197 protein-coding genes, 1 tRNA gene and 2 pseudogenes (1 of these 200 running past the window's edge) are annotated in these 230,686 nt (G+C 39.9%); 96 read left to right on the top strand and 104 right to left on the bottom strand.

The window, feature by feature from the left end:
• Positions 1 to 25: 25 nt before the first annotated feature.
• The 3 genes from FDK13_RS10695 to FDK13_RS10685 all read right to left on the bottom strand — a co-directional run bounded on the left by FDK13_RS10695 (position 26) and on the right by FDK13_RS10685 (position 1,977).
• Positions 26 to 100, bottom strand: a tRNA-Val gene (locus FDK13_RS10695).
• Positions 101 to 122: 22 nt separating this feature from the next.
• On the bottom strand, positions 123 to 1,439 hold the full coding sequence (locus FDK13_RS10690) for an MFS transporter (RefSeq protein WP_137339976.1): 1,317 nt from the start codon (positions 1,437 to 1,439) through the stop codon (positions 123 to 125).
• Positions 1,440 to 1,518: 79 nt separating this feature from the next.
• Positions 1,519 to 1,977, bottom strand: coding sequence for a hypothetical protein (locus tag FDK13_RS10685; protein ID WP_137339975.1), 459 nt, complete (start codon positions 1,975 to 1,977; stop codon positions 1,519 to 1,521).
• Between the two features lie 158 nt (positions 1,978 to 2,135).
• Between FDK13_RS10685 and FDK13_RS10680 the strand changes: the two genes are divergently transcribed.
• Positions 2,136 to 3,791 (top strand): T9SS type A sorting domain-containing protein, encoded by a 1,656-nt coding sequence (locus FDK13_RS10680; RefSeq protein ID WP_137339974.1) that lies wholly within the window; start codon positions 2,136 to 2,138, stop codon positions 3,789 to 3,791.
• On the top strand, positions 3,791 to 5,800 hold the full coding sequence (locus FDK13_RS10675; protein WP_137339973.1) for a thioredoxin domain-containing protein: 2,010 nt from the start codon (positions 3,791 to 3,793) through the stop codon (positions 5,798 to 5,800). The genes FDK13_RS10680 and FDK13_RS10675 overlap by 1 nt, the downstream gene beginning before the upstream one ends.
• 61 nt (positions 5,801 to 5,861) lie before the next feature.
• On the opposite strand, the gene FDK13_RS10670 is transcribed toward FDK13_RS10675, so the two are convergent.
• Positions 5,862 to 6,383 (bottom strand): DinB family protein, encoded by a 522-nt coding sequence (locus FDK13_RS10670; RefSeq protein ID WP_137339972.1) that lies wholly within the window; start codon positions 6,381 to 6,383, stop codon positions 5,862 to 5,864.
• 244 nt (positions 6,384 to 6,627) lie between these two features.
• Here FDK13_RS10670 and FDK13_RS10665 point away from each other — a divergent pair, with 244 nt between their 5' ends.
• The 4 genes from FDK13_RS10665 to FDK13_RS10650 all read left to right on the top strand — a co-directional run bounded on the left by FDK13_RS10665 (position 6,628) and on the right by FDK13_RS10650 (position 10,649).
• A complete protein-coding gene (locus FDK13_RS10665; RefSeq protein ID WP_137339971.1) occupies positions 6,628 to 7,179 on the top strand; it encodes a hypothetical protein in 552 nt (183 codons plus the stop codon).
• A gap of 163 nt (positions 7,180 to 7,342) precedes the next feature.
• Positions 7,343 to 8,263, top strand: a complete 921-nt coding sequence (locus tag FDK13_RS10660) for a hypothetical protein (RefSeq protein ID WP_170982776.1) — start codon at positions 7,343 to 7,345, stop codon at positions 8,261 to 8,263.
• 23 nt (positions 8,264 to 8,286) lie between these two features.
• On the top strand, positions 8,287 to 9,849 hold the full coding sequence (locus tag FDK13_RS10655) for a vanadium-dependent haloperoxidase (protein ID WP_137339970.1): 1,563 nt from the start codon (positions 8,287 to 8,289) through the stop codon (positions 9,847 to 9,849).
• 164 nt (positions 9,850 to 10,013) lie between these two features.
• Positions 10,014 to 10,649 (top strand): hypothetical protein, encoded by a 636-nt coding sequence (locus FDK13_RS10650; RefSeq protein ID WP_137339969.1) that lies wholly within the window; start codon positions 10,014 to 10,016, stop codon positions 10,647 to 10,649.
• 90 nt (positions 10,650 to 10,739) lie between these two features.
• Here FDK13_RS10650 and FDK13_RS10645 read toward each other — a convergent pair whose 3' ends face one another.
• Both FDK13_RS10645 and FDK13_RS10640 read right to left on the bottom strand, forming a co-directional pair.
• Entirely contained in the window at positions 10,740 to 12,902 is a 2,163-nt protein-coding gene (locus FDK13_RS10645; RefSeq protein WP_137339968.1) for a xanthine dehydrogenase family protein molybdopterin-binding subunit, read from the bottom strand.
• Positions 12,903 to 12,929: 27 nt separating this feature from the next.
• Positions 12,930 to 13,421 (bottom strand): (2Fe-2S)-binding protein, encoded by a 492-nt coding sequence (locus FDK13_RS10640; protein WP_137339967.1) that lies wholly within the window; start codon positions 13,419 to 13,421, stop codon positions 12,930 to 12,932.
• 178 nt (positions 13,422 to 13,599) lie between these two features.
• Here FDK13_RS10640 and map point away from each other — a divergent pair, with 178 nt between their 5' ends.
• Complete coding sequence (map, locus tag FDK13_RS10635; RefSeq protein ID WP_137339966.1) at positions 13,600 to 14,364, top strand: type I methionyl aminopeptidase; 765 nt, start codon at positions 13,600 to 13,602, stop codon at positions 14,362 to 14,364.
• Positions 14,365 to 14,373: 9 nt separating this feature from the next.
• Here map and FDK13_RS10630 read toward each other — a convergent pair whose 3' ends face one another.
• From FDK13_RS10630 to FDK13_RS10625, 3 genes are all read right to left on the bottom strand, one after another.
• A complete protein-coding gene (locus tag FDK13_RS10630; protein WP_137339965.1) occupies positions 14,374 to 14,727 on the bottom strand; it encodes an RES family NAD+ phosphorylase in 354 nt (117 codons plus the stop codon).
• 63 nt (positions 14,728 to 14,790) lie between these two features.
• On the bottom strand, positions 14,791 to 14,916 hold the full coding sequence (locus FDK13_RS36405) for a hypothetical protein (protein ID WP_262711816.1): 126 nt from the start codon (positions 14,914 to 14,916) through the stop codon (positions 14,791 to 14,793).
• A 74-nt stretch (positions 14,917 to 14,990) separates the two neighbouring features.
• Entirely contained in the window at positions 14,991 to 15,905 is a 915-nt protein-coding gene (locus FDK13_RS10625) for a sugar phosphate isomerase/epimerase family protein (RefSeq protein WP_137339964.1), read from the bottom strand.
• Positions 15,906 to 16,035: 130 nt separating this feature from the next.
• Here FDK13_RS10625 and FDK13_RS10620 point away from each other — a divergent pair, with 130 nt between their 5' ends.
• The 5 genes from FDK13_RS10620 to FDK13_RS10600 all read left to right on the top strand — a co-directional run bounded on the left by FDK13_RS10620 (position 16,036) and on the right by FDK13_RS10600 (position 20,998).
• Positions 16,036 to 16,530, top strand: coding sequence for a VOC family protein (locus tag FDK13_RS10620; RefSeq protein WP_137339963.1), 495 nt, complete (start codon positions 16,036 to 16,038; stop codon positions 16,528 to 16,530).
• 65 nt (positions 16,531 to 16,595) lie between these two features.
• On the top strand, positions 16,596 to 17,288 hold the full coding sequence (locus FDK13_RS10615; RefSeq protein WP_137339962.1) for a sulfite oxidase-like oxidoreductase: 693 nt from the start codon (positions 16,596 to 16,598) through the stop codon (positions 17,286 to 17,288).
• A gap of 83 nt (positions 17,289 to 17,371) precedes the next feature.
• Positions 17,372 to 17,674: a Rha family transcriptional regulator gene (locus tag FDK13_RS10610; RefSeq protein ID WP_170982775.1), complete on the top strand. Its 303-nt coding sequence runs from the start codon at positions 17,372 to 17,374 to the stop codon at positions 17,672 to 17,674.
• 150 nt (positions 17,675 to 17,824) lie between these two features.
• Positions 17,825 to 18,256 carry a response regulator gene (locus tag FDK13_RS10605; RefSeq protein ID WP_137339960.1) on the top strand — a complete coding sequence of 144 codons (432 nt, stop codon included), beginning with the start codon at positions 17,825 to 17,827 and terminating at the stop codon, positions 18,254 to 18,256.
• A gap of 138 nt (positions 18,257 to 18,394) precedes the next feature.
• Positions 18,395 to 20,998 carry an ATP-binding protein gene (locus FDK13_RS10600; protein WP_137339959.1) on the top strand — a complete coding sequence of 868 codons (2,604 nt, stop codon included), beginning with the start codon at positions 18,395 to 18,397 and terminating at the stop codon, positions 20,996 to 20,998.
• Positions 20,999 to 21,004: 6 nt separating this feature from the next.
• Here FDK13_RS10600 and FDK13_RS10595 read toward each other — a convergent pair whose 3' ends face one another.
• The 7 genes from FDK13_RS10595 to ruvC all read right to left on the bottom strand — a co-directional run bounded on the left by FDK13_RS10595 (position 21,005) and on the right by ruvC (position 29,360).
• Complete coding sequence (locus FDK13_RS10595) at positions 21,005 to 22,429, bottom strand: amidohydrolase family protein (RefSeq protein WP_137339958.1); 1,425 nt, start codon at positions 22,427 to 22,429, stop codon at positions 21,005 to 21,007.
• A 120-nt stretch (positions 22,430 to 22,549) separates the two neighbouring features.
• The gene (locus FDK13_RS10590; protein WP_137339957.1) at positions 22,550 to 23,386 is read right to left on the bottom strand and encodes an AraC family transcriptional regulator; all 837 of its coding nucleotides are present in this window, start codon (positions 23,384 to 23,386) and stop codon (positions 22,550 to 22,552) included.
• 185 nt (positions 23,387 to 23,571) lie between these two features.
• Positions 23,572 to 25,146: a DHA2 family efflux MFS transporter permease subunit gene (locus FDK13_RS10585; protein WP_137339956.1), complete on the bottom strand. Its 1,575-nt coding sequence runs from the start codon at positions 25,144 to 25,146 to the stop codon at positions 23,572 to 23,574.
• 75 nt (positions 25,147 to 25,221) lie between these two features.
• Positions 25,222 to 26,334, bottom strand: coding sequence for an HlyD family secretion protein (locus tag FDK13_RS10580; protein ID WP_137339955.1), 1,113 nt, complete (start codon positions 26,332 to 26,334; stop codon positions 25,222 to 25,224).
• Between the two features lie 69 nt (positions 26,335 to 26,403).
• Positions 26,404 to 27,729 (bottom strand): TolC family protein, encoded by a 1,326-nt coding sequence (locus FDK13_RS10575; protein ID WP_229216000.1) that lies wholly within the window; start codon positions 27,727 to 27,729, stop codon positions 26,404 to 26,406.
• Entirely contained in the window at positions 27,713 to 28,354 is a 642-nt protein-coding gene (locus FDK13_RS10570; RefSeq protein WP_137339954.1) for a TetR/AcrR family transcriptional regulator, read from the bottom strand. The genes FDK13_RS10575 and FDK13_RS10570 overlap by 17 nt, the downstream gene beginning before the upstream one ends.
• A gap of 418 nt (positions 28,355 to 28,772) precedes the next feature.
• Complete coding sequence (ruvC, locus tag FDK13_RS10565; protein ID WP_137340120.1) at positions 28,773 to 29,360, bottom strand: crossover junction endodeoxyribonuclease RuvC; 588 nt, start codon at positions 29,358 to 29,360, stop codon at positions 28,773 to 28,775.
• 7 nt (positions 29,361 to 29,367) lie between these two features.
• Here ruvC and FDK13_RS10560 point away from each other — a divergent pair, with 7 nt between their 5' ends.
• The 8 genes from FDK13_RS10560 (at position 29,368) to FDK13_RS10525 (ending at position 39,567) form a co-directional block, all read left to right on the top strand.
• Positions 29,368 to 30,369 carry a lysylphosphatidylglycerol synthase domain-containing protein gene (locus FDK13_RS10560; protein WP_137339953.1) on the top strand — a complete coding sequence of 334 codons (1,002 nt, stop codon included), beginning with the start codon at positions 29,368 to 29,370 and terminating at the stop codon, positions 30,367 to 30,369.
• Between the two features lie 42 nt (positions 30,370 to 30,411).
• On the top strand, positions 30,412 to 31,563 hold the full coding sequence (locus tag FDK13_RS10555; protein WP_170982774.1) for a glycosyltransferase: 1,152 nt from the start codon (positions 30,412 to 30,414) through the stop codon (positions 31,561 to 31,563).
• Between the two features lie 124 nt (positions 31,564 to 31,687).
• A complete protein-coding gene (locus FDK13_RS10550) occupies positions 31,688 to 31,924 on the top strand; it encodes a hypothetical protein (RefSeq protein ID WP_137339952.1) in 237 nt (78 codons plus the stop codon).
• A 281-nt stretch (positions 31,925 to 32,205) separates the two neighbouring features.
• Positions 32,206 to 32,421 carry a hypothetical protein gene (locus FDK13_RS10545; protein ID WP_137339951.1) on the top strand — a complete coding sequence of 72 codons (216 nt, stop codon included), beginning with the start codon at positions 32,206 to 32,208 and terminating at the stop codon, positions 32,419 to 32,421.
• A gap of 207 nt (positions 32,422 to 32,628) precedes the next feature.
• Complete coding sequence (locus tag FDK13_RS10540) at positions 32,629 to 33,534, top strand: helix-turn-helix domain-containing protein (RefSeq protein ID WP_137339950.1); 906 nt, start codon at positions 32,629 to 32,631, stop codon at positions 33,532 to 33,534.
• Between the two features lie 198 nt (positions 33,535 to 33,732).
• Entirely contained in the window at positions 33,733 to 35,106 is a 1,374-nt protein-coding gene (locus tag FDK13_RS10535; RefSeq protein WP_229215999.1) for a TolC family protein, read from the top strand.
• A gap of 67 nt (positions 35,107 to 35,173) precedes the next feature.
• Positions 35,174 to 38,410 (top strand): efflux RND transporter permease subunit, encoded by a 3,237-nt coding sequence (locus FDK13_RS10530; RefSeq protein WP_137339948.1) that lies wholly within the window; start codon positions 35,174 to 35,176, stop codon positions 38,408 to 38,410.
• A 17-nt stretch (positions 38,411 to 38,427) separates the two neighbouring features.
• Positions 38,428 to 39,567: an efflux RND transporter periplasmic adaptor subunit gene (locus tag FDK13_RS10525; RefSeq protein ID WP_137339947.1), complete on the top strand. Its 1,140-nt coding sequence runs from the start codon at positions 38,428 to 38,430 to the stop codon at positions 39,565 to 39,567.
• A 73-nt stretch (positions 39,568 to 39,640) separates the two neighbouring features.
• On the opposite strand, the gene FDK13_RS10520 is transcribed toward FDK13_RS10525, so the two are convergent.
• The gene (locus FDK13_RS10520) at positions 39,641 to 40,213 is read right to left on the bottom strand and encodes a DUF1543 domain-containing protein (protein ID WP_137339946.1); all 573 of its coding nucleotides are present in this window, start codon (positions 40,211 to 40,213) and stop codon (positions 39,641 to 39,643) included.
• Between the two features lie 191 nt (positions 40,214 to 40,404).
• Here FDK13_RS10520 and FDK13_RS10515 point away from each other — a divergent pair, with 191 nt between their 5' ends.
• The gene (locus tag FDK13_RS10515; protein ID WP_137339945.1) at positions 40,405 to 41,718 is read left to right on the top strand and encodes a voltage-gated chloride channel family protein; all 1,314 of its coding nucleotides are present in this window, start codon (positions 40,405 to 40,407) and stop codon (positions 41,716 to 41,718) included.
• A 9-nt stretch (positions 41,719 to 41,727) separates the two neighbouring features.
• On the opposite strand, the gene FDK13_RS10510 is transcribed toward FDK13_RS10515, so the two are convergent.
• Positions 41,728 to 42,024, bottom strand: coding sequence for a GNAT family N-acetyltransferase (locus tag FDK13_RS10510; protein ID WP_137339944.1), 297 nt, complete (start codon positions 42,022 to 42,024; stop codon positions 41,728 to 41,730).
• A gap of 290 nt (positions 42,025 to 42,314) precedes the next feature.
• Between FDK13_RS10510 and FDK13_RS10505 the strand changes: the two genes are divergently transcribed.
• The 4 genes from FDK13_RS10505 (at position 42,315) to FDK13_RS10490 (ending at position 43,836) form a co-directional block, all read left to right on the top strand.
• Positions 42,315 to 42,479 carry a lmo0937 family membrane protein gene (locus FDK13_RS10505; RefSeq protein ID WP_137339943.1) on the top strand — a complete coding sequence of 55 codons (165 nt, stop codon included), beginning with the start codon at positions 42,315 to 42,317 and terminating at the stop codon, positions 42,477 to 42,479.
• Positions 42,480 to 42,640: 161 nt separating this feature from the next.
• Entirely contained in the window at positions 42,641 to 43,180 is a 540-nt protein-coding gene (locus FDK13_RS10500) for a hypothetical protein (RefSeq protein ID WP_137339942.1), read from the top strand.
• A 47-nt stretch (positions 43,181 to 43,227) separates the two neighbouring features.
• Positions 43,228 to 43,512, top strand: a complete 285-nt coding sequence (locus FDK13_RS10495) for a hypothetical protein (protein ID WP_137339941.1) — start codon at positions 43,228 to 43,230, stop codon at positions 43,510 to 43,512.
• A 39-nt stretch (positions 43,513 to 43,551) separates the two neighbouring features.
• Positions 43,552 to 43,836: a hypothetical protein gene (locus tag FDK13_RS10490; protein WP_137339940.1), complete on the top strand. Its 285-nt coding sequence runs from the start codon at positions 43,552 to 43,554 to the stop codon at positions 43,834 to 43,836.
• A 12-nt stretch (positions 43,837 to 43,848) separates the two neighbouring features.
• Here FDK13_RS10490 and FDK13_RS10485 read toward each other — a convergent pair whose 3' ends face one another.
• Positions 43,849 to 44,529: an arylesterase gene (locus FDK13_RS10485; RefSeq protein ID WP_137339939.1), complete on the bottom strand. Its 681-nt coding sequence runs from the start codon at positions 44,527 to 44,529 to the stop codon at positions 43,849 to 43,851.
• A gap of 202 nt (positions 44,530 to 44,731) precedes the next feature.
• Here FDK13_RS10485 and FDK13_RS10480 point away from each other — a divergent pair, with 202 nt between their 5' ends.
• Positions 44,732 to 45,421, top strand: coding sequence for an ABC transporter ATP-binding protein (locus tag FDK13_RS10480; protein ID WP_137339938.1), 690 nt, complete (start codon positions 44,732 to 44,734; stop codon positions 45,419 to 45,421).
• Between the two features lie 45 nt (positions 45,422 to 45,466).
• Positions 45,467 to 48,037, top strand: coding sequence for an ABC transporter permease (locus FDK13_RS10475; protein ID WP_229215998.1), 2,571 nt, complete (start codon positions 45,467 to 45,469; stop codon positions 48,035 to 48,037).
• Positions 48,038 to 48,122: 85 nt separating this feature from the next.
• Here FDK13_RS10475 and FDK13_RS10470 read toward each other — a convergent pair whose 3' ends face one another.
• Positions 48,123 to 48,689: a Crp/Fnr family transcriptional regulator gene (locus FDK13_RS10470; RefSeq protein ID WP_137339937.1), complete on the bottom strand. Its 567-nt coding sequence runs from the start codon at positions 48,687 to 48,689 to the stop codon at positions 48,123 to 48,125.
• A gap of 647 nt (positions 48,690 to 49,336) precedes the next feature.
• On the opposite strand from FDK13_RS10470, the gene FDK13_RS35370 reads away from it, so the two are divergent.
• From FDK13_RS35370 to FDK13_RS10455, 4 genes are all read left to right on the top strand, one after another.
• Entirely contained in the window at positions 49,337 to 49,495 is a 159-nt protein-coding gene (locus FDK13_RS35370) for a hypothetical protein (protein ID WP_170982773.1), read from the top strand.
• 5 nt (positions 49,496 to 49,500) lie between these two features.
• The gene (locus tag FDK13_RS10465; protein ID WP_137339936.1) at positions 49,501 to 50,103 is read left to right on the top strand and encodes a T9SS type A sorting domain-containing protein; all 603 of its coding nucleotides are present in this window, start codon (positions 49,501 to 49,503) and stop codon (positions 50,101 to 50,103) included.
• A gap of 211 nt (positions 50,104 to 50,314) precedes the next feature.
• Complete coding sequence (locus FDK13_RS10460) at positions 50,315 to 51,220, top strand: alpha/beta fold hydrolase (RefSeq protein WP_137339935.1); 906 nt, start codon at positions 50,315 to 50,317, stop codon at positions 51,218 to 51,220.
• A 317-nt stretch (positions 51,221 to 51,537) separates the two neighbouring features.
• The gene (locus FDK13_RS10455; RefSeq protein ID WP_170982772.1) at positions 51,538 to 53,352 is read left to right on the top strand and encodes a glycogen/starch synthase; all 1,815 of its coding nucleotides are present in this window, start codon (positions 51,538 to 51,540) and stop codon (positions 53,350 to 53,352) included.
• Positions 53,353 to 53,452: 100 nt separating this feature from the next.
• Here the strand turns inward: FDK13_RS10455 and FDK13_RS10450 are convergent, their stop codons facing one another.
• From FDK13_RS10450 to FDK13_RS10345, 22 genes are all read right to left on the bottom strand, one after another.
• Positions 53,453 to 54,637 carry a PP2C family protein-serine/threonine phosphatase gene (locus FDK13_RS10450; protein WP_137339933.1) on the bottom strand — a complete coding sequence of 395 codons (1,185 nt, stop codon included), beginning with the start codon at positions 54,635 to 54,637 and terminating at the stop codon, positions 53,453 to 53,455.
• A 44-nt stretch (positions 54,638 to 54,681) separates the two neighbouring features.
• Complete coding sequence (locus tag FDK13_RS10445; protein ID WP_137339932.1) at positions 54,682 to 55,569, bottom strand: sensor histidine kinase; 888 nt, start codon at positions 55,567 to 55,569, stop codon at positions 54,682 to 54,684.
• 40 nt (positions 55,570 to 55,609) lie between these two features.
• Positions 55,610 to 59,317, bottom strand: a complete 3,708-nt coding sequence (locus tag FDK13_RS10440) for a sensor histidine kinase (RefSeq protein WP_137339931.1) — start codon at positions 59,315 to 59,317, stop codon at positions 55,610 to 55,612.
• The gene (locus tag FDK13_RS10435; protein WP_137339930.1) at positions 59,314 to 61,926 is read right to left on the bottom strand and encodes a hypothetical protein; all 2,613 of its coding nucleotides are present in this window, start codon (positions 61,924 to 61,926) and stop codon (positions 59,314 to 59,316) included. The genes FDK13_RS10440 and FDK13_RS10435 overlap by 4 nt, the downstream gene beginning before the upstream one ends.
• A gap of 11 nt (positions 61,927 to 61,937) precedes the next feature.
• Entirely contained in the window at positions 61,938 to 62,759 is an 822-nt protein-coding gene (locus tag FDK13_RS10430; protein WP_137339929.1) for a class I SAM-dependent methyltransferase, read from the bottom strand.
• Between the two features lie 20 nt (positions 62,760 to 62,779).
• Entirely contained in the window at positions 62,780 to 65,401 is a 2,622-nt protein-coding gene (locus FDK13_RS10425) for a TonB-dependent receptor plug domain-containing protein (RefSeq protein WP_170982771.1), read from the bottom strand.
• A gap of 75 nt (positions 65,402 to 65,476) precedes the next feature.
• Complete coding sequence (locus tag FDK13_RS10420) at positions 65,477 to 68,623, bottom strand: nSTAND1 domain-containing NTPase (RefSeq protein WP_137339927.1); 3,147 nt, start codon at positions 68,621 to 68,623, stop codon at positions 65,477 to 65,479.
• A gap of 13 nt (positions 68,624 to 68,636) precedes the next feature.
• A complete protein-coding gene (locus FDK13_RS10415) occupies positions 68,637 to 69,056 on the bottom strand; it encodes an ATP-binding protein (protein ID WP_170982770.1) in 420 nt (139 codons plus the stop codon).
• A gap of 11 nt (positions 69,057 to 69,067) precedes the next feature.
• Positions 69,068 to 69,388, bottom strand: a complete 321-nt coding sequence (locus FDK13_RS10410; RefSeq protein WP_137339925.1) for an anti-sigma factor antagonist — start codon at positions 69,386 to 69,388, stop codon at positions 69,068 to 69,070.
• 117 nt (positions 69,389 to 69,505) lie between these two features.
• A complete protein-coding gene (glgX, locus tag FDK13_RS10405; RefSeq protein ID WP_137339924.1) occupies positions 69,506 to 71,626 on the bottom strand; it encodes a glycogen debranching protein GlgX in 2,121 nt (706 codons plus the stop codon).
• A 3-nt stretch (positions 71,627 to 71,629) separates the two neighbouring features.
• Complete coding sequence (locus FDK13_RS10400; protein ID WP_137339923.1) at positions 71,630 to 71,968, bottom strand: STAS domain-containing protein; 339 nt, start codon at positions 71,966 to 71,968, stop codon at positions 71,630 to 71,632.
• Positions 71,969 to 71,995: 27 nt separating this feature from the next.
• Positions 71,996 to 73,819: an AGE family epimerase/isomerase gene (locus FDK13_RS10395; RefSeq protein ID WP_137339922.1), complete on the bottom strand. Its 1,824-nt coding sequence runs from the start codon at positions 73,817 to 73,819 to the stop codon at positions 71,996 to 71,998.
• Between the two features lie 65 nt (positions 73,820 to 73,884).
• Positions 73,885 to 74,307, bottom strand: a complete 423-nt coding sequence (locus tag FDK13_RS10390) for a VOC family protein (RefSeq protein WP_137339921.1) — start codon at positions 74,305 to 74,307, stop codon at positions 73,885 to 73,887.
• Between the two features lie 4 nt (positions 74,308 to 74,311).
• Positions 74,312 to 74,890 (bottom strand): DJ-1/PfpI family protein, encoded by a 579-nt coding sequence (locus FDK13_RS10385; RefSeq protein WP_137339920.1) that lies wholly within the window; start codon positions 74,888 to 74,890, stop codon positions 74,312 to 74,314.
• Positions 74,891 to 74,916: 26 nt separating this feature from the next.
• Positions 74,917 to 75,309, bottom strand: a complete 393-nt coding sequence (locus FDK13_RS10380; protein ID WP_137339919.1) for a nuclear transport factor 2 family protein — start codon at positions 75,307 to 75,309, stop codon at positions 74,917 to 74,919.
• Positions 75,310 to 75,407: 98 nt separating this feature from the next.
• Positions 75,408 to 75,830, bottom strand: a complete 423-nt coding sequence (locus FDK13_RS10375; RefSeq protein WP_137339918.1) for a hypothetical protein — start codon at positions 75,828 to 75,830, stop codon at positions 75,408 to 75,410.
• Positions 75,831 to 75,863: 33 nt separating this feature from the next.
• A complete protein-coding gene (locus FDK13_RS10370; protein WP_137339917.1) occupies positions 75,864 to 77,396 on the bottom strand; it encodes a GMC family oxidoreductase in 1,533 nt (510 codons plus the stop codon).
• Positions 77,397 to 77,426: 30 nt separating this feature from the next.
• Positions 77,427 to 79,133, bottom strand: a complete 1,707-nt coding sequence (locus FDK13_RS10365) for a thiamine pyrophosphate-binding protein (protein WP_137339916.1) — start codon at positions 79,131 to 79,133, stop codon at positions 77,427 to 77,429.
• Complete coding sequence (locus FDK13_RS10360; RefSeq protein ID WP_137339915.1) at positions 79,123 to 79,950, bottom strand: type 1 glutamine amidotransferase domain-containing protein; 828 nt, start codon at positions 79,948 to 79,950, stop codon at positions 79,123 to 79,125. Before FDK13_RS10360 ends, FDK13_RS10365 begins: the two co-directional genes overlap by 11 nt.
• A gap of 119 nt (positions 79,951 to 80,069) precedes the next feature.
• Positions 80,070 to 80,510: an ester cyclase gene (locus tag FDK13_RS10355; protein WP_137339914.1), complete on the bottom strand. Its 441-nt coding sequence runs from the start codon at positions 80,508 to 80,510 to the stop codon at positions 80,070 to 80,072.
• 81 nt (positions 80,511 to 80,591) lie between these two features.
• The gene (locus FDK13_RS10350) at positions 80,592 to 81,005 is read right to left on the bottom strand and encodes an ester cyclase (protein WP_137339913.1); all 414 of its coding nucleotides are present in this window, start codon (positions 81,003 to 81,005) and stop codon (positions 80,592 to 80,594) included.
• Between the two features lie 34 nt (positions 81,006 to 81,039).
• Positions 81,040 to 81,903 (bottom strand): ester cyclase, encoded by an 864-nt coding sequence (locus tag FDK13_RS10345; RefSeq protein WP_137339912.1) that lies wholly within the window; start codon positions 81,901 to 81,903, stop codon positions 81,040 to 81,042.
• A gap of 588 nt (positions 81,904 to 82,491) precedes the next feature.
• On the opposite strand from FDK13_RS10345, the gene FDK13_RS10340 reads away from it, so the two are divergent.
• The 8 genes from FDK13_RS10340 to FDK13_RS10305 all read left to right on the top strand — a co-directional run bounded on the left by FDK13_RS10340 (position 82,492) and on the right by FDK13_RS10305 (position 91,370).
• A complete protein-coding gene (locus tag FDK13_RS10340; protein WP_137339911.1) occupies positions 82,492 to 83,493 on the top strand; it encodes a bestrophin family protein in 1,002 nt (333 codons plus the stop codon).
• A 323-nt stretch (positions 83,494 to 83,816) separates the two neighbouring features.
• On the top strand, positions 83,817 to 84,761 hold the full coding sequence (locus tag FDK13_RS10335) for a GAF domain-containing protein (protein WP_137339910.1): 945 nt from the start codon (positions 83,817 to 83,819) through the stop codon (positions 84,759 to 84,761).
• Between the two features lie 158 nt (positions 84,762 to 84,919).
• Entirely contained in the window at positions 84,920 to 85,900 is a 981-nt protein-coding gene (locus FDK13_RS10330; RefSeq protein WP_137339909.1) for a hypothetical protein, read from the top strand.
• A 1-nt stretch (position 85,901) separates the two neighbouring features.
• A complete protein-coding gene (locus tag FDK13_RS10325; protein WP_137339908.1) occupies positions 85,902 to 86,942 on the top strand; it encodes a sensor histidine kinase in 1,041 nt (346 codons plus the stop codon).
• A complete protein-coding gene (locus FDK13_RS10320) occupies positions 86,939 to 87,712 on the top strand; it encodes a LytR/AlgR family response regulator transcription factor (protein ID WP_137339907.1) in 774 nt (257 codons plus the stop codon). Before FDK13_RS10325 ends, FDK13_RS10320 begins: the two co-directional genes overlap by 4 nt.
• 413 nt (positions 87,713 to 88,125) lie before the next feature.
• Positions 88,126 to 88,845: an LCIB family protein gene (locus FDK13_RS10315; protein WP_137339906.1), complete on the top strand. Its 720-nt coding sequence runs from the start codon at positions 88,126 to 88,128 to the stop codon at positions 88,843 to 88,845.
• A 33-nt stretch (positions 88,846 to 88,878) separates the two neighbouring features.
• The gene (locus tag FDK13_RS10310; protein ID WP_137339905.1) at positions 88,879 to 89,478 is read left to right on the top strand and encodes an NAD(P)H-dependent oxidoreductase; all 600 of its coding nucleotides are present in this window, start codon (positions 88,879 to 88,881) and stop codon (positions 89,476 to 89,478) included.
• Complete coding sequence (locus tag FDK13_RS10305; RefSeq protein WP_137339904.1) at positions 89,475 to 91,370, top strand: monovalent cation:proton antiporter-2 (CPA2) family protein; 1,896 nt, start codon at positions 89,475 to 89,477, stop codon at positions 91,368 to 91,370. The genes FDK13_RS10310 and FDK13_RS10305 overlap by 4 nt, the downstream gene beginning before the upstream one ends.
• A 116-nt stretch (positions 91,371 to 91,486) precedes the next feature.
• On the opposite strand, the gene FDK13_RS10300 is transcribed toward FDK13_RS10305, so the two are convergent.
• Both FDK13_RS10300 and FDK13_RS10295 read right to left on the bottom strand, forming a co-directional pair.
• Positions 91,487 to 92,998 carry a DUF1501 domain-containing protein gene (locus tag FDK13_RS10300; RefSeq protein WP_137339903.1) on the bottom strand — a complete coding sequence of 504 codons (1,512 nt, stop codon included), beginning with the start codon at positions 92,996 to 92,998 and terminating at the stop codon, positions 91,487 to 91,489.
• Between the two features lie 2 nt (positions 92,999 to 93,000).
• Positions 93,001 to 96,222, bottom strand: a complete 3,222-nt coding sequence (locus tag FDK13_RS10295; protein WP_137339902.1) for a DUF1553 domain-containing protein — start codon at positions 96,220 to 96,222, stop codon at positions 93,001 to 93,003.
• Between the two features lie 140 nt (positions 96,223 to 96,362).
• On the opposite strand from FDK13_RS10295, the gene FDK13_RS10290 reads away from it, so the two are divergent.
• From FDK13_RS10290 to FDK13_RS10280, 3 genes are all read left to right on the top strand, one after another.
• Positions 96,363 to 97,241 (top strand): helix-turn-helix domain-containing protein, encoded by an 879-nt coding sequence (locus FDK13_RS10290; RefSeq protein WP_137339901.1) that lies wholly within the window; start codon positions 96,363 to 96,365, stop codon positions 97,239 to 97,241.
• Between the two features lie 210 nt (positions 97,242 to 97,451).
• A complete protein-coding gene (locus tag FDK13_RS10285; RefSeq protein ID WP_137339900.1) occupies positions 97,452 to 99,854 on the top strand; it encodes an ABC transporter permease in 2,403 nt (800 codons plus the stop codon).
• A 26-nt stretch (positions 99,855 to 99,880) separates the two neighbouring features.
• Entirely contained in the window at positions 99,881 to 102,295 is a 2,415-nt protein-coding gene (locus tag FDK13_RS10280) for an ABC transporter permease (RefSeq protein ID WP_137339899.1), read from the top strand.
• A gap of 28 nt (positions 102,296 to 102,323) precedes the next feature.
• On the opposite strand, the gene FDK13_RS10275 is transcribed toward FDK13_RS10280, so the two are convergent.
• Positions 102,324 to 102,728: a PIN domain-containing protein gene (locus FDK13_RS10275; RefSeq protein WP_137339898.1), complete on the bottom strand. Its 405-nt coding sequence runs from the start codon at positions 102,726 to 102,728 to the stop codon at positions 102,324 to 102,326.
• Entirely contained in the window at positions 102,718 to 102,957 is a 240-nt protein-coding gene (locus FDK13_RS10270; protein WP_137339897.1) for a hypothetical protein, read from the bottom strand. Before FDK13_RS10270 ends, FDK13_RS10275 begins: the two co-directional genes overlap by 11 nt.
• A gap of 152 nt (positions 102,958 to 103,109) precedes the next feature.
• Here FDK13_RS10270 and FDK13_RS10265 point away from each other — a divergent pair, with 152 nt between their 5' ends.
• Both FDK13_RS10265 and FDK13_RS10260 read left to right on the top strand, forming a co-directional pair.
• Positions 103,110 to 105,521: an ABC transporter permease gene (locus FDK13_RS10265; protein WP_137339896.1), complete on the top strand. Its 2,412-nt coding sequence runs from the start codon at positions 103,110 to 103,112 to the stop codon at positions 105,519 to 105,521.
• Between the two features lie 235 nt (positions 105,522 to 105,756).
• Complete coding sequence (locus tag FDK13_RS10260) at positions 105,757 to 106,122, top strand: hypothetical protein (RefSeq protein WP_137339895.1); 366 nt, start codon at positions 105,757 to 105,759, stop codon at positions 106,120 to 106,122.
• A 108-nt stretch (positions 106,123 to 106,230) separates the two neighbouring features.
• Here the strand turns inward: FDK13_RS10260 and FDK13_RS10255 are convergent, their stop codons facing one another.
• On the bottom strand, positions 106,231 to 106,722 hold the full coding sequence (locus FDK13_RS10255; protein ID WP_137339894.1) for a hypothetical protein: 492 nt from the start codon (positions 106,720 to 106,722) through the stop codon (positions 106,231 to 106,233).
• Positions 106,723 to 106,739: 17 nt separating this feature from the next.
• Positions 106,740 to 107,291: an RNA polymerase sigma factor gene (locus FDK13_RS10250; RefSeq protein ID WP_137339893.1), complete on the bottom strand. Its 552-nt coding sequence runs from the start codon at positions 107,289 to 107,291 to the stop codon at positions 106,740 to 106,742.
• A gap of 167 nt (positions 107,292 to 107,458) precedes the next feature.
• Here FDK13_RS10250 and FDK13_RS10245 point away from each other — a divergent pair, with 167 nt between their 5' ends.
• The 3 genes from FDK13_RS10245 (at position 107,459) to FDK13_RS10235 (ending at position 110,689) form a co-directional block, all read left to right on the top strand.
• Entirely contained in the window at positions 107,459 to 107,806 is a 348-nt protein-coding gene (locus tag FDK13_RS10245; RefSeq protein ID WP_137339892.1) for a DUF6249 domain-containing protein, read from the top strand.
• A 140-nt stretch (positions 107,807 to 107,946) separates the two neighbouring features.
• A complete protein-coding gene (locus FDK13_RS10240) occupies positions 107,947 to 110,394 on the top strand; it encodes an outer membrane beta-barrel family protein (RefSeq protein WP_137339891.1) in 2,448 nt (815 codons plus the stop codon).
• 73 nt (positions 110,395 to 110,467) lie between these two features.
• A complete protein-coding gene (locus tag FDK13_RS10235) occupies positions 110,468 to 110,689 on the top strand; it encodes a hypothetical protein (RefSeq protein WP_137339890.1) in 222 nt (73 codons plus the stop codon).
• Between the two features lie 123 nt (positions 110,690 to 110,812).
• Here FDK13_RS10235 and FDK13_RS10230 read toward each other — a convergent pair whose 3' ends face one another.
• The 6 genes from FDK13_RS10230 to FDK13_RS10205 form a co-directional block, all read right to left on the bottom strand.
• A complete protein-coding gene (locus FDK13_RS10230) occupies positions 110,813 to 113,350 on the bottom strand; it encodes a zinc-dependent metalloprotease (protein ID WP_137339889.1) in 2,538 nt (845 codons plus the stop codon).
• Between the two features lie 39 nt (positions 113,351 to 113,389).
• Positions 113,390 to 113,836 carry a hypothetical protein gene (locus FDK13_RS10225; protein WP_137339888.1) on the bottom strand — a complete coding sequence of 149 codons (447 nt, stop codon included), beginning with the start codon at positions 113,834 to 113,836 and terminating at the stop codon, positions 113,390 to 113,392.
• Between the two features lie 4 nt (positions 113,837 to 113,840).
• Positions 113,841 to 115,022, bottom strand: a complete 1,182-nt coding sequence (locus FDK13_RS10220) for an ABC transporter permease (protein WP_137339887.1) — start codon at positions 115,020 to 115,022, stop codon at positions 113,841 to 113,843.
• A 7-nt stretch (positions 115,023 to 115,029) separates the two neighbouring features.
• Positions 115,030 to 115,656 carry an ABC transporter ATP-binding protein gene (locus tag FDK13_RS10215; protein WP_137339886.1) on the bottom strand — a complete coding sequence of 209 codons (627 nt, stop codon included), beginning with the start codon at positions 115,654 to 115,656 and terminating at the stop codon, positions 115,030 to 115,032.
• 121 nt (positions 115,657 to 115,777) lie between these two features.
• Positions 115,778 to 117,382, bottom strand: a complete 1,605-nt coding sequence (locus FDK13_RS10210; RefSeq protein WP_137340117.1) for an amidohydrolase — start codon at positions 117,380 to 117,382, stop codon at positions 115,778 to 115,780.
• Between the two features lie 93 nt (positions 117,383 to 117,475).
• Positions 117,476 to 119,065, bottom strand: a complete 1,590-nt coding sequence (locus FDK13_RS10205; RefSeq protein ID WP_374756094.1) for an amidohydrolase — start codon at positions 119,063 to 119,065, stop codon at positions 117,476 to 117,478.
• Between the two features lie 434 nt (positions 119,066 to 119,499).
• Here FDK13_RS10205 and FDK13_RS10200 point away from each other — a divergent pair, with 434 nt between their 5' ends.
• Positions 119,500 to 119,976 carry a group II truncated hemoglobin gene (locus tag FDK13_RS10200; RefSeq protein WP_137339885.1) on the top strand — a complete coding sequence of 159 codons (477 nt, stop codon included), beginning with the start codon at positions 119,500 to 119,502 and terminating at the stop codon, positions 119,974 to 119,976.
• A gap of 57 nt (positions 119,977 to 120,033) precedes the next feature.
• On the opposite strand, the gene FDK13_RS10195 is transcribed toward FDK13_RS10200, so the two are convergent.
• Positions 120,034 to 120,876: a sulfurtransferase gene (locus FDK13_RS10195; RefSeq protein WP_137339884.1), complete on the bottom strand. Its 843-nt coding sequence runs from the start codon at positions 120,874 to 120,876 to the stop codon at positions 120,034 to 120,036.
• A gap of 279 nt (positions 120,877 to 121,155) precedes the next feature.
• Here FDK13_RS10195 and FDK13_RS10190 point away from each other — a divergent pair, with 279 nt between their 5' ends.
• Positions 121,156 to 122,994, top strand: a complete 1,839-nt coding sequence (locus tag FDK13_RS10190) for a right-handed parallel beta-helix repeat-containing protein (RefSeq protein ID WP_137339883.1) — start codon at positions 121,156 to 121,158, stop codon at positions 122,992 to 122,994.
• A gap of 102 nt (positions 122,995 to 123,096) precedes the next feature.
• Here FDK13_RS10190 and FDK13_RS35725 read toward each other — a convergent pair whose 3' ends face one another.
• The gene (locus FDK13_RS35725) at positions 123,097 to 123,606 is read right to left on the bottom strand and encodes a hypothetical protein (RefSeq protein WP_181956146.1); all 510 of its coding nucleotides are present in this window, start codon (positions 123,604 to 123,606) and stop codon (positions 123,097 to 123,099) included.
• Between the two features lie 232 nt (positions 123,607 to 123,838).
• Between FDK13_RS35725 and FDK13_RS10180 the strand changes: the two genes are divergently transcribed.
• The 4 genes and pseudogenes from FDK13_RS10180 to FDK13_RS10160 all read left to right on the top strand — a co-directional run bounded on the left by FDK13_RS10180 (position 123,839) and on the right by FDK13_RS10160 (position 126,786).
• Positions 123,839 to 124,342, top strand: coding sequence for an anthrone oxygenase family protein (locus tag FDK13_RS10180; protein ID WP_137339882.1), 504 nt, complete (start codon positions 123,839 to 123,841; stop codon positions 124,340 to 124,342).
• 52 nt (positions 124,343 to 124,394) lie between these two features.
• Positions 124,395 to 125,152: pseudogene (locus tag FDK13_RS36595) on the top strand (DUF2490 domain-containing protein).
• A gap of 219 nt (positions 125,153 to 125,371) precedes the next feature.
• Positions 125,372 to 126,037, top strand: a complete 666-nt coding sequence (locus FDK13_RS10165) for a hypothetical protein (protein WP_137339880.1) — start codon at positions 125,372 to 125,374, stop codon at positions 126,035 to 126,037.
• A 275-nt stretch (positions 126,038 to 126,312) separates the two neighbouring features.
• Positions 126,313 to 126,786 carry a VOC family protein gene (locus FDK13_RS10160; protein ID WP_137339879.1) on the top strand — a complete coding sequence of 158 codons (474 nt, stop codon included), beginning with the start codon at positions 126,313 to 126,315 and terminating at the stop codon, positions 126,784 to 126,786.
• Between the two features lie 54 nt (positions 126,787 to 126,840).
• Here FDK13_RS10160 and FDK13_RS10155 read toward each other — a convergent pair whose 3' ends face one another.
• The 3 genes from FDK13_RS10155 to FDK13_RS10145 all read right to left on the bottom strand — a co-directional run bounded on the left by FDK13_RS10155 (position 126,841) and on the right by FDK13_RS10145 (position 132,249).
• Positions 126,841 to 127,542, bottom strand: a complete 702-nt coding sequence (locus FDK13_RS10155) for an MBL fold metallo-hydrolase (RefSeq protein ID WP_137339878.1) — start codon at positions 127,540 to 127,542, stop codon at positions 126,841 to 126,843.
• Positions 127,543 to 127,662: 120 nt separating this feature from the next.
• Positions 127,663 to 131,304 carry an ABC transporter permease/M1 family aminopeptidase gene (locus FDK13_RS10150; protein ID WP_137339877.1) on the bottom strand — a complete coding sequence of 1,214 codons (3,642 nt, stop codon included), beginning with the start codon at positions 131,302 to 131,304 and terminating at the stop codon, positions 127,663 to 127,665.
• A gap of 57 nt (positions 131,305 to 131,361) precedes the next feature.
• Complete coding sequence (locus FDK13_RS10145; RefSeq protein ID WP_137339876.1) at positions 131,362 to 132,249, bottom strand: ABC transporter ATP-binding protein; 888 nt, start codon at positions 132,247 to 132,249, stop codon at positions 131,362 to 131,364.
• 675 nt (positions 132,250 to 132,924) lie between these two features.
• On the opposite strand from FDK13_RS10145, the gene FDK13_RS10140 reads away from it, so the two are divergent.
• Entirely contained in the window at positions 132,925 to 133,395 is a 471-nt protein-coding gene (locus FDK13_RS10140; RefSeq protein ID WP_137339875.1) for a DUF1801 domain-containing protein, read from the top strand.
• A gap of 24 nt (positions 133,396 to 133,419) precedes the next feature.
• Here the strand turns inward: FDK13_RS10140 and FDK13_RS10135 are convergent, their stop codons facing one another.
• From FDK13_RS10135 to FDK13_RS10125, 3 genes are all read right to left on the bottom strand, one after another.
• Complete coding sequence (locus tag FDK13_RS10135; RefSeq protein ID WP_137339874.1) at positions 133,420 to 133,671, bottom strand: hypothetical protein; 252 nt, start codon at positions 133,669 to 133,671, stop codon at positions 133,420 to 133,422.
• Between the two features lie 86 nt (positions 133,672 to 133,757).
• Positions 133,758 to 134,036 (bottom strand): hypothetical protein, encoded by a 279-nt coding sequence (locus FDK13_RS10130; RefSeq protein WP_137339873.1) that lies wholly within the window; start codon positions 134,034 to 134,036, stop codon positions 133,758 to 133,760.
• Between the two features lie 10 nt (positions 134,037 to 134,046).
• A complete protein-coding gene (locus FDK13_RS10125) occupies positions 134,047 to 134,640 on the bottom strand; it encodes a sigma-70 family RNA polymerase sigma factor (protein WP_137339872.1) in 594 nt (197 codons plus the stop codon).
• A 194-nt stretch (positions 134,641 to 134,834) separates the two neighbouring features.
• On the opposite strand from FDK13_RS10125, the gene FDK13_RS10120 reads away from it, so the two are divergent.
• From FDK13_RS10120 to msrB, 3 genes are all read left to right on the top strand, one after another.
• The gene (locus FDK13_RS10120) at positions 134,835 to 135,560 is read left to right on the top strand and encodes a cytochrome b/b6 domain-containing protein (protein ID WP_137339871.1); all 726 of its coding nucleotides are present in this window, start codon (positions 134,835 to 134,837) and stop codon (positions 135,558 to 135,560) included.
• 25 nt (positions 135,561 to 135,585) lie between these two features.
• On the top strand, positions 135,586 to 136,371 hold the full coding sequence (locus FDK13_RS10115; protein ID WP_137339870.1) for a molybdopterin-dependent oxidoreductase: 786 nt from the start codon (positions 135,586 to 135,588) through the stop codon (positions 136,369 to 136,371).
• A gap of 73 nt (positions 136,372 to 136,444) precedes the next feature.
• Positions 136,445 to 136,945, top strand: a complete 501-nt coding sequence (gene msrB / locus FDK13_RS10110) for a peptide-methionine (R)-S-oxide reductase MsrB (protein ID WP_137339869.1) — start codon at positions 136,445 to 136,447, stop codon at positions 136,943 to 136,945.
• Positions 136,946 to 137,037: 92 nt separating this feature from the next.
• Here msrB and FDK13_RS10105 read toward each other — a convergent pair whose 3' ends face one another.
• From FDK13_RS10105 to FDK13_RS10095, 3 genes are all read right to left on the bottom strand, one after another.
• Entirely contained in the window at positions 137,038 to 137,976 is a 939-nt protein-coding gene (locus FDK13_RS10105) for a proline iminopeptidase-family hydrolase (RefSeq protein ID WP_137339868.1), read from the bottom strand.
• Between the two features lie 26 nt (positions 137,977 to 138,002).
• Positions 138,003 to 141,296, bottom strand: a complete 3,294-nt coding sequence (locus FDK13_RS10100; RefSeq protein ID WP_137339867.1) for a S41 family peptidase — start codon at positions 141,294 to 141,296, stop codon at positions 138,003 to 138,005.
• A gap of 149 nt (positions 141,297 to 141,445) precedes the next feature.
• A complete protein-coding gene (locus FDK13_RS10095) occupies positions 141,446 to 141,841 on the bottom strand; it encodes a cupin domain-containing protein (RefSeq protein ID WP_137339866.1) in 396 nt (131 codons plus the stop codon).
• A 153-nt stretch (positions 141,842 to 141,994) separates the two neighbouring features.
• On the opposite strand from FDK13_RS10095, the gene FDK13_RS10090 reads away from it, so the two are divergent.
• Complete coding sequence (locus tag FDK13_RS10090; RefSeq protein ID WP_137339865.1) at positions 141,995 to 143,278, top strand: YihY/virulence factor BrkB family protein; 1,284 nt, start codon at positions 141,995 to 141,997, stop codon at positions 143,276 to 143,278.
• Between the two features lie 80 nt (positions 143,279 to 143,358).
• Here FDK13_RS10090 and FDK13_RS10085 read toward each other — a convergent pair whose 3' ends face one another.
• From FDK13_RS10085 to FDK13_RS10065, 4 genes are all read right to left on the bottom strand, one after another.
• The gene (locus tag FDK13_RS10085; protein WP_137339864.1) at positions 143,359 to 145,776 is read right to left on the bottom strand and encodes a cellulase family glycosylhydrolase; all 2,418 of its coding nucleotides are present in this window, start codon (positions 145,774 to 145,776) and stop codon (positions 143,359 to 143,361) included.
• A gap of 277 nt (positions 145,777 to 146,053) precedes the next feature.
• Positions 146,054 to 147,178, bottom strand: coding sequence for a glycoside hydrolase family 18 protein (locus FDK13_RS10075; protein WP_137339862.1), 1,125 nt, complete (start codon positions 147,176 to 147,178; stop codon positions 146,054 to 146,056).
• A gap of 129 nt (positions 147,179 to 147,307) precedes the next feature.
• On the bottom strand, positions 147,308 to 148,015 hold the full coding sequence (locus FDK13_RS10070) for a LytR/AlgR family response regulator transcription factor (RefSeq protein ID WP_137339861.1): 708 nt from the start codon (positions 148,013 to 148,015) through the stop codon (positions 147,308 to 147,310).
• Positions 148,016 to 148,047: 32 nt separating this feature from the next.
• The gene (locus tag FDK13_RS10065) at positions 148,048 to 149,529 is read right to left on the bottom strand and encodes a sensor histidine kinase (RefSeq protein WP_137339860.1); all 1,482 of its coding nucleotides are present in this window, start codon (positions 149,527 to 149,529) and stop codon (positions 148,048 to 148,050) included.
• 176 nt (positions 149,530 to 149,705) lie between these two features.
• Between FDK13_RS10065 and FDK13_RS10060 the strand changes: the two genes are divergently transcribed.
• A complete protein-coding gene (locus FDK13_RS10060; protein ID WP_137339859.1) occupies positions 149,706 to 150,989 on the top strand; it encodes an aminotransferase class V-fold PLP-dependent enzyme in 1,284 nt (427 codons plus the stop codon).
• A 73-nt stretch (positions 150,990 to 151,062) separates the two neighbouring features.
• On the opposite strand, the gene FDK13_RS10055 is transcribed toward FDK13_RS10060, so the two are convergent.
• A complete protein-coding gene (locus FDK13_RS10055; RefSeq protein ID WP_137339858.1) occupies positions 151,063 to 151,398 on the bottom strand; it encodes a cupin domain-containing protein in 336 nt (111 codons plus the stop codon).
• Positions 151,399 to 152,240: 842 nt separating this feature from the next.
• Here FDK13_RS10055 and FDK13_RS10050 point away from each other — a divergent pair.
• The 5 genes from FDK13_RS10050 (at position 152,241) to FDK13_RS10030 (ending at position 156,657) form a co-directional block, all read left to right on the top strand.
• Positions 152,241 to 152,882, top strand: coding sequence for a response regulator transcription factor (locus FDK13_RS10050; RefSeq protein WP_170982767.1), 642 nt, complete (start codon positions 152,241 to 152,243; stop codon positions 152,880 to 152,882).
• Between the two features lie 132 nt (positions 152,883 to 153,014).
• The gene (locus FDK13_RS10045) at positions 153,015 to 153,902 is read left to right on the top strand and encodes an oxidoreductase (RefSeq protein ID WP_137339856.1); all 888 of its coding nucleotides are present in this window, start codon (positions 153,015 to 153,017) and stop codon (positions 153,900 to 153,902) included.
• Positions 153,903 to 153,960: 58 nt separating this feature from the next.
• Entirely contained in the window at positions 153,961 to 154,284 is a 324-nt protein-coding gene (locus tag FDK13_RS10040; RefSeq protein ID WP_374756093.1) for a hypothetical protein, read from the top strand.
• A 339-nt stretch (positions 154,285 to 154,623) separates the two neighbouring features.
• Positions 154,624 to 155,292, top strand: coding sequence for a hypothetical protein (locus FDK13_RS10035; protein WP_137339854.1), 669 nt, complete (start codon positions 154,624 to 154,626; stop codon positions 155,290 to 155,292).
• A gap of 63 nt (positions 155,293 to 155,355) precedes the next feature.
• Positions 155,356 to 156,657 (top strand): T9SS type A sorting domain-containing protein, encoded by a 1,302-nt coding sequence (locus FDK13_RS10030; protein ID WP_137339853.1) that lies wholly within the window; start codon positions 155,356 to 155,358, stop codon positions 156,655 to 156,657.
• A 125-nt stretch (positions 156,658 to 156,782) separates the two neighbouring features.
• Here the strand turns inward: FDK13_RS10030 and FDK13_RS10025 are convergent, their stop codons facing one another.
• Positions 156,783 to 157,373 (bottom strand): hypothetical protein, encoded by a 591-nt coding sequence (locus FDK13_RS10025; protein WP_137339852.1) that lies wholly within the window; start codon positions 157,371 to 157,373, stop codon positions 156,783 to 156,785.
• 370 nt (positions 157,374 to 157,743) lie between these two features.
• On the opposite strand from FDK13_RS10025, the gene FDK13_RS10020 reads away from it, so the two are divergent.
• The 9 genes from FDK13_RS10020 to FDK13_RS09980 all read left to right on the top strand — a co-directional run bounded on the left by FDK13_RS10020 (position 157,744) and on the right by FDK13_RS09980 (position 167,871).
• A complete protein-coding gene (locus FDK13_RS10020; RefSeq protein ID WP_137339851.1) occupies positions 157,744 to 160,125 on the top strand; it encodes an ABC transporter permease in 2,382 nt (793 codons plus the stop codon).
• 174 nt (positions 160,126 to 160,299) lie between these two features.
• On the top strand, positions 160,300 to 161,286 hold the full coding sequence (locus tag FDK13_RS10015) for a hypothetical protein (RefSeq protein WP_137339850.1): 987 nt from the start codon (positions 160,300 to 160,302) through the stop codon (positions 161,284 to 161,286).
• A gap of 45 nt (positions 161,287 to 161,331) precedes the next feature.
• Positions 161,332 to 161,916, top strand: coding sequence for an RNA polymerase sigma factor (locus FDK13_RS10010; RefSeq protein WP_137339849.1), 585 nt, complete (start codon positions 161,332 to 161,334; stop codon positions 161,914 to 161,916).
• Positions 161,903 to 163,231 carry a hypothetical protein gene (locus FDK13_RS10005; RefSeq protein WP_137339848.1) on the top strand — a complete coding sequence of 443 codons (1,329 nt, stop codon included), beginning with the start codon at positions 161,903 to 161,905 and terminating at the stop codon, positions 163,229 to 163,231. Before FDK13_RS10010 ends, FDK13_RS10005 begins: the two co-directional genes overlap by 14 nt.
• 385 nt (positions 163,232 to 163,616) lie before the next feature.
• Positions 163,617 to 165,122, top strand: coding sequence for a hypothetical protein (locus FDK13_RS10000; RefSeq protein ID WP_137339847.1), 1,506 nt, complete (start codon positions 163,617 to 163,619; stop codon positions 165,120 to 165,122).
• A 96-nt stretch (positions 165,123 to 165,218) separates the two neighbouring features.
• A complete protein-coding gene (locus tag FDK13_RS09995) occupies positions 165,219 to 165,986 on the top strand; it encodes an alpha/beta hydrolase family protein (protein ID WP_137339846.1) in 768 nt (255 codons plus the stop codon).
• Between the two features lie 36 nt (positions 165,987 to 166,022).
• Positions 166,023 to 166,799, top strand: coding sequence for an alpha/beta hydrolase family protein (locus tag FDK13_RS09990; protein WP_137339845.1), 777 nt, complete (start codon positions 166,023 to 166,025; stop codon positions 166,797 to 166,799).
• 134 nt (positions 166,800 to 166,933) lie between these two features.
• Positions 166,934 to 167,389 carry a GNAT family N-acetyltransferase gene (locus tag FDK13_RS09985; RefSeq protein ID WP_137339844.1) on the top strand — a complete coding sequence of 152 codons (456 nt, stop codon included), beginning with the start codon at positions 166,934 to 166,936 and terminating at the stop codon, positions 167,387 to 167,389.
• The gene (locus tag FDK13_RS09980; RefSeq protein WP_137339843.1) at positions 167,386 to 167,871 is read left to right on the top strand and encodes a peptide deformylase; all 486 of its coding nucleotides are present in this window, start codon (positions 167,386 to 167,388) and stop codon (positions 167,869 to 167,871) included. The genes FDK13_RS09985 and FDK13_RS09980 overlap by 4 nt, the downstream gene beginning before the upstream one ends.
• A gap of 124 nt (positions 167,872 to 167,995) precedes the next feature.
• Here the strand turns inward: FDK13_RS09980 and FDK13_RS35360 are convergent, their stop codons facing one another.
• On the bottom strand, positions 167,996 to 168,157 hold the full coding sequence (locus tag FDK13_RS35360; RefSeq protein WP_170982766.1) for a hypothetical protein: 162 nt from the start codon (positions 168,155 to 168,157) through the stop codon (positions 167,996 to 167,998).
• 34 nt (positions 168,158 to 168,191) lie between these two features.
• Complete coding sequence (locus FDK13_RS09975) at positions 168,192 to 168,692, bottom strand: DUF6934 family protein (RefSeq protein WP_137339842.1); 501 nt, start codon at positions 168,690 to 168,692, stop codon at positions 168,192 to 168,194.
• Positions 168,693 to 168,856: 164 nt separating this feature from the next.
• Between FDK13_RS09975 and FDK13_RS09970 the strand changes: the two genes are divergently transcribed.
• The 3 genes from FDK13_RS09970 to FDK13_RS09960 all read left to right on the top strand — a co-directional run bounded on the left by FDK13_RS09970 (position 168,857) and on the right by FDK13_RS09960 (position 173,025).
• The gene (locus tag FDK13_RS09970; protein ID WP_137339841.1) at positions 168,857 to 169,744 is read left to right on the top strand and encodes an alpha/beta hydrolase; all 888 of its coding nucleotides are present in this window, start codon (positions 168,857 to 168,859) and stop codon (positions 169,742 to 169,744) included.
• Positions 169,745 to 169,889: 145 nt separating this feature from the next.
• Positions 169,890 to 170,783, top strand: coding sequence for a DMT family transporter (locus tag FDK13_RS09965; RefSeq protein WP_137339840.1), 894 nt, complete (start codon positions 169,890 to 169,892; stop codon positions 170,781 to 170,783).
• Positions 170,784 to 170,862: 79 nt separating this feature from the next.
• The gene (locus FDK13_RS09960) at positions 170,863 to 173,025 is read left to right on the top strand and encodes a S9 family peptidase (protein ID WP_137339839.1); all 2,163 of its coding nucleotides are present in this window, start codon (positions 170,863 to 170,865) and stop codon (positions 173,023 to 173,025) included.
• A gap of 302 nt (positions 173,026 to 173,327) precedes the next feature.
• Here the strand turns inward: FDK13_RS09960 and FDK13_RS09955 are convergent, their stop codons facing one another.
• Positions 173,328 to 173,696, bottom strand: a complete 369-nt coding sequence (locus tag FDK13_RS09955; RefSeq protein ID WP_137339838.1) for a hypothetical protein — start codon at positions 173,694 to 173,696, stop codon at positions 173,328 to 173,330.
• A 288-nt stretch (positions 173,697 to 173,984) separates the two neighbouring features.
• Between FDK13_RS09955 and FDK13_RS35355 the strand changes: the two genes are divergently transcribed.
• Positions 173,985 to 174,161, top strand: a complete 177-nt coding sequence (locus FDK13_RS35355) for a hypothetical protein (protein ID WP_170982765.1) — start codon at positions 173,985 to 173,987, stop codon at positions 174,159 to 174,161.
• A 3-nt stretch (positions 174,162 to 174,164) separates the two neighbouring features.
• On the opposite strand, the gene FDK13_RS09950 is transcribed toward FDK13_RS35355, so the two are convergent.
• Positions 174,165 to 175,439, bottom strand: coding sequence for a BamA/TamA family outer membrane protein (locus FDK13_RS09950; RefSeq protein ID WP_220417346.1), 1,275 nt, complete (start codon positions 175,437 to 175,439; stop codon positions 174,165 to 174,167).
• Positions 175,440 to 175,643: 204 nt separating this feature from the next.
• Between FDK13_RS09950 and FDK13_RS09945 the strand changes: the two genes are divergently transcribed.
• On the top strand, positions 175,644 to 177,518 hold the full coding sequence (locus FDK13_RS09945) for a glycoside hydrolase family 2 protein (protein ID WP_229215997.1): 1,875 nt from the start codon (positions 175,644 to 175,646) through the stop codon (positions 177,516 to 177,518).
• A gap of 88 nt (positions 177,519 to 177,606) precedes the next feature.
• Here FDK13_RS09945 and FDK13_RS09940 read toward each other — a convergent pair whose 3' ends face one another.
• The 3 genes from FDK13_RS09940 to FDK13_RS09930 form a co-directional block, all read right to left on the bottom strand.
• Positions 177,607 to 178,326 (bottom strand): alpha/beta hydrolase, encoded by a 720-nt coding sequence (locus tag FDK13_RS09940; protein ID WP_170982764.1) that lies wholly within the window; start codon positions 178,324 to 178,326, stop codon positions 177,607 to 177,609.
• 210 nt (positions 178,327 to 178,536) lie between these two features.
• Positions 178,537 to 178,731, bottom strand: coding sequence for a Rossmann-fold NAD(P)-binding domain-containing protein (locus FDK13_RS09935; RefSeq protein WP_137339836.1), 195 nt, complete (start codon positions 178,729 to 178,731; stop codon positions 178,537 to 178,539).
• An 83-nt stretch (positions 178,732 to 178,814) separates the two neighbouring features.
• On the bottom strand, positions 178,815 to 179,060 hold the full coding sequence (locus FDK13_RS09930) for a hypothetical protein (RefSeq protein WP_137339835.1): 246 nt from the start codon (positions 179,058 to 179,060) through the stop codon (positions 178,815 to 178,817).
• A gap of 259 nt (positions 179,061 to 179,319) precedes the next feature.
• On the opposite strand from FDK13_RS09930, the gene FDK13_RS36890 reads away from it, so the two are divergent.
• Positions 179,320 to 180,168: a hypothetical protein gene (locus FDK13_RS36890; RefSeq protein WP_229215996.1), complete on the top strand. Its 849-nt coding sequence runs from the start codon at positions 179,320 to 179,322 to the stop codon at positions 180,166 to 180,168.
• Positions 180,169 to 180,193: 25 nt separating this feature from the next.
• On the opposite strand, the gene FDK13_RS09920 is transcribed toward FDK13_RS36890, so the two are convergent.
• The 8 genes from FDK13_RS09920 to FDK13_RS09885 all read right to left on the bottom strand — a co-directional run bounded on the left by FDK13_RS09920 (position 180,194) and on the right by FDK13_RS09885 (position 191,427).
• Complete coding sequence (locus tag FDK13_RS09920) at positions 180,194 to 181,039, bottom strand: serine O-acetyltransferase (RefSeq protein WP_137339833.1); 846 nt, start codon at positions 181,037 to 181,039, stop codon at positions 180,194 to 180,196.
• Positions 181,040 to 181,152: 113 nt separating this feature from the next.
• Entirely contained in the window at positions 181,153 to 183,207 is a 2,055-nt protein-coding gene (locus FDK13_RS09915; RefSeq protein ID WP_137339832.1) for a family 2A encapsulin nanocompartment cargo protein cysteine desulfurase, read from the bottom strand.
• Positions 183,191 to 184,111, bottom strand: a complete 921-nt coding sequence (locus FDK13_RS09910) for a family 2A encapsulin nanocompartment shell protein (protein WP_137339831.1) — start codon at positions 184,109 to 184,111, stop codon at positions 183,191 to 183,193. Before FDK13_RS09910 ends, FDK13_RS09915 begins: the two co-directional genes overlap by 17 nt.
• 425 nt (positions 184,112 to 184,536) lie before the next feature.
• Complete coding sequence (locus FDK13_RS09905) at positions 184,537 to 184,926, bottom strand: hypothetical protein (RefSeq protein ID WP_137339830.1); 390 nt, start codon at positions 184,924 to 184,926, stop codon at positions 184,537 to 184,539.
• Positions 184,927 to 185,206: 280 nt separating this feature from the next.
• Positions 185,207 to 186,583, bottom strand: a complete 1,377-nt coding sequence (locus tag FDK13_RS09900; RefSeq protein ID WP_137339829.1) for a sulfatase family protein — start codon at positions 186,581 to 186,583, stop codon at positions 185,207 to 185,209.
• Positions 186,584 to 186,602: 19 nt separating this feature from the next.
• Positions 186,603 to 188,924, bottom strand: a complete 2,322-nt coding sequence (locus FDK13_RS09895; RefSeq protein ID WP_137339828.1) for a sulfatase-like hydrolase/transferase — start codon at positions 188,922 to 188,924, stop codon at positions 186,603 to 186,605.
• Between the two features lie 630 nt (positions 188,925 to 189,554).
• Positions 189,555 to 190,295 carry a glycosyltransferase family 2 protein gene (locus FDK13_RS09890; protein ID WP_137339827.1) on the bottom strand — a complete coding sequence of 247 codons (741 nt, stop codon included), beginning with the start codon at positions 190,293 to 190,295 and terminating at the stop codon, positions 189,555 to 189,557.
• A complete protein-coding gene (locus tag FDK13_RS09885) occupies positions 190,282 to 191,427 on the bottom strand; it encodes a glycosyltransferase family 87 protein (protein WP_170982762.1) in 1,146 nt (381 codons plus the stop codon). The genes FDK13_RS09890 and FDK13_RS09885 overlap by 14 nt, the downstream gene beginning before the upstream one ends.
• 280 nt (positions 191,428 to 191,707) lie before the next feature.
• On the opposite strand from FDK13_RS09885, the gene FDK13_RS09880 reads away from it, so the two are divergent.
• Together FDK13_RS09880 and FDK13_RS09875 are read left to right on the top strand one after the other, a co-directional pair.
• Entirely contained in the window at positions 191,708 to 192,289 is a 582-nt protein-coding gene (locus FDK13_RS09880) for an RNA polymerase sigma factor (RefSeq protein ID WP_229215995.1), read from the top strand.
• Entirely contained in the window at positions 192,282 to 193,667 is a 1,386-nt protein-coding gene (locus FDK13_RS09875) for a porin family protein (protein ID WP_137339824.1), read from the top strand. Before FDK13_RS09880 ends, FDK13_RS09875 begins: the two co-directional genes overlap by 8 nt.
• A 110-nt stretch (positions 193,668 to 193,777) precedes the next feature.
• On the opposite strand, the gene FDK13_RS09870 is transcribed toward FDK13_RS09875, so the two are convergent.
• Positions 193,778 to 194,302 (bottom strand): PPC domain-containing DNA-binding protein, encoded by a 525-nt coding sequence (locus tag FDK13_RS09870; protein ID WP_170982761.1) that lies wholly within the window; start codon positions 194,300 to 194,302, stop codon positions 193,778 to 193,780.
• A gap of 115 nt (positions 194,303 to 194,417) precedes the next feature.
• Positions 194,418 to 194,831, bottom strand: coding sequence for an EamA family transporter (locus tag FDK13_RS09865; protein WP_137339822.1), 414 nt, complete (start codon positions 194,829 to 194,831; stop codon positions 194,418 to 194,420).
• Positions 194,832 to 194,962: 131 nt separating this feature from the next.
• On the opposite strand from FDK13_RS09865, the gene FDK13_RS09860 reads away from it, so the two are divergent.
• Both FDK13_RS09860 and FDK13_RS09855 read left to right on the top strand, forming a co-directional pair.
• Positions 194,963 to 197,395 (top strand): TonB-dependent receptor, encoded by a 2,433-nt coding sequence (locus FDK13_RS09860; RefSeq protein ID WP_137339821.1) that lies wholly within the window; start codon positions 194,963 to 194,965, stop codon positions 197,393 to 197,395.
• Positions 197,396 to 197,532: 137 nt separating this feature from the next.
• Positions 197,533 to 197,904 carry a DMT family protein gene (locus tag FDK13_RS09855; RefSeq protein ID WP_137340113.1) on the top strand — a complete coding sequence of 124 codons (372 nt, stop codon included), beginning with the start codon at positions 197,533 to 197,535 and terminating at the stop codon, positions 197,902 to 197,904.
• Positions 197,905 to 197,940: 36 nt separating this feature from the next.
• Here FDK13_RS09855 and FDK13_RS09850 read toward each other — a convergent pair whose 3' ends face one another.
• The gene (locus tag FDK13_RS09850) at positions 197,941 to 198,183 is read right to left on the bottom strand and encodes a hypothetical protein (RefSeq protein ID WP_137339820.1); all 243 of its coding nucleotides are present in this window, start codon (positions 198,181 to 198,183) and stop codon (positions 197,941 to 197,943) included.
• A 38-nt stretch (positions 198,184 to 198,221) separates the two neighbouring features.
• Positions 198,222 to 199,490, bottom strand: a complete 1,269-nt coding sequence (locus FDK13_RS09845; RefSeq protein ID WP_137339819.1) for a dipeptidase — start codon at positions 199,488 to 199,490, stop codon at positions 198,222 to 198,224.
• A gap of 411 nt (positions 199,491 to 199,901) precedes the next feature.
• Here FDK13_RS09845 and metN point away from each other — a divergent pair, with 411 nt between their 5' ends.
• The 5 genes from metN to FDK13_RS09820 all read left to right on the top strand — a co-directional run bounded on the left by metN (position 199,902) and on the right by FDK13_RS09820 (position 207,400).
• Positions 199,902 to 200,933 carry a methionine ABC transporter ATP-binding protein MetN gene (gene metN, locus FDK13_RS09840; protein ID WP_137339818.1) on the top strand — a complete coding sequence of 344 codons (1,032 nt, stop codon included), beginning with the start codon at positions 199,902 to 199,904 and terminating at the stop codon, positions 200,931 to 200,933.
• The gene (gene metI, locus FDK13_RS09835; RefSeq protein ID WP_137339817.1) at positions 200,926 to 201,579 is read left to right on the top strand and encodes a methionine ABC transporter permease MetI; all 654 of its coding nucleotides are present in this window, start codon (positions 200,926 to 200,928) and stop codon (positions 201,577 to 201,579) included. The genes metN and metI overlap by 8 nt, the downstream gene beginning before the upstream one ends.
• A gap of 41 nt (positions 201,580 to 201,620) precedes the next feature.
• Positions 201,621 to 202,442 (top strand): methionine ABC transporter substrate-binding lipoprotein MetQ, encoded by an 822-nt coding sequence (gene metQ, locus FDK13_RS09830; RefSeq protein WP_137339816.1) that lies wholly within the window; start codon positions 201,621 to 201,623, stop codon positions 202,440 to 202,442.
• Between the two features lie 230 nt (positions 202,443 to 202,672).
• Positions 202,673 to 205,165: a PIG-L family deacetylase gene (locus FDK13_RS09825; RefSeq protein ID WP_137339815.1), complete on the top strand. Its 2,493-nt coding sequence runs from the start codon at positions 202,673 to 202,675 to the stop codon at positions 205,163 to 205,165.
• Between the two features lie 90 nt (positions 205,166 to 205,255).
• Positions 205,256 to 207,400 carry a two-component regulator propeller domain-containing protein gene (locus FDK13_RS09820; protein WP_137339814.1) on the top strand — a complete coding sequence of 715 codons (2,145 nt, stop codon included), beginning with the start codon at positions 205,256 to 205,258 and terminating at the stop codon, positions 207,398 to 207,400.
• A gap of 40 nt (positions 207,401 to 207,440) precedes the next feature.
• Here FDK13_RS09820 and FDK13_RS09815 read toward each other — a convergent pair whose 3' ends face one another.
• Together FDK13_RS09815 and FDK13_RS09810 are read right to left on the bottom strand one after the other, a co-directional pair.
• Positions 207,441 to 208,310, bottom strand: a complete 870-nt coding sequence (locus FDK13_RS09815; RefSeq protein WP_170982760.1) for an exonuclease/endonuclease/phosphatase family protein — start codon at positions 208,308 to 208,310, stop codon at positions 207,441 to 207,443.
• 416 nt (positions 208,311 to 208,726) lie between these two features.
• Entirely contained in the window at positions 208,727 to 209,212 is a 486-nt protein-coding gene (locus FDK13_RS09810; RefSeq protein ID WP_137339812.1) for a cytidine deaminase, read from the bottom strand.
• A 272-nt stretch (positions 209,213 to 209,484) separates the two neighbouring features.
• Between FDK13_RS09810 and FDK13_RS09805 the strand changes: the two genes are divergently transcribed.
• A complete protein-coding gene (locus FDK13_RS09805; RefSeq protein ID WP_137339811.1) occupies positions 209,485 to 210,009 on the top strand; it encodes a DinB family protein in 525 nt (174 codons plus the stop codon).
• 289 nt (positions 210,010 to 210,298) lie between these two features.
• A complete protein-coding gene (locus FDK13_RS09800; protein ID WP_137339810.1) occupies positions 210,299 to 211,765 on the top strand; it encodes a Gfo/Idh/MocA family protein in 1,467 nt (488 codons plus the stop codon).
• Between the two features lie 90 nt (positions 211,766 to 211,855).
• On the opposite strand, the gene FDK13_RS09795 is transcribed toward FDK13_RS09800, so the two are convergent.
• Together FDK13_RS09795 and FDK13_RS09790 are read right to left on the bottom strand one after the other, a co-directional pair.
• Entirely contained in the window at positions 211,856 to 212,761 is a 906-nt protein-coding gene (locus tag FDK13_RS09795; protein WP_137339809.1) for a DUF2341 domain-containing protein, read from the bottom strand.
• A gap of 349 nt (positions 212,762 to 213,110) precedes the next feature.
• Positions 213,111 to 213,299, bottom strand: coding sequence for a type II toxin-antitoxin system ParD family antitoxin (locus FDK13_RS09790; protein WP_229216007.1), 189 nt, complete (start codon positions 213,297 to 213,299; stop codon positions 213,111 to 213,113).
• Positions 213,300 to 213,678: 379 nt separating this feature from the next.
• On the opposite strand from FDK13_RS09790, the gene FDK13_RS09785 reads away from it, so the two are divergent.
• On the top strand, positions 213,679 to 215,094 hold the full coding sequence (locus tag FDK13_RS09785; RefSeq protein ID WP_137339808.1) for a glycoside hydrolase family 125 protein: 1,416 nt from the start codon (positions 213,679 to 213,681) through the stop codon (positions 215,092 to 215,094).
• Between the two features lie 62 nt (positions 215,095 to 215,156).
• Here FDK13_RS09785 and FDK13_RS09780 read toward each other — a convergent pair.
• From FDK13_RS09780 to FDK13_RS09750, 7 genes and pseudogenes are all read right to left on the bottom strand, one after another.
• A pseudogene (locus FDK13_RS09780) lies at positions 215,157 to 215,507 on the bottom strand (aldehyde dehydrogenase family protein); the annotation flags it as partial.
• A 143-nt stretch (positions 215,508 to 215,650) separates the two neighbouring features.
• Positions 215,651 to 218,395 (bottom strand): GH116 family glycosyl hydrolase, encoded by a 2,745-nt coding sequence (locus tag FDK13_RS09775; protein WP_137339806.1) that lies wholly within the window; start codon positions 218,393 to 218,395, stop codon positions 215,651 to 215,653.
• Positions 218,396 to 219,195: 800 nt separating this feature from the next.
• On the bottom strand, positions 219,196 to 219,654 hold the full coding sequence (locus FDK13_RS09770; protein WP_137339805.1) for an FAD-dependent oxidoreductase: 459 nt from the start codon (positions 219,652 to 219,654) through the stop codon (positions 219,196 to 219,198).
• A complete protein-coding gene (locus tag FDK13_RS09765; protein WP_137339804.1) occupies positions 219,605 to 219,874 on the bottom strand; it encodes a hypothetical protein in 270 nt (89 codons plus the stop codon). The genes FDK13_RS09770 and FDK13_RS09765 overlap by 50 nt, the downstream gene beginning before the upstream one ends.
• Before the next feature lie 91 nt (positions 219,875 to 219,965).
• Positions 219,966 to 220,307, bottom strand: coding sequence for a hypothetical protein (locus tag FDK13_RS09760; protein WP_137339803.1), 342 nt, complete (start codon positions 220,305 to 220,307; stop codon positions 219,966 to 219,968).
• 114 nt (positions 220,308 to 220,421) lie between these two features.
• On the bottom strand, positions 220,422 to 221,042 hold the full coding sequence (locus FDK13_RS09755) for a hypothetical protein (protein WP_137339802.1): 621 nt from the start codon (positions 221,040 to 221,042) through the stop codon (positions 220,422 to 220,424).
• Positions 221,043 to 221,196: 154 nt separating this feature from the next.
• Positions 221,197 to 221,961 carry an SDR family NAD(P)-dependent oxidoreductase gene (locus FDK13_RS09750; RefSeq protein WP_137339801.1) on the bottom strand — a complete coding sequence of 255 codons (765 nt, stop codon included), beginning with the start codon at positions 221,959 to 221,961 and terminating at the stop codon, positions 221,197 to 221,199.
• A 191-nt stretch (positions 221,962 to 222,152) separates the two neighbouring features.
• Between FDK13_RS09750 and FDK13_RS09745 the strand changes: the two genes are divergently transcribed.
• On the top strand, positions 222,153 to 223,286 hold the full coding sequence (locus FDK13_RS09745; RefSeq protein WP_220417345.1) for an epoxide hydrolase family protein: 1,134 nt from the start codon (positions 222,153 to 222,155) through the stop codon (positions 223,284 to 223,286).
• 217 nt (positions 223,287 to 223,503) lie between these two features.
• Here FDK13_RS09745 and FDK13_RS09740 read toward each other — a convergent pair whose 3' ends face one another.
• Positions 223,504 to 224,802 carry a serine hydrolase domain-containing protein gene (locus tag FDK13_RS09740; RefSeq protein WP_170982759.1) on the bottom strand — a complete coding sequence of 433 codons (1,299 nt, stop codon included), beginning with the start codon at positions 224,800 to 224,802 and terminating at the stop codon, positions 223,504 to 223,506.
• Between the two features lie 41 nt (positions 224,803 to 224,843).
• Here FDK13_RS09740 and FDK13_RS09735 point away from each other — a divergent pair, with 41 nt between their 5' ends.
• The 4 genes from FDK13_RS09735 (at position 224,844) to FDK13_RS09720 (ending at position 228,654) form a co-directional block, all read left to right on the top strand.
• On the top strand, positions 224,844 to 225,998 hold the full coding sequence (locus tag FDK13_RS09735) for a sensor histidine kinase (protein WP_137339799.1): 1,155 nt from the start codon (positions 224,844 to 224,846) through the stop codon (positions 225,996 to 225,998).
• Positions 225,999 to 226,688, top strand: coding sequence for a LytR/AlgR family response regulator transcription factor (locus FDK13_RS09730; RefSeq protein WP_137339798.1), 690 nt, complete (start codon positions 225,999 to 226,001; stop codon positions 226,686 to 226,688).
• 177 nt (positions 226,689 to 226,865) lie between these two features.
• On the top strand, positions 226,866 to 227,684 hold the full coding sequence (locus FDK13_RS09725) for an SDR family NAD(P)-dependent oxidoreductase (protein ID WP_137339797.1): 819 nt from the start codon (positions 226,866 to 226,868) through the stop codon (positions 227,682 to 227,684).
• Between the two features lie 79 nt (positions 227,685 to 227,763).
• Positions 227,764 to 228,654 carry a helix-turn-helix domain-containing protein gene (locus FDK13_RS09720; protein WP_137339796.1) on the top strand — a complete coding sequence of 297 codons (891 nt, stop codon included), beginning with the start codon at positions 227,764 to 227,766 and terminating at the stop codon, positions 228,652 to 228,654.
• A 228-nt stretch (positions 228,655 to 228,882) separates the two neighbouring features.
• Here the strand turns inward: FDK13_RS09720 and FDK13_RS09715 are convergent, their stop codons facing one another.
• The gene (locus FDK13_RS09715) at positions 228,883 to 229,773 is read right to left on the bottom strand and encodes a DUF1684 domain-containing protein (RefSeq protein WP_137339795.1); all 891 of its coding nucleotides are present in this window, start codon (positions 229,771 to 229,773) and stop codon (positions 228,883 to 228,885) included.
• A gap of 217 nt (positions 229,774 to 229,990) precedes the next feature.
• Positions 229,991 to 230,686 carry the final stretch of a RagB/SusD family nutrient uptake outer membrane protein gene (locus FDK13_RS09710; RefSeq protein ID WP_137339794.1) on the bottom strand. The gene runs 756 nt beyond the window's last position, so 696 of the gene's 1,452 nt are visible here — the last part of the coding sequence; the start codon falls outside the window, past its right edge; it ends in the stop codon at positions 229,991 to 229,993.

The following is a 230,686-nucleotide window of genomic DNA, read 5'->3' as shown; positions in this document are numbered from 1 at the left end:
TTGTTTTAATTCGGAAAAAAATCCGTAGGACGTAGCGGGCTCGAACCGCTGACCTTCGCGTTGTCGACGCGACGCTCTGAACCAACTGAGCTAACATCCTTTTTGATGGTCGTAAATATATATTAATTTGGTTCTGTCTGCAATCGGAAACGGTATACTTTTTGGGAAGGAATTCTTGATAAAAGTATAAGTCCGATAACAAAAATCAGAAGCAACGCCAGAATGCTGTTGCGCATACTTCCCGTGATTTGTTCGACTGTTCCATAAATGAATGTTCCCAGAACGATGGCTATCTTTTCAGTCACATCATAAAAACTAAAAAACGATGCTGTGTCAATTGTATTTTCAGGTATCAGTTTTGAATAAGTCGCTCTGGAAAGTGACTGAATTCCACCCATAACCATACCAACAGCACAAGCTACAATATAAAACTGACCAGCAGTCGTTGTATAATAAGCACCGGCACAAATCCCAATCCAGATAGCCACACCAGTCATCAGCGCATAAATGTTTCCGATTTTTGAAGATAACCATGAAAAGGAATAAGAACCAAGAATACCAACCAGCTGAATTAAAAGTACGGTAATAATCAAACTTTGTGATGGTAATTTCAGCTCATTGGATCCGAAAATGGTCGCTACATACATAACGGTTCTCAAACCCATGGTATAAACAAAAAATGAAAGCAGGAATTTGGCCAGATACGGTTGTTCCCGAAGTTGGCCATATACTTTAACCAATTCTTTAAACCCGCTAAAAATCCAGTTTCCAACCTGTTTTTTTCCTTTATTGGCAGATGGTAAATATTTAAAAGGAATCTGAGCAAATAGAATCCACCATACGCCAACGGTAAAAAACGAAATTCTCGCTGGCATCGCTTTATCTGTTATCCCGTAAAAAGACGGAAAAAGCACCATACTTAAATTGAAAATCAGCAGTAAAACGCTCCCAAAATAACCCATGGAAAACCCTTTGGCACTCACACGGTCATAGTTTTCCTCAGTTACAATTTCGGGAAGATAAGAATCATAAAAAACGATACTTCCGCTCCAACCGATCAAACTCAAAGCAAAAATAAGTACCGAAATATTCAGCGTATCCTTTGTAAAGAAAAACAGCAGCATACAGCTTACCGAGCCCAGGTAACAAAAGAACTTCATAAACCTTTTCTTATTTCCCGTAAAATCCGCGATGGCCGTACAAAGTGGTATTAGAAGCGCAGTCAACAAAAAAGAAGCCGATACCGTATAGGAAAAGAGTACCGTACTCTTTATGGAAAAACCAAAAAAATCAACCAAACCCGTTCCCGCTGAGGCGTTTAACGCAGCAGCACTGAAATAAACGGGAAAAATACTGGAAACGATAACCAGGGCGTGTACAGAATTCGCCCAGTCGTACATACACCAGGCATTGATTATTTTTGGATCGTTCTTTTTCATAAAGGGTCTATTTCCTGTAAAACTAAGAAAAGCGACAGATTCCTCTGCCGCTTTTCTTACAATATTTATAAAATGCTTCTTATTTTATTACAGGTTCAAAAACCATAATAGTTTCAGCATCCACGCCGCCAACAGGCATCGTACTTTTTAATCTCAATTTGCTGTTTGTCAATTCTACAACACCAAATTTTCCGGAAAAGCCGGTTACCGCGATGTCAAGTGTTGCGGCATCATCAAGCAGATACCAGGTGCCTCCATTAATTACCTGACTTGTTTTTTGTTCAAGTGCCTTGGTAACATTATTTGCCAAAAACTGGATATCCATATAACTGCCAATGGCTTTTGTCTCTTCATTCAGCAAGTTAGTAGCAATTATTTTGCCACTTAAATCCGTCACCGAGCTCATGCGCCATGGATAATTTACAAGAATTTTGCTCTTTTCCGCAGGCTTCACAGAATCGTCATTATCTTTACTTCCACAAGAACCAAGTGAAAATAAAATGACAAATACAGCAACAAGATTAATTAATCGATTCATTTTTGTGTTTTTAAAGTAATAGTTTGGCTAAAATTCCGGTTTCTGATTTTAAACCTTTAAGAGTGAATATCTTAAAAAAGTTAAATTAACAGATTTTTCGGGAGTTTTGCAAAATTAACGAATTTGTTTCATCAATTCTTATCGAACGACACACAAATATGTTATCAAGATACCTACCTATACTAATTACACTGTTGACAATCAGTTCAATCCATTCTTTTGCACAGGATTGTACACCATCATATATCTTAAATCCGGTTACAGGTAACAATGCTATTGAATGGAATAAGTTCCCGGAATTCAGTCTGCCTTTCAAAATAATATACAATGGGCCACGATTTGATGATACCCAATCTCTTCCACTAAAACATGGTTTTAGTCACCTCGCTTTATTTTCCGGAAATGAACCTGCGACACTGCCCGCTGCCAACCGCGCTTTACTTTGGAACAGCGTAGCAACCATAGCGGCCAATCAACCCTGGGGAATGGATGAACTCAGAAGTCCATGGGGAAATGACACAACTGCTTACCGCCAGGGCTGGGCTCAATATCTTACTTTGCTAGCCAACAGTTTTCAGGATTCACAGGGAAGCGGATTACCCAAAGCGGATATTATTTGTCTGGACGTAGAGCGTATGCTGACAGAGGATCGTGATATTTTGAAGTTGAAAACAAATGCAGCAACTCCGACAAAATATGCAAGTTTGTCCGATGCGGATTTTATCGCTACGTATAAAAGAGATATTCGCTGGTGGTATACCGAAGCGGTAAACTATCTGAAAAGCAAAGGTTTTGACAAATCTTCAACCATAACAAGTTACAGTGATGTTCCTGTACGTGCGACCTGGCTGAATATTGAAAGTAACAGCTGGCAGGACTGGACCACCAATACGGCCCGTACGCATTATCTGATGCAGGATGATAACGGGAAAATCGGTGGTACTTTTTACAATTCGTTGACGAGCCTGACGCCTTCGCCCTACTATTATTATGGATACAGCAGTCCGATTGGAAAGGATTATCTAACTTATCTTCTTTTCCAGGTTGAAGTAAATAACGCGTGGAGCAACAAACCAAATATTCCGTTTGTATGGATGCGGATTCATGATAGTTTCGATCCGACTGTCCCCATGATATTACCCTTTCAGGCACAGGCGACAGCCATTTTTCCATTCTTTTCAGGAGCAAAAGGCCTTTGGCTTTGGGAAAATGGTGGACTTGCAAGTTCCCGCCAGGAAAATTATGCGACCTATGAGAATTTCATTTACGGACTCTATCGCCTTTCCGAGTTTAAAGATATGTTCGAAGGCTCATATGATCTGGTAATTCCGGAATCGGCGCGGGACCTGATGACTTCTAAAAAACCGGTTTGGCGTGGAGTTGTCAAAAATGGAAACATTCTGATTGCCGCTCAAAATCCATACGCTGGTGATAATGACGTAACGAATATTACACTTTCTTACCAGAAATGGGTAAAAACGATCAGTATTAAAGGCAAGGAAGTTTTTCTTTGCAAATTTGATCTGAGTCAGGATAATTCTTCAACGGAACCCAACATTACGGAAGCATTTTTATATCCAAACCCCATGGCGGCGGATTCCAAAGTGAGACTTACCGGAATTAATGGAACGGTTAGTGTCGATTTTGATCTTTTCAATAATCAGGGAAAAGTTGTTTATTCCGGAAAATTACAAGCTATTGTTGGATCAACAGATCAAAGTATAGCCCTTCCTCAGCTTGGCATGGGCTTGTATATTGCCCGTTTCAAAAGTCCTGATAAAACCATTACTCAAAAAATTATTATCACAAAATAATGAACCGCCTTAGCAAAGAAACCAGTCCGTATTTATTGCAGCATGCCAACAATCCGGTTGACTGGTTTGCCTGGGGGGACGAAGCGCTGCAAAAAGCAAAGACAGAAAATAAGCCCATTCTGGTTAGTATCGGCTATTCGGCCTGTCACTGGTGCCATGTGATGGAACGTGAAAGTTTTGAGCATCAAAATGTAGCGGATGTGATGAACGAACATTTTGTCTGCATAAAAGTGGATCGCGAAGAACGTCCTGATGTGGATGCCGTTTATATGGACGCTTTGCAGGCTATGGGTACACGGGGCGGCTGGCCGCTGAATGTTTTCTTACTTCCGGATAGCAAACCGTTTTATGGCGTCACGTATTTGCCTCCGCAAAATTGGGTGCAGCTTTTGAAAAGTGTAAATAACGCTTTTGTCAATCATTATGATGAACTGGCAAATTCGGCGGAAGGATTTGTTGAAAATATGGTTCAGCCAGAAGCCAACAAATATGGCCTTACAAGTTCTGAATCAGGTTACACGATTGATGCGCTGGATCAGATGTATGAGAAACTCAGCCTGAACTTTGATATAAAAAAAGGAGGAATGGACCGGGCGCCAAAATTCCCGATGCCTTCAATTTATAAATTTTTGCTTCGTTACTTTGATATAACCCAAAATCCCGCGGCTCTGGCACAGGTTGAGCTTTCTCTGAACAGAATCGCTTTGGGAGGTATTTATGATCATGTAGTTGGCGGATGGGCGAGATATTCCGTTGACGATGAATGGTTTATTCCTCATTTCGAAAAAATGCTTTATGATAATGCACAGTTACTTGGCATTTTTGCTGAGGCCTATTCGTTAACCCAAAATAGTCTTTATTCCGATCGCGTTACGAAAACAATTTCCTGGCTGAGCAATGAAATGCAAAGTCCTGATGGAGGATTTTATTCTGCGCTTGATGCGGATAGTGAAGGCATTGAAGGAAGATTTTACATCTGGAAAAAAGCAGAACTGCAAAGTCTTTTGGGTGATGATTTTGAATGGTTTTCCAAATTATACAATATCAGCGCACAGGGTAATTGGGAGGACGGTTATAATCACCTGCATTTGACAAATTACGTTTCAGAAACGGCAAAAGCGGCGGGCATTTATTCTGATTCTTTTGATCAAAAATATAAAAACGCACTTCAAAAACTCGCCGAAGCGCGTGTTCACCGCATTCGTCCGGGACTTGATGACAAAATACTGGCTTCCTGGAATGGACTTTTGATTAAAGGTTTAACAACTTCTTACCAGGCTTTGGGTGACGAATCCATTCGTGATATGGCCGTTAACGGAGGCCGGTTTATTTTGGAGAAAATGACCGAAAATGGAAAACTGTGGCATAGTTATAAAAATGGAAAAACCAGTATAACTGCTTTTCTGGAAGATTATGCTGCTGTTATCGAAGCCTATCTCGGACTTTACCAAATCACTTTTGATCCTTTGTGGCTGACGGAAGCCGTTCGATTGAGCGATTATACGATTTCCAATTTTTATGATTCCTCGGATGGCTACTTCTTTTTTACCGATTCCGAAGGTGAAGCCTTAATTGCGCGCAAAAAAGAACTTTTTGATAACGTAATTCCGGCGTCCAATTCCATGATGGCGCAAAATCTGTATGTGCTGGGGAAAATTCTTGACCGTCAGGATTATCTTGATTTGTCGGATCAGATGCTTTCAAAAATGAATAAAATTTTGCTTGCTGATGTCCAATGGGTCACTAACTGGGCAGCACTTTATTGTCAGAAAACCTCTCCCACTGCTGAAATTGCCATCGTTGGAGAAGATGCAGATGAGCTTAGAAAAGATTTTGACCGGTTTTTTGTTCCGAACAAAGTAGTGGTCGGGACAAAAACTTCATCCCAACTTCCACTGCTCGAAAACCGGACAAAGGTTAATGGCAAAACTGCTATTTACGTTTGTTATGATAAAACCTGTCAGCTTCCGGTAACTTCCGTTAAGGACGCACTTGAACAACTAGGCTAATTTCTAATTTGGCATATAAAATAGGCGTTTACTTCATGGTAAACGCCTATTTTATATCTCACTAGCCAAGCAGCGGATAATATCTTTCCCTGATTATATTCATATGATGCACCGGATGCCCGATAATTACGAACCCGAGTGCTAATGGAGAAATCTCGCTTTTATAAGCAACTCCGGATCTCAGTATCATTTCATCATCCATATTTTTATAAAGCAAAACGGTCGATTGACGCACCAAATTAAACTCTTCCATTAAATCTGTAACTGAACGTTTACTTGCAACCGTGTTGGCGGCGAGCAATTCTTCTTCGTAACCGGGAAGCACTGTTTTATCATTTCTGGAAAAACGAAGTGCACGATAAGCCATGATACGCTCGTTATCAATAACATGCTGTAAAATATCTTTCACAGTCCATTTTTCCGGTGCATAAATTTTGGCCTGTAAATCAGTCAGTTTACTGATTTCAGAATAAACTTTATCGGGAGAATGTTTTTCAAAAGCTTCAAAAATATCAATATCTTCCACCAGATTAATATACCGGTCAAAAAACGCTGGCATTGGGTTAATGTCTGATCTTTTCATAGAAATGGGCTGTTTAAAGTCACAAATTAATAAAGAAACTTTAAGAAATGACTATTGTCATATTAGCTATCATGTACTTTGTTCTTCACAAACAATCACGATTTTGGACATTATGAATAATAATTTATGTTTTAATAGTAGCATTTTACAAAACTGCCTAATCACAAATTATCATTCATTAATCAACACGTACCGTTTAAAATAATAAATTAAGTATTATATTTGAGTGAATAATCCCTGAAAATTGAAAAAAATAGTTGCCATAAGCTTGCTGGTTTTGTTGCTCTACAATATGCTGGGGTTAACAACTGCTGTGTTGCTATTTGACAACCAATATAAATCAGCCGTTTCTTCAAACAGCGAAGATGATTACCAACTTTTGAAAGTTTATGTCCCTTCACTTCCTTATACAGCCAGTTGGGAAAATGAAGTAGAAATAGAAGGCCTTACTAAAAGTAACGGCAGTTTTTATAACACCACTCACGTGCTTCATACAAACGATACTTTGTATGTTACACTGAAATCCAATCAGCCAGCCCGCGACCGTTTTTTCGAACTGGCAAACCAGATGCAGTCCATGACAGATCCTGGTAATCAAACTGCTGATTCTTCACATGGAAAGGCTTTGAAACTCCTGGACAATCTTATCAAAAACTACGTTCAAAACATTTATCATTTTTCAATTCACCATCAAACGTTCCGTACTGCTGATGTTATTGCCATTTATCCGTTAAAGGAAGTAAAACATATCCGCTTTCTTTTAAAACTTCCAACACCCCCACCGGAACATTGCTGATCTTTTACTCTGTTCAAATCCTGATAAAATCTGTTGCCTCCTGCAATCAGAATTCTTCAAGTTATCCTGATTTTTGAAGACATGTTCTTCAAAAGCAGGTAAATATGAATTTAACCAACCCGTCGCTTTTAAAGCGGTAGCTACCATCTTTATTTAATAATTTATGTTTTCAACTATACAGAATAAAAAACATCTTTTGATGTTAATTCTGGCAATGATCAGCTTCACAGGCGCCTATGCGCAAATGCCTAATGATGCTGTTTATATGTCAAAAAATACGGCCTGTCTGGCTTTATCTTACACCCATAGTTCATGGGATAAATACTGGGAAAATCAGCTAAAAAGAGAAAATCTCAATATAGGAACGCAAACTACGCAGGTTGGAATGGCCATGCTGGCAGTTGGTGTAACTAAAAACCTGAATGTTATTGTAAGCCTTCCATATATCTGGACACAAGCAAGTGCAGGGAATATGAAATGGAGTAAAGGTTTTCAGGATGTATCGGGCTGGGTGAAATACCGCTTTTATAACAAAGCTGGGCTTTCGTTAAATGCAGTTGCCGGCGCATCGATTCCAAGTAGCAATTACGTACCTGATTTCATGCCGCTGTCTATTGGTTTGCAGTGCAAAACAGCGACTGGAAGGCTTGTGGCACGTTACCGTCATAAAACGGGTATTTATGCTACCGCTTACGGAAGTTATATTTTAAGAAGTAAAATTACCATTGACCGTGATTCTTACCTGATGGGAGAAACGCTTTACAACACAAACCGTGTCAGTGTGCCTAATGCTTTTGATTATTCTGCACGTGTTGGTTTCACCAACAAAGCTATTCAAACTGAGGTTTATGCTGAACGCAGTGAATGTGTAAACGGAGATTATATCCGTCGCAACGGAATGCCTTTCCCGACGAACAATATGAAATCAACGACAGTGGGTTGGTACGGAAAATTTCAGCCAAAAAATATTGGCTTTAATGCACGTGTCGCATATGTTACCCGAGGAGAAAATGTAGGCCAGGCAATGACCTATTCCGCCGGACTTTTGTATCAGTTCAGATATATTAAATCTGGTAAAAAATAAATTACAGTCATTACAAAAAGATCATGAATAAGATATTTAAATCCCCTGGCCGTGCTGCATCCTTCGCAACAGGTTTAATTTTAGCTTTTACCGTTTTCTCATGCAGCAAAACGGTTGATGAACCAACTGCATCTATCAATAATCCTTCTACCCTGGATGAGAATGCCGGTACCTGGAAACCTTACATCCTGGCTTCATCCAGCGAAATTGCAGTGGAAGAACCAAAGGCGGCAACATCGGCGGAATACATCGCTGAACTTGCCAAACTGAAAACAACCATGGGCACTGTTACACCTCAGCAACGTGACCAGATTAACTACTGGGGAGCCGGAGCCGCCTACCGCTGGAATGAAATCGCCCGTGAACTTGCGGCGCGATATAACAGTCCACCGGCTGTAAATGCGGAAGGGAAATATCCTGTTCCTGATGCTGCAAATCCTTTGGCTGATCCAAAATTCCCTTTTGCAAATCCACCTTACACGGCCCGCGCACTGGCTTACCTGAGTGTTGCGCAGTATGATGCGCTTGTGAGTGCATGGAATTATAAATTTAAATATAACCGTAAAGCGCCGTCAAAAAATGACGCTTCTATTAAAGCAATTCTTCCCGTTTCGGATTTACCATCTTATCCTTCGGAAGACGCCGTGGTTGCTGCCGCTTCCTATACTATTTTGAAAGCGATGTTTCCTGGTGAAATTCCTTTTCTGGATGCCAAATTGGCTGAGCATAAAAACAGCCGTTTATTGGCTGGAATGAACGTTGAAAGTGATATTACAGCTGGAAACGCACTGGGAAGTGCAGTTGGAGCCAAGGTAATGGCCCGTGCGAAAACGGATGGAATGGGCGCAGCCAACAACCAGGCAAAAGTCCCTGATATAATCGCCAATGCTTTAAAAATTGGTATAACCGAACCATGGAAAAGTCAGGAATTTCCTGCACGACCTCCTATGCTTCCTACCTATGGCGGAGTTCTTACCTGGAATTTTAATACTGCAACTGTTGCTACGCTACGCCCGATTGCACCACCTGCGATCGGCAGCCCGGAGTTTGAACAAAACTTGAATGAGCTCTTAACGCTTGCAAAAAGCCAGACAAGAGAACAGGCAAGAATCGCCAATTTCTGGTCGGATGGTGTAGGAAGTTACACTCCTCCGGGACACTGGCACCGTAAGGCGGCCGCCTTGGCTCATGATAATAATTTCAGTGAGGTAAGAACGGCCAGAACTTTTGCGTTGGTTGGAACTGCCATGCAGGATGCCGGGATATGCTGCTGGGATGCAAAATATTATTATTACTATCCCCGTCCAAACCAGATGAACAGCAAGGTAAAAACCTCTGTGGGTTTACCTAACTTCCCTTCTTATACGTCAGGACATTCGATGTTTTCGGGAGCTGCTGCCGAAGTGCTTGGCCATATTTTCCCATCTGAAAAAGCTACTGTTGATGCGATGGCTGTTGAAGCCTCGGTTTCGCGGATTTACGGTCTTATTCATTATCGTTTCGACTGTGAACAAGGATTGGTGACAGGTCATAAAGTTGGAAATTATGCAGTTCAGCGGGCATTAACTGATGGTGCCGAAAAATAAAAGTATTGAGATTGACAGGAAAGCGGTGCAGCCATTACGGACGCATCGCTTTTTTGTATAAATTCTACTAAAAAGAGACTAGTTTATCGAAATGAAAAATTAATTCATTTTCAGGTATAGGGGTCTTTTCGGTTTAAGTTGTTATAGGTTTAAAACGAAAAGTCATGAAAAAAACATTATCGTCATTAACAGTATTATGCTGTTTACTAAGTGGTTATTTTTCCTATTCGCAACAGGTGCAAACCGTTTTCAGCGGCAGCAAAATCAAAAGATCAGGTGGCTATGCAGCAATCTCCAACAAGTTCACAACCATCAACGGCGACTTTGCGAATATGCCCGAAATTTATGGAGGCTGGTTCGTGAACAGCAAATTCCTCATCGGTGCTGAATTAGCGGCAACAACAAATTTTATCCCTTCTCCCAATTTCAATAATTCTCCAGACAAGAAAATCACCTACCAATATGGACAATTTGGCCTTATGACGGAATATATTTTCGCTTCAAATAAACGAGTTCATTTTGCTGTAAATCTTATAAATGGTGCCGGTTTCACTTTACAATACGACAGAAAAAACTGGGATGACTGGGATAATGATGATTGGAATGACAATCATACCGACGCTAAATTCTTCTATGCAATTGAACCGGGAGCTCAGGTTGAAATTAATCTTTTGAAATGGATGCGGTTAAGTCCGGGCATATCTTACCGCAAAACTTTTGGTGCAAAAGGAAATGGATTAACGGACGGAGATTTAAGCAATATCTCGTATAACATGACTTTAAAATTTGGCAGATTTTAATATATTTTACATTTAAGTAAAAAAGGTCTCACCGAAACAATGAATTTCAGTGAGACCTTTCTATTTTTTGACAGATTGCTATTCGCTTATCTAAACCAGATTACTAATATCGAAAGGAAGTTTTCGCATTCTCTTTCCCGTAGCTGCAAAAATAGCATTACCAAGCGCAGGAGCTATCGGGGGAAGTCCCGGCTCACCTACCCCACCCGGACTGGCGCCGCTGTCAACAATATGTATCTCTATTTCAGGCATTTCATTTAGCCTCATAATATTATATTGATGAAAATTACTCTGGTCACAAACACCGTTCGTAAAAGTAATACCATCTTTTGTTGCCGCTGTAATACCCATAACAATATTTCCTTCCGTTTGTGCTTTCACATTATCCGGATTGACATAATAACCGCAATCGATTATAGAGACAACTTTGTCTATTTTAACGCCATTGTCTTTTTTTGTTACGGTAATACAAGTAGCCGAAATACTGTCAAAAGATTTAAAAACCGCTATTCCTTTTCCCTGTCCTTCCGAAAGTTTTGCACCCCAGGCTGATTTTTCTGCCAGTGTTTCCAAAACCTTCCTGAAACGTTCATCTTTTGTAATTTCCAAACGTGCCTTTACCGGATCCTTTCCAGCCAGATGCGCAAGTTCGTCGATAAAACATTCCTGCCCCCATCCAAAATTAGAAGCATAAACAGATCGCCACCAAACAACAGGAATATCCGTTTTCACATGTGTCCAGCTTACTTTTGAAGCTACATCAAAATGGTATTTGTTATTATTGGTACTGATTTCTTCACTCAGCCAGGGATCCGCCTCGTCAGGTTTAAGTCCTTTATATACCTGATTCAGAATTGATTCACCGATGGCATGGTGATGATAACCCGCAATTTTGCCGTCCTGAACAAAGCCCTGCATATGACTGAGCATACCCGGACGATAAGGCCCCTGAGAAATATCGTCTTCCCTCGTCCAGACAACCTTAACAGGTTTTTTCAATTCCTTTGATAAATGACAGGCTTCCAAAAGGAAATCGTGATACGCTTTTCTACCAAATGCGCCACCCAAAAGCGTCACATTTATTTTAACTTTTTCAGGAGCGACTTTCATGTATGCGCACACATCACGCAATGCCCAATCCGGCCCTTGTACCGGAGCCCATATTTCTATGTATCCGTCATCTTTTACATGAACAACGGCATTTTCCGGTTCAATAGGTGCATGTGCAAGGAATGGTGTTTCATAGTTTGATTCCAGTTTTTTAGCCGCTGAGCTATATTTTGCATTAAAATCACCTTTCTCTTCAAAATTAATTCCTTCTTTTTTTGCAGCCTCATAGGTTTCTGCAAAGTATTTTTCTGTGCTCAGCGTTTTTTCATAATCTGCATTATCCCACTTTACCAAAAGTGCTTTTCTTCCTTTTAGCGCAGCCCAATAATTTGTACCAATTACCGCAACGGCTTCCGAAGTCCTGTGTGGCATGGTGCGTTCTGTTTTTACCACTTTAAGAACACCTTTGATTTTTTTAGTCTCGGAATCGTCAATGGAAACAATTTTCCCGTGGAGCGAAGGTGAATGTAAAATACTGGCGTAAACCATTCCCGGAACATCAATATCAATGCCGTAAATTGCCTTTCCCGTTACACGTTCCGGTACATCCAGACGCTTGTTATATTTGCCCAGTATTGTAAAATCCTTTGGATCTTTTAATTTGGGATTTTTAGGAATTTCGAGTTTTGAAGCGTCGTCGGCCAGCTCACCATACGTCAGGCTTTTTCCTGTCGGTTTATGGATAATGGTTCCGTCTTTTGCAAAACATTCGGCAACCGGCACATTCCATCTTTTGGCAGCAGATTCCGTAAGCATTTCTTTGGCAGCCGCTCCTGCTTTACGAATTGGCTCCCATAAAGACCTGACAGAACTGCTTCCGCCGGAAGTCTGGCTGCCGTATTTATCTTTTCCGTCACTCTGAATAATTTTTACCTGATCCAGCCGTACTTCAAGTTCCTCTGCTAGAAGAGACGGTACCGCCTGCGTTGAACCTTGTCCCATATCCGGACGAGGATTGACAATCGTGATATTGCCGGCCGTATCAATGATGATAAACGGATTGATTTCCAGTTTTAAAATTGCCGGATTAATCTTCTTGACTATTGCATCTTTTGAAAAAGCAGAAATGCCCAGAGCGAGTCCGAAAGAAGTTAAACCGGTGGTTTTCAGAAAATCACGGCGTGATGTTTGTATATTTTCCAATGTCTTTAATCAGCTGTTGGTGAAAAACTATCTTTTCCCGATTCCCTTTTCTTCTACCTTAATCGCTTCCGCGGCACGGTGAATCGCTTTACGGATACGGTCATACGTTCCGCATCTACACAAATTTCCGCTCATGGCAGCATCGATATCCTGATCGTTCGGACTTGCGTTTGTTTTAAGAAGAGCTACTGCAGACATGATCTGCCCCGACTGACAATAACCGCATTGCGGCACCTGCTCTTCGATCCAGGCCTGCTGAATAGCGTGCAATTTTACGTCGCCAATTCCTTCAATGGTCGTTATTTTAGTGTTTTTCCCAACACTGGAAACCGGTGTCTGACAGGAACGCGCGGGCTGGCCATCCAGATGTACCGTGCAGGCACCGCAAAGTGCCATTCCACATCCGAATTTTGTCCCTTTCAAGCCGACAACGTCTCTGACTACCCAAAGCAGGGGCATGTCATCTTCCACGTCGACTTTTACTTTTTTACTGTTAACTGTTAAATTATATATCGCCATAGTAATTGGAATTTTATCTGTCCAAACCTTTCTAAAAGTATTAAAAAAATGTGATAACATAAAACCTCGATTTCGAGTATGATCTTGATTTGAAAAACTGTCAGCTAAACTAAATTCCGTCCGTTCTTGTTGAATTTCTAACGGTCAGCAGTAAACATTAAAGTCAGGAAGCAGGGTTATGTTCATTTCATCAGCAGCAGAGTTAGAAGGAATTCAAAAAATAAGTGAAGCAGTTGCTACTACATTAAAGGAAATGCGGGCTTTTGCCAAAGCAGGCATGACCGCAAAAGAACTGGATGATTTTGGAGGAGAAATCCTAAATTCACTGGGAGCAAAATCAGCACCAAAACTGACTTACGGATTTCCCGGCTGGACATGTATTTGCGTCAATCATGAAGTAGCACATGGAATCCCTTCGGCAGGAAAAATATTGAAAGAGGGTGATCTGATTAATATTGATGTTTCCGCAGAGCTGAATGGATTCTGGTCAGATAACGGAGGGTCTTTTATTTTGGGGGAAGATATAAGTAATCACCAAAAACTTGTAAATGCCTCCAAAAACATTCTGCATAAAGCAATTTATCGTATTAAATCAGGCGTAAAGGTTTCGGATATAGGCCGGTTAATTGAAATAGAAGCAAGAAAATCTGGCTACCGAGTGATCAAAAATCTGGCTGGACACGGCGTAGGAAGAAGCTTGCATGAGGACCCGCATGAAATCCTTAACTGGTGTGATAACGATAACAAACAGCGTTTCAGAAAAAATACAGTGGTTGCGATTGAAACATTTATTTCCACCGCATCAACAATTGCTCAAAAAGGAAAAGATGGCTGGACGCTAACTGGAGATAAAGGCGGATATGTTGCTCAACATGAGCATACCATTCTGGTAACGGATGGGAAACCGGTAATTTTGACTGCGGTTAACGGGATTTGGGAATAGAAAGAAGTCTCACAACCGATTATCTCTCTGATAATCTTCAACTGAAATTACTTTTATCAAGTCATAATATCCCGGATATAAAGGATTAAGAATTAAATTATATTCCTGAGGCATTACTGCGCTTCGTGCTTTAATTCCTATATATTTTCTTGCTTTAAAAATACTATCTCCAATTTTTTCTAAAGCAATATTTTCAGTAATTCGCCTGTCGTTTGGCAAGTCTGAATCCTCTATTTCGTAAAATTGAGCCGAACTTTCAACTTCAATAGTCATTACAAACAGATAGGGAGGCAATTCAGTTTCGTCTACATGGACTAATACCAACATGGCGAGTGCGCGGCTCTCGCTAGTATATAACTTCATTGGCAGCACCCCGACCGCTTAAATCATTGGCTCGTTCCCGCTTTTTTGCAATTCTGTATAAATTCATAATTGCTTACCTCCCAGGATCATCCAGGTAATTTCATTTGCCGGTGCTTTTCTACGAAGTACTATTGCCAGATCTTCACCAATCCTGGATGACTTACGACTGTTTTTGGTTACAGTTCGCATAGATGGACATTTTACCCAAATGCACGGATAAAATGTCCATTTGTAAAATTCGTTAAATGCCTTTAATATGTTCCTCAAATCCCCTCCGTAACCTTCCTCATCTTCTCCAAACCCGTTTTTGCCACAAGCAAAGCATCCTGGGCGTAATAATCTTTATTAAACACTTCAAAAGAAAGAATAACTGGTTTTTCAGGGTTTTTAAGCGTTTGTAGTAATTTTTTCAACGGAGCCGTTCCGTCCCCCGGATATATTCTGTCCGCATCCACGATTGTTTCCCTTAGCGGAGTTGCCGGATAGTCGTTTATGTGAAAAATTTCGATCAGGGGTTTTCCAACATCTTTTACGCTATCTATCCCCGAACCACCTTTATGTAAATGATACACATCCATCAAAACTTTTGCTGATGGATGATTTGATTCTACGGCCACATAAAGCAGCTCTCCTACTCTGCTAAGATTCTTTGAAAAGCCCCAAAGTTCAAGATGAGGAACTACACCTGTCTGATCGCCCAGTTCAAGTATCTTCCGATAGCGTTCCGCGATTTTGGAAAGTTCCAGACTTTCACCCGTTGTTGCGCCCATAGGTGGTGCAGCAACTCTCGGGCAACCGATTTGAGCAAGCTGGTCCATTTCCATTTTTAACTGATCCAATGCTTTTGAACGTGCCGTCTGATCGTCTACAATCCAGGTAGCAAAACCGATCGCGTCTTCAACTTTTAAACCCAGATCATCAATTATTCGCTTAGCCTCAGCCAGCGTAGCACCGGTTTTTATATAATCCTGTAATGTATTGATCCATATTTCTACGGATTTATAACCTGCTTTTGCCGCTACTTCCAGCTCCTTTTTAAAGCCAAGTTTATGACCACGCAACGTGCTCATGTTAAGCGAGTATATAAAGGAACCTGGTTTTTCTTTTTTTGTCTCCACAGGTATTAAGGTGGCTGTTGATACTGCCAGAACGGAAGTAAGAGCTTCTCTGCGATTCATCAGGAAAGTGTTTTTATCTAAATGATTTCCTACCAAAGAGTTTTCAAATAGATTTTTACCGGTGAAAGTTCAAATTTGATTGTTAAATTAGGGTTTGCTTTTCGTATCGCTCATTGTTTTTGACATAACTATGCCGTCTGAAGAATATTCCTTACCTGCACAAACCCGTATCGGGCATGTTCACCTGAAAGTTTCGAATCTTGAAAAATCGCTGGATTTTTACAATGGATTGCTGGGTTTTGAAATTATGGCCCGTTATGGTGATCAGGCTGCATTTATTTCTGCCGGCGGTTATCATCATCACATTGGGCTGAATACCTGGTATAGCAAAGGATTTCCGCCTGCAAGTCAGCAAGGCGTCGGATTGTTTCATACAGCCATTTTGTACCCAACCCGGAAAGATCTTGCAGCGATTTATCACAGATTGATCAACGCGCAGTACCCATTAAGCGGAGCAAGTGATCACGGCGTTTCTGAAGCCTTATATCTCAATGATCCGGATAATAATGGTGTGGAATTATATTGGGACAGGCCAATAGAATTTTGGCCAAAAACAGAAGACGGCTCTTTGGAAATGTATACAAAAGCTTTGAACCTGAGCGGACTGTTAAATGAATTGAAATAATTTAAAAAACTGACAAGCAATAATTTATACCTTTAAATATTCTCCAGCGCCAAATAAGATACACTATGTCCGAAGAAAATAAACTCGACAAAATCATTGATGCAAGAATGAAACTGAAGGCGCGGTTTGAGGAAAAAATGCTGCAAACACCTTCCGTATCTGACTATAAGCCGATGGGGACCGGTGAAATCAACAGGCATGGAATGCCTAAATTACCGGCCGGACAAATAAAAACGGTAAAATGGCCGGTTCTTGATCTGGGTTTCAAACCTGATATTTCGCATCAGCAATGGAAATTGACGATAAACGGGGAAGTTGATTCTCCACTTGAACTGAGCTGGCAGGATTTCATGAATCTTCCTCAAACTACCGATATCAGCGATTTTCACTGTGTAACAACGTGGTCACGCATGGACGTTCCCTGGGTTGGGGTAAAATTAGCGGATCTCGCAGCACTGGTTATGCCCAAATCCACTGCTACCCATATTATTTGTTATGGGTACGATAAATACACAACCAACATTTCCATCGAAGAAGCTTTGAAGGAAGATGTTTTGCTCGTCCATTCTGCTGATAACAAACCACTTGAACGTGACCATGGTGGCCCTGTGCGCATGATCACTCCCCAGTTATATGCCTGGAAGGGCGCAAAATGGATTAACCGCATCGAATTTCTCAATAAAAATAAGCCTGGTTTTTGGGAGGTGCGCGGGTATTCCAACACAGCTTACCCATGGAAAAATGACCGTTACAGCTGAGAAAATAATTCACCATTCTAATGTGATTTTAACATGGTATGATATTTGTCATAAAAAATGTTAGTAACAAATCACAGATAGGCATGTATTTCGTATCATACAATAATGGGAAACCTACAACCTCCTCTTCCGCGGTAGCTGATCAGTTTGGGAAGTCTCATAATGATATTTTAAGATCAATTGAGAAACTTCAATGCAGTAAGGAATTTAAAAAATCCAATTTTTTCCCGTCCCCCAATCTTTGGCCATCAGGGAAAGCAGATCCTGCAATTCTTATCACAAGAGAAGGGCTTGTTCTTCTGGTGATGAGTCTTGAAAGTGCTGCACCGGTTTCATTTCGTGAAAACATAATTGCTAAATTTGACGGGATGGCATCGTTTCTTTAATACTTTTTCAGATAATCTACATTAGTTTTCCTGTAAAAAATGCATCCTCTGTGCCTGGTGTCCTTGTATTAACATTTTTTCGTGTTCTTTAACTTTGCCTGATTTTGTAATGATCCGGTAAAAATTTACATTACGGAAAAATATATTATTATGCTTACCGACAACGGGCCGATTATTGTTATAGAAGATGACATGGACGATCAGCAATTACTCGAAATGGTATTTGCAAATCTTAACTATACCAACAAAATCTTTTATTTTGATAACGGCGAAGCAGCGCTAACTTTCCTCAATAAAAAGGAAGTAAACCCGTTTCTTATTCTTTCCGATGTAAATATGCCGCGGCTGAATGGTTTTGAATTAAGACATATTATCAAAACCAATGAAGATTTAAGTATCAAATGCATCCCCTATCTTTTCTTCACAACCGGTACCACAAGACAATTGGTTCTTGATGCATATTCATTATCGGTTCAGGGGATTTTCCAAAAACCGGCCGGTTTTGATGAATTGCAGCAAATGATTAAAACCATCATAGATTATTGGAAACATTGCATTGCTCCAAATCGTTACACAGATTAACATTATACAATCTTACAGCGGCATTTTAATTAATTTCTGAACCAACGGGATTAAACTTTGCCCCGGCCCAAAATATTTTTACTTTCCCGGTAACAATATTACATTTGGTAAAGCTCAACGGAAAATATTTTTCTTCACATGCATTCAACAATAAAAGACAAAACTCTCCGGTGGTCTTATATCAGCATTTTTATAGGTCTGATCTTAATATTCGCATCCCAGTATTTTGCATATAAAAATGTACAGGACTTATCACTGCACAACCAGGGAGTAAATGTCACCATTGGAATATTAAACCAAACAGCAAATTTCGGATTATCGACCAAGGATATTCAATCGAATATACATGAGTTTGTAATCACCGGGAATAAAGATCTGCTGGCCGATACTTATTCCAAAAAAGTAAAACTTCTGGGCATGAGTGATACTTTATTCAGTTTGGTAAAAAACGATAAAATACAAACTGAAAGAGTAAAAGAATTATTGAACATTTCCGGTAAGATAGTTGAGCACACGCACAAAATAATGACCATTTACCGGGAACAGGGAACACAAAAAGCATTTGACATGATACAAAAAGGAGAAGGTTTACATCTGAACCAACTTCTTATGAATAAAATTGAATCCATTGAGCAGGCAGAAAACAGGCACCTTGATAAACAGAGGTTGCTTATCCAAAAAACCCAGAAAAAGACGACGCTTTTCATTATGGGAACCAGCATTTTCGGTTTTTTCCTGACCGTGCTTTCCATTGTTTCCCTCTTGCGAAACCAGAAAAAGCAACGACTGCTTCAACTGGAAATCAAACAAAAAGAACGCCTTCTTTATCAATATATCGAAGCGATTCCAGACGGTGTAATGGTTATTGATACAAATAAGGAAATCGTACTTTTAAACCAGTCAGGGAAGGAAATACTTGGAATCGACAAGGAGAAGTCACTTAAAGAGCAGATAAACAATATCACGCTGCTGGATCCAATGCGGTATAACATTAGATTTACATCAGAAACTTTACCTGTGAGTGAAGCACTCGACGGCGTAAAATCTACGGGAAATAAAATTGATCTGCTTAAAGGTAATTCCATCTTTCATTTAGAAACCAGTGCCCGGCCGATCCTTGGTCTGGATGGGGAAATAACCAATGCGATAACTGTTTTCCGGGATATTACTCAGCGCGCCAATTATGAAACAGCGCTGGAAAAAGCCCGGTCCATTGCTGAAAAATCTGTGCGTGTAAAAGACATTTTCCTTTCTAACGTCAGTCACGAAATACGCACACCGCTTAATGCTATTGTTGGTTTTACTAATTTATTGGAAGAACAGGTTAAGGATTTAAAAAGCAGTGATTATGTTGGTTATATCAAAATTGCCAGTAAAAATCTGCTTGACCTGATAAACGATATTCTTGATTTTTCCAAGATTGAGGCGGGTCAGGTGATTTTGGATAAAACCAATACGTCAATATTCGAACTTGTTGATTCAGTATCGGTCATCATTAGTCAACGTGCCAGTGAAAAAGATATTGGATATGAGAAAATTCTTTCGCCCGAATTACCCCAAATGATTATTTCGGATAAACTGCGACTGACGCAAATCCTTCTGAATGTTTGCGGTAATGCTATAAAATTTACTGAAAAAGGGTCTGTAAAATTAATTGTAGATCCAATCTCGGATTTAAAGGACGATATGCAAACCATCCGTTTTTCTATTATTGATAGCGGAATAGGGATTCCTGAGGATAAAATAAATAAAATTTTTGAGCGATTCGTTCAGGCATCTGAAAGTACCACCAGATTATTTGGCGGCACCGGACTAGGCCTGAGTATTGTAAAATCGCTCGTTCACTTACTCGGTGGAACGATACGTGTAGAAAGCGTTCTTGGCAGGGGAACAACTTTTATTCTGGAATTTCCTTTTGAAGTTGTAACAGATCTGACAGAACTGGAAGTAGTAGATGATTCATTATCGGTGATTACTCCAATCGGTGATATCCGGGTACTTGCAGCTGAGGATAATCTTCTTAATCAAAAACTGCTGGAAGCCATTTTCGAAAGAATGTTAATTCCATTAACCATAGTAAATAATGGTCAGGAGGCAATCAATGAGCTTGAAAAGAGAGATTATGATCTTGTGCTGATGGATATACAAATGCCTATTATGGATGGTTATACTGCGATTAAGAAAATCAGAAGCAATATCTCTCAAACTATACCAATCATTACCATGACGGCCCATGCCATGGTAGGAGAAAAAGAAGAGTGCCTGAGCATAGGCGCGAATAGTTATATTTCAAAACCTTTCCGGGAAAACGAATTGTTACATGCTATCTCAAATCTGACCGGTAAACAAAACCTAAACTACAAAGAAATGAGTTCGAATAACCCCAATGATGAGAGTTCCCATGATTCGGAAATCCTGAACATGACCTATTTAAATGAAATCACAGGTGGTGACGCTGAGCTGAGAGATGAACTTATTTCTCTGTTTGAAAGCGATTTAGGAACACAATCTGAACTGATTATCAAGGCTGAGGAATCTGGGGATAATGAAAAATTACGCCAGGCAGTGCACAAATTCCGGTCGTCATTGTTTTCTGTCGGAATGCTTTCTACGGCAGACAAATACAAAAAAATTGAAGGTGACCTGAAAAACAATATCCGCTCAGTGGATTTGAAAGAACAATTAAGACAGCTTACGCTGGAAGCAGAAGCCGGCTTAACTGAACTTAAAAAACTGAAATAAAGTCTATTACAGACCGGCGCCAGTTTTCGTTTTCACATCATCCAGCGCAGCCTTGATATCAGTCTGATTCATTGGTAACCCTTTTACCACCACTGAATAAATTTTTTGCGTAGAAGATATGTTCAAAAGCGGATTTTCATCTAATAACAGGATATCCGCTTTTTTACCTTTTACCAAACTTCCGTACTCCTTTTTGTTTAAGAAAAGCGCCGGATTAATGATGGAAGCCTGTAAAGCCTGAAGCGGTGTCAAACCTGCTGCCACCATTAATTGAAGTTCTTTGTGCAATCCAATTCCCGGATAAGTAAAAGAATTCAGGTAACCGGCATCTGTTCCGGCCATAATCTTAACGCCGGCTTTTTGAAGCAAAGGAAGCAGCGATTCTGATTTATCGTTCATCAATTTCCTGAAAGCAATGGCGTCCTTATCATCTTTACCGGCCCGGTCAATTCGCATTTGATAGGTTTTTTGAAGGCCTTTTCCCATGTATTGAAGATATGCGTCGTTTTGATGATTATCTTCATCCAGATGCGCTAAAAGATGTGGCAGCGAAAGTGTTGGCGTTACGTATATATCATGTTTTGCCATGGCTCCATAAACTTTTAAAGCAGTGTTTTCATCAAAATCCGCAAGAATCCGGTTGCTAAGTTCTCTTCCTTTCAGCTTTCCGGAAGCAGATAATTCAGCAATTTCCTTTTCATTTTTTGTTCCCGCTCTAAGTACATAAGACATATGTTCAATAGAACTCAGTCCGGCTGTCATCACATCCTGCATCGTCAGCGAAGATGGTATATGTCCCGAAACTTTGTACCCTCGTTTTCTTGCCTGGCGAACGGCTTCCAAAAACAATTCCGGTTTCATGGTATTGTCTGTGATTTTCACAAAATCAACTTTCAAACCATCAAGTGAATCCAATGCTTTTGGAATTTCTTCGGCTGTTGAAATCTCAATATCACCGAGCCAGACGGATTTATAACCTTCCAGTTTCGGACCGGATGTAAAAATGGTTGGGCCGGAAAGTGTGCCCGCTTTTATTTCTTCTCTCCATTGTAAAACACTGTTGCTGATGTCAGCAGAAGCATCGCGCACCGTCGTAATTCCATGGGCGAGAAACAGTGGAAGCAGGTTTTTGTTTTCCTGAATCAAAGACTCGCCGCCGCCAAAATGCATGTGCATATCCCAAAGTCCCGGAATCGCATATTTCCCTTTTCCGGATATCGTCTTTTTGGCTGTAATATTTCCCGCTGTCTTTTGATTAAAAACACCGGTGATCAGATCTTTTTCAACAGTAATAAATTGATGCGAAATCACTTTTCCGCTTTTTATATCAATAATATTAACGTCAGAAATGATCAGGTCTGCTTTTATTTTTTGACCAAATGAACAAAAAGAAATTAGACTAATCAGGAAACAGATGAATACCTTTTTCATAGTAAAATATCGGAGTGAATTTAAGTTACAGTAAAATACGCCAGGAGTGAATAATAATTCACAAAACTACACGGACAAAATTAAGTCTCATGGCACAGGTTAGTACTTTGATAGTACATATTACTGATTTTTACGGAACGACAACGGAGTTTGTCCTGTGAATTTTTTAAAGAACCGGCCAAAATAGGAAGTGTCATTAAAACCCAACCCGAAAGCGATTTCTTTAATATCCGCATTTGTCAAAATCAGCATCCGTTTGATTTCCAGCAAAATACGGTCGCGAATCTGCTCACCGGCCGTTTGTCCCGATTCTCTTTTACAAACAGTATTGAGATAGTTAGCTGTTACATGAAGCTTACCTGCATAAAACGCGACGTCGTTATGATCTTGGTAATGTTCTTCCAGCAGTGTTGAAAAGTTTTGAAGCAATCTGATCGGTTTTACAATATATGAGCCCTCATAACTTGCCTCATACCAGCGCCTGAGAAGCGACAGAATAACAAGAAGCCTGCTCTGAATGATGGAGTCGGTGTAAGGTAAAGAATGTTTTAACTCCATTTCCATTTGCCTGATTTCACCAGTCAATTGATGATAATAATCCGGATTTATACGCAGAAACGGAATGGATTTTGATTTGAAAAAGGGATTTTCTGTTTGATAAGATTGAAGGAAATCTGCCGGAAAAAGAATTTGATAACCGGTGGTTTCCGGCGAAAGATCCCAGTGATGCGCTTGTCCGGGTGCAAGAAAGAAAACAGTAAAATCGCTAACCTCATAATTTTCGAAATCAACGGTGTGAATTCCACTCCCATTTTCAATAATTAATAACATGAAAAAATCATGTTTATGCGCTTCTTTTATCAGCGGCATATTGATGGGTTGATGATGCAAAATCCGGAAAGATTCAGTGGCAGCCGGAACCTGGATTATATTATCAATTCCCAAAGTTGGTAACATAAAGAAAATAAGTTTCTTATAAGCGACTATTCAATATTAAACATACGGACAAATCGGGAAAATGATTGAAAAATTAATTCGCTTTATTCCCGAATGTACCATAAAATAAAAAAGAAGCTTCCCCTTTAAACTGGGAAAGCTTCTTTGAAACTACTACTATACCAAATTTAACAAACACTTCATTTTTAATGTACTGACGAGGGATCGATCTTCGTTTTCCCGGGTCTTGTTATCAAAACAAACGGGACACAGAATAAAAAGAGACATCCCAGAAAAAGAAACACGTCCATATAGGATAGTACCGTGGCTTGCTTGTATACACTATATTCAAGCATTTGATAACCACTTTTCAAAGCAACATCCGGCGTCATGCCCTTGCCAATAAAAGTTCTTTGCAAACCTTCAACCCGTTGCTGTACGGCAGGGTTATTAATATCCAGGCGACTAACCAGATCACTGCGATGCTGCATATTTTGTCTGGCTATATAAGTGGTAATTACCGCCACCCCGAACGATCCGCCAAGCTGACGCATCATACCCGTAAATGCAGCTCCTTCGCCAATTTCTCTACCTTTCAGTGTTGATAATGCCAATGTTGAAATAGGCACAAAAAGGAATCCTAACCCAGCTCCTCTGACGATAAGCATCCAGAAAAATGCATCTGAACTTGTATCCGGCGTAAGAATACTGTAACCCCAAAAACTATATACAAAGAAAACCACCATTCCGCCTGCTACCAGGTATTGCTGCTTAACACCGCGCTGGATTAGCTGCCCGACAATAGGCATACAAAAGGCGGTTACAAGTGCAGCAGGCACCATCAACATACCTGATTGCGTTGCTGTCCACCCAAGCGTTGCCTGCGTATAAAGCGGGATAATAAATGTTGAACCGTAAAGACCAAATCCTAATACAAAGGAAAGAATGGTCCCAACCATAAGATTACTGTTTTTGAGCACTCTCAGTGCTACAATCGGGCTTTTATAACTTAATTCGCGCCAGATAAAGAAGAAGAATCCCAAAACTGCCGATACCGTACAGATGGTGATGATTTCGTCATTAAACCAGTCATCTTCCTGACCTTTTTCCAATACATATTGTAAAGATCCAACTGCAACTGCAAGCAGACCAATTCCCCACCAGTCAATTTCATTGGCTGATTTTTTCTCGGAATATTTGGGGCTGCGGATAAACTGCATAGTCAAAAGCGCAGCAATGATCCCCAACGGAATATTAATATAAAAAATGTAAGGCCAGCTGTAATTATCTACGATATATCCACCCAGTGGAGGACCCAAAGTTGGGCCAACAATTACACCTAAACCATAAATTGCCTGCGCCATTCCGCGTTTTTCAGGAGGATAACTTTCCGTGATCAACGTTTGGGCAGTAACCAATAATGCTCCGCCACCAAAACCCTGAATTAAACGGAAAAATACAAGTTCCCAGATATTATCCGAATTACCGCAACAGAAAGATGCTACTGTAAAAATGATGATCGATGCGGCGAAATAATTTCTACGGCCAAATTGCTGTGAAAGCCAGCTTGTCATCGGTACAATGATCACGTTACCAATGGCATAAGCTGTAATTACCCAACTCACTTCGGAAAGTGTTCCACCCAAATTCCCCCGCATATCATTCAAAGCCACGTTCACAATCGTCGTATCGACAATTTCCAGAAGCGCACACATTACGGCTGTGATTGTAATGATAACCCGTCGAAAGCCGTACTCTACCAGGGATGGTTGTAATTCCATATGCTTATTATTTTATTGATGAGAAGATTATCAGGTGAGCTTGCCGGGCAAACTCACCATTTAAATTTCTGCATCTTAATCCAGCTCAACATCTACAAACACATTCATTCCAGGGCGTAAACGTTGGATAAACTCATCTTTGCTTTCTTTAAATTCGATACGAATCGGCAGACGCTGAACAACTTTTACAAAGTTTCCGCTTGCATTATCAGGAGGCAAAAGCGCAAAACGTGCTCCCGTTGCAGGAGAGAATGATGCTACTTTGGCTTCGAAAACATGGTCAGGATATGCGTCAATATGAATTTTAACGTTCTGTCCAAGTTTCATTTTTGTTAGCTGTGTTTCTTTAAAGTTAGCAACAACCCATGGCTGCGAATTTGCGATGATACTGAAAAGAGATTGTCCAGCCTGCAAATATTGTCCTAACTGCGCATTCACTTTTGAAACATGCCCGTCTGTTGGCGCTGTGATAATGGTGTACGACAAATTCAGTTTTGCATTGTCAATATCAGCCTGGCGTGCTTTAATATTTGCGTTAACAACGCCGGTCTGACGTGAAGTTGCTGCTGTTTGAGAAGTTGCTGCTTTCGCCTGACGTTGTGCCGCATTTTTCTGTGAAATCAAAACCTGCAACTGACGCTCCGCCGTTTGTTTTGTAGCCAAAGCCTGTTCGTATTCCTGTTGTGTGATCGAGTGATCTTTGATCAGATTTTCATATCTGGCAAAATCCTGATTCGCTCTCCACACACTTACTTTTGCCTGTTCAATCTGCGCTTCGGCAACTTCTACATTCGCAACATAAGTACTACCCGTAGCTACGGATGCAGAAGTAGTAGCATTGGCGACAACCAGATTTCCCTGAGATGCATATAAGTTCGCTTCTGCCTGTTCCAGTTTTATTTGCTGATCACGGTTGTCAAGTACAATCAGCGTATCGCCTTTGTGAACCAGCTGGTTATCTTTTACTTTAATTTCTGTAATGTATCCTGAAATACGTGGAATTACCGGGCTGATATCTGCATCAATCTGTGCATCGTCAGTTTCTTCATGGTGCAATCCGTGGTTGTATTTTGTGTAACCCCAGGTTCCTCCTACTACAACAAGAAGTGCCAGGATGATAGGGAAAGTGTAACTTTTCTTTTTAGGTGCTGGTTCGTTTGCAACACCTGTGGTTTGATTGGTCTCCATAATCTTTGGAATAATATAATGTTAGTAAGTGCGAAGGAGCTGGCAAGATCCGCCGCTGTTAAAATTTGGTTAGTTAATAACGCCGGCTGTTTGTTCAAGCTTTTTATAAGCTACGATCGCATCAGCTTTTGCAGAAGCAAAGTTAATTTTGGACTGAACCTGAGCCACATCGGCATCCAGCAGTTCAGTGGTGGTTACCAGGCTGTTATCATATTTATTTTTGGTGATCCGGTAATTTTCAGTCGCTTGCTCCACAGCTTTTTCATAAACCTCGATCTTCTTTTTACTTAACACATAATTGTAATAAGCAGTGTTAATATCCAGATGCACACGATCAAGTAAAATTTCTTCATTTGTTTTTAGCTGGTAAAGTCTCGTTTTAGCTTCTTCAATTTTTGAACCTGTTTTCCAAAGTGAGGCCAGATTATAACTAACCCCGATGCCTGCATTAAACGCATTTGGAACCGTTACAAAACCAGGAATACTTAACGCCACATAACCGCCCGTTAAAGCTACACTTGGATAAAGATCAGCCTTGGCCACATGGATATCTGAGCCGGCAGCTTTTTGGCGAATCGCAATTGCGGCCATGTCTTTACGGTGTGTAAGTGCTGTTTGTTCCCAATCCATAGCATTTCCGGCATCTTTCAACACCTCAAAACTTGCTGAATCTGCTGCAAGCTGCGTATCTTCTGGCAAACCCAGAATCAGGTTCATATTAATGGTTGTGATTTTGAGATCATTTTCAGCATCCATTAAAGTCAACTGCACATTAGATTCCTGCAACGTTGCTTTCAATAAATCATTACGGGCAATGATTCCGTTTTTTTCGCGGTTAGTAAATTCAGTTACACGTTCATGTTCACGCACCAGGTTTTCTGCAACCAGGTCAACTGATCTTTTTGCCTTGTACAAATTACTATATGCCATAATCGCATTCTGAATCACAGCCTGACGATCCGTCTCGGCATCCAGCCTTGATGCTTCCTGCAAATATTTAGCCGATTCAAGACTGTATTTGTAACGGAATCCGGAGAAAAGCGGCACAGAAGCACTCGCCATACCATACGCCACTGAATTAACATGAAGTGAACTGGCTCCGCTGCTTGTGTCGCTTGACGATTTTAAATTAATATTCGGTGTATTTAATCTCAGATAAGAAGCCGAAACACTAAAACTTGGTAACTGGTTATCCTTGATCTGACGAATGTTAAGCCCCGCCAAATCAACATTTGACTGGCTTAATTTCAATTGTTTACTATTTTTCAGACTAAGCTCTACGGCTTCTTCCAGGGTAATATTCCGGATTGTCTGCCCGAAGGAATGGGAGGCGGAAGCGATCAGGATTAAACCGACTGCCACAAAAGCCATTCTTCTACTACTCGATGGTCTCATATGCTACTGTTGCTTTAAAGATACTTTTTAAGTGTTTGCTCAATTTTTGTTTCAGGGATTTGTCAAATTCTTCCTGACCCAATGATTCAAGATTATTTATTTTACGGTAAAAAGATTGTGTGGTAAGAAAATGATTGACTGTTCCATAAAGAGTTGCAGAAAGTAAGGCAACATCAACATTATCCCTGAAATGTTCTTTCGCTTGTCCTTCACGAAGGATGCTATTGATTCCCTCCCAGTTTTTGAGTTTCAGTTCATAAATCAGGTCAGATATTACTGGCGTCCGCTCCTCACCCGAAAGCTGCTCTCGCAGCATAATGTTGTGAAAACACTGGTTTCCCAGAAGCCGGTCGATAACACCATCAATCAATATATAAATTTTTTGAAGCGGTGAAAGATCCTCATTCGAGACAATGTTTTCCATCCTCTCCGCCGATTCAACAATACGAACTTCAAAAAGCGCCTCGATCAATTTCTCCTTTGAACCGAAATAATATGAAATCATCGAAACATTAATATCAGCTTCATGTGCGATATCGCGTATCGAAGTTCCTGAAAAGCCCTTACCCGCAAAAAGCCTCTCCGCTACCTGAATAATCTGTAATTGTTTTGCGTTGTATTCCATTTCATTTGATCCTCAGCATATTAGTGATTAAGATTCAATTCTGTGCTGATTGATGTACAAATGTAATATAAGAAAAATGATAAATCAAACGTTTGATTGATTTATCAAAACAAACGTTTGATTTATTCAAGCATTCATAGGATAAGTACCATTAAATTTATTTTAATGTAAAACCATAGTTACATCTGATTCCAACAGTCGTGATATTGGTGATTCCCGCTTTTCTTTCAGCAGGAATTATAAAAAATTGAGCCAGGAAATTTTGGAATAATTGCGGAAGCTGCACAAGAAATATCTTCGGCAACCACTTGTTTATGCCGTTAATACTTAAAATTAAAGAGTTAAATGTCAATATTAGACAAACTATGTTTTGACACAAACAAAGGATTAAAAAATACCGATCTGATAAATGGGACAATTATTTAACTCTTTTAGGATTTTCACTGACAAAAGCACCCCAGCCACCTTTTTTAGACTTTTTGCTACCAGTTGATGACGCGGCTGATGCGGGTGTATTTGCATGATAATGATGACAAATGGCAATGGCGATCCCATCGGTTGCATCCATAAATTCCTTACTAAGTTCCATTTTCAGGATTTTTTCAAGCATGTATGCAACCTGTTCTTTCGAAGCCGCTCCGCTTCCAGTCACCGACTGCTTTACCTTTTTAGGGGAATATTCAACAATTGGGATATCTCTGGCAAGGGCCGCCGCCATTGCAACGCCCTGTGCGCGACCCAGTTTCAGCATCGATTGCGGGTTTTTTCCATAAAAAGGATCTTCGATAGCCATCTCGTCGGGCAGGTAATCATCGATCAATTGTGAGATACGTTCAAAGATTTTCTTCAACTTCAACTCGTGGGTAGTATATTTGCTGAGATGAATCACACCGTACTGAACCAAAGTAATTTGTTGACCTTTTACCGATATCACCCCATAACCCATCACCTGTGTTCCGGGATCGACTCCAATAATCACCTTTTCGGTAGCGTCGGCCTGCTGCATTTTTATCATGGTGCAAGATAAGCAACTCTCTTCTCCAAAAGAAAAAACAACCTGGCGAAAGCTTTTTTGGGTGGCAAAGCTTGTGATCACATTATTGATCCTCAGCTATATCTATCACACTTTTGAAAATGAACAAAAAGGAATTCAGGACATTGGCCTGGTGTATAAAACAATTCTGAGTAAAACTCATGTTTTAATTATATCAATAATACTACTGCTTGTTCCTGTAAACTGGGCATTAGAAAGTCTAAAATGGCAAAGACTAGCCAGAAAAGCAGTTCCAGTTACCTTTTTGGAAGCTTTTCGGGGCACACTGACTGGCTTGGCAATTGGTGTTGCAGCACCCGCACAACTTGGAGATACTATTGGACGGGTAGCCTCACTCCGCTCCCATGATCGGTTAAAGGCAATTGGTGCAGCCTTGGTTTCCAATGGTATTCAGTTTTACGTTTCTATTATCGGCGGCGGAACGGGTCTTCTTTATGTTGGTGAAAAACTCGGACTGGATCCTGTCACAAGATCGGTTCTTAACGGACTTCTCATTCTATTGATATTGTTGGCGGCCGCCATTGTTTCTTTTCGCAGAAAATTAACCGAATGGAAAACTGAAAAAGTATTTTTAACAAAACTCTTATCCTATTTTCAGATAATCGGTCAGTACAGCGCGGCAGATCTGATTGTTGCAACCACATACGGATTACTGCGTTATGCTGTTTTTTTATCCCAGTTCGTCCTGGTTTTGTCTCTATTTGATTTTGGCTTGACCTATACAAATCTTTCAGCCTGCGCCGCTCTTATTTTTCTTGCCAAAACACTTATACCAGCCGTTAATGTTTTGGGAGATCTTGGCCTGAGGGAATTCACTGCGCTATTCGTTTTCAAACAATACAATCTTCCGGCAGAACAAATTATCGCAGCTACCTTTCTGGTATGGATAATAAATGTTCTCGGCCCCATACTCATTGGAATTTTCTTACTATGGAAGTATAAATGGAAGGGCTTGAAATAAGGCGATGATAATTATACTTTCTGATTTTTAACAAATACAAGAATGACCGAACAATACGTAGCTCCGTGGATGGTGCCAATTTTATGGATTTTGATTTTGAGCTATGGCTTTTTTACTGTCCTATTATATGTACTCTGGAAATTCCTACCTTCCAATAATAAAAAACAAAGCAGTACCTCCAATTTCATTTCAATAATCATCCCTGTAAGAAACGAGCAGGACAATATTGAAAATCTTTTAACCGATCTTGAAAAGCAAAGTTTTCCTTATGAACGTTTTGAAGTACTGGTTGTCGACGATAGCTCCACCGATCAGACTGCGGCAATTGTACAAAGGCTGAGTTTGCATTCAGCCTGCAGCATTTCTCTGATTTCTCTACCGGATATACCAACCAGCTCCCCCAAAAAGAGAGCTATTGAAACTGCGATAAACCAGGCAAAGGGAAACTTAATCGTAACTACCGATGGAGATTGCCGGGTAAAATCCGGGTGGCTTCAGGCTATTTCCGACTGTCATGTCTCTTCCAAAGCAAAACTGATCAGCGGGCCGGTTACCTTTTTCAGAGAAACTTCATTTACAGATCATTTGCAAACTGTTGAATTTTCAAGCTTAATCGGAAGCGGTGCAAGCGCTATTGCAGCAGGTTTCCCCTCACTTTGCAACGGAGCGAATCTGGCCTACGAAAAAAGCGCATTTTTTGCTGTCAACGGATATGACGGCGTACATCATATCGCTTCTGGTGACGATGAATTTTTGATGCATAAAATTTCTTCTAAATATCCGGGAAGTATCAAATTCCTGAAAAATCCGGAAGCTATTGTTTCAACAAAGGCGCATACGGAATGGCCGCTTTTTTTTAAACAAAGGAAACGGTGGGCTAGTAAATGGAAACATTACGAAAGCAGAACGCCGCTGGTACTTGCATTATATATATTTGCATGTAATCTTTCCGTGATTATTGCCGGTCTTTTATGCTTATCAGGAAACATATCTACCCAAAACTTTGGAATTTTACTTTTGATTAAATGTGCCCCGGAATGGTTATTTCTGGGTACAATTCTACATTTTTTAAAAAAATCTGTGTCAATTTTCTTCATACCGTTCACTCAGGTCCTTTATCCATTCTATGTATGTTTCTTCGGATTAATTGTACAAAAACCAGAATACGAATGGAAAGGCCGGAAACTGAGATAATTTCCCACAAATGAACTTCCATTTAATCCAATCAGGCATGATTTTCGTAAGTATGCTGCAAACAGAAAAGTAACGGGCCTGGTAACACACTTTTTCTGACAAACTAACCACATTTTGAAACAATATGAAAAGTCTTTTATCATTCTCGAAACGTTGCCTGGATGCACTCCTGTGGTCTCTCGGACTATCCTCAGTTGTACTTGTTTTGATGTTGGGATTTTATATTTGCTGGACCAAACCATTGTCAAAAACAGTGAATGTCGAGATTGCTGAAAAATCTGTTAAAGAACAAACAGTTTCATCGGCACAAAAAGTATCCCTGCCTGCCATTGACAAACATTCCGTTTACGCGGGATTGTAAATTCTTTCTATTGATCTTTTGATTATCCTTCCTCCCCAGATATTTCAAATACTGACAATCCTCTTACAAATGCAGATTTGCAGTTAATGTGTATATTGTTTTTTCACGAGACTACTTTCCCGAATTAATCTTGATTTCCTCAATCTCCTGCTAAGGAAGTACTATAAATTACTTATGTACATTCTTCTATAAACTTATAGAAGAATAACTACCATTGCTTGACATTGACTTGACGATTATGTAAGTTTGGTTATCTAAATCACTCATCCTTAACTTCATGCATGAGAGAGCACAGTAATAACCCACGACCAGGCTTTGAGGAATTTACTCCGGGTAAGTCCGCTCAATCCGGTAAGACTTATGCATGGAAGCCAAAAGACGATATTCGTATCAGCGAACTTGCAAAGTGTATAAGATTTGTATCCCATCCTATTTGTCACGATCTTTCATTGATTGATCCTGACTGTTTGAGACATTTCGAAGCTATTGATTACTAACGACTTACTCTGACCGGATTTATTTCCGGTTTTTTTGTTTACATACGTTTTTCAGCTTTCTCCCGCTATTCCTCCAGACTTCCTTTACAGAAGAAGACCTGGGATTTTATTACTAAAACGGGGTAAAAAAAATTAATTTATAATTAAAATATCCGCCATTCTCTCCCAATCTTTGCTGCTGTTATTTGAATTTCATAGCTTTATGGCATGATAACCAGTGAATCAATCGAGGATTTTTACAAATCACACCCTACTGCCAAACCAGTACCGACGGATCCTTATAACGCACAACAGCCGCAAGGACACTTCAACGTATTTTCACGGAAATTTTGCAATCGTTATAACGCTTACAGCCGCAGGGATTATTACAAGATTTCTTTAATCATCGGAAAGGGAAAATTGCTCTATGGCGACACAGAAATTGAGATAAATCAAAACGCCCTTGTCTTTTTTAATAGAAATGTGCCCTATTCCTGGGAAACAGTTTCAGAAAAACAATCGGGCTATTTTTGTCTTTTTAATGACGAATTTTTGAACGGGATGAATCGCACGAAAAATTTCATGGATTCGCCTATTTCTAAAATTGATACAATTCCTGTATTTTTTATAACTGAACAGCAGGAAAAATATCTTTTAGATATATATCAAAAAATGTGTTCTGAGGTTGAATCCAACTACGTTTATAAGTATGAGCTCATTAAAAACTATGTAAACCTGATCATTCACGAAGCCGTAAAAATGCAAGCCTCCCAAATCAGCGACAGTCACATAAACGGGTCGAGCCGGATAACATCTTACTTTGTTGAGCTGATGGACAGGCAATTTCCGATCGACTCTCCCGAGCATAAATTACAGCTCCGCACAGCCAAAGATTATGCACAACGGTTATCAGTTCACATCAACCACCTGAACAGGGCGCTGAAAGAAGTCACCGGAAAGACTACAACTGAACACATCACAGAAAGATTGATACAGGAATCTAAAATATTATTAAAAAATTCCAATTGGAGCATTTCTGAAATTGCTTATTGCCTGGGATTCGAATATCCCGAGTACTTCAATAATCTTTTCAAGAAACAAACCGGAATAACACCAAATTCATTTCGAAAGTGAATGTTTGAATTTTACAGTTTGTTATTTGAAATACATAGTAATAAGTGCTTTGCCATATAGTACTTTTGTAACCTTAGAATACAAGTTTAGAAAATGGTTAAAATGAAATTGAATTTCGCCCTAAGTCCCTATCAGACTTCAATAATCTTCCGGTCTTTTTGCTATTTGCCCAATTTGATAAAAAATAAAAGTTTTTTCGTGCTTGTTATTCTGAGTTTGTTTCTTTCTGAGACAAAAACCAGAGCACAAGCCTTAACACTTTCTGACGCAATTGCAACGGCCAAAAGCAATTATGGCACGCTGAAAGCAAAAGCAAATTATATCAATGCTTCGAGAGCGTCGGTCCGTCAAAGTGAAAAAGATTACCTGCCTAATCTTAACCTTTCTCTTCAGCAGGATTATGGCACAGTAAACGGTCAAAACGGACCTTTATATGGCTTGGGCGGACTTGGTGTTGCATCATCCGGTTTGCCGTTAGCAAGCCAGAACTGGAATTCGGCATTTGGTGCGATGTATCTTACCAATGTCAACTGGGACTTTTTTGCTTTCGGACGCGCAAAGGAAAAAATAAACGTTGCCAAGTCTACCGTGGTTCGTGACCAGAGTGATCTTGATCAGGAATTATTCCAACATGAAATTCGTGTAGCAGCCGCTTACCTGAATTTGCTGGCAGCTCAGCGATTGACCAAATCCTGGCAAAATAATCTTGTTCGCGCCAGTTCACTTAAAAACGTTGTTGTGACAAGAGCGAAAAACGGGCTGATTGCCGGTGTAGATTCTTCTCTGGCAAACGCGGAAGTTTCCAGTGCAAAAATCGCAATTACACGTGCAAGAGATTTTGAACAGGAACAAGCAAACCGACTGGCAGTTTTGATGGGCGTCGAGCAGCAGACGTTTACGCTGGATACAATTTTCATTGCCAAAATCCCGATTTCTTTTAGTGATTCAATTACTAATTCCAGCCCCGACCACCCACTTTTAAAATATTATTCTAATCGTATTGCGCTTAGTAACCAGCAGGCGAAATATTATCAAACACTTAGTTATCCTACATTCTCAGCATTTGGTGTATTTCAAACAAGAGGTTCCGGATTTAATTCCAACTATGCAACTGATCAGCATTCCTACACTCAGAGTTTTTACGACGGAGTAAAGCCAGTCCGTTCCAATTACCTTTTTGGTCTTGGTGTTGTTTGGAATATGACCAGTATTCTTCGGGTTCGCAATCAGGTTTTGGCACAAAAATTTGTATCCAACGCCATGCAGAATGAATACGATCTTATTGACCAGCAAATCAAGAATCAGCTTCTTTTATCTAACAACAAGATAAAAAATGCGCTTGACAATTATCAGGAAGCGCCTATTCAGATCAAATCTGCTTCCGACGCCTTTATCCAGAAAAGTACGCTCTATAAGAACGGGCTCAGCAATATTGTAGACCTTACCCAGGCATTGTACATTTTGAACCGTGCCGAAACAGACCGGGACATTGCGTTTAGTAACGTTTGGCAGGCACTTTTGTTAAAAGCAGCCGCAGCAGGAGATTTTAGTTTATTTACCAGCAGTTTTTAGAATTTGTTATGAACAGATCGCCATCTTCACTCAATGGCCCTTACTGCATAATGCCTACCCAATTATTATGGATTTAATAAGAAATGCGCTTCGCAAACCCATCTCGATTTTAGTGCTCGTTGCCGGGATGTTCTTTTTTGGTATTAACGCGGTGCGTACGATCAAAGTGGATATTTTTCCGGCTATGGATTTGCCTGTTATCTATATATCTCACCCGTTTGGTGGTTTTACGCCGAACCAGATGGAAGCATATTTCGGGAAGCCTTACGTTAATATATTCCTTTTTGTTAATGGATTAAAAGCCGTAGAAACAAAAAATATTCAGGGACTTACGCTAATGAAGTTAAGTTTCTATGAGGGAACCAATATGGCACAGGCAGCGGCAGAGTTAAGTGCTTTTGCCAACAGGATGCAGTCTTCCTTTCCGCCCGGGTCACAGCCGCCATTTATTATCCGGTTTGATGCTTCGACGCTTCCGGTCGGCCAGTTGGTTTTCAGCAGTGCCACACGTTCAAATAACGAACTTCTGGATCTTGCCCAGGTTTATATCCGATCTTCCTTTACTTCGATACCAGGCCTTGTTTCTCCACCGCCTTTTGGAGGAAACCTTCGTACAATATTGATCAAAGCTGACCCCGACCTACTTCGTTCTCACAATCTTACGCCCGATCAGCTGGTAGAAGCAATCCGGGTTAATAACCAGGCCACACCAGCGGGAAATGTACGGATCGGGGATAAAAATTACCTGACTCCGGCAAATACTTCCATTAAAAACGTAAAAGATTTTGGCGATATCCCTTTGTTTAAAGGAACGGTACAGAATCTTTATTTAAAGGATGTAGCCACAATTGAAGATGGTGCTGACCTTACGGCAGGTTATGCGTTGGTAAACGGGAAAAGATCAGTTTATCTTCCAATCACAAAATCAGCGGATGCTTCTACCTGGGAAGTGGTTCAAAATCTAAAAAAGGCAATTCCGCGTTTCCAGAGTATTTTACCGGAAGATGTAAAAATATCGTATGAATTTGACCAGTCGGCTTATGTAATTAATGCTGTTGAAAGTTTGATTACCGAAGGAGCAATCGGTGCAATTTTAACGGGGATTATGGTATTGATCTTCTTGGGTGACCCGCGTGGTGCCCTCATTGTGATCATGACAATTCCTACTTCTATTATAGCAGGGGTATTATTTTTGAAACTATTTGGCCAAACTATTAATATCATGACGCTGAGCGGACTTTCCCTGGCGATTGGTATTTTGGTTGATGAATCGACTGTAACCATAGAAAATATTCACCAGCATCTCGATCTCGGAAAACCCAAGGCGCTCGCGATTTGGGATGCCTGTAAAGAAATTGCTTTCCCTAAACTCCTTATCCTGCTTTGTATTCTGGCGGTTTTCGCACCGGCGTTTACAATGACCGGTATACCAGGAGCTTTATTCCTGCCGCTGGCTCTTGCGATTGGATTTTCCATGCTCGTATCATTTCTTCTTTCCCAGACTTTCGTTCCGATTATGGCCAACTGGCTCATGAAAGATCATTTGCATAAGAGACCAGCAGCGGATTTAAGCATCATAGGTACTGAAACCGATAGCTGGGTTGAGAAAAAACAACTGGTAGAACGTGAAGATTTTAACAACGACGGAAAAATCAGCGGTTTTGAAAAGTTCAGAAATGGGTTTGTGCGTTTTCTTGACAAATTATTTCCAAGTAAAAAACTTGTGGTACTTGCCTATGTAGTGCTGATTACGGGTGCCGCCGGCCTTTTACTTTTTGACATTGGCCGTGACGTTTTGCCAAAAGTCAATGGCCGACAATTTCAGCTTCACATACGCGTGGCAGACGGAACACGTATTGAGCGGACAGAAGAAAAACTGATCAAAACGATCAGCGCGCTTGAATCAATTGTAGGGAAGGAAAATATTTCGATCACTTCTGCATTTGTTGGTATGCACCCGGCTCAATTTTCTGTAAACCCGATTTATTTGTTCACGAGCGGACCGCATGATGCGATTCTTCAGGTTAGTTTGAAGGAAGATTATAAAGTAAATCTGGATGATTTAAAGGAAAATCTTCGAAATAAAATGAAACAGGACTTGCCGGATGTAAAGCTTTCTTTTGAACCGATTGAACTGACCGATAAAATCCTTAGCCAAGGTTCACCTACACCGGTTGAAGTTCGGATTATGGGGAAAAATAAAAAACAAAATGAAGAATATGCTAACAAAATAGTAGCAAAACTGCAACAGGTAAGTTTCCTCCGTGATGTGCAGATTGCTCAGCCACTGCACTATCCTGCCGTAAATATTGACGTAGACAGAAAGCGTGCAGCACAGTTAGGCGTGGACATGTCGGATGTTTCCCGTTCGCTGACTGCTTCTACTTCGTCTTCCCGTTATACTGAGAAAAATGTTTGGCTGGATGAAAAAATCGGCCTTAGTTATGCCGTTCAGGTTCAGGTTCCTGAAAATCAGATGAATAGCATAAACAGTATCGGAGAAATACCAATCCTGAAAAATTCAGCTCGTCCCGTACTAAGCGATGTGGCTACCATAAAATTGGATACAACATACGGAGAAAATGACGATTTGGGAGCTATGCCGGTTATGTCGGTAACGGCAAATTTGCATAAAACGGATCTAGGAACAGCTTCCAAAGCGGTCAATGAAGCCATTGCTTCTCTGGGTGAGTTGCCACGCGGGCTGACGATTGAACCAATTGGCCTGAGTACTGTTCTAACAGAAACCCTTGACAGTCTTCAGTCAGGATTGGGTGTTGCTATTGTGGTGATTTTCTTAATGCTGGCTGCCAATTTCCAGTCGTTTAAAGTTTCACTGGTAGTACTTACAACCGTTCCTGCTGTGTTATTAGGAGCGCTGGCGATGTTGACAATTACGGGATCTACATTAAATTTGCAGTCTTATATGGGTATCATTATGTCGGTCGGGGTTTCAATTTCCAATGCTGTACTTCTGGTAACCAATGCCGAGCAGCTCAGAAAACATAACGGCAATGCTTTGCTTTCAGCGAAAGAAGCTGTGGAACTTCGTCTGCGTCCGATTTTGATGACCAGTGTCGCGATGATCGTAGGGATGATTCCTATGGCTGCCGGACTTGGTGAAGGCGGAGATCAGGCGTCTCCTCTGGCACGGGCGGTAATCGGAGGCTTGATTGCTTCCACGGTGGCTGCACTTGTTATTTTACCGCTGGTTTTTGCCTGGGTACAGGAAAAAACATCGACTGCTTCGGTTTCTCTTGATCCGGAAGATAAGGAAAGTAAATTTTATGTACCTGCTCATTAATTATAAAATATAACCTGATGCAACCAACCAATAAATATTCGATCATTAACGGACTGATTTTCAGTATCCTGATTGCCACCGTCATAGGATGTAGTTCCAATGCTGAGGAAAAAGAAAAAACGGAGAAAGCTGAAAAAGCTGCTGCTGTTCCTTCTGCCACGGTAACTTTCCCTCTTGAAAAAGAAGACTTGTCCACGGCTTTTCATACGCCTGGAGAACTTATCTCATTCAGAAATGTTGACCTATATGCAAGAGAAACCAGTTTTGTAAAAAAAATATACGCCGATGTAGGTTCAGAAGTTAAAGAAGGACAATTACTCGTTTCCATGGAGGCGCCAGAATTAAATTCGCGTCTTGCAGGAGCGGAATCAAGAGCAAAAGCACAGGAAGCTGCCTACATTGCCAGCAAAGCAAATTATTCACGTCTGGTAGAAACCAGCAAAACGCCGGGAACAATTTCCCAGAACGACCTTGATCAGGCATTGGCTCGTATGGATGCCGATTATGCACAGCTTCAATCAGCAAAAGCAAGTCAGAAAGAAGTTGGCGCAAGCAAAAATTACCTTGAAATCAGAGCACCTTTTGCTGGTATCATCACTGCAAAAAATATAAGTCCGGGTGCCTATGTTGGCCCAGCAGGAAAGGGATCTGAATTCCCGTTATTCACTTTGCAGGAACAAAGAAAAATGCGTTTGGTAGTTTCCATTCCGGAAGCTTACGTGGGTTATGTTACCAACCAGACAGAAATTAGTTTTTCAGTAAAAGCTTATCCAAATCAGAAATTTAAAGCCAAAGTAAAACGTTTGGCCGGCGTACTTGACAGCAGACTTCGTTCAGAAAGAATTGAAATGGACGTTTTCAATAATGACAAAAAGTTATTTCCGGGCATGGTTGCAGAGGTTGAGATTCCGCTTTCATCGGACGTTCCTTCTTTTGTTGTCCCAAAAACAGCGCTTGTTAATTCTATGGAAAGGGTTTTTGTTGTGAAAGTGGTGGACAGCAAAGCGTTATGGGTTGATGTTAAAAAGGGAAGAGAAATGGACAGCACCGTAGAAATTTTCAGCAGCAATCTTCAAATAAAAGATCAGCTGGTAAAAAAAGCAAGTGAAGAAGTCAGAAATGGCTCGACACTACATACCAAACTGGCTTCTTTATAAGAGATTACGTTTTGAAATAAAATAAAAAGACCCTGACGGCAACTGCTTTCAGGGTCTTTTTATTATGTAAATATTAAAATTCATCTGCTATCTTTTTTAAAGGAAAATATCCCAACCGGATCTCATCTTCGGGTCCTTCCTCTTTTGAAATATTCAAATGATATTTTTCTACGAATGCAGGTGCTAATATCTCCTGAACCTGAAAAATATCATCCACATCAATACCGTATTTGTCATCTACATGCGAAGGCGCACCTTTAAATCCGGTATGCTTATAAAAAGCGGTTTGTTTGGAAAGCCGGATCGCTGCACTTTGATCTTCTGCAACAACGAGCGTTTTGTAATGAAATTCATCAAATTCTCCTTTTTTGTAACCACCCAGATTGATGAAAAATAATTTCAGATTTTCTTCTTTTGCTGGCGGCTGATCGCGTTCCAAAACTTCAATTCCATAACCGTTTACATAGTTAACTTCCTGAAAAGCATCCAGGTGTATTTGACCTTTCGCCTCAGGCCAGCTTTTAATGATTTCGGGAAGTAAATCTTTAACAGATTTTCCTATTCCAAAAAATATATCATGCTGCTCGGTGAAACGGCCCGGTGGGCGACAGCCTAATAAAATCATGTAAAGTTTTAACTTGCTCATTTATTTCATTTATCGGTTTGTTGGCAAAATATTAAAAGTGAAGACTTATAATCGATTTTATTATATAAAAATAAAAACAAGTTAACCGGATTTTTTATCTTTGTTGTGTTAACGAAATGGTGTCTTCCTATTTGAACCGCCCTAAAAAAGCTGATGGCGCCTGGTTATGTTTATTTTAAGCCAGGATAATTATGCCTTTTTCAGATCAAAAATCTCAATTCCGAGAAACAAAAAGTTACCATTATTTCTCCAAAGTCAATCAAAAATTCCCGTCGGCGGGGTACATTTTCAAGTGGTTGTGTATCTGTTCCATACTAGGAATCTGCGTAGGCTCTGTATCCGCTTTTTTTCTAATTTCCCTTCAATGGGCTACTGAACTTAGAGAGTCAAATCTCTGGCTTATTGCCTTGCTTCCTGTTGCCGGTTTTGCCATAGGCTTGTTATATCATTATTTTGGCAAAGAAGTTGAAGGCGGGAATAATTTACTGATCGATACGATCCATAATCCGAAAGACTGGATTCCTTTCAAAATGGCGCCTTTTGTATTAATTGGAACCATAACAACCCACATTTTCGGGGGTTCGGCAGGACGGGAAGGAACGGCTCTGCAAATGGCAGGCGCTATCGGAGATCAGCTTAGCCGGATTTTTAAATTTAATCCGGAAGACAGAAAAGTATTATTGATTGCAGCCATCAGCGCAGGTTTTGGCTCCGTTTTCGGAACGCCGCTGGCCGGAGCAGTTTTTGGTCTGGAAGTATTTTTGATCGGACGCTTACGATATGATGCCATTTTTCCGGCTTTTCTTTCGGCCATTCTGGCAAGTCTGGTAACCGATGCCTGGCAGGTTTCGCATACCCATTACCATATTTCTTTTATCCCAAAAATTTCTGTCGTCAACATCCTTTTTAGTATTCTTGCAGGACTATTTTTTGGGGTCACAGCTGCGTTTTTCAGTAAAACGATCCGTCAAACCGGCAGATTATTTAAAACCTATATCACATATCCCCCATTGCGGCCATTTGTCGGAGGTATTTTGGTGGCATGTGGCGTATGGGCAATCGGAACAACAAATTACATAGGACTTGGTATTCCGACAATCCTGGAATCATTTGAACAAAGTCTCCCGGCTTATGATTTTTTACTAAAAATCGTTTTTACCATTATTACTTTAAGTGCTGGATTTAAGGGTGGTGAAGTGACACCTTTATTTTTTATAGGAGCCACCTTGGGTAATGCCCTCTCCTATTTCATTCCGCTACCCGTCGGTTTATTGGCCGGAATGGGCTTTGTAGCCGTTTTTGCCGGCGCTACAAACACACCTCTGGCGTGTATGCTTATGGCCATCGAATTATTTGGTGCCGAGTCCGGAGTTTATGTCGCCATAGCGTGTGTAGTTTCCTACCTGTTTTCAGGCAACACCAGCATTTATCATGCACAAGTTGTTGGAGAACCCAAAAATTCATTTTTCGATCAAAATCAAGGGAAGAAAATTAGTGAGCTTTAAAAAGCTCACTTAATAATTCGCTACCAGTCTTTTCCATTCCGGATGCCTTTCCAGATAATCAAGCACATACGAACATCTCGGAACAATTTTTCTATTTTCGGATTCAATATATTCCAGTGTTTTAGTCACCATGGCTGAGGCCACACCTCTTCCTTCAAGTTCCGGAGAAACTTCGGTATGAATCAGATATACGTGTTCATATTTAATAACATAGTCAATAAAAGATCTGTGATTATCTACTACAAATTCAAAATTGTGTTTCTCCTTATTGTCTACCAAAGGAATATCGTCATATTTTCCACTCATGTCTTACACTTTAAATTTAATTCAGGGCAATTTAATTGATCAGGAAGCTTTATACAAAGGTTTGCTTCTTTCAGTATCAATTATTCTATTTCAATACTTCCGATTATAATACTCCATTTCGGAAGGCTTTTGAGTGTTTTTTTCTACAACTCAGATAAAAATCAATATTCCTAACTGGAATAAAATATAAATACGGGGAATAATTACGCCTAATATGGTCAAAACCACACTGGCATCTATTTTTAATACATTCTTGTATACATTTAATCTTAAACTAACTTACTACCACCATGGGAAATCTACTTTATACAATAGCGGTAATTCTGGTTATTTTATGGCTTATCGGTTATTTTGGCTTTGCCAGTTTTGGAATGGGAAACATCATTCATATTCTTTTGGTCATTGCCATCGTTGCCGTTATACTTAGAGTGATACGTGGAGACAGAGTCGTCTGAATTAATACTTCATCAATGATATTTGCTCAGGATTTCCAACCGAAATCCTGAGTTTTTTTTGTCCTCATAAAAACAAAATACCAACTCCAAATTTGATACTTTGGCACAATTGTTATGAAAAATGATTTGTCGGCGTTAAGTGGCCAACCTGATATATAATTATGGAAAATTCAGATTACAATCCCGTTCCTGATACAATAACCTCCGTTTTTCAAACCAGAGAAGGAGCTCAAAAAGCTTATGATGAATTGATTTATCGTGGTTACAACGCCGATGACATCATCGTGATCATTTCCGGCGAAACGCAAGCACTGCATCTTTCAAAAGAAAACCACGAAGACCATTCAGAGCATAAAATACTCGAAAAAGCGGGTCTTGGAACGGCCATCGGAGGAACTGCCGGAGCGGTAGCAGGTGCCATTGCGGCGATTGGAACCGCTGTTATTATTCCCGGACTTGGTATTGCTGTTGCCGGGCCAATTTTAGCATCCTTAACCGGAGCGGGTGCGGGTGGAATTACCGGTGGTATCATTGGTGCGCTCGTTGGTTCCGGGATTTCCAAACATTATGCTGAACATTATGAAAAAAGCCTGAAAGGTGGCGGGATAATCATCGGATTCAAACCAAAAACGGTTGAAGACCGAATGGAAATTATTACCGCATGGAATGGTTTCGGCGGGAGACAAGTTCATGAAGATTGAAAGAAAATCTTTACATTGTTATGGAATAAAAAATCGCAGTCCTCGCCATGGAAAAATATATTAAATGCCGTCATCAAAACGGGTTTTTCATTTTTGACACCGTAGAAAAATACCCGGAAGATATTGCAAATGACATTCTGGAAGAATTTATTAATCAGGATCTTGAAGCGATAACGTATAAAATTGCCGATGATCATTCGTTTCAGGTAACCGGACGGATTCGTGAACAATATGTAAAACTGATTCTGGATGAGGAAGGAAACGATCCGGTTCTTGTTAAAATGAATACTATAAAAAGCATCCTTGAATATAAAATCAAGGAATTAGTATAGAACAATTTGGGTTAAAAGTACTGATCAACAGTTATTTAAATGACGCACGAAAAGATATTTAAACGTAAGGACGGGAGCCGGGTTAAAGTATCAGTTTGGTTATATGTTCATCTTAATAAATCAAATTGGGGATATTCTATATTCCTTCGTGAGGTGGAATCTGATCGCTGGATTGATCCTTTCAGCGACAGTGAATACATTACCAGGGTTATCAAACCGAAATTCAAAAACACTACAAAACACGATTCGTTTGACAATTATATTTCGAAAAAGGAAATCATGGAAGCCAAACTTGAACTTTGGAAAATCATCAAACCTGTCTGATTCCCAAAGTTTTTATAAAATATCTTTCAGCGATTTCCAGACCGTTTCTGCCACTATTTTATGTCCTTCCACACTTGGGTGAATTCCATCCTGCTGATTTAATTTTGCTTCTCCGCCAACTCCCTGCAAAAGAAAAGGTATCAACGTAAGTTTATTCGCGGCGGCAATATCCGTATAAACATTTCTAAACTCCATAGTATATTTTTTACCCATGCTCGGCGGCATTTGCATCCCCGCCAATACCAGTTTCGCATCCGGATATTTTGCTTTTACTTTGTCAAGAATGGCTTGCAAATTCTTTTTGGTTTCGCTTACCGGGATTCCGCGCAGTCCGTCATTACCACCCAATTCAAGTATAAAAACATCGACTGGTTGCTTTAAAATCCAGTCTACGCGGCTATTTCCTCCTGCGGTGGTTTCGCCGCTTACGCCACCATTTACTACTTTATAATCTAATCCAAGAGAATCAATTCGTTTTTGTGTCAAACTGGCAAAACTTTTCGAAGGATCGTCCAGACCATATCCGGCAGTAAGGCTGTTACCAAAAAACAAAATCGTTTTTTTACCTTTTTTGACTGTCGCTTCTTTTGAGGATTTATCCGATTCAGTTGGTTCAGTTTTTTTATTACCGTCACAAGCGGCCAATACTATTATTAAAATGAATAATCGTGCGATTGAAAATAGGTTGTTCATAAGTCAGGTACTATCGGTTTAAGCTTTTTTGATTTTGGTTTAAATACAATTTAATACCGCCTATTTTTGGTATTGGCTGCAATCAACATGTAAAAATATAATATTAATACTTTATATTTCCTGTCAGGTAACCAGGTTCGATTATTTGATACAAAGATCACGCCGTCATGGTCCCGGAAAAACCTTAACAACGAAAAATTTAATGAATACGATACTGAATCTTGATCAGGTAAGTAAAATATATCAAAGTGGCGACAGGTCACTGACAGTACTGGATAATATCACTTTTTCTGTTGAAGCTGGCTCAACGATGTCCATTGTCGGACCATCCGGAAGTGGGAAAACCACACTTTTGGGCTTATGTGCAGGTTTAGACCGGTCAACTTCCGGTAAAGTGGAATTGCACGAAACACGTCTGGATGGATTGAGCGAAGACCAACTAGCTGCTGTCAGAAATAAATACGTGGGTTTCATTTTTCAAAACTTTCAGCTCATGCCAACTTTGACGGCATTGGAAAATGTGATGGTACCGCTTGAACTTCGAGGAGAAAAGAATATAAAACCAAGGGCGCTGGATTTGCTGGATAAAGTTGGACTTGCCGACCGGAGCCACCACTATCCTACCCAACTCAGCGGCGGTGAGCAGCAGCGTGTTTCCCTGGCGAGGGCATTTTCAAATAAACCACAAATTTTATTTGCTGATGAACCAACCGGAAACCTTGATGCGGAAACGAGCGAAAAAGTAGTAAAACTGCTTTTCGACCTTAATAAAGAAGCGGGAACGACACTCGTAGTAGTAACGCACGACCTTGAACTTGCTGCAAAAACACAAAGAATCATTAAAATAAAAGGAGGGAAAATCATTTCAGATACACCTGGCCTGATTATCTAAAAACCTGAGTTCTTTCATTTCCTTTTATAGTGAATTTGATACAAAATGATCCCATCAGAAACATCACCTGAAGATATAAAACAAGGCCTAAACCTTCCCTGGCTCTTAAAAATGGCCTGGCGTGATAGCAGACGAAACCGTTCCCGGTTGCTTTTATTTGTGTCGTCCATCGTGTTAGGCATCGCGGCTTTGGTAGCGATATATTCCTTGGGCGATAATCTCAGACAAAATATTGATAGTCAGGCTGCCACACTTTTGGGAGCAGACCTTCAACTTTCAGGAAACAAGCCGGTAACCGGAAAAGTAAAAAAACTGGTAGATTCATTAGGCATAAAACGTTCGGAAGAAAGAAGTTTTGCTTCGATGATTTTATTTACAAAAAACAATGGAAACCGCTTGGCGCAGGTGAAAGCGCTGGAAGGTGATTTTCCTTTTTATGGTGACCTGGAAACCTCTCCTCTGAGCGCGGGAAAAACATTTAGAAATGGAAAAGAGGCGTTAGTAGACCAGACATTGATGCTGCAATATGAAGCCAAAGTAGGTGATTCTATTAAAGTGGGTGAAGTGACTTTTGCCATTGCTGGTGTGTTGTTAAAAGCTCCCGGACAAACGGGTCTGACAAGCTCCGTTGCGCCATCGGTTTATATTCCAATGAAGTATTTGGACCAAACCGGTTTGATGCAAAAAGGAAGCCGGATCGCTTACCGTACCTATATCAAATTTGCTCCAAAAACAGATGTTGAAAAATTGGTCAAGTCGCTGGAATCAAGATTTGACGCGGCCGATCTTGATCATAAAACGGTTCAAAGCCAGAAAGAAGATACCGGAAGATCTTTCAAAGACCTTACGCAGTTTCTTGCTTTGGTCGGTTTTATCGCCTTACTTCTCGGCTGTATAGGCGTCGCCAGCGCGGTTCATATTTACATCAGGGAAAAACTGAATTCCATCGCGATTCTACGTTGTCTCGGTGTTAAAGGATATCAGGCATTTCTAATTTATCTCATCCAGATTGCAGGAATCGGACTTTTTGGTTCCATTTTAGGCGCTATTCTGGGAAGTGTTATTCAGCAGTTTTTACCAATTGTCATCAAAGATTTCCTTCCATTTGAACTGACAACGGGTTTGTCATGGCCGGCAATCGGACAAGGAATTGGTATTGGATTAATCATTTCAATTCTTTTTGCGATGCCTCCTTTGGTTTCCATCCGGAAAATTTCTCCGCTCAATGTCCTTCGCAATACAGCTGATACCGGAAAATCACAAAGAGATCCGGTAATCTGGATTGTATACGTTCTGATCATCGGCTTCATTTTTGGATTCTCTTATCTTCAGACACAGAACTGGATCCAGGCACTTTCCTTTACAGCTGGAATCCTGGCCTCGTTTATTATCCTAACCGGAATGGCGTCACTACTTATGTGGCTGGTTCGCAAATTTTTCCCCACTTCGTGGAGCTATCTATGGCGCCAGGGACTCGCCAATCTTTTCCGGCCAAATAATCAGACGATCATCCTGATTGTCGCAATTGGACTTGGTACTTTGTTTATCTGCACTTTATTTTTCACACAGACAATTCTTTTGAACCGGGTCAAATTATCGTCAAGTGGAAATAAACCTAATATTGTTTTATTTGACATTCAGTCGGGTCAGAAAGACGCGGTGATTGCACTTGCAAAACAGGAAGGACTTCCGGTCAATGAAACGGTCGCTATTATCAATATGCGCCTTGAACAGGTAAATTCCAGAAGTGCCGCCACGATTGAAAGTGATACATCCAAAGAACAATCACGCCGTATTTTTGGAAGAGAATATCGTGTTACATTCCGGGATTCTCTTACGTCATCCGAAAAAATTGTGCAGGGTGAATGGATTGGTAAATATGATCCCAAGTCTCAATTAATCCCTGTTTCTGTGGAAGAAGGTTTTGCCAAACGAAGTAATATTGCTTTGGGTGATACACTTGTTTTTAACGTCCAGGGTACCATTATGCAAACATATGCAGCAAGTACCCGCGACGTAAACTGGGCAGAAGTGCAGACCAATTTTCTCGTCGTTTTTCCAACAGGAGTACTGGAAGATGCGCCTCAGTTTCACGTGCTTTTAACCCATGTACCGTCTGCCCAGGTTTCTGCAAGATTCCAACAGGTATTGGTACAAAAATTTCCAAATATTTCTATCATCGACCTTGCGCTGGTTTTAAAAGTGATCGACGATCTTTTTAATAAAATTGGTTTTGTGATCAGGTTTATGGCCGGTTTTAGTATCCTGACCGGAATAGTGGTATTGATTTCGTCGGTACTGATCAGTAAATATCAGCGATTACAGGAGAGTGTTTTGTTGAGAACATTGGGAGCGAGCAGAAAACAAATATTTGCAATTACCGCACTGGAATATTTTTTCCTTGGCGCTATGGCATCTTTAACTGGAATTTTACTGGCACTTATCAGCAGTTGGGCACTTGCGAAATTCACTTTTGAAACAGAATTTAAACCTGAGCTTTTGCCGGTGCTGATATTGTTTATACTGGTTTCATCACTTACTGTCATTATTGGACTTATCAATAGCAGAGGAATTTTGTCAAAATCGCCTTTGGAAGTTTTACGTCAGGATGTATAATTCAGCAAGTAATAATAAGGGCAAATCTGAGAATGAAAATTTCTATTCGTAAACTTATCTGCAAAGTCACGCCGGATAAAATGGATTATTTCTCAGCATTATGAATATTTCTCAGCGTATCTAAACTGATACCCAGATAAGAAGCGATATGAATCAGCGGTATTCTTTCAAGAATTTTCGGCTGAATTTTACACATATAGTCATACCGTTCCCTCGCGGTATGCAGCTTAAAAATGTAAGCTTGTTCTTCCTGTCTTCCCAAAATTCCTTCCATCAGCTTTCTGCCCATGGTATCAACCTCAACCGACCGGCTGAAAAGATCATATAGTTTGTCCTTGTCAAAAACCACTGCTTCAATATCTTCGTCGGCCTGGATAAAATATTCCGATCCTATGCCAAGTTTCATACTTCTAATATTGGTGGCAAACTCATTTTCAAAGTAAAAATTAGTATTGATCATTTGATCACCATAATCATAATATGCTCTGCAATAACCAGTTTCAATATAAAAAAGAGAGTTGCTTACTTCCCCGCTTTTCAATAAATATTCACCCTTTTTAAAGTGCCTGATGTTCAGAACCTTTTTTAAGGCACTCCACCCCTTCTCCGATAAGTTTGCTGTGTTTTTTATATAGATGTAAAGATTTTCCAAGTCTTGAAAATTTGAGTAAAAATCTAACTTATATTTTTATAAAGCACACTTTTACTATTCAAAATATAGTATTACTAAACATCTTAATTGTAAGATACAATTTTTTCTTTTTTTATTCACTTTTTAAACAAAATATAATGTAGGGGTAATAAAAGAGCTCGTTTATAATTATCAAACAATTTTGATCCTGTTTCTAATAACAATGTAACCGAAATATAAATTAGTTGAAAACAATACAAAGCCCCAAAAAAACATGACCTAAATCTATAATACACTTATAATAAAATTATTAACTATAAAATAATTGAAGAAACCAAATAAATCGGGGTGATTATTCAATACCAGGATTTCGAAATAATGCACTACCCTGCGACTTAAAAGTTACAAACTTTTACTAATTTCAGAAGTCAATAAAACTTATTCGATTGACCAGTAATAAAAAAAATCCTTTTTATTACCCAAATGGAAGCATCTCTATTTGAATATATTTTTTACCTGATGAAAAGAAGTAATTTTATTTTCTGTACAGCACTCAGTGTTAGCAGCATAAGTAGTGCGTTTGCCTCTGCCGAAACCCGTAGAAAATAATCTTCATCAATATCACCGCAACCATCACCGGCAGTGCAAGTACCGACCAGAACAGTACAATGCTAATCATTACTTTTGCAGCAACGGGCAGCATCAAACCCTATACTTTCTCATACACATTAAACGGAGATACGAAAACGGCATCCACCGTTGGCAGTGCCTCTACGGCTTTAGCCAGCCAGCCAACAACCCGGGCGGGGAGTTTGTTTATGAACTGAAAAGCGTGAGTGACACAACGTCCTGCGGATTCACGTCTGCCTCAACACAGTCTATTACGATCAATGTAACACCGCTTCCGGTTACACCTTCCGTTTTCACAGCGACCAAAGAAGGAAATTCAGCGTCTTTAAAATGGGAAACAACCATGGAAACGAACAGTGAACGGTTTGAAATTGAGCGTAGCCAGGATGGAAAAAGGTGGATAAACATTGGTACTAAATATGCGAAGGGAGAAAGTTCTTCAACCTTGAAATATTCGTTTTCTGATGAAAATCCAGAGGAGGGTGAAAATCTTTACCGCCTGAAAATGATTGATAAGGATCAGACTTTTGCATATAGCCGAATTCGTAGCCTGACTTTCGATTCGAATATACAGGCGTCATTTTATCCAAATCCGGTTTCTGATCAGCTGTTTTTAAATGTCAAGGACTGGAACAAAGTTTCTGCTGTTGAGCTTATTTCTGTAAAGGGACAATCTATATACAAATCAGAAAAAACACTGAATGATGTAATTGATGTTTCCAGATTCCCGGCCGGGACCTATATCGTATCGTTACGTTATATTGATGGCAACAACAAATCTTATAAAGTTGTGATCAGCCGCTAACATTACGTATACCTATCTAAAATAAAACCGCATTGAAGCTTCGGCTTTCATGCGGTTTTTTCACTGTGTAATTTGGTAATAAGAAAAACGAAATTCCGAATTTCCTGAATTTTTGGAACGATTATTTTATAAAGGTAAAATCGGCTGGATCAGTATCAAGTGATAACAAGTCGCTTAATCAAACTATCAATCCAAATAATCACAAATCGTTATGACTTTCATAGAATCAACTTCCGTAAATTCAGATAAATCAGTTAAATTATTTGTTCAGGATATCGGACAAGGAAAGCCTGTTGTACTGATTGCAGGGTGGCCTTTGAGCAGTGAGATGTGGGAATACCAACTGAATGTACTTCCAAAGCATTTTTTGCGCTGTATCGCTTATGATCGTCGTGGTTTTGGCAAATCGGATAAACCCTGGGATGGTTACGATTACGACACGCTGGCTGGCGATTTAAATGCTGTACTTGAAAAACTTGACCTCCACGACGTAACGCTTGTCGGCTTTTCAATGGGCGGTGGTGAGGTGGCACGTTATATGTCAAAATATGGTGATAAACGAATATCCAAAGTAGTTTTCATCAGTTCTGTTGTCCCGTTTATGTTGAAAACCGACAACAACCCTGACGGACTTCCAAAGGAAATGTTTGACGAATTTGTTACCGCGACAGAAGACGACCGTCCGAAATTTTTAGCGGAATTTGCAAAAGGGTTTTATGGAAATTCATTTTTGAACCCAAATGTCAGTGATGAAATTATAACCTGGCACAATGTGCTGGCTTTGCAGGCTTCCGGCCGTGCTACAAGCAAATGTATACGTGCATTCAGCGAAACCGATTTCAGGGAAGATCTTGCAGTAATTAACGTTCCAACCTTAATCATTCACGGTGACGCGGATAAAACTGTTCCTATTGAGGTCAGCGGAAAAAAAACATCTGAACTCATGCCGGCTGCCGAATATATTGTTTATGAAAATGCGCCGCACGGATTGTTCATCACGGAAAAAGAACGTTTGAATGATGATTTAATCCGTTTTATTGCAGGAAAACCTCTTCATACTGAGGTCGCAGCAGAAGCCATAAATGCCGTACAAAACGGTGCCAATATTATTATCTAATATATTCAAAAAACATACGTTTTCAAGTAGCTCCCGGATTCTGATTATCCGGGGGCCTTTTTGTATACTTAAACAAATTCGCTGACGAAACTTATCTCCCCTGAACGTCATTCCTGATATAAGAAAAAACGATTTCATCTCAATCCCACTTTTAGATACTTCAAAGCCGATTTTTTCTGCTTAAACTATTATGTAATAATTCCATTTGTTATTGTAATTATTTTCGTTTCAAAATCCGTCTTTTTTTAATACTGATTTTTCCAATCACGCACTTTTACCCTCTATGAAAACTCAACTTTTTTCTATCCTCCATCGTTTTGAAACTTAACACTATTTTATTTGAAGTTGCATGGGAAATCTGTAATCAAGTCGGAGGGATTTATACTTTCATTAAGTCCAAAATTCCTGCTGTGATGGATGCCAGGGAAGATAATTATTATCTTTTAGGCCCCTATTTCCCAAATAATTCCAAGCTGGATTTTAAAGCTGTAACCGTAACCGGCGACTGCCCGGCCGGTAAGACAATACTGCTTATGCGGGAAATGGGTTATGAAATTCATTTAGGTTACTGGCTTTTGGAATCAACCCGCCCGCTTGTCATTTTATTTAATCCGGATAGTCCTCTAATAGAGCTCAATAAAGTAAAAGCCAAACTTTGGCATGATCATCAAATTTCTTCCCTCCGCGCGGATGCGCTCACAGATCAGGTCCTTGCTTTTGGCGAAATAGTCCGGATTTTCTTAACTACACTTAGAAAATTTTCTAATGATGACCAGGATTTAATAGCACACTTTCACGAATGGATGTCAGCAAGTTGTCTTCCACAGCTTCATGAGGATAAAATCAAAATCGCTACTATTTTCACTGCACACGCCACAGTATTGGGAAGATATCTTGCTCCCAATGAATATGATTTTTATAATAAACTTCATACGTATAATATTCAGGAAAAAGCCGCACATTATAATGTTGAGGCGCCGGCAGGAATAGAAAGAGCTGCCGCTCTTCATGCTAATGTTTTTACTACGGTAAGTCAGCAATGCGCCGCCGAATGCGAAATATTTCTAGGACGCTATCCGGATTCCATCATTGCCAACGGATTAAGTTTAAAACAAAGATCCAGTCACGAAAGCTTTGCGCAGCATCAAAAATATCGCAGCATGATTGATGAATTTGTAAAGGGGCTATTCTTTCCAGGTTATCATTTCGATATAAGAAAAACTTTATATTTATTCACTTCGGGACGTTACGAATACAAAAACAAAGGTTTTGATATAACACTGAAAGCAATAGAACAACTCAATGAAAAGCTACGGGAAGCTGATGCCGGGATTACAGTAATTCTGTTTATTGTTTCTCCCAGGCCGCATCATTCAGTAAAAGCGGATGCATTCGAGGCCAGGTCACGATATCAGCATATGCAGAAGTTGTGCCGCAAAATCAGCTCTAAACTGGGCCCTCGTATATACGCCTCGGTGACACATGACGGAGGTTCCGCATTACCTGATATAAATAAACTTCTCGACGATGAATTGATACAAGCATGGAAAAGTACAGTAGCCGGATTCAAGCAAAAACAATTACCGGCGCTAGCTACGCATCATTTGATAAATGAAGATGAAATCACCGGTTTCTGTCGTCAGGCTGGTTTTGACAATAGTAAAAATTCTGCCGTAAAAGTGGTATATCATAACGAATTTATTGAAAGGGCAACTTCCTTATTGGGAATGGATTATGCTGAGTTTGTTTCCGGGTGTCATTTAGGAATTTTCCCGGATCTGTACCAGCCCTGGGGATATGCACCAATGGAGTCTGTTGTCCTGGGAACACCGGCTATTGTCAGTAATCATTCCGGATTTGGACAATTTATCCAAACCAATATCCCGGACCACGAAGATAAAGAAATGCACATTCTTGACAGGAAATTCCAGTCGGATGAAGGCGCTGCTTATCAACTGTCAGAAATGCTGTATAATTTCATACAAAACTTCATTAACAACCAGTTCATCCCCAGAAGCAATATAAAAAATACAGCTGTCGAAAAATTATGCTGGTCAGAAATTGAACCCCGTTATGAAGAAAGCTATAATCTGGCCATGGTTCGGAGTCAGCCAGCTACGAGCTTATACTAAAATAAAAGCCACGAATACAATGAACTTCACCTTCAATATTTGTGAAAATTCGTGTATTCGTGGCTGGAAAAACGCAGTATCAGCACATTTCTATAAAATACTACTCTCCATTCATCACCCTTAATGATAACATCGTAATATCATCAAACTGCGTGGCCGGACCAATGAATTCTACAAGACTTGATAAAGTCGACTCATTCATTTCCTTGGCAGAAGTTTGTATTGAACCTTCACCCGTTGTAAAAAAATCCTGCAAATGATGTAACCCATACCGGGCCCCGCTCAGATTATTTGCATCAGTAACACCATCTGTATAAAGTACAAATTTATCCCCCGGATTTAGCGTTAGATGTCTGGCTTCATATTCATATTCAGGATCGAAACATAAAGCCATACCCTCTTCTTTTTTCACAAGTTCAGTTGTGCCGTCGGCCCTTTGAATAATCGGCGGTTCATGGCCTGCATCGACATATTCAACTTCTCCTGTCTTTGTATTTAAAATACAGATAAAGGCGGTAACGAACATAAACATGGAATTATCTTCACACAGAAACTCATTGACAATCTTCACTTTCTGCACCAGACTATCACCATTTCTATTGGAAAACTGGCTTTTAAAAATCGCTTTGGTTATAGCCATAAAAAGTGCTGCCGGAATTCCTTTATCAGAAACATCACCAATCATGAAAAACAAACGATCTTCGTCCATCATGAAATAATCATATAAATCACCTCCTACCACTTTGGCTGGCTGTAAAAATGCATGGAGATCAATTCCTGCTTTTCCGATATTAGCCGGAACCGTTTTTGGAAGCATCGAAAGCTGAATTTCTTTCGCCACGCTCAAATCATTTTGTATCGCAATCAGCTGTTCTCTTCCCTTTTCAAGGCTTGTCAGCATTTCAATATGCTCCACTGTTTTGCTGATCGTTATTTCAAGATCTTCAAAGTTGACAGGTTTTGTTACAAAGTCAAAAGCGCCACGATTCATAGCCGTACGAATATTGTCCATATCGCCATAAGCTGAAACCATAATTGCCTTTAAAAGAGGATTTTGCTTCTCGTTAATTTTGGCAAGGAACGTAAGACCGTCCATACCGGGCATGTTGATATCTGACAAAATCAGAGAAACATCGCCTACTTCTTCCAATTTTTCGAGTGCTTCGATACCGTTATTTGCGAAAACAAATTCATATTTTTTATCTCTGATTTGTTTTCTGAAAAGCTGAAGAATCAGCATTTCCATATCCTGCTCGTCGTCTACACTTAATATTCGGATTGCCATTATCGTGGAGTTTTTTTATGAGTATTTTTAAAAATCTGGGTTTACTATGCTGGAATAACAATTAGAAATTCCGTCTTCTCGTTCAATTCAGAAGCAATCTCAATCGTGCCTTGATGCGTATCCACGATGGTGCTGTAAGTCAGCGAAAGTCCAAGTCCGGTACCTTTTCCATGCGGTTTCGTTGTAAAAAAAGGTTGAAATAATTTTGAAACGATATCTGCCGGAATGCCAATTCCATTATCCTCAAACCGGATTTCAATTTTATCATCCCGTTTTTTTGTTGTGATTTTGATGTAAGGATCATAACCATCCGTTTGTCTTTTTGCCCGCTCATTGACCGCATAACAAGCATTATTGACAAGGTTAAGTATTACCCGTCCAATGTCGCCGCGTGATATTTTCACTTCTTTTACCAACGGATCCAGATCGTATTTCAAAGTGACATTAAACTCTTTGTCCTCCGCACGAACGCCCTGATATGCCAGTTTACTGAATTCTTCCAGCAACTGATTCAGATCCGTGGGTTCCAAAAACGCCCCGTCCGTTCTGGTTTGAGAAAGCATTCCCTGAATAATCCGCTCGATCCGCTTTCCGTTTTCATTAATTTTTATCAGGTTTTTTGACAGTGATTCAAGCAAATCTTTTTGATCAGCCTTATCGTCTTCACTAAGTTCTCCGGCAGGTTTTTCCAAAATTTCAGCTAATTCTTCTACCAAACCCTGCGACAAGCGGGAAAAATTATTTACAAAACTTACCGGGTTTTTTATCTCATGGAGTATGCCCGCACTTAACTGCCCAATGTCAGCCAGTCTGCTTAATTCGGATATTTTTTGCTGATAAGCTTCAATTTCTTTGTTCAATTCTTCAATCCCGGTATGGAGACTCGTTTCCGTAGGCGGAGAATCTGCATGATTGTCTTTTTGCTGCTCCATAATAGGTATTGTTAAGTGTAAGTAGGTTCGATAAAGTGTGTTAACTAACGACTGGCAATAGAATTTCTACTATTGTATATTCTCCATCTTTTGAATTAATTGACATTTTCCCTTTGTGATATTCCACAATATCTTTGCTCATATAAAGTCCCAGTCCTGTTCCTTTCGAAGTTGGTTTAGTTGTAAAAAATGGACTAAAAATCTGTTCGATTTCTTTTTGTGGAATTCCCTTTCCATTGTCACGTAGCTGAATCCGTATCCCTTCTCTGGTCATTGCAGTCTTGATAGAAACTTCCGGAACATAGTCTTTTGCTATTTTACTCTTCTCAATAACCGCGTAACAAGCGTTGCTGATAAGATTTTGTAGTACTTCCGAGAATTCGTAAGGTAATAAACTTACTTTTACCGGAACTTTGTAAAGATCAAAATCAAGATGTAAATCACAGCCTTTGTAATCATTGAGCACTTCGGTAAGAGCCGTTTTTGCCTTTGTTTCCAGAAAAGGATTAAGTTCAGTCACCAGAAATTCAGTTGATTTCCCTTTCAAAAGCTTCTGCATATCCTTCACGATCCGCGTTGTGCTGGCTCCGTGCTCGTAAATTTTTTCTAGATTCTTTTTAAGCATTACTACGCCACTTCCCAAATCATCCTGGTCCTCTTCGCTAAATCCGGACTGATATTTATCAGTTACTTCTTCAATCTCTTCCAGCAACGATTTCGAGGATTGGGAAAAATTATTAATATAGTTTAATGGATTTAAAATCCTGTCAACAATCCCTTTCGTCAACTGCCCAACCGACGCGAGTTTTTCCTGTCTGATCAATTCCTGCTGGGTTGATTTAAGATTTGAAAGCGTATTTTCAAGGTTTTCAAGAATACTGGTTTTGATATAAGCACCGATCAAATGCTCTTTCAGGTTACGGACCATATTAAAATCACGCGGGCCAAAGGCGTGGCTGTGCTCCATATTTTCCATCGTAATAAAACTTTTCACCTCTGATTCAACACGAATCACAATGGTTATCAGCGACTTGGGAGCAAACAGGCTATCGATTGAGTTATCCAGATTTTCATATAGAAAATCATTTTTAACAAAGATATCTTCAAAAACTTCCGTGGCAGAATCGATGTATCGGTGCGCTGCCTGCTCATAAGAAAACGACACATTCTCTACCGAAGCAATATCCACTTTTCCGGCCAGTGCTATAAACTGGTAATTTTTCGTCAACTTATTATATATCAATCCCGAAGCACTATCCACGTTTTGAAACAAACATAACCGGTCAAGCACCATTTGAAATAATTTCCCGGTATTAACCTCACTGTTAATTGACTTTACAAATTCGTCAATCCTTTCAAGCTGATCGTTCGTCGCCGTAAGTTCTTCGGATTGTTTTTCAAGTTCCTCTTTTTGCTGTACAACTTCCTCAGTCCGCTCGTTGATCATCGATTCCAGATTTCTGGTTTTGTTTGCAACAAATTCAATCCGTTTTTGTCTGATAATCAAACTTCCGCCAATAAGTGCTACCAGATAAATCAACATCGCCCACCAACGCTGATAAAGTGGCGAAAGAATAGTGAAATCAAATGAAGCTTCGTCACTCTGATTGTTATATACATTTTGAGCTTTAACCCTGAATTTATAATTGCCAGCAGGCAAATTGGTATATTCTTTCAGATATTTCGGCGTCCAAACCGACCAGGTTTTATCAAAATTTTCAAGATAATACTGAAATAAAAGATTATCATCAGGAATTAGACTTGCCCCGGAAAATTCAAAGCTTATGTCGTTAAATTTGTAATTCAATTTCGTGCTGACTTCTCCCGGCTTTGCCGCTTCCTTAAACCCATTAAAGAGCACAGTATCGCCTTTTGCAGTAATTTTCCTGATAAAAGCAGCGTAAGGAAGCGAATAGGAAATATTCTGGTTCCGATCAAAACGGATCATGCCGTCAGCCCCGCCAAACCAGACAATGTTATTAGCATCCGGGTAAATCACATTAAAAGTCCTGTCGGCAAGCGGAAGAAATGGCACAGTTACTTCCTTATATCTCCGGTTTGTCTGTTTTTGATAAAGGGTGACAAATTTCTCATCGCCGTTGGTCGTCCAGATATCACCTCTGGAATCCTGGCTGATAAGACTTTTCCACACAGCTGATTTATCTTTATTAAAAGCAGTAAACGGCTCAAAACGATCAGTCGTTTTTTCATAATGGAATACACCCTTGATATTACTGACCAACAGGCCTGCCGGACCAACCGAAATCCGGTTTAGCAATCGGGTTGGCAAGCCTTTTCCAGCGCTGTAATCTATAACTTTTTGCGTGTCCTGATCAAATTTAAAAATTCCATTGGTCTGGGATTCCAGCCACAAATTTCCATCCTGATCTTCTGCCATTTTAAAAATCTGGCCAGTAATTCCCGGTATATTTTTTATGCGGCCACCTTTCGAAAGGTCCAATTCAGCGAGGCCGTTTTCAAGCCCAAAATATAGTTTTGACCTTATTTTTTTTGATTGATATATACAAAAAGTAAAATCATCCGAAAGAGGTGCCGCCTTGTTACCTTTTGAAATACTGTAAACACCTCGGCTGGTAGCAGCATACAAAATTCCATTCGCGCCTGTCAAAGACCAAACTGCAACTTTTATGGATGGGAACGACAGAAATTTGCCGTTGTTCAGATAATACAATCCACTGCTGGTTGCCGTAAAAAGTTTACCGTCAAAACGAAAAATATCATTGATCTGGCCCCTTAGATTTTCGTTTTCACTGTATTCCGAAATCGGTGATGTGATCGCCATTTGGGCAATACCATTATTCAACGCCATCCAAAGTCCACCCATTCTATCCTGGATCCAGTAATTTACCCGCTCACCCACAAAACGGTCATTTTCTCTGACACGGCTGTTAATTTCTCCGTTTTCAGGATGTATTGAAATAAAATTTCCTCCGGAAGCAAAGATCCCCAACGTATTGCCATTCATGACTTTCCCGCTAAAAATTTCCTTTCCGTTCAGATATTCATTTGCCGGCGATTGAAGATGACCGATCTCGCCATTGACAAAAGTAAAAATGCCTTGATGACTTGTTGTAATGAACGTTTTTCCATTTAAAAACAGTACCGAATTTGCGTCCTGGATATTTTCCGTTTCTTTGGCCAGGGGAAATTTAAGATAATTCCCATGATCAAAACGTGTCAAGCCAATGCCGGTTTTGAACACATAAATAATGTTGTTTGCCAAAAAGGCCGAAGTTATTGACTCCTGCGTTTTCCAGGATTTAAGTTTTTTACCGTTCCATAGAAAAATTTTATTTTTTGCTACAAAATAAATCCCGTCGGCGGTTTGGAAAATACTGATTACTGCGCCAAAATCTCTCTCTGCGTTACTGAGACTAACAAAATTATACGATCCGGATTTGTCGGGCGCCAGATAGCCGAACTCGCCGTTAGCACCTACCATTACCCGCTGTGTACTGTCAAGAAAAAGAGCGGAAACTTTTGTAATATTCTTCGTTGGGATCGTTTTCCAAAATACGCCGTCATATTCCAGGACGCCCGAAAAATTACCAAAATATAAAACACCCTGTTTGTTTTGCACAATGGCAAAATTCTGTCCGTGCGCTTTATAATCTTTAGGAGAATAAAGCTTAATTAACGGCGCGGGCATTTCCTGCAAATTGCTTTGAGCCACCGAATGAACAGCGGAAATACTTAAAAAAGTCAATATGTAAAAAAGGTATTTCATAAAGCCGGATTTGAAAAAGATTTAAAAACACTACTTTCCAACCGGTTTCCAATCTTACAATGGAAATCATCTTTTTTCCAGACCATAATATGACCCAAAGCCGTAAAGGCCTGAAAATCTGTTGCCAGTAAAATTTCCATAGCTGTTTCTGATAATTTTTCAGAGGAAGAAACAGCGGTAGCGCTGAGAATAAATGTGGTTTCCTCGGACGGATAATCTTCAAGCTGTTTAATGGCCGCGATTTTTGTAGTAACATTTAATCTGGAAAAATCTTTGTTAATGATGTCATACAATCGTTCCTGAACGGACATTCTTTGCTGCGGATAGAAATTTTTAAATCTGAGTATTTTTTCAGCGATCGATATGTCTTCAAAAAGCGGAATAACCTGCGGCTTATGCTCCGCAGGAATTGCAATATTGAGGATTTCCAAAAGATAACTTTTTGTATTCTCGTTCCGGGAACTAATCGATTTCTGAACAACAAATAACCGGTTGTCTTTGGTAAGTAAAGTCAGGATGTTAAGCAGTTTTAAAATTGCCCGGTTGTATTCCTTTACCAATTCAGGCCCCAAACTACTGTCGACCGGAAGCGTACTAAATAAATCCCGCTGCGCGGCAATGACCCAAATGATAAAACCAATATGCAGGCGTACCTCCGGAACAAGATTCGACCTTTCTATCAGGTTGACGCCGTAACCCATAGCTGCCAAAGATTCGTACACCTTATCTTTAACACACTGAACAGGATCATTCAGTTTTTGACGTAATGAACGTATCGCTATATCGCCGCCAATCGTGAAAATAATTTCAATGCAGCTTAATTGAACCTCAACATCTTCTTTGGAAAGATTAAAATACTCATCAAGCGCCGGAATGATACGATCACCCGTTTTGACAATGGCCTGCCGCGTTTCCCGGAAATATTTTTTATTGCACAGATTTTCAAATAAGTAATTCCAAAGCTCCGGATTTCCATTTTCGCCGGCCGCAGTGATGGCGGCTTTTTTTATTACAGGATTGACACTTTGAAGATGCGGGATAAGGTATTTATATGACAAAAACCTTTTGGATCTGCCCAGCATTGTTATGCCTTCCAATACCTCCGGCTGACTTTCAGATAATGATTTTCCGACAATTGATTCGAAGGAAATTCGCCCGTCATCTTCTGAATTAACGGCCGCAAGTTTTGAAATCAGCTCCGATGGATTTTCCTTGGTAACGTTTGCCGCCGGCAATGTAAAAAGGCTTGAAAGCATATTCTGGTATTCGGTCTGCATCCGGAAAGAAGTTAAGGCCCAACCGATAAGAATAATAAGAAAGGCGCACATAATATAGATCGGTGCCCCCAGATTTACAGTGACAAGAAATAGCAAAATAACACCTGCCGAGATGTAGCCCAATGGTTTGGCATAAATTTCAATTTTGTTTTGCAAAGCCATACTTTCCTGCTTTTCGAGCGGTTGATACAATATCTGGAAGGAAGTATCACTAAAAGATTTTTTGACCGAAATGCACAAAAACCTACTTAATAAAATGAAAAAGAAGACTGAAAGGTCAAAGGAACTGATGGTAATTGCAAATACGAAAACAACGATCAGAGCGACTGGGAGGAGAATTATCCCTGAAATCAAGCCGAAAGTACGAATGGTAAAACGGTAGAAAAATACTTTTACCAATAATTCGATAATGGCAGAAATAAAGAAAAACTGTCCCAGAAAAGCGGTAAGCTGATCTTTGGCAGGAAACTGATTTTTCACTTCAACCGAGAAAATAAATTCAGCGAAGTAAACACCTAAAACCGGAACCATACCCAGAAGAAAAACCAGATATTTGTAAGTCTTTTTTGTAGGAGAATCGTCAGCCGAACTTGCAAAGAAATCCGGTTTTAGGAACTTGATTTTACTCAGTCTCCATCCCTTCCTTATATCTCTTTCGTCGGCAACCTGAACTTCCTTTATCGGCTGTACTTCACTTTCCTTTGGTTTTGTGGATAATTTATGATCGTATTTTTTGATGATCACCATCATAATCCCAAGTGAAACCAAAAGGGCCGCCAGACTGATGTAAAGCAATTCTTCGGTGTGCAGAACTTTGGTGCTAAGAAGCACATTGACGGCAAAATAACTGATAATAGAAGCTACGACATCGCCCGTTGCGATTAAGCTGAAAATACGTTTTGCCTGTTCAAGATTAAATATTTTCGATGATGAAGTCCAGAAGGTAACATTACTGACATAAACAGAAATCCGGTTCCAGATAAACATAACCAGCGTAATGCCTTTCCATGAAAAAGTTTCATAAAAATAAAGCATAATGGCTACTGAAATGAACTGAAAAATGATCAAAGCGACCGATAGCCTTGTAAAATTGACCTTGGTTTGGAAAGAAACGTTGATCTTTCCAATAAAAAAAAGCAGGATGCCTCCGGCGATATAAGCTACCGGAAGCATTGCTTTTGAATAGTTTACCAGAAACAGTGCATTGGCTACGATATAAAATATATAAATGGATATCCCGCTGAAAAAGGAATAGCCAAGCAAAAGCAAGACGGGTTGCTCCTCGTCTTTCCTTATATTAAAAGTAGTATGCAGCGACTCCCTGATTATCATTTGTTTACGTATTAAATAGATGCTTTTTGAGCCAGATAAACGCCTTGTTTGAAGAACAGACTAACGTTGTCATCTTCGAAAGTAAATTGGGTTTTTTCAGAAAATCCTTGTCCTTCTGTCTCTACCATTTCGAGCAGATACGTGTTCAAAGCCTTTAATTTTTCCAAATCTCCCTTTAACTCAGAATATAGGCGGTATTTACTGTTGAAATTGTATATAAAGGCTTTTGCGAGGTCATATTTTTCGAAACGTGCATTTTCAAGCAGGTAATAAAATGCCTCCTGTGTGATAAAATTTCTATTTTCCACGAGTGAATCATATCCCGCCAGACTGTCTTTTTTACGGAACATATTTCTGTAAAAATGCACCGTCGAATCATCCAGAATGGTTTGCCATAAAATCAACTTTCCGCCAGGTTTCAATATTCTGAAAATCTCGCTGATCATTTTAATCTGCTCTCCGGCGGGTAATTCATGCAAAACCATTTTTGTTACCACTTTATCGAAAAAATTATCCGGATAATCCATCGAAGCAGCGCTGTTTTGCTGATAAGAAACCGATCTTATCTGACCGATTGAATCCAGAAGTTCGGAGACTTCTATCTGTGCTCTTTGAAGCTGCACTATGCTGTATTCCAATATGTAATATTCAATATCAAGCATAGGCTCCTTACCTATAATTGCTTGTGTTACAGGTGCATATCCTGCACCACAATCCAATATCACCTCTCCATCCTGCGGATTGATGATCGCAACGAGGTCATCAAACATGTCATCACTGAAATTGGTAACACTTTCATAACGGATCACTCTTTCATCATAGGAATTTTTCATAGAAGTCGGGTTAAGATTTGTTAAAAATTAAGAATAACGCGGAGCATCGAATTGATACCCTTCTGAGGAGTTCGGTAAGCCTGGTCTATGCCATTTGCGCTTCGGATTCCCGGATCGGAATACTGGGCATTTAAGACATTATTGACAATTAACTGGGTCTGGATTGCGGTTGTCAGTTTATAAGTTACCGCTGCATTGATCAGGCTGAAAGCCGGAAAGAAGCCATTTGGCTGAGGATTTGCCGGAACGGATGTGCCCTGACCCACCCTTCTTCTTGATACATAATTAAATCTCAGGTTGACATTCAGTCTGTCGTTATTCAGAAAAACGCCATTTATTCCGGCGTTAAAATGATTCCGGGCTATGTCGCCTACGATCAGCTTTTTATTGGTAATAGCGTCCGTAACAATACCGCCTGCAATAGAATCTTTTTTGGCATCAGTAAAAGTATAATTACTGTACAGACTGAAATTCCTGGAAATTTTATAGTCAAAAACGGCTTGTACGCCAGTCACATAAGACTTGCCGGTATTATTTTTTTGTAATGTATAACCGTTATTATACGGCACGGAAATTTCTTCGATAATATCCTTATAAATAGCATGGTAAATACTCACATCCAGTCTGGCATTTTTGACCGGGCTGAAATTGAATGAGACCTCATAATTATTAGCTCCTTCCGGTTTAAGATTTGGGTTGGCAATCAGCCTTGTAGGAGCAGAAGTAGAATACCGGTCACGGCTCGACGCATCCTGAAAAGATCGCGCGTAAATGGCTTTTATCACAAATTTCCCCGGTGTGTAAACCACCGCAACTCTCGGGTTGAACTGTGCCCCGTAACCACCGCTTTTGCGGATACGACTATAATCAAAACGTTCACCCAAAGTTACCCGCAATGCTTTATGCACTTCGTAAGTTCCTTGTGCGTAGGCTCCGATATTGATTTGTTCAAATAAATTTCCACCCGGAACATTATCAAAATCACTTTTTCCAAAATCCTGCGCGCTGATATAATAGTCGTCCCGAAGGGTAGAATCAATCGTAATTTTTTTATAATCACCCTGAATCAAACTTTGACGAACCTCCAACCCACCGACAATATCAAGTCTGGAATTTGGGTTGTAAAGCACTTTTAGCTCGTTACGATACTGCTGTGATTGCTGGTAATAAAACTGTGTGCGCCAGAACGGTTGTACATTTTTCAACAAGCTGGCACCAGTTAATGCTTTATTCGAATAATTCCGAACCGTGACGATACGAGAATGGTCATTTATCTGCGTGGTTCGGTATTGGGCTGTGTTAATAATAACAAGTTTATCCTTGATAATTTCTTTCTCATAAATTGCATAATAAAGAGATTGTCTGGGCATCCAGACGTTGCCATTGTCGGAGCCAGCCCGCGAATTATCGTTGGAATAATTGATAGATCCCTGAACATTTTGCCAGTTTTGAAAACCAAGTGTAAAATCACTGATTTTCAAACTTCCTTTGATATAAAAATGTGCCAGTTTATTGGAATATCCGATTGGGCTACCATTCAAATTTCCCTGCAATGCCGTTTTATCAAAGTTTCTGGCCGCATTTGCTCCCACATCGGTAAGATTTGCCGAAGTCACATTGCCATTCACATCTTTGCCAATTGTATAATAAGCGTTGCCATCCTGAATTTTATTTGCGGTAACAAAAGCGGCTGCACCTGTGGTAACACTCATTATTTTTTTGTAATCGATCTTGTCATAATCAGCCGGATTGAAACTGTACTCATTATATTTTGACAAATCCTGCTCAGTGGAATAATACCCTCTTGACGTAAGCGAAAAAATAATATTTTTAAATTTGGCGGCAGCAGTAACATCCGCATATTTGGTTTTATAGGTACCATAACCCATGTCAGCAGCAACCCCGATTTTTTTGTCTTTTTTGATAAAATCCCCAGGCTGTTTTGTAATCACATTAACCACTCCCAAAAAAGCATTAGCGCCATACATCGTGGAAGCCGGACCATAAACTATTTCTATCCGACTAACATTCGAAATAGGGAACTGGCGGTTCCAGTAAACAAAATTTCCCCAAAAATCATTTTCCTCAATACCATTGATCATAAACAGCGTTCTTTCCGTGTTGCTTGAACGATAGCCTCTTTGGTAAATATTGGAATAGGTTGACCCATAGGTTCTTGACACATCAAAACCGGGCAAATCGCTGAATAACGCTTCCAAATCGATATAACCTCTTTGTCTGATATCTTCACTGGTCAGAACCATTACAGTTGCTGGTGCTTTGTTAATATCTTCAAGTTTTTTGGAAACAGAACTTACCCGAACCACTCTTTCCTGAGCATTTTTTAACAGATTTACGATTGCAATAAATCTCACGGAAACAGACAAATCCAAATCCGGCTCGTAAGCAGGATTCATGGTTAGCATTTGCTTGATATTTTCCGTTGCCTTTTCGGTTGAATCAATCGCCAGATAAGTCATAGAAAGAATTTTATAGGCGTTGATCTTTTCTGTATCACTGAAACCTTCTTTCAGACAAGGATCCAACAAGCCAAAAACTTCCTGAAAATTCCCGTTATTATATTTTTTCTGCGCCTCGGCTATTTTAAATTCCCCACAAATATCCTGTCCGTATACTGGCATGAGCCCCCCGGATACGCATATTAACAGAAGAATTAAAACGTAAATATTCAATTTCATAACCCAGCTGATTAGAGATTACTCCCTCATTGTTTTCTGATAATCAATGTCTTTTCCGATATAGGTATTCCATTCATCGGTCGTAAAATTTCGCTTTACCAAAGCCAAAACTTTTGCATATAGCTGATCGGTATTAATGTCCCAAATCCGGACAGACTTGTCTGCACCGCAGGAAATAAGTTTGTTACTATCGGCCGTAAAACACAGATCCATCACCCAGTTATCATTATCACGAATCACAACCGGTTGCTGCTGTAATAGAATGTCTTTATAGTTCCAGATGTGAATCGAGCCATCAAAACTGCAACTCGCCATCTTTTTTCCATTTGGTGAAAAAATGATACTGTTCACCGCCGAAGTATGTCTTCCGGTAATAGAATTTCCTCTACCGTTAATGGCATTATTTTTAAGATTCCAGGCGTAAAGTGAGCCGTAATTATTGCTGGTAATCAATCTTTTCCCATCAGGACTAAAGGCCAGAGAAGAAACCTGATTCCCAAATTCCAGACCGCTATAAACAATCGGATCTTTTTTCAAATCACTTAAATCAAAGGCAAGTATTTTCCCACCCGTAGAACCACACATTAAAATTTCTCCATCCGGGCTTATTGCTGCGCATAATAATGCGTGACGGGTTTTGACATTCTGAATTGAGTCCAGCGAATTTCCATTTACTTTCCAGGACCGGATACTTCCTTCGGAGCTGACCGAAATCAGTTTGGCTTTATCATAAAGCAAAGTATTGACCGGCGCATTTTGAGCACGAATTACTTTTGGAGGGGCTGTAACAAGTCCATCATTCCAGCTAAAAAGACGTCCGTCACTACTCCCCGCAAATACATTTTTCCCATCCGCAGAAAAAAGAACAGACCGCAAATCTTTGCTAACTCCTTTTGGCAAAGGAAAACTTTCCGGCCTTTGAGACATATTAGCCAGCGACCAGATTTTCACCGTTCCGTCTTCACTTGCCGAGGCAAGTTTTGTATGATCCGCATTAATGGAAATTGACCTGACGATATCAGTATGTCTTCGTAAAACCGTTTTCGATTCCGCCAATTTTGAAAGTGCGTTGAAAACATCAGGCGAATCCTTTGCGTCTTTATCATTAAAACGATAAGCCTGCAAAGCCAGAAGCGCTGCTATATCATCCTTACTTTCAGGCATTTGATATGACTGAATCGCAATGGAACGAGCCACCGCCAGTAGCCTTAGCTGTTTTTCCTTCTCTGTTGCGGCATCAGCCTTTTCCCGTTGCCTGTTTGCAACCAAAACAAGCGTATCCACTTTTACTTTCTGTTTTAAAACTTCCAATTTTTCGTTTTCTACAATCCTCTTTTGCTGCTGGGTTTCAGCCAAAGCAATTTTGGCAACATCTTCACTCTGATTTGCAAAAAGTTTCGCCTGCACGGCTTCCTTTTCTTTCTTTACAGCAATTTCTCTTTGTTGAAATGCAATCTGCTTTTGTTCATCTGTCAAAAGCCGCTGCTGTTCCGCGATTTCCTGCTGTTGTTCAGCAATTTTACTTTGAACAACTGCTTCTTTGGATTGTTCTTCCGCACGTTTCCGCTCCGTTTGAGCCACCTGCTCTTTTATATCTGATTCTTTTAAAGCCTGCTTGGTTTCTGCCTGCAAATAAGTCAGGTATAACACAGCAACCGTTGCAACAATGGCCAAACCGATCCCCATAATGGCCAGATACCGACTCTGGGTCAACGCCTTTCTTTGTTTATCTTCCTGACTTTTTACTGCAAACTCGTATTCTTTCCTACTGTATTCCAGATAGTTGATCGCTCTTTCAAAATAAGGATCATATCTTTTTGCCCATTCGGCAGTTGGCTTATTATCCTTTTGCCATTTTAATCCCAACTGCAATTCAGGATTCACCCAAAGCCCTGCTTTTCCGTCATTATAAAGGAGAGCCGTCGTGCTAAGTTGTTTGTAAAGTTTGGCGGATTCAAGTTCCTCATCAATCCAGCGACTTAATCGTTTCCATAAATTAAGAATCCTCTCAGCAGTAAGATCAATAATAGTGTCCGGGCTCAGAAATATTCCCTGATGGGGAGAAAGAAAAGAAACGCCTCTTTCCCGAAATGCATCAATCACGTCAATTAACTGATATTCAGGAACTCCCGTTATTTTTACAATGTCTTTTAGTGGTGTAGGACGTAATGTTGGCGCATCGTTTGCACCGAGTACGATCAGCGTTTTGAATAATTTTTCAGCAGCGTTTTTTCTTCTGTCATCAAGCTTTTGATTATAGATTTCCTCTGCATGGACGGTGATTGAATTTTTCATCGTACCAATTGCCTCGTATTCAACAACTGAAATCGGCACAGACGGCAGCTGCGTTACACTCCATTTATTCCAGGTCCGAAGCAAAGCATGCTGAAGAATCGGTAACGAATCCGGATTATTCTCAATTTCTAAAAGCAGTATTTTGACAAGTTCTGGTGTAATTTCAGCACCCGACGTTTCAATCGGTTTGACGATTACTTCCCTTACTTCCCGCTGTGTCATTTTGGGAAGCAGGTAGTAGCCCAGGTTTATTGCTTCGGTTAATCCCTTAAAATCTGTACAATGGTCCAGATAATCAGATCGCATGGTAATGGCAGCATAGGCAAGCGCGTGATCAGGATTAATGAGCGTTAGAATTATTTCGATAAAAACGGAGGCTTCGGCCCGGATCTCACGATCGCCGCCAACAGCCATTTCATACCGAAAAACTTCTTCAAACTGATCTATAACCAGTAAAAGCTTGTTCCCGCCCAAGGCGGAAACAAGCGTTAAAACCATTTGTTCGGCAGTATTCAACGACCAGTCACTTTCAGAGAGGTCTTCTGAAAAGTCTGTAATCGCCATTTTTCTGAGCTGGCCGTACAAAGCGCTGACAAGGTTACGAACAGGATGTGCTCCGGGTTTAAAAACCACGACAGTCCATGCCTCTTTATCCTCTTTCGAGTTTTCCAAAGAAGGTATCAGCCCCGCTTTTATCAGAGAAGATTTACCACTACCAGAAGAACCAATCAGCGCCAGAAAACCACTTCCAAGAAGCTTCTGACGAAGCTCGCTGATATGTGTATCCCTCCCAAAAAATAAAGCGTGGTCTTCATATTCATAGCTTCTTAGCCCAGGAAAAGGATTGGACAGCGTTGTAATATTGACCATATCGTTAATTCTATTACCCTTTTTTCATTATAAACTTATTCCGATTCTTGCCTGTCGAAAAATCGTAGGAAAAATCATCTACGCCATTGATTGTCAGAAAAATACCAAGGCCTCCAATTTCTCTTTCTTCCAAAGGAACTGATAGATCCAGTTCGTCAGGCAGCTCATTTTCGAGCGGATTAAATGGCTTGGCATCGTCTTCCAGAATGACGATCAATTCAGTTTCAGTGATTTCACTCAGCAAGTTGTAAGTGCCTGTAATCTTTTCACTTTCATAACCATACAAGATGATATTGGTGGCAATTTCGTCAATTGCCACTTTGAGATTATAGGTAGATTTTTTGGATAATCCTGCCTGTTGCGCAAGCTCACCTATGTAGTCCCGCAACGGGTCCAGAGAATCGACATTACCCGGAAAGCTTCTGGTTTCCATGCCCATAGGATCTATACAGGATATTGATCAACAATTGTTACACTGTGGTGAAGGCCCGTTTTCTCAAGCGTGTCAATGATCAACTCCTGTGGTTTTACAATAAAAATGTTAAGACCGACCCCTATTTTTTGTTTTGAAAAAATAAGCACACGAAGGCCGGCTGATGACATAAAATCAAGCTTTTCCATGTCAAGTACCAGTGTTGATATCGACTTGGTTGTCAGTTTTTCTATTTCCGTTTGGAAAACCCGTGCTGACAGTGAGTCAAGCTCTCCTACCAGTGTTAACGTTGCTACCGGTTCAGCTACAACAGAATCTATTTTGAAAGCCATGAGTATTTTAATTTTATAGTTATGTCAAAAAGTTATTTTGGCTTTCGGCAATCGGCTGTCAGTTTTGGGTATTCGCAGTTTACTAACCGCTAATTGCTAATGCCTAAAAGTTATATTTTATTTTCCTACCAGAATTACCGTCGATCTTCCTCCAACCAGAAATCTACCTTGTTCGCTCAGGATTGGTTCTTTTCCAATTTCGAAAATATCCTCTCCTGACGGCATACTTGTATTGACTGCCAGATACCAGTTTCTCCCCGCAGAAAGTACAGGAAGTTCATAATAAAGGGCGTCCCAATAGGTATTCATCGCCACATAAATCATGTCATCTTTGATCGTACCGTTTTTTGCATGGGCACCATCAAGCATAAACGCAAGGCACTTGCTCGAATCTGAATAATCCGGTTTCCAGGCTTGTGTTCCATGGAAACTAATATCCGGAAATCCGCTGCCCACATAGTCCCTGTGCTGAAAATGTGTCGCACTTCTCAGTACCGGATGCGCTCTTCTGAACCGCAAAATATGGCGGGCGAAAAAGTAAATATCATCATTCTTTTTCAGCAATCCCCAGTCCGTCCAGTTGAGTTCGTTGTCGTGGCAATAGGTATTATTGTTACCAAATTTTGTCACACCCATTTCATCTCCTGAAAGGATCATCGGAACACCCTGGCTAACCATCAGTATCGAAAGTGCATTTTTAATCTGGCGGTGACGAAGCTGATTAATTCCTGCATCTTCGGTTTCTCCTTCGACACCATGGTTCCAGGAATCATTATCATTTCCACCGTCATTGTTATTCTCACCGTTGGCAATATTATGTTTTTCATTGTAAGCGAAAAGATCGTACAACGTAAAACCATCATGACAGGCAATGAAATTGATACTGGCCGTTGGTCCGCGGTAGTAGTAAAGATCAGGAGAACCCTGAACGAGCTGGGCCATTTTGCCAACCAATCCATCATCACCTTTCAAGAATTTCCGTATACCATCGCGGTACTTCCCATTCCATTCAGCCCAGCGGCCATATGCGGGGAAAGATCCAACCTGATAAAGTCCGCCTGCATCCCAGGCCTCAGCGACCAGTTTACATTTGGCCAGAATCGGATCGTGTGCCAGCGATTCCAAAAGCGGCGGATTGCTAAGCGGTGCACCATTCTGGTCACGACCAAGAATGGCCGCAAGGTCAAAACGGAAACCGTCGATGTGGTAATCGGCAGCCCAGTAACGAAGGCAATCCAGTACCATATTTCGCACAACGGGATTGTTACAATTCAGCGTATTTCCCGTTCCGGAAAAGTTGAAATAATAACCTTCCGGCGTAAGCATGTAATAGGTTTTGTTGTCAATTCCACGGAAAGAAATCGTATGTCCGCGGTGATCACCTTCGGCAGTATGGTTAAATACCACGTCGAGCATTACTTCAATACCGTTTTTGTGCAGTTCCTTGATCAGCGTTTTCAACTCATCAACCTGCATTCCAAACTTTCCGGTAGCGGCATAACCTGCTTTTGGCGAGAAGAAATTAACCGTACTGTAACCCCAGAAATTGACGATCAAACCGCCCGTTACCGGATTTTCCTTACTGTTTTCCCACTCATCAAATTCATAGATCGGCATCAATTCAACACAGTTGATACCCAATTCTTTCAGATATGCGATTTTGCTCCTAATGGCTGCGAACGTACCCGGATTTTTAACTTCCGCAGACGGATGCTGCGTAAAACCTCTCACGTGCATTTCGTAGATCACAAGATCTTCAATCGGCGTTTCCAGCGGGTGATCATTCTCCCAGTCGAAATCTTCAAAAACAAGACGCGAACGGTAAGGATAAACATCGTCCCAGTTTGGTTTTGCCAACCAGGTATCGCGCCCGCCGATGGCTTTTGCATACGGGTCGCTCAGGATAATACTCTTGTCAAAACGATGTCCTTTTTCAGGATTGAAAGGACCGTCCATACGGTAACCGTATTCCAGTCTTTCATAATCCAGATCAAAAACGATCATGGAATATACATTCCCCGTACGGAATTCCTCAGGAAAACGGATCTCGGCGAATGGTGCAAGTTCTCCTCTTTCAAATAAAACCAGCGTACAATCAATCGCCTCACTGGAATAAATACTGAAATTGATACCATTTGGAACCATTGTCGCACCAAATGGAAGCACATGCCCCCTTCTGAATTTAATCCCTTCCTGTTCGTGGGTCGGATAATAGTCTATGCGTATGTCTGTCGCCATGGCTTAATCCTGTTTTAAAAAGGAAAGTGCTTCATCCTGTTTCTCAACGATTTTGAAAAAGTTGATAAAGCCAGTCATCGACATCACGTCCTGAATTTCTTCGGAAACCCCTACCAAAACCACTTTCCCGTTTTTGGCCTTTACATTTCTATAAAGCATCAGAAGTACCCTGAGACCTGCGCTGGACATAAATTCAACCGCGGTCAGATCAATCGCAATAGTATTCGATTTATCCGTTGCAAGTTTGGTACTGCGTTCAAACTCAGGCGCCGTTTTACTATCGATGTTGCCCTCTACTTCGACGACAGCGATGTCGTCGAAGTCTTTAATTGTAACTTTCATAGGAAGTTCGTTAGTATGTTTTTACAACTACTTGGCAGGACTGATCTGAACTTTCACACGAACTGCTTTGTCAGATTCCGGCAATGTTACCGTCAAGGCCTGAGCATCGAAATTTGTGTACGGAACGTCGTCAATAAATACTTCACTGATGTAGATACTTCCTTGTGGCAGAATATCCGGCGAAACGCGAAGGATATTATCTTTAAACCCACCCGGATATGGTTTGAAGTAGAAATAAGTCGGCTCTTTTGTGATCAATAAATTGATATAAACCGCTGACAGATAGCACAATTCAGTACTATGATAAGCGCTCATCGAGTGACTTCCTTTGAAACGTTCTGTTCCAAGAAGGTAAGGCATACCATTTGAGAATACGTTGAAATATACACCACCATCATCCGTATCAAGGAAGAATGCGTTATAGAAAGCAGCCGATTCGCGAGCGTATTTTTTGTAGTCTTCATCACCCAAAACACCGTACATGATCAGGTAAGCCAAAATCGCCTGTTCCTGCTGCCACCATGCTTTGCGGTCATGCCATACAAACTGATGTTTTCCACCTGTTTTCGCTACACGTTCAACCACGTCATACCATCCGCCACGTTGCTGATCCGAGCCAGCTGCCGGCATCAATTCTGCGATTTTTTTTGCAAAAGCAAGGTATTCGTCTTTTGGTGTCAACGATTGCTGACGGATCAAATTCCATGCGATTTTCAGATTGTGACCTACCACCGCACGGTTTTGCTGCCATCCCCAAGTCTGATCTTTACTCCAGTCTTCATGGAATTTTTCCTGAACGAACGGGCTGTTTTCGTAATCCGGGAAATATTTTGTGATCGTATCAAATGTATATTCAAGGAAATCAGCGTGTTTTTTCTCGCCCGTTGCCAGATACAAATTGATCAGATAAGCGGGTGCATGATCACCAACCGAGTTCCAGTTTTTACGGGCGCGGTTATGAGCCAGAGACTCTTCGTGCGCATCCATTGAAATCGGGTCAAGGTGAGAGAAATAACCTTCGCCGTTATGATCTTTGAAATATTTTTCAAAAAGATCAATCGTTTTATCAATGTCAAAGCGTATCTTAGGATCTCCCGTGATCCGGTATGTCTGCGTAGGTCCTGCAAGTGCATAGATCTGCTCGTACATTGGAAGTGAATCCAGGTCATCACCAAATTCCGAAGTCAAAAGTTTAGTTTCTTTTTGACCTTCCACTTTCAAACCGTGATACCAGTACACAAGATCGTCGTCCTGATCAAAGAAACGCATGTGGTCACGAAGATATTCCGTACCCAGCTCTGCGCCTTCCAGAAATTCTTCTTTTCCAGTCAACAAATAAGCAGATGCAAATCCGTAAACCATACGGGAAATGGTGTCAGTTTCCTGAAGATAATCACCTTTTTTCGCACCACCCAAATGAAGCATTGTGCGGTAGTTCTTGTAATTAATTTCGTCTTGTGGATAGTTAAACTGCCATTTTAAATAACTTGTAGCAATAGAACTGATCTGCTCAATCCACCAGTTTTGTTCTTCATGACGATAAGCCGAAGGTGCATTTCCCGGAAACACAAGCTGCTGCGCTTCAAAAGTTGCCGAATCCTGACCTGCATTTGGATAAAAAGTACCGTAAGCAAAAACGTACTGTCCGCTTGTCGCAAGAAAAGTATCAATTTCGCCAGGATTTTGCCATCCTTCTGTAAGGTTACGTGTTCCGCGTGCATAAGTAGAAGGGATCAGGTTAACCTTGAATTTTCTCTTATCCGAAGTTTCTAAAAGAAACCAGCGTTCCTGTGGACTGAAGGCATACACATAGCCCGCAATGGTGTCTGAAAAGGTGAAGTCTATATTCATTTGAGTCGATAAAAAGGGTTGTTGATTTAAATTTTCAGATGAGGATAATTCAATTCGTATCCGGATTAGAGAAGATCGCCCTGATCTTTATAACCCTGCGTTATTTCAATGATATTGCCTTCGGGATCTTTCAGCCAAACGGTTTTCCACCCGGGAATCACGTCGTCAAAATGAAGCGGACCAAGTGTTACCACAGCGTCAGTTCCCATTTCTTCCATCTTTGCTTCTATGTCATCGACTGTAAAAGCAATGTGGCGAAGACCTGGGTAATGCGGGCCGTCCGCTTCTGCCATCGGGCAGGGACGGTTTTCTTCGGGAGGAAATACTTCGAAGTAAAAATCGTGGTCGTTTTTGAGGAAAACCAGCTCAGCGTCGTCACCCAGACTGATCACTCTGGCTCTTCTGAAACCAAAGTGTTTCGCGTAAAAAGCTTCAAACTTTGCAAGATTTTTCACTGTTACTGCCAAATGAAAAAAGGACGTTTTCATGGTTTCAGTATTTAGTCGATTCAGATAAAATCTCAATAATTTTCTTAGCAAATAAATGCGCGTGTCCACCTGAACGGCCCGTTACCAAGTCACCGTCAACAACTACATCTTCATTGGTGTAGATCGCGCCGTAAGCTTTTGCATCACCGATCAGATTATTATGACAAACCAGTCTCTTGCCCCTAACCAGCTCAGTAGCAGGCGCCGTCAGCCACAAACCGTGACAGATAATTCCTTTCAAAATGCTTTCTTCTGCGAAAGCACGTTTAAGAAATTCCGTTGCCGGCGGGATTTTTTCAACATCCTCTGTATAGCGAAGACGGTCAGAAACCATTCCGGATGGAACGATGATTGCGCTGTAACTGCGCAATTCTTCGTCGCTCATGTTTTCAAAAGATTCGTAGCAATCCATCGGCACTTTGTATTCGTGGCCGGTGAAAGTTATTTTGTCATTTCCCCATAGCCTGGATAAAAAATGGATCTCGGCGCCTTCTTCCGGAAAGCGGTATTTGTAATAGAAAATTTCGTTTTCGAAGTAATCGGCTTCAAAGAGAATTCCGATTTTTTTTCCGGCAAGTTTCATGTCTTGTATGTTGAGGAGTGATAGAATTAAGCCAAAGTTCCGTCCGGATACTGCACCATACCGGCGAAGTGAATAGCGATTTTTCCGTCTTTCAAAACCCAGCTATCGGCGAAACGCATTTCACTTTTCGCTCCTCCTGCCGTCATCGTAATCTGTTCTGTGATCATGAGCGTTTCCGGGTTTTCCGTTTCAGCCCAAAAAACGATATCCGTTTCAAGACCGTCAATTCCCAAAATTCCCTGCATATGTTCCTTCACCTGCTCTCTTCCCTGATAAATTACCGGGGACTTTGAGAAGCTGCTGATCAGTGTGGCGTCGTCTGTATATTGATCCAAAAGCGCTTCAATATTCTTATCCAGAATATGCTGAATATGCTCTTTGTACATTTTCCCCAATTTGGTATCTGGTACGTTTTTCATCGTTCAGGATTTTAAAAAAGTGGTTATTTCAGGATGAACATGGACCTGCCTTTCGTTGACAGATCCTGCTCTAACGTTGAGTAAATGCAATGTTCTAATTACAGTGTTGCCGAGCCTTCATGGTATTCCAGGCCGTCGACTATATATTTTGTGATGATCGCTTTGCCGTCCAATCCTTTCACTTCCCAGGTTTGGAACGCGTCACATTTGATTCTTTTGCTGTAAGCTTCCGGTGCATTCCATACGCTGGCTTCCCATTGTACTACTACTTTTACAGTTGCAGTATTGCCGGTAATTACCGGTTCAACTACTTTCACCGTGTGAACTTCATCAAAGAAAATCCTGATCACACGCTGAAACCAGCCTTCAAATCCGGCGTATCCGTAGACTGTTGCTTCCGGAAAAACCATTTCCAGCTCTTTGTCGGCAAGGTGTGGCAATACCTCAACCATTGGTACGTGCACGTCCAGTTTTTTATACCATTCGGTAGCTAATTCCTTTATTGATTCCTCCGTAAGCATTGCTTCTAAATTTTATGTTTGAATACTAGATTTCTAATCATTTAAATGATCTTCGAGGATCATATCAGCGGCTTTGGCACCGATTACAAAACTGGTCGCCACTGTATTTCCGCTTGTTACCGTTGGCATCACAGAAGCATCCGCTACACGCAAACCTCTAATTCCATGCACTTTAAGTCTTGAATCAACTACCGAAAGCGAATCTTTTCCAATCCTGCAAGTCCCGGCCGGATGCCATAAGGTTGAACTTTGCGTCCGGATATATTCTGTGACATCCGCTTCTCCCGGCGCTATTTCGCCACCACTCAATTCCTGAAATTTAGGCGTCGCGGCAAGGTTCCGAACCAATTCTACCGCGTTTTTCAGCACTTTCACATCTGCCTCTTTTTCAAGATAATGCGGATTGATCACAGCCGGTTCAAACGGATCATTTGATGACAAAGTCACTTCTCCCCTGCTTTCCGGCTGAACAAGAATGGGTAGAAAAATACAGATCGGCCCGCCAAAATCAGGTAATAACGGAGCCAAGGGCCCCGGCAAACTGGGTGTAAAATTCAACTGCAAATCAACCAGACCGTTGTTCTGTTTTGTATTGACAAAAAGGACATTTCCAGTCAAAAGTGTAGTTTCAGGCATTTCAATTTTGGAACGAAAAACCATAGGAAGCTGCAAATGATCCTGAAGATTTTTTCCAACGCCGGGAAGATCTGCTTCTACTTTAATATCCAAAGCTTCAAGCTCAGCAGCAGGGCCGATTCCTGATAACAGTAACAGTTTGGGAGAGGCAAGCGCACCGGCTGAAATAATCACTTCTTTTGAAACAAAAACCCGATTTTTTACTCCACTAATAATGTATTCGATTCCAACAGCTGTATCTTCTTCAATGATAATCTTGGTAGTGTGACAACCTGTTAGTACCGTTAAATTATCCCGATCAAAAACCGGATCAAGAAAAGCAGATGCGCCGCTGTCACGTTTGTCGTTTCCGGTAATATGGAATTGGAGCAAACCTGCTCCGTTTTCCTGACGAGCGCCGTTGTAATCCCAATTAGGTCCGTCATAACCCAGTTCCATGGCACCTTTCAAAAAATGTTCCGAACGCATTATGTCGTCAGGACAGTCACGGATAGATAATTCACCTTCTGCTCCATGAAACTCGGAAGCGCCGTTTTCAAAATTTTCCAGTTTGATAAAATAAGGCAAAAGGTCTTCATAACCCCAGCCATCGGCTCCTTGTGCTTTCCAGGCTTCAAAATTTCCGGGATTACCACGCACATACATCATCGCATTTATGGAAGAACTTCCTCCTAATACTTTTCCCTGATTAATAACAATCGAACGATCGGCTAATCCGGGCTGATTTGTAGTTTTAAGCGCCCAATCCAGTTCCGAAAACCACAAGCTTACAAAGCCGCCCGGATCTTTGATAGCCGGATTTTGATCCGCACCACCCGCTTCCACAAGCAAAACTTTATTGGCCGGATCAGCGCTCAGGCGATTGGCCAGAACACTTCCCGCGGCACCAGCACCTACTATGACATAATCGTATTTAGAATCAGAATCCATAACTTTTTTGTAGAGGAGGGATTTGTGATTTTATTGTGCACAGTTGGTTACTACCCAATCTGTCTTATAATTTCCTTCTAAAACAAGGTCAATTAAAAAGGGCTTGTCGTCAGCCAGCATCCGGTCAATCGCCGCCGGAATATCTTCTTCCTTTTCAACCCGAACTGAATCAACACCAAGTGATTGAGCCAGTAAATCAAAGCGAATCGCAGGATAAGAAAGATCAAAAGGCAAAGGCTGATTATGGCCCTGGATTTCTCTTTCTTTCCAGTAGACATCGATGTTCAGTTGAAGCAGTTTGTAAGAACCATTGTTGCACACTACAAACTTTGCGCCGGTATTATGACGCACCGCAGACCACAATGCCTGAATGGTGTACATACTACCGCCATCTCCGGAAAACCCTATTACCGTTTTATCAGGATTAGCCATTTTCGCTCCGATCGCACCCGGGAAACCTACACCAAGCGAACCTCCGCGTGTTGCAAAATAGTGTCCTGGAATTGTTGGTGGAATGTAGCGGGTTACCGGAGGGGAATTGGTTAATGCTTCATCGAAAATGATTGCATCCGCCGGTAATTTCTCTGCCAGTACCGAAGCAAACTGAGACATATGAAGTGGCGATTTTCCAACTTGTTCCAAATCGACCTTCTTATCTTTCGCCAGCTTTTCAGCCTTCAAATCCCCGATTTCTTTTACTCTTGCCGCAGCGGCTAATTTCTGTTCTTCTGTAATTAATTCCTCGATGGCTGCTGCCAATTCTTTCAGAGAAAGTTTCGGATCACTTACGATACCAATATCAACGCGGTGGTTTTTGGCAATTTCATACGCGTTCAGATCAATATGAATTACCTGCGCATCAGAAGCATAGATATCATCAAGACCAGGAAAAACTTCCGGCATCATGTAGGTTCCAACAATCAGGTTCGCATCTCCTTTTTGGGTAATCGGAAGACTGAATTCACCAAACATATGACCGGTAGATCCCTGGTAAAGCGGATGTGTATTATCCATTACCAGATCACCAAACTCGACACCATATACTTCTGCACCAAGCAGTTCAGCCACTTTTGCAAGTTCAGATACAGCTCCTGAATAAGCCACACCATCACCTATAAAAATCATCGGTTTTTTAGCAGCAAGCAAGATTTCAGCAGTTTGCTTAATCAATTCCGCAGCAGGTGCTACACGGGTTGAAGGTATCGATGTCGGGAAAACCGGTTCATCATTAATTTCATCCAGAATATCCATTGGCAGACAAACATAAACCGGGCCCATCGGTGGTGTCGAAGCAATTTTAATTGCCCTTCTCAACGTCCGCAAAACAGATTTCGAAGACGTTACCATCGTTGAATATTTCGTTACCGGCGCCATCATACCCACCAGATCGTTTGCCATTTGTGCATCCATATTCAGGTATTTCACCCCTGCATCCGAGCCGATTACTACCAGCGGCGCATGACCGCGTTTTGCCTGATAAATTGCTCCAACCGCATTTCCGATTCCGGGCGAGCTGTGCAATTGAACCAAAGTTGGTTTCTGCGTAGCACGGGCATATCCGTCACCAGCCATGACCGCGATGGTTTCCTGGAGCGTCAGGATGTATTTCATTTCCGGATATTCGGCCAGCGCGTCAAGGAAACCTTGCTCTACCGTACCGGGATTTCCGAACATGTGATCCATGCCGTCAGCCAGGAATTGTTCAATAATTTTCTGATTTCCGGTTTTACCAGCCATAACGAGTGAGACCTTTATCCAGGACGTTTACAAACTGATCTCCAAACTCAAAAGAACATTGCAATGAGCGGGCAGTAATGAATGGATAATCAACAATTACAGAAGTTTCTTTTCCAAAATTTCCGTGGTATTTACCTTCCGGCCCAACCGCATCAGAAAGAATGTATTCCAAAACATATGGCGGTGGCCCCATATTCAAATCTGTGTGAAGGAATCCGGTTCCGTCGTGGTAATCATATTCGATACAGTGGCCTGTCACATGTTTGCCTTTGATGATCGAATCTCTTTCGTTAAAATCACGGGCAAAAACAAGCGGTGCCACACCGTAGCAAATACCGGCAACCGGCATATTTTTCTTGTAAAAAGCAAGGATCAAATCATGAACACGCTGATTATTAACCATGTCAATAATCGGCCCGCTGCCCCCTACCAAAAGAACAGCTGCATATTCTTCTGTTATTTTGTCTTGTGCAATTTTCAGATCGCTGTAATATTTTTCGAATGCCCGTAAAAAATCAGGCGTAGAAAAATAAGGACGCTGCGGAATAACCTCGGAAAGATTTTGTCTTGTTTCCAACCGGTTTGTAGCTTCAAAAGCGATCACTTTTTCTGCTGCAAGCGGCGTAGTTACACAAGTGCCAAGCGGAGGATCCACATACGTAGTGTCGTAACTTGGTGGCAAGGCTTCTGCTTTTTTTCCGTTTGGCGTAATAAATTCTACGGTGTATCCCGCAGCTTCCAATTTTTCAAGAGGGCCAACCAGCTCTATTCCCCAATAACCGTACTCGGAAAGAACTGCTAATATTTTCTTTGACATAACACTGATATTTTGAAGTATGGGTTAACTAATTCAAACCAATTTATTTGACTGATCCGGTCTATTTTTGCTTAACTATATGCTGTATACGAAAACAAAAATCTGACTTTCTCAAACTATCAATGCGCTCCCGGAGGCGGAGGTACTACACCAAGCTGCTGTAACAAACCAAGCTCATCAACATTAGCCCAACGCTCAGCGATTTTACCGTCAGCCAAACGAACCGTTGTTGTACCGGTCATGGAAATATGTTTTCCGCTTGGCGGCATACCCATAATTCCTTGTGTGTCTGTTCCGTTTAATCTCCATCTGTGCACAACCTTATCAGCTGCGAAAATGGCATCTTCGATACTGATGGCTGCATCAGGCATTCCGCCACGGAACATACCAACGATATGTTTGAAGCTTCCGGAACCTGGTTCACTTACTGTTTTGCCGCCAACCTGAGAATGGTCGATAGCATCTTCTGATAATAAATCTTCGCGAATAACACCTGTATTCCAGGCAGTTTCAAAAAATTCAACGCAGATCGCATTGTTTTGTTCAGCAGAATATGACATGGTTTTTATCAATTAAAGGATTGTTGTGGTCTTTGTAAAATTGCTGGAGTAAAAGGGAAATGATTGGGAAAACCAGAATTGTTATTGAAGCACTTTTAATTGCTGCAACAAACCCAGACTGTCCTGAGCGACCCACATTTCTACGATTTTATCGTTTTCAATACGGAAAATATCAATTCCTAAATCGGTTACCTTCAAGCTCGTAGTTTCACGTCCAAGAAATTTCCCTGTATTTGTGGCTTCGTACGACCAGCGGCTTACTACTTTGTCACCTTCTGCCAATTCATCATGCAATGTAAAATGAACATCCGGGAAAGCTATCAGGGCGGTTTCAAACCAGATTTTCAAAGTTGCAGGCTGATGCGCCTGGCCTTGGGGAAAATGAAAAACGACGTTTTCAATCGCGATTTCGTCAAGTACTTCAAATCGCTTTTCGTTCCAAAGTTCGAACCAGTAACGACGTACTATGGCTTTGTTTTTTTCTAATTCAGACATAACAGTGAAGTTTTTAGAAGAGGAGAATAACTGATCAGGATGGAATGGCGCCTAATTGCTGCATCAATCCAAAATCATTTTCATTCACATGAACCGAAAATATTTTACCGTTTTTGATGGTGAAAATATCAATACCATAGTCGATCAGGTGATTTCCGGAAGCGGGAACTCCTAAGAATTCTCCTTGGTGTGTTCCTGCAATGCTCCACCGCGACGCTACTTTATTGCCTTCCGAAGTCTGGCGCATTACCGTAAACTTAATGTCCGGGAAAGCATTGTGCAGATATTTAACAAAACCGGTGAAAGCTTCATAACCTTTTATTGGCTCTGGCTGTGTAGGAATAATAAAAGCAAATTCCGGATCAAGGATTTCTTCGATTACTTCCAGTTTGCCCTGACTCATGATTTCTTCAAAATAACGGGTTGCCAGAATTTCGTTAGCAGCGAGATCAGGTTGCGCTGTTTTTGCTTCACTTGGCAAAACACCTAATTGAAGCATCAATCCAAGTGTATCTTCGTGACCGATAGACTCAACAATTTTCCCATCTTTAATCGTATGCCAGGTCATTCCGTCAATTTCGAAAAAACGGCCGGTGGCTTCGACATTTCCTTTGACAGTTAAAAGTGGTGAACCGGAATGAGTCCCGCCACCGACCCAGCGGGTAACAACCCAGTCGCCGCCAGCCATCATTTCTTGTGGATTGATGTAAAAATCGGGAAAAGATCCGTGGAGCATAGAAACCAAACCTAAAAATCCGTCTGGCCCGTGGAAAGGTTCAGGATGCGTTGGTAATGTGAAGACAAAATCTTCTGAAAGAATTTCATGCGCTGTTTCCGCATTCATTCCATTCATGATCTGATAAAAATAACGACGTGCAAGGGACTTGTTCGCGCTCATTGGAAATGAAGTTTTTCAGGGTTTAACGTTTAAAACATTACTGATTATTGAACAGTAAAGAGAAGCCATGCTGTGCTATTCTAATTAGCTTTTGCGTAGATTCTGTTGTAAATATCCTGACTAAAATTTCTGAGCTGATACAAATCATTGCTGAAACTGACAAAAATAAACCTGAACCTGTTGATTTGGTACTTCAAACCTTCTGTATGCGTAATTGAAGTTACGACACCTTAACATTAACTTAATTTTAAACCAAAAAGACAGTATTTCATTTGATTATAAGCCAATTAATAAAATAATATTTTACCAAAGCTAATATTACCTATAATTAACAAACAACAAAAAAGCGGCAACAGATCAAGTATAATAGTTATTTTTCAATAATTTATATTGATATAAATCAAAAACGAAAATAAATAACCAGTGCTAAAGAACCATGATATCTGAAGAAAGATTTCAGGGCCGGAATGATCTGCTTCAAGTGTCATGTTTTCAGCCTGAGGATCAAACCTGCCGGAAAACGTTAGTGAAATTAAAAATTTGTACCGATGATTCCATAACTAAGCCACATTATTAACGTTACGAAAAATGTATACCGCCAGAGAAATCAAACTGAACCTTATTGTCAAGTTTTCATGGCGTTCCGTTTTGTTTTTCCTTATCTATTCCAGCATTCTCTTCCTCTTTCATTTCTATTTTGAAATTCACATCGGCGTTTCTTTTGTTCCCATCGGACTTATAGGTACGGCTGTTGCCTTTTCTGTCGGATTTAAAAATAATGCTTCGTATTCCAGGTTATGGGACGCCAGGCGTTTCTGGGGAGGAATGACCAATGCAAGCCGCAGCTTTGGCGCTTATATAACTGCCTTCATAAAATCAACGGATCTTTCACCCGATGAAACAGCCCTCATTAAAGAAGAAATATTATATCGACATATTGCTTATCTAAACACAGTTCGCGTTCAACTTCGCCGGAAAAGTGTCTGGGGAGATACCAGTACCGTTGCGCACCAGGTAGTGGGCACGGATAACCATGCCCAGGTTTCGTCAGATATTACGAGAATATTACTGGAATTTGTTCCTGAAATTGAGGCGGAAAGTTATGCCGGAAAAAGAAATGTTGCAACGCAAATTATGAAAAAGCAGACGGCGCGGATAACTCAACTGGCTGAACAAGGATTTATCTCCGAAATAGGACATCGCCGTTTAATGGAGTTGGTTCAGGAATTCTATAATCATCAGGGTGCTTGTGAGGCTATAAAAAGTTTTCCGTTTCCAAGGCAATACGCTTATTACAGCAAATTGTTTGTCTGGTTATTTATCCTGATTTTACCATTCGGATTGCTTACCGAATTTGCCAAACTTCCCGGAGGTGCTGTCTGGTTGGGAATTCCTTTATACGTAGTCATTGCCTGGATATTTCACACAATGGAAGTTGTGGGTGATACCAGTGAAAATCCTTTTGAAAATGCAATTAACGACGTCCCCATGACCGCCATTTGCAGGATTATAGAAACGGATTTAAGGGATATGCTGAACGAAGAAAAAATACCGCTTCCGATTGAAGCCATCGATAATATTTTGATGTAAAATATTTAAATTCATTTGCCTGATAGCCCGAAACGCACATATTGGCGTAGTGAGAGATAGCACGGGAAGTTTGAAAAAATCAAGATTTTCCTTTCCTTTTTTCAGGAAATTATAATTGAAAATTTAAGGACTCTGCTATCTTTGTATTACATACACACGTCACCGACACCTTTCACATATAATATTAGCCATTTCGTTTTTTTATTGATCTGACTGTCGACAATAATCGATCTGTTACCCTGCACACATTAGACTGAAAATAAAATATATCTGTTTGGAACGATAACCCGTTCCAAATACGTAAACCCTTATAAATTCACTCAATGGAACCCTTGCAATTATTGGTAGTATCGTTAAAAGGAAAATCTCAAACCCTGATTGAGAACTCACTTGCCGAAGCAAATTACAGCTTTAAAATTACCCATGCGGATAGCAAACAGAATGCATTGCAAGCTTGTGGTGAGAAAAAATTCGACATATTGATTTCTAACTGCAAACTGTCTGACGGGCCGGTAACTGATCTTGTCAGCGTGCTTGGAGACTTGCTTCCCTGCCTGGTAATGGCAGAAGGAAAATGCCCTTTCACGGCAGAATCGATACTTTTTATTCCTGAGACGAATTATTATATAAGCTGCTCTGAACAAATTTCCTGGCTTACGCATCTTGAAAATACCATGGCAATCTGGGAAAACGCTGCCAAGGAGCGTATTGCGCTATTCAATCAAAATTATAATAATCTTTTTGAAAGAGCCCTCTTGCGCTGTGCAGAAGAACTATCGCCGGCAAATGAATCCACAGAAAATGCAGTATTGAATACCCTTGATCTACTCCGTGAAGTACTCGATATCAGCCGGGTTTATATCTGCCGGAAATACGGAGCGGCCAATCATGTTACGGAAATTGTCCAGACACTAGAAGTATGTGCTCCCGGCGTTGCGTCAAAAAACAGAAAAAATTCTAATACAGACTATCCTTACTATAAAAGCTGGGACAGCTCTTTTTCCGCACAAAAACCTGTTCAGATAAAATATTCAGCTTTGGAAGCTGACCAAAAATCCTGGTGGCAAACAAGAGATATGCAATCTTTTCTGGCCATTCCTATTTCATATAAAGAAAGCTGGGATGGATTCATTGGTTTTGAGGACAGTATGCATCCAAGAGATTGGTCCAATTCTGAAATCAGTTTTCTGAAATCTGTGTCAGAATTGATTCATGAAAAACATATGCATTTTCATATCTCCCCGGTTTTTCTTAAAAACAACTCCTGACAAAATCAAAGCAGAAGTTCCTGTTAAATAAAACATTTTTTACGCAACAATAGTGATCTTCATGCCGTACAATCGTATAGCTTCGCTATTTTTCACATTGACAATCCCAGTATTTTTATATAGTGGTTTTGAACCCGACCAACGTAAAGATTAACTTCATGGAACCCTTAAAATTACTAATCGTTTCAATTCGAAATGAATGGCAGAGCCTTATTGTCGAGTCTCTCAGTGCGGCAGGTTATATTTACAAAATTAAAATCGCCGCTACCAAGCAGTTGGCGCTTCAGGCTTGCTACCACGACAAATTTGACCTCGTTATATCGAATTGCACACTTCCGGACGGACAAGTGTCTGATCTTGTAAGTGTTTTAGGAAATCAGATTCCGTGTCTTGTAATGGCCGAGGGTGTGTGTCCGGTTAATGCCGACAAAGCTTTGTCCATTCTTGCTACCAACTTTTATATCACGAGTGCCAACAAAACTTCCTGGCTTGAAGCCATGGAGACGACACTGGCCAAATGGCAGCAAAATGCTTTGATACGTCTCGCCCAAATTGATCAGAACAAGCAAAGTTTTCACGAAAAAGTATTGGCCAGATGTCAGGAAGAATTGACGTCCTTCAATTTTAAAAGTGAAAAAGAATGCTGTGTCATGAATACGCTAAATCTTTTGACCGAAGCGCTGGATGTGAGCCGCTCTTATATTTGTCAAAAAGTGACACTTCCCGACACTTTTTTTGGTATTGTTAAAACCAATGAATACCGCGCACCCGGAGTTTACAACCAGGATAAAACTTATCTGGCGAATTCTTCTTCTGCCTGGTATCCTTATTTCAAACGCTGGGACAAACTTTTCGAAAACCGTCAGCCGGTTGCAAATCTGTTGAAAGAACTACCGGAAGGCGAGCAGCAAATGTTTCAAAATCGCGACATTCAATCCATTCTTGCGGTTCCATTTTTTTACAAAAAACAATGGGCAGGATTTCTGGGTTTGGAAGATACCATGAATCAACGGGAATGGACAATAGATGAAATTGGGTTGATTCAGTCCGTTTGTACATTAATTCATGAAAAACATATTCAAAAAGAGAAACCTCTGAGATTCGAAACGAACCCTTTACAAGTGACACCGGCCGCATAGTATGAAAATTCTCTATGACAAAGGTGTGGCACTTGCCTGGCGGTTCTGTATTATTTGGAGCTTGTTTATTAGCGTTCCCTGGTTATTTCTGATCATCAATTCTTCTCCATCTCCAACGGTCGAAGGGTTTGGGCTGGCATATTTGGGTGTTCAGCTGATATCTAATTTCTTATTTTCCTGGATTTTCAGCAATCTGTATTTATTTCATATTTGCAATATTCCGGGATGGTTCAACAGGCAAAAAACGTATGTCAAAATCTTCTTATCTCTTATTCTATTTTTTGTCCTGACCGAACTTTTATTTCAGTTCCAGCTTTTAACTTTAAATTCCCAAAAAAATATTTTTTTCTTTAATGAGGTAACTTTTGGATACAATATTTTAGTATTGTTGGCAATCCGGGTTTTTGGTGATTTTCTGGAAGTAGATCAAAGAAATTATCAGATCAATCTGGAAAATGAACAACTCAAAAGAGAAAAATTAAAAACTCAGCTGGACGCGTTAAGACATCAGTTAAATCCGCATTTTTTGTTCAACGCACTTAATATCCTGAATATTTCCATCGCCAGCAATCCGGAAGAAGCCCAGAGAATTGTTCATGATCTTTCGGATATTCTTCGCTATAACCTGAAAATCCAGAATCAGAATGTTGTTCAATTGTCGGACGAACTTGACATTGCCCGCTCTTATCTGGCACTTCATAAAGCTCGGTTTGGAGATAAGCTGATGTACAAATTTGATAATGTAGAAACGACCCGTGAATGGTATATTATTCCGCTTTCGCTACAAATCCTGATCGAAAATGCAATCAAACACAATGTAATTACCTCCAATCATATTCTTCAAATTGAAGTAAAACTGGATGAAGCCGAGAAACAGTTGCTGGTCATAAATTCTATTACCAAGAAAACAAATGTTGCAAGCAGCGGGATAGGTTTACAAAATCTGGATGCACGCTATCGCCTGCAAACAGGGAAAGAAACTTCCCAAATCCACGATGCGCAACAATTTTTAGTCAAAGTCCCTTTAATCGAATCTCCATGACAAATATATTAATCATTGAAGACGAAGTCCCGGCGGCTAATTACCTGAAAGGTCTTTTACAACAAATGGATCCGCAGGCCAATGTTGTTGGTATGCTGGAAAGTGTAGAAATGGCCATTGCGTGGCTGCAAAGTAATGCATTGCCTGATCTGGTTTTCATGGATGTCCAGCTGGGTGACGGCACTTGTTTTGAAATTTTCGAACAGGTTTCAATTGGCTGTCCGGTTATTTTTACAACTGCCCACGACCAGTATGCAATGCGTGCTTTTAAATTTAACAGCATTGATTATCTGTTAAAACCGATACGTCCGGAACTGCTTCGGTTTAGTATGGACAAATATTACCAGCTTAATAAGGAAAATACCACCGCAAAAGTCAGAGTACTTGAAGAAATTGTCCATTCACAAATCCTCAACAAAAAGAATGCAAGAAGAAGTTTTTTAGTCCCGTATCGTGATAAATTGATTCCGTTGAAAGCTCTGGATTTCGCCTGGCTCACAATCCAGAATGGAATTGTGACGGCGATGCTTCATGATGACCGCAGTTTCATCCTGGACAAGTCGCTCGAAGAACTTGAAAATCAACTAGATACTTCCAATTTCTTTCGAGCCAATCGTCAGTTTATTATATCAAGAGATTGTATTAAAGATATTGAGTTATATTTCAACGGAAGACTTTTGATGCGTGTTTATCCTGTTTCCACTAATCTTATTCTGGTTAGCAAAGAGCGCGTTCCAACATTTAAAAAATGGTTTGAAGAGACACCTTAAAACTCACTTTTAAATCGGCCATGCCTACGGCATTCAGGATAGCAAATTCGCAATTATTTCCCCCGGAATAAATTCCGGGGCTACAATATCGGTCATGCCTACGGCATTGTTTTAATAACCTCGAATTTTCAAGAGATGAATAAGTTAAACAATCCGAAATGTTTTTTGGAAAATAAATCAATTCATCCAAACCAACCTATTTTCTGCCAAAATCCAAATGCCGTAAGCATGGCTGACATTGTAGCGCGGGAATTCATTCCCGGGGAAAATATTTTCGGCACCCAAATCTACACCCTTCAAAATTTCAGCTTAGCACACTAAAATGTCAGTTTCAATTGTAAAAAACAGGAATTATCATATCAAATTAAAATCTTGCATCGTGAATCTTTCTCTAATCCGAAACCTGTCTTGTTATGCTTGATAAAGTCCAGGCCCACTATCCCAACGCCGTCAGCTCGTCCGATTTTATTTTAAATATTTATAAAAGTATGTCTGGTTATGGTCTGGCCCCTGACCAGATTTTACTTGCTCATTCGGTATGTTCCGATGATGTGAATAATATTGAATATCCGGCAGAAGGAAGGGAAATGCTCGGCCCCTTTAATCTTGGCGGCTTGAATGGTTATCCTTTTACGGGTATAACCGGGATGGCTGCATTTGCACACCATGTCCCGGAAGAGGGTGCCGCCATGATTTTTTATGCACCGCACATCGGAATTAATGCTGAAGGAAATACCGGAAAAATCCTTCGCGTCGGTCAAAATCATGATTCAACTTGCTGCGGAGCAACAATTCTGGCGCTTAACCGATTAAAAAATGATGAAATAAAATCCGGACAAAAACCAGCCGACGATTACCAGCAGCATACTTTACAGGAGTTCCTATTTAATCAAAAAGACAGAGTTTTAAACTCGACAGATTCAGTTAGGGAATCCACTGATATCATTTATGAAGAATCAGGAAAAATGATTGATCATATGATTCAGAGTACGGATTTTACAGGAAAATATCTTTTTGTTGTAGGTGCTGTTATTGTCAATACGGATTGGCGATTTGGCTCATTTGTGACTTTGCGCCGTTTTGAAGAATGGGATATTATTAGCCGAAAAAAGATAAAAGATTTATATTTTTAAGATCAGATCGCCGTCCACATTTTAAAAAGTACTATGTCAAATCGTGTACTGATTTTATTTTCCCATCCTCTTTTTGAAAAATCGAGGGTAAACAAAACGCTGGTATCGCATTATCCATCCGGTGTAACTTTTCATGACCTGTACGAGCATTATCCCGATTTCAATATTGACATAGAAAAGGAAAAACAACTTTTAACGGAGCACGATATCATCATATGGCAGCATCCGGTTTATTGGTATAGCTGTCCTGCACTTTTAAAACAATGGATTGATCTGGTACTTGAAGCAGGATGGGCCTATGGACCGGGTGGAATTGCCCTTAAAGGAAAATCTGTTTTTCAGGTTATCACTACCGGAGCACCGGAGCATTCCTATCATGAAGGAGCCAATAACCGTTTCACGATCCGCCAGTTTCTAGCCCCATTTGATCAGACGGCAACTTTGTGTAAAATGAATTATCTGCCTCCATTTGTCACGCATGGATCCCACCGGATTCTCAAAGATCAGATCGATGAACAAGCCGTTGCCTATCATTATCTACTGGATTATCTGGCCAATAATGATCTTGATATAGAGGCTTTTAAAAAATATAACTACCTGAATGATTGGGTAAAAGAAAACCAACTATTATGACCACCGATTTTCTTTCTCAGGCCTTGGTATATCTGGGTGCAGCGGTTATCTGTGTTCCGATTGCAAAAAAAATCGGCATGAGTTCCGTTCTTGGATACCTGCTTTCTGGCATTATTATTGGCCCTTTCGTCCTTGGATTTATAGGAGGAGAGGGTCAGGATATTATGCATGTTGCAGAATTTGGTGTGGTCATGATGTTATTCATTATCGGTTTGGAACTGGAACCCTCTGCATTTTGGAAAATGCGAAAGGCCATTGCTGGTTTTGGATTTTCGCAGCTTTTTGGCACAAGTATCCTTCTTTTTTTTGTATTTATATTAATGGGCTGGCAATGGACAACGGCGGTTTCTGCCGGACTTACCTTAACAATGTCGTCCACCGCCATTGTTTTGCAAACTTTAAAAGAAAAAGGATTATCGCATACTACTGCTGGACAGGCATCATTTTCAGTATTGCTCTTTCAGGACATAGCCGTCATCCCAATTCTGGCAATTTTGCCTTTGCTTGCTACCACATCAGTAGTCGCGAACGAAGCTCATCCGTCACTATTAAGCGGACTTCCGGCCTGGGTTCAAACGATTCTGGTTATTGCTGCGGTAGGTTCTATTTATGGAATCGGCACTTATCTTGTGGTTCCGCTGCTTCGGGTAATTGCTAAAACCGGACTTCGCGAAATGTTTACGGCGTCGTCACTTTTACTGGTTGTGGCCGTTGCTTTTTTGATGGAAATGGTTGGTTTAAGTCCTGCGCTTGGCACATTTGTAGCTGGTGTTGTTTTGGCAAACAGTGAATTCCGGCATGAACTCGAAAGTGATATTGATCCGTTTAAAGGACTTTTGCTGGGATTATTTTTTATGGGTGTTGGTGCATCGATTAATTTCCAGTTGATTCAGGAAGCTCCTGCTCAAATTGCAATGCTGGTTTTGCTGGTATTGCTTATTAAATTCATTGTCCTTTTTGGCATTGGAAAAATATATAAATTGAACAACGATCAGAATTTTCTCTTTGCGTTAGGACTCAGCCAGGTTGGAGAGTTTGCGTTTGTACTTCTTTCTTTTACAGGACAGCTAAATATCATCGATCAGGAATGGATTGGAAAACTGACGGCGATAACGGCAATCAGCATGATGACTACGCCGCTTCTCCTTTTGGTTCATGAAAAATTCATTCATCCCTATTTTGGTATTAAAGAAAAACCGGTTGAAAAGCCAGGTGATATCATTGAAGAACATCATGACGTAATCGTTGCAGGTTTTGGACATTTTGGAAGTACCATTGGAAGATTGCTTAGGGCAAATGGGATTAAAGCAACCATTCTGGATAATAACCCGGACCAGGTGGAATTGCTCAGAAGAATGGGTTTTAAGGTTTATTACGGCGATGCAACCCGTATTGATATGCTAAAATCTGCCGGTATTGAAAGTGCGAAAATACTCATCGCAGCGATTGATTCACCAGAAGTTAACAGCAATCTGGTTCATACGGTCAGGAAACATTTTCCGCATATCAAAATTCTCGCACGCGCCCGTAACCGTTTTGACGCGCATGAATTGATGGAAACTGGCGTTACGAACGTTTATCGTGAAACCCTATATACAGCAGTTCAGCTTGCCGTTGATGCTTTGGGAGAACTCGGTTTCAGAAAGCACACTGCAACCCGTCAGGGACAAAAATTTATAAAGTTTGATGAAAAAGCGCTTGCCAAATTAGCTTCCTCCCGGCATGACTTAAAAGAATATGCGCTTAATTCAAAAGATGAAATTGCTATCCAGGAAAAGTTGCTGCAAAATGATCTGCTGCTCAGTTTTTCCGATAATGATCATTCGTGGGACAGCAATTTTGTCAAAGAAGCTATACTTGGAAAAGATCCAGAAAATGCTCGGACAAAGTAAATAGGAGTTGAATTAGATATAACGAAATATTACGGTGCGCTGCACCTTTGGCAACACGGTATGTCTTATGCATTCTACAAGTATTTCGGTGCTTCCGCACCTTAAAATAAAAAGATCTAGCTCAAAATATCCTTTACCACATTTCCATGCACATCAGTAAGCCGGAATCTTCTGCCTTGATATTTGTACGTTAATCGTTCATGATCCACACCCATCAGGTGCATTAAAGTTGCCTGAAAATCATGTACATGCACAGGATCTTTAACGATATTGTAACTAAAATCGTCAGTTTCTCCATAACTTATTCCCGGTTTCACACCGGCTCCTGCCATCCACATGGTAAAACAACGCGGGTGATGATCGCGTCCGTAATCATCCGCGGTTAACTTGCCTTGGGAATAAACGGTACGGCCAAATTCTCCGCCCCAAATCACGAGCGTATCTTCCAGCAGTCCTCTTCTTTTCAAATCCATAACCAGGGCCGCTGTTGCCTGATCCGTATTTTTACATTGATGTGCAATACCTTTCGGCAGACCGCCGTGGTTATCCCAGCCCTGATGATAAAGCTGAACGAATTTTACATCTTTTTCCAACAACTTCCTGGCCAGAATACAATTAGCAGCGTAAGTTCCCGAATCACGACTATCTGGTCCGTAAAGTTCAAAAACTTCGTCCGGCTCATCATCCGTATTCATCACTTCCGGCACCGAAGTTTGCATCCGATATGCCATTTCATATTGTGCAATTCTCGCATCTACTTCCGGATCCCCGTAAGCCTGGTTTTGAATCTGGTTTAGTTTTGACAAATATTCCAGCATTTCTTTTCGGTCTGTCCCATCGTATCCTTCAGGATTATTTAGAAACAAAACCGGATCTTTTCCTGACCTGAATTGTACGCCCTGATGTTTGGAGGGCAAAAAACCATTTCCCCATAAACGCGCATATAAAGGCTGATCTTTCGAGCCATTTTTTGAAACCAAAACAATAAAAGTAGGAAGATTTTGATTATCAGAACCAAGCCCGTAACTAATCCAGGAACCGATTGACGGCCTTCCCGGCAACTGGTTTCCTGTTTGAAAAAAAGTAATAGCCGGATCGTGGTTAATTGCCTCGGAATGAATTGATTTTATGATACAAAGTTCATCCACAACTTTGGCAGTATGCGGCATCAGTTCACTAATCCAGGTCCCGCTTTTTCCATGCTGATTGAATTTATAAATTGAAGGCACCATCGGCAATGCACTTTGATTCGCACTCATACCCGTAAGCCTCTGCCCCTTTCTGACCGAATCCGGAAGGTTCTCTCCGGCCAGATCGACCAGTTTTGGTTTATAATCAAAGGTTTCAAATTGTGACGGCCCCCCGCTCATGAATAAGTAAACTACACGCTTGGCTTTTGGTGCAATGTGCGGTAATGCTTTTAATATTTCCTCTTCAAAATTGGATGGATTCTCTGATATTTTGGGCGTTGTTCCAAAAAGTTTTTCAGCACCAAACAAGGAACCAACAGCCAAAGCGCCGAGGCCGAGAGATGTTTTCGTCAGGAATTGACGCCGGTCCAGCTTTCTATTTAGCTTATCAAATTCAGGGGAATTTAACCTGAATTCTTCGTGATGATGATGTGACATAATTATCTCTTGGTTAAAGACGCATCCGAATTAAGTATGGTGCTTGCCACAACGGCATTCGCAGCAATTTTCGCAGGATCTGTATTTTTGTTAATCTGATATTGTCCCGCATTAAGCCAGCCAGTCGCTTTTTTCGGATTACGTTTAAATATTTCGTATTCCAATTCATACATTTTCTGTAACAAAACCACCTCCTGTGGCAGTGGAAAATGGCCAGTAAGTTTTCTATAAGTAGTTGTTATCGCTGTTTTGGAATCTGTTGCCGACGTCATTTGCACACCCAAAATTTTTGCTGATTCAATAAATGTCGGATCATTCAGTGTCACAAGCGCCTGTAAAGGTGTATTTGTTTTTTGTCTTCTCACTACACAAAAACTCCTGGAACCTGCATCAAAAGTGGCCAATGTTGGATTTGGGACTGATCGTTTTACGATCACATAAAGACTTCTCCTGTACACAGCATTTCCTGAATCTGCCTGATACGTTGTATTGTTAATTTCCCACAAACCTTCCGGCTGATATGGTTTTACACTTTTTCCACCGATTTTTTTATTAATCAAACCACTGGCCATTAAAGCATTATCCCTGATCATTTCTGCACTCATTCGCCCGGAAGGGCCGTGAGCCAGCAAACGATTTTCAGGATCTTTTTCCTGCATTTCTTTCGTTGAACGAGAATCCTGACAATAAGCGGCAGACATGACGATCAATTTATTAAGCTTTTTCACATCCCAGCCCGTCTCCCGGAAAGTAATCGCCAGATAATCCAGCAATTCCGGATGACTTGGCATTTCTCCCTGATTCCCAAAATCTTCGGTTGTTTTGACAAGACCGGTTCCAAAGAAATTCTGCCAGAAACGGTTCACGGCCACACGTGCCGTTAGCGGATTGTCTTTGCTCGTCAACCATTGAGCAAGACCATATCTGTTTTTAGGCAAATTTTTTGGAAATTTCAATATCGACTCCGGTGTAGCCGGAAAAACTTCCTCGCCAAAAGCATCGTAATTCCCCCTAAGCAAAATGTGTGCTTTTTTAGGTTTTGGCATTTCCTGCATCACCATCAGCTCCCGGATATTTTCTGTGGAATCTGATTCAGAGGTTCGTATTTGAGTTAATTCATTATTCGCTTTTAAAACATGGGGTGAAACAGCGTTAATATAAAAGTTTTCAAGGATTTTTAAATCATTGACGGAAAGCTGGTTTTCAGGTTTTGAAACAATATTCGACCAGGAATTTTTCCCGGCAAGAATCATTATTTCAAAATCCGTAAGTACCTGGTTATAGACACGAATATCATCAATTTCACCTCCTTTAAAACCAAGTCCGCGCCACCAGCCTCCGATTTGCAAACCAGGTTGTTTGTCTGTTTTAAAAAGAATATCCTTGGTCAACTGATCCATTGTCGTTTCCATCGCCATTTTATTTCCGTCCAGAAATAAATTAAAACCTTTGGCTTTGGAAGAACCGTCGTAAGTAATTGCCAGCTGAATCCATTTATCCCTTGGAATACCCGCCCGGGAAATTTTGGTAATGGCATTGGATGGCGCCGTATGGGCCATATTTAGTTCCAGCCTGTCGTCTTTTAAATATAAATGATAGCCCCTGAAATTGTACAAGCGCTCAGCCTGAGATTTATGCAGGATAACGCCTTCTTTTAAATCTTTCGGAATATTGACCCAGATACTAATACTAAAAGGCTGCGATCTTCTGAATACACCGGTTTGGTCAAGATCCAGAAAAACATCGCCATTCATAGTCATGGCCTGTCCGTTGTCATGTTTTACAAAAACAGGCTCATCTCCGGTCTGTCCGGATTCTCTTTTCATAATGCCCGCTTGCCTGGGGTTTATTCCGTTTTTCAAACTCTTTTTTTCAAATGAATAATAAGCCTGCAAACCGGATTCAGGAAACTTGTCATCTTTCAGCTTTTGATATTTTTTATCAGAAATCCACTTTCTAAATTCGGGCCCGGCCCTTGTTTTAGCCGTTTCAACAGCTTTTTCCTGCATCGATATTTTTGTATGAATAAACCGCAGCATTTTTTCCTGCTGATCGGTTGGAAGCATTAATGTTGGGGTCGGAAGCGCATCATCCCAGGAAATTTGACCTGCTTCTTTTACGTTGTTGAAAAAACTAAAAAGCTGGTAATAATTCTTTTGCGAAATAGGATCGTATTTGTGGTCGTGACATTTTGCGCAGCCAACCGAAATACCAAGCATGGCATCGCCAAAAGTATTAGTTCGGTCAATAACGTATTCAGTCTGAAATTCCTGCTCCACAATCCCGCCTTCCATATTTTGCTGATGATTACGGTTAAATGCTGTGGCAATAATCATTTCTTTTGTAGGTTTCGGCATCAGATCACCGGCCAGCTGCCACTGCACAAATTGATCATAATGCATGTTTTTATTGAACGCATTGATCACCCAATCACGGTAAGGCGACATGTCCCGAAGCCGGTCAACAGTATATCCATGAGAATCCGCAAACCGGGCAAGATCCAGCCAGTCTACGGCCATTTTTTCCCCGTAATGTGGTGAATTCAACAACCGGTCAACTTGTTTTTCATAAGCATTTAGAGAATTATCTTTTAGGAAAATATCAAGTTCTTCAATTGTTGGCGGCAATCCGGTTAAATCAAGCGATACTCTCCTCAATAGTAATTCTTTGTTTGCTTCTTTTGACGGACTCAACTTTTCCTGTTCCAGTTTTGCCAGAATAAAATTATCAACTTGATTTTTGATCCAGTCCGTCTTTTTAACTTCCGGCAATTCCGCTTTTTCAGGTTTTACAAATGCCCAATGTGGCTTATATTCAGCACCATCTTCTATCCATTTGATCAAAATGGCCTTCTCCTTTGCCGATAAACTCAGGTGTGACTCTTTGGTTGGCATCATATAGTCCGGATCATCGGACATAATCCTGTGAAAAAACTCACTACCGGCCAGGTCGCCCGGATTAATAGCAACCTTTCCCGGACTTTTTGAAAGTTTTCCGTAAGCCACCTCTTTCAAATCCAACCTTAATCCTGCTTTTTGCTTCGCCTTATCCGGACCGTGGCAGGCAAAACATTTATCCGATAAAACCGGTTTCACATGCCGGTTATAATCAAGTTTTTCAGGCAATTCGTCATAAGCAGTTTGTACATCACCAGGAAGATCCGGCCCGCAGGAAAACATGCCGCAACAAAAGACAACAGCGATGATAAACTGAAAAAAACGCATATAAATTAAAGTCAGAAATTAGGCCTCCTACAAAATTATAATTTAATTAAATATAAAAATTATACAAAAGTTTTGTAATTTTTCACAAATCCGACTTTTTATAAATTAATTTGTGAAGATCAATAGCTTATTAGCTGACTATGACAAATAACAATATCTTTAAATCATCATTTTCACTATTAAATGTTGATTATGTTAAATTGAACAAAAGCTGGAATTACCGGAATATTATCAGCCCGTTTTACCGCCTTTATTTTATCGACGACGGATTTGGTCAACTCTTTCATGCAGGCAGAACAGTGATCCTGGAAAAGGATTTTTTATATCTTATTCCCAGTTTTACACTCTGTAATTATGTTTGTCCTGAATATCTGAGCCAGTATTACATTCACTTTTTAGAAGAAACACCAGACGGAAATTCTTTGTTTTCATCGCATCAGAATATTATAAAAATTCCAGCCGGATTATATGATCTCGAAAATTTTAAAAGAATTCTGATGTTAAATCCGGGACGGGATCTTAAAAGATCATATAATCCCAAAGATTATCAAAAACAACCAGTTATGCGACATGCACAAGCCATGAACAATGATCTGCCAATTTCAGCTTTTATGGAAACCAGGGGAATTATTCTTCAACTTTTATCACGGTTTCTAACGCCTGAAAACTACAAGTTTTCCGATACCAAAGTAATTCCATCGAAAATTATGGAATCCATAAATTATATCAACACGAATTTATCCGAAAACCTGACAGTGGCCGATCTTGCCGAAAAGGCTTGTCAGAATGCAGATTATTTCTCACGGGTTTTTCAAGACCATACAGGTTCCAGGCCGCTGTCTTATATTCAGCAAAAACGAATCGAAAAATCTCAGTTTTTGATACTTACTACCGATCTTTCGCTTAGTCAGATTGCCAGTGAAACAGGTTTTGAAAGTCTTTCCTATTTTTCAAGAATCTTCAAAAATGTTACCGGACAAACACCGGGAAGTTATGGAAGAAACAAGAATACTGTTTAAGAGCATCGGCATTCGGCTTTCAGGGATTAATTGGCTGACGGATTCAAGGATAATTAACATTTAACAAGCACCTTTCCGCTGTCCGCTTCTGGACAAAAACGTCCGCTATTGAACATTTTAAAGATAAATAAATTTCATAAACATCTGATTATCAAACTGGCATACAATTATTAAATTCACCGAAGGTGCAACCTAAATAATCCGTTAGCTATGATAAAAAACTATTTCAAAATTGCCTTCAGAAATCTTGTAAAACACAAGTCTTTCAGTTTTATAAATATCATTGGCGTTGCGATTGGTCTCGCCTGTTTTTTGCTGCTGACACTGTACGTAAAAGATGAACTCAGCTACGACAGGCATAATGTTAACGCCGATAGAATCTATCGTTTATCCAGAACTTTCCTTTCAAAAGACGGAACCGAATCACTCAGACTTGGACATGCGGCACCGCCTTTCGGACCGCTGATACATCAGGATTTCCCCGAAACAGAACAGGTTGTCCGTATGCTTGAAACCGGAGGTATGGTTCGATACGGAGAGCACGTTTTTAATGAGGAACATATGTATGCCGCGGAAGAAAACATTTTTAAAGTTTTCACTTTCAATATTTTACAAGGAAATGCTGCCCATGCGTTGGTCAATCCATTTTCGATTATGTTTTCCAGACCGATGGCCGAAAAATATTTTGGAAGTGAAAATCCTATTGGCAAGATTATCAGGATGGATAACCTATTTGATTATACCGTAACCGGCGTTTATGAACCTTTGCCTGCACAGTCAAGCTTCCACCCTAATTTCCTTATTTCATTTTCAACACTTTCGGATAACCGGATTTACGGGGCGGAAAATCTACGTACTAATTGGGGCAATAATTCATTTGCTACTTTTCTTTTATTACCTAAAAATTATGACTCCGAGAAGCTGGTCAAGGCATTTCCAGCATTTCAAAACAAACATATTGATCCAAAAGCCTCATCTTATTCCGTTCTTAATCTGACCAAACTAACGGATATTCACCTGCATTCACATCTTGATTCGGAAATGGAATCCAATGGAGATATCCAGTATGTTTACTTGTTTTCGGCCATTGCTATTTTCATTCTTTTCATTGCCTGCATCAATTATATGAATCTGGCGACGGCCCGTTCCGCGAAAAGAGCGAAGGAAGTTGGTATGCGAAAAGTTGTGGGAGCCATGCGCAGTCAGCTGATTAATCAATTTTTGAGCGAATCAATTTTACTGGTCAGCATTTCGCTTTCTATTGCTGTAATGATCGTTGCTCTTTGTATACCTTTTTTGAATGAATTTACACAGAAACAACTCACAATATCATCACTTATCAATCCGTCATTCATTGCCATTGTTATTGCAATAACGCTTTTCACCGGACTGGTTGCAGGAAGTTATCCGGCATTTTTCCTTACTTCTTTTCAACCAACCAGTGTGCTTAAAGGCAAAATTGCTTCTGCCTTAAAAAATGGGAAATTGCGTCAGACATTGGTTGTTGTACAATTTGCAATTGCCGTTGTACTCATTATCAGCACTGCGGTGGTGTACAGCCAGATGAAATATATCCAGAATTATAAACTTGGCTATTCCAAAGATCAGGTTATTCTACTATCTCCGCCCTCCGATTCTACAACCAATTTTGAAGCGATAAGTCAGGAATTAAAGCAAAACAGCAGCATTATTGAAACCGGTCGTTCATCCAGAATTCCTTCCGGTCGCCTGCTCGATTCGTGGGATGCTTATGTGATGAAAGGTGATTCTATGACCCCATCTGATATCAATATAAAATCACTTTCTATTGATGAAGACTTTATTCCTACGTACAAAATTGAGATGGCTGCGGGAAGAAATTTTTCTAAGCAATATGGAACAGATAAGACCGAAGGCTTCATTTTAAATCAAACAGCCATCCGTCTTCTTGGCTTCAAAAGTCCGAAAGACGCAATAGGAAATCAGTTTGGCTATGGTAAAGTTCGTGGCCAGATTATTGGTGTGACAAAAGATTATCATTTCGAATCACTACATCAAAAAGTGGCACCCTTAGTCATGTTTATGCAGGGAAATAATATGAGATGGCTATCGGTACAGATTTCAGGTTCGAATATTAAATCCTCTTTGGCGCATGTAAAAAAGGTTTGGGAAAGCAGATTTCCGGATAAGCCTTTTACATATGAATTTCTGGATGAGCGTTTTGGAAATCTCTACGCACGTGAACAAACACAGCAACTTCTCTTCGGGGTTTTTGCAGGAATTGCCATTTTCATTTCCTGTCTCGGTCTTCTGGGATTATCAATTTTCATGGCTGAATTACGTATAAAAGAAATCGGTGTCAGAAAAGTTCTTGGCGCTTCGGTTTCCAATCTGGTCATTCTCTTGTCAAGTGATTTTCTTAAACTGGTTTTCATTGCCATCATCATCGCTTCGCCAATTGCCTGGTATGGAATGTATAAATGGCTGGAAAACTTCGCCTATCACACACAGATTTCTGCCTGGATATTTGTAGGTGCAGGTGTTTTATCAGCAGGAATTGCACTGCTGACAATCAGTTTCCAAAGCATTAAAGCAGCCTTGACAAATCCTGTAAAATCACTGAAAAGCGAATAGAAATTAGCTTAAACCAAAAACAAGCCATGATAAAAAGTTATTTTAAAATTGCATGGAGGAATATTGTGCGCAATAAAGCCTTTTCAGCGATCAACATCGTTGGGCTTGCGCTTGGCATTGCAGCCTGTATTCTCATTTTACAATATGTAGCATTTGAATTAAGTTTTGACAATTTCCATGCAAATGGCGACCAGATCTATCGTGTCCGTCAGGATCGTTACAACGAAGGGAAATTAAGCACTGAGTGGGCTGCCGGGGCTTTTGCCGTTGGAAACTCATTTAAGGAAGCATATCCGGAAGTAGAAGATTATGTGAAACTGATCAACCGCGGCTCAATGGTTTTAGATCACGGGGAACGCAGTTTTAAAGTAGAAAAAGTTTACATATCAAGCTCATCTTTTTTCTCGGTTTTTTCTTATCCCTTAATTAATGGCAATCCAAAAACTGCGCTCACAGAAACCAACACGGTTGTTCTTTCTGCATCAGTGGCTAAAAAGCTTTTTGGAAGTGAGAATCCGGTTGGTAAAATAATTCAAATAAATAAAAGAAAATCGGCAAAGGTAACCGGCGTGTTTGAAGATATGCCGGCAAACACACATTTCAAAACTGATATTCTTATATCCTACGCTACTTTTTTGAATGATGTAAAACCTGAAAACCCAGACCTTGCCTGGCAATGGGACGGCTGCCTTACTTATCTGAAACTGCGCGCGGGTACCAACATTCCAAAACTGGAAGCAAAATTCCCTGCACTCGTTGATAAACTTGCCGGGGAAGATCATAAAAAGTATAATTCCGCTGCTGTTTATTTGCTGCAACCATTAAAGGATATCCATTTGTATTCTCACCTGATGATGGAAGCCGAGCCTAACGGTGATGGCAATACGGTTTATCTTCTTCTGGGAATTGCATTTTTTATTGTGGTAATCGCATGGGTTAATTATATCAATTTGTCGACTGCAAGAGCCATAAACCGTGCACGGGAAGTTGGTGTCAGAAAAGCTGTGGGCTCACAGCGCAGCCAGTTGATTGGACAATTTATGACGGAATCGGTTTTGTTGAATGGATTAGCGGTCGTTTTGGCACTTATTCTGGTTGCGCTTTCTCTACCCAAATTTAATGAAATTTCGGGCCAGCAACTTTCATTTGCTTTACTGGGAAGCCGTATGTTCTGGCTTCCGCTTATTACTTTATTCATAGTTGGCGCTTTCTTTTCCGGGCTTTATCCAGCTTTTGTGCTATCGGGCTTTAAACCGGTTGTGGTTTTAAAAGGTAAAGTAAGTACTTCGACGAAAGGGATTTTACTAAGAAAATCTCTGGTAGTTTTTCAATTTGCAGCTTCGCTATTTTTGTTAGTAGGTACACTGACGGTCTTTCAACAAATCCGTTACATGCGTCAGCAAAGTCTGGGTATTAATATTGACCAGACACTCGTTATAAATCCGCCGATTGTTGCCGACGATTCTACGTTCATGCGCCAGATGTCTGCTTTTAAAGATGAATTATTACGCCAATCAGGTGTGAAAAGCGTAACAGCTTCCACGGTAGTTCCGGGCCAACCGTCGCAATGGAATGCAGGTGGAATCAGATTAAAAGGAACCGATGAAAGTGCCGGAAAACAATACCGGATTATCGGTGTAGATTATGATTTCCTTAAAACTTATGATCTGAAATTAGTATCAGGAAGAAATTTCTCCAAAGAATTCGGAAGTGACCCCAAAGCCGTAATTTTCAACAAAATGGCGGTTAAACAATTGGGATTCAGCAATCCTGATCAAGCCATTGGAAAAGAAATTAATTTTTGGGGAGAAATATTTACCATTGTAGGCGTAACAGATAACTTTCACCAGCAATCTTTGAAAGATGCTTATGAGCCATTAATTATTCGTTTGATTCCGGATATCAGAGGTTATTTTTCAGTCAAACTTAGCACAGGACAAGCCAATACTTCCGTTGCCGGCATTCAGTCAGAATGGAATCGCTTTTTCCCAGGCAATCCTTTTGAATACTCCTTTCTGGATGATCGTTTCAATGATCAATATAAAGCAGATCAACGCTTTGGACAAGTTTTTGGTGTATTCACAGGACTGGCTATTTTGGTTGCTTGTTTAGGTTTATTCGGACTTGCTTCCTTTACCACAGCTCAGCGTACCAAAGAAATCGGCATCCGAAAAGTACTGGGTTCTTCCGTTTATGCTATTGTGGAAATGTTGTACCGTGAGTTTGCAATACTGATTTTGATATCATTCGTAATCTCTGCTCCGCTTGCCTGGTTTGCTACGAATCGCTGGCTAAATGGTTATGCATTTCGTACTGATATTCAATGGTGGCTGTTTGCCGCTCCGTTTGTATTGGTATTGCTAATTGCACTATTAACAGTAAGTTTTCAAAGTATAAAAGCAGCACTTATGAATCCTGTAAAGAGTCTTAAAAGCGAATAATATTATCCTCCTGATTACATTGATGAAATTATAAAAAAGGATTTATTATGGTAAGCCGGTTATCAATCAGCTGTTTATGCTGCAAATCCTCAGAATACAGGATGCTGCAATTTGCGGCTAGTGCGGAAGCTATAATGATGCTGTCAAAAAGTTGGAAATCGTATCTTTTGATTAGAAAAAGTGCGTTTTCTAACGTTTTCTGGTTTACAGGAATAATTTCACAAAAGGACAATGTTTTACTACATTTTTCCAGGATTTCAAATTTCGGAAGTTTTAAGAGTCTCTTTGTAACATTTAAAAATTCAGAAACCACCTGGGCACTAACGAAAGGCGTTTCTCCTAATAGTGACTCACTTTTTATTCTCTTTGTTTCATCAATTGAATCATACAAATACATCAAGATATTAGTATCCAAAGCAATATTATTCATCATAATTATTTGCTTCGTCCCTGTCAAATTTAAAATTGCTCAGATCAACAAGAGAATCTTTAAAGATTTCCCTTATTTCCATTCGTCGCCTCTCCCTTTCTTCAATATCAACATCCGGTCTTGCCTCAATTTCAAAAGCAATAATCTCAACCTGCTTACCAATCATTTCGTCTGGCAATTTGAGAAGGTAAGTATTGTCGGTAGGCACGATGATTTCCCTGATCAGTTCCATATCGGTTTCATTTGTTTGTTCTCAAAGCTAATTAAAAAAACATATAATCCGAAGATTACCAATTGCTTCTCCTCCTGAAAACAGAAACCACCCTTTTATAATTCAAAGAAATACGATTCGATTTTCACTACCAACCTGTTAACTATTTCGATATGCTTAAAAATTATCTCAAAATCACATTCCGGAGCCTTTGGAAATACAAAACCAACTCCATTATCAGCATTACCGGATTGGCTATTGGTATCGGCTGTTTCCTTTTACTGGCTACTTACATTCTCCACGAATTGCAATATGACCGGTTTCAAACCAATGGAAAAGACATCGTCAGAGTTAATTTATTCTATCAGTCCGGCGACAGCGAACCTGTTTATGTAGCCATTACTCCAACCGGAGTCGCTCCGGTTTTTTCCAGGGAATTTGCAGAAGTAAAGGATGCAGTAAGATTGTATCCTATAAGCGGTTCAGGCGCAGTTGCTGTTCAGTATCAGGACAAATTATTTAATGAAAAAAAGGTGGTTTTTGCAGATTCCTCATTTTTCCGGATTTTCCCTCAGACTTTTATTGAAGGAGATATTAAAACAGCACTTTCTCAGCCCAATTCTGTTGTGATTGACAAAACCACTGCTAAAAAATATTTTGGGAGTGAAAGCGCCATAGGAAAATCAGTAAAGATTGCCGAAACATATTCCATGCAGGTAACCGGCGTGGTCACCGATCTCCCTTCTTATTCGCACATCAAATTCAATTGGCTGGCGAGTTATAGTACATTACCACGTTCCAAAACAGAGGTCTTTGAATCTGCCAATGATTATACCTATTTGCTTCTCAAACCGAATACTGATATTAAAACTTTGCAGTCAAAAGTGGATGGTTTTGTAAATAAAAATCTGAATAATCCTCAGGATCCTTCCACAAAAGTCCGACTGGAACTTGAAGAATTCAACCGGATTCATCTATATTCCAAAGCTTCCGGCTCTATGGAAGTCTCCGGAAATTACAAATACATTTACATCCTTTCGGGAGTTGCCATTTTGATTCTTGTTATCGCCTGCATCAATTTTATCAATCTGGTAACGGCACGTTCTGCTGTCCGTGCACGTGAAGTTGGCGTTAGAAAAGTAATGGGGGCCGCACGTTTTCAATTGTTCAGACAATATCTGTTTGAATGCGGAATTATCACAATTTCATCCATTTTTGTTGGTATCGTCATCTCCCTGCTTGGTTTTCCCTCGCTAAGTAATTTAACAGGAAGTATATTGAATTTTAGTGTTTGGCCAACCTATTCCGTCGGTTTGGTTCTTTTATTATTAGCAATTCTGGTAACGCTTTTATCAGGTGTTTATCCAGCTGCTGTTTTGTCAGGATTTGAACCTATTAAAGTTTTGCAGGGAAAAGTTTTATCCAAAGCCAACGGAAGCGGATTGCGCAGTTTTTTGGTTGTTTCCCAATTCACGGTTTCGCTTCTTTTTATCATCGGTACAATCATCGCTAATCAACAGCTTTCTTACATTCAAAATAAAAATCTCGGTATCAATCCTTCGCAAATTATCGTGCTGGATCTCAGCACAGGCATTTCTTCAGGTAAGCTTGCTTCCATAAAAAATGAATTGCTAAATAATTCCTCGGTTGAATCCGTGACCGCATCCTACGATTCACCCGTTAATGTTGGAGGTGGGTATATGATCACTGCGAAAGACAAACCACCAGGTTTCAATATGAATATTACCGCTATTCCGGTAGAAAAAGATTTTGTTCCTACTCTTGGTATGAAGCTGGTTGCAGGTGAAAATTTTAATGAAACGGATATCCTGCAAGCCACAAAAGACAGCGCCGAATTACGAAAATTTGCTTTTATATTAAATGAATCTGCTGTGAAAGCACTGGGTTGGACAGCTGCAAACGCTATTGGAAAATCAGTAAATATGAATGGTCGCCAGGGAGAAGTAAAAGCAGTCGCAAAGGATTTTCATTTCAGATCACTTCACGAAAAAATAGGACCGATCGCTATCATTCCTGAATACAATTATTTCGGTAAGATGATGGTGAAAATTTCGGGAGATAAAATGCAGGATGCACTTAAACTTTTGCAAGAAACCTGGAAAACCAATTTTCCGTTACGCCCTTTTGAATATCATTTTCTAAATCAGGAATTTGATGAAATGTACAAAGCAGAAAGCCGGGTTTCTGCAATCCTGGGTTTGTTTTCAACCATTACAATTCTGATTTCCTGCCTCGGATTATTTGCGTTGGTAGCCTTTATTTCGCAGCAGCGGACAAAAGAAATTGGTATAAGGAAAGTACTCGGTGCTACGGCTTCAAGCATTGTGATTTTACTTTCAAGGGATTTTATCAAATTGATGCTAATTGCACTCGTCATAGCATCCCCCGTCGCGTGGTATTTCATGGATCAGTGGTTGCAGGATTTTGCTTACCGGATAGAAATTAATTATTGGGTTTTCGTCCTTGCCGGTGTTATTGCAGTTGGTATTGCATTGCTAACTGTGAGTTTCCAAAGTATAAAAGCAGCGCTGATGAATCCGGTGAAAAGTCTGAAAAGTGAATAGTTATTAGTTGTCTATGATAAAAATGGAATGATCGTGTTTATGCATAATTATTCCATTTTTATTTTTTACCCAATAAAATTAAAAATGCCCCAATGAATATCTGAGCATTTGTCGATGTCAAAAGCTTCTCCGTCTATTAATACAGTCTATTGACCGATTATGTATTTCACCCGTTAAACTTCATGGCCAAAACGCTCTCTAAAAGACGTAACAAACAAATTAAACTTTTAGAACCATGAAAAAGATCATCTTATCAATCGCGCTTTTTGCAACACTTGCAGTTGGAAGTTCTTATGCTCAACAAGGTCGTGCATACGGAAACAGACCTGTTCCAGATAATCAAATCGACAATAGATTTGAAGAGTTTCAAATTAATAAACTGGACAACATCGTCGGATTGTCACGCAGACAGGAAAATAAAATCAAGAAAATTGAAAACCATTATGACCGCTTGACCGCAGGAAGAAGAACACCAAACCTGAAAGAACTTCAATGGAAAAAACAGCAGGAAATTATGGATGTCCTTACGCCAGCCCAACGTGAACGCTTAATGGCTTTTCAACACGGTAATAAATTTGACCGTCACAACCGCCGTGGTTAATGGTTAATGGTTAATGGTTAATGGTTAATGGTTAAATTCCTGGTATTGAATGTAAAACATTCAATACCAGGAATTTTTATAAATGATGAGTTATTAAAAACAATATTCTCAATGAACTGCTCTTTTCCCTAATCTTTGCAGAATAAAATAATCGGCCAAAAGAAGTACGCAAAGTGCCGTGATGACGATTGAATAAATAACCGGCAATTGAGTAACATTTACTGAAAATATGGTCAGGGATTTTGCTATTTCAAAAGGCGGAGAATCATTACTGGTTATAGGCTGAGGCGACTTTGCGAAAATGCTGTATCCAATCATTAATGCAAAAAAGGCTGCTGTTAAATACCAGGCGTTTCTACTTATAATTGGCTTTTCAACTCTTTTTGCCGCAGGCGTAATTTGTGCCATAACCTTCCTTTCAAAAGAAAAAGACGGTTTGTCTGCCTCATTTGTTATCAATAAAGTACGCAGAGATGATTCTCGGACAAGCTCTTCGGCCTGTACCATTCTCATCACATTCTGCGTAAAATCGGGAGTCATTTTATCAGGCTCCGATTGCCGAATAAGTTTCTTGAAAAGATCTTCTTTATCTTCTTCCATTTTCCAGACAATCTTTATTATAATAAAAAACGCAATTCCTGTTCCAGTATTTTTCTGGCACGAAATAGTTTAACCTTAATATTGGATTCTGTCAAACCTGTAATTTCTTCAATCTCTTTAATCGAATTTTCGTTCATATAAAAAAGAGTAATAAGCAATCCTTCTGTTTGCGGCAATTTACCGATGGCCAATTTTATGTATTTTGACTGCTCTGTCGCTAGTAAATTTTCTATTTGCGGTGTTGAAAAATCGTAAGTATAATTTTCGCTGATATCTTCATTGATAGAAAAAACGGGCAATCGGTTTTGCTGGAATTTGGATATTGAAGTCCGGTAAACAATGGTATACAGCCAGGTCGAAAATTTCGATTTATTCTCAAATTTATGAATTTGCTGATATGCTTTTACAAAACTTTCCTGAGCAGAATCCTCTGCATCCTCAGCATTACGCAAAATCTTCAAGGCAATAGTATAAGCCATATCCTTGTATCTGTTCACAAGAAAAGCATAAGAAGCCGGATCTCCCTTTTTTATTTTTTCGATATAAAACTGGTCGCCCGTATTTTTCATTCGCTAATAATCCATGGCATATAGGCTATAAGACTGATCTTTCGTCAATAAAGTTACAGATCGTATTAATTATTTTTTCTTTTAATAAATTTATAGAATTCTGTAACCCATGCGAAAGTATTCTTGTCTAATGCTGTATAATCGGAATTTAACTTTAAACAGAAAATATGAGCGGAACCTCCATGAATGTAATTATTTCCCTGGGAGCATTTGCAGGGATTTTTGGAATACTATATGTGTTTATGATGACACGTCACCGGGAACGTATAGCCATGATCGAAAAAGGTGTTGACGCTTCCATATTTGTTGGCAAAAACAATCATTCTTTGTCTCCGACTTTGAAATTCGGGATGTTATTTGTTGGTATTGCATTGGGCCTGATCATCGGCAGCTTACTTCACGACTATTATTATTTCAGCAAGGCGACAGCATTTATGTCCATGATATTCCTTTTTGGAGGTTTAAGCCTGATTATCAATTTTTTAATTGAAAGAAAGCTCGGTAGTAAAGAATAATTTAACTTTTCCGGACTGGGATCCGAACCCGTGGTCTCTTTCTCCTCACTGATTTTAACCCATACAGTTTTTAGAAATCCGGAATTTCCGGCCAGGAAAACTATGTCTTTTTCAATTTATTAGCCATAAAAAATAACATCATGAAAATTAAAAAATTAACGCAGAAGCTGCTGCTTGCTGCGCTGGGAATTCTGTGGGTATGCACTACTATTTTCGCTCAGGTAAGTGATAAAAATTATACTATCAGCGGATTTGTCAGCGATTCCACCTCGCAGAAAAAACTGGATTTCATTACCGTAAATCTTCTATCGGATAAGGGGATTCCTTTCAAAGCGGATTACACGAAAATCGATGGATCTTTCACTTTCTCAACCTTGCAGCCTAAAAAATATTCTGTTTTGCTAGTTGGTGTGGGTTATAAAAACAAAACCATTGTTGTTGATCTGACCGATTCAACAAAACTAAAAACCGATCTTGGTGTATTACTTTTAATTCCACAAACAATAGGTTTAAAGGAAGTTACGGTTACAGCGACAAAACAAATTGTGAAACAGGAAGTCGACAGGATTTCTTATGATTTGCAGGCTGATCCGGAAAGTAAAGTTTTTAGCGTATTGGACATGATGCGGAAAGTGCCGATGCTATCGCTGGATGCCGACAATAATATCCTGATGAAAGGTAATAGTGATTTCAAGATTCTGATCAATGGAAAACCGTCGAGTATGGTTGAAAGAAATTATAAGGAAATCCTGAGGACTATGCCGGCTTCATCCATTGAACGGATTGAGGTGATTACCACGCCACCAGCAAAATACGATGCAGAAGGACTGGCAGGAATTATTAATATTATTACCAATAAAAAAATTGATAATGGATATAACGGTTCCCTGAATGTAAACGAACGTTTCCCAAATGGAGGACCGGGATTTGGTGGATCTTTTTCAGCCAAAATTGGCAAATTAGGTATGTCAGCATTGGGAGGAGCAAGCATTTACAAATCTCCACAGATTATAAATTCGACTTCCCGAAACACCTTTGGTGCCGAAAATACGATTCTCGAACAAAATGGTACCGCAGAATCTAAAAACAAAAGCGGCTACCTTGGCTACGAAATATCGTATGAAATTGATAGCCTGAATCTTGTCTCCGGCCAGTTTAATATCAACGGCAGTAATTCAAGCGGAGAAAACGGACAAAGAAGTTTGTTAACCGCGACAGAAACTGTTTTACAAAAATATTTGCTGGCGAATACTACCGGAACAAAAGGTTCGGGAATGGATGCGGCTCTAAATTATCAAAAGGGGTTTAAAGCGGATAAAAACAGATTGCTAACTTTATCCTACCGCTATTTTTCTTACACAAATAATCAGAACAGCAACATTGACATAACCGAAAGAACCAACTACGATCAACCTGATTATAAACAAATTAACGACCAGCAATTTTCAGAACAAACCTTTCAGGCCGACTATATTCATCCGTTAAAAAAACTAAGCATCGAGGCAGGTTTGAAGGCAATTTTACGCAATAATCAAAGCGATTTTCAAAATCTTTTTGAGAATAATGAAACAGGATTATACGAAGTTCAGCCCGGATTGAGCAATAAATTCAGGAACGAACAAAATGTTTTTGGCGCTTATAATACTTATCAATATAATCTAAAAAAATGGACCATTAAAGCTGGCGCCAGGGTTGAACAAACTGTTATTAATGCAAATTTCATTTCCAATGAATCAAAACTTTCTACACATTACTTCAATGTAATTCCATCACTTTCAGTCAGTAGAAAACTGTCCGGAAACAATGCTATAAATCTGGGTTATACGCAAAGAATTCAGCGTCCGGGAATCTATCAGCTCAATCCATTTGTAGACAAATCGAATCCAAATTTTGAAAAAACAGGAAATCCAGATCTAAAACCAGCTTTAGTTAATGATATTCAAATTGGTTATAACTGGTCTAAAAAACTTTCTATAAACTTTGGCTTGGGATTTACTTTTTTCAAAAACCTGATTTTCCCGGTTGCTGTGTATGACTCCACCACAAATATTACCAGAACTTCCTACGGAAATACAGGACAAGCCAAACTGCCGCAGGGAAATCTGAATATTAATTATCCAATTACTAAAAAATGGAATTTCAGTATGAATGTGCGTGCGGCGTACGGAATGGTTCGAGGTATTGTCAATGGCATTTTAATTAAAAATGAAGGTTTGATGTATAACTTTTCTGCTTCTACCGGATACCGGTTTGAAAAATCATGGCGTATTAATGCGAGTCTGAATGCAAACGGCCGCGGTATTAATTTACAGGGAGCAACAAACCGCTTTCTTAGTTCTTCTTTTAGTATAAATAAAGATTTTTATCAGGATAAGTTGTCGTTCTCTGCCTCTGTTGGCAATCCATTTAAGAAATACCGCCGCAATATCAATGATTCATTTGGCCCGGATTTTACCCAGTCCAATATCCGGAGAGACTATTTCAGAGCATTTAATTTTAGTGTAAATTACAAATTCGGGAAATTGAAAGACGCCATTCGAAAAAATAAACGAGGGATTAGAAATGATGATGTGCAAAGTGGAAGTTAAGTGAAATGTGTTTAAATTGAGGTTTACACACTATAAAATATAATGAATACCAATTTTAAACAAAGAAGAGCGTATGTCATACGATTCAAGTTTAAAAGCAAAATGGGATTATGAAAATGTTCTTGACTATGCGGTGGGAACAGCAGACGAAAAAGCTCGTGAAGAAAGTAAAATCGAATTCGTTAAAAATTTGCTTATAAATACCGATTTTCCAGTATCAAAAGTAGCTATGCTGGTAGAGGTAACTGAACAACTGGTATTACAAATTCAGCAAGAATTAAACGAAAAAAAGTAAAGCCCCAACTAATATAAATTAAAAACCAGATCGAAATTCGAGCTTTCCCGGATTCCGATCTGGTTTTTAATTTATTTATTCTCCAACTCTCATACAGCCGTTTCTTATCTAAATTAAAATAATTTATTGCTGACTAAAACTTTGGGAACAACCCATAAAATCCATTAAACCCATAATTGGAGCGCCGGGAGGCATATCCAATACCGTCGCAGGCTCAAACTTATCCGGATTTTTGTGAAATTCTTCAATCTGTGAAAGACCGAAAAGTATATTCGCCTTTTGCTTTGGTGTTGCTGATGCCATTTTATCCTTCATCCATTGCCCCAGTTCTTCCACCTTTAGAAGCGTTTCTCCCCTGACATTTTCCGGTGCTTTCGAATCAGCCGCTAAGGTTAGTAAATACTTCAGTGAAAGATTATTAACCAATGTTTGAAGCTCACCTTTATAGCCAGTAACAACCGGAGCTTTCCAGGTTTTTTCCAGAATTTTATCAATCACAGGCATCAATCCAGGTTGGTTTTCATCTCTTGCATTATATTCAATCAAACGCGCTGCACGTTCGGAGCTGAATAAATAAGAGAGCGTAGTTCCGGCTGCCATTTCAGCTGCCGCAATCGGATCAAAAGTTGGTCCGGTGTGGCCCGTAAAAGTTTCCTGACTTGATGGATAACCTGTTGGTCGCGGTGGGATTTTTTTGATCAAACCTTCCGGTAATGCCAGTGCTTCGGGAGAAATGGTATTAAGTAAAGATTCGAGTGCCCTCCATTGCTCTTTTGGTTCGACCATTCTGGTAATTACCTGACCGTCATTTTTCACAGCGTGCGTAAAATACAAACCGCCCACAGATTTGGCCACCGCTTCAATCTGGTAACGATGGAGTAAATAAACAGGTACCAAAACCTCTTCCAACGTTGCCATAGGCTCTCCCTTTTGAATTGCTTTTTCAGAGAAATTATCCAATACCTTTCTTCTGACCGTCATGATATTGGTCATCTGGTCAATTGGATTGGAGCCATCATCCCATTGATGCGAAGTCGGATGCGCGTTTCCACCGATATCAGGAATGTAAATAAAACCTTGTTTCAATGTTTCCTGCATAATTCTTTCCAAAGCAGCGTCTTCATCCGTTCCTTTTGGAAATTCAGTATAACCCCACATTACTGCACGTTTATCCCAGCTTCCAATTCCTTTTGCATAAGAATCAGAAATATCCACCGTTCCGTCCGCTTTCAAAGAAAACTTTGGAAAAGGATAATCCATCACCGAAGCGCGGTCTTTCGGACTTGCGGCAAAGTTGTGGTTAAAGCCTAATGTATGGCCAATTTCATGCGCTGAAAGTTGGCGAATCCTCGCAAGTGCCAATTCTTTCATAGCCGTTGGTACTGGTTTTCCATCTTCATAAGGCTGTAATAAACCTTCGGCAATCAGGTAATCCTGGCGGTGGCGGTCGGAACCGAGTGTTACTACACCTTTAATAATTTCTCCTGTACGTGGATCAATAAATGACATTCCGTAAGAAAATCCACGTGGACTTCCGTTACGGTTCACCCAGTTCACAACATTGTACCGAATATCCATCGGGTCGGCTCCTTCCGGAAGTTCTTTTACCTGAAAAGCATTTTTATACCCTGCCGCTTCAAAAGCCTGATTCCAAAATGCTCCACCTTCAATTAATGCTGCTTTAACGGGTGCAGGTGCGCCCCGGTCAATGTAGTAAACGATTGGTTTTATAGCTTCACTGGGCGCCGAACCAGGATTTTTCTTTTCAAGACGGTGGCGTCTTATAAATCTTTTGTTAATAGGTTCATCCATCGGCGCGGAAAAATCCATATAACTAAACTGACCAAAAGCAGAACGGGTATCAAATTTCCGGGACTTATATTTATCATCCGGCAATTCAACAAACGACTGGTGCATGTTCACCGTAATAGCACTTGGATCTGGCGCCAATCCGCCGCCGCCGCCGAAAAAGCTGGTGCTCGGATTTCCTCCGGTAAATGTGATAAGCGCTTCAAACTCCGTGTTTTTTGGAAAGTTTTTGGTATTACCAATATATAAAACCGAACGGGTATCATCCATTTTGTAAACACCGCCACCGCCTGATGGCTGTGAAACCGCAACCGGACCGGCGGCTCTTCTGACACCCAAACGTGATGCAATATTCTGGCTGTCACGAACGATAAAAGGAGTAATATCAATCAGCATTTTTTCACCTTCCGTTGCTACCGGAACAAAACCCCAGATAACGGATTTGGCAAAGTTATTTTCAACCGCTTTTTTCTCATCCGGATTTTGTGTGATTGCCCTATAATTGTAAACAGGTTCCACCAATAGTATTTTTGGCCCTACTTTTACAAATTTGGCAATTGCAGAAGACGCTTGTCCACGCTCCGGCCCACCGCTGCCCACACCATCTGTCAGTGATGAAAAATAAAGAAATTCTTTGTCGAGCTTGTCTACTTCAAGAAATACCTTTCCTGTCTTTTCGTCATAGTAAAAATTAAAAAAACCGTCGTATTTTTTCAATCCCTGAGTCACCGAAGCAAATGTAGCAGGTGTTGCCGCGGGTTTGGCCGGGCCGGCATTTCCAGCCGGATTCTGTGCATAGGACAAAGTCCCGGCAGCAAGCAGAACGGCTAATGCATTAAAGGTTAATTTCATATAATTAGTAAGGAGTTATTTTTTCAAAATTTCGGCATTTTATTTTATCAATTCTGCATTAAGCAGAAATATTTCAGAGCGTAGGTCTCCGGTTTTATTCAATAAAAGTTTTCCACGGATCTTTATCGGTTTGTCGGTATAGCCCAATTCTTTTGTCATTTTCACTTCAATCATGGAAGGAATATCACCTTGTCCGCAATACGGACACTGATCCATGGGTACCACCGCCAGCATAAATTCCTTGTGCTCCACATCTGCATTGATCGGAATCATGTAACCCGGAAGCTCAACCAGTTTGTTTTGAAGCGCTTCCAGTTTGGCCGGAAAAGTCGGTACCATTTTAAAATCTTTATTTTTCTTATATGATCTTTCTGCAATCAGCTTCCAGGTGCTTGTCATCAAAGGTACATGCGTAGGCGGCTGCGCTTTTAAAGCAAAAGCAGTTACTAAAAAGAAGAAAAGAAATACTGTTTTTTTCAAAATCATAAATTCAACCTTTTGAAATTGTTTTGGAAATATCCGCTCTATAAGCCTGAACAGCAGGTATAACGGAAGCCAAAATACCTATAATTAATCCTGCGGCAATAAGGTAAAATTCGTCCTTCAAAAAAAAGAATCCAGACAGTCGCGCCTGTGAAGAATCCTGAAAATGGCCAATTATTTCCAGTGTAAAATGGCCGAGAATAATGCCCAATGCCGATCCAATAGAAGTCAAAATTATCCCTTCAAGAATAATAATCAGAAATAACCGGAACTGAGATGCGCCCATGACACGCATAATCGCCAGATCATACATCCGCTCTTTCAGGGAATTGTACAAACTTACAAAAACACTGATACCGGCTATAAACATCAGACTTATCGCAAACCACTGCATCGTTTCCACCCCAACACCGATCAGCGAAAATAGCCGTGCACTTTCTTTTGCAGGTGAAGCCGCCTGCATCGATGTTGATTTATTGACAAACAGCGGAAGCACAATCATCGCCATGCGCGAACGATACTGTATCAAAAGTGAAGTTATTTCTCGTTTATCATTTTGCTCTCCGGCTTCAATTCCATGAATATCCCAAATGGTTGAAATATTGGTAAGAATAAGATTATCGGTAGTATTCCCAGCCGGCTCCAAAATCCCGGTAACCCGGTCGGGGTGCCCCTCGTGGGCGCCCTCCTCTCCGGAAGTCAACCCATGCGAGCCATGAAAAGTATCTCCAACTTTCAGTTTTCTATTTCTTGCTACCTCTGAACCAATAACAACTTCAAAATCCCTTTTCCAAAACTTCCCCTGTGAAAGTTTCAGTTGATATAAATTGATAAAACTGCTATCCGTCCCGACAATTCGGTAACCAAAATAATTGTCCCCCAAAGCCAGCGGTACAGCACGTTTAACCATCGGATTTTTCGCCAGCTGATTTGCATCAGCCAAAGAAATATTTCCCGTTGGAAAATCAATAAAATAAATGCTGCTTAATATGAGTTGTAAAGGACTTCCCTTCGCTCCTACCACCAGATCAATTCCCCTTGCATTGCCTCTTAATTTATCTCCGATTTGTGTGGTTCCGATTAAAAGTAAAGTCAGGATACCCGTGCCGAAAGCAATAAGCAGCACATTCAAAAAAAATGTCCACTTATGGTACAACAGGCTTTTCCAACTTATTTGTAATGGATTCATTTATTCTTTAAAGCAAATATTCTTTTGAAAACGATTCCTTCACCCGGTCGTCGTGCGTAGAAATAATGAGTGTCGAATTTGACGATTCAGATAATTTCAAAAGCAAATTAATTACCGCTTTTGCATTTTTGTTATCAAGACTGGAAGTAGGTTCATCTGCAATCAGTAAAGTCGGTTTATTCAAAACGGCTCTTGCTATGGAAGCACGCTGTAATTGTCCCTGACTTAATTCCGAAGGATAACTTTTTATTTTCTGAATAATGCCTAACTCAGATAGAACTTCTTCTATCCGTACTTTATCCTCAGGAAGTTTTGCAAAAGTTTGAGCCAATTTCAGATTTTCTTCAACGGTCAGACTTTTGATCAAATGCGGCTGCTGAAAAACCAGACCAATATTTCTTCCCCGAAAACGGTCCATTTGGCGACTGGAAAGTTTATACAAATCCGTTTCATTAATCATAACCTGACCTTTCGTTGGTTTTTTTATGCCGGTAAGGATATGCAAAAGTGTCGTTTTCCCACTTCCTGATTCACCCAATAAAAGCCAGTTTTCTCCACGTCGAATATCCCAGTCACTGAAATTCAGCACTTCTTTTCCATTGTAGGTATGGGAAACGGATTTGAGTTGAAGCATTCTTTTAGCTGTTAACTTATAGCGATTAGCTGTTGGCCAGATCTGGATAAGAATTGAGTTTATTGAAAAATAGGCAATCGGCTGTCAGTTGGTACCGACAGCCGATTGCCGAAAGCCGATGTTATTCTCCCGTTCCTCCGCTTTTTGTTTCTTTTACTGTTGGATATTTAATTCCAAGCTGTTCAAGATAAGTTGCGTATTTAGATGGATCATAATAGAATTTTTTCATTTCCGGACGAAATTCTTCCATAATCTTTTCATTCAGACGAATGGCCGGCTTGTCGGTTTTTGAAATGATTGCTTCGTACTTCACATCTTTTGTCTGCACGTCTGTGAAATAGGCTTTTGCGTTTTTAAGCACATCCGGTTTTACAAACATATCCAGCAAAGTCATCGCTTCCACTTTCGCTCCCGCAGTCACACCTTTATGCGCAATAGGTGTTGCCATCGCAATAGCATTGGACCAATGATGACCGGGCAAACCAGGAATATTGGCAGGATATCTTAACACAACCGTTGGCAAATTCCAGGAAATATCAGCGATATCATCCGAGCCGCCACTCCCCGGATCTGTGATCGGAATTGGTTTGATCAAAGCACTCAAAGTTGTTGCCAACCCTTTGGTTTCGCCAGATCCACCCTCACTGTTTCCTTGTTCTTTTTGTGCCGCTTTCGCTAAAACCTGATCTTCTTCACTCCATTTTGGTAAACCAACTGCCTTGATATTTTCATACATCGTCTCCGCAATCGCCTTATTAAAATGCCCTGGCCAGGCACTTCCGTATACTTCATATGTCATTTTGGTATCCGTCATCATCGCTGCTCCTTCGGCAATTCTTATCCCGTCTTTGTAATTCTGCATAATTCTCGGATAAGATCTTTCACGGAAATAATACCAGACAGAAGCTTTGGAAGGAACTACATTTGGCTGGTCGCCTCCATCCTTAATAACATAGTGCGAACGCTGCGTGGTTTCCATATGCTCGCGGTGATAATTCCAGCCAACATTCATCAATTCCACCGCATCTAAAGCACTTTTCCCCCGCCATGGTGCGCCACCAGCGTGAGCTGCCTGTCCTTCAAATTTGAATAAAACGGAAACCAGACCATTATTGCCTGCATCACCGTAAGAAACCGTCATATTATTTCCAACATGCGTGAAAATACATGCATCCACATCTTTGAAATAACCGTCACGAACGAAATACGCTTTTGTTCCTACCAATTCTTCCGCAACACCTGGCCAAAGCATGATCGTACCCGGAATTTTCTCACGTTCCATGATTTTTTTCAAAGCTAATACCGCGGTAATGTTCAACGGTTCGCCGGAATTATGGCCTTCGCCGTGTCCGGGAGCTCCTTCAATAATCGGATCGTGGTAAGAAACGCCGGGTTTTTGGGATGCTTTTGGAATACAATCGATATCACTTCCAACGGCGATAACCGGTTTTCCGGAGCCCCATTTTGCAGTCCAGGCTGTTGGTATTCCAGAGATTCCGTGTTCGATAGTGAAACCATTTTTTTGCAAAATATCAGTCAGGTATTTCGATGTTTCAGTTTCCTGAAAACCAAGTTCACCAAAACTGAAAACCATGTCCACCATTTCCTGGGTCATTTTTTGCTGCTTATCAATTTCTTTGGTCAGCTCCGTTTTCAGCGCATCAATTTTCGCAGGCGTCATTTTGGTTTGTGCCTCAGATGGCGCAATCAGAAAAGTACTCAGCATACAACCAACACCAAAAAGCAGTAATTTATGGGAATGGAATGAAGCAAAATTTGTTTTCATAACAATGTTTTAAAGTGAGTAGAATGGTTTGTTTTATTTCCCAACATTAGGTGCTTTCACATCACGAACGGTCGGATATTTAATTCCAAGCTGTTCCATGTAAGTAGCATATTTGGATGGATCGTAATAGAATTTTTTCATCTGAGGCCGAAATTCTTCCATGATCCTTTTGTTCAGATAAATCGCAGGTTTATCTGTTGCAGAAACTAACGGAATGTACTTGGTATCCTTTGTTTGTACGTCTTTGAAATACGTCCAGGCATTTTTCAGAATATCCGGTTTTACGAAAAGATCAAGTAACGTCATCGCTTCGGCTTTTGCTCCCGCGGTTACACCTTTATGCGCGATTGGCGTTGCCATGGCAATGGCATCCGCCCAGTGATGGCCGGGTAATCCGGGAATATTGGAAGGATATCCCAAAACAATCGTTGGAACATTCCAGGAAATGTCTGCGATATCATCCGAACCACCCGAGAAACCGGAGGGAACAGCAGTCGGTTTTCCAAGGGGACTTAGCGTCGTACTTAATCCCGAACCTTCTGCAATTGGACTATTTACTTCTTTTTGAGCCGCTTTGGCTAGAATCTGGTCTTCTTCACTCCATTTTGGTAAACCTACTGCCTTAATATTTTCATACATCGCTTCGGCAATCGGCTGGTTAAAATGTCCCGGCCAGGCACTTCCCAAAACTTCGTAAGTCATTTTCGTTTCCGTCATTTTCGCAGCACCTTCCGCGATTCTGATACCATCTTTATACATATCCATAATTTTCGGATATGTACGCTCGCGGAAATAATACCAAACGGCTGCTTTGGAAGGAACCACATTTGGCTGATCGCCGCCATCCGTGATCACATAATGTGAGCGCTGGGATGGTTCCATATGCTCACGGTGGTAATTCCAGCCGACATTCATCAGTTCCACAGCATCCAAAGCACTTTTTCCACGCCATGGTGCTCCGCCTGCGTGGGCTGCCTGTCCTTCAAAACTAAATTTAACCGAAATCATCCCAACCATTCCCGGATCGCCGTACGACGTTCCAAGATTGCTCGCAACATGTGTAAAAATACAAGCGTCAACATCCTTGAAATAACCGTCTCTGATGTAATATGCCTTAGATCCTAATTGTTCTTCTGCAACGCCTGGCCACAACATGATCGTCCCTGGGATTTTCTCACGCTCCATTACTTTTTTCAAAGCCAAAACTGCCGTAATATTCAATGGCTGGCCAGAATTATGCCCCTCTCCATGTCCGGGAGCACCTTCTACAATCGGGTCGTGGTAAGAAACACCTGGTTTTTGAGACGCTTTTGGAATACAATCAATATCACTTCCAATGGCAATAATCGGTTTTCCCGAACCCCACTTTGCTGTCCACGCCGTTGGCATTCCGGCAATTCCCATCTCCACCGCAAATCCGTTTTTCTTTAAAATATCCGTCAGATAAGCCGACGTTTCTGTTTCCTGAAATCCAAGTTCACCGAAACTGAAAACCATATCCACCATTTCCTGTGAAAACTTTTTGTTGGCCTCAATTTCTTTTGAAAGTTCCGTTTTCAGCGCGTCAATTTTTGCCGGCGTCATTTTGGTCTGCGCCGTAACATTACCCGACATAAAAGCCATGGTACCAACAAAGCAAATTCCCTTTGCCAGCATACCTTTATATCTGGAAAAAACGTATACATTTTTCTTCATTTACCGGAAAGATTAAGAGTGAAAATTAGTTAGGTCAAGTATTTTCAATGGGAGTGAAAATTGCTTCCACAATTTACTTACATCGTTATTAATTATTTCAATATTATCGAATTTCATTTTAATTTATTTGGATAAATAATATAAAACATTAGTATAATTATGAATTTATCAATTTCCATCAAATAATATTCCGAAGTATTAAAAAAAACGAAAATATTCGAGGTCTTATCACCTAAATCCATTCCGTGGAAATTTATATTTTCCTTTAATCTGTAAGTTAATTTTGATAAATTGTTAGTTAACAGAGGAATATTCTCCGGAAAAGTCTTTTGTAGTAACATGACACATTTAATGTTGAGATAATGGAAAACCAGATTCCGACACTTTACCAATGGGCCGGCGGCAATGAAGCGCTGGAAAAACTAACTCAGGTTTTCTATGACAAGGTTTTTCGGGACGATTTGTTATATCCGGTTTTCAAAAACATGTCCGGAGATCACAGTAAACACGTGGCTCATTTTATCGGAGAAGTTTTTGGAGGCCCGAAACTTTATTCCGATGGAGATAAAGGAAGTCATTACAAAATGATTGCCCATCATTTGGGAAAAATGCTGGACGAACCAAAAAGGAAACGATGGATCGCTTTATTGCTTGAAAGTTGTGATGAAGTTAATCTGGCAGATGATCCGGAATTCCGGTCCGCCCTTGTGGGATATCTGGAATGGGGAAGCCGGATTGCGGTGATCAATTCCAAAGAAAGTGAAAATCCGTTGGACAATTCTGAACCCATGCCGGTTTGGGGTTGGGGAGAAACGGGTGGGCCGTATGTACCAAAATAAAATCCCTGATTCAAGTATTTGATACTCAAAATCAGGGATTGGAATATTAAAATGATTTTACAAATCGCCGGTAGCCACAGGTCTGTCGTTCCTCGACCATTCGCTCCATGAACCTACGTAAAGTTCCGCTCCTTGAATTCCTGCTTCTTCCAAAGCCAAAAGTGTATGGCAAGCCGTTACGCCGGAGCCGCAGTGTACGATAATATTTTCAGGTTTATGATCGCCCAAAGCGACTTTGTACTTTTCCCTTAATTCATCGGACGAAAGGAAATTTCCTTCTGCATCCATATTTCCAAGATAAGGAATATTGATAGCACCCGGAATATGACCAGCCACCAGATCTATCGGTTCACTTTCGCCACGGAATCTGAAATTCTCACGCACATCAATCACTACATAATCGTTGTTTCTAGCTGCTTCCGCCACTTTTTCTATATTGACAACGGGTGAAATCCAGTTTTCTACGGGATATGCCGGAAATTCAGTCAGCAATGTTTCCGTTTCATCGGTGATATTTAAACCTTCTTTTTTAATTGCTTCCAGTCCACCGCTAACCACATAAATTTCTTCGTGTCCAATCGCTTTCATCATCCACCAGAAACGGGCAGCAGCCATGGCTCCCCTTTTATCATCGTAGACAATCACTCTGGTAGAAGGCGTTATGCCAAGTGTGCCCAGCAATTCACCGAACTTAACCGCTTCCGGCAATGGATGACGCCCGCCAACGGCAGCATTTTCATGTTTTTCCGACAAATCCGTTTCAAGATTTACGAAAAGGGCACCTTCCAAATGTTCTGTTTCAAAACGATCTTCTGCATCTGCACCACCTCTTGCATCAATGATAACCGTATCTCCGGTCGCTGAAAGCGGTTTAATTTCACTTGCTTTTATAATAGTCATAAGTTGTATTTGCTGATTTGGAAGTCAATTTACCAAATAAATACAGGTTTTGGCAATTAGCGCCGAGTAATTCGGCTTTATCAGCTCTGAACCTGATGAATGCCAGTAAGATGATTAAGTATTTTAAAACCGATTTAATCAAAACTGATTGTAGCCGGTTTCCTATATGCTGCTGAATAATAAACGGGCTGGTTATTAATTCCTCGAATTTGCGGTAAAACACAACACATAACAGCTTACTTTATTTATATCTATGTTAAAGATTAAATTTGTTTTCCTATGTCTCGTTTTTTTAAATTTATACTATCAGTAACCTTGCTGATTTTATTCTCACTCGTCTCACAACTTACTTATAGCCAATCCATTTCAATTGCTGACTTTGGGGTAAAACCGGATACTTATGAGAATATTACCCCCCGGATCCAGAAAATTATTGATGAAGCTATTGCCAGGCACAGTACGGAGTTAGTATTTCCAAAAGGCCGTTATGATTTCTGGCCGGATGGCGCAATTAGGGCAAAATATTTTGTATCGAATACTTCAACCGAAGAAGAAGATTCAACCAAAACAAAAACCATTGGAATGCTCTTCAAAAAGGCTAAAAACCTGACCATTGATGGGAATGGTTCGCTTTTTATTTTCCATGGAAAAATGACTACAATTGTTCTGGACCAATGCGAAAATTTAAAACTTCAAAACATTCACATTGATTTTGAACGGCCAACGATGTCGGAAATGCGTTATGCAAAAGTGAGCGAACAGGGTGTCGATCTTGAAATTCACCCGGACGCCAAATATTCGATCAGTAACGGGCAACTTATCTGGCATGGTGAAGGCTGGAAAACCAGTCATTTTCATGGTGTTGAATTCGATACTACTTTGAAAACGATGCGTTACAGTGACTGGAAAACTTTCAACGGAAGCAGAGCAACTCAGATAAGCCCAAATCTTGTTCATTTTGATACGCCTTCCGGGTTTAAACCAAAACAAGGAAATATTTTAACGGTCCGCGATATTATAAGAGATCAGGTTGGTCTACTGATTCTTCAAAGCAAGAATATCACACTGGAAGACGTTGGGATGCATTATATGCATGGACTTGGTATTGTGAGCCAATACACCGAAAACATAACCATGCACCGTGTGACTTGCGCTCCGAGAGAAGAAACCAAACGTATTATAGCTTCCTCTGCCGATTTTATGCATTTTTCCGGTTGCCGCGGGCAAATTACTATTGAGGATTGTAAATTTTCAGGAGCACATGATGACCCTGTTAATGTACATGGAACAAATCTTCGAATGATTGAAAAAATGGATAACAATCGATTGAAACTCCGTTTTATGCACGGACAAAGTTATGGTTTCAATGCATTTTTTGCCGGTGATACTGTGGCTTTTGTTCATGCTTCGTCAATGATCCGTTTTGAAAAAGGTATTGTTAAAGCAGTTGAACGAATAAGCGACCGGAACGTTATTATAACATTTCAAAATGTGGTACCCACTGGACTTGAAGCCAATGATTGTGTGGAAAACATGACCTGGACTCCACAGGTTTTGATAAAAAATAACTATTTCACCCGAACCAATACCAGAGGAATCCTGCTGACCACGCCGCGAAAGGCCGTTATAGAAAACAACATTTTTTACCGGACCGGTATGAGTGCAATCCTTATTGAAGCAGATGCGGAAGGCTGGTATGAATCCGGACCTGTGCGGGACGTGACCATCAGAAATAATCAGTTTATCGACTGCGCCTATCAGGGTGGTCCGGGAAATGCAGTCATTGGAATAAACCCTTCCAATAAAATTGCTGATTTCAAGAAGCCGGTTCATTCCAATATCAGGATTGAAAATAATGTTTTCACCACTTTTGACTTTCCTGTCCTTTATGCAAAAAGTACAGAGGGACTTGTTTTCAGTGGCAATACAATCATCAGAAGCAACACTTTGCCTCCACAATCCGAGAATAAAAAAATGTTCTATTTTAATGGTTGCTCCAGGGTTGAGATAAGCAATACAAAAATGTCGGGTGATGTTTTGGGAAGAAATATTAACATCGAAAATATGCCCAAATCCAATCTAAAAGTGACAGGCAGTAAAAAACTGGCAATCGAATAATTTCTTTTAAAAGATAAGCCTGATTACAGATCCTGATGGATTTTGTAATCAGGCTTTCTCATTATTATTATTTGGTAAAAAAATTACCAGGTTGAATTATAATTATTTGGGTCTGGCAGTTGTACTTCCCGTTGACGGGCGAGAAGTGCTGCTACCAGGAGTTGTTGTTGACGACGGTGTTGCTGTACTGCCAGGAGTTGTTGTCGACGGATAAGTCGTACTGCCCGGTGTAGTTGTACTTTCTGGTAAAGTTGTGCTTCCAGGTGTCGTTGATGACGGATATGTAGTACTTCCAGGTACTGTCGACGATGGCAATGTTGTGCTGCCAGGGACTGTCGATGGATATGTGCTGCTGCCGGGAGTCGTTGATGGTGCTGGGCTGCCCGGATAAGTTGTGCTGCCCGGAACCGTTGATGATGGTGTTGTGCTTCCTGGTACAGTGGCTGGTTGCGTCATTGTTCCATTGGATCCTGCTGAGCCACTTGGACGGGTTGTACCTGGTACTGTTGTTGGTGTCGTACTGCTTGGCGTTGATGCCGGCGTAGTTTGTGCAAATGCCGCCGACGCCCCTAAAACCATTAATGTTATGATATTCAATTTTATACGTTTCATGATTTCTATTATTTTATTGTTGATAAAGTGTAATTGACTGGGTTTAACAAATAATCATACCAATCCATCTTACGATTTACATAATTCTACAACTCGGAAAACGTTTGAAATACCAGATCTGGTTTATCAGAATTTCATAAAACAGGCCAGCTCCATTCACAAAAATTTATAAAAATCTCAGTTTTCACAACCAAAGTCGCTATTTTCATAGCGAATTAAATCACCGATAGCCATGACAAATTTTACCAATATCACACTTGGTTTCACCGCAATATCCACGGCTCTGATTGCGGGTCTGTTTTACGCATATTCGTGTTCTGTAAACCCCGGACTGGGAAAATTACCTGACAAAGAATACATTGCTGCGATGCAATCTATTAACCTCGCCATAATAAATCCGGTTTTCATACTGAGTTTTATGGGAACATTAATTTTGCTGCCTTTGTGTACTTATCTGCACTATGCAAGGCCTTTTCCCGCCAGGTTTGTCCTCCTAGGTATCGCTTCCCTGATTTACATAACAGGAACATTTGGTATCACAATCTTAGGTAACGTACCACTTAATGATACTCTGGCCTCATATGATATAAAAGCAGCAAGCATTAATGAAATTGCTGATCAGAGAATAAAATTTGAAGTACCCTGGAATCGCCTGCACACCATCAGGACGGTTGCGGCTGTGACTGCTTTATCGCTTGTTATCATCGCCTGTCTGTACGATCACAAAAATAGTTGAGTACGAAATCAAGGAAATCATTGGCTTTTTATCAAATCACATTTATCAATAAATGTCTGGCACAGATATAGACGCAATCTGTATAATGTTGATCTTCTGTACCATGAAACGTCGAAAGCTTTGTTACTCCTTACTAAAATGCCTTTTTTTGCTAAGTTTTCAGCAAACCTCGGCACAGACAATCGAGCATAATGGCTGGCTTTTCTGGTCCCACCAGCAAAAGATTTCTGAAAGATGGCAGTTTAGTGCTGACGTTCAGGTTCGTTCGGCGGACAAATTAAATTATCTAAATACATTATTGATACGTCCGGGAATAGGTTACAAAATTGCAGATAACCAAACCATTACTGTTGGATACACCTATTTTGGCACTTGGGACAAAGAAAACCAACATAAGGTATACGAGCCCGAAAACCGGATATTTGAGCAGTTTCAGATAGAAAACGAGATCCAAAGAACTGAAATCACAAACAGGTTCAGATATGAGCAGCGGTTTCTAAATCTGAAAATAGCAAAGCTTTTGCACAGCGATTCCGGTATTACGTTCAGGCGCAAATTCCCCTTTTCACTAATCCTCTTTTTACAAAAGGACTATATCTCTCAGTCCAAAATGAATTATTTTTAAATGCCCAGGGAAAAGATCAGGTCAATAATCACTTCTTTGACCAGAACAGATCTTACGCAGGCCCCGGCTATCGATTCAGCGAAAGTCTTGACCTGGAAATCGGTTATATGTTTCGTTACCAGATTGAAAAAGAAGCAAATATGCGAAATAACATTTTGCAGGTTGTAATCAAAACTTCTTTCTAAGTCAGGGATCACCAATAATTCAATGTTTATTTCATGTTCTGAAATTATCAATTCGGCACTAGTCAGTATTCTACAAGAATATCAAAATAATTGTATATACAATAATAATTATTATTACATTTTTTCTTAAATTTACAGAGACAACAACCCTCTTCATATCCGTAGTATCTTAGTAATAAAAGATTAATCTTATTTATTATTCATGAAAAATTCTACTATATGAAAACCTTAATGCGCTACTATTGTGTAATAATATTGCTGATAGTAAATTTTGCCTGCACAGACAAAGAACTTACCAAAGAGGATGAAAAAGATATTGTCATTAAAAAAGACGATGTCCTGCCCCTGATTGAAAATAAAACCTGGGGGTTGATGAAAATTGAAAAACAGGTCGGAACCGGCAACAGGTCAGAATTGCCATCTTCTTCGGAATATACTGCCTACAAGACCCAATGTTCATTTGTTTATTCAAGCGGATTTGTAGGTTTTTATTCGGGAAATGAGTCGACAAGTGATTCAGTAAAGAAAAATCACAACTTCCCGGCTTATGCCCGGACATTTTCAATATTTACTCGGATAGTGCTTCCTGTTGGATTGGATTATCACTGGGACGATACGGCCGGAACTATGGTCACGCATTGTTATGACGGGACAAAAATCCTGCAAATCCCTGTTGACCAAATAGCTCATCTGGAAAAAGCCAGTCTCATTCTATACAAAACGATGGAAGAAGCGCAGGCTTCAAAAATACCCGAAAATATCACTTTCATTGCACAGGAAAATGAGTCGTCGGGTGTGGTAACTTATTACTATTCTTTCAGACCTGTATACCCCTATAAATTTCACACCACACAATGGGAAAATGACAGTTTTGTAATGTTTTAAGAAATTTTTCTAATTGACATTTTGCATACAGCGTATAGAGAAAACCTGCTCCGACTTCAAAATGTCGCAAGCAGGTTTTTTTATTCATAAAAATCTGTTGTTTTTCAGTAGAATCAGACATTGTTTTAATCAAAAATAAAAGTCGCAAATACCCCCTGATAAAGTCGTTTTCAAACCCTGTTTATGAATTGGGATTTATCTATTTTTGTCATAATAAATCCGGAAAAATAACAATCCCGGAGTCGTTATTTTTTCAAACCTAAATGTTCAGCAGTATGCAAAAGATAACCCCGTTTCTATGGTACGACAATCAACTGGAAGAAGCGATGAATTCATATATTTCCATTTTCAAAAATTCAAAAATTCTGAATGTAAACCGATTACCAGGAGAAAGTCCTGGATCTGCCGGTAATGTTATAACAGCGACATTTGAATTGGAAGGACAAACATTCTATGGCCTTAATGGAGGGCCCAGTTTTAAATTTACGGAAGCAATTTCTTTTTTTGTTGATTGTAAAACGCAGGAAGAGGTTGATGATTTGTGGGAACGACTATCAGAAGGCGGATCCAAAAGCCAGTGCGGATGGCTGAAAGATAAATTTGGCATTTCCTGGCAGATCGTCCCTTCCATTTTAGGCGAGTTGATGGGTTCCAAAGATCCCGTTAAGGCACAGAGCGTGATGCAGGCGATGATGAAAATGACAAAGCTTGATATTGCACTTTTGCAGGAAGCCTATGATAATGCCTGAAACAAATCTGGCTCATCAAAGATTTTGATAATCCGAAATGAGCCAGAATAATTTCTATTCAGCGATTAACTTATTATAGAAATTCTTCAACTGTTGGCTGGCATCTTTTTCAAGCGGATTGCCATGACCGAAAAGTGCTTTGTCAAACTTAAATTCCGCTGCTTTTCCCAAGCTTTTTACACCAAGATCTTTATCTTCATAAACGGTACTAAGCGCCAGTCCGACAAAATTTGCACACAAATCTGCGGCAATTAAAACACCTTCTTCTTTGATCAGCAAGGCAACATGTCCAGCGCTGTGCCCGGGTGTATGAATAACCTGAATACCTCCGGCGATAGGTAAAATATCATGGTCCGACAATTTCTTTTCCACCAAAACCGGCTCTATATTTCTATCAGAACGTTTGATAAATATGTTATAGATAAGCCAGTTAATTATTCCTGGTGAAAGATATGTTGGTTCACGGACGCCAACTCCTTTCTCAATTAATGCCGCATCAATGTAATGTGCAAAAACAGGGATATTTAGTCTTCTGCTTATTTCCGCAGCACTTCCTGAATGATCCGGATGCGCATGGGTAAGTATAATTCTTTTTATATTTCCAGGATCTTTTCCGCCCTTTTTTATTGCTGAAAATATTTTATCCGCACTTCCTTTCATCCCCGTATCAATGAGTGTCAGACCGTCATCCACAATTAAAAAGACATTAACAGAGCCCAGGCTGATCTGAAAAACTTTACTACTGATTTGTTTCATCACTTAGAATAAATTTAACACTTTAAAATTTTTACAGATGATTAGCCAAATTCGGTAGTTAAAAAAAAATAAGGCAATAACAATTGTTACAAAATAAAATTATTTCCTGTTTGGCGCATTTTAATCAATTTCGCTCAAATTATCATCCGGGATACGGTCAATCAGTTTGTTATAAGGATCAATTCCAGCTTTGACAGGTTTACCTTTTACACGAATTGTAACTGTTTGTGTACCTGGTTTAAGTTTGTATTTTTTCAGAAATAAAGGATTTATCTGTTTCTGTCCCAACTTATTTTTTGATTCCGCTGCGAAAATTCCAATATCCACATAATCATTCATAGGCGCAACAGTCTCTTTTCCTGAACTGTCGGCATACAATTTTTTCGTAGTAAACGAGAATTTAACATCGTAAAAATCCTTCCCTAATGGTTTGGAAGTCACCTTTTCAGATTTGTTTTCGTACAAGGTAATTTTCTTCCAGGTATCATTAAGATAGTATTTAAGTGAATCAGGCGTATGCTTGTTCAGGTAAAAAAACAGGTCATTACTTCCCGGAAAAGGTGGATTTTCCCGAAGTGCAAATTCATCCCTGAATTCCCGAAGCGCATGATTTACAGCAGTATCACCTATCAGATCCCGAAGACCGTAGATTACCAGACTTCCTTTGTTGTACCACTCATACGGACGGTTGCAGTTTATAAAAGTATTTTCCTTTTTGGCTTCATTTGCCCGGCCACGTAAATATCTGTCAAGCTCATCTTTCAAAAAGCGTTTCATATTATCCTTTCCGTATTTTCTTTCTGTAAGGATGAGTGCAGTATATTCTGCCAAAGCCTCGGATATCAGATTGGAACCTCTCGTTTTGTTTGGAGAAACCTGATGTCCCCACCATTGATGCGCCAATTCATGTGCTGTCACAAAATAGGTATAGTCAAAATCGTCAGGACTTTTAAAATCCGCTACCCAGCCAAAAGCTTCTGAATAAGGAACAGTGTTGGCGAAACTTTGTGCAAATCCTGCATATCTTGGAAATTCCATTAGCCGCATCTGGCGGAATTGAAACGGCCCGTACACATCCGAAAAATATTTCAGTCCGTCCACATAGGCAGCTTTAAAGCGGTCCAGGTTATAAGGATGATGTTTGTCGTAAAATATTTCGATATTCACTTTTTTCCCGTTATCCAGTTTCAGCGGTTCCCGTAAAACTTCGTATCGTGCAGACAAAACGCTTTCAAATAATTGTATAGGCGTGTCCTGGATGTAGTAGAAATATTTCCGTCCCTTTTCTACCCAACTCTTTTGTAAATACCCAGGCGCAATAGCAATCTGATCAGCGCTGGTACTCACCGTAGCTTCAAAATGCATAAGATCCGCATTGTCATTGAACAACATGGTACTGCGCCCAATTGGATCGTTTTGTGGTGGTAAATCATCCTTCTTTTCTTTCAAGCCAAGCTTTTTCCGATACTCGTCACTTTCCAGTTCCAGGCTTTCCTGATAACCCATATGCGGAAAACCGCCGCTGTAAAATGTGCCGTTGTATAAAACTTCCCTGCTGAAACCGTTATTCAAAAAACCTTTATTTTCCTTCACGGAATAGATTTCCATCACCGCAGAATCACCAGGCTGCATGATTTTTTCAAGCTTGTAAATCCGATACCCGGCCACTTTATCACCTTTTTTGAAAAAGGTAAATTTTGAGTAAGGCTGATGCAGCGGTTCCGTGAATTTCAGGCTTTTGCCATTATAAATAAGCTTGTATTCCAGATTTTCATTATCCAGCATATGAATCGTTTGGATGGGCTTATTCGTTTTATTTTTAATCAGCATTTTGGCATACATATTGATCCTTCTTTCTTCCGGAAAAATATCAGCTTTGAGAATAAGGCTCGTCACTTTTGGATGCGGCAAGCCTTCGTATTTCTTCATTTTTTTCTCGTACAAAGCCTGATTCGTCCTTTGCTCCGAAACGCTGTAATAATCGTTTAGATAACTGACGTTATAATAAATATAGGCCCCGCTGGCTAACCAACCGATAAAAAATACCGGAACCAGGAATTTTGGAACTCCTGAAAACCGTTCTTTTGCTACACGGATTCTCTCTTTAAAACCACCTACAACACCACGTTGAAAAAACAGATAAGCGATCGTTGCCAGCAATGAACCAAACAAAAGCCAGTAAAAATTAAACCAGAAAAGCGGCTTGCCAAAATGCCCAAGACCATTCATGTCCGACCATTTGTATTCGGGCGTAAAGAAGTAAAAGAACAGATTGTAATCGAATTCCCCAAAATTCCGAAGCAGAAACATGGCCACCCAAATAAGCATCGCTACGCCATGCCCTGCAAATTTATTGTTGACAATGACATGCACAGCAAAGGATAAAAGGATCATCTGGATAAAGCCTGGTAATGTCAGCAAATACAGATCGATAAAATAAACAGGCAGGTTATAATCCGTAAAACCTTTGAGCGTCTGGATGATGGTTCCCACGAAAAGCGGTATCGTGGCCATGATAACGGCGATACCAAAAAGTCCGAAAAGTTTTGATAAATACAGGATCGTATTGGAAACCGGAAGTGCGTCATTTAGAATATTATAACGCGTTGTTTTTTCCCGGTGAACGGCCTCTCCCGTGTAAAAAAGAAGGATTATAAAAATAAAGACCGTGTAATCAAAGCCTTTAAAATCCATTACAAAAATCGTAAGCGGCCTGTCCCCTACGCTATATAATGTGTTCCCGATCCAGATATCCAGTACCAGAAAAATCAGTCCTCCCAATAAAATCGCCCTGAAATAATTGTCTCTGACAATATTCAAAAACTCAATTCTGGTAAGATTCCACAAAATGGTTTTTTTATACCCTCCACCAAACTGCTGCATTACATGTTTTAAGAGAGCAGGTGCTTTTTCATCCTTTTCCTTTCCTGATTTTTTCTCTCTGGAAATTTCAGGTTGTAAGAACTTTTGAAAACTAAATTGATAATAAGTAAACAAAATCAGCGCGATAGATAATCCTAACCATATCAGCCGGTTCAACAGATAAACGCTGGTTAGCGGGACAAGTAAATTATTCTTTTCATAAGGTGTCGAGAAACGGGTTTCCAGATTGAAAGTGTTGATTGCAAACGGATCGAGCAGCTTGACAAGATCACGATTTTCAATATCCCTCACCAAAAAATTTCCCAGCAGATAAGCGATCAGTAAAAGAATACTGGCGGAATAAATCACTTTTATATTTCTGGTAAAGGAAACAAGCGCAAAAAATATTGTAGACGACAATAGTAAATTTCCTATGGCGAAGGCGAAGTAGGGATAGAAATAATTCCATAGGCCATAACTGCCAACTCTTTCGGAAGGAATCCAGCCAAACGCCGGACCAATGAAACTTCCAGCCAAAGTTCCAAAACTAAAACCGGTTCCGATCAATAATACAAATACAAAAGACCCGAAAAATCTTCCCCAGAAATAGCCTCCTTTTGTAATGGGAATGGCGTAAAAATAATTGCGGGTCTGGTATTCAATATCGCGGTATAACGGGACACCCATAACGGCGGAACAAACCATCATCATGGTGAAACTAAAAAATAAATTTCCTTCCGCGATGGTCCAGGGAGCGTTATACATTACCTTTTCCGAAGCGGCAGACCAACCTCCTGCCACGGAAAGAAAACCGACAAGGAAATAAATGAAAAAGTAAATCCAGGTCGCAGGACGGTTGTAACGGTATTTTATTTCGAACGAAAATATTTGACGGAACATGCCGGAGTCTTTTTTGAAAAAAGGGATTATTTAACAACAGGAATTGGAACAAGCGACTTACAGCGCAATTGTATCCGGTTTGCTGGCTATCTGATGGAAATAAATATCTTCCAAAACAGGTTCGGCCAGTAAGAATTCATTTCCAGGATCAATTTCAGAAAAGATCCTGATTCCCAGTTTTCCGCTCTTCATTTGTTCAGAAATAACCTGATAATTTCCCCTGTAACCCAACTTATCGCCCTTATCGATGAGTTTGCTGTAAATTTTACCATTCAGTTCTTTTACAGCTTCATCCGGATTGCCATTCCTGAGTACTTCTCCCTTACAAATAATGGCAAAATCACTGCATAATGTCCGCACATCTTCAACAATATGGGTTGAGAGAATTACAATTGTATTTTCTCCTAATTCACTTAATAAATTGTAAAAACGGTTTCGTTCCGCCGGATCAAGTCCTGCCGTTGGTTCATCCACAATAATCAGTTTAGGATTAGCTAAAAGTGCCTGAGCGATCCCAAACCGCTGTTTCATACCACCGGAAAACGTACCAAGATGTTTTTTGCGGTCGTTATATAAATTCACCCTGTCGAGCAAAGCAGCAACAGTTTGTTTTCTTTCATTGGCATTCAGAATTCCTTTTAACTGAGCAATATGATCCAGCATCAGCTCAGAACTGATTTTTGGATAAACCCCAAATTCCTGTGGCAAATATCCCAGGATCTTACGAACCTCGGCTTTGTCTTTGAGCACATCAAGTTCATCCAGAAAAATACTTCCCGCGTCGGCCTCCTGCAAGGTGGCAATTGTACGCATTAGTGAGGATTTGCCCGCACCGTTTGGACCAAGCAAACCAAACATTCCGGTTTCAATGATCAGATTTATACCTTTCAGCGCCTGAACACCATTTGGATAAGTTTTTTGAAGATTCCGAATAGTTAATTTCACAGAGTTGGGATTTTTAAGATTATAGGAATGATATTTTCAATTTCGTAAACTTCTCAATAATAACAAATTAAGAATTCAACAAAATTTTCCAATGTAAACAAATCTATTAGAAATGATCATGAAAAAGTAACCGTTAAATCAGTTTTCAAAAGTTATATCTTGACATTTAAGCCAAATCAGCGGTTAACGAATTCTCAAAGTTAATTGCAGCAATTCATTGTAACGGTTATGTATATACACGCAACAACCAAGAAATATTCATTTAAAATTTCCTATTCAAAAGAACTCCTGGCTCCAGAGATAAATTTAAGACAATCACAGGAAACTCCAAAAGGAGTTAAACGTACCGGGATCCCAGCTTTTTCTATAAACAAGATACCCCAAAGGGGTAAAATCAAGATAAATTAACGGTTTTGGATTTTTATATTTTGATCAAAAATTACTTTTGCAACGCTCCTTTGGAGCACCTTGTTCATAGAAATGCTGAATCTTGCCAAATTCCCGACTCCATAGGAGCCTCCTGAGTTATCAAATAAAATTCTATTTTCGCTTTGCCAATATCCTTTCAAAATAATTTGATAAATAAATAACCAAAGGATTAAAAAATATCAGCCATAACGCTGTTTATTTCCAAGACTTCTTAATTTTAGACTTCCATATAAATCAACTCATCAAATGCAATCCAACGCCACTACACCCCAGGAATACGTGGATTCACTTCCGGATGACAGAAAATCTGCCATTAACGAATTGCGAAAAGTAATTCTGGAAAACCTGCCGTCAGGATTTACGGAGGTTATGAGCTATGGCATGATTGGGTATGTGATTCCGCACTCGATATATCCGGATGGCTATCATTGCAATCCTTCATTACCGCTGCCTTTCATGAATGTGGCTTCTCAAAAAAATTTCATCGCCGTTTATCATATGGGTATTTATGCCAATGAAGACATTATGAAATGGTTCACCGGTGAATATCCAAAACACGTTAAGACAAAACCTGACATGGGAAAAAGTTGCCTGCGTTTTAAAAAGAGCAATGAGATACCCTTTAAGCTGATTGGAGAACTGGCATCAAAAATGAGTCCAAAAGATTGGATTAGTCTTTACGAATCCCTTTATAAAAACAAAAGGAGGGACATTTAATCCCTCCTTTTCGCACAATCTGAATTATTTTTTTATGGTAGAATCTTTTTTGGACATTTTACCTTTCTTCTCCATTTTGTCATTCATTTTACCCATTTTCCCATCCATTTTACCCATCTTATCATCTTTTTTATGACTCATTTTGGACATCTTTTTATCCATTTTTGTTGAGTCCTGAGTAGAATAATTTCCAGGTGCAGCCTGAGCGGTAATAGAAAAAGTTGCGATAGCGGCGATCGCAATAAATGTTAATACCTTGGATTTTAACGTTTTCATTGGGCTTCGTTTAATTGTGAAATTTGTTGTTTTCTCCTTGGTCGTAGCAAATCTAAAATCCTTACAAAATTTCGTAAAACTTTTCCTTATTTATTTTTATTCAGCTCATCTTCAATCTTGTCCTGCAAATTTTTCTTAAAATTATCGTCCAGTTTCCTGTCTTTATTATGCGAATCGTGAATCAGATTTTTAACCAAACGATTGATCAGTATACTTTGCTTTTGAAAGACACGACAAACCGAACATCCTGTAAGATGGATGCGCAATTCAACATTTTCTCTAAATGTTAATTTCTTAATCTGCTTTTTTTCAATCAGAAAAGTGGCTTGCCGGCAATTGTAAATTATTCCTTTTAATGAATTCATGTCCGTTTAATTAAATCCAGTTTTTTTGAAGACAAGCACGAAGGTTAAGCTTCGCCCGATGAATGATCACCCAAAAATTGGAAGGCGTTATTTTCAAAGCCTCACAAATATTTTCCGTCAACTCCTCATCCATATGTTTCATCGCAAAAACGGAAGACCATAAGGCCGGTAATTTTTCCATACATTTTTGAAAAATGATTGAAAACTCTGCACTCACAAGCAGATCTTCCTCCACTCCTATTTCCCTTGGCCTGAACTCTTCATTCCAATGTCCGTCATCCGGATCGAAGAAATCCTTTTGCGCCGTTTCCGCATCGGCAACATCAGTTTTCTTTAACAGTCCCGAAGATTTTTTGCGATAAATATCGATAATTTTATTTTTCAAAATCGCTGTCAACCAGGTACTTTCCGAACTTCTCCCTTCAAAATTCTTGACTTTTTCCAGTGCAGCAAGAAATGTTTCCTGTACCAGATCTCTTGCCTGCTCTTCATCGTTAATGCGCGTGACAGCGTATGTATATAGGTAGTCTGCATATTTTTTCACCCATTGACGCGGATCAATATGTTCATTGCCGGAAGCTGACTTATTCTTATCGATTAACATTTAGTTCTGATGATTTTCATTGCTATCATTAGTGTGAGTTCAGTTTAAGAGGGTTGTAGTTACCTTTTATGAAGTTAGTCTGATTCGGTTTAAGATCCTTACAAAGTTTTTAAACATTTTCTGTAAGGTTTCTAAAAGATAAGCGACTAAGAATGAAAAAGCTAATTTTTAATATTAATTAAATACCTCATCATATGAAAGTTATAAAGGAAAAACATTCTCTAGCCATGCGTTGGACGCACTGGGTAAATTTCCCGATACTGACGATCATGATATGGAGTGGAATGTTGATTTATTGGGCTAATGATACGTATACAATCACTATTTTCGATCACACATTCTATCACTTTTTCCCAGAATCGATCTATACCTTTTTCAACATTCCATACAGACTTGCGGAAGGTATGGCATTTCACTTTTTGTTCATGTGGTTTTTTACGCTGAACGGAATATTTTATGTTTTGTACACGATTTTTTCAGGAGAATGGAGAAATCTTGTACCTCAAAAAAAGTCTTTCAAAGAAGCGTGGCTCGTACTATTACATGATCTGCATATACGGAAAACGGCTCCGCCCCAAGACAAATATAATGCCGCCCAGAGGATTGCCTACACGGCTATTATAGTCATGGGTTTCGGCTCAGTACTGACCGGCTTGGCCGTTTATAAACCCGTTCAGTTTTATTGGTTATGCTGGTTTTTTGGTGGTTATAATCTTGCCAGAATACTGCATTTTTCTTTGACGATTGGATATTTATTTTTCTTTATTATTCACATCGTTCAGGTAATTATTGCGGGTTGGAATAATTTCAGATCTGTCATTTCCGGTTTTGAAATTGTAATAAAAGAGCCTACAAATGTTGCTGTGTTAACTCATGAAGATAAAAATTCTTCGGGTAATGAAAATCTTGTAATCGAATAATTTCTACCTAAACCGTAATATCACAATGGAGATTATCGATCCGGAAAATAAGAAAGAATTGACCGTAGATCAAAAGATCAAGAGGCGGACTTTTTTCTCATTCGCTACTTTTTTTGCCATGAGCGCGGCGACTTATGAAGGATGGAATTGGCTTTATAGCGCACCTGACGAAGCAAATGGCATTACCGCCGGTTCCAGGAAACCGTTGCGCGCTGCAATGAACAAAACTGAGCTTTTTTTCAGAAGGTTTTTCAGTGATAACCATTTGGTAAAAACATACCCAAAATCAATGGCTGCCAGAAATGTCCGGATCAACAGCAACATTGGTAATGAAGACGAAAATTTCAACCCTGAAAACTGGCAGCTTTCCGTCGTAAAAAGTAAGGGCGAAGTTTTGAAAATAAATCTGGAAGCGCTTAAAGCGTTGCCAAAAACTGAAATTGTATTTGATTTTAAGTGCGTGGAAGGCTGGGATCAGATTCAGCATTGGGCAGGCGTTCGTTTCCTTGATTTTATCAAACATTACAAACTGGACGATTTAACTTCTATGCAATACGTAGGCCTTGAAACGCCCAATGGAGAATATCAGGTAGGTTTGGACATAGAAAGCGCTTTGCACCCGCAAACGATCCTGGCCTATGAAATGAATGATGCGCCATTACAAACCGCTCATGGCGCGCCGCTAAGGCTGATTATTCCGGTTAAGTATGGAATTAAAAATCTGAAATGTATTGGAAAAATAACGTTCAGCAATCAGCGACCACGCGATTACTGGGCGGAGAGAGGTTACGATTATTACTCCGGATTGTAGTAAGATAAGACCTCAGGATCAGAATTTTAATTGAGTAAAAAATGTTTTCAATGATCACTTCATACAAAAAAAAATGAAAAAGTTAAATATCGTAATAGCACTGATTTTGTTGCTTTCAATGAATGCATGCGGCCAAAATCGTAAGAATAAAAACAAAGAAAGTGCCGTAGATACCGTAGCATTTCCGGGAGCAAAATCAGATACTGAGTGGAAAAAAGTTTTGTCTTCGGAGGCGTACCAGATTATGGTTCAAAGAGGAACAGAAATTCCTTTCCGGAATCCTTACTGGAATAATCACAAAAAAGGAACTTATGTAAGTGCAGCGACCGGAAAACCATTATTCAGCTCAGATACCAAGTTTGAATCGGGAACGGGCTGGCCAAGTTTTTTCCAGCCAATTGATCCCAAAGCGGTAAAAGTTGTAACGGATAATTCTCTTGGAATGTCAAGAGATGAAGTCGTTGAAAGTAGCACGGGATTACATTTGGGCCACGTTTTTGACGATGGTCCTGCACCGACAGGAAAACGTTATTGTATGAATTCCTGGGCTTTGAAATTTATTCCTGCCAAATAAGTTTGGAGAAAAACAGGACTTAAAAAAACAGTGACAGCCAAGATGAAAATTGGATGTCACTGTTTTTTATCATTCAATGTAACTTTTCAAAATTATTTCGTACTTAGGAAATTCCTGATCGCGGCAAGGTACTGTTCAGGATTATCTCTGATTTTATTATGACCAGAATTTTCAATAATTTCTACTTTTGAACCAGGAATTTCCTTTTGAAATTCGTACATCGTTTCCGGCCTGGCTTCATCAAAGCGTCCGGTAATAAATAAAACGGGTTCCTGGATCTCACGCAGGTTGGGCGTTCTTTCAAAGTTTTTCAGCGTTCCCGTTGCATTAAATTCTGTCGGCCCCCACATATATCTGTAAATCTCTCCGTTTCCTTTTCCCGATCCTGCACAATCCGGGGCAGAAATTCTTGCTCCTGGTTTTCTGCTGAGATAATTTATATTGAAAGTATCCGTCGCAGCCATGTATGATTTGTGGTCGTAAATTCTCAGACTTTCATATTTGTTTATCGAATCCTGCACCGGTTTTGACAGTTGAGAAATCAGGATTTTAGCATCCCGCATCCACTTTGATGTACTGATCAGCGGCCCGGCAAAAATCACAGACTTCACTCCTTTCGGCTTTTTGGTCACCATATATTCCACGGCAACCGTTCCGCCCCAGGAGCTTCCTAGAATATTAATTTCTTTCAAATCCAATGCTTTGCGCAAAGCGTCTATCTCGTCAACAAATCTTGGTAGTTGCCAAAGCGTGGTATCGGTCGGCCTGTCTGAATGTCCGGAACCTAACTGATCATAAAAAATAATGGACCGGTCATTTCCCAAAGTGGAATATCCCGGAATTCCTTCACAGCTTCTGCTGCCAGGTCCACCGTGAATCAGCAAGAGTGGGACTCCTTTGCCCTTACCCACAACTTTGTACCAGATCCGTCCGCCTTTAACTTCTACAAAACCTTCTCCCGGCTTTATTTTTTCCGGGATACTACCCGTCAAAAAAACCGAAAGAAATAAAATGACTGCAAAATATTTCATAAGTTGAGGGAATAAATTTGAAACAATTATTTTTTCACACGAATTGGAAATTCAGGTCGTACCGACTCGACAACAGGATTTTTCTCCAATTCTTTCAGCGCTACTTCAATCGCTTTTTCCAGCTGCGGATCATTTCCTTTGATAACTTCTGATGGCGTTTGTTCTACTTCGATATCCGGCGCAACACCAACATTTTCTATAATAAAACCATCTTTCGTCCAAATCGCAACGTTTGGCGCAGTAACCGAGCCTCCATCCAGAAATTCAGGAAAACCTAAAATCCCAACTAATCCGCCCCAGGTGCGCTTCCCAACCAAAGTTCCTACTTTGAATTTATGAAACATAAAAGGAAGCATATCTCCGCCCGATCCGGCGGTTTCATCCGTAATCATTACTTTCGGCCCCTGAATTGAAGCACTTGGCGATTTCAACTCCCGGCCGTAACGCATATGCCAGTTTGCCTGATAAGGCCGTTGTAAAATGTCAGTATAATAATCAGCCAAAAGGCCTCCTCCGTTAAAACGTTCATCGATAATGATTGCCTTTTTATTGGCTTGCGGAAAGAAATAACGTTTAAAATAATCATGTCCTTCTCCGGCTGTATTCGGCACGTAAACATACGCCACCTGCCCTTTTGTAGCTTCGTTTACCTTTTTCAGATTTCCTTCAACCCAGTCACGGTTACGCAACGCATACTCATTTTCAACCGGTACTACTTTTACAATTCTTGAATTTTTCCCATCCGCAGTAGGTCCAATTTTCAGCTCTACAATTTTATCCGCAGTAGCTTCAAAAAACTTATACAGATTTTCTGCTGCGGTAACTTCTACACCATTAACAGCCAAAATATAATCGCCCGTTTTTGCATTAACGCCCGGTTCCGTTAAAGGTGAGCGAAGCTTTGGATTGTAATTCAAACCACCATAAATTTTTTTGATCTGATAATGATTATTGGTAATCACATAATCCGCACCCAATAAACCACCATTCACTTTCAAAGGCTTATTCATTTTATCACCCGGATCACTTACCCTATGGTGCCCAATAGCCAACTCACTGCACATCCACTGAATCAGCATATTCAAATCATTTCGCGTGGCCAGATCCGGAAGCATGACAGCATATTTCTCTTTCATTGCTTTCCAGTCGGCACCGTGCATTTTGGGATCATAAAAATAATCGCGGTTGACACGCCAGGCTTCATTAAAAATATTTGACCATTCCGCCACCGGATCAATTTTTACCTGTATATCCGATATATTAAGAGTTCCTTTTTCGCCTTCCGGTTTTTCGCCCGCGTTGGAAATTCCATAAGCGCCGCCTTTAGAATAGAGCATTTTCTTGCCATCGGCAGAAATGAAATATTCATCCAGTTCCATTACCTCTGAATCTTTGCGTTTTTTGATATCATATTTGTGCAATGTTGCCTTACCGTCGTCGGCATATCGTATATAAAGCAATTCACCTTCTTTTGCCACAGCCAGGCTGTTATGATCACCATCTTTTACAGGAATATCGATGATCCGGTTTTCAATTCCTTCCATGTCAATTTTGACTGAAACCGGCTTTTTATCGCTATCCTTTTTCTCGGCTACAACAGGTGTTTTGCTAATTTTACTTTTATCCTTAGCTGTTTTTTCCTCAACTTTTTTATCCTCTTCTTTCTCATCTTTTACACCTTCTTCATCACTTTCTTTGGCAAAAGGAGAAACCGTTTCTTTTTGCAGTGTCAGCAAATAAATAGAACTGGTCGCTCTCATATCAATACTCGACTGATCAAACCAGTTGACCACCGGCCCTGCATTTGTTGATGCGAAAAAATACAAATATTTGCCATTCGGATCAAAAACGGGATCCGAAGCATTACTTAATCCATCCGTAACCGGAAAAGATTTATCCTGATCCACAGAATAAAAAAGAATTCTTTTGAAATAAGTATCCTCAACTTTGGTATAGGCAATCCATTTGGAATCAGGAGACCAGTCACCAAATTGCTCCCGGAAAGGTCCCGGCGTATACAATTCATCTGCGTCAATTTTTTTCGATATACCGGATTTCAAATCCATTAGATACAGATTTCTCCCATTATCAACATAACTCAGTTTTTTACTATCAGGCGACCATCTGATATTGGCATAAAATCCATTTCCTGTCAAAGGAATTGCTCTGACTTCCCCTTTTCCATCCTGCGATTTTATGTAAAGCTGATACTCGCCGGAAGCATCAGAAAAGTAAGCGATTGACTTTCCATCGGGTGACCAGGCCGGATATTTTTCATGCGCTCCTGGTGTATTTGTAAGATTCCGCGGATCACCTTTTTCTGCTGGCACCGTGACAATTTCTCCCCGATAATCAAAAACAACACGTGAGCCAGACGGCGAGATATCCGCAGAACGGATGTAGGAAGTACCTTTTACAAATCTTGGCCTCAACTCCAATAAATCCGCTGCAATTCCGATCGTTAATTTGGTATCAGTTCCGGAAAGCGGATCAAGCGTGTGCAGATAACCAGCCTGTTCAAAAATTATTTTATTATTTCCGGACGATATATTCAGTACCGGAAAATCTTTGAAACTGGTTAACTGTTTTATTTCTTTGGATAGAACGTCGTAAGAATAAATATTAAATTCCCCGTTACGATCGCTTCTAAAATAGACCGTATTTCCCATCCAGGATGGGCCGGTATCATTACATCCGCCAGCTGGCTGGGGAATTTTCACTATCGATTTGTCCTGAAAAGAAAACAACCAAATGTTCGCAGTGGTACCGCCACGATAATTTTTCCATTGCAGAAAAGCATCTGCAAGTGGTGTGTAAGCCATATATTTTCCGTCCGGTGCATAAGAAGCGTGAAAAGCATTTGGAATTTCGAGCTGACCAGGGAAACCGCCGACTATCGGAACCGTAAATAACTGGGCGTAGCGATTTGTAAAAACAGCACGTTTGGAAGTAAATAAAACATTTTTACCGTCTGGTGTAAATCCTTTAACAATATCATCTCCCGGGTGCCAGGTCAATCTGTTTGGGACGCCGCCTTCAACCGGTATTACGAAAACGTCCTTGTTTCCATCATATTCAGCACTAAAAGCGATGAGTTTTCCATCTGGTGAAAATGCTGGGCTTGATTCAATTCCTTTATCAACCGTTAACCGTTTTGGCTGCGAACCATCCGGATTGGCTATCCAAAGATCTTCCGCGTAAATGAAAGCAATATGCCCGGCACTGATCGCTGGCTGGGAAAGCATTCTGGTATTGTTTGTATCAACCCCAAAAGAAAAAACGGAAAAGAGAAGAAGTGTGAACGTAAAAATTGTTTTCATAGCAACCCTATTGTTTAAATATCTTCAAAAACACATGTTTTAAAGATAAGAAAAGTTTGAGTTAACAGGGCATAAAACGATTGATTACGCCAAAAGAACGACACTATCGTTTTTAATCAAAGAGTAATAAGCTGAAATATCGAACTGCATTACGTGCAGACATAGGTTGTCATCATCAAAACCGAATCAGATAAAGCCAAAATCGTATGTGCCATATTGGGATGAAAAACAGCTACCTGTCCCTGAATACTTTGCACGATTTTACCATCCGTTTCGGTCTGAATTTCCCCCTGCATGACCTGCAAAGTAAAAAACTCTTCCATTCGCTGATGATTCAGGACAGCTCCTGATTTCAAGGCTGTGATAACCATTGTCAGTCCTGCGGATTTAAAAACAGTGATTCCGTTCCTATCGTTTTTCTCCCATGACTTTTCGCTTTTTAATTGTTCAACAAAACCGGGAATATCAATAAAAACATAAGGAGCGTCAATAACCCTGTCTCCTTCCGGACGATTTTTTGTGGCTTGGTTTGTTTTAATTTCCATAAGAACGGTAGTTTGATTCTTTCCTGAACAACTCAAATTTCATGCCATCACGTGAGCATATAAACCTACACATTTTAAGCCGTTTTTCCTTGGCATAAAAATTTATCTGATGGAGAAAATTTCATCAAGCAACTGTCAACCGTACAGACCGTTATGAACAAAATAAAATTTACTTTCTCACTCATTAAAGACAGTTTTAATGAATTCTTGAATGATAATGGCCTGAAACTGGCTGCTGCGTTATCATACTATACTATATTTTCCCTGGCTCCCATGCTGCTTGTTATCATTTCTGTTGTAAGTTTTTTTTATGGCAAAGAGGCTTTTACGGGCGAATTATTTGGTCAGATAAGCGGACTGGTTGGAAAAGATGCTGCCGTTCAGCTACAAGAAATTATCAAGAATGCCGAAGTATCCAATAAATCAACCGTGGCAGCTACTGTGGGTGTAGTTACGCTTTTAATTGGTGCAACCGGGGTTTTTGCAGAAATCCAGGATTCGATCAATTATATATGGTCTATCAAATCAAAACCTAAAAAGAGCTGGCTGGCGTATCTAAAAAACCGGCTTTTATCTTTTTCAGTAATCCTGACGCTGGGCTTTTTATTGATCGTATCATTGGGAGTTAATACCGCCATCGACTTATTAAGCAGCAGGTTGGAACGTTACTTTTCCGAAGTTTCCGTCATTATTTTCACCGGTTTAAATATTATTTTGGTACTGATTGTGCTTACAGCTTTGTTTACGGCCATTTTTAAAGTTTTGCCCGACGGACATGTACGCTGGAAAGAATGTATGATTGGTGCTGCTTTTACCGCCGTTCTCTTTGCAATCGGAAAATCCGGAATCAGTTTGTACCTCGGCCAGCAGGATCTTGGCGCTACTTATGGAGCATCAGCTTCCATTGTGATCCTGCTAACCTGGGTTTATTATTCCTCAATTATCCTATATTTCGGTGCAGAATTTACCAAGGTTTATGCCAAAACGGATGGTGAAGATATTTCACCGAATGAACATGCAGTATTAATTTCGAGACTGGAAGTGGTAGAAAAACATGGCACAAGCACACCGGAAGTTTCAAAACCGTCTTTAAAAATAGTCGCCTCTTTACCGGAAGAAGGCAAAAAACTCATTCATAACGTTATCAGATTTATTGATAACAAATTTGATATTGTAAAACAGCAAATCCTGCCCGTTTTTGAATCATTGTCTGCTTCAATAATCTTTTATGTTTTAACTGCTGTTTCAGCTTTTACAATGCTTATCACTTGTTTGATACTGCTTGGGAATTTCCTTAATAAATCATTGAACAGTGGCTATCTGGGTTATGTCATTTTGTTAGGCGCCTTTATAATTTTTGGTATAGTAAGCATATTACTTCGAAAAAATGTTCTTGACCTGGTTCGTAAAATTCTTGTTTCAATGAACAGAGCCTGATTTTTTTTACTTATAAAAAAACAATTCTGTCCTATGATCATCAAAATTACGGCTGATCATGGACAGAATTCAGGCAATGTTTATTTCTCCTGGACAATCACTTTCCCAACCACTTTATCCTGCATTGAAATGATATACAATCCCGCTGCAAGGCCTTCAATATTAATCTTTTGGCTTTGTTTTAAAATTATTTGACACAAAACTGTTCTTCCGGACTGGTCGATGATTTTAATCTTTGCCGGAAAAGCATTTTCATCGGCTTTAATCTGGATAAAATCACGAGCCGGAGAAGGATAAACTGTTATTTCCTCCTCTGTTTTTCGCTCGACAGAAACAATTCCTGAATAAGCAAAAGTCTCATCCAGATCGACCATTTTTAGCCGGTAATAATATTCTTTCTCTATAAGTTTAGTATCTTCAAAATGATAGCCCGAAGTATTTAAAGGAATAGCCGGTTTCAAAACAGCCAGTTGTTCAAAATGTTTTCCATCAACACTTCTTTCCAGCTCAAATTGTTTGAAATTGATTTCACTACTCGTTTTCCACTGCACCAAGATCTGATTTTCTTCGGTTTCTTTTGCTTCAAAAGATTGTAATTTAACAGGCAGCGGCGTGCTCAAACATAACACATTCATTTTTGCAGCATGTGTAGCAAGTCCAAAATTCGGGTCGTTTATGATCGTATTGCCATAAGTTGAAAGATTGGTAAAACCTCCATTCATACTGATCCGGCGACCGTTAACTCCTTCGCAAAAATCGTCCGTCCATGTCCAGGCCAGCCAGCCTACGTTATGATTCTGGCAGCTTTGCAGGAGATCTTTATACGCTGGAATCGTATTGGAGCAAGGGCCGGTAGCATCCTGAATGTTCGCAATTTCTCCCAGAACAATCGGAAATGCAGCATCGGCAATTTGCTGAACACGTGCTTCCATAGCTGCGGCATTATCGGCGTACCAATATGCGTGCGCACTCATGATAATGTTATGCATAGGATCCTGCGTTATGAGTGCGGCTCCGGCCTGCAAAGCAATATCCAGACTTTGGCCACAATCGGGGGCATCGATCATCAGCGGAACCTGAATTCCGGCAGTACGCAAATCTGTTATGACTGTTTTATAATGATTAAGCCAGGTTGCATAGGCCGTTGCCGGATCGGAAGCCCAGTTCACATTTCCAAATTCGTTGGCAACGTTGACTATAACAAAACCTTTATGTTTGGTAATCAAATCCTTAACCGACTGCTGCTTCCACCAGGGCAAAATGATATTATTAAATTGGGTATAATCGTCCGAACAAGTCAGGTCATGTAAATCGATCACAGAAACTATTCCTGCGTTTTGAAAACGGGTGACCACTACGTCAAGATCTGCAACGACATAAGGTTTCCAGTTTGCAGCGCGGTTTGCATACCATTCGATTCTGACAATATTAGGTTTCGCCTTGATTATTTCGGCTGACAGTTCATTATTTACACCAGTCGGATCTCCGTTGATATTGGCTGGAAATTCCCAGTCATCCGCCAGCGAATAATTCACACCTCTTGGTATAAACACCTCATTACAAGGACTCATGATCGTATTTCCTTGCGTATGAATGGTTCCCTCAGCATAGGTTGGCGTTTCCGGAACAACCGGGCAGGAAGGCACCGTTGTTATGGAATAAGCTTTCACAAAATCCCAGATAACCTGAGCCGGATTGAAGCCTGAAACGGCAGGCCAGCTATGTCCGACACCCACTACCCGGATCAATGAAATCTCTTTGGTTGCAGGCGGAGAACCAACGCAAAAAGAAAGTTTTGTAACATTCGGCGCGATTGTCGTATTAGGAAGTGTGTAGGTAATTTTACCGCAGGTGTAATAGGAAAATTCGGTAAGCGGCCACTCGCTCCAGTCCGTAGGCTGATGATCCGGATCGGGATAATCAACAGTTCCATCAGGATCACCATGAATATGTAAGATAGGAACCGGCTTGAAACTGGCACTGCTGAAATAAGAATAATTGCCATTATTGGCATACATATTCCCGGCAACCGGAGCGAAAGCGGCAACTCTCCCGGCAAGATTAACCGCAAGATTATATGTCATAAAACCTCCCGCCGAATGTCCGGAGGCATAAACTTTCTGGGCGTTGATATGATAAGTTGAACAAAAATAATCGATCATATCGGATGTGAAATTTACATCTTTTAACTGATCAATAGCCCGATTCCAGCCATTGCCATCATTGTCTGCATTGGGATAAACGACGATAAAATTATTGACATCGGCGATGGCGTCAAAACCGGTAGTTCCTTTAATTCCTGAGCCGCTTCCACCATCACCATGAAAAACGAACAATAACGGCAGATTTTGTGCTACGGTACTTCCTGGTGCGTGAAAAACAAAACTTCTGCTTTTTCCTCCGGAAGTTATCGTTTGGGTGATATCTATTCCATAAGCTAAGGAAGTAAAAAAGCATAGAAAAATTAAGATGGCTAACCCATGTTGAAAATGTTTCATATTCCTGAATATTAGATCAATAGATTCGAAATAGTTCTACTAAATTAATATATTTCGTAGAAAACATTTTATACAAATTGATCTAATTTGACTACCAGTTACTAACCGGCGGATTCTGGAATGATAGAATGATAGAATGATAGAATGATAGAATGATAGAATGATAGAATGATAGAATGATAGAATGATAGAATGATAGAATGAAAAAAGTGCGGGACTGAGCGAATTAGTTCCCGTTATCCAACATTCTATCATTCACTCATTCTATCATTCAAAATTATTCCAGATTCTCATTAATTTCGGAGAGCAGATATCCTTTGGGATCACTAAAATATTCCCAGAAAAAGATGCCAGCAAGCTTTTTCCTTTTTACATATTTACACTTCGCTTTAATTGATTTTTCGTCATCATAGGTGATGAGAATTTTCGTTACAGGATTAAAAAGGTAAGAGGCTTTTGCTTTTTTATCATAGAATTTTTTGTATCCGTTCTGATTAATCAGTGTATCCTTGATTTTGGTATAACCCCCACCCTGCACGGATTTTATCCTTTTTTGACCTAAACCGTTTGCCGTAATATTTTCAGCTTCCCAACCTTTTCCATAAAATGCGGCACCAAGTCCAATTTTTTCCGCAGGAACACCTGCTGCAATAAAATTTTGAACAGAACGATCAGCAGATGACATGGTTGAATCTCCTTTGTCAGCGTATAAATTGGTATGATGGCCAACGGTTCCGTTTTTTCCACCATAATCGTAAGTCATGATCAGGATATAATCGGTATATTGAGCAACGTTACCCATTTCTGTATGTTCTACGAAAGATTTCGATCCTCCAACAGCAGTTGTAAGCAGATATTTTTCACCTTTTTCAAGTGCCAGTTTATCAAGCTCTTCACGAATTGCCTTGAACATAAGCGTAAAATTTTGCTTGTCCTCAGGCCGGTAAATATTTCCTTCTTCTCCTTTCATGCCCGGATATTCCCAGTCAATATCAACACCATCCAGATCATATTGACGGATTATTTCAACACTGGAAACGGCAAATTTTTTCCTTGAAGATTCTGTCAATACGGCATCTGAAAAATTCTCACTCCACGCCCAGCCACCGATTGAAATGACAATTTTGAGATCCTGATTAATAAGTTTAAGTGCATTCAGCTTTCTAAAATTGGTCGAATCTGTTGCAAGATTAGTGAGTACAGCAAGACTGTCCTGTACATTGACAAATGCGTAATTGATATGTGTGAGTTTTTTCGCATCAATCTGTTCCGTATTTACCAGTCCTCTGAATCCGCCAACGTAACCGTTAACGATGTATTTTTTAGATTTAGAAGTTTGTGCGGAGGTAAGACAGGATGTACTTAAAAGGAGAATTAGTATCAGAAGCTGATTAATTTTCATGGCTATTTCAGGGGTGATTAGTTTCAATAAAAGATATAAACGATAAATTTATACTCCTGTTTCTGTGGCTAAAGCCGAAGGGACGAGGTGTGCAAAACCCAAGGTGTCAAGCGATATTTTCATCTTGTCTTATGATGAGATATCGGAAAAACAAGTCTCAACTTGATCTGAAAACATACTGCCTACCGGAACAATGTTTTTGCCAATGTGTAATTGATTACGTTCAATTTTACTGACGCGGTTTTTGGATACAATAAATGAACGATGTACCCGGATAAAATCAGTTTCCGGTAAAAACTGCAAAACTTCTTTCATCGTCAGCCGGGATAAAGTTTTGCTGTTTTGAAGCATAAAAACCATATAGTTACCCGAACTTTCAATAAATAAAATATCATCAAAAAAAATCTTCACCTGCCCAAAACCAGATTTAAGAAACAGAAAATCAGGTTTTTGCATTAAAGTTTTATTCCGGAACTCCAATATTTCTGCTGCTTTATCACAGGCTTTGGAAAAACGCTCTAACGAAAATGGTTTGAGCAAATAGTCCACAGCATCCAGTTCATAACTTTTAAAAGCGTGTTCGGTATAAGCAGTTGTAAAGATAACAAGCGGTTTTTTATCCAGTGCTTTTAACATTTCAAACCCTGAAATATCCGGCATTTTGATATCCAGAAAAATCAGGTCAACCGGATTTTCTTTCAAATATTTTATCGCGTCAAAAGCATTGACAAAACTGGCCGGCAAATCTAAAAACGAAACTTTCGATGCTAACGCTTCAATAATTTCCAACGCAATAGGCTCATCGTCAACGGCAATCGCTTTTATCGTTACATTCATTTTTGGTTATCTTTTCAAAGTAAATACCTTGCCTAAAAACTTAAAGTAAGGTGTACAAAATATTCTATCTGAGATTCACGGATCGTCAATTCATATTTTTCCGGATACATCAAATCAAGCCGCTGGCGTACATTTTCCAGACCAATTCCTTTATGTTCATTTTCCGGATCAGTCTGGTTTTTAGGATGAATACTGTTATAAACATCCAGTTCCAGCTTACTATCCTGGCACCTCAGCGAAATGTTGATCCATGAACGATTTTGTAAACTGATTCCATGTTTGTAAGCATTTTCAATAAACGGAATTAAAAGCATCGGCGCAATGGAATGCTGACAGGAATTTTCAGAAATATTTACTTCGACTTTAATATTTTCAGATTTCGCCAGCCGAAGATTCTGCAAGTGAATATAATCTTTCAGATAATCCACTTCACGTGCTACGGGGATCATTTCCAGGTTATTTTCATAAAGCATAAACCGCATCATATTCCCCAGTTTTTGAATTCCTTCGGACGTCCTGTCTGCATTTTCCTGAATCGCTGTTCCGTATAAGGTATTCAGTACGTTGAAAAGAAAATGAGGATTGATTTGCGATCGAAGAAATTGCAGGTCAGCAGAAGATTTTCCAAGTTCAGTTTTGAGTGAATACAGTTGTTGGAGCTGATCTTTGTTTTGGTTATAAATAAACCATGAGAATAAAACGGCTATTGCAAAAACGAGAGAATGCATTGTTAAAAAAGCCTTAGGCGGCGAAAGTTTGTCAAGACCTTTTAAAAAAATCATTGAGAAAAATCCTGCAAGAATCAAAGCACACAAAAGTCTGATAACGTAGCCCGAGAGCTTGTTTGGCTCTTTTTGATAATTTGGTATTAGAAAATACAGATTGAAAGCATAAACAAAATAACCGCACGGAATTAGGCAAAGCCAGAAAGGGCCAAAATCACTGTTATCACTTTTCATTAAAACAAACGAAATAGCAGCCCAAATCAGGAAAACCGCAAGTACCTCCCTCATGATTCTGGTGCGTAAAGTTTGACTTTTATTGTTCCCAACCAGATAAAGTAACACGAGGTTTTTGATAATCGTGTAGCTCAGAAACAATAGAAATATTTTGAATGTCGCCGGAACGCTGTTAATAAAACTTTGACCAAATGAAGGATATGCCAGGAAGTTGTCATAACGATAATAGCTGGCGTATATCGTTGTTAAAAAGACAAAAGTGAAGATTATAAGAAGAGCAATGATATTCCACTTTTTACGAGGCTGATACTTAGGAAAAACCCAGTTGTTCAGGAAAATAAAACTGAGATATAAACCCGTAGCCACCGAAATTCGAGGTAAAAGAAAATAGGTGTCATAATCATATGGCAAACCTTTTTCCCCAAAGAGCTGCGTCATTTCATCAATATAGGGTCGATGCGGCTGATTCGCTGAAAAGGCGTTGTCAAGAAATGTATAAACACCAAAAATCCAGCAAAGCGTTGCCAGCCAAAATTCACTCAATCGTAGTTTCATATCTTATTTTTTCAACAATGTTAGGGCAGGAATTTTATCCAAAAAAATATCAGTGACAGAAACGTCAATCCGTGTGACGAAAAGAAAAAAAGCTCAAAATTAGTGGCATTTGTTTAAATTTAAATGCGTGCAATTTTCCTGTATCCGCATCATTCAGTCACTCCTGTTTATATATTATGAAATTCAAAACTACAACCCAAAACGCAAGAAGAAATTTCCTGAAAAATCTGGGAACGGGCTCACTGGCCGCGATATCACTCCCGGGCATTTTGTACCCGAAAGAGACAACCGCAATGCCGGTTCATAACGGTTTTTTTTTACAAGATGAAAAGTACTGGGCACAGATTAAAAAACAATTTGCAGTACCGTCGAATCTGATTATGCTGAACGCCGCGAATCTTTGTCCCGCCCCGGCTTCCGTAAACGAAAAGGTTTCCGGGATTATGTCCGGCTTGTCAAAAGATGTGTCATTTCAATACCGGAAACAATTTACAGAAGGCAGAAAAAATTCGATTGAGGCGCTGGCTATGTATACCGGTGTTGCACCTGACGAAATCGGTATTACCAGAAATACTTCCGAAAGTAATAATATCATTGTAAACGGACTTGATCTGAAAGCCGGGGATGAAATTATTTTGTGGGACCAAAATCATCCTTCCAATGGCGTTGCCTGGGAAGAACGTGCGAAAAGATACGGTTTCAAGGTTAAAAAAGTAAGTATGCCCGAAAATCCGAAATCGGTGGAGGAACTGGTAAAACCTTTTCGCGAAGCGATTACACCACAAACAAAACTGATTGCATTTTCACACATTTCAAATACGAGCGGCATCGCATTACCCGCAAAATTAATTTGTGAACTCGCTGGCTCTAAAAATATTCTTTCGTTTGTGGATGGAGCACAATCACTTGGATCAACTGATCTGAACCTGAAATTGATGGGTTGTGATTTCTACACCGGAAGTACGCATAAATGGTTTATGGGACCTCTGGAAAATGGAATTTTATATATCAAAAAAGATAAAGTTGCTCAGGTCTGGCCGAATATCATCAGCGTTGGCTGGAAAGACAGCAACATGACGGTCGACGAAAAATTTTGTGCACTCGGCCAGCGAAATGAAGCCACACTTGCGGGACTGGTAGAGACTGTAAATTTTCATAAAACTATCGGTAAAACCAATATCGCCAACCGTGTTGTGCAGCTCAATGATTATTTAAAAGATCAGATCAGGACTAAAATTCCGGCTATTACATTCCTCACGCCAATTTCTCCTGAGCTAAGTGCCGGCATTACGAATATCAATTTACCAGGTAAAAAACCAGCTGATATTACCCAAAAACTTTACGATCTGTTCGGAATTGCTACTGCGCCGACTGGCGGAATTCGTATTGCCCCGCACATTTATAATTCTTTAAGTGATATAGACAAACTGGTCAGCGCTTTGCAGACATTAGTTGTTTAAACAAAAAACATACCGGTCACAATCAGAAATAAATTATTTCCTTTCGGATTGTGACCGGATTTTAAAATCAGAATTACTGTTTTTCCAACGCAACAAAATCCTCTCTCACCGGCGTGAAACAATCAATTACTTTACATTCAGTCAAAGCTCTGGCCGAATGAGGTGCCATGGATGGAATGAATGCCGCCATACCTTTGGTCAGCAATTGGATTTCTCCGTTGATATTAAATTCCAGCTCTCCTTCAAGCACATGACAGCACTGCTCATGAATATGGCTGTGCTCAGGTAAATCGGTACCGTTTTCAATCGTAAAATATCCAAAAGTTGAATTTTCAGTATGCGCAAGCGTGCCGGAAATCCCGTCCCATATCTGCACAATTTTACCAGAATTGAAATTTATAAATGACATGATAATCTGCTTTTAATTTATTCGGGTAAAATAGTAAAAATTCGAACGCATTGTCAAGGCGGATTCCGTCATGGAAATTATATAATGAAATGGCCGGACAGGTAGCTTTCAGTAAGATTTATAACATAGAAACAAGACCGGAAGAAGAAGAAATTATCCTTGTTCCATATGGCTGTACCAAACTGCGGATTTTGCAATTCCCTGTTATTAAAAGGGCAAAAATAAGTGTAATCATATTTTCGGCTAAATTAGAATATGGCCAGGCACGGTTACTAAATTGATTTCTGATAAATTATTACATATCTTTATAATACGTATTTCTCACTTTATTAAAATTAAAATATCATGAAAAATTATTTAAAACTGCCTCATCTCAATCCTCTCATAACGTCTGCACTTTTTTTATTTAAATATCTGTTTTTAAGCAGTAAAACTTATAACTGGACTTTAATTTAAAGTTATTCAAAACAGCATTTTAAATATAGGAATATCATTCTTCGATTTAGCTTAGGGTGATATTATTTATATACTTTTCGTATTTGTAATTCAGGTCCCTGGGTAGAATTGTCATTAATTGACGATTTATTTCCGGAGAACTGAAAGTTTTTGTCTGTAAATGAACAAAGCCAGCCTTTGCGAAAAACAGCTGACATATTACTGTATCGAAAAAATCCGGTGAAATAAATGAATAATTTTTCGTCATACGAAACCGTCGTTAATGACTAACACACGGATTGAATTTATAAATGTTGAGCATAAGTCATCTTTGAGGCATTGCCTTGAAGACTGATTTAAAACAGTGCAAAATGCCAGCCATAAAATTAAAACAACCCCTCTTTAAAATGATAACTATTGCCCTCGTGGATAAACATCCGGTTATGCGTATTGGCCTGATTGCTTTACTCAAGGATAACTTTAACGACATATTGATCCTGGAATCATCCTGCATGAGCTCTTTCCTTAAAACAAAGGCCCAAACGGATGTGACCATACTTGGAATCAGTCCTGATTCTGATGCCGGGAATTTGCGTTTTTTAAACAAATTAAAGGATAAAGATGCTTTTGGTCCCATCATTGTATACGATGAAGAGCCTCGACCCTACCTGGCAGTATCTTTTTTGAGATCCGGTGTTATGGGTTATCTGTCAAAACAAAACGATGAATCAGAGCTAATAGACTGCATAAGTAAAGTATTGAATGGAAACCGGTATGTCTGTAAAGAGATTTTGGGCACAAACAGAGACGTTTCTGCATTTGAAAAAACAACCCGCTTAAAAGAAAACCGCAATCTTACTTTTCATGAATACGAAATAGCCCAGTACATTTGCCAGGGTATCAATGTTTCTGAAATAGCACAGATTTTCAGCAGAAAAACATCAACGATCAGTACAATAAAAATGAGAATCCTCAAAAAACTGAAAGTGAGTAATATTCTGGAATTGCGGAATGTAATGCTCGTTAATGAGATCAATACGGGCACATAATAGTTTTTCAGGTCAAAGATTAATTTCAACTTAAATTCCTTTGAGCTTTTCAACAAAACAATCTGAGCTTTTCAACAAAACGATCGTTTGTAAACCAATTTACCTTTGTCATATCAATAAAAAACGGAAACGATGACAAAAGTTTGGTTTATTACAGGAAGCTCCCGCGGATTAGGGCGCAATCTGGCAGAAGCAGTTCTTGAAAAAGGAGATAAAGTTGTGGCAACTGCCCGAAATACAGAACAATTAAACGACCTGGTACAAAAGTATCCGGACCATGTTTTCCCGGTAAAACTTGACGTAACCATACATGAAGAAATTTATCAGTCCGTTGCGGATGCGATAGCTTATTTTGGCAAAATTGATGTTTTGGTTAACAATGCAGGATTTGGAATAATCGGTGCTGCCGAAGCATTTACGGATCAACAGGTTCGCAGCCAGCTTGAAACAAATTTATATGCGCCCATTGAAATTACGCGTGCCGTTTTACCGCAAATGCGTAAGCAGCGTTCAGGTCGAATTTTGCAAATAAGTTCCGTAGGCGGACGTGTAGGGAATGCTGGCTTAACGATGTATCAGGCAGCAAAATTCGGTTTGGGCGGATTTAGCGAGGCTTTGGCAAAAGAAGTTTCACCGCTCGGAATTTTTGTTACTTGTGTAGAACCTGGCGGATTCCGTACCGATTGGGCCGGTGCATCAATGAGTTACGCTCCAAAAATCGAGGGATATGAAACAACCGTGGATCAAAGAGCAGATTTTTTTGCAAGCGGAAATTTTGTTCCGATGGGCGATCCGGACAAGGCAGCAAAAGTGATGATCGACCTGGTTGAGAATCCCGAACCTCCTGTACATTTAGTTTTGGGTAGTGAGGCAATTGCTATATTAAAATTGGCTGACGCCGCCAGAACCGCAGAAATGGAAAAATGGCTGCCAGTAAGTATTTCCACAGATCATCATGAGGCAGTTAATTTTCTGGAAACAGAGCTTGGGCAACAACTGACACAAGCGAAGAATGATTGAAGTCCTAATAATTAAAGGTTAAAATGGACGCTTCAGAAAAGGAAAAAAAAATCCTCATATTTTATATTCCTGTTATTCTCACAAAAGCAGTGAAGGAGAACAATTCATAGCTGAGCACGTCTTTGGCTTTATTATTTCCGGCAATTCGGAAATGTATTTCAATAGGGAAAAATATGTTTTCGAAGCAGGCGATTTCAGGTTTCTACGAAGAAATCAATTGACAAAATATTCAAAAATCCCGCCTTTGGGAGGTGAGTACAAATCGATTTCCATATTCATGGACCAAAAAACTTTGCGCAGTATCAGCGAAGAAAATAACCTGACGATGGACAAACCTTATAGCGGTGAAAATGCCCTGGTCCTGAAACCTATTAACGGCTGATTTTTGTAAAAAACATGTGAAACAGAAAAACCACGGCAAGGTCTGTGGTTTTTCTGTTTGTATCTTATCAAACACAACAAAGAAATTACTACAAAATTTACAAAGAAATTACTACCCGAAGCGTCGGATTCCTCTACAAATCCTTAGGAATTATGAATCTACATTTGTGCTAAAATAATTAGACAAAGTTCTCAAAACTATTTCAGGATAAGTATCATCAGGCCTCCTGTCAATAATCAGCTAACCTACCTGTAACAGATATTTCGAAAAATACAAAACAAAAATCTCCTCACCATCAATAAGTTATATTTTTAAATTAATCTTATCAATTTTACTCAAATGAAAAGAAAACTACAATTCTCAACCAAACTTTTTGCGGTTACCTTCGTTTCTGCATTCATCTTAACCTCCTCTACACTATTCGCTCAGGTGAAAATCGGAGCAAATTCTACAACCATCGGAGCAAACTCAAATCTGGAAGTGGAAGCAACAAACGCCAACAAAACAGTTATTACAAAAGACGCCGGAAAACTTATTGTTGATGGAAATGCACAAATCAAAACTTTACCTGCCGCTGCCCTGGCCGATAAAAGTGTCGCCGCAGATGCCAGTGGAAATCTTACTTTAAGGGCCAATGTCACTGTTGCACCTCTTGGATTATTGACAGGACCAACCCGTTATACAAGTGACCAGGTTAACGTTGCAGTTAATGCTGTAAGAACGGGAAATGTCGTATGCCTGGAAGGTAACATTAATGCATTGGAGACATTAGCTCCCAATGAAAATGGAAATGAGTTCAGAATCGCCTTAATTCCTGCTGGTTATACACCAAGAGTTGTGCAGCAAGGGCCAAGCGGAGGAAATTTCGGACTTCAACATGCCGATGCATGGGAAATCTACACACCGATCATTTACACAAACGGAGCCGTAGGATTTTATTTGCCTGACGCCGAGTTCACAATTAACCACAATGTTTCTTTAAACGGGGTATGTTATATAGTTAATTAATGTTGCCTGTACTTTTCAAAATGAAAAGAGGAAAATCATTACAGACTTATAACATATACTTAAATGAAAATATATAAAAAATCATCCAGGGCCTCATGCCGGCTTTGGGCATGTTCAATATTTCCATTGCTGGGATTATCGCTTTTTGCAAATGCCCAGCAAGCCAGCCAGGGAAATACAACTGTTTTCGGCGGTGCCGAAATCACAGTTTTCGGAGCTCATAACTTTGTTACCGGTGGCGGTGGCACCCAGCCAGGAATTGTCAAAACAATACGAACTTCACCTTTCGGCGTTTTGAAATTTGGCCCTGCGGCTACACAAACAGCTGCGGATGACGCCAATCATGTAGATGGTTATGTTTCCAAAATTGGTAATACTGCATTTACATTTCCAACAGGAAACGGTACTGATTTACGGCAATTAAGTATTTCGGCTCCATCCACAGCAACTTCACAAGTTACAGTGGCGTGGTTCAGCGGAAATCCTTCGACAGTGACTGACCCTTCGGATGCAGAAACGCATAGTGTAGCTACTCTGGACGGAACATTAGTAGCTGTGAGCCAGGCAGGTTTCTGGGACTGGATACCTGTAACGGGTAGCTTTACCGGATTAACTATTACTGCCTCAATACCTGACCTTACCACTTTTGCAACGGCCGCAAATCTTCGGCTTGCAGGTTGGGATGGTACGCAGTGGATCAATTTGAGCACTGCGGCTAATGCCACCGGTAATATAGAAGGAAGTACAATCACGGGTACAACTCCGGCGACAGGTACGATTTCCGCCCTTGCGATCGGTAGTATTGCAACGCCGTTACCTGTTACTCTGGTTAATTTCACCGCTCAGAAAAAAACAGCAGGTTCAGAGACTGCCTCATCTTTACTTTACTGGACTACATCCGCTGAAACCAATTCCGATCGTTTTGATATTGAACGCAGCACAACCGGTAAAAACTGGAATAACATCGGCAATGTCGCCGCAAATGGCGAAAGTGACAGACAGGTTAACTATTCCTTTACGGACGACAAGCCTCTATCGGGAGAAAATCTTTACCGGTTACGCATGGTGGATAAAGACGGAACTTTTGCTTTTAGCCGTATTCAAAGTATAACTTTTGATGGTACAAATTCTGGTTTATCCGTTTATCCAAATCCGTCTGCCGATAAATTATTTATCCGCGATTATAGCTCTGTAACAAATATTGTTGTGAGCAATCTTAACGGAACAACAGTTTACAAATCAGCCTCCTTTGCATCCGGTAATGGTTTTATTGACCTCACAAGCCTTTCACAGGGAATGTATATTGTCAAAATATCACGTGTTAACGGCACTTTTTCAACCCATAAAATAGTGGTTGGAAAATAAAAAACTTGTTGAAAAATAAGTGAGAAACTAAAAAAACCCTTCCGATTTTATTGGAGGGGTTTCTTGTTGTAAAATATTCAACATCAATATTAATGCAAATATCTTATTTAAAGCCGGTTACCAAATTAAATTGAGTAAAGACCGTGATAAACATTTAACTCGATCCAACCAGGAACGGCTATATCTTTAACTTCTAAAAGATAATACTTTCCGGCAGCTGTTTTACAGGCAACAATGGTTCCGACAGGTAAGTAATTTGTCCAGGAATAAGAACCGTCCGGAGCGGCATTGATCTGGTAGGATTTGAATGTTAAAATCTTTAAATTTTCGATAGTAATATCTTTAATATTGGCAATTCCCAGATTGGAAAATGTAACCGTTGTAGGGAATAACGCAGAATAACATCCTCCATCACTCTTCCATCCAATATCACCAGCCGGATATGCTGCTACTGTAAAAGGACTGGTTAGCTTCATACTTTTATCAAGGCCAAGTTTTGTTGTATTGACAAGCCCCCAGTTAAAAGTAGATGGCGCCCGGTTTGGCAAATGACCGGGATCAATCATTGAAATTGGTGTTTTTTCATCCGTAAAACTCACATCCCCCATCTTCGCAGTTTGCGTAGGTGTCACGGGCTCTGGATCCGCGTTTTCGTTACAAGAGAAAGTTGTAAACGATAATGAAATAAACAGAGCTCTGATAATTAGATTTTTCATGGCAATAAATGCTAAATTATTTAGATAAATGATAGAATTATTTCCCCTCACAGTTTGCAGATCATCTGGTTCCGGAAGGCAATGCAAACGTAGACAGGAATAAATCCGGCAACTATTTTAGAGGGTATACAAAAGGTTGATGGGATTGAAAAAGAGGTGTACAAAAAGTTGACGCACTGATTTAACGGTAAAATTTACGCTAACAAATTCAGAATGAATGGATGAAGATGATAAAACCAGAGTTTATTAGTGGGTATTTTTAGGAGTCGTTATACTTTGCATGGTGATTACTTTTGCAACAATCAGTTTTAAAAATACCAGATAGTAGCATCTCTCAGTAAATCCGTTCACAAACTCCAACCCTTTTTCCATGCTCAAAAACCACTTCAAAATCGCATTTCGAAATCTTTGGAAACACAAAGCCTTTTCATTTATCAATATCATGGGGCTTACCGTCGGTATGTCGGCGTGTTTTCTTATTGGTTTGTATGTACATTTTGAGCTGAGTTATGACAATTTCCATTCAAAATCAGACCGGATTTACAGGCTGGTAACGGATATAAAAACGCCATCAGAAACGCTGGAAGTTGATGTCACAACCTGGGCGTTTGCACCAGGGATGAAAAATGATTTTCCGGAAGTTGAAGCTTTTACAAGGATAAATGCGGCGAATTTTAACGTTCGAAAGGGAAATATTCAGTTCAAAGAAGAAAAGGCTTTTTTTGCAGATTCGTCTTTGTTCAAAGTTTTTGATTTTCAGCTCCTGAATGGGAACCCTTCAACGGCCCTGAAAGAGCAGTTGAGTGTTGTTTTAACAGAAAAAACGGCAAGAAAATATTTTGGAAACACTGATCCAATCGGACAAATACTGTTTTTATCAGCAGACACACTGGCAGCCACCGTTACCGGCGTGATGAAAAATATTCCGGAAAACTCGCAGATTAAGGCGGATATGTTTATTTCGATGTCAACCTTTACACGGAAACTCAATAAAAAACTGGATGAAAACTGGGGTGATTTTGGCGCAACTTCCTACTTACTTTTGAAACCAGGATCAATAGCTAAAACACTTCAAAAGAAATTACCTGCTTTTCTTGAAAGTCATGCCGGAAAAATGTTCAAAGAATCACATGTAGTTTACATTTTATCGCTGGAACCATTGAGGCAGGTTTATCTTCGTTCAAATCGTGGCGGTGCTGAAAAGGGAAATGCTGCGAATATTTATATTTTTTCAGCTGTCGCCATTTTTATCTTATTGATCGCCTGTATCAATTTCATTAATTTATCCACGGCACGCTCTGCTGAAAGAGCAAAAGAAGTCGGAATCCGAAAAACATTTGGTGCAGGTAAAATACTGTTGGCCAGACAATTTCTGGTTGAATCTGTATTGATAAGTATCCTTGCTTTTATTTTATCACTGCTTCTTTCCTCTTCTTTAATCCCCTGGTTTAACAATTTGGCAGGAAAAACGATCAGTTATGGAATACTGGAAAATGCATTATTTGTTCCGGGCCTATTTATCTCAGCCATAGTTATCGGCCTGTTGGCAGGCATTTATCCGGCACTGATTTTATCTTCTTTTGAACCGGTAAAGGTTTTAAAAGGACGTTTCACCACAGGTTTTAAAGGAATCTTGCTCCGAAAAAGTTTGGTAACCATCCAGTTTTCAATTTCCATTATATTGATTATCGCCACACTTATTGTTTACACACAAATGACTTTTATGCGTGACAGAGATCTGGGTTTTAGTAAAGATCAAATGCTGATAATCAATTCAGAAGGTGCCCCTAACCGCGCCGTATTCCGACAGTCCCTCGACGGACTTGCAGGAATTCAGTCCACCGCTGCATCTTCCAGTATTCCCGGTGGTGCATTTAACGGTGCTTATTCCGAAATTGAAAATAAAAGCGGCGATTTCCAGGTAGGCCATCTTGGATTATATCTTGTGGATTTTAATTATATGCCGCAATACAAACTAAAAATGGCGGCAGGACGAATTTTTTCCAAAGATTTCGGAACCGATACTACCGACGCCATGATTGTCAATGAAGCTGCCGTAAAACTTTTGGGGTACAGTTCGCCTGAGGAAGCTATTGGCAAAAAATTCAAACAATGGGGCCATGAAGGGAAAATTATTGGCGTGATGAAAGATTTTCACTTTGTGTCATTACACGAAACAATCAAACCGCTGACCATGCGTATTGATCCTGCAAATAGTAATCTCATTTCTGTCAAAATAGAAGGAAATAATATCAGGAAAACACTGGATATTGTTGAAAACCAATGGAAACTACTGATGCCAAACCGCCCTTTCAGTTACTATTTTGCAGATGAATTTTTTGACCGTCAATATCGCAGCGAAGAACGATTTGAAAAACTTTTTTTCAATTTCGCCATCCTTGCCATTTTCATTTCTTGCCTTGGTTTACTTGGACTTGCATCTTATAGTACCATTCAACGTACCAAAGAAATCGGTGTGCGCAAAGTGCTTGGTGCTTCAACGGGAAATATTGTCGGGCTTTTATCCAAAGATTTTCTCTCACTTGTTTTGCTGGCTTTTGTCATTGCTTCTCCCCTGGCCTTTTATGGTATGAACAAATGGCTTCAAAACTTCGCCTATAAAACAAATATCCAATGGTGGATTTTTGCAGCTGCAGCAATCCTTTCGGTCATTATAGCCTTTGGAACAATCAGTTACCTGAGTATCAAGGCTGCTTTAATGAATCCGGTTAAAAGTTTGCAGGCAGAATGATATGCAAAATGGTTGATTTTAATTGGCAGTCTCCCATCAAGGATCTTACTTCTTGAACTATTACTATCACTACAAATATTATTTTAAACTTATTGCAACGTTATCCCAGATAAACGGTGTCTGACCTTATAAGATATAAATGCAGAAATCTAATTTCGTCCTGTTTAACGACTTATGAAAATAAAACTACACCGCCATATATTCTATTTTTTCACTTTCCTGATATTGGTATCGTGCAATAACGTAAAGGATCTCCAACCTGCCGGTGGTGAAGATGTTCCGGATGGAGTTGCTCAGGTGTTAACAAATGCATATCCACGCGCAAAGGATATTACACTGAAAACTGTATTAAAAGATAAACTTTGGGAGGCAAGATTTTCCTCGGATAGTACTTTATTTTACGTTGCATTGAACACAAACCGGGTTCTTAGGGCATATAAGTTGCTTAGCCCTACGGTACCGGATTCATTGCAAAATACTTTTTCTACATTATCTATTAAAGGTGGTACTTTTTCTGATTTCAGACAGGAGGATTTTGCGGTGAATACACGGTATTATACTGCAAAGTATATTTTAAACGGAACTCCCTATGTAGTTAAATGGGAAACAAATTCACAAGAAGGGACATATGCCGGCAAACACATCTACGAAGTAACTGTTAAGCCTTATTTTAAATTTGAATATGATATTGTTCGTGATGAACCTGAAATACAAACCATTGTTCCGCCAGCTATCAACAACTATATAGCTACCTTAAACCTTTATCTTGATCAGGCTACCGGATATGTTTCTGATGCAAATAAAGTGTCATATTACATTATTGCGTCGGATCCCTTCTCGATGCCAAATAGGCCAGGCAATCTTTTATACGATGAAAGTAACAATCTTGCCGTTGAGTATTTCGCACCAAACAATCAAGAATTTTCTTCTCTTTCTAGTTTCCCCACGCAGGTAACTAAATTTGTCGATAATTATGAATTTGCCTCTAAGATGCACTTTAGCAGCGGGTTCGAGAAGAAAACGGAAGCAGCCGCACCATTTGGTATGTTTTTTAACCGTGAAATTACACAGCAATTTAGTAATACCGAGGCATTTCAAGTATGGCTGGACAGGAATGGAAACATAGTTGATTTTTTATACACAGCGAGCTTATTTGTTTAAGACTTAGTTTACTATCTCAAACCTCGCCCCACTAACAACCCTTTAATGAAGTTTTTTCGCAGTAAAAAATACAATAGTTTAACAGAACTGGTGCTGGCCTGCCAAAGGCTTGAACCCAGTGCGCAAACTATTTTTTACGAGCGATACAAAGCAAAACTTACAGGTATTTGTTTGCGTTATGCCAAAACGAAAATGGAGGCAGAAGATATTTTTCAAGAGGCTTTTATCAAAGTTTTTAAAAATTTGAATGAGGTGAAGGATATTGCCTCAATTGATAGCTGGGTAAAATCAGTGGTGATCAGGACCGCCATTAATTATTATAACCGGACAACGAAAGATCAACTTTTACATTCCTCTATCGACGACTTTCCGAAGGAGTTGGAATCGGCAGATTACGATACAATTATTGAACAATTGAATGTTGAAGTGCTTCTGAAAATAATAAATCAGCTGCCTGATATCTACCGGATGGTGGTCAATTTACATTTAATAGACGGATATACACACGCTGAAATTGGAAAGATAATGTCAATACCCGATAGCACATCGCGATCCAATTTCATGAGAGCACGACATTTATTAATGAAAAAATTACAGGAAAAAGGAATCACGCAATATGAAAACTCCTGATAACAACGAGGACGAAGCATTGCAAAAAGCTTTGAAACGCAAATTTGATGACTTTGCGCCCGAACCGGACCCGTCATGGAAAAAAGGCATTTTTGATACTTTACAAATATCAAACGGAACTGCCTATATCAGGCCGTTGTTGGTAGCTGCTGCCTTGATTGTTATCCTTTTTTTGACGGCAATAGAATACGATTTTATTTCAATCAATATGATTAGGAAATCTGACATTACGAATGAAGAAATTACTGTGAGACATGATTCGGGCTGGCAAATAAAAAGTAAGAATGAAACCGCTGCTGAAAAATCAAAAATAATAATTGACCTAAAAAGTTCTATCCCAGAGCCCGGCAAGCTTTCGTTTTCAAACACTGGCAATATGTCTTTTAAAAAAGGGAAAGAGGAAAAAATACATTCTGCCAGCAAAGTTAAAATGGTGAAGGAAGCTCTCGAAGGCAAGCATAATGAGGTGTCAACTTTTACAGAAAATGAAACTGCACGGATAAGTAATCAATTATCTAAGGAGAAGGATTTGTTAACTGACAGCCCGTTGACCAAGGTATCCCCAGGCACGGAATTGTTAAAATTTAATATTCCTAAAATCAAACCATTAGCAATCCGGGCTTTTATTGCATCAAATTTTAACCCTGTTCTAAAAATAAACACGCAGGCAATATCACGAAATGAAAACGCAAAGCCAGAAATATTAAAGACTGAGAAAAAACTAAAATTTCTTTTCAATATCACTAGTATGAATACTTTTCAAGAACTAACGGTGCAAGCTATTCCCGGTGTTGTTTACCAAAACATTGGTTTTCCAACAAAATTTTCAGCAAAAAGGCTTGGATTGAAGTTAACTGGCGGTGTAGAAAAAAACGGATTCCAACTGCTTTTAAATTATGGCCAATTTGATCAGTCCTTTCAATACGAAATTGCGACAGACGAATTCGTGGTAAATGAAAAAAATCCGGTTGGTGATAAAATTGTCAGAAAGGGAATCAAATATAATGAGAACAGCACATTGAAATTGTTTGGGATCGGACTTAAAAGACATACTCTGATTACGAAAAATTCTGTTTTCCGGAATTACTTTGGCGATGTTGGAATCGAATATTCAAGAGAACTAACAGCTGGCAGTAATGTGATATGGGGGAATGCCGGTTTCGGAAAACAAATAATGATCAGTAAAAACACAAGCTTAACGATTGGCCCATATTTTGAATACAGTTTGATGAAATTAGTAAATCCTGACAGTAAATTTCAGGTCAAACCTTACCAGATAGGGATAGCTGCCGGTTTACGCTTTGGGCAAAAATAAGATTTTTAAATGACTGTATTTAACCGTCCAAAGATCAACGATATAGGGGAATTTATCGCCTAACGGTTACATATTCTCCGCTATTCTTAAATTTGTTTGACATAAAATAAAACTCACCCTCACTAATAAATTTTGGATGTTTATCTATCCCTGCTATAATACTGTCCTGAGACTTTCTGTTTACTTGACTGAAACTGTCAATTGCTCCGGCTCAAATGCGGGTCTAGCCACAAAATACTAAATATCAAAAGCATAAAATCACCCTGATGAATTACTGCTAATATAATTGATGAACTTGAAATTTGTAGTCTGGTCATTAAATAAAATTTCAGTTCTGGCAAGCTATTTGTTCCACATGCCCTTTAAAGAATTTATCCCCAACAAAATGATATTATATAATTGGATGAGAATTAATTTGTTTAAAATCGCGGCAACGATCAGCATAGTTTCGTGCCTGATTTTAATTGTTGTGAAAGTTTACTTTTCTCTGAGTTTTCTTCCAGATATGTCAGGAAGTGAAACGAGTACCATTTTTCCGATTCAGTTTCTGGCAGACAACCGCCCGGTATATTCCAATCCCGAAAATGCTCCGTTCCGTTTTACCCAGTACACACCTTTATACTTTCTTTTTACCAATTTATTATTAGAAATCAACGGCTGGCTTCCCGATGACGTGCATAAGGTTTTTGTGAGCAACCGGTTCGTTTCCATGGCTCTTACAGTTTTAACGGCTCTGGTTTTGGCATTTTTCCTGATCAAACTGACCAAAAGAAAGAGAATAACCGGAATGCTTACGGCATGTCTTGTATTTCAGGTTTTAGCCTTCTGGATATTAACCAGCTCCCGGCCCGACAGCCTGATCGTATTACTTACAGCTTTATACGTATGTGCGGTCTTCAAGGCAATAACGTCCACATCTAAAAACGATCTTTGGTACATCCTCGCCATTTTTATTTCTGTTACTGCATTTTTTGTAAAACAAAGCGGCACCATTCATGCCATCGCACTGGCTCTCTTTTGCGTCTACCAGTATCAGTGGAAACTATTGGCTAAACTTATTTTATCAGGTTTAGTATTCTTTGCGTTCTATTTCCTTATTTTACCTACAAACTCCATACCTGTTTTCTTTTCGAACATCATTGGCGGAGTAGAAAATTCAGTAAGTTGGGACTGGTTCTACGACTGGACTTTGGAGAAATTCCTGCTTCAGTTTGCCCCGCTCATTATTTGTAATTTCATAATAACATTTTATTCTCTGATTCGTGAAGAGTCGGCATTTTACCGTTTTCTGGCAATAGCCAGTTCCATGTTCTTTTTGTTTGCTACCGCTACGGCATTTAAAATTGGTGCAGGTGTTGGATACTATCAGGATTACCTTATCATTGCCGCTATTCAAATCACGCTGTTTTTCACAGAGCCTAAAAGGAAGAATTTATTTCAGCCGAAAATCCTGAGAGCCCTTCTTGCCTCTTACCTTATTATTGTTGCAATTCATTGCACGCTTTTTGTGTACATGACGTATCAAAACCAGCCGCATAGTTTATATACGCATCAATATTTTAAAGAAAAAGAAGTTGCAAATTTTCTTATAAACGACAAAAAACTGGTTGATAAGGAATGGGTTTATGTTTGTGATGGTGATAATTTCCAAGGTGTGTATCTAAAACATTTCTTATTCAGAAACGTTTTAGTCCCTTTCACAGACATTGTATACCTGGCAGACAAAAATAAGACTTTTAATTTTCAGAATTTCGAAAGTCTGGTGAAGCAAAATAAGATCAGATTTGTTGTGGCAAAAAAGGGCGATACACCCAAAAATATTCTGGGATATAAATTTCCGGATTTGAAACGAATAAATACAATTGACGAATATGATATTTACGAACAGTAAATGCAAATCGGTATTTACTCGCCTAACAGTATAAATTAATCGCTAATCTGGCTAATGTATTTTGTTTTAAAAGTCCAAACCAACAGGCCGTTCCGAATGACCCGAATCTTCTTTTATCAACTGCTAATTATACTAATTTTTGCATCCATAGATGTATCTGCGCAATCATCCATACAGATATTTCCAGTTAAAACGGACAACCTGAATTTGTTTGATAAGGTAAGAAATCGCTCCGTTCCGATAGCGTTGTATTTGCCCATTACCGACAGAAAAATCAGAAAGCAAAAGCTGGTGATTTTTAGTCATGGGTATGGAGAAAATAAAGGAGGAGATTATTTAGTATATTCTTACCTGACCGAAAATCTGGCTTCACTTGGATATTTTGTAGTCAGTATCCAACATGAATTACCGACTGACAGTCTCCTGGCTATGACTGAGCCCTATTACATTACCAGAAAATCAAACTGGGAACGTGGCGTTAGAAATATCCATTTTGTTTTAAATGAAATGAAACGATTAAATCCCGACCTTGATTATGAACACCTTTCTCTAATAGGCCATTCAAATGGTGGCGATATGACCGCATTATTTGCTACGAAGTATCCGGATTTGGCAGACAAAATAATTACCCTGGATAACCGGCGAATGGCACTTCCCAAAAGCAGGCACCCAAGAATTTATTCTATCCGTTCAAGTGATTTGCCAGCAGACGACGGCGTGTTACCCACATCGTCTGAAGCAGAAAAGTATCGAATTAAAATTGTTAAATTAGCTAATACAAAGCACACAGAGATGGATAATGACGCAAACGCAGAGCAGCGGAAGGAAATAAATAGCTATCTGGAAAACTTTATAAGTAATTAATACTTTTCATTATTCTGCCCGATAAACCTAATTCAAATGATCAGAATTATTTATGTGCGATTACTATTGTTGTTTTTCGCAATCATTCTCTCAAACAAAAACGCATCTGCGCAATCATCCATACAGATATTTCCAGTTAAAACAGACAGCCTGAATTTGTTCGATAAGGTAAGAAATCGCTCCGTTCCGATAGCGCTGTATTTGCCCATTACAGACAGAAAAATCAGAAAGCAAAAGCTCGTGATTTTTAGTCATGGGTATTATCAGAATATGCCGTCAGGAAATAAACAAGCTTCATACTTGACAGAGAATCTGGCGGCACATGGATATTTCATAGCCAGTATCCAGCACGAGTTACCATCGGATGAGTTAATTCCGACAACAGGAATTCCCCAAATTGTAAGGCGTCCGTTTTGGGACAGAGGAGCGGATAATATTTTGTTTGTAATCAATGAATTAAAAAAAGCATTTCCGGATCTTGACTTCAAAACCATAACACTGGTCGGACATTCCAATGGTGGCGATATGACTGCTTTGTTTCCACAAAAATATCCGGGTATTGTCAGTAAAATAATTACGTTGGACAACAGAAGAATGCCTTTGCCCAGAACAATAAAACCGAAAGTATATTCCATCCGTTCAAGCGATCAGTCCGCAGATGAAGGTGTTTTGCCGTCACCCGAAGAGCAAACTAAATTGGCAATTACCATTATTAAACTGCCGGCTACCATTCATAACGATATGGACAACCGCGGAACAAAAGTGCAGCAGAAGGAAATTAATGATTACGTTCTGCGGTTTTTAAAGGAATAAATCTTGACTAAAAAACGGTAATAGTTAACGATACAAAAAGTCTTTCAAAAAAAGCATAAAGCCGGGTGTAGCGTTTTTCTTTGAAATCCATATTTTTGTCTTCTTCAACATACGTTATTATCCGAAATAAATTTATGCTTAATCTAATTCGAACCAATTCCGACGATCCTGTTTTCATATCACTTGTAAAAAAGCTTGACGCAGACCTCGCCGAAAGAGATGGCGCCGATCATGCATTTTATTCTCAATTCAACAAAATTGACAAAATAAAACACGCCGTAGTTGCTTTTGAAAATAACGAGCCCATCGGATGTGGGGCGATGAAGGAATTTATGCCCGACAGCATGGAAATGAAACGAATGTACACAGCGCCGTTGGGCCGTGGTAAGGGAATTGCAACCGCAGTTTTAACTGAATTGGAAAAATGGGCAGCGGAATTATCTTATAAAAAATGTGTGTTGGAAACCGGAAAAAGACAACCGGAAGCGATTAAACTTTATGAGAAAAATGGGTACAAAAATATTCCTAACTACGGTCAGTACATTGGAATTGAAAACAGTGTTTGTTTTGAAAAAGAATTGAATAAATGAAAGGTCTGAATGATATGCTGCAACTGGGAAATCCACTTCTTTATCAAGTTTGTGAGCCTGTTTTGCAATCTGAATTGCCACTGGTAAAAGAATGGGTCGCAGATCTGGATAACGTTATGAAAGAAATCAGGGCAAAATACAATTTTGGCCGGGCTGTTGCAGCACCACAGCTTGGCATTATGAAAAGGCTCATTTACATGCATATCGACAAGCCTGTTGTTTTTATCAATCCTGAGTTTAGCGAATTAAGCGAAGACATGTTCGAGCTTTGGGATGATTGCATGAGCTTCCCGAACCTTTTAGTCAAAGTAAAACGGCATAAAAGTTTGACAATCAAATATCTTGATGAAAACTGGAAGCCGCAGGAATGGAAAATGGCTGATGACTTATCGGAATTGCTGCAACATGAGTATGACCATTTGGACGGTATTTTGTGTACCATGCGGGCAATTGACCACAAATCTTTCAAATGGCGGCCGTAACGGGAATTGTTGTGGCCGAATTCCGAAAAAATAGAATTATTTCGAAATAAGTAATTTAAAGAAAAAGTCACCTGACCTTTAATTAATAGAAAAGATGACTTTTTTATAACCACTAGAATAATTGTTATTTCTGTGTTCTTAAAGGAATTGGGAACTCATCTAGAATTCTTTCCATTTCTCTGGTTTTTCTTTCAATATTACTTATCCCGCCTTCAACATATTTCGCAACTGCTTTCGTTGATTTACGACTAGCCCTTTGTTGGTTTTTTGTGATTGTAGTTGGCATATTTCTTTCTTTTGTTTCTACTCAAAGTTAATAATCATTTAACTGATAACAAGAATGCATCATAATTTATTCCTTTCTGAAATTCTACCCATCCAGATTTTTTTTGAAGTTCTATTCCTTCAATTCTCAAATTTTCAGGTAAATAATCCATATTCCTGGCAATTCCAATCTGATACAGTCGAGTTCTGGCAGATGTACTTCCACTAGTAAAAATCTCTGTCTCCGGATTCATTAAGAGAAACTCAAGTGCTTTCCACGCTACTGTGGCTAAAATTTCGTCAGCATCTCCATTTCTTGTTTCGAATAAGTCATCAATATCCAGAGCAGAAGAATTCCAAACCTCAAATCCAAGATTAAGTCGATGTCTGTTAGTGGTAGTTTTTAACCTCGTCAGGATACTACGCAACTCAAAGATTCCATTACTGCCAGAACTATAAAATTTATGTGAATCAAGGACGTCAACAATATCAAAAAAACTGCATTCAATATAAGAATCGGGATCCAAATGATCTGTTATGTATCTTTCTATGTGCATCTATTAATATAAGGAAAGCATGTGTGTAGTTCAGGAATTATTGATTGACACTATATTTTGATGTCTTCATCTTATAATAAAAAAAAGGTTTCCACTTATTAGTTTAGGTTTAAATCATAAATTTATACCTAACATATTTAAAATTAAAATATCCAATAACCTATATGAAATCTTCTCTGAACAAAATCCTGAAAAATAGAATCAGGATAGTCTTTGCTCTCGTACTAATCTCACTCACAGCCAACGCACAACAGGCCAAAACAATCATCCCCTTATGGAAAAATGGCCCTCCAGGCTTCGAAGCAAAGTCAAAAGAGACTGAATCTGCCAAGGATTATTGGGTGAAAAATATTCACAATCCATCTCTTCAGGTATTTCTTCCACCTGCCGGAAAAGCCAATGGAACGGCGGTTGTCATTTGTCCGGGCGGTGGATTTCGATTACTCGTTTATAATGCAGAAGGCACAGAACCGGCGGAATATCTGGCAAAACTTGGGGTTACTGTTTTTGTCTTAAAATATCGTCTTCCAAGGGAAGATGGTTCTCCTTATTCTCTCGAAAAACAGCCCCGTGAAGATGGATTACGCGCAATCCGGCAAGTAAGAAGTTTGGCCAAAGAATATGGAATTGATAATAACCGCGTTGGTATGCTGGGCTTTTCTGCCGGAGGCGAAGTTGTAGCAGCCGTAGCCTATGAATCCGGCAAAGGAGATCCGGCCGCTAAAGATCCTATTGATAGATTAAACGGAAAACCTGATTTTCAGATGCTGATATACCCTGGACCGTTGGGAATTCCCGATGTTATTCCTCAGGATGCACCACCTGCATTTTTACTTGCAGCCAACGATGATCCCTGCTGCGCCGTTACAACAACAAGCTTATTGGTAAAATATCGTGAAGCAAAACGTCCGGTAGAAGCCCATTTGTTCACAAAAGGCGATCATGGATTTAATATGGGAAATCGCTCTCCATGGCAAAGTATTAAATCCTGGCCACAACGTATGGCCGACTGGCTGAGTGATAACGGTTATCTTGAAAAGGCTAAACCCTAGTAAATCAGTGCTATTCTACAATTTAGACCTTGCTACAATTTATAATTAACAGAATTATTTACACAATTTCCTTATATTTAAGTAACTGTTATAAACTTATAACAATACGGGAATTATGAACAGTAATCCGGCATAAGTTATACCAATGAGAAAAGCATTTTTACAATTACACTGCGCTATTTTACTTGCAGGTTTCACAGGAGTTTTTGGAAAACTGATAACGCTTAATGAAGGTTTACTGGTTTGGTACCGCATGATTATTTCAGGTATTTTACTGTTGCTTATTCTGGCGTTTTCCGGAAAATTTAAAACAATTTCAGCCAAAGATTTCGGGCGTATAGCTTTTGCCGGCTGCCTGCTCGGACTTCACTGGATATTTTTCTATGGCAGCATCAAGTATTCCAATATTTCAGTCGGCGTGGTATGCTTTTCACTGACAGGATTTCTCACCGCTGTTCTCGCCCCGCTGATCAATAAAAAGAAATTCGCCGTATCCGAGCTTTTCCTAAGCAGCCTTACGCTTCTTGGAATTGCTTTAATTTTCAGTTTTGATTCCAAATATCGCCTCGGGATTGGTCTTGGAGTTGTATCGTCATTACTGGTAGCATTTTTCACAATAGCCAATGAGCGGCTGGCACATGTTTATAAAAGTGAAACTATTACTGTCTATCAAATGATTGGCGGAAGTCTTTGCTTAGCGGTAATCATGCCTCTTTATCTGCACTTTTTTCCGGTTGCCACCATGCTTCCTTCCCGGTCTGACATAGGTTATCTTATTTTACTTTCCCTATTTTGCACCGTTCTTTTATACATGCTTTTAACCGAAGCTTTGCATAAAATCCCTGCTTTTACAGTAAATCTGAGCTTTAATCTTGAACCGGTTTATACCATAATCCTTGCCATTTTTATTTACAGAGAAAACCGCGAATTAAACTGGGCTTTTTACGCCGGACTTGGTTTGATAATACTTTCCGTTGCGCTGCAAATGGTCAAGGTGATTTCTGATAACCAGAAGTCACAAGCGGTTAGCCTGTCGTAATTACAGTGAATTTCGGCAATTTGTATTAAATTGTTTCATTAACTCCAATTACTACCACCCGTTATTCAAATTCAACCTTATGAAGAAATTATATGTTCTATTTCTGATCTGCTCCTTTTCCGTTCAGGCGCAGCAAAAAGAAAAAATCAAAGTCAGTGATTTGACAAAGGTCAGGCAGGTAGGCAATATCGCCATTTCTCCAACAGAAAAGCAAGCTATTTACACGCTTCTCACGGTCGAGCCCCTACCCGATTCTCCTTTTGAATATGATTACCGGACACATTTATATCTTATTGATCTTACCAATAAAAACGAACCCGTTGCTTTGACGCACGGCAGCGAAAGTGCCAGCGCACCGGAGTGGTCGCCGGATGGCAGTAAAATCGTATTTTCAAGAAAAGTAAAAGACAAAACACAGTTGTTTATTCTTCCGGTTAATGGTGGAGAAGCATGGCAATTAACCGATTTAAGCTACGGTGCATCCAATCCTAAATGGTCTCCTGACGGAAATAAAATCATGTTTTCTACCAGCCTTTCCATGGGCGAAATGTTGAAAGATTCAATCATGAATCCCGGAAAAATGGTACCGGTATGGTCGATAGAAAAACCTGGATTTCAGAATAATAACTTTATAAAAAATGATAAATCTATCAAGGCAAATCCCGATGGAAGTTTGGCAGAAATCCGTGCATATCTGGATAAAGATGTGGAAGACAAAAAAGCCAAGGTCATCAACCGTCTTAACTTTCAGGGAGAATCTACTACGCAGCCAGAGCTTACCTTTGCCCATCTTTACATGATCGAACCAAAAGAAGGTGCCAAAGCGAAACCGGTAACAAAAGGATTTTACAGCTACGGACAAGCAATCTGGACTCCTGATAACAACATTATTCTGGTAACGCAGGGCGACAGTCTGCAACATCCGGACCGAAGCAAAGCCAGTAGAATTATAAGTATGAATGCAGACGGAAGCAAGATTTATGTTCTTTTGAACGATCCGGCTTATAGTTTCAGCCAGCCAACGATTTCAAAAGATAATAAATCTCTGGCCTATATTTCTTCCATCGCAGCTTTAAAACCAGCTACTCTTGATCAGGGACATATTGGAATATTAACATTAGGATCAGGTTCAAAACCATATATTTCTAACTTCGACCGGATTGCTTCAAATCTTACCTGGACTGCCGACAGCAAGTCACTTTATTTCGCAGCAGCATCCAATGGCGGATTTCCAGTTTATAAATTGACTTTGGCAAACAAAAAAATCGATCAGCTAACCGGTTATGATTCAGGCATCAACAGCTTTGATGTTTCTACCACGGCCATTGTATATTCCAAAACTGAAATTACAGATCCCTCCGAACTTTATACTGCCGATCTCGGTATGAAAGCGGAAATAAAACGGAGTAATCACAACACGGAATGGCTGAAAGATAAATTACTGGTTTATCCTGAGAAACATACCCTGAAAAATTCCAAAGGACAGACGGTCGAATACTGGATTATGAAACCGGCAAAAACGGAAGCTGGCAAGAAATATCCATTGGTATTACAAATGCACGGTGGCCCGACTGCCATGTGGGGACCGGGAGAAATATCGATGTGGCATGAATTACAATTCTTTTGCGCTCAGGGTTATGGCGTTGTGTATGCCAATCCGCGCGGTTCAGGAGGTTATGGGTTAGATTTCATGAAAGCTAATTTCCAGGATTGGGGAACCGGTCCGGCGGAAGATGTTTTGGCTGCTGCAAGTATGGCCGCAAAAGAATCCTGGGCGGATACCTCCCGCCAGGTTATCACCGGCGGTTCTTATGCGGGTTATTTGACCGCCTGGATTGTTGGCCATGATAACCGTTTCAAAGCCGCACATTCACAGCGCGGCGTTTATGAATTGACTACGTTTATGGGCGAGGGTAATGCATGGAATCTTGTGCCAAATTATTTTGGAGGTTATCCGTGGCAGGCGGAAATCAAAAAAGTGCTCGAGGCCAATTCTCCACAAACTTTCGTGGAAAATATTCATACGCCGCTTTTGATTAAACATGGTGAAAATGATTTAAGAACGGGGATAATTCAAAGCGAATTGTTATACAAAAGTTTAAAAATATTGGGTCGAGATGTGGAATATGTGCGTATGCCCGGCGGAACACATGAACTCAGCAGAAGTGGAAATCCACGTCAGCGAATAGACAGAATACTAAGAATTTATGAATTTTTCGAAAGGTATGTTGGAGAAAAATAGCGAAAAAATTTAAGTTATAAATTTGTGCAAAACCAAATAAGCTGTCTCAAATTGAAAAGACAGCTTATTTGGTTTTAGAATTATTGTGATAATTCCAAAGATTTGAAATTTACAGATGGCTACATCAAAGTTGCTCAAATAGCTATTACTGGTATGGCAAAAACAATTTGCCATAATAAATACAAAAAAGACCGACCGCTTAAACCGGAGCAGTCTTAAAAACGTCTGTAAAATTGAAATTAATTTGATACAATTAGTACCTGTTAAGTTCAACCAATAAAGAATATCTAAATTTTAGCGCCTCATTTACAAGGTACATGCTTTAAAACCAATCCATCAAAATGTATTTTTTGGGGATCAGCAAAAACAATTTTGCCATTTACCGTCTTTCGACTGGTGATACCTTCAACAAACAAAGATTCCTTTCTGAGAAAAATCACTTCCTGAATTGATTCTGAACCCTTAACCATGAATGTACAGGTAGCTTTCAAAGTATCACCATACATTTTTCCCAGCAGCGAACCGTTGTTATGATCTTTTTCATAAAGTTTATACCCCAAACTACCCTTAACGCTATCTCCAAACATCAAAGCATTTAAAAGTACTGTGTCTTTTTTTATAACAGAAGAATAACAAATGTTGAAAGTACTGTCGTTATCAGAAGTTTTCATATTAACTGCTGAATTTTGCGTGGGACTGGAATTGCAGGCAAGCAAAACCATCAAGGCACACGAAAAAAATAAAAGATAAAGATAAATTTTCACAGGTTAGTATAGATTAGTTGATAATGAATCAGGTTGATATAAAAATCCTGACACAAAAATCTCCAAATGGATTTGCTTAAAAGCTGATTTATAACGGGGTAGAAAAATGATTCTTATCACAAAATAAATTTAATGGATTATTTCCATTTTTTGGATTTATTCCATTAAATTTGATTCGAACTTCAAATTACGGCTATGCAAACTTCCAACGACCCCAGAAATTCTCCGGTTTTACATTATGTAATTGTTACTGAAAAGATGGTTTGGCAATTCTATTATGATGAATATGGAAGTAAACATTTCCGGGAATTGCTTGGAGACGAAGCAAGGAAATTTATTGAGAGTATTCCGGTTGAGACTAATAAGGATTGAGATTTAAAATACCTCGCCCAAGGTAAGTTTCAAGCCTGAATAATGTTTGCTGAATCCATAATTCAGCGCGATATTCGTCCCGGATCGTTTGTTCATTTTTATACGAAGTCCTGCGCCGCCGCCAGGATTCCAGTTTAACAAAAACAGGCTTTTGGGTCCGCTAACGGTATTGGCATTGGCGAAAACAACGAAACCTAAAAAGCCGTTACTGGTAATATCACGGCGATATTCGGTTTCAACATAGAGCAGATTCCGTCCCCGGTAACGGTTTTGGTCGAAGCCGCGCCCGGATCGGTTGTAGTCTTCCCAGCCAATACTGGGCAAATCCAGATACGGTACTTTTTTGTCAAAAACCTTCCACAAATAAGTCCAGATGGCCAGCATATTTTGTCTTTCACGGTTCTGATCGAAACGGATATATCTTCGAAAATCAATGTAAATAGATTTCCATGAATTTGAATTTCCTAAATATGTCGGATTGAAACGGTATTGAACGCTGGCATAATATCCGTCCCAAGGATTGATAGAATTATTCCTGGTATCAAACAGCGCATTTAAACTTAATCCCGAAGAAAAACTATTAGCGGACTGCGCTGTACCATAGGCATATCCCGTATAATCTGCCAGAAGCGGTGACCCTTCATCCGTATGTATGTGAACCCGGTAGTCTATATGATAACCTATGCCTGCGAAAAAACCGTGTGAAAGCCGTTTGAGTAACGTTTGATACAACCGTAAATAAGAATAATTAACAAGCAGCTCATCCCCTTCCTGATGCTGTTTTCCCAAACCCCAGGTATACTGCGGATAAACCATCATTCGGGTATCACCGCTAATCACCCACCGGTTTTTGTCAAGCCAGATATAAGAACGGATTGGAAGTCCGAAACGCTGCTTAAAATTCCAGTAAGGCGTAAAAGTGACCCTCGACATGTATGTATCCTTTCTGTCGCCAAGATAAAAACCAGCGGTTGTAGACGTTACCAACGCCGTTCCACCACCCGGAACCTGCGTAGAAAATGGCAACACAGAAAAGTAAATTGTTTTACCGGGACTTGATTCTTTTTTCTTTGTCTGAATATGCAGCAACCTTTTACCAACATCGATCAAATCATACAATTTACTGGTATCACCCCGCACAGTCGAATCTCTTTCCAGCACATTACCAGGACTTTGGGCAAGCAAAAAACATGGCCAGAATATAACCAGGAGTAAAAAACAAATAAAAAAATTATCGTTTCGGGATGAAAACATATTTACCGGAAACCTGCAATTCATGAGGAAGTAGTTAAATCTATACCACTATTACTAAAAGTATACCTTACTGCCTTTAAAACGGAAATTAAGCGCAATAAAATTAAAAAAGATCATTTTAATACTATTTATAATTAAAAATGAACAATTTACAATACGCTGGCGCACGATTTCCAACACATAAAACAACACAGCTGGAATGGTAATTTTAGCGCTCAATTATGATAAATGCCAATAAGGGAACCTGCTATTATGACCGGAACAGAAAATCATATTAACTACGGATTTTCAAAATCCAGAGAAGAAAAATCTGACAATAATGCCGATGCCCTTCCGCGGGCAGTTATACGTCCTAATGAATATATGCTTTTGGACGGCGAATGGAAATTTTCTCATGATATCCAGGACAAAGGTTTGTCAGAAAGTTGGTTTGTCGGTCATCGTTACGATCAAACTGCGCATTGGCCGGGAAGTGTTGAACAACATATAGCAAGTGCTTTGAAATCCGAAAAAACCTGGCAGGATACGGTTGTAGTATGGTACGAGCGGGAATTTAATTTACCGAAAACGGATGCTGAAAACAAAAATCCATTTTCCCTGATGCAGCTTTCTTTTGGCGCCTGTGGCTACGAAACGCAGGTATGGCTCAACGGTTTTGCACTTGTTACCATTGAAGGAGAAACGAAACATTTAGGAGAATACACCTCCTTTTCATATGAACTGGATAAAAAAATTCTCAGGCCTGTAAACAGGATTACGGTCAGGATTGCAAGTTCAATGGACGCCGATAATACACGTGGAAAGCAGGAATCTTATGTCTATAAACGTGGCGGAATCTGGTATCAGACCTACACCGGCGCTGTGCGAAGTATCTGGCTTGAAACGGTTGAAAGAAACCGGCTTCGTTCCAGAGTTGGCGTAGTCAGCAGCATAGAAGATAATCTGGTGCGGTTCAATCTCTCAACACGCATTTCAGATCCCGGTGCTTACCGGATTCGCTTGAAAGTTTTTGATGATAAAGCGGATGATACTGCGCCTGTTGCAGAAGACGAATATCCATTAATGCTCCAAGCCGGGCAAAAATCCCAGCTTGTCGTTTTAAGAATTCCGGATGCAAAATTATGGTCGACCGGGGATCCACATCAGTATCGCTTGATTGCCCAGCTGATTGATGACAGTGGTTATACTGCTGAAATTGAAACAAAATTTGGATTGAGGAAAATTGAGGCGCGGGGCTGCTGTCTTTATTTAAATAATAAGCCGGTTTATCTGGATGGAATTTTATACCAGCCCGGGGCATCAACCTATGAGCAGATCAGGCAGCATATGTATGCAATGAAAGAGTTGGGGTGTAATCTGGTCCGGATTCATATTGCAGGTGTAGACCCGCGGATTTATAAACTTGCCGATAAAATCGGAATGTTACTTTGGGTTGAAGTTCCAAGTCCGCATCAATCCAGCCAGAAAAGCAGAATAAACCATCGGAATGAATTATTGCGAATGCTGGCTTTAATCGGAACACACCCGTCGATAATCATTTGGAGCTTGTATAATGAAGATTGGGGCGCACAGGATATTGCAACAAACCCGGAAACGAGGCAATATATTATTGACACATATCATTACATGCAACTCACTTATCCTCAGTTTCTTGTTGTAGACAATGACGGCTGGCAACATATTTCTTTTGAGGGCAGGTTAAAGTCAGATTTACTGACCGCCCACTTATATACCTCGGATTTACAAAGGTGGAATGAAGTACTTGACCAACTTGCAGCGGGAGAACTCAACCGCGTGGCTGCATTTCCACTGGTTGTTGGCGATCCTTTTTTCTATCGAAATCAGGTTCCGCTAATCGTAAGTGAATGGGGTGGTTTTGGTTTTGATAACTATGGCGGTCCGAAAAACGACGATGATCGTGCAGATCTGATCCGAAAATTTAAACAGGAATTAAGAAAACGATCTTTTGCAGGTGATATTTATACGCAGGCCACCAATATTGAAGAAGAGAAAAACGGCTTGCTGAACGCTGAAACAGGTGTTTTAAATGTTCCTGCGGGACTTTTAAATACACAACAAGATCAAATCGATTATCCCAAATAACAAATCAATTTAGCTTTAAAAGAAAACTGATTCAGCAATTATCAAGTATAACTTCTGAATCAGTTTCCCGTTATTTTTATCAGAAAAATTATTTTTCATTCAGCCAGGCCACCAGATCCTTTAATTCCTGCTCACTTATGGAATGCGGCAAACTCTGATACGAATGTAGTGTCGCGTTGATCTTTTTCTTTTTAAGATAAAAAACCGCCTCTGTGGCAGAAGTGTAAGGAACTCTGTCGTCCGCGGTACCGTGTCCGATAAAAATTTTAAAATTGTTAAACGCATTTGCAGGCTTGATCCGAGGTTTTAACGAGTCAAAAATTCGGCCGCTCAATGGCGCAATTCCTCGTAAAAGCTCAGGTGCGGTCAATCCGACTTCATAACTCATCATGGCTCCCTGGCTAAATCCAGCCAGAAAAACCTGCGAAGGATCTGCATTGTATTTCTTTACCACTTCATTAATAAAGACTTTAATGAGATCTGTACTGGTTTTTAAATCCTTGGTACTCTCCTGTTTAATTCCCTTTACAATTTCATTTCCATACCATTGAAAGGCATTTGGTGCAATTGTAAACGGGGCTCTGGCCGAGATTATTAAAAAATCAGCAGGAAGTATATTTTTCAATTCAAATAAATCAGCTTCATTACTTCCATAGCCGTGCAGCAAAATAATCAGTTTGGGTTTTACCGTTTTTACCCGCGGCTGACTTATCAGATATGCTAATGATAAATCTTTTTGAAGTGATGCCTGAGCAAAAATCCGGCAGGACAAGAAACAAAGGATAAAGGCAAAAATTGATTTTTTCACGTCTGTTTTATTGATTAATTAACTTTGGAAAGTTACTTCCGTTTTTTATAAAAATAGAGTTTTATAAGCTGTCGTAAAATGATTTAAAATAAAACAGAATTCTCCGGTTTACTTTTCCCAGAGAATCCTGTTTTCTAATTTTAACAACTAAAACCTATTCCGGAAAATCAGCACTTAACCTAGGCTCTTTCCATGAATCGAAATTCGACTTCAATTTTCCAGTTTTTGATATGCCATATCAAGCGCAGGCTTGCCAGATAATAGCCTAAGATTTTTGGATTCGGACATCACCGCAGTAGTGATCGCTTCGACACCTCTTACCGGATCTCCCTGCCGCTGCCCGTTGCGTTTTTTACTTGCTTCAATTCTACTGGCTACTGTATCAAAATGATCCTCGATTTGCACCGGCGTTTCAACGAGTGATCTTCCGGCCCAGTCTGTCCGGACTTATTAAAAAGCAAAATTGAAAAGTTTGATATTCCTTATACTTATTTCAACAAAGATTCAAGCTTATGCGCAATAGCCTGCAATAATCCGGGACTTAGATTTTTGTTACTCATTTGGTCCAGACCAACAATCGCCCGATAATTTCGTTCTTCGTCGGGTTCAAAAAAAACCGAAATATCCTCTATAAAAATTTCTATTTTGTGCTCATAACCAGAAAGAACAAGCCGTCCTTCAAATTCCCGGATTTCACCCTTGTATTCAACATCAATCTCAAATATATCTTCCATAACAAAACCGGAATTAATGAATTTATTTGTTTTCCGGTACGGTTAAAATTACAGAATGAAATGCAGATTTTCCTTAAATTCTATTTGGTTTAAATCCTGTCACAGTTTATCTCTCAATGTAAACTATTTGATTTAAAACAATTTAAGGCACATTCGCCGGGTTAAAATTTAAGTTGGACGAAATTATTTTAAATTCTTTCCCTTAATTTCTATTTTGTATCAAGAAGAGTAAGGAATACTCAAAACTTAATCATCAGCCATGAAATACATTTATTATCTACTCCTTTTTGTCACTATCATTTCCTGCAAAAAAGAGGGTGAACCAACGCCGTCCATTATTTCAAAGCAACAAGCCCCTTTTGGGGATAATCTTGTTGAAGTAAAACTGGCGAGAATATTATTTAATGGAAATCTGACAAGTGAATTTTTATACGAAAACGGGTACCTGAGTGAATACCGGGCGTATATCGCTACAAAAGATACGCCTCCCTACTTAACAGGAACATTTAAACGCAAAAGCGGAAAATTGGATAGCTATGAAATATTACATACAAGTACAATGTCCTTTGAAAGTCAATATATTTCCAAAGACATGATAAAACTTTATACCATGCAATTTAATACCCCTGAAACTGATACAATACAGAAAATCAGTGAAACCTGGTTTTATCAGCCGAAAGTAGCAGTAAAGAAATTTGTATATAATCAATCCGGATTTATTGTTCAGGAAAGATATACCGAAGGCTTAAACGAACAATATCCAACGGTGATTACTTACATCCGAAATGCTCAGAACAATATTGCATCAAGCTGGCAGATCAGTGCATTCGAAACAGAAAAAAGCAATTTATCAGAATATAAATACGATACAAATCCTAATCCGTTTTTCAAAATTGGCGTCGACCGTGGTGGAATGTTTTCTGTTCAATCTTACAGTCCTAATAATATTATTGAAGAAGGCCGGACCGTAAATAATACTTACAGAGTTACCAACACATATGACTACACTTATCTTCCGAATGGCTATCCTGAGAAAGTGGCGGTAAAAGCCTACGATGGATCCGGAGCAGTTTACGAGTCCTACGTTCTGGATTTTGTTTATCACTGATAAAAATATTCAACAACAGTACTGGTTATAAACCGGTACTGTTGTTGAGTTCAGCAGGAATTTCTCTGTTGGTAATTCTTAATTGGTGTGTATTAAAAACCTGTGAATTAGGCTCAATACTTTTTGTAAGAAAAACACTCCCACCAATAATACTATCTTTCCCGATAACCGTATCTCCGCCAAGAATCGTCGTCCGGGCATAAATAATCACGTTATCTTCTACTGTCGGATGTCTTTTGATATCGGCAAGATTTTTGGCAACCTGCAAAGCGCCCAAAGTTACACCCTGATAAATGCTTACATTTTTCCCGATAACGGTTGTTTCGCCAATCACAATTCCTGTCCCGTGATCGATCATAAAAGGCACGCCGATTTTCGCATTTGGATGAATGTCAACACCCGTTTTTCCATGTGCATATTCGCTGACGATACGTGGAAGAACGGGAATATTCAGCTGTGTTAATTTATGGGCAATGCGGTAAACCGTGATGGCGTAAAATCCCGGATAAGAAACAATTACTTCATTAACACTCGTCGCAGCAGGATCGTACTCGTAAATTTTGCTCGCATCCAGTCTCAGATTCTGGTAAATATTTTCAAGAGAATTGTAAAAATCACTAACCACACCAAGAATATCCAGTCCCGAAGGTTCAAGATAACTTAGTAGAATATTTTCAAGATCAATCTGGTTTTTCTTTAAAATACCTTCGTATGAAGACTTTTTTGGCAAATGATTACTTGGAAAAAGAAACTGGACAAGATCATTTAACCAGGCAATAGCGTCATGAGACGAAGGAGTTGCCTCCCATTCAGCATTATGTGTTTGCCTCAAAAGACTGATCAGCGATTGCGTATTAGTATTGTTGTTCATGAATCTGGTAATATGCGAACGGCTATCTGTGAATTTTCCCTGAATGCCGGTTTCGGTTATAAAAAGGAAAGTTTACGGATAGCCGTTTGCCTGATATAATTTTAGTGCAAAACTTATCTGTGGGCGCCTCTGAGCCTGTACAATGTTTCAACAAGTATATCCACATCCGAGCAGGTATTGTAAAAAGCCAGTGACGGGCGAACCGTAGTTTCCACACCAAATCTTCTCAAAATAGGCTGCGCGCAATGGTGTCCCGAACGAACCGCTATTCCCTCATTGTTTAACGCCGCACCTACCTCTTCTGTTTTATATCCTTCAAAAACAAAAGATAAAACCGATGCTTTATCCGGTGCAGTACCGATTAAACGAAGGCCGGGAATGTCTTTCATCAGATTGGTTGCATAAACCAAAAGATAATGCTCATACTGGTGAATGACATCAATGCCGATTTTATTGACATAATCAATCGCTGCGCCAAGTCCGACTGCATCAGCAATATTACCAGTTCCCGCTTCAAAACGGTTTGGTGCATCGTGGAATTTTGTATGCTCAAAAGTTACATCCTGAATCATATTTCCTCCACCCTGCCATGGTTGGGTTTCGTTCAATAAATCCTCTTTTCCATAAAGCACACCAATTCCGGTCGGGCCAAAAACTTTGTGACCTGAAAAAACAAACCAATCACAATTCAAAGCCCGGACATCCGAACGTAAATGTGAGACAGATTGTGCACCATCCACCAATACTTTCGCACCGGCCTGATGCGCCATTTCAACAATTTGTTTTGCCGGAGTAACAGTACCCAAGGCGTTAGAAACCTGCGTAAAAGAAACCAGTTTTGTTTTTGGGTTCAACAATTTGGCATATTCATCAAGCAAAATCTGTCCGTCATCATCCACCGGAATTACCCGTAGTTTCAAACCTTTTTTAGCTGCAAGCTGCTGCCACGGAACAATATTTGCATGATGTTCAAGATTGCTCACAATGATTTCGTCTCCTGCATTCAGGTTTTGTTCGCCCCAGGTTTTTGCAACCAGATTAATAGCTTCGGTAGCACCACGAACAAAAATAATTTCGTTGACAGACCCTGCATTCAAAAAAACCTGAACTTTACTACGCGCACTTTCATAAGCATCTGTCGCACGGGCGGCAAGTTCATGCGCGGCACGATGAATGTTAGAATTTTCGTGTTCGTAGAAATAAGTGATCCGGTCAATCACCGATTTCGGTTTTTGTGTTGTAGCTGCATTATCCAGCCAAATAAGCGGTCGTCCGTTAACGCGTTCCTGCAAAATTGGGAAATCCTTTTTGATTAGATTAACGTCAAACGGAGCATGTCCTGCACCATTTTGTATATGCGAAAATGTTTTCCCACTAAGCTGAGAAGTCGGATTTTGATTTATTCCAAAAGGATCATTTCCCTTAAAACCAGCTCCTTGTAAAAAATAATACTGTGCACCGCCAGTTCCAGGAATTTCAGGAATTTGCGGCGTACTTTTAAAAGTATTGATCGATGACCAGAGCTTATTAAAATCCGGTTCAAAAGGGGTGTCAGGTGAAAATGGAAATGCCTCTGCATAACCTGGTCCGTTTTGAATAACAGACGGAGAAATACCACTTCCTGCAACTGAATGAGGTACATGACCCAAACCAACAGAAGACCCAACATTTGGATCAGGAAAGCTGGTTTGCGGATCTTCCAGATTTACAGCATTTCCCTGATGCGCGGCAGATGGTGATATTCCACTTCCGGCAACAGAAGGCTGCTTATGATCAAGACCCGGATAATCCGTGTTTGTCGTAATACTATTTGGACTCACCGGCCGATTCAAACTTAACTCATTTCCCGGCCTTACAGCCGGCGGTGAAACACCAAAACCTGATTGAGGTGTTTTGTTAACAGGAAAATGCGGATCCGGCAAACTGGTTTGCGGATTATTTAGATTGAACCCTTCACCTTTGCTGAACAATGACGGAAGCCGGTCATGAACAAGGTTCAGTGATTTTTCCAGTCTCGGATGATCAGCAAGATCAGGAGAAAAATTGGCTTTGGGCATTTCATTGGGAAGCAATGAAAACAGCTCATTTGCCAGCTTTTCCAGTTCCGTTACGTCCGGCAAACCAGAAATATTTCCGTCGGCAGGAAATTGATTAGTATTTATACTCATGATAGTTTCCTATTTCTACGTCTTCAAGTACGGCAATCGCATCATCCACCAAAACTGCAAGCGAGCAGTAAAGGGAAACAAGATAAGACGCAATCGCTTTGTCGTTAATACCCATGAAGCGTACCGATAATCCGGGAGATTGTTCGCCCGGCAAACCTGGCTGATAAAGCCCTACAACGCCCTGGCGGCTTTCGCCTGTACGAAGAAGTAAAATTTTAGTCTTGCCATTTTCGATCGGTAATTTATCGGAAGGAAAAAGCGGAATACCTCTCCAAGTGATAAATTGTGATCCGAAAAGAGAAACTGTTGGAGGTGGTACGCCTTTGCGTGTACATTCGCGGCCAAAGGCCGCAATTGCTTTCGGGTGAAGCAAAAAGAAACCCGGCTCTTTCCAAACTTTGGAAATCAGCTCGTCCAGATCATCTGGTGTTGGCGCCCCATTTCTGGTAGAAATTCTTTGTGACGGCGCAATGCTCGACAACAAACCATATTCTTCGTTATTGATCAGCTCGCTTTCCTGACGTTCTTTAATACTTTCAATAGTAAGACGAAGCTGCTCGCTGATCTGATTGTAAGGTTTGCTATACAAATCCGAAACACGTGTGTGAACATCCAGAACTGTATTGACAGCATTCAGATTGTACTCACGCGGGTTTTCAACATAATCAATAAAAGTATGAGGAAGCTCGCGCTCGTCACGTCCTGAACAATCAACTTCGGCTGTACTGCCATCTTTCACTTTATTGAGACGATAAACACCTGATTCAACAGGAATCCAGTTCAATAAATGAGTCAGCCAACGCGGCGTGATCGCTCCCATTTGAGGAACTGTACGCGTTGCGATGGCTAACTGCCTGGCTGCTACGTCACCTAATGCAGTTTGCTTTTCGTTTAATTTTGGCATTTTCTTGAAATTTAAATTTAACGGGTAAATTCTCTTAACTGAAAGTACTTTTAAACAAGATGTTAAAAGCCGTATTACAAACTTACAGCATTGTATTTATTACCACTGAAAGAAGAATGCAGCCTACCACTACCACCGGATTTCAGCCTACCGGATTTTCAATCTAATGCAATTTATTAAAATTATTTTTATAAATATCTGGTCTTAACAGAAATATAATTTCGTAATACCCTTTAAATAAGAAAGATAATTCTTCATATAATTCTATCGTTTTAATGGGTTTTATAGAATTAAAAATCGGGTACAATACCACAACCGTTTAGCTTTATACGCCCGGGAAGTCGATGTGGAATATAAATAAACAAACTGTCAAAACGGAATTATTTCCGTTTTGACAGAAAATGCAGGTTCAGATTTTAGTCTGATTACATCCGGGTAAGCAAAGTTCTGTTCAGCGCACTAATTCGGACTCCTTTCAAATTCTTGATCTTTTCTTCAATGATCATATTACAATGAATATTGTAACCTTGGCCAATCCGTTTTTTAAATTCGTTCATGGCCGAATAAAGTTGTTTTCTGGAAACGCCACTGTATTCCATTTGCAACAATTGCGCCTTTTCCGGTGTCGACTTTTTAAGTTTCCAGTATTGCGGATGGTTGCTCGTTATTGGGTCGTGGAAATTACTTTCGTTCGTATCTTTTAGTAAAAATTCAAAATCGATCGTTACTTCATTACTGTTTTTTTGAAAATCTGCTTTTAGAATAATTTTGGCTTCTCTGCCCACTGTCAGTATAAATCTCTTCTCGTAAATCATTTCTCCTATTATTTTAAATATCATTCGTCAAAAATGAAGTTCAATAGCTTCATTTTTGGCACAATATTTACTTACTTTTTCCTTTGCAAATTATTCGCGAAACGATTAGTCTAGTAAAATTATAGACAAATTAATACCATAAACATGATAATTCAAAACGTAGTTAAAAATATAGTTAGTATTCGCTATGAATGTACCATAAAACAGGTTAAAAATAGTTAAAGTGTCAACTTTTCAACATTTCAATATTCAATTTTCTCTAATAAACAGTACCTATTCATTATGGTTTTTTGTTATAAACAATATCAATTTCCGCCCCTTTATCACCTTGCTGTTTCATCCAAGCGTACAGCTTTTCTTTAAATTTTTCAATTGTTTTCTGATAAGCCGGATCATTCGCCAGGTTATGGAATTCCCATGGATCTTTTGTTGTATCGTAAAATTCTACTGCCGGACGCTTTGTAAACCGGTCCGTTATTTTTTTAACCTGAGGATCTTTTCCTAATTCATCCACCCATGAAAACCAGACAGAATTACGTTCTACACTTTTCGGATTCATCATGAACCGGTTATAATAATCTTTGTCGGCAGTCAGGTTTAAAATCAGCTTATACTGCTTGTCGCGAATACTGCGGATTGGATAAGGATCACCTTCAGGAATGTTGTTGTGAATACTATAAGCATATTCCCTCGCCTCTTTTGCCTTCCCAAGAATAACCGCTAAAAAACTTTTTCCATCAAGATCCGGAATCGCTTTTCCACCCGCAATATCGATCAGCGTTGGTGTGATATCTTCATATTGAACAAGCGCATTGGTTTGAGAAGCAGGTTTTACTTTTCCTGGCCAGTTCACGAGCATAGAACTTTTTTGACCTGCGTCCCAAAGATTCCACTTAGCTCCGGGAAATTGCGCACCCTGTTCACCTAGAAATATTACGATCGTATTTTTATCCTGTCCGGTCTCTTTCAACAATTTTGTGATATCGCCAACCTGATCATCCAGCCTTCTTACCTCAGCCAGATATTTAACAAATTGTCCGCGTGTAGTTTTTGTATCTACCCAGTTTTTTGGAAGTATTAATTTATTGGCATTAAATTCCGTCGTATCACCAACCGTCCACGGCGCATGAGGATTGATACTCATCACAAAAAGACAATACGGTTTTTCGTCCTGGGTGATGTATTTTTTTACATCTTCAAGTTGATAATCATCTGTTGGTGAAACACAATTAGGCTCAAAACCTTTTACAATTTCAAATGGAAAAACAGATTTAGGTTTCGTCACATGATCTTTTCCGGTAAGTCCAACCCGATATCCAAGATCAGCAAGATAATGGCCGACACTTTTCAGATTGTCATAAACCGGTTTGTGATTTTGAAAAGAACCATGCCTGACGGGATACAAACCTGTAAAAAGAGAAGCGCGCGTAGGAACACACATCGCTTCCGAAGTATAGATATGATTGAATTTCAAGCCGTTTTTAGCCAACGCGTCAATGTTAGTCGTTTTAAGATTTTGTCCGCCATAACAGCTCAACTGCTTGCTATCCAGATCATCTGCCATGATGATAACGATATTTGGCTTTGTTTTAATTGACTGTGCTGATGCTTGAAAAACAGTGAAGCACAGTATTGGAAACACCAGGTACTTTTTCATGATGTGATATTAATTACAATTATTTCTTTTCCAAAAGACCAACCTTATCTTCTTTCTCTACTACCTGATCAATTACAAGACTTTTTACAACATCAGAAAAAGCAAAGGTTCCGTTGTATGTTTTTGTTACGGGAGAATTCAAATCCTTACCTGTGCTGAAACCGTCTCCGGAAGCTGAGCTTAAATATTTATTGTTTTTATTGATAATATTTTGCTCCGCCGTTTTCTCATTATTTACAAAAAGTACCACTTTTTTATCGTCAGCAAATTCAATCCGTATTGTGTTTTTACCGGCATCCAGATTTTTAGATGAGGTTAATAAAACCGTATTCACACCGTCGTTAAGCAGATATTGTAATTTATTATCTTTGATAAAAAGACTCGTTCCACCTATCAAACCACCATTTGCAAAAATGACGCCTTCCGGATTTTTGCTTTTTATTTCTACATTTGCTGTAATTGTTACCGCGCCTTTACCAACATAAACCCGGGTTTTTATCGTCGTGCCTTCGTAAATCACAGATTTCGCTTTTATTTCAGGCGCGGCAAGTCCTGCCCGAAAATTTTTCAATGGATACACATCGTATTTTTTCGCTTCTACATCAAAAACTTTTTTAAGTTCTTCCAGCTTTTCAGGATTTTTTGCCGACAAATCATTGATCTCGTTATAGTCTTCATTCAGATTATAAAGCTCCCATTTGTCTCTTTTAAAATCGGCAATGAAATTGATATCGGTCGTAGTTTCGCCAAAAACATTTCGCGGATGATAAACACTGGCTTTCCAGCCATCTTTGTAAATGGAACGGCCGCCGTGTAACTCGTAATATTGAAGCGTATGACGTGTCGGAGCAGTGGCATCAGCAATGGAATAATTCAAAGAAGTTCCATGAAACGGACGCTGCGGATAACCGTTGATCACCTCCGGAACTTTCAATCCGGCCAGTTCGATTGTCGTTGGCAAAATATCCGTTACATGCGTGTACTGCGACCGTAATCCACCTTTTTCCTTAATCCCTTTTGGATAATGGACAATTAATGTAGTATGCGAAGCACCTTCCGCATTCACATCACTTTTCCAGTAACGGAACGGCGTATTAGTAGCCTGCGACCAACCCAGAGGATAATTAGGGAAGCTGTACTCTGTTCCGATTTTATCATATTGAGATAGTAAAAATTTAACATCACCCCCCTCTGATTTTTCTGCAATGCCGGTTGTTCCTTTATAAGTTCCTTCCTTGCTTCCACCATTATCACCAACGATCAGGAAAATAAGGGTGTTATCGAGCTGCCCGATTTCCTGCAAATAATTGGTAACCCTGCCCACTTCGTAATCCGTGTAAGACAAAAATCCTGCATAAACTTCCATGAAACGCGCGTAAATCTTCTTTTCATCTGCCGATAACGTTTCCCACGGTTTAATACCAGCCTGGCGTGGCGGAAGTTTTGTGCCTTTTGGAACCAGGCCAAGTGCCTGCTGCCGTTTGAAAACTTCTTCACGATACTGATCCCAGCCACCGTCAAATTTCCCTTTGTATTTATCGCTCCATTCCTTCGAAACGTGGTGAGGCGCGTGTGCTGCCCCTGTTGCATAATAAATAAAAAATGGCTTATCTGCATCTGCCGATTTTTGGTTGGCAATGTAGGAAATCGTTTTGTCGGTAAGCAGCTGATTCAAATGTTTTGTGTTCGGTTCAATATCAATCGGCGAAGTTTCTTCAATCAACTGCGGATGCCACTGATCCGTCGCACCGCCCAGAAATCCGTAGAAATGTTCAAAACCTCTCCCGGTTGGATAGCGGTTGTATGGCCCCGCAATCGTCAGATCTTTTGGCTGATTCCCATGCCATTTTCCCAAAGCAAATGTATTGTAGCCGTTTTCTTTGAAAATTTCAGCAACTGTTCCTGCTTCAAAAGGAATATTTCCATTATATCCAGGCGTTCCAATTCCCAATTCTGCATGATGTCCCATCCCGACGCTGTGTGCATTTCTGCCGGTAAGCAACGCCGCTCTTGTCGGACTGCATATGCCGGTGGTGTGGAAATTGGTATATCGTAAACCGTTATTAGCAAGTTTTTCAAAATTAGGCGTTTGTATCAATCCGCCAAAAGCAGAAGTTGCGCCAAAACCTACATCGTCCAACAGAATCCAGACTACATTCGGTGCGCCTTTTTTCGCTTCGGGTTGTTTCTGCCACCATTGTTCCGTTTCTTCAATTGTTTTTCCAATTTTCCCTTTAAAAGGCTGAACCGGATCATGCTGGGCAAATATTGGTGAAACTGCGGCAAAAATGATTGATAGAATAAGTTGGGGTTTATAATTTCGGGTAAGAGATCTTTTCATTTTCTAGTGTATTTTTAAGAAACTTAAATGACTATACGTAAACTTAAATGAATGTACGATTTGAGGACCCTATCCAATTGCTTTTTTACAAAACGCTGGTTTACAGTTGACCGCAAACCAACGTCAATAAATCAGGAAGCAAATTGGAAAGCAAAATTCCGGCTTAACTGCAACAGACCAAAAAATAAACAGAAGAAAGGTTGGCCACCCGATGCACAGCATTTTGCCGCGAAGAATTCGTATCCATCGTTATAAGAATAAAAGTTCAAAATATTCTTCTTACTGGTGGTTAATAAAAAGATCAATATCCTACTATATTGATAGACAAAGTAAGTTTATTAAAAATAGATTACCAAAACATTTTTTTGTTTTGATAAAATGAAAACGGGAATAAATAAAATACCAAACCATGCCAATTCCGGTTTCAAATCGGAATTAGCATGGCGATAAAATTATTATAGATTAATCGGCCGATTTCGTTTTTAAATTAACTATACCAATCAATACATTTAAAACAAGCCAGATTTGTTTCTATCAAAAAAACTAAAATTCGATGCCCTTTCCCGGCTTTCACTGGGAAAAGGACTTTTTAGCTAGGTTAAATTAATTTTAATAATGGATTTATTTCTTTCATAAAGCATCGTTCCATGCCCAGCTCATCATAAAAATACGGCTAAGGCTGACCGCTTCCCTGAACAAAACTTTCAGGCTGAAATCACTAAAAATGATGGAGGGATTTGCGAAAACATTTACGGATTGTATATCCACCTTTTTCTTGATCAATTTTCTGATCAGTTCAATTTCAAAAACAAATGTGTTGGTTTTGGTACGTTGTACTTCCGGCAGGATTTCACGTCTCAAACCTTTTATTCCCGCCTGGGTATCTGTTATGTGCCCGGAAAGGAAAATACGGTTAAGCAGATGAAGTCCTTTGGAAATCAACTGACGTTTCAGAGGCAGCTTTTTAAAATATTCACTCGTACGGTTACCATACACAAACCAGCATTCCGGGTTTTCATTAAATATCTTCACCATTTCCACAATCGGATCTGTTCCAAAAGGGAAATCGATATCCGTGTAAATAATAATATCGCCATCCGCTCGCATTGTCCCCTTACGAATTGCTGAACCCTTCCCTTCATTGACCATATTATCAAGAAAGATAACATTGTCACTCTCAGTGAGTACGCATACTTTACTTTTATCCAGTCGTGTGGACCCATCATTAGAAATGATGTACTGAATCCGGTTGGATGACAGCCTGCCATTCAACTCCGTAATATTATTTTCCAGTGTCTGGCACCACCCGTCAACGGGATTGTAACAGGGAAGCACGATACTGATTAGCTGAGGGAGGTTATTTTTTTTCAAGGCTTAATAACTGAAATTGTAATACAAACCATACTATAAAACAAGGAATTACTTTGATCAGATTCGGACCTAAAAATTCATGGCGCCAGGATGCCGGATACACGTCGGTCGGAGCCAGAACACTAAACAGAAAAACACCGATAACAAGAATTTCAGCCCATTGCCCCAATGTTTCGCGGCTGGCAAAATACCATACAACTACACCCTGAATGGCAATGACATACGTGGGAGATTCGGCCGCATGATTGAACATAATCACCCATAGCGATGCATAAGCGAGCAAAAGAAAGCGGTTTTGCTGCGTGGTAAAATTATGTTTCACAAGGGTCCATATCCAGGTAACCGCAAACAGGGCAACGCCAAGATATTGCACACGTATCACACCTTTGTCTGTAAACGCAGGGAACCATAACTTGATAAGCCCCATGACAGAGAGCCCGAAATTGACTTTATGGTCATCTACCATACAGGTATACCAATCCCGGTAGATCTGTAAAAAATAGTCTGTCCCGACAAATGGTAATGGTAAAAGCGACATGACAACAAGCCAGAAAACCGAGTAAAGAATATACTCCCCGCGTTTGGGATAAAAAAGAAACAAAGCGGCGAAGATCAGTCCGTACCCCTTGATACAAAAAGCTATAACAGGAAGTAACGCAGCCCATTTTACCCTGCCTTTTTCCAACAAAGAAAATGTCAACAAACCCAGCGCCGCAATCACCGGGTTTGTTTGTTCATTGTGTATCGATGTGTTTAATTCCAGAAGAATAAACCACCAGAAAAAAATTTTGTTTTTATAAGAAAGAGGAAGGCTTCGTATAGCATAAAAGAGGGCAAGGGAACAAAATAACAGCCAGAAAAACATCCCCGCCACAACGGGCATGAGACTGAAAGGGGCAAACATGATACAAAAGGAAGGATGGTACAGAAAGAGATCAAAATACTCCTTCGGATATTCCAGATGCAGATTTGTTTTGCCTAAAAGATGAAACAGCGACTGACGAAATATAATGTAATTATTATACTTCAAAGGACCACCGACATAATTCTGAATGCCGACAATGATACTAACCAGAATGTAAACAAATAAAATTACGTTTTCCCTTGAAAAAAAATCGGCAATACGTTTCATTAAAAAATTTATTGTTAGGGTTGGGCTGGTTACAGACATATATTAAACGTCCGCGGCCAAATATGTAAAGAGGGCTATTGCTTACTATTTAATTATAATATATTGACATACAGCCTATTAATTTTATTCCGACAATTACAACTATTCTAATATTACTTACGGAAAATCCTCGTGTCCCCGTTGCCTGAGATTGTACAGAAAAAAAAATTTACCTTTGTCAGGCAACGAAAGCAGTGCTTTTTTGCGTAGAAAATAGTGGAACTTACTTATTGACAAATCTGTGCTTTTTAGAAGATCCAAAACATTACCATTGACGGAAATACTGGAAGGATGCCGCAATCAGAAACCAGCCGCACAGAAACAGTTGTTTGAAGCTTATTATAGCTTTGGCATCAATATTTGCATGCGTTATGCCGACAATAGGGAAGAAGCAGAAGAAATGTTTGATGACGGCTTTCTCCGGATTTTAAACAAAATAGGTTATTATGATCCGGACCAGCCATTTGATGCCTGGTTCAGAACGGTAATAATACGCTCAGCTATTGATCATTATCGTAAGAATAAATCTGAAATAACATTTGCTGATATTGAAGAAGCCTACGATATAGGTCAGGATGAAGGACTTATCGAACGGTTATCGGCAGAAGAGATTTTGACCGTTGTACAGTTTTTACCCCCATCCTACCGAACAGCTTTTTCTTTACATGTCGTTGATGGCTATTCGCACGCCGAAATTGCAGGAATGCTTGGAATCAATGAAGGGACTTCTCGTTCCAATCTGGCCAAAGCCAGAATTAAATTACAGGAACTACTCATTAACTGGGTCTCAAACGGATCTATAAACACACGAAACTATGTCTAGTGAACGTTTCGATAAACTAATAAAAAAGAATCTGGAATCTGTCAGGCCGGAATATCAGCCACCTGCATGGGACCGGTTCAGTAAAAAATTGCCTGCTGTCGGATTTTTCCCCTGGGTACAACAATATGGCGGTTGGGCACTAGCAGCCATGATGCTGGCCGGTTGGTTTACCACACTTTATACACTGCGGGAAAATCAGGAACTGATCCGCCAATTAAGTAATCAACCCGGCAGGAATATGGCTTATGAAAATAATGCCGGAAGAGGATCTGTCCAGACTGATCAGGTTACCAAAACAAATAAATCTGTCGCCCTCACGGACACTGTTTATATTGTCAAAAAAACGATAATAGAACACCGGCATTTTTATGATTCGCCGCCTGACGGTCGCAATCGGTTTGCGGAAAATGGAAAAGATCCTGATCGAAAAATTTCTACGAACACTCCCGTATTTACATCAGATAGTAATTCAGAAATAAACGATATACATGAAGAAAAAGAAACTTTACTAACTAAAACATCTGAAGCAGAAAATCACCGGGAAGCTGATAAAAATACTTTTTTAGAAAAAGGCTCAATTGCGCATAATACCGAGTCGGGAACAAATACTGAGGCAGATACAACCGAAAAAGTAACCGATGAAGATCGATTTAATATGTTGCTCGATTCCAATCGGGTAATTCAGGCTTATAATTATAAAGTCCTGGCAGCACTTGTTGATTCCCTTTCTGCTAAAAAGACAGCGGCTCCTGTGATAAAACCCAAAAGACCACCTTTCAAACTTTCCTCTTTACAGCCGCGCCTGGGTATGGAAAGTCTGCTTTCCCTTCACAGTTATGGAATTGGCCCGGTTGTTGAATTTTTCCCAGCCGAAAACCTGGGTATTTCTCTTGGAATTCAGGCTTCGACGCTGGAAGCTGAAAATCATAAAGCACTCAGAGATTATAATTCTGCTACCGGAAAATTCTTCCTTGTTCAGTACCGGAGTTATCTTCCATCAAAATTTGACAGGATTGAGGACATTTCGATCAAAACATCTGTGGTCAGTTTACCAATCAGCCTAAAATATTATATCCCCTTAAAAAAGAATATTTCCATATTTGTACAGTCCGGAACCAGTCTGGATTTATCTGCTTATCAGCAGGTTGATTTCGAAAGTTACCTGAATAATTCAAAACGCAGGAATACTTTTGAAACCGATGCCAAACCTAATTTTTTCCATAATTTAATGTTTGGCGCTGGTGTTCAATATAAAAAATCAAGAATTCTGGCCCAGCTTTCGCCCTTTTATGTCTATGATTTCCGAAACATTGTCAACACTCCGTCAGGTAGTAACCTTGGATTGAGGGCTTCGCTTTGGCTTAATTTGTTCAAATAAAGACTTTTTAAGATTTCACGCAAAGCAAAAAAGGTTTTCGCAAAGACCGCAAAGAGAAAACTTAACGGTCTTTGCGTTTTATCTTTTTTGCTTTGCGTGAACCCCTATTTTTACTCTCGAACAGTCGTCATAGTCCGCAGTTCAGGAAGATCTTTATTCCATTCTCTCGTGATTGGTCTTGTTGTTGGCGTAATAAAAATTTCCAGGATCAGTGACACTTCTGCCTCTTTAACGTGGCCCCCATGTACGTTAAAATCCGATCCGGCCAGCGCAATATGGGCATGAACGATTGGCTTATTTTCAAAATATCCAATATTCCCACTCAGTGAAAGTACCTCCATGGATGGCTCAAATCTTTTGTATTTATACTTTTTTTCGTCCAGGTCGTAATACCCTATTTCCACATGCTGAACAGCTCCAATTCCGGAAATGCTCGCTCCTGGTAATTTTTCACTTTCCATAAAAGCCGTCAAACTGGCAATAAGCGGTTGTCCGCGTTTAATTACAAGCAGATAATTATTTCCGTCTTTACGATAATCAAGGTCAGTTGCGGAGATTTTCGCAGGCGCTGTAACCACCTGTGCAAACACCGGAAAAATGATAAACAGGAATATAAAAAGGCAATAGAATTTCATCTCGTTTTGGGGTTTTGTATTGATAAATTTGATCATTCAACCGTATCACCGGCTTAATACAAATATAGTTTGTGATATTCTGCAACCAGCAATTTCCCGGATTAATAATAGATCGTTATAAAATAATAACAATAGTTCCGGCAACGATCAGCAATCCTCCTATCAGTGTTTTTAAGTCAATCGGTTCTTTTAAAATAAGAAAAGCCAGCCCCATGGCAATGGCTACGCTTAACTTATCAATTGGTGCCACCTTGGAAACATTTCCGGTTTCCAGTGCTTTAAAATAAAATATCCAGGAAAGTCCGGTAGCTACACCCGAAAGTGCCAGAAAGAGAAGATTACTTTTGCTCAGCATTTTGACCTCCCTGATTTCGCCGCTGGCAAGAATAATTCCCCAGGCGATGAAAACCACAACAACGGTACGGACTGCCGTAGCCACATTTCCGTTAATTCCTTTAATTCCGATTTTAGCAAGAATAGCGGTTGCAGCAGCGAAAAGTGCCGATAAAACGGCATAATATTTCCACATAACAATAGAGGTTGAAGGTGAGAAAATCCCTTAAATAATTTGCGGTCAAAGTGATTTTTGATCACCAATAAGGTCGGTAATCTGTGAATAATTTATGTAATTTAAGTCCAAACCTTACTAAAATGTAAAATATGAAGTCTGATTTAGTGAAAGTTCTATTTCTTATTGCAGGAATCATATTTAATTTAAACGTGCAGGCTCAGGTTAAGCCGGATAACCGCTTGCAAACTCCTGAAAATGTTAAAAATTTTTTAAACGGAAAAATCACAAATTCTGAAAACGGAGAAGTTCTGCCAGGCGCGTCCATCATTTTTCCCGACTTAAAAATTGGAGGAACAACAAACGCGCAAGGCGTTTATTCTTTCAAAAATCTGCCCGAAGGAAAATATCTGATCGAGGTTACATTTGTAGGTTTCAGTTCAATTTTGGAAACGATTGAGCTGAAAGGAAATATGACAAAAGATTTCACGCTGTCGCCCACGGCTGTGGAAGCAGAAGCGGTTACAATTACCGGCGTTTCTTCGGCAACTTCGGTCAAACGTACGCCGATTCCTGTAACGATTATCAAAAAACAAGACCTAAACAGAGGAACTTCCACCAATATTATTGACGCACTGACAAAGATTCCCGGCGTTTCCCAGGTCTCTACCGGCGCTGCGATTTCCAAACCTATTATCCGCGGACTTGGCTATAATCGGCTGGTTGTTGTCAATGACGGGATCAGGCAGGAAGGCCAGCAATGGGGAGACGAACATGGTGTCGAAATTGACGAATACAGTATCAACCGGGCCGAAGTGCTCAAAGGCCCGGCATCGATTATGTATGGAAGTGATGCACTGGCGGGCGTGATCAATTTCACCTCCATTGAACCTGCGTCGGAGGGAGAAACCAGCGGAAGTATTTTAACTGCCTATCAGTCAAATAACAATTTGCGCGGTGTGCATGGAGAAGTAAACGGGAATAAAAACGGTCTGGTCTGGGGATTAAACGGTACTTACAAAGCAGCCGCGGATTATAAAAATAAATACGACGGAAAGGTTTTCAATTCTAATTTCAATGAGAAAAACTTCGGTACCTACATCGGAGTTAACAAAAGCTGGGGATTCAGTCATTTGTACCTGACACGTTTTAATCAGACTGTTGGATTAATTGAGGGGGACCGGGACGCTGTTAGCGGAAAATTCACAAAAGTTGTGAATAACAACGGAACAGAAGAAGAGGTTACGGTTGGTTCAAAAGATTTTGATACCTCAGATCCTGTCATTCCCTATCAAAAAATAAAACATTTTAAACTGGCGACGGATAACAGTTTTTATCTTGGGAACAACCGTCTGGCCGCCACAATTGCCTACCAGCGCAACCGCAGACAAGAATTTGGTAATGTTCTCGATCCGGGAGAAAAAGCATTATATTTTGATCTGAGTACGATAAACTACAACATTCGATATCATTTTTCAGAAAATAACGGTTGGAAAAACTCTATTGGAATTAACGGAATGCAGCAGATGAACCGGAATAAAGGCGTTGAAGCTTTGATCCCGGAATATTCTCTTTTTGACGCCGGTGTATTTTTTTATACCCAAAAAAGAATTGACAAATTAACGATCAGCGGCGGGATCCGGTTTGATACCAGATTCCTGAACAGCAATGCATTATCCATCGATGAGGTTTTGAAATTTCAAAATTTTAAGAGAAATTTCTCCAATGTATCGGCCAGCGGAGGTTTGAGTTATACTTTATCAAAAGCTGCTACCCTGAAATTTAATATCGCCAGAGGATTCCGCGCTCCCAATATTCCCGAACTGGCAAGCAACGGCGCACATGAAGGAACTAACCGTTACGTTCATGGTCAGCAAAACTTAAAATCCGAAACAAGTCTTCAGTTGGATGGCGGCATAGAAATGTCGACATCACATCTTACGCTTTCGGCTTATGCTTTTTATAATTCCATCAGTAATTTTATTTATTACCGAAAACTGGTATCTGGTTCAGGCTCAGATTCTATTGTACTGGACGGAAATGAAAAACTCATCGCTTATCAATATGCCCAAAATAAAGCGAATCTTTATGGAGGTGAAATAAGCATTGATATACACCCTCACCCACTTGACTGGCTGCACATCCAAAGCACGTTTTCCTATGTGCGGGCAACACTGAGCGAAGAACAGGATGGCAGTAAAAACCTTCCGTTAATACCTTCCGGAAGATTGATCAACACGATAAAAGCTGAATTTGGAAAGAAAAATAAAAAGCTTCGAAACGCTTATCTGAAACTTGAACTGGACAATACTTTTGCTCAAAATCACCCTTTTACAGGTTTTAATACAGAAACAAAAACAGCAGGTTATGGTTTGCTCAACGCAGGACTTGGCGGTGATCTGGTTAGTAAACAAAGAACATTTTTAAGTATTTTTTTATCAGCCAATAACATAACCGACGTAGCTTACCAGAACCATCTGAGCCGCCTGAAATATACGGCAGTCAACAATGTCACCGGCAGAATGGGTGTTTTTAATATGGGCAGAAATTTCAGTGTGAAGGTGATTATTCCGTTCAAGATCTGACCCAAAGTTTCATAAACCTTGCACGAATAATCGTGTAAAATTTTCAACAAACCTTTCATTTAAATACCGGATCCGATCCAATTTTAAAATGTATATAGCGGCATAATTGTTGCTTTATACATTTTAAAATTATTATGATGAAATACATCTACACGATTGGATTGCTGATTCTTTCCAACGCTTTTATGACACTTGCCTGGTACGGGCATTTGAAGTTTTTCAATAAAGACGGTCCACACGGTACCACACCGCTTTGGGCTATTGTTCTTTTAAGTTGGGGACTGGCATTTTTTGAATATTGCTTTCAGGTTCCGGCCAACCGGATCGGCTCATCCGAAATGGGCGGCCCGTTCTCTCTGGTGCAGCTGAAAATAATTCAGGAAGTGATTACGCTGATCATTTTTATGATCTTTTCTGTGGTTGTGTTTAAAAATATGCAATTCACAAAAAATCACCTGATCGGATTTGCGCTTTTAGTCGGGGCCGTTTATTTTATTTTCAAAGGGTAACAAGCCTTTCAAGAAATGTAGCCTGGCCCTTTTAGATCAGGCTACATTTTGATGTTCAACAACCGAAAGTAATCCTTTGCTGGCCCGCATTAATTTAACAATGGACGCAAAGCCAATTCTGTCAGATGTTTCAACAATCAGCGTTCCTACATAATCCTTTCCCTGGCTTGTAAAATTAAGATGCTGGATTTTTGTGCCACTAACAGATTCCACAAGAGACGTTATTCTGTAAAGACTGACCGTCTTTGGATAAATTACGTTGATTTGATAAGTGCTCATACGTTTGTTTTTTTATGATGAAGGTTTAAAATTGTCGTTTACTTTTTTGCTTCGACAAGCAACTGTTTCTGCACAGCGTGTTTTTCTACTTCCTTAAATACTCTGATGAAATTGCCGCCCCAGAGCTTTTTAATATCTTCTTCTGAATAACCTCTTTTAACCAATTCTCTTGTAATGTTCAGCCCCTCGCCCACATTCGCATATCCTTTGACACCGCCGCCATGATTAAAATCGGAGCTGAAACCAACATGATCAATACCAATCAGTTTGACAGCACGGTCTACCGAATTGATATATTCTGACAATGTTGCATACCTCCACTCATTTCTGGAAAAATCCAGATAAGCAGCTTTATACTTTGCATATCCCGCCGAATCCAGCTTTTCCTTAGGATTATCCTTTCCGGCTTTTAGTCCAAGCGGTTCAAAAATTTTCTTTTGATAATCTTCCTTAAACGCGACCGTATCTTTTAGATAAGCCGCAAAAGCAACAATGTGGACCACACCACCTTTATCAGCAATTGCTTTTAATTCATCATCTGAAAGATTCCGGGTATTATCAACCACACTTTTAAGACCGGAATGTGACGCAATGACCGGTGCTTTGCTAAGTTCCAATGTCTGGGTAAGTGCCTTTGAACTTAGCTGCGAAACGTCAATGATAATACCCAGACGATTTAAAATGGGAACGGCAAGTTTACCGGTTAAAGTCAAACCGCCCGCTTCGTCAGGTTTGTCACCAAAGCTTTCGCTGGGGCGTGAAGAATCCGTCCAGTCGTTATTTCCGGCATGTGCAAAACCAAAAAGCCGGACTCCCTGCTTGTAATAATGCTCAATAAGTGAAGTATCTTTCCCCAGTGAAAGCGCATTGAGAAAGCTTAGTAAAATTCCATGCTTTTTCTCTTTCACCGTTTTTTCTATGTCGGCCGATGATTTTATAAATTCCAGTTTATCAGGATGTTTGTTGACAAAATCTTCAATCACAGCCAGTTTGGAATCCACTTGTTTCCGGGCAAGAGTAATATTTTCAGGTGTGCGTCGCAACGGATCTGCAAAAAGTGCCAAAGTAGCAATATCCAACTGTCCTTTTTCAAGTTTGAATAAATCAATCTGATCCACCGTTTCTGCTCCGGCATCGTTTCCTTTGGCATCAAAATCATCACGAATATCAATGTGGGTATCAATCGTAATGGCCGATTCATGAATTCTCTCCACATCTTTTTCAGAAGGTTCCTCAGAAATTTTTGTACGGCATGAAAAACTTATCGAAATAACTAAGAACAAGGCTGATATGGTAATTTTCTTCATTACGTTGTTTTGATTAGACCTGACAAATCAATAGTTGACAATCAACCGGGCATGCTGGCAAACCACCGGCTTTTGCCGGTGAAATGTTCAAGCTAATCAAGGTGGTTTTAATTATTTGCTGGTTAAGCGTAGGACAAATATATGTGATGAAATTTTATTACTCTATAAAATCAGTAGAGTTTCAAACAACTAATCCGGTTACATACCACAAAGCCATTTTAATTTCGCCATTTCAAGCCCGAAAAAGCAATTTTGAAAAATGATTTATGAAGAAAATATAATTTTCCGAAGTTTTATTAATAAGCAAAAAACATAGTCTACTTATTTAATATAGTAAATCGAAAGTTTAGGTATTTCAAGAGTAAGTTTGCTTAAATTGCACCATTTATTGCACTGACCTGCCGCTAAGAAATGATAGAATTAAGGAATGTTACAAAAACTTTTTATCAAAAAGACAAACAAATTGATGCGCTTTCCAACGTTTCCTTAACCGTTGCAGCCGGAAAAATTTTTGGTGTTATAGGAACTTCCGGAGCCGGGAAAAGTACCCTGATCCGTTGTGTGAATTTGCTCGAAAAACCAACTTCGGGTGAAATTATTGTGGATGGCGTCAATCTTACCAATCTTGCTTCTTCGCAGCTTGCTAAGGAAAGAAGACATATCGGTATGATTTTTCAACATTTCAATCTGCTTTCTTCCAGAACCGTCTCTGAAAATATTGCCTTCCCACTGGAACTGGATGGCATGCCGAAAGACAAGATCAAAGAACGGGTTTATGATTTATTGAAACTGGTTGGACTTCTGGAAAAAGCGGACGACTATCCGGCCAATCTTTCCGGCGGACAAAAGCAGCGGGTCGCTATTGCGAGGACACTTGCCAGCAATCCTAAAGTATTACTTTGCGATGAAGCGACAAGCGCATTGGATCCGGGCACGACAAAGTCCATTTTAAATTTGTTAAAGGATATTAACGAGCGGCTTGGCATCACGATTTTGCTGATCACGCATGAAATGAATGTGGTAAAATCCATTTGTGATTCCGTGGCGGTAATCAGTAATGGCAAACTGATCGAACAGGGCTCAGTCGGAGATATTTTTCTTCATCCTAAAACAGAACTTGCAAAGGAATTTATTGCTTCGTCTTTAAATATCGAAGTACCGGTTTTGTATAAAAACCGGTTGGAAACTACAAGTTCAAAAAATCAGCATCCGCTATTAAAACTGGAATTAACCGGAAAATCTGTCGACGAACCGATTTTATCACAAGCCGCCCGTTTGTTTAATGTAGATACAAAAATTATCACGGCACAAATGGATCAGGCCGGCGAAGCAAGTTTTGGCGTAATACTGATCGAGCTTTCCGGAAATGCAAAAAACTGCCAGGACGCAATTAATTATTTTATTGATAAACACATTATAGTAGAAATTGTAGGTTATGTATGATTCATTAACAACCCTCGTGCTGCAAGGAACGCTGGAAACGGTGGTGATGACTTTTGTCTCGGGATTTTTTGGTTTTGCCATGGGACTACCCGTCGGAATTCTTCTTTTTTTGACACGAAAGGGACAGGTTTTAGAACATAAAATTTTCAACCGCATACTATCGATTGTGGTTAATATTTTCCGTTCAATTCCTTTTATAATACTGATTGTCTGGATGATACCTTTCACCAGAGCATTGGTTGGCACATCCATCGGCGTAAGTGCAGCGCTCGTTCCGCTCAGTATCGGAGCCGCTCCCTTTATAGCCAGAATGGTGGAAAATAGCCTGATCGAAGTTCCGTCCGGACTTATTGAAGCTGCGAGAGCTATGGGCGCAACACCTTTTCAGATTGTCTGGAAAGTGTTACTTCCGGAAGCACTTCCCTCTCTTATCAATACCGCTTCGATTACTTTAATTACACTCGTTGGATACTCCGCCATGGGTGGCGCAGTTGGTGCCGGCGGTTTGGGGCAAATAGGGTATCAATATGGTTACATTGGTTATGATGCTGTAATCATGAATACCGTCCTGATTTTGCTCGTTTTGCTGGTTTTCCTAATTCAGTTTTCAGGAGACCGGATTTCAAAAAGTGTGGATCACAGATAACATAATATGTAATTCATTAACAATACTTTAAATAAAAATTTATGCTTTTTAAATTAAAAAACCTTTCTCTCTTTTTATCGATAGCAGCTTCCATAACACTTTTGGGTTGCTCTGGAAACTCTAAAAAAGAAGATCCGAATTTTATAAAAGTGGGTGTTTCGGCCGGTCCGGAATTTAAAGTTGCTCAGGCTGCTCAAAAAGTTGCCAAAGAGAAATATGGCCTGGAAGTTGAGCTTGTTGCATTTACGGATTACGTGATGCCAAATGAAGCATTAAATCAGGGCGATATTGATGTAAACGCATTTCAGCATAAACCATATCTGGATGAGCAAGCCAGACAACGCGGATATAAACTGGCCATCGTTGGAAAAACGTTCATTTATCCGATTGCTGGTTATTCCAAAAAGATCAAAAACATTTCAGAATTGAAACCTGAAAGTACGATCATCATTCCAAATGATCCGACGAATGGGGGGCGTTCCCTCCTCCTTTTACAGAAATACGGTCTGTTAAAATTGAAAGATGGCGTTGGCTTATTACCAAAGGTTACGGACATCGTTGAAAATCCAAAATCACTGAAAATCCTGGAACTGGAAGCTCCGCAGCTTCCAAGATCTTTGGACGATAAAGAAGTCGTTATAGCCATAATCAACAATACTTTTGCCGGCCAAATTGGACTAACCGCAAAGCGTGACGGTATTATGGTTGAAAACAGCGACTCACCATATGTGAACCTGATTGTATCACGCGAGAATAATAAAGACCAGGAAAAAGTCAAAAATTTCGTGAAAGCGTATCAGTCTGACGAAGTAGCAAAAGTAGCTGAAACTGAATTTAAAGGAGGCCAGATAAAAGGCTGGTAAAAGTCAATATTGTCAGAATCGGGAAATCCCTGAGTGCTGTTTTCCTTAATGGAATTGCGCTCCGGGATTTTTATTTTATTAATTTATATACTTATCCTATTAACTTTATAGACTGTAAATCAAATTGAGTATATTGCACTTGAAAGCGGTAAATATATTTCCTCCGCTTTGTGTAAACCCGGGCAAACCAGCTCATGCTGAATAAATATGCGAAACTTATGCAACCAGGTATGAAACGATTTTTGCTAACAGGATTTTTACTGATTCAGATTATGACTCCCATCCAGCTGCACGCACAGACGCTATATAAACCTTCATCTTCCAAAATTCTTCAAAGCATCCAAAAACTGAATGTGCTTGGAAATGTACTTTATTTCGGAGCACATCCGGATGATGAAAATCCTACGCTCATAGCTTACATGGCCAATGAAAAACTTTATAACACAGCCTATTTTTCCCTGACCCGCGGTGACGGCGGCCAGAATATGATTGGTAGTGAGATGAAGGAAAATCTCGGCATATTAAGAACCCAAGAGCTTTTGCAGGCAAGAAAAATTGACGGCGGACAGCAGTTTTTTTCCCGTGCCGTTGATTTTGGTTTTTCAAAAAGTGCAGAAGAAGTTTTCACGATCTGGGACAAAGAAAAACTCCTTTCTGATGCAGTTTGGGTGATCCGGAAATTTAAACCGGATTTAATAATCAGCCGTTTTCCTCCTGATGAAAGAGCAGGTCACGGGCAACATATCGCCTCCGCCCTTCTTGTTGAAGAAGCATTTGAAGAGGCAGGAGATCCTACAAAATTTCCTGAACAGCTGCAATTTGTACCGATTTGGAAAGCAAAACGTCTGGTTTGGAACGCAGGTATGTGGTGGAATCAGAGAAGAGATAAAGTGGATGAAAAAGAAGCAGAAGAATATATCAAAGTGGATGTAGGCGGTTTCAATCCTTTGCTTGGAAAATCATATGGCGAAATTGCAGCAGAAAGCCGCAGTTTGCACAGAAGTCAGGGATTTGGCACTGTGGGTTTCCGCGGAACGCTGACCGAATATTTCAAACATGTGAAAGGTGAAAAAGCTGGTCATGATTTAATGGATGGCGTTTCCACAGACTGGACACGTGTAAAAGGCGCTCAGGAAGTTAGCAAACTCATTTTGGAAGCAGAAGATTCTTTCAAACTTACCAATCCGTCACGGGTTGTCCCACAGCTTTTGGCAATAAAAACCGCGCTTGAAAAACTGCCGGATGGTTACTGGAAACAGACAAAATTACAGGATTTAAATAAAGTGATTCAGGATGCCCTTGGATTATTTATTCAGGTTACATCAACAGACAATTCCTACACGCCGGGACAAAAAATGCAGTTTCAGATTGAAGCAATTAACCGTTCTTCAATCCCGGTTACGATAAAAAAGATAAATTTCCCATTTGGTAAGAAGGACTCCATCATCAATTCCGAATTGGCGAATAATCAGGATTTTATACTTTCGGATTCTATCGAAATTCCGGAAAATACCGAGTATTCACAACCTTACTGGCTGCGTAAAAATGGCTCTGCTGGTCTTTTTAATATTGACAAACAACAGGAAAGAGGCGTTCCGGAAAATAAACCGGTGGCAGAACTGACCTTTAATCTGGATATTGCCGGAAGTTTCGTCCACTATAACATCCCGGTAATTTATCAAAAAACAGATCCGATACTTGGAGAAGTTTATCAGCCTGTTGCCATAACGCCACCTGTTTATGTTTCGGTTAATGAAAAGGTCTATTTGTTTGACAGACAGATTGATAAAAAAGTGAGCGTGGTTGTTAAAGCCGGAAAAGATAACGTTGCAGGAGATATAAAACTAAAAATTCCCGACGGCTGGCGTGTCTCTCCTTCTTCTTTTGCATTTAAACTAAAAACAAAAGGTGCGGAACAATGTGCAGATTTCCAACTGTTTCCACCAAAGGAAGCCAGCGAGGGTGAAATTATTGCAGAGGCGAGTTTCGAAAATAAAGCTTACGACAGAAGTCTGGGCTTGATCAATTACAACCACATTCCTTCGCAGGTTTATTTTCCGCAGGCAAAAGCCAAAGTGGTGAAAGTTACAATTAGCAAAACAAACGGATTGATCGGTTATATTAAAGGAGCCGGCGACCTTGTTCCCGCCAGTCTTCAACAGATCGGCTATAACGTCGTTTTATTAGAAGACAGTGACATTTCTGATGAAAAACTTCAAAAATATGACGCGGTTGTCATTGGAGTAAAGGCCTATAATATTGTGGAACGACTGAAAGTGATTAATCCGGTTTTGCTGCATTATGTAGAAAATGGCGGCAATTTAATTGTCCAGTACAATTCTGATCAGGGACTTTTGATGCAGGATTTCGGCCCCTACCCTTTCAAGTTTTCAAGCAAACGAGTGACGGTGGAAGGTGCGGAAGTCCGTTTTCTGAAACCGGATTGCCAGGCGCTTAATTATCCAAATAAGATAACCCAAAAAGATTTCGACGGCTGGGTGCAGGAACGCAGTTTATACCAACCCGAAAGCTGGTCTGAAAAGTATGAAGCCGTGATTTCCTGCAATGATCCGGGCAGTGAGAAACTCGACAGCGGAATCCTGATAGCCAAATATGGCAAGGGAAATTATGTATATACCACCATGAGCTGGTTCCGGCAGTTACCTGCCGGTGTTCCGGGAGCCTACCGGATATTTTCAAATTTAATTTCACTTGGGAGATGATTACAGGTCAGATCATAGTCTCTTTATCCGCCAAAGAAGTAATAATGCTATTGATTGCCAAGGTTGGCAATGTTTATAACCGCATGTTGCATGAAGTATTTATTTTTCTGGTTGCTCCTTATTCCGTTTTATTTATCTGCCCAATCGGCCGGGGATCAAAAATTTATTCAGGAAGTTGTCAAGATACATTCCGTGAAAGACGGACTGCCGGAAGGAAAAGTCGATAAAATATATTTCCAAAACGGACTTCCTATTGCCGAAATCCTGAAACAAAAATTTCAGTTTCAAAATGGAAAATGGGCAGCAGCAGAAAATTCTCTGTTGAAATCTCCAAAAAAATTACACATAATTCCGGGCAGAAAAGTACTTTCCTCAATTGCTTTCAAAGGCGGTTATGCGGTTGGTTGTGATGAAGGACTTTACTTTGTTAGTAATGGCAAAAAAACCGAACGAATTTTCCCGGAAAGTGATAAATACGACTGGTCACTAAAAAATGTTACCGCATTGGCTACTGATTCTAAAGGCAGACTTTGGATTGGCGCAGAAGAAGGCGTTGGTTGCCTGGACGGTAAATCCTGGAAATTGTTTACAGGAAAGGAAGGATTGCCTTATAACAAATTTACCTGCGCCGCTGCCGGACCAGACGGAATTGTCTGGTTTGGAACCGAGAAAGGCGCTATTGAAGTCAAAAATGATTATTTCAAATACCGTTTCAGCCGTCGCTGGATGGCTGATGATCATGTAAACGATATTTCAGTTCAAAATGACGGAACTGCATGGATTGCCACAAATAAAGGAATCAGCCAGATAACACCGGCTGAAATGTCGCTGGAAGATAAAGCAAAAATTTTCACCAAACAGGTCGAAGAAAAACATAACCGGATGGGTTTTGTTGCTCCTAGCCATTTGAAAGAACAGTTTAATCCGGCCTCTTCCGAAGTTGCTATTTCAGATAATGACGGCATGTATACTGCTATGTATGGTGCGGCAAATGCATTCAGATATGCGGCTACGGGTGATTTGGAGGCAAAAGCATTAGCAGTGAGAAGTTTCAAAGCGTGCAAATGGCTGGTGGATATTACTCATGAAAAAGGATTTCCGGCACGTGTCATTATCCCGGTCGACTGGCGTGAACCTGTGAACGAAATTTACAGTCAGGAAGCAAACCTGAGACATCAGCAGGGCGATCCGATGTGGAAGAATATTTATCCCCGTTTCCCAAAAAGCAAAGACGGCAAATTTTTATGGAAGTGTGATACCAGTTCCGACGAGCTGGCCGGACATTTCTTTTTTTACGGAATTTATTACGATCTGGTTGCTAAAACAGAAGAAGAAAAAAAAGAAGTTCGTGAAGTTGTGGGTGATATCATGGATCACATGATCCGTCACGGTTACAAGCTTGTTGATCACGATGGAAAAGTGACACGTTGGGGCGATTTTTCACCTGAATATTTCAATTCAGTTTATGGATATGATCAGCGCGGGTTGAACTCGATGATTATGTTGTCATTTCTGAATGTTGCAAAACATGTGACCGGAGATGTGAAATATGATAAGGAAGCAAAAATCCTCCGTGATAAATACAATTATCACATCAATGCCATGCATCCAAAAGAGTTTTTTCCACCGGAAAATGTGGTGCCCTGGGACAATAACCTTTGTTTGATGAGCATGTACGGATTGATCAATTACGAAACCGATCCTTCGCTTTTATTAATGTATCGCCAGTCGCTGGAAATTGCCTGGCAGCATATCAGCAAGCAGAAAAATGCGTTTTGGGATGCGATTTATGCTTCGCTCGCTAACCGTTTCACAGAACTAGCTGACCAGAAATATTTTGAAAGTAAAAATCTGTTTCCTGAAAACAGGCTTTACGCCCCGAAAGTTGTTAAAAGCATGTATAAAGCCAGCAATAAATCAGAATTCATCCTTGAAAATCTGCAAAAAATCCCGCTGGATCTGATCGGTTATACGATCGATAATACGCACCGTCTGGATGTTGTTTTTGATTCTTCGCCTTTACAAAATGAAAATATTGGATGGAGGACAGATAGTTACGCCTTACCGGTAGACGAGCGCGGACATGTACGCCAGGATCGCGATGGTTTTGCCTTACTCGCTTCCGAGGGCAACGGACACGAGGAACATGAAGGCACTTTCTTTTTACTGCCTTATTATATGGCTTATTATCACGGATTATTAGGTTCTGGAAATGCCGCAACAACCGGGAAGTAATTGTTTATTTTTAGCCTTTAATCTTACCAGAAATGAATAGTTATTTTTCATTTTTGGTAAGTATTGGTTCAACACGATTACGGATGTTACGCTTTATTTTCCAAAAGAATTTTGCACTAACCGGAATATGGTCAGAAAGATGTAATCCTTCCGCATTGGAAAAAAGAAGATTTTCAAATTTGTAATTCGTAACCGCCAGATCAATTTCGCTGCTGCTTTTGTAGAGGATTTTATCAATCGTTTCGCAAGAATCGGTAATTGAAAGAATATCTTCCGATGGAAAATCTTTTGAAAGATCCGGAAACTTGCCTTCATTTTTTTCAGAAACCCAGACATCGGTAAGTCCGTTTACGGTGCTAAGCAAACTGATATTATCGTTATAAAAACAATAACGTGCGTTGAGATCACCCATCACGATTATTGCGTTTTCAGCAGAATTGAATTTGATATAATCGGATAGCTGTTTAATATTTTTCCTCCTGGCTGCGGAGGCCGAATTATGATTCCAGGCATTGGCATGTACGTTGTAAAAGTCGATAAAGATATCCTTTGCAACTTCAATCCGGCTGAAAGAAAACCCTTTTGGTGTAAGGCAATCCGTTCCGCTGCAATCTTTCCAGCGAATTCTCTGAAGATCATGAACCGGAAAATTTGATAGCGTATTCAACCCGTCTCCAAAAGGCACTTTTCCCTTATTTTCAGTACGAAACGGATGCGTGTTTCCTGAATTGTAAAGATATTTATTGTAATTAAAATCTTCCTGGACATGGGCGATATCAAAGCGATTCAACTTCTCCCCGATTTCTGCTATGCTCGAAGATCTTTTAGTAACGGCGCTGGAAATAAATTCCGGCAAACCGGCGATATTATAAGTTATCACTGTAAACGCTCCTGCCTCTGTCATTTTCATTTCAGAAGAAAATAAAATGCTTTTAGAATTTTGAGCGAAACAATTTAATGATAGCGTCGACTCCCATAATACTATGAAAATCAATAATCTAAAAAACAAAATCGTATCACGCCTGTTTTGCCAAACCACAATATGCATCTTTCGCTTCTTATAAGGGAACACGAAATTAGGTTCTCAATATGAACAGGAATCGCGATGCATGTTAATGAATTATTAAATCTGTTTCGCCAACTCGTCTAAATCGTCGGAAAGTCACAAATACCTACTAAACAAAGGAAAAGACAGATCACAAATTTCTCTTAAAATCAGTAATCTGCCTTTTGATGTAATATTGTTTCAGAAAAAAAAATAGTATATTTAGGTATTGATTATCAAATAGTTACTATTTTAAAATCCTTTTAGGAGGATATTACGACTCAAAAATGATCAGACGAAAATGCAAGGGGCAGCAGATTATCAGCATTTTGGAGATAAATAATTTTCCCGGCAGGATTACTCAGAATAACTTCAATATGGCTCTGCTGCCGCTGTGTCGCTTCCAAAAGACTTTGGCGGCAAATCCCGCAAGGTGATAGAATATTTTCGGTAGAACTATCGTCAGCACTATTGTGATAGGATATAGCAACGGCCAGTATTTTTTCTTTTGGATATATGGAGGAAGCAGTTGATAATGCCACCCGTTCAGCGCAAATTCCTGCCGGGAAAGATGCATTTTCCTGATTGCTGCCTTTTACAATTTCACCATTTGACAATAAAAGAGCCGCACCCACATGAAATTTTGAATAGGGTGCGTAGGAAAGACTTACCGCTTCTTTCGATGCTTTTAAAAGTTTTTGTAAATTTCCGACCAGCTGCTGATCGTTTTCAAATATCTGGTATTCAAAGGAAAGTTGTATTTTCATCGGTTGATTTTGCTGTTTGCTTAAATCCTGTTTTACAGTTTGCTCTTAACCTCCGCAAGCTAATCTGTCCACAAGATAAATCTTCATCTGTTATATTAAATAATCATTCCTTCCTTGTTCTAACGATTAAGAATATTCGACAATTACTTTAATTTTATTTATCTAAATATTTAAATATATCAATTTTATATATACTTTTGAAGTAGATTTAAGGGAGACTTTGACGCCGCCTTTAAATACTTAGTTTCCCTTTTTAACAAAAAAACATAACAATGAACGATCAGGAAAAAATAAATACTGCCCATGCTCAAACTAATTTGGTGATCAGGCAAGTGATCAATTTTTGGGAAGCGAACAATAAAGCAATTACTGCGTTTTTCAACAAACACGAAGACGATGTATATCTTGGCGAAGTTGCGCCGGGACGGAACCGGGGAATTTATTTGCTTGCTCATCTTATTGCCACAAACGACGCTTTGCTGCCGCTTTTTAATTTGGGAGAAAAATTATTTCCGGAACTTGCTCCATTAGCTTCCGAAGCGGAAAGTGCCGTACCTTTTGAATTGTCGATCGCTGATTTAAGAAACAAATGGGAAACGCTTAATATCACACTTGCCGGTCATTTTAAAAATCTGACAGCCGAACAATGGCTTTCCAGACATAACAGTGTCTCGGACGAAGACTTTGCTTTGGATCCGACAAGAAATAAATTAAACGTACTGATGAACCGTACCAGTCACGAAAACTATCACCGCGGACAGCTGATTTTTCTAAATGAAAAAGTCCTGACCGTCTGAAATCGCAAGATTTTAGTGCTGATTTAAATTAACTATAAAGATCGTCCTGAAAGCTGCCAATCCTGTTTGGACCGGTATTTTTTCATGACGATCTTTTATTTTATAGCCTATTATGAAATTTATGAGTATTATTTGAAAGTAACCGGGAAATAAAGAGTTTGGATATCGTTTGCATTTTTTGAGTAAAAAAATATAATATCCTGCTTAGCAAAAGAATAAGACTGTCGGTGACTTTTACTATCGGGCTTAAAGTCCTCCTAATTATAAACCACTTAACCAGAATCTTGACATGCAGGAAAAGAGTACAGGAAATGATAAAATCGCCTCTTCGAGAAGAGATTTTATCAAAACATCCGGTTTGGCAGCAGCCGCATTTATGATCGTTCCACGTCATGTAATAGGCGGAAAAGGCTTTTTGGCACCAAGCGACAGACTGATCGTTGCAGGTGTTGGTGTCGGCGGAAAAGGAAGATCCGATATTGCCAATTTTGCCAAAAGCGGCAAAGCTGATATTGGTTTTTTGTGTGATGTTGATGACAGAAGTGCAGCCGAAAGTGTAAAGAATTTCCCGAAAGCAAAATATTACAAAGACTGGCGGGAATTGTTTGAGAAAGAATCGAAAAATTTTGATGCCGTGTCCGTTTCAACACCGGATCATACACATGCCGTGGTTGCTATGGGTGCCATGCAGCTTGGTAAACACGTGTATGTGCAAAAACCTATGACACACGATATATACGAAGCACGCCAGCTTACAGAAGCGGCTGCACGTTATAAAGTGGTGACGCAAATGGGGAATCAGGGGTCGTCCGGGGATGGTGTAAGACAATTGCACGAGTGGTATGATGCCGGTATTATTGGCAAGGTGGATACTGTTTATATCTGGACAAACCGGCCGATCTGGCCTCAGGGCATCCCTTGGTCAACTGAAAAACCACCTGTACCAAAAGGACTTGACTGGGATTTATGGCTGGGAACAGCACCTAAAAAAGATTATGTAGACAAATTGATCCCGGGAAGCTGGAGAGGCTGGTGGGATTATGGAACCGGTGCTTTGGGTGATTTGGGCTGCCACTTAATGGAAGCGCCTTTCCGTGTACTTGGACTTAAATATGCGCTTGATGTGCAGGCAAGTGTAAGCAGCGTTTTCACTGATTTTGGGAAAAGAGGAATTTTCCCGGACAGTTGTCCTCCATCGAGCCACGCCACATTAACTTTCCCGAAAACAGCAAAAACAAAAGGCCCGGTAACCATGCACTGGATGGATGGCGGCATAAAACCTGAACGTCCGGAAGAATTGGGACCGAATGAATTATTCGGCGACGGCAACAGCGGTATTTTATTTGTTGGCTCCAAAGGAAAAATGATGGCCAGCGAATATGCCGCAAATCCAAGATTGTTACCGCTTTCACGGATGGAGGAAGTGAAAGTGAAACAAAAGTTTGCGCGTGTGCCAGGCAGTGCAGAAGGTCATTATGCCCAGTGGGTTGAAGGTGCGATTGCGGGTTATGGAAATAAGGAACTTAGTTCTCCTTTTGAACTGGCCGGACCATTGACCGAAGCAATACTTATGGCCAACCTTGCAATCAGAGGTGCAGACATGCCAAAAGCCAGAGAAAATGGAAAAGGATATGACTATCCGGGTGCCAATATGAAAATGCTTTGGGATTATAAAAACATGAAAGTAACCAACTTTGACGACGTGAATCAATATGTAAAACGTACGTATCGTGAAGGATGGAGTTTGGGTGTTTAAGCTCTGATTTCTTCTTTTGGTCAAAAAAATTATTATAAAAAAGTGCCAGAAATTCTGTTGAATTTCTGGCACTTTTTTATGTCGATACTTTTAATTAGCCTGCTCTTTTCCTAGCGTAACTTTCGGTTCTGAGCCTGCATATTTACTGACTGATATATAAGCAAAATTATCCCAGCTATCGTTGTCCAGTGTTCTTAATGCCAGTTTTGAGGCAGCATTTTTAAGTAGTAATTCAACTGTTATATCATCCTGTTTTCCGTAAAGTTTTTTACCATCGAACCAATATTCTGCCCGCCGCCATTTGTCTGTAATAACCAAATTTGGGGATTTGATAAGTGGCGCACTTTTCAGACTTCCAATGCTTGAACTATCAAATAACATTACATAATTTGTTCCGCTTGCGGCCCGATCCGTGTGATCGCCAAAAGCAAGCCAGTTGTTCCAGCCACCCACGCCTGCCCTGACCCAATGTCCATCCGCACCTTCCCGCTGGTACGATGTACGAACGATCATTTTCCCTGTGACATTGAAATTGGCCGTCACGATTCCGTCCTGGCCGTCGGTTTCTTTTAATTTTAACTGACCTTCTTTTTCAATAACCTCACCAACCGATGTATTCGTCCATTTTTTGGTAAAATCACCTTCTTCAAAATCATCAAAAAACAGAAAAGTTTTATCACCGTTTGATACCGGTACAGCATTGAAATTTCCATAAAACATGAAAATAGAATTTCGTGTTTTCGCTTTAAGCACAGGCACTTTTACCCAAATAATAGTCGTCCCGTTTTCATTCCATTGCTCCGTCCAGTAAGACAAACCGCTGTCGTTCAGTCTGCCGGCGGAAGTAGAAAAACGAATATCAGCACCATCCGCTTTTGTTTTTGAAAAATCGAAATCGTTACTATTAAGCTTGATTTGTATTACTATATCTGTTGCAGCACCACCTTGATTATTAATAATAATTTCTCTTTTGAAGTGCCAGCTTTCAGCTGTCATACTCGATTTATTTGTTTTCTCAGTTAGGATCTTCGCCGAAACATTTTCAGATATGATTGAAAAAAGTAATGTGAAAATTGCAGCTATGAAGGTGAATTTCAGGGTTATTTTATTTTGTTTCACTGTATTTATAAAAAATTAAAATGGGACCTAACTTTTATTTACAACACCGCAAGGAATTATCATGTAAATTTCCAGATTCGCGCTATAGCTGAATAATTACATTCCATCTTGTTAGGGCGCCAACTGTCAATATACTTTTCTGCCTGGTTCAGTGACCATTCATTGACAGTATACTCCCAAATCTTTTCCAGGTCATGCTCCGCGAGCTAGGTTAGTTTATACTTACTCATTGGCCGGGGGCGTTCTTCTTTAATTTAGCCTTGAAGTCTGCCGGATTAAAATTTTCCACCCAACCACTCACTTCCCCTTCAATAAGTGCTTGCCGCAATAATTTCAGTTTTTGCTCTTCTTCTTCTAATAAACGTAGTGCTGCCCGAACTACCTCACTAGTTGATGTATACCGGCCTGTATCAATTTGATTTTAAATAAATAAATCAAAATATTGACCAATTGATATGGATGTATTTTTGCCCATCGCGTAAATGTTTTTTCATTTTACCATAACCAAAGTTACCAAAAATTGGTAACTTTGGTTATGTCTATTTTTATTAATTCTTTGTGGCTTTCCCGCCTTAACTTTCGCCCGAACTAAATAAATCATCTTTCTTTCCGGAACCTGCTGTCAATGCCAATCCTTTCATCGTACAAAATAAAATGTATGATCAAGCTATCCAGCAATTTGTTTAAACACGTTATTTGTGATGTTAAAACAATTTCTCCATTATATAATCTTATTTTAGTGGATTGCAGATAGCATACCGTCGCAACGAGCAATTTTATTTTTACAATTTTCTATGAAAAGAAGCACATTTATAAAAAGTACTGCCTTGTTAGGTACAGGTCTTATGATCGGTAAAATACCAGCCTTTGCCAATCCTGATTTTCCGGTTGTGAGAGTAAATCCCGGTGAACGGAAATTCAGCAGCAAGGTGATCGAAGATTCTATCCTCGAATTTCAGTCGGCAATTAAAGACAAAGAACTTGGATGGCTTTTTGGGAATTGTTTTCCAAATACGCTGGATACCACCGTGACCTATAACGGCAAAGGCGAAAAACCTGATACTTATGTAATTACGGGAGATATTGATGCGATGTGGCTGCGTGACAGCACTGCGCAGGTTTGGCCTTATCTTGATTTTATCAAAAAAGACAAAACGCTTCAGCAATTGATAGCCGGTGTAATCAATCGTCAGGCTGTATGCATTTTGAGAGATCCTTATGCCAATGCTTTTTATGACGATGCCAACAAAACGGGTGAATGGAAAACGGATGAAACGGATATGAAACCCGGCTTGCATGAGCGCAAATGGGAAATAGATTCATTGTGTTATCCTATTCGCCTTGCACATCGTTACTGGCAATTGACCGGCGACACAACGCCTTTTGACGCCAAATGGAAAGAAGCGATCATGCTTACGCTGAAAACGTTTAAAGAACAACAGAGAAAAAAGGATAACGGACCTTATCATTTTCAGCGCAAAACTTCCTGGGCAACGGATGGCGTTCCGATGGGTGGATATGGATATCCGGTAAAACCAGTTGGTTTGATTTGTTCCGCATTCCGTCCAAGTGATGACGCGACGATTTATTCCTTCCTTATACCATCTAATTTCTTCGCTGTTGTCAGCTTGAAACAAGCTGCAAAAATGGTTGAAAAAATATCTGGCGACAAAGCCGCCGCAGCTGAATTAACTGCGCTTGCTGTGGAAGTGGAAAATGCATTAAAAGTGCACGCAGTCGTGGATAGCAAGGAATTTGGCAAAGTATACGCTTACGAAGTGAATGGTTACGGAAGCTACAATTTGATGGATGATGCCAATGTGCCAAGTCTTTTGGGGTTGCCATATCTGGATGCACTGCCGGTAAGTGACCCGGTATATCAGAATACCCGTAAAATGCTGTTATCGTTAAATAATCCTTTCTTTTTCAAAGGAAAAGCCGGCGAAGGAATAGGCGGACCGCATATAGGTCTGGACATGATCTGGCCGCTGGGAATTATTATCCGCGGACTGACAAGCAACAATGACAAAGAGATAAAATCCTGTATTGATATGCTGAAAAAGAGCCATGGCGGTACCGGTTTTATGCATGAATCTTTCCATAAGGACGATCCAACCAAATTTACAAGATCATGGTTTGCCTGGGCAAATACTTTATTTGGGGAGTTTTTGTGGGAAACTTATAAAGCCAAACCACAATTATTTTCATAAGAAAAATGATAAATCTCCTGATCACAGCAAATTTGTGATCAGGAGATTTTATCTGATTACTTTTACACAAAAATTGCTTTCTGCTCAACATATTCACAGATACCAAACGAGCCAAATTCTCTGCCAATACCGCTTTGTTTATAGCCACCAAAAGGACAGTCGAAATTGCCAAAATTGTCATTTATACTCATCCGGCCAGTTCTGATTTGTCTTGCTATTTCCAAGCCATGTCCTCGATTTTCGGTAAGAACAGAACCTGCTAAACCATAATGAGAGTCGTTGGAAATTCTTATTGCATCTGCTTCATCTTTGTACGGAATCATTACTACGACGGCGCCAAATATTTCTTCTCTTGCAATGTGCATGTTGTTATTTACGTCGGCGAATAATGTTGGTTTGATGTAATCAGCGAAGTTGTCACGGCAATTAAAACCCTGTTGAACAAAAGAACTTTTGTCTTGAAATTCATTGTTATAATATTGGTTTTACAATGTATCCATAATTACAAAAAAAGGAATTCCGGATGGTTAGTCGCTTCATATTTAATGCAAGACGATCAACTCAAAATCAATTCCAGCTTCTGCAACGGCGTCAATTCCAGATCAGATTTAAAATCAATAATATACCTATCTTCCTCTTTCCGAAAACTCACTTCGTGGCTTTTTCCATTCATTTTTGCCAGAACATTCTTAATGACCATTCCTTTTGCAGCTTTTATAGCAAATGTTCTCAATCGTAATTTACCATATATGATTTCAATCGTATTCAATTGTTTTCCAGCCGTTTGCGATTGTTTAAATGTACCCCAGCCTTCGGCCGAAGTAAAAGGTGCTTTGAAGTTTTCAGGGGTAATTTTCGGATCAAAAGCCATATAACCTTTCGGGCCGTGATATTCGAAACCGCAGGCAGAAATGAATGTACCGTAACTGGCCATAGCCCGGGCGTAATGATCACTGCATTCAATTTCATTATAGGGATTTCTTTTAGCTGCGTGGTGACGGTCGTGGATCGCGCGTGTCATCGTTAGCGACTGATCGACCATACCTTCCGCCATCATGTGGGCCGCTACCTGATGTTCAAACCCGCTCATGCACTCGTGGAAATAACCAAGCTGCCAGCTTTCATTCTCCCCATAAGGCTTGTCTTCATTATGGGGATTAGTGTTCATGACCATCCCGCCTTCGCCAGAAACCGCATAGGGACGACCGCCCTGGTGGGTTTTAATATAAGGCCCCACATCCATCGTAAAATTATATTTCCAAAGTGAACGCAATGCTGACAAAGTTTTTTCCTTGTCCAAAACTCTTGGTAAACCAACCTGATGTGCCCAGCTTTGCCCATAAACCTGATCAATATGGCAGGTATTGTAAGAACCTAATTTTTTGCGCCCTTGTGCGGCGTCTGGTTTATGAATAAAGTACTCGCCGTTGAACAGTTGCTCTTCCATGTTTTTCCTGCCTTTTTCAAGGTAGGTTTTACAAACCAGGCTAAAATCGGCATCACCCATATCTTCCGCCATTGCCTGTCCAGCCCGGGCCGCTGCGATGCAAAGACCTACGATCCAGGCAATTTCTCCTTCCCAGACTGCATCCAGTGTATTTTCCATCGGCGTATCCGTCATACCGTCGCCATTTTTATCCTGAGCAAGCATAAACTGCATCGCTTTTTTTATGTTCTGCCAGTTCGTTTTTAAAAAGTCGTCATTGGCTGACATTTGGTGTTCTCTGTAAAACCTTAAAATCGTACCTGCCTGTCCGTCGATAGCAGGCCGACTTTCGTTCTCAGCCCGGAATATAATAGCCCCTGAATCCGGACGAAAACCTACACCTAAATCTACATTTTGACGAAGAATTCGTTCCAGTTCAGGAAAGATCCTGCCCATCGATTGTGCATATTGCCAAACGTGTGTACAAGTTCCGGCGCAGGCTCCTACCCCTTCCCAACCCCAGAAACGACCGCTCGCGAAACGGTATGTATTTGCCGTTGCCAGCGTTCCAATGTTAACAAATGTTCTTTCTAAAAACCAGTGCGGCAACGTAGAATCGTTCCACGTCCTCTGCCATAATTCAGTTTGAGCAGATAATTGATCAAAATGAGAGGCAATATATTCGGTAACTTCTCCTGCATTTTTAAATTTTGTTCCGTAATAATATCCCTCTTTGGCGTCTTTTACCAATTCTTTAAGCTTGTCATTGGGATTATTAAAATGCCGACTGATGATGAAATCTTCCTTCATTGACGCTCCGCCAACTAACGTTTTCGAAGTAAAAAGTGCACCGATAAGTTTTTCAGGCGCTTCCATTTCTGAATTTTGAGAAAATCCGGACGTAAAACCTGCATCTGTTACCGGCCAGGTATTAAAAGCAGTGTGAACTCCTGCTTTCGGATTAAGTATTGCAAAAGATGTGGTTCCCGAATCTGTCGCCGTAAACAAACCGTTTTTCGAAAAATTAAATTCCGAAAAAATACCTTTAAATTTCTCTGATGGCATGACAGAATTTACCTTTTTTCCATCACCTTTTTTAGCAGATAATTTGCTGGCACCATTCTCCATCCAGCCAATCAGCGATACTTCTATTTTTTCACTGGAAAGATTTTTCACTTCAATGCGCAGAATCGTCGCAGGAAGTGACGAGTTATCCGCATCCATCGGAATGAATGGTGAATATCCGGTCAGGATAATGGAAACCGGCAAATGATGATCTGTATATTGGACAATTGCCGTGGGATACGTTGCCTGAAAACTTACTTCATCCCAATGATTCTCGTTCAATTCTTTAATGAAAACCTTTCCTTTATATAAAATCCGGACTGCAAAACCCTGCTCTAAAACGCGTTTATTTTCGGCGATTGCCGGTTCAACATAGGAAGCACCATCCCTTGATCGTATTTTCCTGACCGTATTTCCATCATTCCAAAGTACCGTTTTTGGATCAATTCCTTCATTTTTTGGTTCTTCGGATTCATTGTAAATTCCCCAGAGCCAGAGTCTTCCATCTCCGCCCAGATATACTGTTCCGGCATGAAGTCCGCCAACGGGCATTCCGATGTATTTTAACTCATTTCTGCTTTTCAAATAAATGGTCGGCTTTCCTCTTTGATATAATGATTTGACCCAGAGCAAATCAAGATTTTTATTTACAGGAATATTATGGACAGGATAGCCGACAGGTTTCAGAGATCGGGACCAGCCTAAGTGCCGCGAAAACAAAAACCCGATTGTAAGAATGCTGCTTTTTGTTATAAAATCTCTGCGTTTTATGGTTGGTATGAAGTCTGGCGACACTGGTGATTTTGGCATATTTAAGGTCATGGTTTAGGATATTTACATCAGTGCACAGCCCCTGGGGGCTGTTTTCACTTACCTGATTATCAAAAATCTATATCATTAAAATTATTTATTGTCTCCGAATTTTAGAAAAATCTGCGTAGCAAATGATCAAAATAGTCATCAACATATAAGTGTAACTAAAAGACGAAAATACCGTAACCTACTTTATCTGAAACCCCGTAATATTTATCCTAAGTTCAGATAAATAAAATGTCGCAGTTACCCCATTTTTAGGCGCGTATGCACCGCATCGATAAAAATCTTACCAATTAATTTTGTAAAAACATAACTAAAACACATCAAGAGAAAACTAAAACTTCAGGTTCAAATCAGCCTTGATGGATGCATCGCCGGACCAAATGGGCAAATGGAATGGATGGTATGGGATTGGGATGAGGAACTTAAAAATTACATCAAAGAAATAATCGATCCTGTTGACTGCATCGTTTCTTGGACGAAAACCGGCAGAAGGATTTATTCCTTATTGGGCTAAAATAGCATCAAATCATGACGATCCTGAATTCGAAGCGGCAAATAAGATAACTGATGCCAGCAAAGATTGATGAGTTCCATTTATTGATTAACCCGACAGGCAGAGGCATGACAATTTTCAAAGAAGTTGAAGAAAAACAAATCTTTCATTAATAAAATCAAAATCTTCTGACTGTTGAATTGTTCTTCTTCACAATGAATATAAACACAGGTTAACCAGGGTGGAACAAAACAGACCGTTTTCAAAAAAAACGGCCTGTTTCACTTCATTTTAGACATTAAGCTTTAAGCGCTGACCAGATTTCTTTGTGTCCACCCAGATTCATTTTTGTGCGCAACGCCTGAGCTGCCTGCTGGCCGGATTGAATCGTTCCATCAATGTAACCTACGTTACCTCCAAAATCAATCCAGTCTCCACACAGAAATAAATTAGCAAAACCGCTCGCATCTGCTTTCAATCTGTAAAGGGCACTATTTGGAACGGAAAGTGTGTAATGATCTGTCGGTCTTACATTTGCCCTGAAAAACTGACTTAAAAAACGATCGTAACCATCAGCAGAATTGTTGGGATCAGCCAATAATTGAAAATTCAGGCCTTGCGGATATAAGTAGGTTGCCCCTTTTGGCCAAAACCATGCGGAATTATCCTGCAGCCATTGTTCGAAGGCATCTTTCAATCTGGCATTTTCACCAGCCTGAAACTGATGGTCTGAAAACGGTGGTAAAGGTTTGCGCAAAAGTACCGGTGTAAAAAAAACGGACAATTACCGAATCCACTAACCACTGCGGAGCGCCCTGCATGGACAGCCACTGGCGGTAATCGTACTGATCGATTTTGGTGAAATCAAAGTTTTCAGTGACAGGATCATACACGTCTTTAAGAATACCTTTGATATTGTAATAAGCAAAACAAATGCCGATCGCCATGTGTCTCTTTTTCCTGCTCATCTTCTGCATAAGGCAGTCCTTCTTTTTCTATATGCCTGATTTCCCTTTCAATCAAATCCAGAATCAGGCTATGATGCTGATGTTTATTGTCTACCCCGGATTATTTTAACATTTTCAACGCCTCCGTAATATGGGCCATTTCCTTTTTTACCATCCGCTCGATTATTCCGCCTTCTCCCAAAAATGGCTTTAACAAAAAGTACATGCACCCTTTGTTTTCCTGATCTTTTTGTCGAACCCCATTTAAGTATTTTGAAAAAAAACGACTCAGAATCCTGGCAGCAAATGAACCGGTTTTCCTGGAATATGGACTACCCAAAAGCATTTCTATAGAAAGTGCGAGGCCTTTTTCAATCAACGTCCACATCGGCAAAGGCCCGCCTATTCCCGGCTGTTCATCGGTTTCAGGAAATATCAGCGGCCAGTTTGTCCATTTACCCAATTCCGGGACAAATTCTGTAAGTAAAGATAAGCCGCAGATAGCGAGGCCATGCCACCGCCAAGTATTACAATTTTCTTTTTCGGGGTTTCCATTCGGGTTGCAGCTGAGCTCTTATTAGTTAAATTTATTTTTTCTGGCAAATAAGTTTCTAAACCAAATCAATATATTCATTATCAAGCTTTTAAAGGTATCCGGAAATTCTTTACCGGAGGGATAAGCAGGTTTGTGATCTTTTATTAATGTCACTAAATCCGGCTGTTTGTTCCATATGGAAGCCGCTTGATATAAATAAGTAAGCTCCGGTTCTATCAGAACATCATCCAGAAACTTGACACCAAACTCAGCCAGACTATGTGTTTTGCCCAGAACTTCATTGATTTCCTGCTCATTCATAGGGTAATGATCCGGATAATATGGGTCAAGGCCGGTAATAAATTGCACTGAACCGCCTCTGGGATCTCCCAGGATTTTGCTGAGTTTTGGTAACGAATCCTGACCTTCTTCCAGTGACTGGGCAAACAACAATCGGTACAAAACCATATTGATAAATATCTTTTCCGGTACGGTTTCGAGCTCAGCCCAAGCGGTATATTTCAGATAACCATCGATAATACTCGAATTATGAGCACGATACCAATTAACGGAATTGGAAAGTTTTATAAACTCAAACCAGAATTGGGTTGGAACGGGAAGTTTTTCTGGCAAAAAACCTGCCTTATATGGCATGTTCAGCATCACACCGCACAATTAAATCTGCTTTTACGGCAGGAAATAAATAATGCTCCAAAATGGATTTTCAAGGCCAAGGAATATCTTTGATTGCTTTCAACCCAAAAAATCGCGGCACAGATGATTCCTGTGCCGCGGTCAATAAGTCAGTTCAAATTTATTACAACTGCATTCCTCCCGAAATTTCTATACGCTGTCCATTAACCCAGCGCGCTTCTTCCGAGCATAAAAAAGCGACGACACCACCAATATCTTCTGCAACTCCCGGCCTGCCTAACGCGGTTACGTTACTGATAAATTGTTGCAGATTTTCATCATTTCTCAAATGCGCTCCACCAAAATCTGTCATTACAGCGCCGGGTGCTATAATGTTTGCCCTGATACCACGTGACCCGTATTCTTTGGCCAGATAACGTGTGAAAATTTCCATGGCACCTTTCATCGAGGCGTAAACAGAAGAACCGGGCACAGAAATACGGGTTAGGCCGGATGATACATTGACAATACCACCACCGTCATTCAAAATCGGCAGCATTTTTTGTGTCAAAAAGTAAACACCTTTAAAATGGATGTTCAGCAATTCATCAAATGCTTCCTCAGTAACATCAGCAATGGGAAGATAACCGCCAATACCAGCGTTATTTACCAGATAATCAAAATGGGTTGCATCAAATGTGTTTTCTAAAATCTCTTGCAACTTGGAGACAAAAGAGCCGAAACCTTTTATATCGCCCGTATTCAGTTGAAGCGCGGCAGCTTTTCGTCCGCTTTCTTTTATTTGGGCTACAACATTTTCTGCATCATGTAACTGACTATTATATGTGATTATAACATCAATTCCTTTTTCTGCAAGGCGCAAAGCCATGTCTTTCCCTAATCCGCGACTACCGCCGGTAACAAGTGCAATTTTATTTTTCTGTTCCATCCTTTGTTTATATTTTGTAATACAAAGATATTGGCCAAGAGCGTTTTACTGTTTGTGGCAATCAATCCATTATTTGTGAAAATCAAATTATTGGAGGCAATTTACGATTATGGCTTTTGTCTATACTTCCTTACCTTTCCGAATAGAAATTAAAATTCCTGTTGTATCAAGAAAAAATAACACGATAAAAAGTGAACACGATAAAACCATTTTCAGTCAACATTCCGCAACAGCAGCTGGATGATCTGAAATTCAGATTAAAGAATACGCGCTGGCCCTATAAAATAACCGGATCTGGCTGGAATTACGGTGCGAATCTTTCTTACATGAAGTCGTTGACAGATTACTGGCAGCACACATTTGACTGGCGTAAAACTGAAAATGAAATCAATGCTTATCCCAATTTTATTGCCGAAATTAACGGATATAAGATTCATTTTCTTCACATCAAAGGAAAGGGAAAACGATCGGTTCCTCTGATCATTACACACGGATGGCCGGGATCTTTTCTTGAAATGATGAAACTGATACCATTACTTACCGAAGATCCGGAACTTTCCTTTGACCTCGTAATTCCATCCGTTCCCGGATTTGGATTTTCTGGTAAAATCACAGAACCTGGTTGCAATAGTGCTGTTGCAGCGGATCTTTGGCATGAACTCATGAAGAAATTGGGCTATAACCGCTACGGAGCTCAGGGAGGAGACATTGGTGCCGGGGTTAGTACCTGGCTTTCATTGAAATATCCGTCCAACGTAATCGGACTGCATCTTAATTTTATTTCCGGCTCTTATAAACCTTATCTCAAAGAAAACGAAAAACTTTCTGACGAAGTTTTGGCTTTCCAAAAGTTCGGAGCCGACTGGTCTGTCCGGGAAGGTGCTTATTCGCATATGCATGCAACAAAACCGCTTACTGCCGCTTATGGATTGAATGATTCTCCGACAGGATTATGCGCGTGGATCATCGAAAAATTCAACAGCTGGAGCGACAATAATGGAGATATTGAAAGCACCTTTACCAAAGATGAACTGCTTGCCAACGTGACATTGTACTGGCTCACAGCAACCATCCATTCCTCCATGCGGATCTATAACGAAAACAGTAAAAAACCAGTGGCATTTGCTGAGAATGAATATGCGAAAATTCCTGTCGGTTTTGCCAAATTCCCAAAAGAACTCCCTACTCCTCCACGTTCTTATATTGAAAAAGGTTTTAACATTCAGCATTGGACCGAGATGCCGGAAGGCGGACATTTTGCAGCTGCGGAACAACCGCATTTACTCGCAAAAGATATTCAGGATTTCTTCTCGACTTTGAAATAAACCTATAACAAAATTACCCGGCACTTGTTTTTTTACCACAAAGATTCACTAAATCTTACACGAAGGGCACTAAGTCTAAAAAAAATATCACATTGTATTTCCATTATTCTCAAAGAAATTAAAATATAAAATAACCTTTGTACTTCTTTGTGTAAAACCGCGCGGCGTCCGCTTTGTGCGCTTTGTGTTTATTTTTTACCGAAGCATCTTTTTCATATTATTTCCGATTCATTTTCATCACCTGTTTCCCGTTCTCATAAACGATTAGTGAACTGGCATCAGTAAATTCCAGCTGCACATCGTAACCTTCGAGGAAAAATTTAGTGGTGGATTCAGGAGATAATATGGCTGTCGGCAGGCCATCACCGGAAACTTTTATCCCGTTTCCTTCGTGTTCCACTTTCATGATCTTTCCATTATTTTGCTCATAAATACCAGCATAACTTTGGATAATATTCTCCGGCAACATTATTCTTTTATGCGTATTTTCAGTTTTGTTCATTATTCCAAGTATCTGATTTCCTGCAACCAACGCACACTTAATGATCCGGTCAATGATGAACATGCCATTATCCCCATTGGTCATGACAACAATGCCATTTTTAGATTTGGGCAGAAAAATGGCCATCGTCCGCACGCCGATATCTGAGCCGCCATGTTCAAAAGCATATTCTCCATCAGGTAAATTTTGTACCAAACCCCAACCCAAACCCCGAAAATAATTTCCCTTCACTTTCACCTCTGGCTTAGCATACAAAGACGCGTTATTCATCGCATAAATTCCTAATTTACAATAATCTTCAATACTGCTGATCAGATCGTCTGCGGCATTAACGGATGTTTGTATGGATGTTGGATACAGATTTCCCTGTCCGTTATGCCACATTGCAAAGCGGGGTTTATCCAAATTTTCGCTCCAGTATTGGGTATCTTCGAGACCCAGCGGTTTCAACAAAACGGAATCCAGTAAAAAATTCAGGGGCTTGTGAAATTTTGCTTCCAGCGTTTTTCTTAAATATTCAAATCCTTCTCCGGAATAACCAAATTTGGTGCCCGGTTCGAAATTAAAGTGAAGTTTATTCTCGCCATTATCCGAACGCCAGTTTGGAAAACCTGTCTGATGCGATAGTACCAAACGTGTGGTCAGTTTGCTCGTAAAGGGATTTCCTGCAATATCCGGGTCAATCCAGTAATGGCTCAACGGCTCATCCATATCCCATTTTCTATCCTGCACCAGTTTCACGACAAGCATGGCAACGACAGGCTTGGTTTGTGACGCAATATTGAACAAAGTGTTATTAGGAGCAGGATGTCCGTCTTGTAAATTACCAAAATTATTAACCCATTTAACCCTCCCATTTTCGATCAAACCTACCCCCACGCAAGGCACATGATATTCGGCCATCCAGTGTGGTATGTCACGTAGTAAACCCAGACGAACAGTATCTTGCTGAGCCTTTGTAATAGTAATCAGGCCGAACATTGCGGCGAGGAATATGATCAGTTTTGTTTTCATGTTTTTTAAGATTTGATCAAAATTATCTCCGCCAAAACGCATTGAAAAATATATATGTCAAACCACAAAAACATGGTGATGAACGTGTTCGGACTGATGATAAAGTGTTTATCATCAAAAACCGGTTGTTCATCCCCAAAATTTTGTTTGTGTCTGCTATTGCTTTTTCTTTGGATATGAAACAATTCGACTGGACAAGACTCTTTGCCAAACCATTCCGGTTTTTCACCCAACTGGCATTCTGGGTCATTGTTTTTGTGCTCTTTATTGTACTCAAAGAATTCCCGGACCGGATGAACGGCCTGACACTTTTTTGTCTTGTTTTGCAGCAAACGCTTGAACTGGCTTTGCCCTCTTATTCACAAAATCTCTTAATAGTACCGTTTTTCAAAAGGGGAAAATGGGGAATCGGGATAGTACTATATATTGTTCAGGTGGTTTTGCTGATTTACTTTCTGCCCTATATACTTAACGCTGTTGGCCTTTTATTTCCTATCAGCGACCGGGTCAACTGGCATAACGAACATATCACATTCAGTGTGATCGCTTTTACTGTTGTTGCAACAATTTTCAAAATCGGGCTGGACAGACTGATTCTTGACAAACAGCAAAAAGAGAATGAACTAAGACATTTGAAAGCTCAGCTAAATCCTCATTTTCTGTTTAATACCCTGAATAACCTGTATGGTTTGTCCGTGACAGAATCTAAAAAACTGCCGGATCTGATGCTGAAATTATCGGAACTGCTGCGTTATTCTCTTTATGATACAAATCAAAACTTTGTGCCTCTTCAAAAAGAACTGGATTATATCAGCAATTATGTAACGTTGGAAAAAATACGGCTCAACGAAAAGACTGAGATCAAACTGGATATTTCTGGTGATTCTTCAAATGATTACATCGCTCCGCTCCTCTTGATTATTTTTATTGAAAATGGATTTAAACATTTCTCAGCCGCAAAAAACCAGCAGGCTTTTGTTCATATCGATTTTAAGATCTCAAACAGTCGACTTAGCATGATTGTTAAAAACTCAGTTGATCCTGAGTACATTCCGGTTAAGAATACAACAAAAGGAGGACTGGGTTTGAATAACGTAAAACAACGGCTGGATTTGATTTATCCGGGTCAATATAACCTTGAAACGGCAGCAAAAACCAATTATTTTGAAGTAAAACTTGAAATAGACCTAAGCTAAATGAATATCAGCTGCATCATCGTAGACGACGAGCCGATCGCCCGGGAAATCATTAAAACCTATATCGAACAAGTGCCTTATCTGACACTGGCGGCCAGTTGCGAAAATGCTTTTGAAGCCATGGAAATTCTCAATAAAAAGGATATTAACCTGATCATTCTTGATATTAATATGCCTCGTCTTTCCGGTTTCGAAATGCTGCGTTCTCTGAAAATTTATCCCGCAGTGATTATCACCTCTGCTTACCCGGAATATGCACTTGAAGGTTTTGAGTTGTCGGTAACCGATTATCTTTTGAAGCCATTTTCTTTCGCACGTTTTGTACAGGCTACTGAAAAAATTGTAAACAGAGCAACTGAAAATCTGCCAGTTATGAAGGACGAAGACTTGTTTTTGATGGTTAAATCTGACAAAAAACTAACCAAAATTTTCTTCGAAGACATCAGTTATGTAGAAGCTTACGGCAATTATATCTTTATTCACACCAGTCAGGAGCGTATTATGTCCAAGCAAACCCTGATCCAGTTTGAGCAACAGCTGCCTGCATCAAAATTCACCCGTATTCATAAATCCTATATCGCATCCGTCAAAAACATTAAATATATAGAAGGGAACGAGATATCTATCGGTGGTAAAAAACTTCCGGTCGGTAAGGTTTATCGTGAAAATCTGATGAGGAGTTTACGTTGATTACTATTTTGATATTTATAAAATCGGATCTCCCTGATTTAAAAAAGTCAGTTTGTTTGAAAATTCCATCCCCGCTATCGCTTATTCCTGTAATGTGTCAATGAATCCTGATTTTGTGTTAAATCCGGCGCAACGGGTAGCAATACCTTTGTAATGTATTAAAAACAAAAAAAAATCATGTCAAAAATAATTTTAATTACAGGAGCTTCCCGCGGTTTTGGTAAACTATGGGCAAAAGCGTTATTAGAACGTGGAGATAAAGTTGCTGCAACAGCCAGAAATGTAGAAAACCTGAACGATCTGATCGCAGAATATGGTGATTCAATTCTTCCTATCCAGCTGGATGTTAACAACAGAGAAGACTGTTTTGCTGCAGTAAATAAAACCAAAGAGCACTTCGGCCGCATTGATGTGCTGATCAATAATGCAGGTTTTGGCTTGTTTGGTGCTATTGAAGAAACAACTGAACAGCAGGCACGCGCTCAAATGGAAACAAACTTTTTTGGACTTCTTTGGGTTACACAAGCTGTTGTCCCAATCATGAGAGAGCAAAAAAGCGGACACATCATTCAGGTATCAAGCTTCCTGGGATTAGTAACGCTTCCTGTTTTGGGACTTTACAATGCTTCGAAATATGCAGTGAACGGTTTGAGCGAAACCCTTGCGACTGAGGTAAAAAGTTTCGGCATCAATGTTAGTTTGATCGAACCAAACGGTTTTTCAACAGACTGGTCAGGCGCTTCGGCTTTCCAAACTGAGGCAAATGAAGTATATGCACCGATCAGAAAAGCATTTGCCGAAGGTGCCACTCCGGATACCTGGGGAAAACCGGAGTCAACCGCAGATGCAGTGTTACAATTAATTGATGCAGAAAATCCTCCTTTGCACTTTTTATTAGGCAAAATTGCATATCCGGGAGTAAAACAAGTGTATAGCGAACGCCTGGCTGAATTTGAAACCTGGAAAGAAGTTTCAGCGGCGGCTCACGGCCACTGATAAAACATACTTAATATAATCTGAAAGACGATCTGCACGATTATTTTTGTAGATTGTCTTTCATTTAGCTGATAAAAAAATGAAACATTATAAAAACCTGAGTGACCTGCATCGCGATAACGGATTTCCTCCGAATGAAAATCCGTTGTTCAGTATTTATCAGTGCAACGGAGCCTGTTCACTGGGTGAGCAAGAGTTTACCAGTGATTTTTATATGATCGGCTTTAAGAAATTGAAATCCGGCATCGTCCTGTATGGTCGCACCAAATATGACCATGACTGCGGGTCAATGATGTTTGTAAAACCGAGACAGGTGATTGAAATGAGAAATCTTCATTTGGATGAAGATGGATTTTTGATGTTTATACACGAAGATTTTCTGAATGGCCACATCCTTCATAATGAGATAAAAAAATATCATTACTTTGATTATGAAGTCAATGAAGCACTGCACCTTTCACCGAAGGAAGAAATAACGATTTGGGATTTATATCACAAAATTGAAAACGAGTATAACAACAATCAGGATGAATACAGCCGGGAGATTATACTAGCCAATGTTGGTACGATGTTAAAATATGCGCAGCGTTTTTACAAAAGACAGTTTATCAACCGCACAGAAATTTCGGGAAAAACGGTCAGCAAATTTGTTGAAGAAATGGATGCATACCTGGCGAACGGATTATTGAATAGCAAAGGTCTCCCTTCGGTTCAGTATATGGCCGAACGCCTGAACATTTCGTCAGGATATTTAACCGACGTTTTAAAACAGGAAAGTGGAAAAACGGCGTTGGAGCATATTCACATTTACCTTATATCCGAAGCAAAAAACCGGCTGAAATATGAGGAGCAATCCGTATCAGAAATTGCCTACGCACTGGGATTTGATAATTTGTCCTACTTTTCAAGACTCTTTAAAAAAGAGGTTGGCATGACTCCGATACTGTTTAAAAAACAGGTACTTAACTAAATTGATTTTTAAATTTTCCAAAATCACCGATTTCTTTGTTCAATTTAAAATGAACAAATTGTATACACTTCTCCAATTTCGAACTGTAATACGATAACCCGCCGGGTTTGCATAAAAAACTGAGTTCAGGTACTATCAGATTAATCGAAGAAGAATTAAATTGCTGTCTGCTTTATAAATTCTTTATCCAAAGAGCGAAGGATTGCATAGAGTCCTTCGCTCTTTAAATCAATGATGACCATAATTCTTCTCACCAGCAGTAACAGCCAGTGCAAGCACATTTTGTTTGGGTGGAAGCGGACATGTTGCATAGGGGGTGAAAGCACACGGAGGATTTATCGATTTGTTAAAATCCAGATAAGTGTAGCCTTCTGCATCAAGTTTTGTCGTGTAAAGAAAACGGCCGGAACCGTAAGTTTCTTTCTTATTGGTTTGATCTCCAAAAAGAATAAAAAATCCTTCGCCTGATTTCAGTGCGTCCAGACGATACTCTTTGCCTTTGATATTAAAAACCAGAACACCCGGAGAATCCTGCTGATCCAATCTGCCAGTGATGTCGATGATGGGAATTTTTCTACCTTCAGTCGGTTCAAATTTCGCTTTTACACGCCAGTCTTCGGAAATCGGATATGTGTTGATACCCGTAAATTCCTTCAAAAAAGGACTTTCAAGATCCCTTAGCCTTACCGCAAATTTATCCCCGCGTTTGATGATAAACCATCTCAGCGATTTATGTTTCAAAACAACCGGTTTGTCATATGGAAATATACTGAGCTTTGTCACAAGCTGATCGTTATAATAAATTTCAGCTTCCGGCTTGGCTTCCAAAGTGATTTGTCCTTTTTCAACCACGAACTCGCCAAGTGTTGCGGGAGAACGATCAGCAGGGAATATAATTTTATTTTTCCCGTCGCCCCCAAAAGAATTCCGGCCTTCTTCCAGCCAAAATAAACCAGCCAGGTTAAGCCAGCCATTTTCCGTTTTCAATGCCTCAACACGTTCTGCATGCCAGGTCTTGATTTCGTTTTCGTAGGCACTGTCTTTCACAAAACCAACTGAGATCAGCCCGAGAAAAAGTAAACCTGCAATCTTTGTTTTGATATTAAAGTTAGTAGTCATAATAGAAGTCCGATAAAAATTTTCACAAAGCTCAAATGAAATAATAAACTCAGAAAACGCTCATAATAAGAGTCATAAATATAGAATACAAAATCAATAGATTTAATATATAATCAATAAAAATGCAAACCTTACCACAACAAAAAGTCGAAAAAACTCAAAATAAAAAGGCTGAATCTGCTTGCCACAATATCGGACAAGCAGATTCAGCTTATTATTAAAGTAACAGTTTGTTGGAAGTTATTTCTGTATTAGGAAGCGGGAAAATATAATTGGTTTGTGACGGCTCAACCGCGGGCGCAATCAGGGCACTGCTGGATTTTGCCGGAATAGTAAATAAATTTCTCAGCAAATCATTTGACCGGAATCCTTCACCCAAAAACTCTATTCTTCTTTCTTTCAAAATAGTACTAACCAGTGCGGTCTGTGTGCTGATGGCTGCCGATGGAAAAACATAGCTGGCATCGGACCTGCCTCTAACCGCTTGTAATAAGGCAGTTGCCGTTTGCAGATCTCCCGTTCTGGCCGCTGCCTCTGAATAGTTCAGCAATACTTCGGAGTAACGGATGATCGGTAAATAATCGAGAAAAGGTGAAGGTTTATTGTACTTTGTCAAAAACTGAACGCCGGAAGCGGTTCTGGCAAAAGTTCTTCGCAAGTCGGTCGATTTCCATTCTGTTTCTCCCCAAATCCCGGCAGGATTCAGGTTATATTCTGAATTGGCATTGAACACATAAGGAAAAGAAGATTGTCCGGTTACGTTATCAAGTTCGGTCATTGGCACTGATAAAATCGATTCGGTGCTGGTATAATTCGTTGTAAAAATCTCCACAATATTTTGCAGCTTATGCGCTACACCGGTTCCGGCTGTATAAGGAGCGGTCGTTGAAACGATCTTTTTTGCTTCTTCAAT

The organism is Dyadobacter frigoris, from assembly GCF_005280585.1.
Classification (GTDB): Bacteria; Bacteroidota; Bacteroidia; order Cytophagales; family Spirosomataceae; genus Dyadobacter; species Dyadobacter frigoris.
Note: the sequence above shows the minus strand (reverse complement) of the source record. Positions and strands in the feature narration are given on the sequence as shown.

Excerpts from the sequence above, each read along its gene's own strand:
- FDK13_RS10580 (WP_137339955.1), bottom strand. The coding sequence starts at position 26,334 with ATGGAGACCAATCAAACCACAGGTGTTGCAAACGAACCAGCACCTAAA.
- FDK13_RS10500 (WP_137339942.1), top strand. The coding sequence starts at position 42,641 with ATGGAAAATTCAGATTACAATCCCGTTCCTGATACAATAACCTCCGTT.
- FDK13_RS10020 (WP_137339851.1), top strand. The coding sequence starts at position 157,744 with ATGCTCAAAAACCACTTCAAAATCGCATTTCGAAATCTTTGGAAACAC.
- FDK13_RS10600 (WP_137339959.1), top strand. The coding sequence starts at position 18,395 with ATGCATTCAACAATAAAAGACAAAACTCTCCGGTGGTCTTATATCAGC.
- FDK13_RS10460 (WP_137339935.1), top strand. The coding sequence starts at position 50,315 with ATGACTTTCATAGAATCAACTTCCGTAAATTCAGATAAATCAGTTAAA.
- FDK13_RS09805 (WP_137339811.1), top strand. The coding sequence starts at position 209,485 with ATGAACGATCAGGAAAAAATAAATACTGCCCATGCTCAAACTAATTTG.
- FDK13_RS09845 (WP_137339819.1), bottom strand. The coding sequence starts at position 199,490 with ATGAAGAAAATTACCATATCAGCCTTGTTCTTAGTTATTTCGATAAGT.
- FDK13_RS10295 (WP_137339902.1), bottom strand. The coding sequence starts at position 96,222 with ATGCGTTTTTTTCAGTTTATCATCGCTGTTGTCTTTTGTTGCGGCATG.
- FDK13_RS10070 (WP_137339861.1), bottom strand. The coding sequence starts at position 148,015 with ATGAATGTAACGATAAAAGCGATTGCCGTTGACGATGAGCCTATTGCG.
- FDK13_RS10150 (WP_137339877.1), bottom strand. The coding sequence starts at position 131,304 with ATGTTCCGTCAAATATTTTCGTTCGAAATAAAATACCGTTACAACCGT.
- FDK13_RS10575 (WP_229216000.1), bottom strand. The coding sequence starts at position 27,729 with ATGAGACCATCGAGTAGTAGAAGAATGGCTTTTGTGGCAGTCGGTTTA.
- FDK13_RS09910 (WP_137339831.1), bottom strand. The coding sequence starts at position 184,111 with ATGCCAAAATTAAACGAAAAGCAAACTGCATTAGGTGACGTAGCAGCC.
- FDK13_RS09870 (WP_170982761.1), bottom strand. The coding sequence starts at position 194,302 with ATGAAATTCTATTGCCTTTTTATATTCCTGTTTATCATTTTTCCGGTG.
- map (WP_137339966.1), top strand. The coding sequence starts at position 13,600 with ATGTTCATTTCATCAGCAGCAGAGTTAGAAGGAATTCAAAAAATAAGT.
- FDK13_RS10190 (WP_137339883.1), top strand. The coding sequence starts at position 121,156 with ATGTCTCGTTTTTTTAAATTTATACTATCAGTAACCTTGCTGATTTTA.
- FDK13_RS10265 (WP_137339896.1), top strand. The coding sequence starts at position 103,110 with ATGCTTAAAAATTATCTCAAAATCACATTCCGGAGCCTTTGGAAATAC.
- FDK13_RS10050 (WP_170982767.1), top strand. The coding sequence starts at position 152,241 with ATGATAACTATTGCCCTCGTGGATAAACATCCGGTTATGCGTATTGGC.
- FDK13_RS10490 (WP_137339940.1), top strand. The coding sequence starts at position 43,552 with ATGACGCACGAAAAGATATTTAAACGTAAGGACGGGAGCCGGGTTAAA.
- FDK13_RS09860 (WP_137339821.1), top strand. The coding sequence starts at position 194,963 with ATGAAGTCTGATTTAGTGAAAGTTCTATTTCTTATTGCAGGAATCATA.
- FDK13_RS10610 (WP_170982775.1), top strand. The coding sequence starts at position 17,372 with ATGTATTTCGTATCATACAATAATGGGAAACCTACAACCTCCTCTTCC.
- FDK13_RS09930 (WP_137339835.1), bottom strand. The coding sequence starts at position 179,060 with ATGGAAGATATATTTGAGATTGATGTTGAATACAAGGGTGAAATCCGG.
- FDK13_RS10125 (WP_137339872.1), bottom strand. The coding sequence starts at position 134,640 with ATGTTAATCGATAAGAATAAGTCAGCTTCCGGCAATGAACATATTGAT.
- FDK13_RS35355 (WP_170982765.1), top strand. The coding sequence starts at position 173,985 with ATGCAAACTTCCAACGACCCCAGAAATTCTCCGGTTTTACATTATGTA.
- FDK13_RS09730 (WP_137339798.1), top strand. The coding sequence starts at position 225,999 with ATGAATATCAGCTGCATCATCGTAGACGACGAGCCGATCGCCCGGGAA.
- FDK13_RS09915 (WP_137339832.1), bottom strand. The coding sequence starts at position 183,207 with ATGAGTATAAATACTAATCAATTTCCTGCCGACGGAAATATTTCTGGT.
- FDK13_RS10195 (WP_137339884.1), bottom strand. The coding sequence starts at position 120,876 with ATGACTATTATAAAAGCAAGTGAAATTAAACCGCTTTCAGCGACCGGA.
- FDK13_RS10105 (WP_137339868.1), bottom strand. The coding sequence starts at position 137,976 with ATGAAATATTTTGCAGTCATTTTATTTCTTTCGGTTTTTTTGACGGGT.
- FDK13_RS09725 (WP_137339797.1), top strand. The coding sequence starts at position 226,866 with ATGTCAAAAATAATTTTAATTACAGGAGCTTCCCGCGGTTTTGGTAAA.
- FDK13_RS10160 (WP_137339879.1), top strand. The coding sequence starts at position 126,313 with ATGCAAAAGATAACCCCGTTTCTATGGTACGACAATCAACTGGAAGAA.
- FDK13_RS10550 (WP_137339952.1), top strand. The coding sequence starts at position 31,688 with ATGAAAAGTCTTTTATCATTCTCGAAACGTTGCCTGGATGCACTCCTG.
- FDK13_RS09795 (WP_137339809.1), bottom strand. The coding sequence starts at position 212,761 with ATGACAGCTGAAAGCTGGCACTTCAAAAGAGAAATTATTATTAATAAT.
- FDK13_RS09750 (WP_137339801.1), bottom strand. The coding sequence starts at position 221,961 with ATGGAACAGAAAAATAAAATTGCACTTGTTACCGGCGGTAGTCGCGGA.
- FDK13_RS35725 (WP_181956146.1), bottom strand. The coding sequence starts at position 123,606 with ATGAAACGTATAAAATTGAATATCATAACATTAATGGTTTTAGGGGCG.
- FDK13_RS09825 (WP_137339815.1), top strand. The coding sequence starts at position 202,673 with ATGAAACGATTTTTGCTAACAGGATTTTTACTGATTCAGATTATGACT.
- FDK13_RS36405 (WP_262711816.1), bottom strand. The coding sequence starts at position 14,916 with ATGCGAACTGTAACCAAAAACAGTCGTAAGTCATCCAGGATTGGTGAA.
- FDK13_RS10630 (WP_137339965.1), bottom strand. The coding sequence starts at position 14,727 with ATGAAGTTATATACTAGCGAGAGCCGCGCACTCGCCATGTTGGTATTA.
- FDK13_RS09945 (WP_229215997.1), top strand. The coding sequence starts at position 175,644 with ATGCCAATAAGGGAACCTGCTATTATGACCGGAACAGAAAATCATATT.
- FDK13_RS10315 (WP_137339906.1), top strand. The coding sequence starts at position 88,126 with ATGCTTGATAAAGTCCAGGCCCACTATCCCAACGCCGTCAGCTCGTCC.
- FDK13_RS10685 (WP_137339975.1), bottom strand. The coding sequence starts at position 1,977 with ATGAATCGATTAATTAATCTTGTTGCTGTATTTGTCATTTTATTTTCA.
- FDK13_RS10240 (WP_137339891.1), top strand. The coding sequence starts at position 107,947 with ATGAAAATTAAAAAATTAACGCAGAAGCTGCTGCTTGCTGCGCTGGGA.
- FDK13_RS10530 (WP_137339948.1), top strand. The coding sequence starts at position 35,174 with ATGGATTTAATAAGAAATGCGCTTCGCAAACCCATCTCGATTTTAGTG.
- FDK13_RS10300 (WP_137339903.1), bottom strand. The coding sequence starts at position 92,998 with ATGTCACATCATCATCACGAAGAATTCAGGTTAAATTCCCCTGAATTT.
- FDK13_RS09855 (WP_137340113.1), top strand. The coding sequence starts at position 197,533 with ATGAAATACATCTACACGATTGGATTGCTGATTCTTTCCAACGCTTTT.
- FDK13_RS10365 (WP_137339916.1), bottom strand. The coding sequence starts at position 79,133 with ATGGCTGGTAAAACCGGAAATCAGAAAATTATTGAACAATTCCTGGCT.
- FDK13_RS10525 (WP_137339947.1), top strand. The coding sequence starts at position 38,428 with ATGCAACCAACCAATAAATATTCGATCATTAACGGACTGATTTTCAGT.
- FDK13_RS09800 (WP_137339810.1), top strand. The coding sequence starts at position 210,299 with ATGCAGGAAAAGAGTACAGGAAATGATAAAATCGCCTCTTCGAGAAGA.
- FDK13_RS10430 (WP_137339929.1), bottom strand. The coding sequence starts at position 62,759 with ATGAAAAATTCCTATGATGAAAGAGTGATCCGTTATGAAAGTGTTACC.
- FDK13_RS10115 (WP_137339870.1), top strand. The coding sequence starts at position 135,586 with ATGGAGATTATCGATCCGGAAAATAAGAAAGAATTGACCGTAGATCAA.
- FDK13_RS10590 (WP_137339957.1), bottom strand. The coding sequence starts at position 23,386 with ATGTTACCAACTTTGGGAATTGATAATATAATCCAGGTTCCGGCTGCC.
- ruvC (WP_137340120.1), bottom strand. The coding sequence starts at position 29,360 with ATGCAGCAGGCCGACGCTACCGAAAAGGTGATTATTGGAGTCGATCCC.
- FDK13_RS10095 (WP_137339866.1), bottom strand. The coding sequence starts at position 141,841 with ATGGAAATTAAAACAAACCAAGCCACAAAAAATCGTCCGGAAGGAGAC.
- FDK13_RS09920 (WP_137339833.1), bottom strand. The coding sequence starts at position 181,039 with ATGAACAACAATACTAATACGCAATCGCTGATCAGTCTTTTGAGGCAA.
- FDK13_RS09970 (WP_137339841.1), top strand. The coding sequence starts at position 168,857 with ATGAAATCTTCTCTGAACAAAATCCTGAAAAATAGAATCAGGATAGTC.
- FDK13_RS09995 (WP_137339846.1), top strand. The coding sequence starts at position 165,219 with ATGACCCGAATCTTCTTTTATCAACTGCTAATTATACTAATTTTTGCA.
- FDK13_RS10225 (WP_137339888.1), bottom strand. The coding sequence starts at position 113,836 with ATGATTTTGAAAAAAACAGTATTTCTTTTCTTCTTTTTAGTAACTGCT.
- FDK13_RS10625 (WP_137339964.1), bottom strand. The coding sequence starts at position 15,905 with ATGAATCGCAGAGAAGCTCTTACTTCCGTTCTGGCAGTATCAACAGCC.
- FDK13_RS10340 (WP_137339911.1), top strand. The coding sequence starts at position 82,492 with ATGTATACCGCCAGAGAAATCAAACTGAACCTTATTGTCAAGTTTTCA.
- FDK13_RS10030 (WP_137339853.1), top strand. The coding sequence starts at position 155,356 with ATGAAAATATATAAAAAATCATCCAGGGCCTCATGCCGGCTTTGGGCA.
- FDK13_RS10200 (WP_137339885.1), top strand. The coding sequence starts at position 119,500 with ATGGAAAACCAGATTCCGACACTTTACCAATGGGCCGGCGGCAATGAA.
- FDK13_RS10620 (WP_137339963.1), top strand. The coding sequence starts at position 16,036 with ATGCCGTCTGAAGAATATTCCTTACCTGCACAAACCCGTATCGGGCAT.
- FDK13_RS10475 (WP_229215998.1), top strand. The coding sequence starts at position 45,467 with ATGATCCCATCAGAAACATCACCTGAAGATATAAAACAAGGCCTAAAC.
- FDK13_RS10335 (WP_137339910.1), top strand. The coding sequence starts at position 83,817 with ATGGAACCCTTGCAATTATTGGTAGTATCGTTAAAAGGAAAATCTCAA.
- FDK13_RS09900 (WP_137339829.1), bottom strand. The coding sequence starts at position 186,583 with ATGAAAAAGTACCTGGTGTTTCCAATACTGTGCTTCACTGTTTTTCAA.
- FDK13_RS09815 (WP_170982760.1), bottom strand. The coding sequence starts at position 208,310 with ATGAAAATGACAGAGGCAGGAGCGTTTACAGTGATAACTTATAATATC.
- FDK13_RS09755 (WP_137339802.1), bottom strand. The coding sequence starts at position 221,042 with ATGCTGAACATGCCATATAAGGCAGGTTTTTTGCCAGAAAAACTTCCC.
- FDK13_RS10345 (WP_137339912.1), bottom strand. The coding sequence starts at position 81,903 with ATGAGCGCGAACAAGTCCCTTGCACGTCGTTATTTTTATCAGATCATG.
- FDK13_RS10045 (WP_137339856.1), top strand. The coding sequence starts at position 153,015 with ATGACAAAAGTTTGGTTTATTACAGGAAGCTCCCGCGGATTAGGGCGC.
- metN (WP_137339818.1), top strand. The coding sequence starts at position 199,902 with ATGATAGAATTAAGGAATGTTACAAAAACTTTTTATCAAAAAGACAAA.
- FDK13_RS09740 (WP_170982759.1), bottom strand. The coding sequence starts at position 224,802 with ATGAAAACAAAACTGATCATATTCCTCGCCGCAATGTTCGGCCTGATT.
- FDK13_RS10375 (WP_137339918.1), bottom strand. The coding sequence starts at position 75,830 with ATGCTTACGGAGGAATCAATAAAGGAATTAGCTACCGAATGGTATAAA.
- FDK13_RS09980 (WP_137339843.1), top strand. The coding sequence starts at position 167,386 with ATGAAAGGTCTGAATGATATGCTGCAACTGGGAAATCCACTTCTTTAT.
- FDK13_RS10605 (WP_137339960.1), top strand. The coding sequence starts at position 17,825 with ATGCTTACCGACAACGGGCCGATTATTGTTATAGAAGATGACATGGAC.
- FDK13_RS09850 (WP_137339820.1), bottom strand. The coding sequence starts at position 198,183 with ATGAGCACTTATCAAATCAACGTAATTTATCCAAAGACGGTCAGTCTT.
- FDK13_RS10180 (WP_137339882.1), top strand. The coding sequence starts at position 123,839 with ATGACAAATTTTACCAATATCACACTTGGTTTCACCGCAATATCCACG.
- FDK13_RS09975 (WP_137339842.1), bottom strand. The coding sequence starts at position 168,692 with ATGCACATAGAAAGATACATAACAGATCATTTGGATCCCGATTCTTAT.
- FDK13_RS10420 (WP_137339927.1), bottom strand. The coding sequence starts at position 68,623 with ATGGTCAATATTACAACGCTGTCCAATCCTTTTCCTGGGCTAAGAAGC.
- FDK13_RS10585 (WP_137339956.1), bottom strand. The coding sequence starts at position 25,146 with ATGGAATTACAACCATCCCTGGTAGAGTACGGCTTTCGACGGGTTATC.
- FDK13_RS10215 (WP_137339886.1), bottom strand. The coding sequence starts at position 115,656 with ATGCTTCAACTCAAATCCGTTTCCCATACCTACAATGGAAAAGAAGTG.
- FDK13_RS10205 (WP_374756094.1), bottom strand. The coding sequence starts at position 119,065 with ATGGCTTTTATGTCGGGTAATGTTACGGCGCAGACCAAAATGACGCCG.
- FDK13_RS09785 (WP_137339808.1), top strand. The coding sequence starts at position 213,679 with ATGAAAAGAAGCACATTTATAAAAAGTACTGCCTTGTTAGGTACAGGT.
- FDK13_RS10385 (WP_137339920.1), bottom strand. The coding sequence starts at position 74,890 with ATGAAACTTGCCGGAAAAAAAATCGGAATTCTCTTTGAAGCCGATTAC.
- FDK13_RS10615 (WP_137339962.1), top strand. The coding sequence starts at position 16,596 with ATGTCCGAAGAAAATAAACTCGACAAAATCATTGATGCAAGAATGAAA.
- FDK13_RS09985 (WP_137339844.1), top strand. The coding sequence starts at position 166,934 with ATGCTTAATCTAATTCGAACCAATTCCGACGATCCTGTTTTCATATCA.
- FDK13_RS10285 (WP_137339900.1), top strand. The coding sequence starts at position 97,452 with ATGATAAAAAACTATTTCAAAATTGCCTTCAGAAATCTTGTAAAACAC.
- FDK13_RS09865 (WP_137339822.1), bottom strand. The coding sequence starts at position 194,831 with ATGTGGAAATATTATGCCGTTTTATCGGCACTTTTCGCTGCTGCAACC.
- FDK13_RS10570 (WP_137339954.1), bottom strand. The coding sequence starts at position 28,354 with ATGGAATACAACGCAAAACAATTACAGATTATTCAGGTAGCGGAGAGG.
- FDK13_RS10640 (WP_137339967.1), bottom strand. The coding sequence starts at position 13,421 with ATGGCGATATATAATTTAACAGTTAACAGTAAAAAAGTAAAAGTCGAC.
- FDK13_RS10325 (WP_137339908.1), top strand. The coding sequence starts at position 85,902 with ATGAAAATTCTCTATGACAAAGGTGTGGCACTTGCCTGGCGGTTCTGT.
- FDK13_RS10445 (WP_137339932.1), bottom strand. The coding sequence starts at position 55,569 with ATGGAGCAGCAAAAAGACAATCATGCAGATTCTCCGCCTACGGAAACG.
- FDK13_RS10400 (WP_137339923.1), bottom strand. The coding sequence starts at position 71,968 with ATGAAAGTTACAATTAAAGACTTCGACGACATCGCTGTCGTCGAAGTA.
- FDK13_RS09990 (WP_137339845.1), top strand. The coding sequence starts at position 166,023 with ATGATCAGAATTATTTATGTGCGATTACTATTGTTGTTTTTCGCAATC.
- FDK13_RS10370 (WP_137339917.1), bottom strand. The coding sequence starts at position 77,396 with ATGGATTCTGATTCTAAATACGATTATGTCATAGTAGGTGCTGGTGCC.
- FDK13_RS10100 (WP_137339867.1), bottom strand. The coding sequence starts at position 141,296 with ATGAAAACAATTTTTACGTTCACACTTCTTCTCTTTTCCGTTTTTTCT.
- FDK13_RS09765 (WP_137339804.1), bottom strand. The coding sequence starts at position 219,874 with ATGCAGAAGATGAGCAGGAAAAAGAGACACATGGCGATCGGCATTTGT.
- FDK13_RS10650 (WP_137339969.1), top strand. The coding sequence starts at position 10,014 with ATGAAAAAAACATTATCGTCATTAACAGTATTATGCTGTTTACTAAGT.
- FDK13_RS10245 (WP_137339892.1), top strand. The coding sequence starts at position 107,459 with ATGAGCGGAACCTCCATGAATGTAATTATTTCCCTGGGAGCATTTGCA.
- FDK13_RS10330 (WP_137339909.1), top strand. The coding sequence starts at position 84,920 with ATGGAACCCTTAAAATTACTAATCGTTTCAATTCGAAATGAATGGCAG.
- FDK13_RS10515 (WP_137339945.1), top strand. The coding sequence starts at position 40,405 with ATGCCTTTTTCAGATCAAAAATCTCAATTCCGAGAAACAAAAAGTTAC.
- FDK13_RS10135 (WP_137339874.1), bottom strand. The coding sequence starts at position 133,671 with ATGAAAACGTTAAAATCCAAGGTATTAACATTTATTGCGATCGCCGCT.
- FDK13_RS09810 (WP_137339812.1), bottom strand. The coding sequence starts at position 209,212 with ATGAAAATACAACTTTCCTTTGAATACCAGATATTTGAAAACGATCAG.
- FDK13_RS10000 (WP_137339847.1), top strand. The coding sequence starts at position 163,617 with ATGATATTATATAATTGGATGAGAATTAATTTGTTTAAAATCGCGGCA.
- FDK13_RS10210 (WP_137340117.1), bottom strand. The coding sequence starts at position 117,382 with ATGCTGAGTACTTTTCTGATTGCGCCATCTGAGGCACAAACCAAAATG.
- FDK13_RS10320 (WP_137339907.1), top strand. The coding sequence starts at position 86,939 with ATGACAAATATATTAATCATTGAAGACGAAGTCCCGGCGGCTAATTAC.
- FDK13_RS10065 (WP_137339860.1), bottom strand. The coding sequence starts at position 149,529 with ATGAAACTACGATTGAGTGAATTTTGGCTGGCAACGCTTTGCTGGATT.
- FDK13_RS10250 (WP_137339893.1), bottom strand. The coding sequence starts at position 107,291 with ATGAAAAATACGGGCGACCAGTTTTATATCGAAAAAATAAAAAAGGGA.
- FDK13_RS10435 (WP_137339930.1), bottom strand. The coding sequence starts at position 61,926 with ATGATAATCAGGGAGTCGCTGCATACTACTTTTAATATAAGGAAAGAC.
- FDK13_RS35360 (WP_170982766.1), bottom strand. The coding sequence starts at position 168,157 with ATGCCAACTACAATCACAAAAAACCAACAAAGGGCTAGTCGTAAATCA.
- metQ (WP_137339816.1), top strand. The coding sequence starts at position 201,621 with ATGCTTTTTAAATTAAAAAACCTTTCTCTCTTTTTATCGATAGCAGCT.
- FDK13_RS10450 (WP_137339933.1), bottom strand. The coding sequence starts at position 54,637 with ATGGCAATCCGAATATTAAGTGTAGACGACGAGCAGGATATGGAAATG.
- FDK13_RS10520 (WP_137339946.1), bottom strand. The coding sequence starts at position 40,213 with ATGAGCAAGTTAAAACTTTACATGATTTTATTAGGCTGTCGCCCACCG.
- FDK13_RS10035 (WP_137339854.1), top strand. The coding sequence starts at position 154,624 with ATGAAAAGAAAACTACAATTCTCAACCAAACTTTTTGCGGTTACCTTC.
- FDK13_RS10305 (WP_137339904.1), top strand. The coding sequence starts at position 89,475 with ATGACCACCGATTTTCTTTCTCAGGCCTTGGTATATCTGGGTGCAGCG.
- FDK13_RS10290 (WP_137339901.1), top strand. The coding sequence starts at position 96,363 with ATGACAAATAACAATATCTTTAAATCATCATTTTCACTATTAAATGTT.
- FDK13_RS09885 (WP_170982762.1), bottom strand. The coding sequence starts at position 191,427 with ATGAAACGTATTGCCGATTTTTTTTCAAGGGAAAACGTAATTTTATTT.
- FDK13_RS10680 (WP_137339974.1), top strand. The coding sequence starts at position 2,136 with ATGTTATCAAGATACCTACCTATACTAATTACACTGTTGACAATCAGT.
- FDK13_RS10235 (WP_137339890.1), top strand. The coding sequence starts at position 110,468 with ATGTCATACGATTCAAGTTTAAAAGCAAAATGGGATTATGAAAATGTT.
- FDK13_RS09875 (WP_137339824.1), top strand. The coding sequence starts at position 192,282 with ATGTCTAGTGAACGTTTCGATAAACTAATAAAAAAGAATCTGGAATCT.
- FDK13_RS09955 (WP_137339838.1), bottom strand. The coding sequence starts at position 173,696 with ATGAAAACTTCTGATAACGACAGTACTTTCAACATTTGTTATTCTTCT.
- FDK13_RS10355 (WP_137339914.1), bottom strand. The coding sequence starts at position 80,510 with ATGTCATATTCTGCTGAACAAAACAATGCGATCTGCGTTGAATTTTTT.
- FDK13_RS10660 (WP_170982776.1), top strand. The coding sequence starts at position 7,343 with ATGTTTTCAACTATACAGAATAAAAAACATCTTTTGATGTTAATTCTG.
- glgX (WP_137339924.1), bottom strand. The coding sequence starts at position 71,626 with ATGGCGACAGACATACGCATAGACTATTATCCGACCCACGAACAGGAA.
- FDK13_RS10090 (WP_137339865.1), top strand. The coding sequence starts at position 141,995 with ATGAACAAAATAAAATTTACTTTCTCACTCATTAAAGACAGTTTTAAT.
- FDK13_RS09905 (WP_137339830.1), bottom strand. The coding sequence starts at position 184,926 with ATGATTTACGAGAAGAGATTTATACTGACAGTGGGCAGAGAAGCCAAA.
- FDK13_RS10495 (WP_137339941.1), top strand. The coding sequence starts at position 43,228 with ATGGAAAAATATATTAAATGCCGTCATCAAAACGGGTTTTTCATTTTT.
- FDK13_RS10595 (WP_137339958.1), bottom strand. The coding sequence starts at position 22,429 with ATGAAAAAGGTATTCATCTGTTTCCTGATTAGTCTAATTTCTTTTTGT.
- FDK13_RS10280 (WP_137339899.1), top strand. The coding sequence starts at position 99,881 with ATGATAAAAAGTTATTTTAAAATTGCATGGAGGAATATTGTGCGCAAT.
- FDK13_RS10130 (WP_137339873.1), bottom strand. The coding sequence starts at position 134,036 with ATGAATTCATTAAAAGGAATAATTTACAATTGCCGGCAAGCCACTTTT.
- FDK13_RS10275 (WP_137339898.1), bottom strand. The coding sequence starts at position 102,728 with ATGATGAATAATATTGCTTTGGATACTAATATCTTGATGTATTTGTAT.
- FDK13_RS10690 (WP_137339976.1), bottom strand. The coding sequence starts at position 1,439 with ATGAAAAAGAACGATCCAAAAATAATCAATGCCTGGTGTATGTACGAC.
- FDK13_RS10220 (WP_137339887.1), bottom strand. The coding sequence starts at position 115,022 with ATGAATCCATTACAAATAAGTTGGAAAAGCCTGTTGTACCATAAGTGG.
- FDK13_RS10140 (WP_137339875.1), top strand. The coding sequence starts at position 132,925 with ATGCAATCCAACGCCACTACACCCCAGGAATACGTGGATTCACTTCCG.
- FDK13_RS10085 (WP_137339864.1), bottom strand. The coding sequence starts at position 145,776 with ATGAAACATTTTCAACATGGGTTAGCCATCTTAATTTTTCTATGCTTT.
- FDK13_RS10360 (WP_137339915.1), bottom strand. The coding sequence starts at position 79,950 with ATGTCAAAGAAAATATTAGCAGTTCTTTCCGAGTACGGTTATTGGGGA.
- FDK13_RS10380 (WP_137339919.1), bottom strand. The coding sequence starts at position 75,309 with ATGAAAAACGTACCAGATACCAAATTGGGGAAAATGTACAAAGAGCAT.
- FDK13_RS10270 (WP_137339897.1), bottom strand. The coding sequence starts at position 102,957 with ATGGAACTGATCAGGGAAATCATCGTGCCTACCGACAATACTTACCTT.
- FDK13_RS10025 (WP_137339852.1), bottom strand. The coding sequence starts at position 157,373 with ATGAAAAATCTAATTATCAGAGCTCTGTTTATTTCATTATCGTTTACA.
- FDK13_RS10540 (WP_137339950.1), top strand. The coding sequence starts at position 32,629 with ATGATAACCAGTGAATCAATCGAGGATTTTTACAAATCACACCCTACT.
- FDK13_RS10155 (WP_137339878.1), bottom strand. The coding sequence starts at position 127,542 with ATGAAACAAATCAGTAGTAAAGTTTTTCAGATCAGCCTGGGCTCTGTT.
- FDK13_RS10675 (WP_137339973.1), top strand. The coding sequence starts at position 3,791 with ATGAACCGCCTTAGCAAAGAAACCAGTCCGTATTTATTGCAGCATGCC.
- metI (WP_137339817.1), top strand. The coding sequence starts at position 200,926 with ATGTATGATTCATTAACAACCCTCGTGCTGCAAGGAACGCTGGAAACG.
- FDK13_RS09895 (WP_137339828.1), bottom strand. The coding sequence starts at position 188,924 with ATGAAAAGATCTCTTACCCGAAATTATAAACCCCAACTTATTCTATCA.
- FDK13_RS09820 (WP_137339814.1), top strand. The coding sequence starts at position 205,256 with ATGAAGTATTTATTTTTCTGGTTGCTCCTTATTCCGTTTTATTTATCT.
- FDK13_RS10310 (WP_137339905.1), top strand. The coding sequence starts at position 88,879 with ATGTCAAATCGTGTACTGATTTTATTTTCCCATCCTCTTTTTGAAAAA.
- FDK13_RS10005 (WP_137339848.1), top strand. The coding sequence starts at position 161,903 with ATGAAAACTCCTGATAACAACGAGGACGAAGCATTGCAAAAAGCTTTG.
- FDK13_RS10410 (WP_137339925.1), bottom strand. The coding sequence starts at position 69,388 with ATGGCTTTCAAAATAGATTCTGTTGTAGCTGAACCGGTAGCAACGTTA.
- FDK13_RS09720 (WP_137339796.1), top strand. The coding sequence starts at position 227,764 with ATGAAACATTATAAAAACCTGAGTGACCTGCATCGCGATAACGGATTT.
- FDK13_RS36890 (WP_229215996.1), top strand. The coding sequence starts at position 179,320 with ATGAAATACATTTATTATCTACTCCTTTTTGTCACTATCATTTCCTGC.
- FDK13_RS09950 (WP_220417346.1), bottom strand. The coding sequence starts at position 175,439 with ATGAATTGCAGGTTTCCGGTAAATATGTTTTCATCCCGAAACGATAAT.
- FDK13_RS09775 (WP_137339806.1), bottom strand. The coding sequence starts at position 218,395 with ATGCCAAAATCACCAGTGTCGCCAGACTTCATACCAACCATAAAACGC.
- FDK13_RS10485 (WP_137339939.1), bottom strand. The coding sequence starts at position 44,529 with ATGAACAACCTATTTTCAATCGCACGATTATTCATTTTAATAATAGTA.
- FDK13_RS10425 (WP_170982771.1), bottom strand. The coding sequence starts at position 65,401 with ATGCCAGTATACGGACAGGATATTTGTGGGGAATTTAAAATAGCCGAG.
- FDK13_RS10120 (WP_137339871.1), top strand. The coding sequence starts at position 134,835 with ATGAAAGTTATAAAGGAAAAACATTCTCTAGCCATGCGTTGGACGCAC.
- FDK13_RS10165 (WP_137339880.1), top strand. The coding sequence starts at position 125,372 with ATGAAAACCTTAATGCGCTACTATTGTGTAATAATATTGCTGATAGTA.
- FDK13_RS09715 (WP_137339795.1), bottom strand. The coding sequence starts at position 229,773 with ATGACTACTAACTTTAATATCAAAACAAAGATTGCAGGTTTACTTTTT.
- FDK13_RS10390 (WP_137339921.1), bottom strand. The coding sequence starts at position 74,307 with ATGAAAACGTCCTTTTTTCATTTGGCAGTAACAGTGAAAAATCTTGCA.
- msrB (WP_137339869.1), top strand. The coding sequence starts at position 136,445 with ATGAAAAAGTTAAATATCGTAATAGCACTGATTTTGTTGCTTTCAATG.
- FDK13_RS10415 (WP_170982770.1), bottom strand. The coding sequence starts at position 69,056 with ATGGAAACCAGAAGCTTTCCGGGTAATGTCGATTCTCTGGACCCGTTG.
- FDK13_RS10505 (WP_137339943.1), top strand. The coding sequence starts at position 42,315 with ATGGGAAATCTACTTTATACAATAGCGGTAATTCTGGTTATTTTATGG.
- FDK13_RS10560 (WP_137339953.1), top strand. The coding sequence starts at position 29,368 with ATGGTGCAAGATAAGCAACTCTCTTCTCCAAAAGAAAAAACAACCTGG.
- FDK13_RS10395 (WP_137339922.1), bottom strand. The coding sequence starts at position 73,819 with ATGAATATAGACTTCACCTTTTCAGACACCATTGCGGGCTATGTGTAT.
- FDK13_RS10230 (WP_137339889.1), bottom strand. The coding sequence starts at position 113,350 with ATGAAATTAACCTTTAATGCATTAGCCGTTCTGCTTGCTGCCGGGACT.
- FDK13_RS10555 (WP_170982774.1), top strand. The coding sequence starts at position 30,412 with ATGACCGAACAATACGTAGCTCCGTGGATGGTGCCAATTTTATGGATT.
- FDK13_RS10010 (WP_137339849.1), top strand. The coding sequence starts at position 161,332 with ATGAAGTTTTTTCGCAGTAAAAAATACAATAGTTTAACAGAACTGGTG.
- FDK13_RS10545 (WP_137339951.1), top strand. The coding sequence starts at position 32,206 with ATGAGAGAGCACAGTAATAACCCACGACCAGGCTTTGAGGAATTTACT.
- FDK13_RS09960 (WP_137339839.1), top strand. The coding sequence starts at position 170,863 with ATGAAGAAATTATATGTTCTATTTCTGATCTGCTCCTTTTCCGTTCAG.
- FDK13_RS10260 (WP_137339895.1), top strand. The coding sequence starts at position 105,757 with ATGAAAAAGATCATCTTATCAATCGCGCTTTTTGCAACACTTGCAGTT.
- FDK13_RS10510 (WP_137339944.1), bottom strand. The coding sequence starts at position 42,024 with ATGAGTGGAAAATATGACGATATTCCTTTGGTAGACAATAAGGAGAAA.
- FDK13_RS10075 (WP_137339862.1), bottom strand. The coding sequence starts at position 147,178 with ATGAAAATTAATCAGCTTCTGATACTAATTCTCCTTTTAAGTACATCC.
- FDK13_RS10480 (WP_137339938.1), top strand. The coding sequence starts at position 44,732 with ATGAATACGATACTGAATCTTGATCAGGTAAGTAAAATATATCAAAGT.
- FDK13_RS10255 (WP_137339894.1), bottom strand. The coding sequence starts at position 106,722 with ATGGAAGAAGATAAAGAAGATCTTTTCAAGAAACTTATTCGGCAATCG.
- FDK13_RS10350 (WP_137339913.1), bottom strand. The coding sequence starts at position 81,005 with ATGTCTGAATTAGAAAAAAACAAAGCCATAGTACGTCGTTACTGGTTC.
- FDK13_RS10655 (WP_137339970.1), top strand. The coding sequence starts at position 8,287 with ATGAATAAGATATTTAAATCCCCTGGCCGTGCTGCATCCTTCGCAACA.
- FDK13_RS09965 (WP_137339840.1), top strand. The coding sequence starts at position 169,890 with ATGAGAAAAGCATTTTTACAATTACACTGCGCTATTTTACTTGCAGGT.
- FDK13_RS10015 (WP_137339850.1), top strand. The coding sequence starts at position 160,300 with ATGAAAATAAAACTACACCGCCATATATTCTATTTTTTCACTTTCCTG.
- FDK13_RS10440 (WP_137339931.1), bottom strand. The coding sequence starts at position 59,317 with ATGAAATACCTTTTTTACATATTGACTTTTTTAAGTATTTCCGCTGTT.
- FDK13_RS35370 (WP_170982773.1), top strand. The coding sequence starts at position 49,337 with ATGCTAATCATTACTTTTGCAGCAACGGGCAGCATCAAACCCTATACT.
- FDK13_RS10060 (WP_137339859.1), top strand. The coding sequence starts at position 149,706 with ATGAAATTCAAAACTACAACCCAAAACGCAAGAAGAAATTTCCTGAAA.
- FDK13_RS10670 (WP_137339972.1), bottom strand. The coding sequence starts at position 6,383 with ATGAAAAGATCAGACATTAACCCAATGCCAGCGTTTTTTGACCGGTAT.
- FDK13_RS10055 (WP_137339858.1), bottom strand. The coding sequence starts at position 151,398 with ATGTCATTTATAAATTTCAATTCTGGTAAAATTGTGCAGATATGGGAC.